A 168,048-nucleotide genomic window follows, 5' to 3' on the forward strand; every position below is an offset into this window, starting at 1 on the left:
AAAGCAACACTCGACGATTATTTTCTTTAGCAGCCGTCAGCAAGTCCTTAACCTGCTCTAATTTACCTGAACCGCCTGTATAATCATCAATGAATAGACTAGGATCACAACAAATTTGACGTAAACGAGTCAGCCCAGCCAAAATGCTTAATCGATTCTTTTTAAAGGCATCTTGATCCATTTGACTAACATCTTCTTGCATTTGTTTCAGATAAGCTAAATAAACTGTTTTTTGCTCTTCTGTCAGTACACTGTAAAGATTGCTTTCGATTTTATCAGGCAAGTCCTCTAATACTGTCTTTTTATCACGCCTTAAAATAAAGGGTTGAATCATTTTAGCGATTTCTTCAGGTTTCATTGATCTAAATAAAGTTTTCGTTGGAAATAATCCTGGTAAAATCATTTGGAAAATCGACCATAATTCATCTAAATTATTTTCTATTGGCGTACCGCTCAAGGCAAAACGTTGAGGAACCGTCAAACTTTTTAAGGCTTGAGCAGTTTTTGTTCCACTATTTTTTACCATTTGAGCTTCATCTAAAACCAAGTAACCGAGATGTAAGCTCTGATACATCTCAATATCTTGTCTTAAACTGGCATAAGAGGTAATCAAAACATCTAAACCAGCTTGATTTGCTAATTTTTCACGCTCTGATTTGTTTCCAGCAACAACTTCCGCTTGTAAATCAGGAGCAAATTTCTTTATTTCCGCTGCCCAGTTGTAAATCAAACTAGCTGGTGCCACGATCAAAGCAGCTCCTTTTTCGCTCTGTTCCTCTTTTTCAGACAATAAATAGGTGATTGTCTGTAAAGTTTTACCTAAACCCATTTCATCAGCCAAGATTCCACCGAATTGATAATAGCTAAGCATTTTTAACCACTTAAACCCATCAATTTGGTAAGTTCTAAGCGTTGCTTGGATATTATCAGGCAAAGCAGCATCGAAATTTTCTGGATGGGTTAAATTAGATACCATTTCTTTAAAAGAATCTGAAAAATGTGCTCTAGAATTGTTTTCTAACATATTCTCAATCATCAATCCTTGATTTCTAGGTACCTGAATCGTTCCTTGAACATTTTTCATATTCTTTCTTAAAAGTGTCAAAATTTCACTTGTTTGTTGGAATTCCTCTGAATCTAATGCTAGGACTTCTCCTGTTTGTAATGTATAAAAACGATCATTTCGTAACAAACTTGCTAAAACAGCGTCAATTTCTTGTTCTTCTATCCCCGTAATGTCAAAGCGGACATCTAACCAAGAATCGGAATCGGAAACTTCTATCGTTGGTTGATGATGAGCTGCATCTAAGAATAATTCTCTTAGTTTTTTTCCCATGCGAACCTCGCCTAAACGACGGAAAGTCGGAATTTCCGCTTTAAAAAAATAATACAGTCTTTCACCCGATGGTAAGTTTTTTTCATAGCCCGTCGTTTCTTTTTGATAGCCAAACGTTGATAATTGCTCTAGAATTTCTTGTTCTTTTTTGCTATCACGGACAACTTCTTGATTGGCTCCAGACGCAACTGAATACTCATCATCAGTTGAAAAAATCACTTTTCCGTATGTGAAATCCACTCGAACTTTGATCATTCCTTTAATCTTTCGAAAAATAAAGATCGTTTCTAATTGATGATAGACTACTTCTTCGGATACATCCTCACTGACGGTTACCGTTCCAATTTTTTTCAATAGTGGAATGACCGAACCGAATAAATCAGATAGTTCATGCTTTTCATATATGATTTCAGGTTTTTCAACCCGTTTCAATAATTGTAATAACGTTGTATAAACCGCTTCTTGTTCTTGTGAAAAAATAAACGCTTGATTTTGACAAAAACCCCAATGATAATGGGATAAAAATGTTGTTATGTGATCATCAATCTCTAATTTATAGGTCTTATCTGGTTGCTTAGTTACAGCAAAAAAGAGTGGCAACGTACCTTTTATGAAGGTTAAGTGACGATATTTTTTGCCTTCATCATTTAGTTGAAAATGAGGAAGTTGACTCATTTTTTCAAGTAGTTGCCGTCCTTGATCAATTGGTAAAACTAGATAACGCTTCTCTATTTTCCCTTTTACTTGAACTCCATTTGTACCCAGCAATTGAGTTGTTTGATAAATAGCTGCCAATTGCTCTAACAATTCTTGTGTTTCTATGGGAAATGCTTCTTTTTTGAGATCAAAATAATGCTGCTTATTGATCAAGAATGATCCTTCTTTTTGAAAAACTTGAAAGAACTCGCCAATATTTTTAATAATGTATGTTTTAGGTTTGACTCCTTGATAGCCAATACGTAAAGAAACTCCTAAAACAGCTAACTCTGGATAATAACTGTTGGTCTCAATCACATCTACAATGTATTCTACAACTAGCGGAACTAGTTTAGTTTGACTCTCAGACTGATTCAATTTGGCAAAACCTTTGGTGAACATCTCAGAAACTGATAAAGAACGTTTCTCAAAAATTACCGGTTGATCATCTTTGATAATTCTTGAAGTGCCTCTTTGACGTAAAGCTAATTCAACAGCTACCGTATGCTTACAATAGCTGTGATCCATCCAATAGGGACATTCACAAATATCATTTTCTTTAGCAGTTCCATCTAGTTGCACACGATAAAGTTCTTTTCCTAAAACTTCTGCATGCCAGATCTTTTTTTCAGGATCTTGCACAATTGACAAGACTCTGCCGTCTTTCATATATTCTCTGCCACGTTCAACAATTCGTTCTGGAATACTCCATTTCATCTGCTCACCTCCCTACGCTGTTTGATAGGTCACTTTACTTTGACCATTTCCATTTGTTTTAATTTGTAATTGTTGCGGAATTCTTGCTTTCAATTCATTTACATGACTTATAATACCGATCATTCTTCCTTCGTTTTCAATAGTTTCTAGTGCTTCCATAGCCATTTCTAAGGCCTCTTCATCTAAAGAACCAAATCCTTCATCAATGAACAATGCTTCGATTAAAACGCCTCCTGCCTGCTCTTGGATCACTTCAGCAAGAGATAAGGCTAACGCTAAAGCAGCAATAAAACTTTCACCGCCAGATAAAGTGTGGGCGCTGCGGCTGCTTCCTGCATTGTCGTCATAAACATTGATTTCAAGCCCCGTTTGATTTTTATAGCTGCCGGAATCTTGATTCAGTTCAAATTGGTAACGATTATTCGTCAACAAGTCTAAACGCTGATTAGCGACGTTTAAAACCTTTTCTAGATACGTTTGAAGTACATATCTTTCCAAGCTTGTTTTTCTAGGATTATCACCATTTACAGTAGCTGTAAGTTGATGTAATGCGGTAATATCTTCCCACTGATGCTCAACTGAAGCAATTAATTCTTTGACTTGTTTTTGAATGTTTTCATTCGCTTGGATTTTTTCTTGATGCTGATAATAGGTTGCTTCTTTGGCTTGAATCAAGACCTTTAACGACTCTATTTCATCTAGAAGCACTGTAATCTCTGGCTGCTCTTTATGTTCTAGCTTTTGTTTTAGTTCGTTCAACTGAAAAATCAATTGATCTTTTTTCTTGTCAAAAGTAGTCAGCTCTTCTTTAATTGCTTCTAATCTAGGGACTTCCCTTAATAAATCACGCACTATTTTTTCATCTAATCCAAAATTAGATTCTTTTAAAAGAACAGTAAATTTTTGTTCTAATGCGTTTTTTTCAGTAAGATTTGTCGCTTTTTCTTTTGAAAGATGTTCTTCGCTATTTTTTAGTAATAATTGATTTTCTTTTAATTTTGCTAAACGTTCATCTATTTCTTGTTTGCATATTTCCCATTGTGCTATTTCTTGTTCAAACTGTTCTTTCGTTGTTGTTACGTCATCTAAAGAACGATTATCATCACCTAATTGTTCTGTAATTGTCTTTATTTTCGTTTGATTTGCAACTAATTCTTGATGCTTTTCACTAAGGATTTGTTCTTTTTCAGTTACGTTATTTTTCTGTTCTTTAACTATTTTTTCTAGTTCGATTATTTTATGTTTCGCTGATTCGATTCGTTCTAATTCAAGTTCAATTTCGGCAGTTCTTTCCTTAAAATCATCGCTTACTAGTTCTATCCCTTCAGATGTGAAAGGTTCTGTTAACGTGACAACTTGTTTTTTCTGTAATTTTTCAAATAAAGCACCGACTTTTTTATCTTGAATTGTCAGCTCTTCTTGTAATTCTTGCTCAGTGTCCATTATTTGAGTTATTTGAGCTTGGATTTTTGCGACTACTGCTTCTTGTTTTTGAACCATCTGTTCTGCTTTATTGAGTTGGTTCTCAATTAGTTGAATTTCCTCTAACGAAAACTCTTGATGTTCCTTTTTATTTGGGTGCTCTAAAGCTCCACACACTGGACAAGCTTCTCCATCTACTAAAAATAAACTTAAACGACTAATCTGCATTTTTGCCCATTCGCTTTTTTTTATTTCTACCTGTTTATAAAGTATTTCTTTTTCAACTTGAGCCTGTTCTAGTTCAACTTCTCTATCCGTCAATTGCTGTTTAATGGTCATTCTTTTGCTATTAAGTCGCTGTTTTTGCTCCCAATTTTCCAAAAAGGTAAACCATTGGTCTTGATGACGTTCTAATTCTAACTGTTCTTTTTCAATTTTGGTCTGACGCTCTATAACAATGAGTTCTTTTTGATATGTTTGTTCAGCTTCTTCTTGCTTTGCTTTGATTTCAACTAACTGTAAGGTACAAACTTCTAGGTCTGACTGATTTTTCTCAATCGTAACTTTTACCTTGTCCTTTTCTGCATAAAGGGGTAACTGAAACTGAAGCTGTGTGACTTTTTCTTTGAGCTTACTTATACTCTCTGCTTCTTCTATATTTTTTTGTTGTTCATTTTCCCATTGCCGAATTAATTGTTGATGCTCTTCTTGTTCGATTTGATTCATTTGTAATTCTTGATCATAAGTTACAATTAACTTTGACTTTTCATCGATAGTTTCCAATAATCCTTGATGATTTTTGACCCATTGAAGCTGCTGTTCTTCTACTCGAAGGTTTTCAATCATTTCAGTTGCTAGATCTAGTTCTTCTTTTTGTCTGTTTAATTCACTTTGTTTTGTAAAATCATTGATTAATTCTTCCAGTCCAAACTTTTCTACTTCCTTTTTTTGCTTTGCATCTTGCAGCGCAGACAGTTCAGCCTTTTCTGTCACCTGTTGCTTCTGCATTAATTTTTGCTGTTGTTCCAACAAAGCCAATAGTTCATCTATAGATAGTTCATCTACTGGCTGCTCTTGCCAATAAAGTTGATCTAACTTCGCTTTGATTGTTTGCTGTGTTGCTTCAATTCCTTTATTAACAGTCTTCAATTGCATTTTTAGCTGTTCATTCAGAGTTTGATACAATTGCGTACCAAAAAGATTTCTTAAAACTTTCTCTTTATCATTACTATTGGCAATCAAAAACGTTCGAAACTCTCCTTGAGGTAAAAGAACGATCTGAGCAAATTGAGTGGCGTCCAAATGTAACAATTCTTGGATAAACGCATCAACTTCACGGCGTTTCGTATACTCCCTAAGCTCTTTTCCAGAATGATCTTTAACGATCAATGAAATCTTGGCACTTTGCGTTCGGGTGCCATCACCGCGTTTTTTATAGAGTTCTTGTTCTGGTTTTCTTGTAATCTCATAGATATGATCCCCGTGAGAAAAAGCTAAGTGAACTTCTGTCGCCTCCGATGGATCAGCAAAGGTCGAACGCATTTCCTTGCCTTGACGTAGTTTACCTGAGCTTTCACCAAATAAAGCATAGCTCATTCCATCAAAAATCGTTGTTTTACCAGAACCAGTTTTTCCGCTGATCAAAAATAAAGATGACTCTTCAAACTTGTTAAAATCGATTGTTTCATCAATATAAGGTCCAAAGTTTTTTAATGTTAGTGTTAATGGTTTCAACTTATTGCCCTCTTTCTGCTTGATGAATTTCAGCTAAATTGTCATTGATCCAAACTTGTTGCTGTTTCGTCAGTTCCTCACCTGTAACCTCTGAAAAGAATTGATCAACTAGTTCTGTTGGTGTTAATGTCTTGATTTCTTTTTTTGTTTCAGATGTCTTCTGACGTTCTTCTCTTCCGAATAAACGTTCAACTCCGATGATTCTCGGATAAATTTGTCTAAGTTGATTCATCATATTAGGAATCACAGCACGATCTGTTAGTTGGATGTGTAAGTAATCTTCACGATTGATCGATTCATAATATTCTGGTGCAATCAACTCTTTAAAACCACCTTCGATCTGAACAACGTCTCTTAGTGGTGTAATTTCTTTAAATTCAAAACTTGTTTTTTGCGTATCTGTATCAACAATCCAAACGCCCTTTTTCTGGTTCATTTCTGACAAAGAAAATTTTAAAGGTGAGCCACTGTACCGAGCATTTTCAGCTTGTAAAGCATTTTTCCCGTGTAAATGTCCTAATGCCACATAATCAAATGATTCAAGTAAAGATAAAGGAACCGTGTCCAAACCACCTACCATTAACTTTGTTTCCGAGTCTGATTTTTCACTGCCAGCCACAAAAAAATGACTGACTAAAACTTGAGCCATATCGGGTTTAAACTGCTTCTCCATTTCTTTAATGACTTCTTTCATCCCTTGTTCAATTGTTCGAATTTCCTCATTACCAAAATACAAACGAGCTGAAATTGGTTCAAAATAAGGCAATAGAAAAAATTGTGTATTCAGCATTTCAACAGGCTTAAATGCTTGATCTAAGCGAGTGTTTAAATGAAAATTCGACTGCACAAACCATGGACCGCCTGTTTCTAATCGGATACTGCTATCGTGATTTCCAGAAATTGCCAACACTGGAAATTTTTCTTGTAAATTCATTTTTACGATCATCTTGTTAAATACTTCAATAGCCTCCACAGAAGGCACTGAACGATCATATAAATCCCCCGCAACAACTACCGCATCCACTTCTTCTTCTTTAGCAATTGCTAATATTTGCTGGAAGGCATCTGCTTGTTCTTCTAATAAATCATACCCATGTAATTTTTTTCCGATATGCCAATCTGCTGTATGTAAAAAACGCATTATTCCACCACCTAAAAAAGTCCTTCTTACTATTATACCAAATTTATAGCAAAATACGTGAGCCAAGCATACAGAAATTATTTTATTGTAAAAAAAAAGGAAAGACACAACATTTTCACTTTAGTTTATTACTAAAGAAAATGTTAATGCCTTGCCATTTTTTATATTATGAAAGATACAGACTCTTTTACTAAAGAAATTAAAAGAGTAATGGATTTAATCATGCAAGGTGATAATTCCTTAGAAGAGCGACTTGCTTATTATGAAGATGGAACAAACTATTGCTGATTTACAAGATAACTTAAAAAAGTAGACTGGAAAATCGACTGTTATAAACAAGCGATTCTTTTAGGATCAGAAGATATTCATCAAGATAAACCTGGTCTTTATGAACTGTATTACAAAAAACAGGATCAAGATAGAAGTATTTAACTCGTAAGAGTCTTTCTTCATACTGATTTTCATCAAACAAACTAAAAAACTAGTACAAAAAAACGAACAATTTTGTACTAGTTTTTTTAGATTAATGCCAAAATATTGATAGATTAAAAAGTAGTTATCATTGCTTTTGAAGCCTACTCTTTCACTTCATATTTAAAATTAGGATCAATTTCTTTATCTAAGTTGTCAAAAGAAGCTTGCATTCGACGTTCAACTTCCGCAATACCTTCTTTATCCATTTTAGCAATATCACTAACATCTATTGGCTCTCCAAAGCGAACCGTAACTCGACGACGCTTAAACAAATCTTTCAATGTTAAAGGACCTTGATAAACTGCTGGGACAATTTGGACTTTGGCCATTTTGGCAATCAATGCCACTCCACCTTTTAATTCTGAAGAATGACGTGTTCCGCTCGGAAACATAATCAAACTTAAATCGGTGTTTTTTAGTGTTTTTACCGGCGTCTTAATAGCACTTGGCCCAGGCTTTTCTCGATCTACAGGAAAAGCATTCGCATGTTTTAAAATAAAACTCAAAAAAGTATTTTTAAATAATTCTTTTTTGGCCATAAAGCTAAATTTTTTCGGCGATCCGCCAACGGCTAAATACAATGGCTCCCACCACGTTCTATGCGGAGCAACTAAAATATAATTTTCATTTTTGGGAATTCGGTCTTTCTTTTCATAATGAGCATTGCCGTTAATAATAAATAAAACAACCCGCACAACCCCACGCATAAATGTAAAAAACATGTTTTTCTTCCTTTCTTTTCACTAGCTATAAGTATGCCGAAAACTGTTGCTTTTGACAAGTCTTTTTCTCAGGTTTCCGCTAATCTTAATCGTAGTATAATACAAGGATATTTTCCGTTCCATAAAAGAGCTTTATTTACATGATACAGCTTTCACATTACTACTTTTTATTTACTTACAATTGCTATATAATCTAAGGGAGCTGGAGGTGATAGCTAATGATCGAATTTAAACCACTCGATAAAGAGAAAAATGAAACCAATTTGATTACTTTGCTTTCTGAAAATCAAGAAGAAGAGAAAAAAATCCCTGCCGAAGAAAATATTCCATTCTCTTTAGCTTTATATGATAATGATCTATATATTGGCGGTATCACAGCAAATAAATGGATGAACGCTACTCATATTTCTTTATTGGCAGTCAACAAAAACGATAGAGGAAAAGGATACGGTAGCCAACTGCTCAAAAGAGCAGAAGAATTTGCCATAGAAACAGATTCTGCACTCATAACCATCAATACTCAAGATTATCAAGCAAAATCATTCTATGAAAAATTGGGGTATCAGGTTTTTGGGAAATTAGAGGATACACCTTTTATTGGAACAACAAAATATTACTTAGTTAAACAACTATAAAATGAAAAAATTGAAGGAATGAAACAATTATGTTATTACCAGATGAACGAATTGATCAATTATTTGCAGATGATATTCAAATCATCCAAAGCAAAGAGGTTTTTTCTTTTTCAATAGATGCTGTCTTATTAGCAAATTTCCCCCTCTTTCCAAAAAGTGGCTCAATCGTCGATCTTTGTGCTGGAAATGGAGCAGTTGGTTTATTTGCCAGTCGCAAAACAAATGCTAAAATCACACAAATTGAACTACAAGAACGCTTAGCGGATATGGGACAAAGAAGCATTCACTTAAATAAATTAGAAGAACAAATGAAGATGATCGAGTTAGATTTAAAATTAGCAACAACTGTTGTAAAACCAGACTCAGTGGACTTAGTTTTATGTAATCCGCCTTATTTCAAAGAACTGCCGACAAGTCAAAAAAATCCTAATCCCCATCTAGCAATTGCTCGTCACGAAATACATACAACATTGTCAGAAGTTATCGAAGTTTCAGCAAAGCTATTAAAAACTAATGGCCGTCTGGCAATGGTTCATCGCCCTGATCGATTTTTAGACATTCTTCATGCGATGGAATCGGTTAATATCGCACCAAAACGTGTTCGTTTTGTTTATCCTAAAGCTGGAAAAGAAGCAAATACATTATTGATTGAAGGGATTAAGCAAGGGAAAAAAGACGGTTTCCGTGTTTTACCACCATTATTTACTTATGATGAAGAAAACAATTACTTACCAGAAATGAAGGCGATGTTGTATGGAAACTGATCATTACTTTTATGTACTTCTTTGTAAAGATGACACCTTTTATGGCGGCTACACGACTGATCCAAAACGTCGCTTAAAAGAACACAATAGCGGTACTGGAGCAAAATATACCCGTCTTCCCTCTCGATTGCCTGCTGAAATGATCCATGTGGAAAAATTCAACAGCCGTAGTGAAGCCACCAAAGCGGAATACGCGTTTAAAAAATTAACTAGAAAACATAAAATCGCTTATTTAAAAGAGAGAGAAGCGAAGTGGTGCCAATGATCATGTTGCCAAACTTTTTCATATTGAAGACTTGGAAGCTAGAATCAACATCCATATCCATCAGACTCGTCGTGAAGAAGTCCAAACTCTTGTACATAAGCATTTGAGTTTAGATATTGAATCATTTGAAGGGATGGTCAACGGAAACCACTTAACTATTTCTTAACGCTAAAAAACTCAGCCAAATGAATGGCTGAGTTTTTTGATTTCTTATTTCAGTTCTTGTTTGACCTTATATAGTAAAAACAGTAAAAATATCACATTAACTAATAAAAATGGCACCATATAATCTTGTAGTAGTAAGCTTACTATGATCCAGCCTGCAAAATACAGAACGCTTTTACTAATAAAGGATAAATAATTATGCTCTCGTTTGCTGTAAATGATCATATTAACCATTGTTCCACCCAAGAAACAAACTAAACTAGCAGCTAAACACAAGGTGAAAAACAGCGGCTTAATTTCACTATTTACATAGTTTTCATATAAGACGATGGATAACTCCAGTCCAACAAAAATAAAATAATGAGAATGAATCAAAACCAATCCTGCGGTCTTTTTTTGTCTATCAATAGCGGATTTATAAATCGTATTGTAAAAAAGAAACATGACAACTACCAATAAAAAGAACAACACACTGCCAATACTTATTTCATCGAAGATAATCGTATTGGCTACAGCAATCACAGCTTCACCAAACAATAACAACGTAAACAAACTATATCTCTCAGTTAAATGTCCAAAATTTGTTGGAAAATCTTCTAAAGCTTTTTTCATAACAATTGGAAAAAATGCCGTAATAAACACGGAAAGAACATAAATAGCTAGCCGAACTGGATAAGTTCCCAATGGTAAAATCGTAATAAAACCAATCAAGCCACTTGCGCATAAAATAATTGCTAATTGATAACAAAGTTTCTTAACAACTGTGTCCTCAGTACTTCTCATCTTCAAATAATATTGTAATGCGATACTAAAAAATAAAATAGAGGTCGCTCCTGCAAAAGTAAAATGAGTCTTCTCAAAATCAATATTGATTGATTGGGCTAAAACAATCACCCAAAACATATCAAAAAATAAAAATAAAGCACTAATTTTATTTTTAATAGAAAAACGATTAGCAAAAACTGTCTGATAGGTCCAAATCGTCCAAAAAACAAGAGTCAACATCAAAAACTCTCCAATACTTTTGAAGGATAACATTTCATTTGCACCAACAAACAAAATAGAGGTAATACGGCTAATTGCATAAGCAAAAATCAAGTCATAAAACAGTTCAAACTCAGAAACCTCTTTTTTTAATACATGCATTCGATCACTTCCCTCCTGAATTGATAAGTTATTTTATGTTTCTTATTTTATTATAATCTGGTTTATCTATTTAATACAAAAATAGTGACCTTTTTATTACAAAAAAGAGAGGTAAAACTATTTCTAGTCTTCCCTCTCCATCTTCATTTATTCTATAATATCTACACCCAATGTCTGCTTAAAATGATTCAATGCCCACTCATGCCCAATCGGATCAAAGCTAGCTACAGCATTCTTATGGATAACAATTTTATACCCCAAATTATATGCATCCACTGCCGTATGAAGCACACAAATATCTGTACAGACACCAACTAAATGAATCTCTGTGATCCCTCTTTCCCGCAAACGGATGTCCAAATCTGTTCCACTAAAAGCCGAATAATGCCGTTTATCGATCCAGTAAACCGTTGCTCGTTCATGACTATTCTCGTAGAGTTCAGCTAATTTCCCGTAAAGCTTACGTCCATCAGTCCCTGCAAGATTATGGGGCGGAAATAAACTATTTTCCGGATGATATGGATCATTTTGATCATGTCGATCAATTGCATAAACAACAAAGTCTTGATTTTTGATAAATCTCTCAGTCACATCAATTAAAGCCTGTTCAATTTCCTGACCTGCACTTCCTGTTGTTAACTTTCCATCCGTTGCTACAAAATCATTCGTATAATCAATCGAAATCAAAGCTTTCATTTTGGTTCCTCCTAACTTTAAAAGCGAAACGAGATTGTCCAGCTTCGATGAACAATAGGAAAAAATGATGGAAGCGTTCTTAGCTTCACTCACTTTTTTATCTTTTTTCCGAGAAGCTAGCTCGTGACACTAGATAATTTAAAAGCGAAACGAGATTGTCCAGCTTCGATGAACAATAGGTAAAAATGATGAAGCGTTCTTAGCTTCGCTCACTTTTTTATCTTTTTTCCGAGAAGCTAGCTCGTGACGCTAGATAATATAAAAGCGAAACGAGTTTGTTAATTAAACAAGATGTTCTACAAAATGAATCACCATTTTTGCAGATTTTTCGCCAGCTTCTTCAATAAACTCATCAAATGTTTGTGATGCTTCGTGGTCAGCTGTGTCACTGATTGCCCGAACAACTAAAAATGGAATCTTAAACTGTTCAGCAGCTTGAGCAATCGCTGCGCCTTCCATTTCACACGCCAAAGCTTCTGGAAACTCAGCAAGAATATCCTTCACTTTTTTCTTATCGTTAACAAAAGAATCTCCTGTCACGATTAACCCGTGATGAATTGACATACCTGTTTTTTCTGCGGCCTTCTTCATCTCTAATTTCAAATAGTCACTTGATTCATAATATAACGGCATCCCAGGCAATTGTCCCGGTTGATAGCCAAATCCAGTAACATCCACGTCAAAATAAGCCAATTTATCAGCAATCACTAAATCTCCTACAGTTAATCCCTGACCGATACCACCAGCTGATCCTGTATTGATTACCATATTTACACCATATTGATGAATTAATAAAGCAGTTGTGACAGCTGACAAGACTTTGCCGATCCCTGAACGAACAACAATTACTTCATGGCGTCCTAAAGAACCTGACACAAATAAAGCTCCAGCTCTTTCCCAAGAACGAGTATCAGATAATGCTTCTTTTAAAATTTTTACTTCTTGATCCATAGCTCCAATAATTCCAATTTTCATAGTAATTTCATGTCCCCTTATCTATAAATTCAATACTATAAATATGACAATCGCTAGTAAAATTGCCACAACAATGATCGCTTTAGTCAGTGTACTACTGCGTTCACGAATTTTAGTTTGTTCGTTTGAACGACTCTTTGTAATTTCTTTTTGCTTTTTATGTTCTTTTCGATAGAAACTTGAAATTTCTTTTTCTTTTTTACGGTACTCTTTATCAGCTTCTTTTTGATTTTGCTCAAATAGTTTTTGTGCTTCTTTCTCAGCCTCTTCTTTTCGTCTCCGTAATTCTGTCCGAGTGACTAGCGGACCTTTGTTCATTGTTCATCCTCCTTAAACAGCGCTTTTAGTTGCTGTAGTTCCCAGTATTGCACAGCAAAAATCGTCTTTGCATCACAAATCAATCCACTATCAATCGCTGCCTTTGCTTCTTCTAATGTTACTGTATATAATTCTAAAATTTCATCGTCATCTTTAGGTCGAGGATTAGGAACTTTCTCTAAGCTCTCTGCATAATAGATATGAAGTAGTTCGTTAGCAAAACCAGGCGAAACATACATTGATGTAACAAAAGTAAACGTATTGGCCCGATATCCAGTTTCTTCCTCCAGTTCTCTTTCGGCAGTTTCTTTCGGATGGTTCTGTTCACCAGGATCGATTTTTCCAGCAGGAATTTCTAAAATAACTTTCTCCATTGGTTTTCTAAATTGTTTTACCATGATCATTTTATTATCTGCCGTAATCGGAATAACTGCAACGGCTCCTGGATGGAAAACTAATTCACGTGTACTCGTTTCACCGTTAGGCAAACGAACTTCATCCAAAACAACATCAATGATCTGTCCCTTAAATATCTCTTTTCTAGAAATCGTCTTTTCCTCAAACTCTTCGAAATTCATCATGCTGTTCACCAATCTTTCTATGATATAATACCTTAATTTTGAAATTTTATCACTTATCTCTCTTTTTGTGAATTTTTTCTGTATGTAGAGATTCTTTATAATTTCTGTCTTACTCAATTGTAGCTCTAGTATTCGTTCAAACTCATCTAATTATACCAGTTAATAAAGATTGAAACAGTCTTAGCAGAAAAATAGAGAGAAGAAAAACTAGGTCACTAGTCTTACTTCTCCCTTCAAAGTCTACTAAAATTATCTTTACCTACAATCACACTCTTCTTTTTACAAGTCGGACAGTGAGTTCATAATTTTAATCAAATCAGCGACATTATTGTCTTTTTTACTATTTAAGGTCCAACTAATACATTGTAAATAGTGATTTTTACTTTCTATTAAATCATAGATATAATAGACCTCCACACCATCTTTAGTTGCAGTAAACATGCTCCGTTCACCCTTTAGTCCATTATATTTAATTGCTTCTTTCTTTTCATTCGTTCGTTCACCTAAATCAGACAAATCAACTGAGTTCTTAAAGCTATCGAAATTGTCAAAATCCTTTTTGGGTTCGCTAAGAACCATGTAATATTCATCTTTTGCAGCATTCTTTAAACTAACATCTGCATTATCACTTAATTCTTTTGGCTCAACAGATTGCCAGCCGTCCATTAATTCTACTTTAAAATCACCGTTTTGGGTTTTGATTACTTCTATCTTCCCTCTAGAATCACTTGACGAATCTTTCGTTTCTTCAGTAGCTCCCTTGTTTTCATCCATATCCTCACTAGTCAGCGACTTATCTCTGGGCTCATAAAACACCTCATTGTCACCATAAGAGCTTGATTCCTCTACACTGGAACTTGTTTCTTCTATATAAGCGTCGTCATCCTCTACTTCTGCAACTTTACGTCCAGAACAGCCTGTGATCGCTAATCCCACTAATAAAATAGTAATTATTTTAAAATTCTTCACAATGTTTCTCCTTTTAATCCTGATCATTATCTTTCATTATACATTACGTCACTACTTTTTTCTTCTATTTCTTTTGGACTTTTTTGTGAACAAATTACTTCTCTCTACATCTGAAGTAGTAAAAAACACTGTTTTCCTTTCCAAATTCTTACATTTTCTCTAAATATTAAAATCAACCTTTGGACTGATATTCTTTCTAGCCTAGAATATGATAAAATAGCATATATAGCGAAGGATAATAACTTTCGACAGAAAAATGATTGGAGGGAACTAAAATGAGAAAAGTAAAAATTATCCAAACAATTGCTTATTTAATTTTAGCTGGTTTCATTCTGCGTTTTATTATCGGCATGCACATGCCAGCTAGTGTGATAGTTCTATTCGTTCTATTCGTTCTTTTAATTCTCCTAGTTCTGCTTTTCACTGGATCAAAAAAGCAAACGACAAAAAGAGAAGATGCGTTGCCGAATCTTACAAAAACTAAAGAAGAGCATTACGCAACGATTGGTATGACCGATGCGGAAATAGACTTTTTCAGAGATACAATGAATATAACAAAAAAACAAATCATTCAGTTACAGGAAAATATGAACGCTTCTACTAAATTAAGAGCAATCGATTTACGCAACGATACATTACGAGTGTCAAAAGCGTTATTTAAAGAATTAGTCAAAGATCCTAAAAAACTACATTTAGCAAACCATTTTCTTTATACTCACCTACCAAACTTGGTTGATTTAACAGGGAAATATTTAGAAATCGATAATCATGAAATAAAAAATAAGCGGACCTACGAAAAATTGGAAGAAAGTGCTCAAATCATCGACCAAGTCTCTAAATTAATTAAGAAAGATTATGAGCAATTTGTAGCCGATGATTTAGAAGACTTAGATGTTGAGATATCCGTTGCTAAAAGTAGTTTAAAAAGAGATAATGAAAATAAAGATAATCAGTAATAAGGAACTATAAAACCTCAACTGGAAACGCACTAAGTTTCCAGTTGAGGTTGATTTCAAAAAAATTTCAATCATTATCTAGCTCCACAGGCTTACTTCTCGGAAAATAGATCAAAACTGATTGCGGCAACAAACGCCACTCTCAATTTTCCCTATTTTTCTGTCGAAGCTAAACGAGCCAGATACGCTTTTATTTTATCTAGCTTCTCGGGCTTACTTCTCGGAAAATAGATCAAAACTGATTGTGGCAACAAACGCCACTCTCAATTTTCCCTATTTTTCTGTCGAAGCTAAACGAGCCAGATACGCTTTTATTTTTAGGAGGAAACGCAATGGAAAATAACCAAAAAGATGTAACCCCTGTAAATGATACGTTGGATGACTTATTAAATAATCCATTTTCAACACCTGTTGATTCACTGACATCAACACAACAAAGTGAAATTTCTGCTTTGCAAAATCAACAAGTAGCAGCTCGGCTAATTGATAAATTACCAGCTGAAAGACAAGCTCAAGCAAAAGAACTAGCTTCAAAAATTGATGTGCAAGATTCTCAAGCTGTTATCACTTATGGTTCTGCAGCACAAACGAAATTAAGTGAGTTTTCACAATCCATGTTAAACCATGTACAAGCACAAGATATTGGTCCTGTGGGAGATTCATTGACAGATTTAATGTATCGTTTAAGTGAGGCAAATCCTGACCAATTAAGAGTTGGAGAAGGCAACTTCTTTTCAAAAATGTTAGGAAAAGTGAAACAATCTGTTTTTGAAATCACTGCAAAATATCAAAAAATCGGTGCCCAAATCGACAAGATCTCAATCAAATTGGATCATGAAAAAAATGGTCTTTTAAAAGATAATTTAATGCTAGATCAATTGTACAATAAAAATAAAGACTACTTTGACGCCTTAAATATTTATATCGCAGCTGGTGAATTGAAGATGGAAGAGTTACAAACAATGATTATCCCAGAGGCCATGAAAAAAGCAGAAGAATCTGGAGATCAAATGGATGTTCAAATCGCTAATGATTATACACAGTTTTTAGATCGTTTGGATAAACGGACCCATGACTTACGTTTGGCGCGTCAAATCACGATTCAACAAGCACCACAAATTCGTTTAATCCAAAATACGAATCAGGCTTTAGCTGAAAAAATTCAAGCATCTATCAACACAGCCATTCCCCTTTGGAAAAATCAAGTTGTAATTGCTTTAACTCTATTACGTCAAAAAGACGCAGTTACAGCACAACGACAAGTTTCTGAAACAACGAATGATCTATTAAAGAAAAACTCTGAAATGCTGAAAATTTCAGCAATAGAGACTGCAAAAGAAAATGAACGAGGCATCGTTGATATTGATACACTACAGAAAACTCAAAATGACTTAGTTGAAACGATTCAAGAAACATTACGAATTCAGCAAGAAGGTAAAGAAAAACGCCGTGCTGCTGAAATCGAATTAGGTCATATGGAAGATGACCTGAAGAGTAAACTATTGGAATTAACACAATAAGCTCGTCCTAAGTCCTATTTTTAGAGCCTAATGTAAAACTGATTTTCAGTTCCGCATTAGGCTCTAAATAATAAGTGAGATTACTTATTTAATATAAACAATTTTTATTCTGACATTCATTTAAAAGACAGGCGTTGTATCAAAATCTATTGATACAACGCCTGTCTTTACTCTAACTCGATATTTTACTTTATTACTTCGCATTTTCCAAAGTAATGGTAATTTGAGCATTGTACTTTCCTAATGCTTTAATTGATCCTGCTGGAAAATCCATAAGAAATCCTTCGCCCTTACTCCAATAGTCCTCTGTAAGGTTATATTCACCTGAATTTGTATTTTCAGGAGTAAATATCACGCTGTCACTGTTGGTTAACGTGACTTCTTCAGTAGAATTCTTGTATTTGATTACATCAGTCATTATTATTTTTTCATCTTCAAGACTTTTTAAGGGTTCCGAAATTTTTGCTTTCAAGTTCCATTTCTGTTTTGTTGAGCGAGTATCTGTAATGATTAAAGGAGAACCACTTATGTCTGGTTTAGCCAATTTCATTCCCTTAATATTAGCTGTTTGTACACCAAAATCAAAAAGAGATGGTGATGATTGTATCTTCAATGTTCCAAAATAATAAAAAATTACTTCTTTATCTTTTCCAAATTCTACTGTTAACACATCTCCTACTAAGGAACGTTCAACTCCATCTACAACAACTTTAGAAAATTCATATCCTTTTATATTTTCTAATGGGATATCTAGTTTTTCTCGCATTTTTCCTTTTTTAGTAATAGATTCAAGAGGTAATTTACCATTTGTTTTTTCTTCTAAGAACTGAATACTGATTTCTGGTTCTTGTGGTTTAATAGTAAACGCTTGTGTGCTGGATTCTTTCTCTATCGGTTTGGCCATTGAGGTACCTTTAACATTGTAACTTTGTGTGACTGTTACTATTTCAGTTATTGGCGGTTCAGCCTCTATGGTATTGACTGTATAGGTTAGGATTACTTCTGTTTTCGGGGCTATCTTGCCCAGTTCTATTTTTAATTTTTTATCTATTCCAAAGGTAATACTCCCTTCTGGAATAACTACTCCATTCAATTTTACTGTTTTTTTGTCTACAACGACGTTTTCGGGGAATGCAACTGTCTCATAGACAACATTATCCCAATCAGATGGCTCATCTGCAGTATTTTTTATTGTCGCTTTGTATGAATTGCTTTCGGTTTCGAATATTTCTGTTTTTTCAACAGAGAAATCCGTTTGGATGACGGGTTGATTATTTTTAGTTAAATTTAATTCTTTGATATCAGATTTTTTATCGTTATCTTCTATCCAAAATTCTACTTTATAATTTTGTTTTGTTCCTTGTAATGCTGAACTAGGAATTTCGTAAGCCAACGACTGTTCCACACCTTTATCGGTATTTGTTACCTTACTTAACAATTGTTTTGTTCCACCATTTACAGAGTAATAGATAGACAATTCGTCTGTGTCTTCATCACTCCATTTGAGTGTCCCTTTAAAAGAATCGGTCCCTTTAATATCTCCTGTAGTTTCAACCAAATTAAGAATAGGCTTGCGATTATATTTTAAAGTAAATGTTTCTTCTTTCGATCTATTATTATCACTATCGACAATATAGATTATTATACGATTTTCCTCAGTAGTCGACATTTGTGCTTCTGGTATTTCTAAAGACCAATTATGTACTACATTTTTAGGATTATTCGGCAACGCCTTGGGATTAATTTTGATTGGTTCTCTACCATTTATTATCGCATACAGATCACCTGAATCACTATCTATATCCTTCCATGTTCCACTAATAGAAACATTGCCACCGTAATAAGTACCATCCTTATTATCAAGTGTCATTTCCGGTATCAATTCTACTGCGGAAACCGAAACACCATATGCCGCATTCGTGGATTCTCCTGGTTTTAGAGTGACTGGTTGTGTTTTAAAAACCATCCCTGAGTCATCTACCTTGGCTGATAACATTCCTGCAGCTGCCACGTCTTCGCCCAATTGCTCTTGACCAACAGCATCGACTGAATAAAATGTTCTATCAAATAGCGTTCCACCTGCATAATTACCTCCAGACCAATTAGCCATGCCATTCGGTACATCAAAATGGTAATCTAATCTGTACCCCTCATTTTCAATGTATAAACCTCTTTTTTTCCCAAGATAATAAATATTTACATCATCATCTTCACCCAATAGTGTGTCAATTATTGAGCCAAAAGCATAGTCTGTCAGTGTCTCATTCGACAAATTTTGATATTCATAGTTAACTAATACAAGATTGCTAGCACTAACATATTCCATTGTTTGAGTCACTAAAAGATGGTATGGCACAGGGCTTGAGGCTTCTATTTCAAAAACAGTTTTTAACAAAGAACTCCCTTTGTCCCCAGCTTTTCTATATTGTTTGAAAGATTTAAATTCTGCATCATCTCCAAAATATCCAAGCTTTCCAACGGTACTGTCTTCCCCCATAATCATTAACCCTGAACTTGTCCATGGGCGTCCCATTTCAATATCAGTCTCCACATCCCACAAATCAAAGGTGGTAGATACAATTTTGTCACTGTTCAAATAATAAAACGTTGGTGTTGCCAAAATGCTTAGTTCTTCATTTGTGAAATTTCTGAAATCAATAGCTGGATTTTTTAGAACAGAGTCCTGTTTTCCTCCAAAACTGAATGCAAGAAACTGATCTACACCAAGTCGTACTTTAGAAAATTCATAGTTTGCTACAGGCAACCAACCCTCATCGACAACTGGCTTTACTTTTTTTTCGTCCTTAACATCATTTTTTTCAGCTTTTATTTGCGACACACTAAAACTAGTATAAATGCCTAAAATTATCAGTAAAAAGCTCAGAAGAAAAAATTGTGGTTTTCTGTTTTTTGCTTTTTTCATAGTACATATAACTCCCTTCGACACTTTTTTCTAACAATATCCACTCATAAGTGTAATGTATTTTTTTTTCTTCATCTAGGGGTTTTACTGCCAATATTTACTATAAAAAAAGAATTTTATGAAAAAACGAAAGTTATTATACGATTGATAACAGTTTGTAAAAAAGAGCTCTGTTTCTAGCGACTCTATAGCAACACACATCAGGTAAAATTACGTAGATATAATAGGATTTTTTCAAGTAAAGTAAAGGTGTTTGTGTTTCCTGCAGTTTAAATTAAATGCATGCTCACAATTTGGACAGTTCTCAAAACTTGTATATTCTGCATAAGTCATTTCATGATGACAGACACCACAAAGAACCACTTTATCCGTTAAATCCTGCACTATTGGCCAGGGGTAAAACTCATGATTTTCCTGTTGATTATGACAAAGATGGCAAGCATAATACTTTTTACAGTAGTAACATTTGTTAGCAATAACATCTTCAATCAAGTCGTAATGGATACATCTACCAGAAGTATCCAGAGTTATGCCATATATCTTCTTCATATTATCGTCCCCTTTGTCCCAAAGCTTTTGATATTCTTTGAGCCAAAATAGCCGTAACAAAAGCTTTGACGGTATCTCCTGGAATAAATGCCAAACTTGCAATCAAACTTTTAGATAATGACACATCTGAAAGTAAACTCACACCTACTGCGCCTAAAAAATCTATAAATAAAGCACCCAATAGAAAAGTGATTCCAAATGCATACGATAACTTTTTGTTATCTGGATTGAATCGTTCAGTCATCCAGCCTATCATAAATGCAGCAAATGGATAAGCAACAAGATAACCTGCCGTAATACTGAAAAAAACGATCATTCCACCTCGACCACCAGCTAATAACGGAAAACCAAAAGCTACTAGCAATAAAAAAAGTAGGGTTGCAATCGTGCCATTTTTTTTACCTAAAAGTAAACCACTAAGCATAAAACCAGCATTTTGAATCACGATGGGAACTGGTAATAGACTAATTGGTATCGGTGGAAAAAATCCTAAAACAATAATAATTCCGATCATGATAGCAATTTTTGTAATATCTTTTGTTTTCATATGTCCCTCCATATATAAGTAATTTCATATACTTAAAAATACTAGTTCCCTCATCTTTTGTCAACCTATATATATTTAAGGTTAACCATTTTCACCTTTCAAAAAAAGTTCTGGAATTTAGTAGAATTTTAACTACGTCTTTAGTTGTTTTTCCTGATGATAATGATACAATAAAGTAAAAAGTACTGTTATCGTATTTGGAAGGGATGAGCAACTTGGTACACTTTGATTCAAAGGAAGAAGAAAAACAATATTATGAACAGCAAGCCGATGAAACTGCGTTTTTAAAATGGTACCATCAACAAGAACTTCCCGAATATGAAAAGCCTTCTCTAACTGTAGATATTGTTTTGATGTGCTATAACAAGGAAGAAGATCAATTAAAAATACTACTAATCAAAAGAAAAGGACATCCTTATAGAAACTCCTGGGCTTTACCTGGTGGTTTTGTTAATAGAAACGAATCGACTGGGGAAAGTGTGTTGCGGGAAACAAAAGAAGAAACAGGGGTAATTATTTCTAAAGATAATATTGAACAACTTCATAGCTTCAGTAGACCTGATCGTGATCCTCGAGGCTGGGTAGTCACCATTAGTTATTTAGCATTTATTGGTGAAGAACCGTTGATTGCAGGAGATGATGCAAAAGAAGTTCGCTGGTTTACAATGGAACGAAAGGAAAGCCTCCTCTCTCTAACAAACGGTGACGTAGAAATTGTCTTAGATTTAAAAACTGAAGACTCAACTGGAAAAGATACCTTAGCTTTTGACCACAGTGAAATTATCTTAAAAGCCTTCAATCGTGTGGCAAACAAAATGGAACATGATCCTCAAGTTCTACAAGTTTTAGGAAAAGATTTTACAATCACAGAAGCTCGTAAAGTATTTGCCAAATTTTCTGGCGTTGATTACAAATCAATCGATCACTCCAATTTTAAAAAAGCCATGCTCCATCATTTTGAAGAAATTGGCGAACGTCCTGTAGGAATTGGACGTCCTTCTAAAATTTATCAATTAAAACCTGAAAAATCTTCTTATCAATGAGAAAAGTCTATAGTATAAATTTAAGAACCCTCTCAATTAATAGTGAACAGTGAACTATCATATAAAATAATCATTGACAGATTTATACCACTTCATTTGTAGAGTGTCTACCTAATTTTCAGCTTAGGTAGACACTCTTTTATTTCCATGTTTTTCCAATCTAAATACTACTGTCACTTTTTTTGTAAGCTTAAAGCCTGAGCTCTCCGATACTGACTACTTAAAAGATCGATATCAGATTTTTGTAAACTAAGACTATCAATTATAGTAATCAGCGGTATCTTCTTTAATGTTGATTTGTATTAAGAAGATAATAATAGAAAAGCTTTTAGATTAGGAAGTTTTTCTTTTTAAATACAACAAGCTCAATATACTGATGTAAAACATCTACTTTCGTTTTAAGAACTCTCTTGTTTATATCGGATATCGCTCAGTTCAATGAGATATTAAAAATCACACCCTTTATTACGTTAGTTCGTAATAAAGGGTGTGATCTCCATCTCAATACTTTTTTATTTTATAATCTGTTTAGCAATAAAACTTGAATATTTTACTTGTCCTTCTATATTTGGATGAACGCGATCTTCATAGAACCAGTCCTCATGTTCATTACTATAACTATACCAATCAATAACGACTAAATTTTTATATTTCTTTTTCATAGCTTCTAACATTGTATTAACTTCATTTTGCCATCTACGTGTAGGAACACGGACGTTAATCCAAAATACCTTACGTTTAGAACCAATGGCCGTCATAAATTCATCAAACTGAGCTTCAGTAAAAGAACCATTTGTTCCAAGTCCGACTAAAACATTATCTTTCAATAATTTATCTTTATCTAACTTTTCAATTGGCGGCGTGCTAGTGTAAAGCTGTCTACCAACTTCACCATCCACAATCATCTTAGGAAAAATTTCTTGTAGACCTGTTGCCGCATCCAAAATTACTGAATCTCCAAAAGCTGTGATTTCCATTGCTTGTGCTTTCTGACTCTCTTCTGCTGTCAAATCAAAGTTTGTTTCTGGTACTTTGGTTGACGATTTGGTTGAATCAGTTGTTTTCCCTTCATTTTTAGCTTTTTCTGCTTCTTTTTTTTGATCAGCTTTCTTCTTATTCTCTTGAATATTTTTTTGCAGTTGTTCTTGCTCAGCAGTGACCTGATTTGACGGTGCAACAGCTAAAGCAAACAGGGCAAAGCATGATAGAACTACACTGATCAAAGCGGTCACTTTAGGAATAGTAACCCATGGCTTTTGAAAGAAATCTTTGATTGCAAACCAGGTGTACTGATAATAAAACTTTCCTAGTGGTTTCTCAACAAATCGATAAGAAAGTTCGCTGATTCCAAAAATCAAAGCAACTTCAACTAGAGAATGTAAAAGAACATGATCACTTAGATTTTTAATTTTTGCTTCATAAAAAATCATAACAGGAAACTGATACAGATAGATACCATAACTTCTTTTCCCAATCCAAGTAAATACGGGATTTGTCATCCAACGATTAATATCAGCTCCTGGATGAGCAGTAACTGCTACTAAAAGTGTTGCAAAAATACTGACAATAAACATGCCTCCGTAGTAGACAAAAGAAAAATGATCCGCTAAAAATAAAAAGGCAATCAATAAAACGGCTAACGAAGCAATCCCAACACCATTCAATAAAGTTTTTGCTTTTATCGGAATTTCTTCTTTCAAGCGATCACTTGGCCAAGCAAATGCCAGACCGCTTCCCATCAAGATAGAAAACAATCTTGTATCTGTCCCATAATAAACTCTCGTAGGATCAGCTCCTGGCGTATAAAGAGCAGCCATCAAAATTCCTGAACCAATAGCGGCTGCCATAATCAACCCAAAAATTTTACCGCTATGTTTAACATACCTTTTTAATAAAATAAATAACAACGGCCAAATCAAATAATTCTGTGCTTCAACAGCCAGTGACCAGATATGAGTAAATGGGGATTGACTTGTAAATCGATCAAAATAAGAAAATCCTCGAAAAATCTGCCACCAATTATTATAGTAAAATACGCTGCTAGCAACCACACTACGTAAATTATTCAATAGATCTTTTTGGAAGAAAACAATATATGCTGATGCCGTTACTAACATTGTAATTAAGCCAGGATATAGCCTTTTCATGCGACGAATATAGAATCCTTTAACATCAATTGTTTCAGTCTGAAGCCATTCTTGCCTCAGTAAATCAGTAATCAAATATCCAGAAACTGCAAAAAAAATAGGGACGCCTAAATAGCCCCCTCGCATTATATTTGGGAACAAGTGATAGAGAATCACACCTATCACTGCTATTGTCCGAATTCCATCAAATCCGGTAATATAACGGTGGTTTTCTAACCTTTTATTATTATTCATTTATATTCCAACTTTACTAGTATTCTTTTTTTATATTTCGAGTAATTTTTAACAAAGGAAACATGATTTTTAAATTGACTAATGATAGAAAAAATAAGTCGAGTTTGACCAAAAAAGGTGGTCGATTGAAGTGTAAAAAATTTCTATCCGGCTCATGTTCTTTGACAGTCGATGTTTTTGACTGATTTAATGTAGTAAGTTAAATATACGTTCTTTCCCAAAAAATGGCAAGTACTCTCACTCTAATTTTCGACTTTTTTAAGCAAATTTTAGATATTTTCTGGTTATCTGCTGATAAATTTTTATTGACTCACATGAAAATATATTGCGAAGGCTAAAAACTGTAGATTTACCAAACAACAACTTATATTTTTTTACTACTTCAATTCATATTCTTAATCTTTAAGACTTTTTTAAGAAAAAAAGATAATTTCTAAATAATTAGAAAGTCTTTTATTTACAGAGCGGTCGCTAACATCCATATAGCTTGAATAGAGTATTGAATAACCTTTCTTGTTTGTGGTGGATAATCTAATTGAGTCATTAAACGCCATTCTCAAAAAGAAATTACTGTTGGCACTTGCTGGAATTTTAGCTCTCCAACAAGTTACATTAATTTTCATTCTTTTTAAATTGCCGATCATAAACACTGCTTTAATTGCCTCTTAGGTAGACGAGTTCAATAATTTTTTTTAGTTCCTTTTGTTTTTGAGGTTGTTGCCTTTATTGGATAAAGGTTGTTCGTCTTGGCTACATAGATGTACAACACTGAACATGTCAGAACAATTATAATCAAAAATAAACTGTTCTAAACAAGCTTTTCTTTACGCTTATTTAGAACAGTTATTTGATATATATTAAACAAGTAGTGCATATAATGATGGATTATTGCTTAGATCAATATAGTGTGGATCAAACTCAGCCATTTTTTCTAGTAGATTCGGTAATTCTTCTTTATTTTCCAATAGAATCCCTAAAACAACAGGACCAGTTCCACGATTGACTTTTTTTGTATATTCAAAACGAGTGATATCATCATCAGGACCTAAAATATCCGTGACAAACTCTCTCAGTGCACCAGGACGCTGAGGGAAATTGATCACAAAATAATGTTTTAGTCCTTCAAAAATCAATGAACGTTCTTCAATTTCTTCCATACGGTTGATATCATTATTCCCACCGCTAATAATACAAACAACATTTTTCCCTTTGATGTCGTCTTTCATCAAGTCTAAAGCTGAAACACTCAATGCACCAGCAGGTTCTACAACAATCGCTTGTTTAGTGTATAGCTCTAAAATTGTTGAACAAACTTGGCCTTCGTCAACTGCTAAAAGATCATCGACATATTCAAGAGCGTGTTCATACGTTAAATTCCCCACTTGTTTAACTGCAGCACCATCTACAAACTTTTCCACGGCATCCAACATCACTGGTTTGCCCTCATCAAAAGCTGCACGCATAGACTGGGCCCCCATAGGTTCTACTCCGATAACAGCGGTGGTCGGGCTAACACTTTTGGTGTAAGTTGAAACGCCACTGACTAATCCGCCGCCACCAATTGCGGCTAGCAGATAATCCACTTGAAAATCAGACGCTTTTGCTTCTTGAAATATCTCAACAGCTGTCGTACCTTGTCCAGCCATAATATTTAAATCATTAAAAGGATCAATAAATGCTTGATCATTGGCTTTGGCATATTCTTTAGCAGCCTTCGCTGATGCGTCAAAGGTATCACCAATCAATTTAACAGTTACTTCATCTCCACCAAAAAATTTCACTTGAGAAATTTTTTGCTGTGGTGTAGTCGTCGGCATAAAAATTGTTGCTGCAACCTTCATTTCATGGCAAGTAAAGGCCACTCCTTGAGCATGGTTTCCAGCGCTGGCACAAACAACACCATTTTTCAACTTGTCTTGAGGAGTTTGTTTAATCGCATAATACGCTCCCCTTAATTTGAATGAACGAACTTTTTGTAAATCTTCTCTTTTTAAATAAACATTGCATTGATATTTTTGTGATAGATACATATCGTACTGCAATGGTGTTTTGGTCACTACATCTTTCAATGTATCGTATGCTTCTTCAACTTTTTGTTTCGTTAGCTTTAACAAATTCTCCCCACCTTTCATTATGTAAAAGAGTCTGAGTCAGAAGCGTTAAGCTCCTTTCTCAGTCTCCATCTCGTTGATTGTCTCTTTTAGTCTTCTCTTGATACAAAAGGCATCATTTTGCGTAATTCTGCACCAACTTTTTCAATTGGGTGGCCAGCGTTATCTTTACGCATTTGATTGAATTCTTTAAATCCATTTTTGTTATCATCGATGAATCCTTTGGCAAATTTACCATTTTGGATATCTGTCAGAACATCTTTCATATTTGCTTTCGTTTCAGCGGTTACTACACGAGGACCTGAAACATAGTCTCCATATTCCGCAGTATTTGAGATCGAGTTACGCATTTTCTCAAATCCTCCTTCATAAATAAGGTCAACAATCAATTTCAATTCGTGACATACCTCAAAATAAGCCAGTTCTGGTTGGTAACCAGCTTCTGTTAAGGTTTCAAATCCAGCTTCGATCAAGCTAGTTAGTCCACCACATAATACTGCTTGCTCACCGAATAAATCTGTTTCTGTTTCTTCTTTAAATGTTGTTTCCAATACACCTACACGTGTTGCACCAATTCCTTTAGCATAAGATAAAGCAACATCACTAGCTTTTCCTGTCGCATCTTGGTAAACCGCAAACAACGCTGGCACAGCGAAACCTTCCGTAAATGTACGACGAACAAGATGACCTGGTCCTTTAGGAGCAACTAAGAAAACATCCACATCTTTTGGTGGCGTAATTACATCAAAATGAATATTAAAGCCATGACCGAATGCCAATGCATTGCCTGCTTCTAAGTTTGGTGCAATTTCATTGTCATAAAGATCTCCTTGAATTTCATCAGGAGCCAAAATCATGACTATATCTGCTTTTTTAGATGCTTCTTCAACTGTTAATACATCAAAACCATCATTGCGTGCAGCTTCAGCTGATTTTCCTTCACGAATCCCGATAATTACTTGATTTCCGTTATCTCTTAGATTTTGCGCATGAGCGTGACCTTGCGATCCATAACCGATGATTGCGATTGTTTTTCCTTCTAATTGGTTGTTTTCTACTGAGTTATCGTAATATACTTTTGCCATTGTTAAACCCTCCAAATTTTTTATGCTTATAAGCGTATGCTTTAAGACCGTTTTTAGTTGTTCCCTCTTGTAAACCCTGTAACACCTGTTCGAGCTAGTTGTTTGATACCATAAGGTGCAACGACATCCACAAATGCGCTGATTTTTTCGCTTGTTCCTGTAACTTGAATCACCACAGATCGAGTACCAACATCGATAACATTGGCTCTAAATGGATCAATCATTGAGAAAAGTTCTGCTCGAGCAGCAGCTGGTGCATTGACTTTTACCAGCGCTAGTTCTCTTTCTAGATGGGGTTCATCCGTGATATCTGAAACTTTAATTACATCAATTTGTTTATTTAATTGCTTTATCACTTGTTCACTTTCATTTAGATCAGCTACTTGAACCACGATTGTAATTCGAGAAACATTTTCTTGTTCAGTTGGTCCAACAGAAATACTATCGATGTTTACCTGTCTACGTGTGAGTACACCACTAAAGCGATTTAAAACTCCTGAATTGTTATTCACTGTTGCTGTAATAATCCGTCTCATTTTAATCCACCCCCAACATCTGATGATTTGCTTTGCCTGCTGGAACCATTGGTAATACATGTTCCGTTGGTGAAATCATGACTTCGATCAATAAAGGACCCGTTTCTTTAAAAGCTTCTGTCAATTCAGCTTCAACAGTTTCAGGGTTATCTATCCTAACACCTTTAATATGATAGGCCTCTGCCATCTTCACAAAATCTGGTTGAGAAGAGAAAACCGATTCAGAACGACGACCATTGAAAAAGCTTTCCTGCCATTGACGCACCATTCCTAATGATTGATTATTCAAAATCACGATTTTGATCGGAATATTGTATTCATTTAAAATTGCAAGTTCTTGATTCGTCATTTGGAAGCCGCCATCACCTACGAAAAGCACCACTTCCTTGTCTGGACAACCTAGTTTTGCCCCAATTGCGGCTGGTACTCCATAACCCATCGTACCTAAGCCGCCACTTGTTACTAATTGTTTTTCGTTTTTAAAAGGATAAAATTGGGCTGCCCACATTTGATGCTGACCCACGTCGGTTGCCACAATTGCTTCACCATCTGTGAGTTCCCCGATGAATTCAATCACTTTTTGCGGTTTGATCTCCGTTTTTTGTTCTTTGTCGTATTTGAATGGATATCGTTTTTTTCTTGAAAGATTTAAATTTTTCCACTCACTGCACTCTTCACATTTAACATCTATTTTCAGCATCTCTTTTAATGTTTCCTTAGCATCAGCAACGATAGGAATCTGAGTATCGATTGTTTTACCGATCTCCGCTGGATCAATATCGACATGAGCAATAATTGCATTAGGAGCAAATTCTTTTGGTGCACTAGCTAAACGGTCATCAAAACGAGAACCTATATTAATCAAAAAGTCGCAATCTGTTAATGCCATATTTGCTGCAAAAGAACCGTGCATACCACCCATACCTAAAAATAGTTCATTCTCTGTGGGTACAGCCCCCAAACCTAATAACGAACTTAATACTGGTAGTTGATACTTGTTTATAAATTCCACCAGCTCTTTTCCAGCATCAGCGTGAAGAACACCTGCTCCAACCAATACCAATGGTTTTTTTGCAACAGTTAATGCCTCCATTAATTTCTTCACTTGGAGTTTATTTGGTTTCACTGTTGGTTGATAACTAGGTAAATTCAGTTTTACTTCGATATCTCCATCAGCCTCCATAATCGTCATATCCTTGGGCAAGTCAATTACCACCGGACCTTTTCTACCAGTTGTAGCAATATGAAAGGCTTCTTCAATGATCCTCGGCAATTCTTTTGTTTCCCTAACTTGATAGTTATTTTTAGTGATCGGCATTGTCAGCCCGATTACATCTGCTTCTTGAAAAGCATCTTTACCAATGCCATCTGTAACTACCTGACCAGTAAAAACAACCATTGGAATCGAATCGCTCATCGCATCTGCAATGCCAGTGATTGCATTTGTAGCACCTGGACCACTTGTTACAATTACTACACCTGGTTTTCCAGTAGCTTTAGCGTATCCTTCCGCCGCATGAACTGCACCTTGTTCATGTCTGGTTAAAATATGAGGAATATCTCCATCATATAACGCATCATACAAAGGAAGAACAGCTCCCCCAGGATAGCCAAAAATCATTTCTACCTCTTGCTTTAGCAATGCATCAATCAAAATTCTTGAACCAGTTTTCATCTTTCTTTGTTGTTGAGCCATGAGCTTCCCTCCTCTAGTCTAGCAAATCTTCTGGAATCTGCATGATTCCTCCTGTATGAGCTGAAGTCACCAATGCCGTATATCGAGCCAAGTATCCTGTTTTTACTTTCGCTTTAAATTTTGGCAATAGGTCATTTCGTTTCGCTAACTCTTCATCTGAAACATGTAACTCTAGTGTACGATTTATTAAATCTATCTCAATTTCATCACCATCTGCAATCAAGGCAATCGGACCACCTGCCGCTGCTTCTGGAGAAATATGTCCAACAGCGATTCCTCGAGTTGCTCCTGAAAAACGACCATCGGTGATCAAAGCGACATCTTTTCCTAATCCTCGTCCGACAATACTAGATGTTGGCGCCAGCATTTCCGGCATACCAGGTCCACCTTTCGGTCCTTCATAGCGGATAACGACAACATGACCTTTTTTCACGGTATGATTATCAATCGCAGCAACTGCTTCGTCATGAGAACTGAAACAAATCGCTTTACCTACAAATTTTTTGATAGATGGATCAACACCACCAACTTTGATTACACTCCCCTTTGGTGCAATGTTCCCATAAAGAATCGACAAACCGCCAACTGGGCTGTAAGGATTTTCTTTTGGATGAATAACTTCTTCATTTTTGATCACCGCATCTTGAACATTTTCTCGAATCGTTTTTCCAGTAACTGTGATTCGATCTGGATGAATCGCATCTCCTAAATCAACTAACTCTTTCATAATTGCTGGAACACCACCAGCTTCATGTACATCATGCATTGAGTAAGCTGAAGATGGCGCAATTTTAGAGAGATAAGGAACACGTTCCGCAATTGCATTGACTTCTTCTAAGTTGTAGTCGATCTCAGCTTCATTTGCGATCGCTAAGGTATGCAAGACAGTATTTGTCGATCCCCCCATGGCCATATCCAGTGCAAAAGCATCGTCAATAGCTTCTTTAGTAATGATATCTCTTGGCTTCACTTGATTTTTAACCAAATCCATCAAATGAAAGGCTGATTTTCTAACTAGTTCTCTACGCTCATCTGAAACAGCTAAAATCGTGCCATTACCAGGAAGTGCCATACCCAATACTTCCATCAAACAATTCATAGAGTTTGCTGTAAACATGCCCGCGCAAGAGCCGCATGTCGGACAAGCATTTTGTTCCATGAAATTAAATTCTTCTTCAGTCATTTTACCTTCTTTAAAGGTTCCTACTGCTTCGAACATTGAAGAAAGCGTTGTTGTATGTCCTCTTGGATCGACACCAGCTTTCATCGGGCCTCCAGAACAGAAGATTGCAGGTACATTCGTACGCACACTTGCCATCAACATTCCAGGTGTGATTTTGTCACAGTTTGGAATATAAAAGACTCCATCGAACCAATGGGCATTGATTACAGTCTCGGCAGCATCTGCAATGATTTCTCTACTCGGTAATGAATAACGCATGCCTATGTGTCCCATGGCAATCCCATCATCTACACCAATTGTATTAAATTCAAATGGAATTCCTCCTGCTTCACGAATCGCTTCTTTAGCCACATCAGCTAATTCTCTTAAATGTACATGCCCAGGAACAATATCAATGTACGAATTACAAATTGCAATAAACGGTTTGTCCATATCTTTGGCATTTTTTACCTGTCCAGTTGCATAAAGCAAACTTCTTGCGGGTGCAGCTTCAATTCCTTTTTTTATTTGGTCACTACGCATGTTTCATCCACTCCAATTCCAATATCTTCAGAAGAAATCACTTTCGCACTTCTGGTTCATCTTATTATTCATTCTGCCGTTCTCTCTTTACAATACTTTCTACAAAAAAAACATCCCATCGAAAGAATGGGATGTCTTAGTAAGAACCCCATCTACCAAAGACAAACAGGACTCAAACATCTGCGAAATTTCTCAGTGTTCTAAGTCCTACACAATTAAAATAATGACTAATACGTGATTGTTGTTTGTCTTTTTCATGGCAATGGTCTCCTCGTTTAAAAAATCTATAAAGATTAAAATAGCATGTGATAAATAAAAGCTTTTGTTAACTATATACCTAATAAATGAGAATGTCAATAAAATTTGGCAAAAAGATTCAGAAAATTCTAAAAAAACAAGTACTCCCTTTCTTACTTAATGTTTTATTAATGGAAAAGAGACTGTTTTTAAGTCTCCTTTCATTTTTTTGCTATCTTTATACATAGAAAAAAATTTATCTGCTAGCGATCTACTCCCTCATTTTGAAACTGAGGGTTGACGATGCATTATTCAAAATAAATGAAAAAACCGCAAGACTTTGGTGTCCAAGAAGATCCTTCGTATACTAGTAGTGAAGAAGTAACTGATACAAACAAATATATCAGAGTAATAATATTTGAAAATTTAGATGATTTAACCATAACGAAAAACTATTACGATGAATTAGGTAAGCAATCAGGAGTGCTATATTTCCATACATTTTTTATTCGCGTTTTCTTTATTCACATGAATCGTGACCTTCCACAAGAAACCTTGATTTATATAAACATAGTTTGGCTCAATAGAAATAGTTTATTCACTATAAAAAAACTGCTGATACTCTTAATTTCATAAGTATCAGCAGTTTTTCAGTTTCTTTGGAAATAATATAGAGGCTTATGCGTTAGACGTTTCATTTGTCTTTTTTTATCCTCAATAATTGTAAGAAGCTCATCAGAAAAATTTTCTAAAATTACTCGTCCACCTTTATAAGTGCTTCCACCCATTGAAATCACTTCATCCGGTGTTAAAATAACTTTTCTATGGGTAATTTTTTTGAAAAATTCTTCTATCAAGTATGTAGGCAAATAAAAATTATTTTGTGCTGAAAATGATTCCAAATAAATAAAATCATCAATACTGATATAGCAGTCATCCATAGAGACAAAATTCACGGACTTGTCCACATAAATCTCTCTTTTTTGTAGAACTTCATTGATTTTTTTATTCAATAAATTCAAACTTTCTATTTCTTTAACAAAATGCTCTAACTCTCGATAACGTACTGATTTACGCTCTTCATAAGTCACACGTAAAGCAACGCCAACCGATACAATTACAGCACCAATCAAAACACCAGTTATGCCTGCAATAAAAACAACCATTTAGATTCCCTCACTCTTTTTGTTCTTGTATTTTAGTATAACATACTCTTTTACAAGAACAAAAAAATACGATAAATTTTTTTCTTATTTTTTTTTAATTTGTATTATTTTTCTTATTATGAATTCTAGAATGCGATAATTGGTATGGATTACTCTTCTAATTGATGATATAATATAACGGTAATTATATTTTATACAGGAATTGGGGAAGTTTAGAATGGGAAAAAAAATTATTAAACTAGATTTTGAAGATGTCGTTATTGCAAATGAAGATGGTAGTACAACAAGAGCTCAGTATGAATGGTTTAATTTCAAACCAGAAATCGGAGATATTGTAGATGTATTTGAAGATGGAGATGAATTAATTATCCATAAAGTAGAAAAAACATCAGAAAACCTACAAGATAAGATCAATATCAACATCGTAAATGAAAACAACAATACACAGACCGTTGGGGGCTATGTGCAACATGGTCGTGTAGTAAACAAGTGGCTTTATTTTATATTAGCATTTTTCTTAGGTGGAGTTGGTGCTCATAAATTCTACTCTGGTTTTACTGGAAAAGGTATAATGTACCTTGTATTTTTTTGGACAACTATTCCAGGTATTATTGCATTTTTCACATCAATCGCAACTTTACTTAAACCAGCAGATCAAAATGGTAACATTGTTGTAAATTCATAATCAGCTTAATCAAAAAGGCTGGAACACAAGCGTTATTTCCAAAAGAATTGCTTGTGCTTCCATCATTTATTCACAGTTAAGGTATGAGGCAAAAGTGACTTTTGCCTCATACTTTTTGTTTGCTTAAGCCATAATAAGATTGAGTTGATTTAATTACAGTAGATTACACCTAAATGTACATCAGTCCATGAAATGTTTTATTTTTTTCTATTCAAAAATCAAGCATTCAAGTTGACCTTTATTGACCAATGAAGTATACTTTTTTTAAGCATTAAGGTATGCTTTGTGATAAAATGATTTGAAGAGTTTTTTATATAGGAGGAATATACTATGAATTTAATACCAACAGTCATTGAACAGTCATCTCGTGGAGAAAGAGCTTATGATATTTATTCACGATTATTAAAAGATAGAATTATCATGTTAAGTGGTCCCATTGACGATAATGTAGCCAACTCAGTTATTGCCCAATTATTGTTTTTGGATGCACAAGATTCTGAGAAAGATATCTATATTTACATCAATTCACCAGGAGGAAGTGTTTCTGCAGGTTTAGCAATTTTCGATACAATGAATTTTGTTAAAGCAGACGTCCAAACCATTGTACTTGGTATGGCAGCTTCTATGGGAAGTTTCTTATTGACTGCCGGTCAAAAAGGGAAACGTTTCGCATTGCCTAATGCAGAAATCATGATCCATCAACCACTTGGTGGCGCTCAAGGTCAAGCAACCGAGATTGAGATTGCTGCAAAACATATTTTGGACACTCGTGATCGTTTGAATAAAATTTTAGCAGAGCGTACTGGCCAACCACTTGAAGTCATTGAACGAGATACAGATCGTGATAATTTTATGACCGCTCAACAAGCGAAAGAATATGGTTTAATTGATGAAGTAATGGAAAACAGTACTTCACTAAGCAAGTAAAATAAATAAAAATCCCTAAAATTTCTATAAGGAATTTTAGGGATTTTTATTTATTAGGCATTTTTATTTATATTGGATACAAAAAACGATACACTTAAGATAGAAAAAACGAAAGGATGGTACTAGAATGGATATTTCAGTTATTGACGCAACAAAAGTTACAACAAAAAATGGTTTGATTGTTGGAGAGGACAACGCTCCTGTAAAAATGGTGGAGTTTATGAATGTTCGATGCCCATATTGCAAAAAATGGTTTGAAGAGTCGTTTGACTTACTAAATGAATATGTCAAAGATGGAAAAGTACAACGAATCATCAAACTTTTTGATAAAGAAAAAGAAAGTCTTCAGCGTGGAAATGTGATGCACCATCATATTAACTATGATTTGCCAGAAAAAGGATTGATGGATCTAAAACAAATGTACGCTACTCAAGATCAATGGGGAAACCTTTCTTTAGAAGATGTGGCAGTATTTGCTGAAGATACTTTACAACTAACTAAAAAAGAAGAACCTGCAATCATACAAGCTGTGATCGCCGAAGCCGAAGCCGCAAATATTAAATTTGTACCGACAATCGTGATTGGTGAGCATATCTTTGATGAATCTGTAACGAAAGAAGAGTTACTTGCTTACTTAAACGAAAAATAAAAAAAATGAGACAAAGCTTTGATAGCTTTGTCTCATTTTTTTTGATAGTTATGTTCTGTTAAGTCGCATTCACTATTACTTCTCTCTCTAACTTAGACTGAATACTACCTAAAAAACATAAACTATACATTAGCCTATTGATACAGTCCATAATACAAAAATCCTTTTTGAAAGAACATCATTGTTTAAAATCAGACATGATTCAGTTATACTTATATTATTGTATACTTGTTACCATTCATATGATGAAGAAAGAGGATAAAAAATATGTTAAAACATTACACACCAGCAATAAAAAACTGGGCAAAAGAAAATAGATCTCTATTACTCATGACAGTTCTTATTTATCAAGTACCCATTTTAGCCATAGGAATAATTAATTTTCCGTATCTTGACGATACTGCTCGGCAAATTACCGGTGCTACTGATTTTGCAAGAAGTTATTCCCGGTGGGTTAGTGAAATCGCTTCTTGGTTTGTACAAGGAAGTAGACACTTAACAGATCTGGGATTAACTACCCACATTATCACAGGACTTATTTTAGCCGCAGCAAGCATCATTGTTGTCTATTGTTTAAATAAAAAAAAATTAGAGGTGTTACCATTAATTGCGTCAACACTTATCGGTTTAAATCCTTGGTTTTTACAAAGTGTGAGTTTTAGATTCGACAGTCCATATATGGCATTAAGTATTTTTTTCTCCGTTCTTCCTTTTCTATGGTGGGAGAAAAGATCAAAAACTTTCTTTATCTTATCTATTATAAGTATTTTTTTCATGTGCAACACTTATCAAGCTTCCTCAGGTATTTACATTATTATGGTATTAGCACTTTCTTTAAATGAAATTTTGTCTAATGAGAAACACAACCAAACCTACAAAAAAGTATTTTTATCTGGACTTGCATACATTATTGCTATGTTCATTTATGTTATCGAAACAAAATTTAACCCTGAAATATCTGATCGAGGAGATCATGTTGTAATCGCCTCTATAAAAGATATTCCAAAAACAATTTTAACCAATAGCCAAATGTATTTAAATACGGTACAAGAACAAAGTACTAAGTTGTGGTTATCACTCTTTATAATTTTAATCCTTTTATTTATTGTAACAAGCATCTTAAATTCAAAATTACATTTCTTCAAAAGTATAAGTTTTGTTGTATTGTATTTGATTTTAGCATCTGTATTAAGCTATGGTGTATTTTTGATTTTCCCTGAAAAATTAGCATTGGTAGCGCCAAGATATGCTTACGGATTTAGTGTTTTTGCTTCAATAACGCTCATTTTACTTCTGAGTAAATTAAGCGTATCACCAAACTGGATACGAGTGACTAGTAAAGTGTTTATTTGTTTATTTAGCTACTACATGCTTTCATTCCCATTTGTCTATGCCTCTACACTTCACTATCAAAAAGAAGAATTTGAAAAGCAAAGCCTTATCTTGGCTGGGGATTTGAAAGATTTAATAACACCTGATACAATGGCTATTTACTCAAAATCACTCTTTAAAGACTCTCCTATTTTGATTAATTCTGTGAGAAATTTTCCTATTCTGAAAGAGATCGTTCCCTCAAATTCAGAGGTCTATTGGCCAAATCAGTTATGGTTTAAAACTTACACTGGAATAAATATTACTATTAATCCACTTAATCCTAAAATATTCAAAAAAGATCCTAGTGAATTAAAATTTTCTGATTACTATTATGACATCTATGAAAAGAACAATGATTTATATATCATTCCTAAATAAAGAAATAAGAACACTGAACTAGATAACTACTATTCGATTTAAAATACTGGCACGTCAAGTTAGAAGGGATTGACCTTTAACTTGACGTGCCAGTATTTTTATTATAGAGTCTAAAGCCGTAACCAAATGACAGACATCAAATTTTTTAATGAAACTCAAAAAATAGATTCGTCTATCATGCACTTTTCTCTCTCAGTTTATCAGCAAACTCGTTGATTTTACGAATTCGATGATTGATCCCTGATTTTGATATTGCGCCAGAAGGAATCATTTCTCCCAATTCCTTTAAACTGACTTCTGGATATTCCAATCGTAATTCAGCAATTTCTTGAAGTTTTCCCGGTAAAGCTGTTAATCCGACAACACTTTCAATATATTGAATATTTTCGATTTGTTTTGAAGCTGCATCAATCGTTTTATTAAGGTTGGCCGTTTCACAGTTGACCAAACGGTTAACTGAATTACGCATATCACGTACGATTCGAACATCTTCAAATTTCAGCATCGAATTGGTTGCACCGATCAAAGTCAAAAAGTCAGCGATTCTCTCAGCACCTTTTAAATACGATATATATCCGTTCCGACGTTCTAATGTTCGAGCATTTAAGTCATAGTAATTGAGCATCTGGCAAATATCGTCATTATGTTCTTCATAAATCGAAAATATTTCTAAATGATAACGACTCGTTTCTGGATTATTGACAGATCCAGAAGCCATAAAAGCACCTCTTAAATAAGACCTCATTTTTTGTGCATTCCCCATAATTTCATCGGATACATGTGTGTTGAACATCATACCATCCAGAATATCTAAATCTGCAAGTACACTTTTCGTATCTTGTTTCAATCGTACGATGTAGACATTATTCTTTTTGAGTTTCATTTTTTTTCGAACTAATAATTCTGAACGAACATTGTAATGGTCTTTCAAAAGAGAATAGATACGTCTGGCAATCGCTGCATTTTCCGTTTGGACATTTAAAACAAATTGCTGATTTACAATACTCAAGGATCCATTCATTCGAATCAAAGCGGCTAATTCTGCTTTAGCGTGCTCTCGATGAACTTCCAACGTTGTCAGTTCTTTTTTCACATCAGCTGCAAAAGACAATCTTCCTTCCTCCTTTCTTACTTTTTAAGGTTTAATATTTTGCGCCAAAAACGATGCGGAATAATTCATCCACAACCTTATCTCCATCATGGAAAACACCGCCGTCCCTTAATTTTAGAAAGTCGGTAGAAATCACACGGCACCCTTCATCTCTTAAAGTTTGGAAATCATGCTCTACTTGAACTAAATACTCATCATAAATTTCAGGATCCATATAACCGTCTGGCACTTTTTCGGTATTAACTAAAACTGTATCAATAAATTTACTTTTTAGATGCTCATGTAATACGCAGACATGATCTGCGTCAGTAAAGTGTTCTGTTTCACCTTTTTGTGTCATGATGTTGCAAATGTAAACAACCTCACCTGTTGCATTGATGATCGCTTCGCCGATTTCACTGATTACCAAGTTGGGTAAAATACTCGTAAACATACTCCCAGGCCCTAAAACAATCATATCTGCTTCTTCAATTGCTTTGACTACTTTTCTAGCTGCTTTTGGTTGTTCATCATCATGTGTGTTCGTTACAAATACATGATCAATCGTTTTTCGATCAATAGCAATGCTCGATTCTCCAACTGCAACTGTGCCGTCTTTAAAAACAGCATGAAGTGTCAACGGTCTTTCTGAAGATGGATAAATGTGTCCATCCACATGCATCATTTTTGAAAGTAATTGAATGGCTTCATAGGTACTGTTACGCATTTCTGATACAGCAGCAATAATTAGATTACCAATCGCATGATTAGCAAAATATTTATCTGACTTGTCAAAGCGATATTGAAAGATATCTTCATAGAGTTGAGGCATGTCTGATAGAGCAACAAGTACGTTTCTCAAATCACCTGGCGGCGTCATATTCATCGATTCACGTATTTCACCGCTACTTCCGCCATCATCAGCTACAGTTACAACTGCCGTGATATCCGCACTTTGATTTCGTAAGCTTTTTAAAATTACTGGTAAACCGGTCCCACCGCCAACAACAACAATTTTTGGTTTTCTAATACGGTACGTTTTCATTTTCATGAACGATTCACCGTCTCTTTACGTTTCCCTTTATCACGATGAGTAATATTAACATGATAATCTTGACTTAACTCTTTAGCAACACGTTCTGTCAAAGCAACAGAACGATGCTGACCACCAGTACAGCCGATCGCAATCGTTACACTTGATTTCCCCTCTTTTTCATAACCTGGCATCACGTGTTTTAATAAATCGATAAAACGAGTATAAAAGCTCTCTGTTTCTGGAAAACTCATCACATAGTCATAAACGGACTGATCTTGACCTGTGAGTGGTCTTAACTCTGGAATATAGTGTGGATTCGGTAAAAAACGAACATCCATCACAATGTCTGCATCAATCGGTAATCCATATTTAAAACCAAAAGAAACCAATTCAACACGAAATTCATGGGTATCTCTAGATTTAAATTCATCATTGATTCTTTCACGTAACTGTCTAGGAGATAAGTCAGTCGTATCAATAACAACCTGAGCATCTCCTCTAATTTCTTCAAGAATTGCCCGTTCTTTTCTAATACCTTCTGTAACCAAACCATCCATTGCCAGTGGATGAGCACGACGAGTTTCTTTATAGCGGGAAACAAGTTCCTCGTCAGTTGCATCTAAGAACATAATTGTGGTATCGATAAGATTGGTATTCTCTAGTTCTACCAACATATCTTGAATTTCTCTGAAAAAATTTCTTGATCGTAAATCAATAACTAACGCTATTTTTGTCACTTTTCCAGATTCTTTGATCAATTCCCAAAACTTAGGAATCAAACTTGGGGGCATATTATCAATACAAAAATACCCCATATCTTCAAAACTTTGAATGGCTACAGTCTTCCCTGCTCCGCTCATTCCAGTAATTATCACTAATTGTAAATTATCAGCCATTTCTAGCGCTCCTTTAGAAACATTTTACTAATTATAGCATCCCGGGCGTATCAAAGAAAGCTTTTCAACCAATTCTTAACTTCCACTCAGATTTTTTAGGAATTATCACTCCAGTTAGATAGAAATAAGATGAGCAAAAAAGAAGGTTCTAGAGTCTAACTCTTCGAGTTAGACTCTAGAACCTTAAAATCCGAATAAACGGTGAGACGAAAGCAGCTCCTTTAGGAATAAGCTAAACACTCTCTTCCAAAATACTGTATACGAATAAGACTGTAATACCGTATTTGGTACTACAGTCTTTTAATACAAATTTAAATAATTAAGATTACTAAGCATCTTCAATTACATTAAAGTAATCTAAATCTAAAATAGGATCATCGCAATTTATGCTTGAACGATCAGCCGGGTGACATTTAACGACTCTGACTTGTAAATCATCTTCCTTTTTTGAGATGGCTTCTCCTACAAAAAACCAAGAAAAATTTGATCCATGACAAACATATTGGGCGCCAACTTTAATTTCTCTTTTTTCCAAGAAAAAATCATCCTTCCATACTTTTCGTATGTATAGAATATCATGATTTCTAAAAAAAAATCACTCAACTTCCGTTTATATATTCTCTTTTTTTGACAATTTTTAAATTAAAATAACTAAAAAAACATTTTTTTAACTATCTTTATTATTTTTCTCTCATTTTTATTTGCAAAACCTTACTTTCTCCCTTATAAGGACAAGGTACAGCCATTTAAATACAAAAAGACAGCCTTTATATAATAAAGGCTGTGCTTTTCTTTTTTGAACGGATTACTTATAGGAAGAAAGATATATACCAATTAGGTTGAACAATATATCCATCTGTTTGTTATTTTACTTTAACAAGTTGAATAATTCAATAGGTATAGATAAATTTCATCTAATTTTCATACTTATAAAAAACAACAATCACGCTCCAAAAATGGAGCAGACCAATTTATAAAACTCGTTTTAAATATTTCCCCGTATAGCTTGCTTTAACTTTTGCTACTTCTTCTGGCGTTCCTGTTGCAACAATTGTTCCGCCCCCATCTCCACCTTCTGGGCCTAGATCAATCACGTGATCTGCTGATTTAATTACATCTAAATTATGCTCAATCACAAGAACAGTATTACCTGCTTCAACAAGTCTTTCTAATACAAGTAGCAATCGAGCTATATCATCTGTATGCAACCCTGTTGTCGGTTCATCCAGAATATAGAAATTTTTACCATTTGAGTTTTTGTGTAGCTCACTAGCAAGTTTCATCCGTTGTGCTTCTCCACCAGATAGCGTAGTTGCCGGCTGCCCCAGGGTAACATAACCTAACCCCACATCGACAATTGTTTTTAGCTTACGATGAATTTTTGGAATATGTTTAAAAAATTCTACCGCATCTTCCACTGTTAAATCCAAAATATCGGATATATTCTTCCCTTTATAATGAACTTCCAACGTCTCTGAATTGTACCGTTTACCATGGCAAACTTCACAAGGGACATAAACATCTGGTAAAAAATGCATTTCGATCTTAATGATCCCATCTCCACGACAAGCTTCACAGCGTCCGCCTTTAACATTAAAACTAAATCGTCCTTTTTTATAACCACGAACTTTTGCTTCATTTGTCTTTGCAAATAAATCACGAATATCATCAAACACACTTGTATATGTTGCAGGATTACTTCGCGGTGTTCGTCCAATTGGGCTTTGGTCAATATCAATAATTTTTTCGATATTGTCATAACCTGTGATACTTTTGTGTTTACCAGGCTTATTAGAATTGCGATTAATTTTTTGCGCTAACGCTTTTTTCAAAATTTGATTAACTAACGTACTTTTCCCCGATCCGGAAACCCCAGTCACTGTAACAAACTCACCCAAAGGAAATTCAACTGTTACATTTTTCAAATTATTTTCAGTAGCACCTGTCACTTTAATTTTCTTGCCATTCCCTTTACGACGCTCTTTAGGGACTGGGATGACTTTTTTACCTGAAAGATATTGTCCTGTTAATGATTTTGGATTTTTAGCTACCTCATCAGGTGTTCCAGAGGCAACGATTTCTCCACCTAAATGTCCAGCCCCAGGTCCAACGTCAATCAAATAATCAGATGCCCGCATCGTATCTTCATCATGTTCAACAACAATTAATGTATTCCCTAGATCTCTCATTTTCTTAAGAGATTCAATCAATCGATCATTGTCTCGCTGATGTAGCCCAATCGATGGTTCATCTAAAATATACAACACGCCAGATAAATTTGAACCAATCTGTGTTGCCAAGCGAATACGTTGTGCTTCTCCGCCCGATAATGTCCCAGCTGCTCGGCTTAGTGTTAAATAGTCCAATCCGACATTTTTCAAAAAGTTCAAACGATCTTCTACTTCTTTTAGGATTGGTTTTGCAATTACTTGTTCTTGTTCAGATAAAGTTACGGTTTCAAAAAATTTCACCGCATTTTTAATTGCCAATTCACTGACTTGACCGATATTCGTATTATCAATTTTGACAGATAAAGCTTGAGGATTTAAACGATAACCTTTACATGTTTGACAGGTTAATTCAGTCATATATAAACGCATTTGGTCACGAGTAAAATCGCTGTTGGTTTCATGATAGCGACGTTTAATATTCGTCAACACGCCTTCAAAAGGAACCTCTACATCACGTACACCGCCAAAATCATTTTCATAATGAAAATGGAAGAGTTCACCATTGGAACCATTTAAAATAATCTCTTGATGTTCTTCTGGTAGTTCATTAAAGGCAGTATCCATATCGATATTAAAACTGTCAGCTGCTTGTTCTAACATTTGCGGATAATATTGAGAACTGATTGGATTCCAAGGAGCAATTGCACCTTCATGTAGCGTTTTAGTTGGATCTGGAATCACTAAATCACGATCGACTTCCAACTTGATACCCAAACCATCACAATCCGAACATGCTCCAAACGGTGCATTGAAAGAGAATAATCTTGGCTCTAATTCCCCCACAGTAAAACCGCAATATGGACAAGCATAGTGCTCGCTAAAAAGTATCTCTTCTCCATCAATCACGTCTACTAAAGCATACCCATCAGCTAAACGTAATGCCGCTTCAAATGAATCAAACAAACGAGATCTAATCCCTTCTTTGACAACGATTCGGTCAATCACGATTGCAATATCATGTTTTTTATTTTTTTCAAGTTCAGGTGCTTCACTTACATCATAAGTTTCCCCATCTACACGCATCCGAACATAACCTTCACGTTGAATCATATCAAAGATCTTTTTATGTTGCCCTTTTTTCTTAACGATCACAGGCGCTAGTACTTGAATTTTAGTTTTTTCTGGCAGCTCCAGTACTTTATCCACCATCTGTTCAACAGATTGACTAGTAATTTCAGTACCATCGTTAGGACAAATCGGGTGACCGACACGAGCAAACAACAGTCTTAGGTAATCATTGATTTCGGTTACTGTCCCAACTGTTGAGCGTGGATTTTTACTCGTTGTTTTTTGATCGATTGAAATCGCTGGACTCAAACCATCAATACTATCTACATCTGGTTTATCCATTTGTCCTAAAAATTGTCGTGCATATGCAGACAAACTCTCTACATAGCGACGCTGACCCTCAGCATATAATGTATCAAAAGCCAACGAACTTTTTCCTGAACCAGATAAACCAGTCACTACAACCATTTTGTCACGAGGAATCGTAACATCTATATTTTTTAAATTATGTGCGCGTGCACCATGAATAACGATTTTATCATTTGCCATTGCTGATCTCCTTTGCTGTGAAATAAAGCGATATTTTTTTAACTGGGGCTTACTCATCAAAATCTTGTCGTAGATGGACACTATTGAACAGTACAAAATAACCCCATAGAAGTTTGCTCACTTCTATTCTCCTGCTTTCAACTCCAGAATCGTGTCTCTTAAAGTTGCTGCGGTTTCAAAATCTAATGCTTTGGCAGCTTCCCTCATTTCTTTTTCTAATTTCATCAATAAATCAGCTTTTTCCTGACGAGTAAGTTCATGATATGATTTATCGATTTTGAAAGGTTCGCCTTTTTCATTTGTCTTAGTAATCGAAATTAACTCACGGATTTCTTTAATAATTGTTTTAGGCACAATACCATGTTCTTCATTGTATTGTTCTTGGATTGAACGACGGCGTGCAGTTTCATCAATTGCCTTTTGCATCGAATCCGTCATTTTGTCTGCATACATAATGACTCTTCCGTCTGAGTTACGAGCGGCACGTCCGATTGTTTGAATCAATGAACGCTCACTTCTTAAGAAACCTTCTTTATCTGCATCCAAAATCGCAATTAATGACACTTCTGGCACGTCTAATCCTTCACGAAGTAAATTAATCCCAATTAACACATCGAATTCACCTAAACGTAAATCACGAATGATTTCAGTTCGTTCTAAGGTCTTGATGTCACTGTGGAGATACTTAACTTTGATTCCTAGTTCTTTAAGATAATCTGTTAAATCCTCAGACATTTTCTTTGTTAAAGTTGTAATAAATACACGTTGATCTTTTTCCACACGCTCATGTATTTCACCGACTAGATCGTCAATTTGTCCCATGATTGGACGAACTTCAATCAATGGATCTAAAAGCCCCGTTGGTCGAATGATCTGCGGAATCACAGTATCTGTTTGTTCATATTCGTATGGTCCAGGAGTTGCCGAAACATAAACAACCTGATTAACATGCTTTTCAAATTCTTCTAATCGCAGTGGTCGATTATCCAATGCACTTGGCAAACGGAACCCATAATCTACCAACATTTGTTTTCTCGCACGATCTCCATTATACATCCCTCGTACTTGAGGCATAGTAACATGTGATTCGTCAATGACTAATAGAAAATCATCTGGGAAGAAATCAATCAACGTATATGGAGGTTCACCTTCTGAACGACCATCCATATGACGAGAATAGTTTTCAATTCCTGATGTATAACCCATTTCCCGCATCATTTCAATATCATAATTCGTTCGTTGTTCTAAACGTTGAGCTTCTAATAATTTATTTTCATTACGAAGGACTTTTAATCGAGCGTCCAATTCTTCTTGAATTTGTGAAATCGCATGTTCCATATGATCTTCATTAGTAACAAAGTGAGTTGCTGGGAAGATGGCAACATGTTCTGTTTCACCAATAATTTCGCCTGTTAAAGCATCTACTTCTCTGATTCGTTCGATTTCATCTCCAAAAAATTCAACTCTCAAAGCATGCTCATCCCGTGATGCGGGGAAAATTTCTACAACGTCACCTCTTACACGGAAACGTCCACGCTGAAAATCAATATCATTTCGTTCAAACTGAATATTCACTAGACTTGTCAATAACTGATTACGATCCATTTCCATTCCTACACGAATAGAAACAACTTGTTCACTGTACTCTTTAGGATCACCTAACCCGAATATACATGACACAGAAGCAACAACAATAACATCATTTCGTTCTAGTAAAGAACTGGTTGCTGAATGTCGTAACTTATCAATTTCATCATTAATACTGGCATCTTTTTCTATATATGTATCACTAGAGGGAACATAGGCTTCTGGTTGATAATAGTCATAATAACTAACAAAATACTCGACTGCGTTATTGGGAAAGAATTCTTTAAATTCTCCATAAAGCTGTCCAGCTAACGTCTTATTATGAGCAATAACCAATGTTGGTTTGTTTACTTCTGTTATCACATTTGAAATCGTAAATGTCTTCCCAGTTCCTGTGGCACCAAGCAAGATTTGCGCCTTTTCTCCACCTTCGATACCTTCAACTAACTTTTTGATTGCTTCTGGCTGATCTCCATCCGGCTTGTATTTTGATACTAAGTCAAATGTATTGGAGGTCTCTCTTTCTATCATTCAACATCCTCCTCTTACTCTATTTAATTGTTGATTCGATTTCGTCCTAGGCAAAGTAATTCATCATGTTTCTTTGATTATTCAGTCTACTTTAAATAGGAAGCTTCTTCTTTAAAATATCAAATAAGTATCTACAAATATTTTACCATACCGAACATATTTTCGCTAGTTCTAGAATAGTTAACGTATACGCAATTTCTGCTAATTTACACTTTATTTAATCTTTAACTTTACCTTAAAGATTAAATCAGTTACTTCATATATGATGAACAAAAAATGCATTTCCATCTTCAATATGTGACATTTTATAACATAAGATGTTAGAAAATGATATTTTTTTGATTTTATCCTATTGAATGACTTGTGCTTTTGCCTTTTTTTACTATATAATTATCCAATATGCAAATATAGGAGGTATTTTATGAAAAGGAAACACTTTTTACTTTCATTCATTGTAATGATGGCAAGTCTACTAACATTTACACTTGGACAGTCTGCTCAGGCTGAGGAAAAAACATATAATATAGGAACAGATTTGACTTTTGCTCCCTTTGAGTTTCAAGACTCTAAAGGAGAATATATCGGAATTGATATTGATTTACTAAACGCTATAGCAAAGGATCAGGGCTTTAAAGTAAATCAGAAACCACTAGGCTTTGACAGTGCCATCCAAGCCGTTCAATCAAATCAAGTAGATGGCATGATTGCTGGTATGAGTATTACAGATGAACGTAAAAAATCATTTGACTTCTCCGATCCTTATTTCGACAGCGGTCTGCAAATGGCTGTCAAAAAAGGCAACGATAAAATTAAAAACTATGAAGATTTAAAAGGAAAAACCGTAGCAGCTAAGGTTGGAACAGAGAGTGCAACTTTCTTAGAAAAAAACCAAGATAAATATGGCTATACAATCAAAAACTTTGATGATGCTACAGGTCTTTATCAAGCCCTTGAAAATGGTGAAGCCGATGCTATTTTTGATGATTATCCTGTTCTAGGCTATGCCATAACGAATGGCCAAAAACTACAATTAGTTGGTAAAAAAGAAACTGGTAGCTCCTATGGTTTTGCTGTTAAAAAAGGACAAAATAAAGAGTTGCTTGAAAAATTCAATGCTGGTTTAAAAAAATTAAAAAACTCGGGTAAGTACGATGAAATCGTAAGTAAATATATTTCTACTGGAACTGAGTCTGAACCAAACAGTGACAGCAAAATGAAAAAGATTCAACCTAAAAAAGATACTTATGTGATTGCTAGTGACTCTACCTTTGCACCATTCGAATTTCAAAATGCAGATGGTAAATACGAAGGAATTGATGTTGATTTAGTTAAACGAATCGCTGAATTACAAGAATTTAATATCGAATTTAAATTCATCGGTTTCAGTTCAGCTGTGCAAGCAGTGGAATCTGGACAAGCTGATGCAATGATTGCAGGAATGACGATCACCAAAGAACGTGAAAAATCATTTGATTTCTCTACGCCTTATTTCAACAGTGGGATTCAAATCGCAGTCAAAAAAGGCAATGATACAATCAAATCTTATTATGACTTAAAAGGCAAAAAAGTGGGTGCCAAAATCGGTACAGAAAGTGCTGATTTTCTTGAAGCAAATAAAAGCAAATATGGTTACTCAATCAAATATTTAGATACAACTGACGCTCTATATAGCGCTCTTGAAATCGGTGAGATTGATGCAATGATGGACGATTATCCTGTAATTGGTTATGGCGTTGCTCAAAAACAACCTTTAATGACACCGATTCCTCGTGAAGAAGGTGGAAAATATGGCTTCGCTGTTAAAAAGAGTAAAAATCCAGAATTGATCGAAATGTTCAATGAAGGTCTAGCTGAATTAAAACGAACAGGCGAGTATGATGAAATCATCGGAAAATATGTAAAAGATGGTGCTTCAGAAAATAAAGTTGATGAATCAACGTTTACTGGCATGATCCAAAACAACTGGAAACGTCTATTAAGTGGTTTATGGATGACTATTCAATTAACATTGATTTCATTTATTTTAGCTTTAATTGTTGGGATAATTTTTGGATTATTCAGTGCTTCTCCAACCAAAGCCTTACGTGTGATTTCTACTATCTATGTTGATATTATTCGTGGGATTCCTTTGATGGTATTAGCCTTCTTTATTTACTTCGGTTTACCTGGTATTTTAGGATTCAATATTCCAGTCTTTCTTGCTGGGATCATTACACTAACATTAAACGCAAGTGCTTATATCTCTGAAATTGTTCGTGGAGGAATCAACGCTGTGCCTGTCGGTCAAATGGAGGCTTCACGGAGTTTAGGTCTTTCTTACAATCGAACAATGCAAAAAATTATCTTACCACAAGCAATTAAAATCATGATTCCATCTTTCGTTAATCAATTTGTTATTTCCTTGAAGGATACAACGATTCTTTCAGCAATCGGCTTAATTGAGCTATTGCAAACAGGAAAAATCATCGTTGCTAGAAACTTACAAAGTACAATGGTTTACTTTGTAATCGCAATGATGTATCTAATCTTAATTACAGCATTAACCAAATTAGCTAAAGTTTTGGAAAAGAAGGTGAAATAATATGGCTGAAAAAATTCTAGTAGAACACTTAGTAAAAAAATACGGTGATAACACCGTTCTTAACGATATCAATGTATCCATTCAAGAAGGCGATGTTGTTTGCGTCATTGGGCCTTCTGGTTCTGGGAAAAGTACCTTTCTTCGTTGCTTAAATCAATTAGAAGAAGCAACAAGCGGAGATATTATTATTGATGGTGCGAATTTAACTGATAAGAATACAAATATTAATAAAGTTCGTCAGCATATCGGCATGGTATTCCAACATTTTAATTTATTTCCTCACCTATCGATCTTGGAAAATATTACTTTAGCTCCAACCGATTTAGGCCGCCTTTCAAAAAAAGAAGCGGAAGAAAAAGCGATTCAGCTTTTAGATACAGTTGGTTTAGCTGATAAAAAAGATAGCTATCCTGAATCATTATCTGGTGGACAAAAGCAACGTGTAGCCATCGCTCGTGCCTTGGCAATGAATCCAGACATCATGTTGTTTGATGAACCAACATCTGCACTTGATCCAGAAATGGTTGGAGATGTGTTAAACGTTATGAAAAAATTAGCCAAGCAAGGAATGACTATGGTAATTGTTACTCACGAAATGGGATTTGCTAAAGAAGTAGCAAATCGTGTGATGTTTATCGATGGTGGTAATTTCTTAGAGGATGGCTCACCTCAACAAATCTTTGAAAATCCTCAAAACGAACGTACGAAAGATTTCTTGGACAAGGTTTTAAATATTTAAATAAAAACAGTGATAAACATCTAGATGTTTATCACTGTTTTTTCTAATTCAATTTGAATCCTTAGTTAGCAATTGCTTCCAGTCTTACCTTTACATCTTGTTCTGATAATTCATGTTTCACCACATAGCGATTAGCTGGATGATGGCGACATTCGTCTGAACAGCTACCAAGGTATTTAGCTTCGTTTTCTTCTGAAGCTAGAATTTGTTTATTACAGAATGGGTTGGCACAATTAATATAACGTTCGCAAGGTGTTCCATCAAACCAATCTTTTCCGATGATCTTCTTATCAACATGATTGATTTCAACACTAATTCGCTCGTCAAACACATACATTTTACCATCCCACAGCTCACCTCTTGTTTCTGGATCTTTTCCATAAACAGCAATACCACCATGAAGTTGAGAAACATCTTCAAATCCTTCTTTTAATAACCAACCTGAAAACTTCTCACAACGAATACCACCAGTACAGTATGTTACGACTTTTTTATCCATAAACTGTTCTTTGTTGTCTCTAATCCATTGTGGTAATTCTCTAAAGTTACGAATGTCTGGACGAACTGCTCCTCTAAAATGTCCTAAGTCATATTCATAATCATTTCTCGCATCGATCACGACAGTATTTTCATCAAGTAACGCTTCTTTAAATTCAGCCGGTTCCAAATATTTTCCTGTTGTTTCCAACGGATTGACATCTTCTTCTAAACTCAAAGACACTAGTTCTTTTCTAGGACGAACAAACATTTTATGGAAAGCATTTTCTGGCACTTCATCGATTTTGAAATACGTATCTTTAAAGCGTTCATCAGCTAACATTGCTTCCATATAGGCATCAGTATCAGCAATCGTTCCTGAAAGCGTACCATTGATTCCTTCCGTAGCAACTAAAATTCTACCTTTTAAATTTAATGATTTACAAAAAGCTAAATGCTCCTTTGCAAATTGTTCTGGGTTTTCAATTGTCGTATATTTATAATAAAGTAATACGCGATAATCCATTTTATCTTTCTCCTTTTTCTTTAGAAACTGCTTGCTATTCCCTTAATAGCCCTACAGTCTTCATTTTCTATTCATACGTATTGATTATATAAAAAAAGAAATAGGAAAAGCGAGCTTTTTGCTTGTGTGATAATGCACATAATAAAATTGAATTGAACAGTCTATCTCTTGAGCAAATACTGAACCAGTAAAAGGTAAAACAAAGCCGATTAGAACACTCACGTTCAAAAAAACTGTTCAAGTTTCCTAAAAAACTTGAACAGTCAATCAAATGTAATTTTTTATTGTCCAGATACTGCAAAATAATTCTCATCATTATCAGCAAAATTGAAAACTAGCCCCGTTGGTAACTGAACTAATTCTCCCACTCGTACGCCAGCATCTTTCATATTTTTGTATAATTTCATCACATCATCAGCAAAAAACATCAATGATGGCGTATTTCCAGCAACCTCTGGCGAATGTTGTTGAATAAATTCTAAATCATATAAAACAATACTAGTATCCGCATCTTCACTTGGTGCAATTTCTACAACAAGTGTACCATCTACTTCATCTCTTTCTTTTTCTACAAAACCAATCTTTTGCCAAAATTTGCTAGATTCCTCTACGTTCGTTACATATAACATTATCTTGATTTGGTTGGTAAACATATTCTTCTCCTCTTTTCATAGCGTTCATTTAACTTTCTTGTTTTCGATTAATCATCGAAACTTTTAAGGCAATTACTTTACTATTATATACTTTCTATCATATCTTATGATACAGGTTATGAAAATAATTATGCTTTGATCATGGTATTGAAAAAGAAGGTAAGATCGTTAAACAATCTTACCTTCTTCTTACTATTAACTCTCTTGGGGAAGAGAAGTGGATCACTTTTTAAGCATTTTCTTCAATTACTAAACTGCTATCATTCAACACATCACGATTTAATTCTTTAATTCTTGAACTAGTCACAATTCCAGCAACCATACTATCACTTACATTAATAGCGGTTCTAGCCATATCAATCAATGGTTCTACTGAGATAACTAGCCCTACAATCGCTACTGGTAAATTCATAGAACCTAAGACGATCAATGAAGCAAACGTGGCTCCACCACCAACACCAGCAACACCAAACGAACTAATCGTTACTACTGCAACTAGCATTAAAATAAATTCTAAACTAAAGACATTGATGCCCACAGTTGGTGCAACGATTGTTGCCAACATCGCTGGATAAACACCAGCACAGCCATTTTGACCAATGGATAAGCCAAAACTTGCTGCAAAGTTCGCAGTTGCGTCATCCACACCTAAAGCCTTTGTTTGTGTTTCAATATTTAAAGGCAACGCTCCTGCACTTGACCTTGAAGTAAAAGCAAAACTCAATACTGGGAAAGATTTTTTCAAATAGTTCACCGGATTTACTTTCACTGCAACTAAGATCAACAGATGAACGAGCATCACAATAATCAATGCAGTATATGAAGCTAAAACAAATTTTCCTAAATTAAGTATAGCATCAAAATCACTTGTTGCTACGACATTGGTCATCAACGCTAAAACCCCATATGGTGTTAAACGTAAAACTAATGTTACGATACGCATTGTGATTTTATAAAGGCTATCGATCAAGTTAGCAAAAAACTCTGCTTCTTTCGGTGCTTTGCGTTTCACACCTAAGTAAGCTATACCAACAAAGGCTGCAAAGATCACTACACCTATCGTACTTGTTGGACGAGTTCCTGCAAAATCTGCAAAAACATTTTTAGGAATAAAAGCCAAAATTTGTTGAGGAATTGATAGGTTTTCAACGGTTTCCTGTCGTGTTGCAAGTTCTGCAATCCGTGCCGTTTCTGCCGTTCCTTGTGTAAATTGTGCGCCTTGTAATCCAAATAACAATGTTGTTCCGATACCAATTAACGCAGCTACAGCTGTCGTTCCTAATAAAGTTGCTAGAACATTAAAGCTGATTTTACCAAGTTGCTTGGATTCTTTCATTTTGGTAAATGCTCCCACTATAGAAACAAAGACCAAAGGGATTACGAGCATTTGTAAAAACGCTACATAACCATTACCTACAATACCGATCCATTCCATCGCTTGCGTTGTGACTTTATCTTGGGTACCGAATATGAATTGAATAATTCCACCTAATACAATACCGACACCTAATGCTGCGAAAACACGAGTTGAAAATTTGTAGTGTTTTGCCTGCATACGGTAAAAGACGTATAACACTGCAAGAAAAGCAAGGACCACTAAAACAGTGATGAGTGTTGTCATTTTTTTCCCTCCTAAATTTAAAAGCGTAGTGGGCTCGTTTAGTTCTGACTGAAAAATGGGAAAATAAGTTTGCGAGGTATTTTGTCACAGACATACTTTATCTTTTTTCGGAATAACTAGCCCCTTTAAGCTAGATAACATTAAAAGCACAACGGGTTGTTTAATCTTGACTGAAAAACAAGAACAATTGACTGTAACGCTCTTTGGCACATTCCATTTTCATTTTTCCGAAAGATTAGTCCGTAAAGCTAACTAATGTAATCTAAATGACAAGTCCATCAAAGGAAGTAAAGGTTCCTGGGGATCATTCTTCAATGATCCGCCCTAAAAATAAATAGATTCATTTTCAGTGATAGATCCATTGTAACTGATTTAAGGGTCGGAATGGTATTATTTTGTCTCTGTAATGATAGAAAAAAAGAGTTTGTGATAGCCAAAAGCTATCGCAAACTCTATAATTTATGCCTCTTAGGCTTCTGATGATTGAAAATTCAATTGAATACCAGGTTTGTCTAAAGCAATTTCAGTGACTTCATAAGCCATACGTTGAACGATGCTAAACAATGGGCTAACTAATTCATCGACCTCTTCTTGACTAATGTCATCTTGGTTCTCAATTTTGTGATTAATCACATGATTAATCTGGCTAACTGAACCTGATAAAACGTACTCTTCAAAAACTAAGCGAAACTCTAAACGAGCTGCGATGATTGAGTTTTCCTTAGGATAGTTTTCATCAGTTGATTCAATTGGCGAAAAACCTACTCTAAGATCTGTCTCTACCTCTCCCATATCTTGTGTGCGCATATCATAATGAAAAGCCTCTACAACTTCTTGTTGACGTTTGATTTCCACGATTGTATTCTCCTTTTTCTTTTAAGTCCGATAGTCTTTATCTTCAATGAGTTAAACTTATAAAAATAATAGATATCCTTCATATATAGTATAACATACTTCTTTTTCTCACAAATACTATGAAAATAATTTTTAATCTAATTTTTAAATGAATGAATTGGTGCTGGAATTCGTCCACCTCGCAAAATAAAGTCTGTTGAAGCATAGTTATTAACCTTCATAACAGGTGCTCTTCCCAACAACCCACCGAATTCTACCATATCACCGACTTTTGTACCTTTAGCCGGTATGATTCGTACAGCAGTGGTTTTATGATTAATCACACCAATTGCAGCTTCATCTGCGATCATTGCAGCAATCGTTTCAGCAGACGTTTCTCCCGGTATTGCAATCATGTCTAAACCAACAGAGCAGATAGCAGTCATTGCTTCTAATTTTTCCAGATTCAATGCACCGTTATTGACTGCATCGATCATTCCTGCATCTTCTGAAACCGGAATAAATGCACCAGATAGTCCACCAACATGATTACATGCCATTACGCCGCCCTTTTTTACCGCATCATTTAATAATGCTAAGGCTGCCGTCGTACCATGGGTTCCTACACTTTCCAAACCCATTTCTTCTAGAATATAAGCAACGCTATCTCCTACTGCGGGTGTTGGCGCTAAGGATAAATCAACGATTCCGAAGGGAACATTCAAACGTTCTGAAGCAATTTTTCCAACTAATTGTCCCATACGAGTGATTTTAAATGCCGTTTGTTTCACTACCTCTGCAACAATATCAAAAGGTTCTCCTTTGACTTTTTCCAATGCCCGTTTCACTACACCTGGTCCACTAACACCTACATTGATTACGCAATCAGCCTCACCCACCCCATGAAAGGCACCGGCCATAAATGGATTATCTTCTACTGCATTAGCAAACACAACAAGTTTAGCACAACCCATATCTGATTTTTCAGCGGTTTCTTTAATTATATGCCCCATGTGACGAACAGCATCCATGTTGATACCAGCTTTTGTTGAGCCTATGTTCACTGAGGAACAAACAAAATTTGTTTCAGCTAAAGCTTGAGGAATGGAGTTGATCAAAATATCATCTCCATGCTGATACCCTTTCTCAACTAACGCACTGAAACCACCAATAAAATTGACTCCAACCGTTTGAGCAGCTCGGTCTAACACCTTAGCATACTTTACATAATCTTTATCTGAACTAGCTGCAGCGATAATGCTAATTGGTGTAACCGAAATTCGTTTATTGATGATTGGAATCCCATACTCAGATTCAATTTCTTCACCAACTTTAACTAGATTTTTAGCTAGACGAGTAATTTTATCGTAAATTTTTTGACAAGCCTTTTCACTGTCGCTATCGATGCAATCTAATAATGAAATCCCCATTGTAATGGTTCTGATATCTAAATTTTCTTCTTCAATCATACGAATAGTTTCTAGAATTTGATTTGTTTCCAACGTATTGCCTCCTAGTTAATATTGTTCAATAACAAGTCTCTACTAAAATACTGGTTTATTATAATTTGTGCATAACGTTGAAGATTTCTTCATTTTGAATACTTATAGTCACGCCTAGATTTTCTCCTAACGTATTTAACTTTGAACGGATCGCTTCAAAATCATTTTTTTCTTGGGGCATTTCCAATACCATCATCATCGTAAAATAGCTGTCCATAATCGTTTGAGAAACGTCTACAATATTCATTTCCAATTCAGCTAATTTCTGACTGACTCCAGCGATTATTCCAACTTTGTCTTTTCCAATAACTGTTAGCACTGCACGCATATATTTTCCTCCTAATTTAAAAACATAATAATCTTGTTTAGCATCGACTAAAAATAGGAAAACAGGTGTGTAACGCTCTTTGCCACATTTTTCCCGAGAAGCTAGCTCATGACGCTTAACGACTTAACTCTAAATAGTTTTTCCTATTATATCATAATCTATTCAGTCTTTAATAAAAAAACAGAACAAAATACACTTAATAATAATAAATGTTCGTTTTTTAGAAATAGATAAAAAAAACTTCTTCGAGCTATTAAAGCACGTAGAAGTTTTTTCCTTAAACATTGTGATAAAATTGTCCGTTGCACTTTGAACAAGTTACTTTGATTTTGCCTTTTCCTTTTGGAGCTCTTAATTGTTGTTTACATGTTGGGCATTTAAAATATTTATATGCCTTGCGTGTATTGATTCTTTCTTTTATAATCCTAAATTTCGTTTTCAGTTGTTCTACCTTCGTAACATAACGTGTATTTTCGTTTGAGCGCGGATAAATTCTTTTAGAAAAAAAGCGATAATTTGCCCAGAGTAATAGGGCGAAAGCTAACCAAAATGCAATTGAAGTTGGTAGGAATAGATTGAGTAGGAATAAAATTAAACTTCCTCTTACTAAGGTATTGTTCAATCGATCCATTCGTGCATATCTTCCTACTAATAGTTTTTGAACCTTCGCATTCCAACGCAGTAATCGTTCAAGCCAAATTTGTCCCATAAAATCCCTCTTTTCTTTGCTATTATCTCAATCAATCTGCAATGTTTCAAGAGGGATATTAAAAAATATTTTAAGCTCAATTAAAAGTATATTTGGTTGATCTTTATAATCTCTTCTTTGACTTTTTCTTTTAGTTCAATTGGACTTAATATCTCGATGGCTCCACCAAATGAAAGCAAGTAAGAACTCAACCAAGCTCCTTCCGGCTGCCATGTTTTTACTATTGTATATTCTTCGTGACGCTCAGTCTCGATATCTAGTAGGTCTTCTTGCACTCGGTACAATAGATCATTCGCTATTTTGAATTCTACACATATTTTTGAAAACTTTGGTTGATAATCCGTTATTAAAAATTCTTCTTCGATATCATTTACAGAGATCTCTAATCCAGTCATCCTTCTCAGTTTGAACAGACGAGTCGTTTTTCTAGTACAGCAATAACCTGCAAGATACCAAGCATTTTGTTTGAAAATCAACTTATTTGGCATGACTTCTCGAGATGTTTTTTCCCCTTTGCCGTTGATATACGAAAAAATGATACATTTTTTTTGACTTTTAGCCATCGTGATCTGTTCGATTCCATGTGCTTCATCTTCACGTCCCCAAGTTGAAAAATCAATATCGATCCATGGTTCTATTTGTTTGTTAAATAAGGAGGAAAGCTTATTGACTAGAGGTGCAACGCTTTTTAAGTTAGTTGCAGCTAAATTTTGCAACGCTAAAATAATCTGGTCTTGTTCCTCATCATCCACAAACGTTGCTGGAAGGTGGTGAGTATCAAGTAAACGAATCCCACCATCCCGACCACTTTGAGCGTATACTGGAAATCCTAACGTAGATAACGTATCAATATCCCGATAAATTGTTCGGGTAGAAACTTCTAGTTGATCTGCTAGCATAGTTGCTTTTGCTTTATTATGCAAACTGAGGTAATGCATAATATAAAATAATCTAGAAAGATTATTCATTGTCTTTGAAATCTAAAATCAATTTACTATTATCACCAACAAAATCATATTGATAAGAACCAGTTAAGTCATGTAACGCTCCAGTACTTTTAATGATCATCCCTGGTGAATCCAACGAACCTTTATCAAAGATCCCTTTTTCAGCTGCTGTAAAGGTTCCTGTTTTACCTTTATATTGGCCTTCAAAGTGGAAAAATCCCGTGATCCTTGCCGTTGCCAAATGTCCATCTTCTTTATTGCTTTCTAAATAATAAAGAAGATATTCCACCCAAGCTTTTCCTTGCAAATCGCCTTCAAGTTCATATTCTGCTTGTACTCGATTAACTGGAAAATCTATTTCGGTATTGTCCACCGGTTGTTCATCCCATTTTGTCACACTAAATGTTGCACTCATACTTATCCCTCCTTATGAATAACAGGATAGCAAACGTACGTTCTTTTTTCAAGCTAGAATTGTCAAATTAAGTGCAACACCGTTAAATATATTTCCTATACCTCTAGTAAACTCATAGATTATTGACAGATAATTAACAGTTTCACTCCTAACATTCTTGCTAGAATATCCTTGTAAGATCTTACAAAAATAAATGTTAGGAGGCAATAGTATTGGCAAGTGTTGAAACAGTAATAAATTGGTTTAGTACCAGACAAGGTAAAGTAACCTACAGCATGAATAGTCGTCTGGGGCCAAATAGTTATGATTGTAGCTCATCTGTATATTTCGCTTTGATTGAAGCAGGATTTTTACCGAAAGGAACAAGAATTGGTAACACAGAAACGCTATATAATTTAGAAGGATCATTACTTCAACCGGTATCACGAAAAGAAGCACAACGAGGAGATATCTTTATTTCCGGAGGAAAAGGCACCAGTTCTGGAGCAAATGGTCATACGGGTGTTTTTCTAAGTAACAATAGAATTATTCATTGTAACTATGGTTCTAATGGAATTTCTGAAACATCTACTGAAGGTGGTTGGATCGGTGGACCACCAACTAATTGCTTCAGACTAAAAGGAGCTACAATAGAAACCCCATCACAAACACAAAAAGGAGAGATTACTATGCAATGCATTTACACAAGACCACAGGGGGAAATTTTTTATTTCAATGGAGTAGACACGGTTCACATTGGACACCCCGATACACTTAAAGTCTTAAAAGATATTTATCGTGATAATAATGGAAAAGAAATGCCCACTTATAACTGGACAAATCCAGCGGCGCCTTGGTTTAAGCGTTTGGAAGCAGTTGCTCCGAATCGCAAGTAATAACAAATGTTAATTTTTCCTCTATTCCTTAATTGGAATAGAGTTTTTTTTACTAACACATATCAATCAAGAAAATCTTTTCTCCTTCAGAAATTTATACATGATATATTTATTAGTTACAGCTGTACTTACTTAAAAATATTTCTATTAAATAAACAGCTTAAATTAAGATTGAGGACGTATCATAAAAAATTTCATTAGGCGTTTTCCACCCCAAACATTTTCTCGGTCGATTGTTTAATTTATGAATGACAGACTCGATATAGTCGTTCGAGACGGTTGTCATATCAGTACGTTTTGGTAAGTATTCACGTATCAATCCATTTGTATTTTCATTTGTTCCACGTTGCCACGGAGAACCAAGGATCTGCAAAATAACAATCGAGGCCACTTAACTTACTGAAGTCGTTATATTGCGCAAATTCTGGGCCTCTATCTGGTGTAATAGGTTTACGTTGTTTTTTGCTTAGTGGAGAAAATAATTTTACAATCATATCTCTTACGCAAATAGAATCATTCCGAGGAATTCTACCAGCTAATAAAAATCGAGACTTTCTATCAACTAAAGTTACAAGGCAAGATTTTCCTCTGTGTCCCAATACAGTATCAGCTTCCCAGTGCCCAAGTTCTTCTCTAGTCTCAGCTTTTGTTGGACGTTCATGAATCGTTTTAACATCAGTAAATCTTCCACGTCGATCACCGACTCTCCTATTTACTGATTTTCTTCCTTTTCGTCTTAACATTTTTCGTGCTCCAGGACCTCCTTCTGGAAAACCTTGGTCAAATAAACCGTTGTAAATCGAGCGATAAATAGTATTATAGCTAATCGTAGATTCATTATCTTCCAAGCTTATTCTATTAGCTATCTGTTCTAGAGACCATTGGTCTTCAAAAAGAAGTTTACGAATTGTTTCTTTATAGGGTGACTGATCCAAGATTCTCTTTCTCCCGCATTTCTGCTTATTCTTATGATACAATTTTTGCGCTAGAGAAGGCGAATATGCTCTAAACTTTGTAGTATTCCTTCTAAGCTCTCTCATAATAGTTGAGGGGCTTCTTTTGATTAAGCGCCCAATTCTACGAATAGTAAAACCAAAACCATGATATAGAAAGATCATTTCTCGCTCACGTATAGTTAGGTGTGTGTATGAAGTCATAGCTGAATACCTCCTAATAGATATAATTCATCAACACCATTATAACAGGCTTTTTCGCCTTCTTTTTTAGTGTTGCACTTAAATTATACATTCTAGAGGGAACAAGTACGATTATTTATTTTTTTAAAAGAAAGTCATTGATTTTTTGACTAAATAGAGCAATATTTTCAGTTTTTGAAGCAGCTGTCGTTGCATCAACATCGTTTGGTTGATGGCTCCATTGACCTGAATCTCCTGTTAAGTAAATCCCTAGTTTTTGTTCTTTTTTGTGCTGATTAATAAAGTCCAATGCTTCTTTTGGCGGTTCACTTGACTGGATAGTAGCTAAAATAACTACTTTATCCCACTCTTTAATCTTGTTATTACCAATTTCTTCCACAGGTTCTACTTTTACATAGACATTCTCATCTACCAACTTCTGTTTTAGATCATCAATGACTTCGTTTTTAAACCCACGATCTTGAGTATAAATAATCGCTTTAATTGCGTTTTTTTGTTCTTTAGTTTTTGCATTGATTTCATAGCCGGAAACAGTTCCTTGTATTCTTTGCAATCGATAAATTCCTAAAAATCCACCAAAGCCTAGTAGAATTACTCCTAAACCTATTAATCCATATTTTATTTTTTTATTCATTATTCTTCCTTCTTTCACCTTTTATTCATATCGTAAAGCAGTTATTGGATCTAATTTTGCTGCTTTGGCAGCTGGGTACAAAGCGAAAGCCACCTCTAATAAACTCGTTCCACCTAGAATAATCAAGACACTCAGCTGGTAAAACCAATTCTAAAGGAAAACAAAAAAACAATTTATACCAATGATATAAATTGTGATTTTCTGGTTACTTTTATTTTAATTAATAGTTATGCTATACTTTTCACACTTGAGCTTTTGAATGAAAAGGAGTGATACTCATCGAATCGTATAAAAATAATTTGGAATTAATCAACGACTTAAAAGAAAAACTTGCTACTGGTTGGTTGGAAAAAACATATGAATCTGATACTTTGGTTATTGATGAGTATGAAAAAGCTACAACCATTTATTATGTTGTCTCAGGTGTAGTTTGTGTTGAAATATTAAATGATGGACAACAATATATTTCGTCATTTATTTTTCAAAATGACTTTTTCGGATTAGATAGCTTTTCAACCTTTAAACAAAAATCCCATTCTATTCGCGTAATCAGTGAACAAGCAACGATTTTTAGTATTCCTAAAGATTTATTGTTCAAAGTATTGAATGACACCCCTGTTCACTACGAGTTATTACTGGCTAATTTTGCTGATATTTTTCAACGGCATTATGGCTATTTCAATTTTCTTCATTTACCAACAACGGAACGAGTGAAAATCGCTTTAACTTATTTAAGTGATTATATTGGCATTTTAAATGAAGAAGAACATCTTGAATTACCAAAATTTATTACGCAAGAAGTCTTATCAAAATTTTGTCGTACCTCTCAATCTAGAATTTCAGTTTCTTTAAATGAGCTTGAGAAACAAGAATGGTTGGTAAAAAGAAAAGTTCCCATCACTATAAATTAACCTAAGTATAAAAATAAGAGATAACGTCACTATGACCGTCATCTCTTATTTTTATTATCTCGTCTTTACAATCATTTCCAATGCTTTAACCATCTCTTCACCGGCAAGATCAACTTCTTTATCTTCCATACACTGCTTTAGATTTTCAGTTACCACAAGACCTATGACCTTATCAATACTAGAACGAACCGCCATTAATTGAGTAACAACTTCTCGACAGTCTTTACCATCTTCCATCATTTTCAAAATTCCGCGAATTTGTCCTTCAGAACGTTTTAATCGATTGGCTAATTTAGGATCACAAGCCATCAACAACCTCTCCTCTCCAAGCGGACATGCCGCCCATCACATTAGTTACATCATACCCCAATGAGGCAAAATATTCACTAGCCATTTGTGAACGGCCACCAGAAAGACAAATAATGTAGTAAGGTTGTTCCTTATCCAGTGATTCTGCTGTCTCTTGCAACCCACTCAACGGTAGACTTTTTGCTCCCTTAATATGTCCTGAACGATATTCATCATCTTCACGTACATCTATGATAGCTATGTTATTTCTTTTTTCTAGTTGCTCAAATTCATCGATCATGATTGATTTATACATTATTTAATAACCTCCTGAGGGTAAATTGTACTATATATTTGAAAAGCACCATCTAAATTTTTAACAGTAAATCCATTGTTTTTCAAGATTCGTTCAGCTAGATAGCTACGTTGACCACTTTGACAGCTAACGATGATTTCTTTATCCGTTGGTAATTCAGCCAAACGTTCTCTTAATTCATCCAATGGAATATTCTCAGCATGAGGTAATGCCCCATTGTTCTTTAATTCACCTGGATTTCTCACATCAAGCAGATAAGCACCTTTTTCCAAAGCTTCTTTCAATTCGTAATATTGAATATTATCAGAAAAGCCTTCCATAATATTTGCAGCCGCATAACCGATCATATTAACTGGATCTTTAGCTGAACCAAAAGGTGGTGCATAAGTAAATTCCAGTTCTGGTAGATCCATAACTGTCAAACCAGCTTTAATTGCAGTGGCAATAATATCGATTCGTTTGTCTACTCCATCCGCTCCAATTGCTTGCGCTCCATAAATTTTACCCGTTGTAGGATGAAATAGAAGTTTCATTATGATAGGATGACTTCCTGGAAAATACCCCACATGGCTTTTAGACGTCGTATGAACAGCTTTATATTCTATGTTACTGTTACGTAATTGGCGTTCACTTAACCCTGTGCTAGCTGCAGCAAGATCAAATACTCGAACGATTGCAGTACCAATGCTGCCCTGATTTTTTCTAGAAACACCTGCAATCACATCTGCCACTTGTCTTCCTTGGCGATTTGCTGGTGAAGCAAGAGAAATCAATGCATCGTCTCCTGTGATTTGTTGTTTTACAACAATGGCATCCCCCACAGCATAGACATCTGGATCATTTGTTTGATAGGATTGATTCACTACGATCCCACCTCGTAAGCCAGTTTCTAAATCAGCTTCGACCGCTAGATTACTTGATGGTTTAACTCCTATTGATAAGATTGTAAAATCACTTGTAATTGTTTCACCCGAGCTTAATTCGATTTTTTTACCTGACTCTTTAAAAGCAGTTGCTCCTGCCCCAGTGTAAACAGTAATTCCCTTTTGCTTCAATTCTTTTTCAACAAACGCAGCCATTTCCTCATCTAAAGGAGGTAAAATTTGCGGTGCCGCTTCAACAAGTGTGACATCAATACCTAGATGTTGCAAGTTTTCTGCCATTTCCAGACCAATAAATCCGGCACCAATTACGACAGCTTTTTTAGGTTGTTCATTTTTAACTGCAGCAACAATTTTGTCAACGTCTGGAACATTTCTTAATGTATACACATTTGTTGCTTCGTCTAACCCTTCAATTGCAGGAACGACTGGTTCTGCTCCTGGTGAAAGAATCAATTTATCGTAACTGATTTCTTCTTCTTGTCCCTTTGAATTTGTCAAAACAGTTTTATTTTGTCGATTGATTTTGATTGCTTCTGTTTCTGGATAAACATCGATATTAAATCTTTTTTTCAATTGTTCTGGTGTTTGTAAAATCAATTCTGAACGTTCACTGATTTCTCCAGATACATAATATGGTAAACCGCAATTTGCAAAAGAAACATAAGGTCCTTTTTCTAAAACAATAATTTCAATCTCTTCTGATAATCTTCTTAATCTTGTCGCAGCTGACATTCCTCCGGCTACTCCGCCAATAATTACTACACGCATTATAGTTTCCCTCCTCTGATGTCTCCACGCCAAGCACTCATTCCGCCTTTGACATTGATTGCATCGATTCCTTTATTTTTTAATTGTTTAACTGCTCTACGACTTCTCATTCCTGATTGGCAAATCACATAGACAGATTCTTTGTCTTTTTTTGTATAAGAAGCCACTTTACTTAGGGGTATATTCTTTGCACCAGGGATATGACCTGATGTAAATTCTACTTTTTCTCGAACATCGATCACTTCTGGCTTTTCTACTAACTTCTTTTGAAGTTCGCTTGTGGTAATTGAATTTCCTTTAAAAAATGAAAACATATGCTCCTCCTTTATACCCTTAGGGGTATTTACAAAAATAATCATAAATGATTTTTTCTTAGTTGTAAAGAAGTTTGTTTCTTGTTTCATTTCTATTGATTCTTAATCAAACTGAATTATTTCTTAAGAAAGCCAAACAAATATTAACTTCTTTGGCACATTTTTGTAACATTAGAGCTCTATACTGAATTTAGTTACTTGAAGTTCCTGCGTAACAAAGGAGAACAGAGCTTAATTTATACAGCTCGCCAACAAGAAAAGAGGTTATTATTATGAATCAAGTAGTTCTAAAAAAACAAAATATATTTCCCATCTTACTAATCCTGCTTCTTTCAGTTGCTAGTATTTTACTTATACTAAATAAAGAAGAAGCACCCATCCAAGACGAAACAATCGCATATCAGCAGAATTTTATTGATGACATAGCAGCTGAAGCAAAACTTTTACAAAAGCAAACAAACTTATTTGCCAGCATTACCATTGCTCAAGCTATCTTAGAATCTGATTGGGGTCGTAGCGACTTAGCAGTAGAAGCAAAAAATCTATTTGGTATCAAAGGGGCTTACAACGAACAGTCCAGCATCATGCCAACAGATGAGTTTATCGATGGTGAGCGAATCACAATAGATGATTCATTCAAAAAATATAACACTATTCAAGAGTCAATGATTGATCATATCGAGTTTTTAAAAGGTGGAACATACGAGGCTATTAAAACAAGCAAAAATTATCAAGAAGCGGCCGTTGCCTTACAAAATGGTGGTTATGCCACTGATCCAGATTACGCTGAAAAACTGATTGAATTGATTGAGGAATTTAAACTAAATAGATATGATAAATAATCAAAACAGATCGAAAGACTTTCTTACATTAACCTGTTATTCTTAAATTCAGAAAGGCTTATTCTTATGTATAAGTTGTATTATGTTTTAAAAGACAGCAGAATTTATCTGCTAAGAAATAAAATGACACTTTTTTTTAAAAGTATTTTTACTTCACTGTATACCTTTATATTAATGATATCGCTTCACGCTTGGATTATTTCCTCCAAGTTTGAAGCCTTAGAAAAACAAAAAGCTATCGAAGAAGCAAATTCTCTGGAAGAAATAATTCAATCGAATTCTAGTGATCATTTAATTACTTTGGTGACCAGTTTGAAAATTAGTTTTAGCATTTTTAGTGTTGGTTTACTTTTATTTGGTATCACCTATCTTTTTATTCATTTTCAGAAAGTTTTATTATTGGATAAAAAAGAATTAGTTACGAAAAAAATGTTAGGTAGCTCGGCAACCAGAGTAACCTGTGAACTTTTTTTAGACTCTATTTCACTGATTATTCCAGGAATTATGTTGGGGACAATCATAACTGGATATCTCTATACAACATTCTTCCACTTTCTTACTTCTTCGCTGACAACGATTTTAGATCGGCCAAGGTATGTTATTTTCTACGTTTATATCCCTTTGGCTGGTCTATTTTTAGTTGTTTTTAGTTGTCAGTTTCTTTACCTAAAACACAAAATAACGAAACTATAAAAGGAGTTTATAACCTTGAATATTTTAGTTGCTGATGACAGTCCAGAAATGGTGCAGATTGTTAGTGCATATTTAAAAAAAGCTGGATTTACTGTTTTTAATGCTTTGGACGGTGAACAAGCCTTAGACATTTTTTATCAAGAAAAGTTAGATTTAGCCATCATTGACTGGATGATGCCTAAAATTGATGGGCTCGAAGTAATCAAAACCATCAAGGGTGAAAGCTCATTAAAAATATTAATGCTGACAGCTAAAACAACTGGTGAAGATGAGTTTCTTTCATTATCTAGCGGAGCAGATGATTATATTACCAAGCCCTTTCATCCTCAAGTGCTACTACTACGGGTTAAAAAATTACTTGGTTTAACTCATTCTTTTTACGTAAAAGACTTGCTGATCGATCCCAGTAACTTAAAAGTCTGGAAGAATGAACAAATGCTAGATTTAACGAAAAAAGAATTTGATCTTCTAATGATGTTAGTAAACAATCGCGGTAGTATTTTGACGAGAGATCAACTTTTGATAGGTGTTTGGGGCATGGACTATGACGGGGTAGCTCGAACTGTGGACACACACATTAGAAGGCTTCGTGAAAAAATCGGCGATGAGATCATCACTACGAAAAGAGGAGTGGGCTATCTCATTGAAAAAGAAAACTAGAAAAATCAGTACAACACTTACTTTAACCTTTTCTTTGATCATTATTGGCAGCTTTATTGTCATGTTTGTGTTAAACAGTCTGATCGTACCACATTATTATTTTTCAAAAATGGAACATAAGGTTTCCTCTGTTATGAAAGATATAAAACCATCTGATCATTCTGACGATCAACTAGCTGAATTGGAAGAGGACAATCAAGTCACCATTGTTACAAGGCATCTTGATGATACATCACTTGATGACTTTAATGAAGCTCTAAATGTAGAACTAAATCGAAAAAAAGTCGCATTAAATCGTTTCTGGGTCACTCAGGAAACGTTGGATCAATTACAATATAGTTCTCAATCAGTTCAGCGCAACTTCGATCAAGGAAAGCAAAAATCCAGCTTCTTAGTTACCATGCAGATAATTGACAATACCTTTTATTTAGTGGGTGTTTCTACTGTGAACTTTTCAGAAACAGCCAATTTGATCAATTCGTTTAATTTTATTTCTTTGAGTATTACGTTACTGTTGATTATCATTTTGATCTATATCTCTGTTCGAAAAATTACCGATCCTTTAGTTAACTTAAAAAAAGTTGCTGAAGAAATCACTGCATTGGCGTTTGTAACAACAGATGATGTCCCTGCCAATGAAATTGGAGAATTAGCTCTGAGCATCAATAAAATGAGTTATGCCTTGGCAACCTATCAAAAAAACTTGCTCGCTAAAAATGAGCAACTCAAGCAATTTACAGCTGATTTAACACATGAACTAAAAACCCCCATTGCCTTGATCAAAGCTTATAGTTCAGGCATTGAAGATGGTTTAGATGATGGAACTTATCTAGAAGTTATTTTAAAACAAACCCAACGATTAAATGATATCGTCGATCAAATGTTAGACTATGCGAAATTAGAACAACAACAACCTATCAATAAAGTTCCTATGCAATTGTCTGATGCTTGGCAGCAAACTGTCACTGAACTTGCACCAACGATGGAACAAGAAGATATTTTATTACTAGAAGCAGATACCGATAAACCTCTTTCACTGATTGAAGCGGATCCTATTTTGATCAGACGGGTTTTTGAAAATTTATTGACTAATGGACTCAAATACACCACTGACAAAGAAATTCAAGTCAGTTGGCGGGAAACGAATGAATTTATCGAATTTTCGATTAGTAACCAAACAGCTTTAACATCAGATTTTGATGTGAATAAACTTTGGGAAGCTTTTTATGTCCATGAAAAATCACGAAATAAAAATTTATCAGGAACAGGCTTAGGTTTATCAATCGTTCAATCAATTATGGACGAACATGGTTTTACAATTGAAGCAAGATTAGTTCATAAAACATTGATCTTTATTTTGCATTTCTACAAAAACTAAAAGGCAAGCGTGAATGTGCGCTTGTTTTTTTTTGACATTTTTCTGTAACAAAGCCTTGTTAAAATCAATTTGTATTCATTAGCTAGATGGGTTTAAATGAACCTACTACGCTTTTACATTTAGGAGGGAATTATGAAAAAATTTACTATTTACTTAAGTTTGGCTACTATTGCGCTATCTTTATCTGCCTGTAGTTTTACCCAGACAAAAGCAACAAGCAAATCAGAGGGTTTGATTGCTAGCAAAGAAATGGAGAAAAATAAGACCTATGCAAAAACTGATTTTTCTTTCGAGGTTGATCCTCAAACCTTTGCTGTTTCCATTAATGAAAATGGAGAAAAAGCGCAAATCACACAACCTCAAGAATCAAAAGAAGTCACTGATTTAAAACAAAGTAAAGAAGAAGTCAGTTGGACCTATCCTACTGAACAAATCAACGTTCATTTGAAAAAAGAAAACAATCATCTAGCAGTATCTATTACAAGTTTATCTGATGAAGATACAACTTTTGCATGGCCAAAATTAGATGCAAAAAACTATATTTTACCAATAGCCGAAGGTAAAACTATTCCCAATGATCAAAAAGAATGGTTAGCTTACTTTAAGCAAAATGAAGAATTAGCCATGAGTGAAGCTTTTTCAATGAGCTTTTTTACAACCAATCAAAAAACATTTGCCACAACTTTTGTCATGGATAATACTTTCAATAGTGACATGTTAACAAATACAGAACCTCACCTTACTTTGGAAGCAAACCACAATTTTATCGGCTTCGACAAAAATAAAACGTTGAATTACCGACTATATGTGACAGATAATGATCCTGTAGCTATTGCTAAAACATACCAAATGGATCGTATCAATTTAGATGAATTTAAAACATTAGATGAAAAAGAAAAAGAAAATCCAGAAATTAAAAAAATGCGCGGCGCACTTCAAGTTTATTACTGGAACAGCCGTATCTTAACAACGGAAGATATTAAATGGGGCAAGCTTCCACAAATGGTAGATGAACCTATTTTCCAATGGATCGGTGAATTATTAGCTCAATATGGTGAAGACGGTTCTGAAGAGTATCTAAAAGCCATGGAAGCATTTAGAAACAATGAAGGATATAAATTTGAAAAAAATACATTCTTAACTTCTATTAATTATGTCTTACTTTATCCACAATTTTATAATAAAGATATATTTAAAAATCCAGATGCACAAGCTCAAAAATTAATTGATAAAGGCATCGACAAACTAAGTGAACAAGACCTTTACACTCTTAATAAACATTTACTAGCTGGTATTATTGGCGATTTAACGCCACCTCTTGAGCAATGGGGACAAGCAAGCTCTTCTGATGTTTTCAAAGATATGAAAAAATCAGGCGTGGAAAATGCATGGATTGGTTTGCCGAACTGGGCTAATGGATTAATGAATCCAGAAATGGTTAAAACAGCTGCAGATGAAGGTTACTTAATTGGACCTTATGATTCTTATCAGTCTATCCAAGAAAATGCTAGTATCGACTGGAACACAGCATCTTTCCCTAATAAAGACCTGTATGAAAATGCCACAGTAACCAAGAAAAATGGCCAAAAAGTTGCAGGCTTCTTAGGTAAAGGTCGTAAATTAAATCCAACTCAAATTTTTCCAGATGTAGAAGAACGTTTTACAGGAATTATGCAAAATAAAATTCCTTTTAATTCATGGTTCTTAGATACAGATGCAGCTGGCGAAATTTATAATGACTACAGTCCTGAACATTTAACCACTCAAAGTGAAGATGTCGCTGGACGTTTAAAACGGATGAATTATTTTGATAAAAATGGTCTAGTTGTCGGTTCTGAAGGTGGAAATGATTTTGCTTCTAAAGATATGGTCTTTGCTCATGGAATCGAAACACCCGTCATCATGTGGTCAGATCCTGATATGCGTGAAAATAAAGAAAGTGAATATTATGTAGGAAGCTATGCAGCATTAGATGGCGGTATTCCAAGTAAATATAAAAAAGTTGTGCCAATCAAAGAAGAATACAAAGCCATCTATACTGATCCTGCCTATTCTCTACCCCTTTATAAACTTGTTTATAATCGTTCTGTAATCACTTCACATCAATGGGAATGGGATAGTTACAAAATCAAAGGACAAACCAATGAGCGTCGTATGAAGGAGTATTTATATAATACACCACCAATGATGCATATTGATAAAGCCTCTTGGGAAGAACGGAAACAAGATATTTCTGAAAATGCTAAAATTTGGAGTCCCTTCCAAAAAGAAGCCTTACAGCATGAAATGACTGATTTTAAAGTACTTACCGAAGATCGTTTAGTTCAGAAAACTGAATTTGGTGACAAGTTATCTGTTATCGCCAACTTCTCTGGATCAGATTACGAAGTTGATGGTGCTAAGGTTGCCAGTCATACAGCCTTAATTGTTAATGACGGAAAAGAAACGATTGTAAAAACTGAAGGATAAACAAAAAAGAAACGAAGCCATTAACGTTGGCTTCGTTTCTTTTTATTATTTTTTCAACTTAAATGTCAGCTCAACTGGATTATGATCAGAATTGTTAAATCCAGCATCAATCACTTTCCCATTGATATTTTCTACATTATCTGAAATGATAAACCCATCAATTAACGCTACAAATGACTCCCCTTTTTGGTAAGGTTTATCTAAATTACGAACTGACGGTACTGGTTTTTTCGTTTCGCTCAAAGCTGCAACTTGTAAATTTTCTGGTAGTTCTTTTTTAGGAAACGGCTGTAGCCATGTATATTCTTCTGTTGTGTCATTTTTAAATGTCTCAGTCGAAGAATCTAGCAGATCATGATTAAAATCTCCACCGCCAACGACATAGTTTCCTTTTTTATATTCATTTTCCATATGATCGAACAGCTTGTGTACTTGTTCTTTTTGGATTTTTTGATCTTTGATATACGCAGATAAATGAACATTGTATAACATTAGATATTTGCCGTTTTCAACTGGAATTTTGGAGACAGTGAACGCACGATCTAAATCAAAAAATTTATTGAAATTTGTTTCGATCGGCAAGCTATAACGAGTACTTGCTTCAATCTCATTATTGCTTAAGGTCAGGATGCCCGATTTTGATTTTCCAATTGGGTCTAAAATGGGATACATCAGAAATGCTGAATCATAATTAGTGGCAAATACACTTGAGTACTCATTAAATTCCTGATTGATTTGGGTTACTTCATTCACATTACGACTACGAGTAGCTTTTTCATCGACTTCTTGAAATAAAGCGAAATCTGGATCAATGTTTTTAGTCGTATTGATCGCTCCAGAGATATTTTTAATGACACTTTCTTTACTTACTGCTTTTGACTGTTTGCCACCATCCATGAAGAATGTATAATCTGGTGTATAAGATCCATAGCCGATATTAAAGGTTGTGATTTTATATTCTTTATTTGTTAATGCTTGTTTTACTTTAGCCTTTTGACTGATTTTGACTGGTAAATCATCAGCGATTCTAGAATAACTAAAATAAACATACCCAACATAAGCTAGAATGATCGTGATACAAATGGCTAGGGTGCCTAAAAAGATTTTGATACTTTTGTTTACATTCATTATTTTCTCAACTTTCTACTGTGTACTTTCCATTCTACAATACGAACAAACTGCTTCATTTGAAGGAATTGGTGCTCCACAAAAATGACAGATTTTATTTCCTATTTTGATCGTTTTATCTTCGATTACATTAGTATTCTCTTTTTTTGTTTCTTTAGGGTTTTCTTTTTGAATATCTTTTGTTACTGCAGACCTCGTTACTCTATGTTTATCCTCAACATATTCCTTTTTTTGCTCTGGCTCTCTATAAAAAATGCTTGTGATAGCATCAAAAACACCGATCCAGATAAGTATATCATTATCCCAATTACTAGAAACAATAAATACGAAAAGTAAAATACCACCGGAAATAAAATTTCTATTTAATAGTCTAGGGATCCCTGTTGCCCCCAGTATTAAAGTAAGAAAAAAAGTATTTCTAGGTTTCATATTATACAATAAACCTGATCTTTTGATCATAAATAGATGACTTTTAATAAACTGCCACATTTTTCTTTTCCCCCAACACTTTTCCATTTTTTTACCCGAATATTCATTATAAGCATAAAATCCCTAAGATTCAATATCGTATAAAAATAGCTAGAAGATCATTCCATATACAAATGATTTTCCAGCTATTTTCTGATTTCGATTATACTGAATTACTATACTATAAGCTATATTGTGGCACCTCCAAGACAAGCTCGTTTTTAATTATTTTTTTGCACTAGTTCCGCAAGTTTATTTACTGTGTTAGCATTTCGAATCGTGATTCGACTATACATCTTCGTTCCAACAATTTTTGACCAGCGGCTTCTGGAAAATGTTTTGATTGGTGCTGACCAGAAAATCACTCGTTCATGATAGGCGACCTTTTCATATTCTACTTTAGCCTCACCGACAGATACAATCACTTCTTCAGTTGTCGTTGGTGGAATCACAAAAATGACATTGTGTTTTGATTCTTTATCCGTATTCCACCATTCTGGCATTTGTTCTAGTGCCTCTAACAAATCAGTACCAAGAACAATCGTCACTGTAATTTTAAGTCCAAACTCCGATTCAATCAGTGCTTCACAATCTTTTGTTAGTTGTAAAACATCGGTTTCTTCACTTGAAAAAATCACATTTCCACTGTTTAAATAAGTAACAACATCTGTGAATCCACGTTGTTCAAAGCATTCTTTCAAAGTTGCCATGACCACTCGATTTTTTCCACCAACGTTGACTCCACGTAATAAAGCAATGTATGTTGTCATATGCCTTCCCACCTTTTTCTATTTACTATAGATTATAACTTATTCAACTACTAGGCGCATAGCAAGGGAACCAACAATTTCTTCATTGCTTTACAAGCAAATACTTCCTTCAACCTGATGTCTATATTATAATTCAATTAAGGAAACGCAAACGATAACTTAGAAAAAGAGAGGTTAGAGAAATGAAAGATATCAATGAATTTATTTCAAGTACCAGTGAACCAGAACAACGTGCACGCCTAGAAGAACTTTTTAATTGGATGAATAAAAATTACCCACAACTCAAAATCGTAATAAAATGGAATCAGCCTATGTTTACAGATCATGATACGTTTATTATCGCTTATAGTACATCAAAAAAGCATATTTCAGTTGCACCTGAGACTGTGACTATCGCAGCATTCAAAGATGAAATCGAAAAAGCAGGCTATCAACACACAGATAATATTATCAAAATAGCTTGGGATCAGGAAATCGATTTTTCCCTGTTAGAAAAAATGATCGATTATAATATACACGAGAAAATACACTATACTAAGTTTTGGAGAGAATAGTTTATACGGGATGTTACTCATTTCAAAAAAGTATTATCGATAAGAATATATTGAAGTAGTAATTTTATTCTAAATATATTATTATTTACATATAGAACAACATGTATTTATCTTCCCCAAAGATAAAATAATACTTGCTCCCATCTCAATCGAGGTGGGATTTTTTATCTACATTTTTTCCAAAGTAAGCACACACCATTTTTAACACATCGAACAAAACATTAAATTTTTCTTTAGCAAAAAATGAAGCCATCCTTGCAAATTCCCTTAATCTTTTTGCTCTTTTTACTATTTTTTGATTATTTTGAAAATTTGTGTTGACTATACTCCTTCCTTTAAGTTAAGATAACATTACAAAACAAAATAAAAAAAGGCGCCCTGCAGGAGGACAGCAAATCATCCCGCAGAGCCCTGTATTATCAGCCAGAACTAATAATACAAGTTGCCTCCGTCAATATTCATTGACTACTTCCATTGTACTAAAAGTAAGAAAAGATTTCCAGTCTTTTTTGCTTATTCTTTGAATTTAGTTAATACTTATTTACAGAACGCTTCGTGGTATTAGTATCTGACTAATATCATTTTTTTGTGTTTTGATTATTCTCTTGATAATTAGAGCGAAAAACAAAATAAAAAATAGGCACTCTGCGAAAGGACAGCAAATCCAATCACAGAGCCCTGTATCATCAGCCAGAACTGATCATACAAGTTGCCCAAGTCAATGCGCATTGACTTATTCATTTTACCTAATTTTTGTAAGAAATACTAGTGTTTTTTTACATCTTTTAAGTATTTGGATAAATCAATGGTTATTCATTGCACTTTTGCACGGTATTGGTTGGTGACCAATGCCGTATTTTTTCGCTCTTTTTATAAATAGTAAACACCAGCATCTCCTTTTTCGAACATACTTTCTATATTCAGCTTCGGTGTTTACGAGCTGGCATTACTGGAATCTATTCGCTCACCTTACTATAGCCATTCCGTCAAAAAAAGGTGTGTCACGTCAATGCGTAATGAAAAATGAAAAGGTAAAAAAATAAACATGCAAACAAAAATTTTCCTAGATCTACCGACTGAATGGTAAAAGTAACGAATAATTCCTTGTAATCCAGTATTAGTAAGAATGTATCTGTTGACCGATAGATTCTTACTTTAAAAAATTAGCAGGTTTTGCAGAGCCTACTATTTCAAACAACTGCTTATCCAAAACAATATTCCTTTATTACAAAAAACAACCCAACCAACCATTTCTCTACCACAAGGATAAGCAGATGTTTGTTTTTTTACTCAAACAACTTAAATTTAATCAAACTTTTCAACTTTATTATTATCAACAGTACGATAAAATGGAGAACTGTTAGTTAGGCTCTCTTTTATTCTGTGCATATAGGATCATTACTGTAATCACTGCTAAAGCAGCTAAAATAAGTGCTTCTGAAAAAAAAGTACCCCGAACTGTATCAAATACAGATAAAGAGTCAATTAATGCGATCCCATATGGTGAGAAAGCTGAACCGATATTAAACCCTACTAAAAGTAATGATGTTCTAAATGCCCCTTTATGGGTCGACCCATTGTTGATTTGATTAAATAAATACGGGATAAAGGTTCTAAAAGAAAAACCACAAAGCATTGCGCCAATCCCTGTAACCAAAACACTATTAGAAAAACCAATCAACGCCATTGCTCCACTCATTACTACAAAAACTACTGGCATTGTCCATTTCTTTGTCCACCTATAAACATGTCCGAAAGAAAAACCAGCCAACATCGCACCAACACCGATCAATGCCATAATATTGCTTCCGTCTGTAGCATTTCCATATCCTAGTGTATTCATCAATAACGTTCCTTTGACCGTGATAGTCATGTAGATACAAACAACAATAATCAATAACATAATATAGCCTGAGAAAGCGAATAGATTCATTGACTCTTGCTTACCGTCACTTTTTTCTGTTTGTAACTTAGTTTCTTTTGTCATTTGAGCTTGTCGTATATCTTCTTCAGAAACATTAGGCACAAACAACATGAACAAAATGATAATCGGCAAAACAAACAAATAAACCCAAAAAGACGTTTGCCAACTGATTTTGAGCAATTGTCCCACCATAAAAGTCAATGTCATACCACCAATCCCCTCAAAAGCACTTTGAAAACCGATCGTAGCTGCTCTTTCGCTTCCTTGATAAAAATAACTAATCAAAGATACTAGCAAAGAATTAAACAACCCCACCCCGAAACCAAAACAAGCTCTTGATATAAAAATAACTACAAAATTAGTTGTCACTGCCGGTATGATTCCAGAAACTAGTACCATTCCTAAGCCAATCAAAATCGTCCTGTTATACCCTAAGTATTTAGCAATTTTCGTACTCACTAAAACTGCTGGAATAATAAATAAAGCAGGAATCGTCGTCAGCATCTCAACTAAAGACAACGGTACATTGGGAAATGTCTTGATCATAGCAGGTATATTAGCACCAATTGCACCTCCTGACACAACAACCAAAGATACTGTCAAAATAGAGATTTTTTTCATCACCTGTTGATTCATATACTCACTCCTTCCTTATCATTTACCTCAGGATACCTCTTATAGTGCACTCTAAGTCAAGAAGAATTTTTATTCCGTTTTATTTTGGTTGCCTTATAGTTAACTATAAGTGCTAAAATGGGGATACAAATTATCTAGGAGGAAACTTTGATGGTCTATAAAATCCATGAATTTTCAAAAATGACTGGTCTTACACCTTATACTTTACGTTTTTACGAAAAAGAAGGCTTACTTACAGTAAAACGAGATCAAAATAATATTCGAATTTATGATGACCGTAACAAAGAATGGATCGATTTTTTCTTGCATTTAAAAAAAACTGGTATGACGATTGAAGATTTAAAACAATACCTAATTTGGTGGTATGAAGGGGATTCTACGAACAAAAATCGTTTAGATTTACTACAAAAACAAAAGAAAATCGCTTTAGAAGAAATGAAAGAAATTCAGCAAGGAATTGATGTATTAAACCATAAAATAGAGATTTACAAACAAAGAGTAGCAAAAAATAATGAAAATTAAGTAGCAAAAAAAGCGCTCCTTTTATCAGGAAACGCTTTTTAAATGTGTTGCTATTTACTTATGAATCGGGATCGAAAAACGAAAACATATTTCTTTTCCCTTAACAGTACAAGATACTTCTCCAGCGTGGTTTTCAATAATTTTTTTCACTAACGCTAACCCTAACCCGTTACCAATGATTTGATTATTGTTTTTCTGACCTCGATAAAAAGGTTCAAAAATACGCTCTAGCTCTTCTTCCAAAATTTCTTGCCCGCTGTTTCGCACTTCAAACGTCAACAGTTCTTTTGAAGCTGTGGCACTAACTGTCACAACAGAGTCTCTATCACCGTATTTGACGGCATTCTCAATTAGATTTTTTAGTGCTACGCCTAACATAATTTTGTTTCCTCTGAGCTGAATATTCTTTGAGCTTTTATTTTTCAAACGGATTTCTTTGTCAAAAGCTTGCAATGATAATTCAGTAAACGCATCATTAATCAAATAATCTGTACTGACACTATCTGTTAATTCAAGAAGATTATCATTTGCTAATAAGAGTAACTGCTCTACGGTGATCGATAGCTTGTCACAACTTGATAAAATCGCATCTGTGATTTTTTTACTTTCTTCGTCTGACTCTTCGATGTTCATTTGTAATAGTTGAGCGTATGTAATAATGACTGCCAATGGTGTTTTTAGTTCGTGAGCAGCATTATTAACGAAGTTTTTTTGCTTGAGAAATGACTCGTCTAATCTTGCAGTCATATCATTATAACTCATACTTAGTGCTTGAACCTCTTGAGGTTGTTTCTGATCGATTTTAATTTGTTTTCCTATATTCCTAGTATCTAAATCACTCATTGTTTTTTGGAGTTTTACCAGTGAGCCTAAGCTTTTCCCCACCAACTTGTAAGTGACAAAGGTACCAACAATGATCACTACCAACCAGACAAATGCAATACTTGATGAAAATGAGATTCTGGCCTTTGCTAGAGTGACACCTAAGTCTTTGCCTTCTTTAGGAGATAGAGCTGGAGTCGTCTTTTCAACGCTTGAATCAACTACTTTTGAATCAATTCGGGTCAACCGCTCGACAGAGAAATTTTTATTTGCACCAGTAACAGAAAACAACAACATGATCAACGACATACATATTAAAAGACCACTAACTAAAAAAGTAATTTGTTTTTGTAAGCTCATTATCCTTACTGTCCTCTCTCCATGGATTTGGCAGATAAACAATAGCCAACACCTCTAACGGTTTGAATCATTTCAGCAGCAACTGAATCAAGATCAGCTACTTTTTTTCTTAATGAATACATATGATATTTAAATGTATTGGAAAATAAATCTACATCTCCGTCCCATACATGTTCCATTAATTTTTCAGCAGAAAAAACCTTCTCTGGATTTTTGATTAGATACTCTAAGATGCCAAATTCTTTTCTTGTCAATTTAACTGGAACTTCTCCAACCTTGACGATTCTTTTTGTCGAATCTAAACTGATTGAACCGTAAACAATAACAGATTCTTCTAAACTGATTTTTTGTCGTAACAAATTTCGAATCCTAGCTTCTAATTCAAAAAAGTCAAAAGGCTTCGTTAAGTAATCATTGGCTCCCATATCTAGCCCTTTGATTTTATCCTCAACAAAACTTTTGGCAGAGAGTATCAAAATTCGGATCTCCAAATCATAGGTGCGTATCTTCTCTAAAATTTCCCAGCCACTCATATTTGGTAAAGCCAAGTCTAAAATAATTAAATCATATTCAGTTATTTCAATCATTTCAATTGCCTGGTAACCATCCATTGCTTTATCTACAGCATAGCCTTGTTTCCTTAAGCCCATGCACAACCCTTCGCCCAATAAAAGATCATCTTCAACTACAAGTAAACGCATATGATAAACCTCCTCAAAAAAATCTCACTTTTAGTAACTATAACATAGATTTTTTATGAAACCTTGAGAGGTATATGAATAATGTATAACTTTTTAGTTCAAAATTAAGACAAAAAATAGTGGACGGAAGGTTTGCAAACTATCTTGCTCAAAGTTGTCTAAGAGTATTGTCTTTTAAAACAAGTTGAATATCTGCTTGTTTTGCAATTTCTAAATCATGCGTCACCATAATAACACATTTTTTTTCAAGCAGAGCAAGTTCTTTTAACATCTCAATAATTCCCGTGGAGGTCACTTGATCCAAGTTTCCTGTTGGTTCATCAGCAAAGATCAATGGTGAGTCGGCTGATAATGCTCTAGCCACCGCTACCCGTTGTTGTTGTCCCCCACTTAATTTCATCACATTTTTATGCATTAACTCATCAGTAATGCCAACCGCTCTTAGTTTGTCTTTCACGTATTCATTGATATTGTCAACGCGTTGGCTTTTAATTTCCATTCCAACTTTTACATTTTGAAAAGCAGTCATATATGGAATCAGATTGTATGCTTGAAAGATAATCGAAGTAAAGTTTTTTCGATACTTCGTGATACCAGTCTTATAAATATTCTCTCCACGATAGCTGACGCTACCTTCAATAGGTGTTGTTAATCCAGACGCAATGGACAATAGTGTTGTTTTACCAGCACCAGACGGCCCCATAATTGTGTAAAAATTTCCTGCTTCAAAAGTATAATTGATGCTATCCAAGACTTTGTATTCCTGAATTCCTTCTTTGTATGAATAAGTGATATCTTTTAATTCTAAATTCATAATGTCCATTTCTCCCTTTACTCTTTTTGGGCAAACAGGTCTTTTGGATCTGTTCTAGCGATCATAATGCTCGGTACAAGTGTTGTAATAATGATTAGTAAGAATCCTAAGCCAGCTGCTTGTGAGATGACTGTTGTATTTACTTGAAGCGCCATTTTATCTACAGGTTCTACTTTTTTCGTTTCTTCTCGTCCATATTCATCTTCTTGTTGCACAATAGGATCTGCATTCTCAACTTGTTTTGATAACATCATATTTGAAATTGTTTCTCCTGATGTTTGGACGATTGCCAATGATAGTCCAAATGACAGTAGACCAATCAGTAAAATTTCTACTATTAACTGCAGAATTACTTTCACTTTTGTTTCCCCTAGAGAAAGTAAAATACCCACTTCTTTTTTTCGATCCCGAATAGATAATAAAGATAAGAAGGTTAAAATCAATCCACCAGCAACCACAATTACTTTAATCATGATCGAACTAAAGGTAGCCATTTTTTCAAGTGGCCCAATCATTTGCTCGTATTGTTCAGTATAAGCATCTAGTTTAAAGAAATTGTCCTCAGTTGGCATTTTATTTTCAGCATCGCTTACAAAGTCATCTACTTGCAGTGGATCTTTTAAGTAAAAGGTTACATCTTCGATATTTGCTTGTTTACTTGTTTTTAAAAAGGTATCGATATCTACATAAATTTGATTCTCCGGCTGAGCCATTTCATACATTTGTTCTATAGCTGAAACTTCTTTATCACTCTTATAGATACCGATTACTTTATATTCTTGTTCCTTGTCTACTCCATCTAGTGAAAATCCACGAATTTTAAAGGTATCTCCTAGTTTTAGTTGATTATTTTTTGCGAATGTTTCTTCTACAACCGCAGAATTTGCTGATGTTTTATCTGTGATAGCTTCGCCTTCTATTAGTTTAGCATCGTGGTTTTTAAAATCTGTCGTCTTTAATAGATCATTCGTACCAATTAATTTAAAAGCTGGTACTTCTTGACCTGAATCCATTTTAGGTATATTCGAATTTAACGCATTATTTTCACCACTGGCTTTTGGTTCAACTGATTTTAAGTTGCTTTTTGCTGCAGCAGATTCACCTCTCATCGTTACACTTTTTACTTGAGGTAAATTGCCAATTTCATCAACTGTTTCTCTTGAAAGTGGCTTCATGCTCGATCGACCACTAAATAAAGCTTCTCTAATTTTATCGTTATCTCTTTTCAAACGAACTTCTGCCCCTAATTGTTTTCGGGCCTCTACCTTGCTTTTTTCTGCCGATTGTTGGATGGCAAATCCTGATAAAATCAATAAAAAGACAATAAGGAACAAACCTAAAAATAAAGTTGTTCGCCCTTTTCGTTGCCAAATACTGATCAGTGATCTTTTAAAAAAACTCATATTGTTTCCTCCAATTTATACTCTCTTTTTTACAAGCAAATGTATCATAACAATTTCATGGTCAGATTTTGGTTAGATAATTTCCAAATCAGAAAAATAGTTTAAATTGTTTGCCTAATGAGTACGAAAAAAGCAGATCTAAGACATTTAGAGCATAAAAAAAGAGCGAGACAAAACTAAATATCCGTTTTGTTTCGCTCTTTAAATTTGAATAAACGTCAAGAATAAAGCAGGTTTCGCTATGCTTCAATCAATAGAGACTAGTCTATTTATTATAAATTTTAGGCCCTTTTCGCATGTTTTTACGATCATTTTTAGGCGTCTCCATTTTTTTTGAACGACCGCCACCTTGTTTCTTTTTAATCAATTCTAACATTTTTTTCTTTGTATCATCCATATTTACACCGTCCTTGTTAACAAAGTAACTGACTCGATATGAGTTGTTTGCGGGAAATTATCCACTGGTTGGACTTCCTTGACTTCAAAACCGCCTTCAGTAAGTAATGCTAAATCGCGTGCTAAAGTTGCTGGGTTACAGCTCACATAAACAATGCGATTAGGTTTAGTTTCAATCAATGTTTCTACTAGACTTGCTTCCAATCCTTTACGAGGTGGATCAACGATTACAACATCTGCTTTGATATCATTTTCGATTAATCTAGGTAACGCTTCTTCTGCTAAACCAGCTGTGAATGTTGCATTGGTAATATTGTTTAATTTTGCATTGCTTTCAGCATTTTTCGCTGCTTCTTCGATGACTTCCACACCATAAACATGTTTTGCATCTTTAGCCAAAGTCAAACCAATTGTGCCGATTCCGCAATACGCATCAACAACCACTTCTTCACCAGTCAATGCAGCGTATTCTTTAACTTTATTGTACATCACTTCTGTTTGTTGCGGATTTACTTGGTAGAATGAACGAGAAGAAATTTCAAATTTCAAATCAAAAATCGTATCGATCATTTGATCTTGCCCATGTAAAAGAATCGTTTCGTCACCAAAAATCACGTTCGTCTTTTTAGAATTAACATTTTGAACGATACTGACAACCTCTGGCAAAGCTTCTAAAATGTCAGGAATGATTTTACTACTTGGAAATAATTTAGGTGTTCTTGTAATCAAGACAACCATCATTTCTCCTGTATTGTAACCACGGCGAACCACGATATGGCGTAAGTTTCCTGTATTATCTGACTCGTTATAGGGTTTAATACTGTAACGTCTCATGATATCACGGATCTTAATTACCGCTTCATCAATTTTAGGATCTTGAATATAGAAGTGTTCTAAAGGAATCAAATCATGACTATTTTTTCTAAAGAAACCTGTCTGCAGTTTGTCATCGATTTTTCTAACTGGGATTTGTGCTTTGTTGCGGTAGCCCCAAGGATTGTTCATACCAATTGTATCCATCACAGGTACATCTGGTAATTTGGCAACCCGCTGCATCACATTTTTCACTTGATCTGTTTTAAACGTCAATTGAGCACCATAAGCTAGATGTTGTAGTGGACTGATGCCTACCTTCGTAAAGTTTGCATCTTTAACTGGTACACGGTCTTCGCTTGATTTTAAGATATTCAAAACTTTACCGTAACCAAAACTTTTGCCGACTTTCAACACTTTGATTTCTATTTTTTCACCTGGTAAGGCATTTTCTATAAAAAGCGGGTAGCCATCAATCTTGGCAACACCCATTCCTTCGTGTGTTAAATCAATAATATCAACTTCGATTGTTTCGTTTTTGTTCACTGGAAAATTATTCATAAGTCGCTCCTTCTTTTATGCGCTTCACTCATTCTAATGAAAAAATGCTAGAAAAGCAACAAAGACTTTCTTTTTATCACTTCATTGTAAAAAACAGCTCTCTGCAAGACAAAATACAGAAAGCTGCTTTTTTACTTCTCGTTATCTTTATCGGCAATTTTACCATCACCATCGATATCTTCTTCTGTTAGGCGTTCAACTTCTCTGACGAATTCTTTACTTGTTTCAAGATACTCGTCATCGTCTTCAGCTGATTCGCCATTATAATCTTCTAAAACTGAGCCCATGATTGCATTTGCTGGAATCGCATCTGCATTGGCAAACATTTCTATATGCTGATTCAAGTTGATAAATTCCATTGGTGCCTCACCGCCGTATTCACCATCTAAATTAATCATCATATTACTGTTGGAGTCTAGTGTCTCAGCATATAGACGGCTAGTTTTGGTATAGATCAACCGATGGTCTTCTATATGCTTCCCTCCATTTAGCATCAATGCTGCCAAATGTAAAATTTCAAAAACGTTAGCTGTTTTTACAATAATCAAAGAAAATTTCCCGTCATCAAGTTTCGCATCAGGTGCAATCTTTTCAAAACCACCGACTGAATTAGTCAATCCTAAGAAAAACATCGAAGCGTTGCCTTCATAAACACCTTCATCATATTCCATTCGCATCTTGATTGGCTTCACACGTGGCAACATCTCAGCGCCTTTAGCTAAATAAGCCAAATAACCAAAAATACTTTTTAATTCTGAAGGAACTTCATAAGTTAATTCAGTCAAATGACCACCGGCTGCAATATTGATAAAATAATTCTCTTTGGCTTTACCGATGTCCATTTTAACCGTTTGATTTTTCTTGATGACTTCTGCTGCTTTAACAATATTGTCTCTAGGAATTTTTAATGCTCTTGCATAATCATTGGTTGTTCCCGCAGGAATGATCGCCATAGACGGTCGATTTTCTAAAGGAGCAATGCCATTCACAACTTCATTGATTGTTCCGTCGCCGCCAGCAGCAACAATCAGGTCAAACCCTAATTCAGCAACTCGGCGTGCTTCATTTTTAGCGGAATTTTCATCTGGCGTTGTGGCAAAAGCACTAGCTTCATATCCGCACTCTTCCAAAACAGAAAGAATATCAGCTAAGTTTTTTTTGACTAGCTCTTTACCTGAAGTTGGATTATAAATCACTCTTGCTTTTTTCATAGGTCATCTGCTACTTTCTATCGTTTTGTCAATTCTTCTTGTAGCAATTTATTTACGATACCTGGGTTGGCTTGTCCTTTCGTTGCTTTCATGATTTGACCAACTAAAAAGCCAACTGCACGGTCTTTACCATTTTTAAAATCATCAACAGACTGTTGGTTATTGTCTAGCACTTCATTGATGATTGGCAACAATTGTGATGGATCAGATAGTTGAACCAAACCTTTGGCCTCAACCACTTCTTTAGCATCCCCACCGTTTTCAATCAATTCTTTAAAGACTTTTTTCGCAATTTTAGAACTGATTGTACCATCTGCAATCAATGTGATCATACCAGCTAAGTTTGCAGGTGTTAGTTTCGTATCAGGCAATTCTACTTTTTCACTGTTTAAGTATGCTGAAACTTCACCCATTAACCAGTTAGAGACCTGCTTAGCATCTGCGCCTTCATTTAAAGCTTCTTCGAAGAAATCAGACATTTCTTTTGTCAGCGTTAGAACCATTGCATCGTATTCAGGCAATCCAAGCTCTTTGATATATCTAGCACGACGAGAAGCCGGCATTTCTGGTAAGCTATGGCGAATACGCTCAATCCACTCATCATCAATGGCAAAACGAGGAACATCAGGCTCTGGGAAGTAACGGTAGTCACTTGAACCTTCTTTAACACGCATCAATAATGTTTTGTTCGTTGTTTCATCGAAACGACGTGTTTCTTGTTGAATTTCTCCACCTGAAAGTAATACTTTTGCTTGACGTTTTTCTTCAAAAGCAAGTCCTTTTTTAACAAAACTCATTGAGTTCAAGTTTTTAAGCTCTGCTTTGGTACCAAATTCTTCTTGCCCGTAAGGACGCAAAGAAATATTAGCGTCACAACGCATTGAACCTTCTTCCATTTTCACATCTGAAACACCTGTAAATAAGATGATTGAACGGATTGCTTCTAAATAAGCATATGCTTCTTCTGGTGAACGCATATCTGCTTCTGAAACGATTTCGATCAAAGGTGTTCCCTGACGATTTAAATCAACAAAGGAATAGCCGCCATCGCCATGGATATTTTTCCCAGCATCTTCTTCTAAGTGAACACGTTCGATACGGATGCGTTTTGTTTTCCCTTCAACTTCAATATCAATCCAGCCATCGTGACCGATTGGTTGATCGAATTGAGAAATTTGGTAGGCTTTGGGATTATCTGGATAGAAGTAGTTTTTGCGATCAAAATGTGTATCTTTAGAGATCTCACAATTTAAAGCAAGAGCTGCTTTCATTCCAAATTCAAGCGCTTGTTTATTCATTACAGGTAACACACCTGGGTAACCCCAGTCGATTACATTCGTATTGCTATTTGGTTCTGCACCAAAGTGAGCAGGCGCAGGTGAAAAGATTTTAGAGTTTGTTTTTAGTTCTACATGGACCTCAAGTCCGATGACAGTTTCAAAATTCATTAGTCATTCCCCCCTAAGATCACAGGTTTTTTCGTGTGGAAATCTGTTGCTTGTTCAAAGGCATACGCCGCTTTATACATTGTACTTTCGTCAAATGCTTTTCCGATAATTTGTAAGCCGACAGGTAAACCTTCTGAGAATCCTGCTGGTATTGACATACCAGGTAAGCCAGCTAAGTTTACAGGAATCGTTAGTAAATCGTTCATATACATCGTGATTGGATCATTGATATTTTCACCTAATCCAAAGGCAACGGTTGGTGACGCAGGGCCAATGATGATATCATATTTTTCAAAAACATTATCAAAGTCTTGTTTGATTAATGTTCTTACTTGTCCAGCTTTTTTGAAGTATGCATCGTAATAACCAGCACTTAATGAGAATGTACCAAGCATAATACGACGTTTTACTTCCACACCAAATCCTTCAGAACGAGAATTCACATAAACGTCTTCTAGGTTTTTCACATTTTCAGAACGGTAGCCGTAGCGAATTCCGTCAAAACGTTGTAAGTTTGAGCTTGCCTCAGATGAAGCAATAATGTAATAAACAGCTACGCCATATTTTGAATGAGGTAAGCTAACTTCTTCAACTGTTGCACCTAATGCTTTAAACGTTTCTGCAGCCTTAAGAACAGCTTCCCGAACACCAGCATCCACGCCTTCACCAAGATATTCTTTTGGTAAAGCAACTTTCATGCCTTTAATGTCTCCAGTTAAACCATTTGTAAAATCAGGTACAGAAACCCCAGCAGATGTACCATCTTTTTCATCGTAGCCACTGATTGCATTTAATGCTAAAGCATTGTCTTTGACGTTTCTTGTCAATGGACCAATTTGATCCAAACTAGAAGAAAATGCGATCAAACCAAAACGAGAAACACGTCCATAAGTTGGTTTCATTCCCACGATTCCATTAAATGAAGCTGGCTGACGAATACTTCCGCCTGTATCAGTTCCTAAAGAAACAGGTACTTGCCCTGCAGCAACTGCTGCAGCAGAACCACCTGAAGATCCACCAGGAACTTTAGAATGATCCCAAGCATTTTTCGTTTTCTTGAAGTATGATGTTTCTGTACTTCCACCCATTGCAAATTCATCCATGTTTAGTTTCCCAACAGGAATCATGTCTGCTTGATAAACTTTGTCCATAACAGTTGCATCATAGATTGGATTAAAGTTATACAACATTTTTGAAGCAGCTGTTGTTAAAATATCTTTCGTTACGATATTGTCTTTAATGCCGATTGGAATACCAGCTAATGGATTTGACTCAGTAATTCCTTTAAGATCAATTGCTTTCGCTAATGCTAATGCTTTCTCATCATTTATGGTAATAAATGAATCAACATCTTTTTCTGTTTCATTGATACGTTTTAATGTATCCTGCGTTAAATCAGTTGCTGTGATTTCTTTTGATACAAGCAAATCATGCAGTTCTGTTAATGACTTATCATATAATTTTTCCATTATGCACCAGCCTCCCCATTGTCGATAATTGCTGGCACTTTGATGTAGCCATTTTCTGATTCAGGTACGTTTTTCATTAATTCATCACGATCCATACCTGGTGTTGCTACGTCTTCTCTCATTACATTGATTGCCTGTGCAACATTAGATGTAAATGGAACACCTTCTGTATCTACGTCTTCTAATAGTTCTACCATATCGATGATTTTGCCTAACTGGTTAGTAAAGTCTTTTAACTCCTCATCGGAAAAAGACAATTTAGACAATTTTGCTACATGTTTTGCTTGTTCTTCACTGATTGCCATGGATACCCTTCTTTCCTTTAGAAAAACTCCGCCAAGCTGTCATGTTCAGATAATGATTAGACAAGTACCTGAAAGACAGCTCCTAAGAGTTCACTAGTTCATTTTTATACTGTTAAACGAATGTTTACGTTAAAAAAACAGCTTTTTTCTTATTCTATCATAAAATTCTAAGAAATTATGATCGAGATGAAAGAAAATAGTCTAATAGATGTAAAAAATAACACTGAACACTCTTTTTATTTGATTTATTACTTATTCAGGTAACTCAATAGTCGTACTATTATCAAGTGCTGTAACCATTTGCGCCTCATCCCAAACTTCAATGCCAAGATCTTGAGCTTTGGTTAACTTACTGCCAGCATCTTCACCAGCAACAACGATATCTGTTTTTTTAGACACACTACCAGTGACTTTTCCACCTAAATTTTCAATTTTCTCTTTAGCTTCTTCTCGATTATAATGAGTTAATTTTCCTGTCAAAACAACTGTTTTATCTTTGAATGGTGATTCAACAGCTTCTAACTGAGCTGTCCGAATGCCTTTGTACTCAAAATTAACGCCCGCTTTTGTTAGTTCATCCATCAATTCATGGACTTCTTCATTTTCAAAATAAGTCACTAAACTATCAGCAATGATCTCACCTATAGAATCAAGTGCTACGACCTCTTCTTTAGTCGCTTTGCTAATAGTCCTTAAATCACCAAAATGTTCTGCCAAAACTTTGGCCGCTTTTGCTCCAACATGACGAATGCCTAAACCGAAAATTAAACGTTCAACAGAATTGTCACGACTTGCAGCAATTGCCTGATAAATATTATTAGCTGATTTCTCTTTGATTTTATCTAACGTCATTAATTGTTCTTCTGTTAAAAAGTACAAATCAGCGACATCAGCAACTAGCTCTTTATCATACATTTGTTCCAAGACACGAGGACCCAAACCATCAATATTCATAGCATTTCTAGAAACATAATGATTCAGTCCTTCTTTGATTTGAGCAGGACATTTAGGATTGATACAACGTAATGCAACTTCTTCATCCAAATGAACCAATTCGCTGTTGCAAACTGGACAATGGGTTGGGATCTCGTACGGTTGGCTATTTTCATCCCGTTTCTCGGTCAATACTTGAGCAACTTCTGGAATGATGTCCCCAGCTTTATAAATGATCACCGTGTCATTCAAGCGAATATCTTTCATTGCTATAAAATCAGCATTATGCAAACTCGCTCGACTGACAGTAGAACCTGCGACACGAACTGGCTGCATCACTGCTGTTGGCGTAACTACACCTGTACGTCCAATCGTCCATTCGATTTCTTCCACGACCGTTTGCGCTTCTTCTGGTGGAAATTTATAAGCAATCGCCCAACGTGGAGCTTTGACGGTAAAACCTAGTTCATCTTGAATCGTAAATTCATTAGTTTTGATCACGATTCCATCGATTTCATAGGGTAATTCCGTTCTTTTTTCATGATACTCCTCTATATAAGCCCACACTTCATCAATATTCTGACACAATTTTTTTTCAGGGTTCGTTCTAAAACCAATTTCTGATAATTCATCCAATGCATCAAACTGAGTCTGTGCGGTCATCGGTCCAAAATCGGCCACTGTATATAAAAAGGTATTAAGATTACGTTTAGCAACCATGCTTGTATCTAACTGACGTAAGCTACCTGCTGCTGCATTTCTAGGATTAGCAAACACATCTTGTCCAGCTTCTTCTCGTTCCTTGTTCAAATTGACAAATGATTGTTTCGGCATATAACATTCGCCACGAACTTCAACTGAAATCGGCTTTTTCAATTCTAAAGGAATTGATTTCACGGTCTTCAGATTTTCGGTGATATTTTCTCCAACAGTTCCATCACCACGTGTTGCCCCTTGAACAAATTTTCCATTTTCATATTTCAATGAAATCGCTAACCCATCAATCTTTAGCTCACAACAATAACTAACGGGTTTGCCTGCCAATTTTTGAACACGTTCATCAAAATCGTAAATATCTTCTTTACTGAAACCATCATTCAAACTGTACATTTGAACATCATGAGTGACTTTCACAAATCCTTGTAAAATCTTACCGCCCACACGTTGTGTCGGTGAATCAGAAGTGATTAAGTCTGGATATTCGGTTTCTATGTCGGACAATTCTTTATAAAGCCGATCATACACATAATCTTCTACGGTAGGTTTATCTGCTACATAATACTCATGAGAATATTGATTCAACTGAGCTCGTAGTTCTTTTGCTTTATCTGTCGCTTGTGCTAATGTTAATGGCAATTCCGCCATAAGTAACCCCTCCTAAATTTGAAAGCCTAGCGGGCTTGTTTAGGCTCGTAGAAAAATAGGAAAATATAATCGAGACGTTTTTTGCCTCACTCATATTTTATATTTTTTCAATCGGAGCAAATGCTGCTAATAAGCGCTTGATGCCTTTTTCTGGGAAGGCTACGTCTAGTTCTAAATCTTTGGCTGTACCGCCAACTCGAACTACGGTTCCTGTTCCCCACGCTTTATGTCTGACTTTATCTCCAGCTTGCCATGCCATTGACTCGCCTCCACTAGCGACTTTATCTGTCACTGGTTGTTTGGTTGGTTGAGCGTAGGCTGGTTTAAATACTTTTGGCTCAAACGTTCTAGATGGTGCTTTAGGTGCGGCAATCGAACCTTGCAACTCTAATAATTCTTCATCAATCTCATCTAAGAAACGGCTTGGACGATTGTATTGCGTTCTTCCATATAAAGTCCTTGAAAAAGCATTGGATATATATAAAATCTCTTCCGCCCGAGTAATCCCAACATAAGCCAAACGACGTTCTTCTTCCAGTTCACTTTCTTCCAGCAGAGCACGAGATAAAGGAAATACGCCCTCTTCCATCCCAATTAAAAATACAACGGGAAATTCAAGTCCTTTAGCTGCATGAAGTGTCATTAAAGTTACTTGTGACGTACTTTCTTCTAAATTGTCCAAATCAGAAACTAGTGCTAAATCATTTAAGAATACAGCTAATTTTTCTTCAGGTGCATCAGCATCTTCTAAATCTTGACGCTCATAGCGCTTATCAAATTCTTGTGTAACTGTTAAGAATTCATCTAAGTTTTCTAGTCGAGCTTGAGATTCTAAATTGTTTTGTCTGACCAATTCTTCACGGTAACCGCTACGTTCCAAAACTTCCTTCACTAATTCGGTAATCGTTAAATATGGAATCATCTGAGTTAAGTCTTGAATCATCATACCGAAACTGCCTAACTCTTTGCCAGCTTTTCCTGAGATATTTGCTAGGTCTACATTTTGAGACGCTTCTAACAATGACCAACCATGCATCTGAGAAAAACTTCTTAATTTTTCGACAGAACTTTTACCAATCCCTCTTTTTGGTTCGTTGACTACTCGTTCAAAACTAAGAGAGTCCATTGGGTTAGAAATGATATTCAAGTAACCTAAGATATCTTTGATTTCTTTGCGATCATAGAATTTATGTCCGCCAACCATTGTATAGGGAATATTGGATTTCAATAGCATTTCTTCCATTACTCGAGATTGAGCGTTCGTACGGTATAAAACAGCAAAATCGCCATAAATTCGGTCTTTTTCACGTATTTCTTTTTGGATTTGACCAACGATATATTGGGTTTCATCTCGTTCGTTATCTCCACGATAATAAACGATCTTTTCTCCATCTGTATTTTCAGTCCATAGCTGTTTGTCTCGACGATTGCTATTGTTTTTAATCACATTATTAGCTGCATCTAGAATTTTTTTAGTAGAGCGGTAATTTTGTTCTAACATAATTACAGAAGCATCTGGATAATCTTTTTCGAAATCCAAAATATTCTGCATGTCAGCTCCACGCCAACCATAAATACTTTGGTCAGCATCTCCTACTACACATAAGTTTTTGAAACGCGCTGCTAACATGTTAACCAAAGTGTACTGAGCATGGTTAGTATCTTGATACTCATCAACATGAATATAATGGAATTTATTCTGGTAGTAAGCCAATGAATCGGGATGATCATTAAATAAACGAATGGTATTCATAATCAGATCATCAAAATCCATACATTGATTGTTTCTTAATTCTTTTTGATACATTTTATAACATTTTGCTACGACTTCTTCGTAAGGAGTGCCTTGTAATTCCGCCACTTTTTCTGGTGTTTGCAGCTCATTTTTCGCATTACTGATCGTTCCTAAAATCGAACGGGGATCATATTTTTTCACATCAATATTCAGTTCATTTAAAATTCGTTTCATTAATGTTCGTTGTTCAGAAGTATCAATAATTGTGAAATTACGATTATAACCGATATGATCCACATCACGGCGTAAAATACGAACACACATAGAGTGAAATGTGGAAACCCAGACATCGTTTCCGCCAGTTTCGAGTAGTTTCCCTACACGTTCTCTCATTTCTTTAGCAGCCTTATTGGTAAAAGTAATCGCCAAAATATTCCATGGATTGACGTCTTTTTCTTCAATTAAATAGGCAATACGGTGGGTCAAGACTCTCGTTTTGCCACTACCTGCACCTGCCATAACTAATAAAGGCCCTTCTGTATGTAGAACGGCTTCTTTTTGTCTTGGATTCATACCTTGGATCAAGGCGTTTTCTTGTGCCATCATCAACGTCCTCTCTCTTTTTTCAATCTTATCTATTATACCAAAAAAAACACAAAAGCTGAACAGATTGAACAAACCTTGAGTAAGTAAGATACAAAAAATTTTAAAGGTACCTGTTATCATGATTTTTTTCAGGTTATTATCGAAATGTTTAATGTATGTAGCTAGATTATAAAGCGAAAATTCTTTAATAATGACAGGATTTGCAAAACGATCATTTTGTTGTTATTGAGTTAGTATTTTATGTAGTTGTAGAATTAGATTTGATTTTTTCTGAATCGATTTTTTAGGAAAATAAAAAGCTCACTCAATAAAGAGTGAGACAGTGTCCCAGTACTCGTAATTGACGAGTTCTATTGATTTCAATCCACTCACTCAATAAAGAGTGAGACGTCTGAGCATAAGTGTTTCCTTCGCCGATAACAATTTCAATCCACTCACTCAATAAAGAGTGAGACCGTGAAAAAGTAACAAACTATGTACATATTTGCCACTTCTCCACATTAAACCTTCCGCAAAATGAGAAAACAATGAGGGAAAATAGAATTTTACCTCTATTCGTCTCTCAAATCTGGTGCGAATCCCCCAGTGATTCCGTGTGCACTTATGGTTCGCACCAAAAATCCATACATTTTACAGCTTATTATCTATTATACTTAGTATAATTATTCTTCCAATAGAAGTCACGTACTATTTTTATATAATCATAATCCAAATACTCTAGTACCTTCTCTTTAAAACCCTATTCATCCAACGATTTACACAATTGATCTACAATTTCTTCATTTACATAGACAGAAACTTCTCCACCATTCACAGGAAATGTTCCTGCACCAGTTTCATCCAACACAACTTTGGTTGGATGATTGCCTAAAATGTCAACAAATACTTTACCTGCATGTACCGCACTGATGGTCATTGTTTTTTCACTAGCTTGCGCATTCGTCATGATCACTGCGTAACCAGACTTTTCCCAATCAAATGTTCCAGTTCTCACCCAACCAATCACATTTGGGTCATCAAAATAACTCATTTCATTTCCATAAGCCAAACGCTCGCGAATTTTTAACAACAATTCTAAATCTTTCCCCACAGCAGCTACATCTTGAGAAGGAATGCCGAACATATCTCCCCAAAATACAACAGGAGTGCCTGCTTTTCTCAATAAAATCAACGCATAAGCATGGACTTTAAACCAACCGTCTACCCATGATTCCAAACTTTGTCCCTTTTGTGTATCATGATTATCAACGAAAGTAACTGCCCATTCAGGTCGCTCTTTCGCTAAAGTCCCTTCAAAAATATTTCGCATATCATATTGTCCATTTGAGTGAGCAGCTTCATAAAAATGATAATGTAATGGGACATCAAATAAAGAAATCAGTGTTCCTGAACTATCTATATAGTTAGTCAATTTCTCAAGTTCACCATTCCAGTATTCCCCAACAACAAATAAATCACTCCCCTTTTCTTTTCTTCTATTTAATAGCCAATCGACAAAGTAATTAAACTGAATATGTTTTACCGCATCCAAGCGATAGCCGTCAATATCTGTCAGCGCTTGATACCATTGCCCCCATTTATTTAGTTGATCAACAGTTTCAGGATACTCCATATCTAAATTACAACCCATTAAATAATCGTAATTGCCATTCTCACTGTCAACTTCTGTATCCCAACCTTTTCCTTCAAAGTTAAAAATACCATGATCTTTCCGTCGATCATCAAAATCAACACCAGAAAAATTCCTCCATGACCAAGTATACTCATTATATTTACGATTTCTTCCTGGAAATGTAAATTTCGTCCATGCTAAAATTTCTTCCTCACCACTAACAGCTTCGTTCCTATTATCAGAACGATATTTCACAGCGGAGACACGTTCTTCCTCGTCTGCACCCATAAAATGGTCAAACACAATATCCCCATAAACTTCTATTCCCTCTTTTTTTAACGTCTTAATACAAGTTAAATAGTCTTCTATTGTTCCGTACTTAGTTGAAACAGTTCCTTTTTGATCAAATTCACCCAAATCGTACAAATCATAAGGAGCATAGCCAACATCTTCTAGGCCTTGCGCACCTTTATAAGCGGGCGGAAGCCAAATGCCATTGATACCTTTTTTATGTAACACTTCTGCCAATTCAGTCAAACGTTTCCAATGCTGACCATCCGCTGGTAGATACCATTCAAATCCTTGCAATATTGTACGATTGTTCATACTTATCCCTCCGATTTATCCTATCTTCATTAAGCCAAAGAACAAACACCTTTGTCAACTGATAGAATTGTGCGCTTTTCCAGCACTAATGAACGTTTAAAATCATCAATGAACGTTTTTGACCGCTTTTGATTGCATCAGCGAATTTATTGTGCTATTATAATCAATGAAACGAGGTGTGAAAATGCTTACAGAAGAAAGACATCAAGCTATTTTACGTTTATTAGACCAGCAATCAGTTGTTAAATCACAAGAACTTGCTACTTTATTTAACGCTTCTGAATCAACGATTCGGAGAGATTTACAAGAATTGGAAGATGCTGAATTATTAGAACGTGTTCATGGTGGTGCCAAGCGAATTTTAAATTTAGGTTTTGAACAAGATATGACTGAAAAATCCGTCAAAAACACGCAAGATAAAAAAGCAATTGCTTTTCTAGCTTCTCAATTTGTTCACGACGATGATGTTATTTATTTAGATGCAGGCTCTACTACATTAGAAATGCTGCCTTTCTTAGCTGGAAAAAATATCACAGTTGTCACAAACTCAGTGCATCATGCAGCTAAACTTGGCGACCTAAATATCACTACAATTATTCTCGGTGGATCTTTAAAATTATCTACCAAAGCTATTATTGGTTCAACTGGGATGGAACAACTTAGCCATTTTCGCTTCAACAAAGTATTTATGGGAATGAACGGCGTCCATCTCGAATTTGGTTTAACCACGCCCGACCCTGAAGAAGCTGCTTTAAAACGTTTAGCTATTGCTCAGGCGGAAGAAGCGTATGTACTGATTGATCAGACAAAATTAAATAAAGTAACCTTCACAAAAGTGACTGATCTTGAAGAAGTCACACTTTTGACTAATCATTGTTCACCAGAATTATTGGAAAAATTCCAGAAAAAAACAACTATCAAGGAGGCCGTACAATGATTTACACAGTAACATTAAATCCTTCAATCGACTATATCGTTCATGTAGAAGGACTAAAATTAGGCGATTTGAACCGAATGACAAATGACTTTAAATTACCTGGCGGAAAAGGGATTAACGTCTCTCGAATTTTAAAAAGAATTCAAGCTGAATCAACTGCACTAGGTTTCTTAGGCGGTTTTACAGGAAATTTTATTTCTGACTGGCTGAAAAAAGAGGAAATTCAGACGAAATTTACATCTGTTCGTGAAGATACGCGCATCAATATTAAACTCAAATCTGAAACTGAGACAGAAATCAATGGTTTAGGGCCTGCTATCAGTAATGAAGAAATGCAAGAATTAAAACAAGCGCTAAGTATGGTTTCTGCTGGCGACATTGTAGTTTTATCAGGAAGTACACCTGCAACACTGCGCAAAGGTTTTTATGAAGAACTCATTCAGATTATTAAAGACAAAAAAGCCGAATTTGTTATTGATACGACTGGCAAAGATCTACTCAATGCATTACCGCAAAAACCCTTACTTATCAAACCCAACAATCATGAATTAGCAGAACTATTTGATGTTACGTTTAATTCTGCAGAAGATATCTTTCCATACGGGGAACGCTTATTAGAAAATGGTGCACAACATGTAATTATCTCCATGGCTGGTGACGGAGCTTTGCTTTTCACTAAAGATGGAACCTATCGTTCGAATGTACTAAAACGTCCGCTGAAAAATTCCGTTGGCGCTGGGGATTCAATGATCGCTGGTTTTGTAGGTACGTTTGCTAAAAATAATGATCCTGTGGAAGCTTTCAAATGGGGGATTGCGTGCGGCAGTGCTACTGCTTTTTCAGACGATCTAGCTTCGGTTGATTTGATCCATGAATTGATTTCAGAAGTGGAAGTTGAAAAAATCAACTAGTTTCACAGAAAAAAGATAACAATTAAAGGTTATGAAAACAGCTCAGGTGCCTTTTCTATCGAAACTAAACAAGATTACTACGCTTTTTATTATCTAGCTTCGCGGGCTACTCTCTCGGAAAAAAGATAAAAATTAAATGTGACAAAAAGCGTCACCTTCAATTTTTCCTATTTTTCTGTCGAGACTGAACGAGCTTACTACGCTTTTTACTATCTAGCTTCGCGGGCTATTCTCTCGGAAAAAAGATAAAAATTAAATGTGACGAAAAACGTCACCTTCAATTTTTCCTATTTTTCTGTCGAGACTGAACGAGCTTACTACGCTTTTTATTATCTAGCTTCGCGGGCTACTCTCTCGGAAAAAAGATAAAAATTAAATGTGACGAAAAACGTCACCTTCAATTTTTCCTATTTTTCTGTCGAGACTGAACGAGCCCGCTACGCTTTTAAATTTAGGAGGAAAAACAATGGATATCAAAGACTTACTTGTCAAAGACGTGATGATCATGGATTTACAAGCAACTGATAAAAAAGGTGCTATTGATGAAATGGTCCAAAAAATGTACGATGGTGGTAGAATTTCTGATATTGATACCTATAAACAAGGAATTCTTGCACGTGAAGCACAAACTTCAACTGGTCTCGGTGATGGGATCGCCATGCCTCATGCAAAAAATAGTGCGGTCAAAGAAGCAACTGTTTTATTTGCAAAAAGCAACAAAGGGGTAGACTATGAAGCACTTGATGGACAACCAACTTACTTGTTCTTTATGATCGCTGCTCCAGAAGGTGCCAACGATACTCATTTACAAGCTTTAGCTGCTTTATCTCGCCTACTGATTGATCCTGATTTTGTCGGAAAATTAAAGGACACAAAAACACCAGGAGACGTTCAAAACCTTTTCCAATCAGCGGAAGAAGCGAAAGAAGCTGAAGAAAAACGAGAACAAGAAGAAGAAACGGCCAAAAATAATCAAGAGACAGATCGTAAATTCGTTGTAGCTGTCACAGCTTGTCCAACTGGAATCGCCCATACTTACATGGCTGAAGATGCCTTAAAGAAAAAGGCAAAAGAAATGGGCGTTGATATCAAAGTTGAAACAAACGGTTCAGAAGGAATCAAAAATCGTTTAACCGCAGAAGATATTGCCCGTGCAGCTGGTGTTATTGTCGCCGCTGATAAAAAAGTAGAAATGAACCGCTTTGATGGTAAAGAGTTAGTTAATCGTCCAGTTAGTGATGGTATTCGTAAAACTGAAGAATTAATCACACTGGCAACTAATGGATCAGCTCCAATCTTCCATAGCTCTGAATCTGATAGTAAGGAAGATGACGGATCAGCAGAAGGTTCTGTCGGCTCAAGAATCTATAAAGACTTGATGAATGGTGTGTCACATATGCTGCCATTTGTTATTGGCGGTGGTATTGCTATCGCTCTATCATTTATGATCGATCAATTTATCGGTGTTCCTCAAGATCAATTGAGTCATCTCGGTTCTTATAATGAAGCAGCCTCTTGGTTCAATCAAATCGGTGGTGCTGCTTTTGGATTTATGTTACCTGTTTTAGCTGGATTTATCGCTTCTAGTATTGCAGATCGCCCTGGATTAATTGCTGGATTTGCTGCAGGTGCATTAGCCAATACAGGTGGAGCAGGATTCTTAGGCGCATTGATTGGCGGTTTCTTAGCTGGATATGTCATTGTGTTCTTAAAGAAACTCTTCAAAGGGTTACCAAAATCTCTAGATGGAATTAAGACCATTTTATTTTATCCAGTCTTTGGTTTACTGATTACTGGTGGTTTGATGCTTTTAGTTAATATTCCGATGAAAGTTATCAATGATGGGTTAAATAATTTCTTATTAGGACTTGATGGAACAAACGCTGCTCTTTTAGGAGCTTTACTTGGTGGGATGATGGCAATTGACTTAGGTGGCCCAATCAACAAAGCTGCTTATGTATTCGGTACAGCTTCTATTGCTGCTACCGTTACAGAAGGTGGAAGTATTATTATGGCATCTGTTATGGCCGGCGGTATGGTTCCTCCTCTAGCAATTTTCATTGCAACATTGATCTTTAAAAATAAATTTACTCAAGACCAAAAAGATGCTGGATTAACAAACTTAGTAATGGGCTTATCTTTCGTTACAGAAGGTGCAATTCCTTTTGCAGCAGCCGATCCATTACGCGTAATTCCAAGTTTTGTCGTTGGTTCAGCATTAGCTGGCGGTTTGGTTGGAGGATTTGGTATTCGCCTGTTAGCTCCTCATGGTGGCGTCTTCGTAGCTCTTTTATTAAGTCACCCACTTTTATACTTGGTGTTTATCGCAATTGGTGCCATCGTTTCCGCAGTTATTCTAGGAATTGTCAAAAAAACAGTTCCAAAATAAATCTTTAATAAATATAAAACTCAAATGGAAGAACCTCATTATCTTTCCATTTGAGTTTTTTTTCTATAAGAAATGAATATTTTATGATTATATTATTAGCATTTAAAAAAAATCTATATTAAAATTATACATAAGAAATGCGCATTCTTTACAAGTAAAAAAAAAATTTTCGTTGGAAAAACAATTGTTTTTGAAAATATTCAGAAAGGATAACTATAATGTTGTTTCATTATAGCGTTTTTTTATTATGAACAGATTATTAGGTAAAGTAATGTTAATCACAGAAAGCGCAAGTGCCATCGGTACTGCTACCGCTAAACTAGCTTCAAAGGAAGGTGCTATTGTTATTTGTGCTGTTCGAAATCTAAATGACATCGCTCCTCTTATTTCGGAAATAACACAAATCGGCGGAACCATATCCGCATTTCAACACGACATTGGTTCCATCCATAGCTGGCGAAAATTAGTTACTAGTACTATCAAAACATATGGAAAGATCGATGTATTAGTTAACAATGCAGGGATTTCTTCGCCTAAATTAATGTTAGATCTAACGATTGAAGATTGGAACAAAATTCAAGAGATCGATTTAAATAGCTTTACTTATAGCTTAAAAGAAGTCATTCCATTTATGATAAACAACAATGGCGGATCGATCATAAATGTCTCCTCTCTTGAAGGCTTAGTTGAGTTAACTGATGACAATCCCTATGGTGCAGTAAAAGATGTGATTCGCTCCCTGTCTCTTGATGCAGCCTTTGAATATGCTAAAAATAATATTCGAATAAACTCGATCTGCCCAGGTACTATTGAAACACCTATGATAGAGACTTCTTTTCCAAATATCAGACCTCAGTATAAAAAATCCGTTCAATTTCCTTATTTAGGAAAACCAAGAGATATCGCTAATAGCGTTATTTATTTAGCATGTGATGAAGCTAGCTTTATTACTGGCGCTAAAATGGTGATTGATGGGGATCGAGTGGCAATAGAATAGAGGAGGAAACAAAAGTAAAATCACTTTGTTTCCTCCTCTATTAAACTATTTTATTCACCGATATCATTCGTCTGATTAATCGTTTCTAAATAACTATGATCTAAAAATACGACGTGTAAATGATTCTTCGATTTCCTTAAGTCAAAACGTGTGGATAATTCTTTTTGCTTCAAATTACTGATATTTACATCAAACAATTTATCCCATAAAGCATCTAAAGGAACTTCTTTTAGTGCTTCTTTTGGCAAATAAAAGCGTAAGACTGAAACAAAATCATCATATTTTTCATCCAAAACCTCAATTTCCAAAAACTGACGTATATAAAACTCATACGCTGAAAGACCACCATCAATAGCCCTCTCCGGATTTAAAATGCGATAATTCATCATTTTCCGACTCTTTTCATCAATCCAAGGAAAGTAAGCTTGAGCATTTAATATTCCTTTTGTACGATTTTCTACATATTTATGACGGATATTATCATAACTTCTGGTAATAAAATATGTTGCATTCTTCTTTTCAACTGGCTGATAATAGTCATTTTGATATTGAACTGTTTGTGTCATATCTTCAGTAAAAGCATACTCAATATAGGGCGGACGCAACACCCCTGTTCCATTATTCCAAGCCAATTGATCATACCCCATCTGATCTCTAAACAGACGTTGATATTTTTGATTGACGGAATGATCCCACTTGAAGGGATTATTGAATAACGTCACTTTGATTACTTCATTGTTCAATTCAGTTACTGTTTCTACTTGCTGAACTTCTAAAAAAATTGGTTTAGGAATACGTTGAAAATACAAACTTGAATAGTACATTTTCCAACACGACGTCAAACACAACCCTTTAAAATAAATATCATAGCCAGCCAATTGATTGCAGTCTATAATCACCGCTTTTTTACTATTATACTGCTTAGGTAGTTTACTGATTTCATCTGCTTGTTCAAAGCTTCTCTTCTCAATACATTCAACATTATTATACAAGTATTCATCTAAAGATCGAATATAACAATAAATACCATTTTTAATCATTTTAGTATCACAATAGTCTTCGATCATCATTTGGTAGGCCAAAAAAATAGCACCATCTAGAATCGTTCGTTCATGAAGATTCAATTTAGAAATATGAAGTTGAAACTCTCCACCTGAACTGTTTACTTTGATCCATAGATTTTCTTCTTCTGTTAGTTGTTGAATTTGATGGGTTACTGTCCTTAAATCAAACTTTTGCATTTCTCCATCACCAAAAGTATAACTTTCTGGTATTGTTACAATGCGCAAAAAACTTAACCAATCAAAAATATCTTGTTTCAACTCTTCTAAAGAAATATCAGCCTGTTGAGAGACCATATATATTTTCTCTGTTTTTTTCATTTGCCCCACCTCACTCCTTAAGATAAGTATAACGAAAAAAAAGATAGACTTCATCTAATATACTTCCAGAATCGTAAAAGTTCGATAGTTCATCAAGTAAACAAGTTATTTCGATATGAATAAAGAAAAAAACACCTTATTTCTTTCAATTTAAAAAAATTTAAAAGAAGTAAAATGTTTTTTTATCTACAATATTACTGTTTCGTATTGTCTGTCTTCCAAGCAACTCGATTAATCAAATAAAACAATAAGGTACCAATCCCTATAATTAAAATTGCTAAATAAAACGCATAAATTTTTGATCCCGTAATATCAGAAATTTTCCCAGTAACCGATGGAACAATCACAGAAGCTGACATCCCAAAAAAATTAAATACCCCATACATCGTTGCAATACTTCCTTTGGGTGCTGATTCACCTAACCAAGAAATGATAATCGGCTCAACCGCTAATTTCCCAAAAAATCCATATGCCATAATACCGATAACCAAAATCGTTTGGTTTGTTGTCGTTACAGTTAAAAACAATACACTCGCTGCTAATAGTTCAAGAAAAATAATCAACTGAACTTTTTTGAGAGGTATCCCATCAGCAATCCTACTAAAAATAAGCGCACCTGGTATCGCAGTAAAAAAGACCAATGATGATGCCAAGCCTACTGAAGTTCCTGAAAAACCTTTCTCTGTTTCTAAAAAATTAGGTAACCATGTATCAATCAAATAATAGGTGTACAATGTTGAGAAATAAAGAATATAGGCTGAAATCATTCGAGGCTGGAACAATGCTTTGACTGAGATGTGTTTTTTCTCTTCTGGATCCATATGACTAATTATTGTTTTTTTAGGTTTTTCTAATCGAATATAGCGTAAAAACATGACAATCGCTAAAAGAATCCATGCAATCGTTGCAAAAATTAAGGTCTGCCATGGCAAGATTCCTGTACCAACCAGATAACTAGATGAAATCAAACCTAAACCACTGCCGATTGCTGTTCCACTATTAACAACAGCTGTTGCTAAGCTTCTTTTAGATACTGGTACATATTCTGCAGTCAGTGAATAGGCAACCCCATAATAAGTCCCACAACCTAATCCTGCTAAAACACTTCCTATAAAAACAATCCCAATATTTTGCGCCAGACCAACAACCAACGCTCCCAAACCAAATAATAAAAAACCAGGAATCAAAATTTGTTTTTTTCCTAACTTATCTACCAAAAGACCTGAAGGTATTTGCATACACACATACCCTAAAAAGTAAAAACTGGAAATGTGACCTAACTGAGCATCACTTGCACCACCAAAATATTCACTAATAATCGGATAAATAGGGGTCAAGATCGTTCGATATATCCAAATTACGATCCAGCCAATTGTTAGTATATAAATAATTTGTTTCCAGTAAGGAACGACTTTATTTTTTCCTTTGCTTTCATTCATATTTGACGTTCTCCTTTATAAAATCAAATCAACTAAATGACCCTCTACATTTAATTTCTTCCGAGAATAACGCAAGAATCTGCTGAATAAAAAAAGAAGAACAACCAGACAACAAAAATAGATATTTTCATGTCCGATTGTTCCTTCAATTCTTTATTAACTTGTTTATTTCTTGATAAATGCGCCAACGAAATCTGTTGAAACGCCCTCTTCTTGATTATAAATTACATGACCTCTTAAAATTGTCTGTACCACTTGAGCACCAATCTCTCGGCCAATGTATGGACTAATTTTATTACGATATTCCAAATCTTCTGCTTTTAATGTGTACGGTGCATTCGGTTTAATCAAAACGAAGTCAGCATCTTTTCCAATACTAATACGTCCTTTTTGATCTAAGTCATAACGATCTGCCGGATTTGCAGCGATAATATCGGCAAAATTTTTCAACGACAGCCCTCTTTTTTGAACACCTTCATCAAAAAGAACATCAACGTTATTTTGAACACCAGAAATTCCACCCCACGCTTCAAAAGCGTTGGTTTTGTCTTTTAAATCAGGCGTACATGGCGAATGATCCGATGTCACAAAATCAATTTCACCCGATAAGACTTTTTCCCACATGCCATTTTGATTTTCTTTGTCACGAATTGGTGGGGAACATTTAACAACAGGTCCAATTGCATCCAATTCATCCGTGTCAAAGTAAAGATAATGAGTACATGTCTCACATGTAACATCAACACCTTCTTCTCTTGCTTTAGTTACTTCTTCTACACCTTCTGGACAGGCAATATGACAAATATGGATGCGACAACCGGTTTCTTTAGCAAACAAGATTGCTCTACGAATTGGTTCTACTTCAGTAAAAACTGGACGGCTTGCAACATAGGCTTTCAATGTTGTTTCACCATTTTTGTAAGCAATTTCTCCTAATTTATCTGTAATTGCTGCATTTTCTGCGTGAATTGCCAAAACCTTACCTGTTTTAGCAACTTGTTTCATTCCTTCATAAAGAGAATAATCATCTACATTCATAAAATCGCCATCAATGCTGCGGTCACCACAGGTTGCCATAAAGCACTTGTACGCGGCTACTCCACCATCATTTAGCTCTTGAATCCCACCATTCAGATTAAACGGTACTAAGCCGCCAAATGAAGCAACATCTGATTTAAGTTTCCCTTGACCAGCATGATATTTTATTTCTAATGATTCACCATCAACGGTTGCTGGAACTTGGTTTAAAGGCATCTCCATAAATGATGTCACTCCACCTTTAGCACAAGAGGCCGTTCCAGTGATATATCCTTCCCATTGATCGCGGTAACCTCCGCCTGGATCAGTAATATGGACATGGGCATCTACCATACCGGGACTGACAACTAAACCGCTAGCATCAATTACTTTTTCTGCATTCCCTAAGTCATTGCCAATCGCTGTAATCAAACCATCTTTCACAGCAACATCGGTTTTAACCTCTCCTGACTCTAGAATAACTAAACCATTTTTGATCACTAAATCATAACTCATTCTCTCTCCTCCTAAATTTAAAAGCTTAACAGACTCATCTCAAAGTCTTTTTTCAAAGAGACTAGCCTGCGCAGCTAAATTAATCTACATAACAACGTTCTTCTTTGCTTCACTTTATACTTTTCAGCATCAACTCATAGTTTCGTTGCGTTTCTTAGCATAGTTCAAATTAAAAGTGTATGGAAGTATCCAGTCCAAACTTTAGCTCGCTCATAAACCTAATTATTTTTTATCTAAAAATCTGGTTAACACTAAATATAAACCAAAGGCTGATACAAAACCAGCAATCCACGAAATATCTGAAATCACTTTTAAAGCAGGGATAAAATTACCACTTAAACAGATGACTAATGCCACAATAGTCGCAACATATGCCGGCTTATTCAGCCCTTTATAAATATTATGACTATTATCTGCCTGTTGATCCATGTATAACTGGTTCAAGTCAATCTTCTGTTTCTGAACAAAATAGTAATTTGCAATCATCGTTCCAGCGACTGGTCCTAATACCGCACCAATCGTATTCAAGAAAATAAAAATACTAGCCGCATTCTCCATTAATTTCCATGGCATGATAAGAAAACTAATAACACTGGCAATCAAAACACCTTTTTTATAGTCAATCTTTTTAGGAAATAATGCGCACAACTGATAAGCAGCCGGAATAATATTCCCCGTTGCATTGGTTGAAACTGTAGTTAATAAGAACACTAGCATTGCAACAATAATTGCAAATGAATTATCCCAACGATCAACAATGTTTAGAATATTCCATTCTTGAATGCCATAACGAATCGAACCACCAATTAAAATCACTACACTTGAAAAAGCAAAAATACCGTAACCAACTAAAAAGCTAGCCGTTTGACCAATCGTTTGATCTTTCGTTGATTTTGCATTTTGAGTAAAGTCCGAAACACTTGCTCCAGGAGCTGCCCAGACCGCTAAAACCGAATTAATAATCATTAAATAAACAAATACTGGTGAAATATTATGTGCTGCACCTGAAACATCATAAGATAAAATCGGTCCCAATCCACCAGCTGCACCAATCGCCCAAATTGCCATACCACCAAAAACAATATAAATCAGCGGACTTAGAATGGCTGTGAACTTATTGAGAATATTCCCTCCACCAAGGCCAATCAGCATATTTACTACCCAAAAAAGAGTAAAGGCAAGCAAACCTGGAATAGAAATCCCAAAAATCATCGTATCCCCACCAAGATTTAAAAAGCCAGGCCATATTTTACCAATCAAAATCAATAATGCTAACGACCCAGTATAATTTTGTAATCCAAACCAAGCAATTGCAGCAACACATCCTCTAAGAAATCCTGGTAGTTTTGCACCAATATCTCCATAAGTTGAACGTAAATGAATAGCAAAGGGAATACCGTACTTTGATCCCGCCCGACCATTAAACGTCATAAACAACGCAACTGCCAATGCACTTATTATCAGAGCTAACATGATATTGATTGGAGACAGACCTAAAAATAAAAATCCTCCGACAGCTGTGTAATTGGGAATATTATGTACTGAACCCATCCACAGCGTAAAATAATTCAATTTCCCCATCATTCTTTTTGATAATGGCTTTGGAAGAAGATCTTCATTATAGCCACGCTCTCGATAACATTGAAGTTCTTCATCCGTGATTTGATAATCTTGGTTTTCCATAAGTTCGCCTCCTTTAAGCGCTTACAAGCACTAAGATTCCAAATAAGAATCTTTTTATTTACTGCTATTTCTAAAATAAAACAAATATGATGTGTTTAGTTTCTGTCCACTATATTTAGTTTCAGAAGCCAAACACATCATTATTTACTTCTCAGCTACTTAAAAATTATTCAGCAGCTTTCTTTTTTTTCAAATTTGCAAGCAAGAACAACGCTGTTCCTACTACTAATAAAATTACTGAAATGTAAAAGCCCATTTCTTTTGAACCAGTGGCGTCAGAAATTGACCCTGTTAATGTTGGTGCGATAACTGAAGACATCATTCCAAAGAAGTTAAATACGCCAAGTGTTGTTCCAATACCAACTTTAGGTGCATTTTCACCAAGCCATGAAATAATAATAGGTTCTACAGCTAGTTTACCTAAGAAACCATATAAAATCAAACCAATTAATAAAATAGTTGAATTTGTTGCTTGAACAGTTAACAGTAACATTACAGCTGCTAAGAATTCTAAAATCACGATAAACTGTACTTTTTTGTGCATAAATTTATCTGCTAAACGACTAAAGAATAATGCCCCTGGAATTGATGCAAATGCCACTAGAGAAGCGGAGAACCCAATAGCTGCTCCCTCAAACCCTCTTTCAGTTCCAAGGAAGTTAGGCAACCAAGTAACTGTCATGTAGTACGCATAACAAGTAGCAAAGTATAAAATATAAGCAAATAACATTTTTGGTGCAAATAATTTTTTCACTGAAACATGTTCTTTTTCTACAACAGGCTCCTCATTTTTTGCAGCTTCAGCTGCTTCTTCAGCTTCTGATTGTGCTAAAAATTCAGCATCCTCTTTATTATTACGAATAATTGCAGTAAACGCTACTAACATCACAACGATCAATGCTACTGAAATATACATCATTGTTTGCCATGGGAATTGTAGTTGGACAACTAAGAAACTAGATAAAATCAAACCTAATCCTGATCCAACTGCTGACCCACTATTTACGATAGCAGTAGAAAAACTTCTTTTTTCTTGCGGAATGTTTTGAGATGTTAGTGAATACGCTGAACCATAGAAAGATCCACACCCTAAACCTGCTAAAACACTACCAAAATAAATCATTGAAATGCTTGTTGCTTGAGAAATTAAGAAAGCAGCAATCCCAAAAACAATGAATCCTGGAATCAATACTTTTTTCTTTCCAATCTTATCAACTAGAAATCCTGCTGGGATCTGCATCGCAACATAGCCAAAGAAATAACAAGTAGAAATAAATCCTAACGCCGTATCAGAGATATTTCCACCTAGTGACTCATTAATTTGCGGATAGGCAGGTGAAAGAGCTGAACGATACACCCAGATTGTTACCCAACCAGCACATAATAAAATGACAATTTTTTTCCAATAATCCATTCCTGAACTCTTAACTTTTGCATCCATGTTTTTTCCTCCAAATGTTATTTTTTACATGAAAAAACGTAAGAAAGGTTTGTGCAATTTACGTTCTACCCATATACTCAAACAACTTCTTTATTCGCCTTAATTGTAAGCGTTAGCAAACTTTCACGCATCATTATTTTTCACAAACTTGTCAAAACGTTTGTGCAAAACGAACAATCACTGTTCTTTCACACAAACATTTTGAATGTAAAACTATTTTTTGTAGACGTTCAACGCTGCTTTAACTGCTTCACCTTTAACAATATCGGCACCATAATAATTAAGAGCACCTTCCAATGCTGATAATACATGAAGAACATTGGACTTTCTACTGCTATAACCCATATTTCCAATACGCCAAACTTTTCCTTGCAATGCACCAAATGAAGAAGCAATTTCTACACCAAATTCATCTAACATCAATGCACGAACTTTTTCACCATCGATTCCTTTAGGAATCATAATTGGCGTAACTGTTGGCATTTTAGTCGTAAGATCACCGTAGAAACCCAACCCCATAGCTTTTATTCCAGCAACGATTGCTTGATCATTTTGAGCATGACGAGCGTAAACATTATCAATGCCTTCTTTAATCAACATTCTTAATCCTTCATGCAGTCCGTAAATCATACTTGTGGCTTCAGTATGATGATTAATTCGTTCTTCACTCCAATAACGTTGAAGTTGGCTCAAATCAAGATAATTACTGCTAATATGATTTTCATTTCGGATGTCCTTACTTAAACCTAATTCTTTTTGATAACGAGAAGTTAAAACTTTTTCTACTTTATCGTTATAAGTAATCAATGACAAACCTGAAGGTACACTCACACATTTTTGTGTTCCAGCGATAGCAATATCTACACCCCAAGCATCAACTTCAATCGGTACACCACCATATGTAGCTACCATATCAACGACAAAGAAAATGTCATTCGTCTGACAATGTTCACCAATTTTTTCCATTGCTTGCATCTGACCATTGGCTGTTTCACCGTGAACCATGGCTACAATTTTTGGTTGTACTTTTTTAATTTCTTCAATTACTGTTTCTTGTTCAAATGGCGCATCCCATTCTTTTTCAAGATAGTGAATATCTGCTTTTGCACGTTCACAAATTTCACCTAAAAGATAAGCAAAACGACCGTAAACTGGAATTAGAACTTTATCTCCTGGTTCAATCAAAGCAATCAATGCTGCCTCTAAACCAGAGCGTGACGTTCCATCAACCGCAAATGCTTGCTTATTTTTAGTACCAAAAGGAATCTTGATCATTTCTTTTACTTCGTCCATAATATTTAAAAAGGCTGGATCAAATTGTCCTAAAATAGACGCCGACATTGCTCTCAAAGCTACTGGATGAGCTTCTACTGGTCCCGGAGTCATGATTGTTCTACTCGGTACCGTTAATTCTGAAAACATAACTATTCCTCTTTTCCGTTTTAATTTCATCCTACCCTTATATCTAAAAAAATCATTGTCACTTTTGAATAAAAAATTTGATTTTTCAGTTATTTCGCACAAAACACCCTTGAATCTGCATGCGCTATCATTTAGAATAGAAGTGGCTATATTCATATGCTAGATGTTACCATTCAATATGTCAAGAATTGATATAGCTTAGCAACAGAAATCGAGCATATCTACTTAGCAAATTAAAGAGAAAAACTCTGTTTTTATTGAAGCTGAACGAGCCCGCTACACTTTATTTTATCTAGCTTCTAGGGCTAACCTCTCGGTAAAAAGATAAAATCTGTCTGTGACTAATATCGTCACATTCATATTTTCCTATTTTTCTGTCGAGGTTAAACGAGCCCGCTACGCTTTATTTTATCTAGCTTCTAGGGCTAACCTCTCGGTAAAAAGATAAAATCTGTCTGTGACTAATATCGTCACATTCATATTTTCCTATTTTTCTGTCGAGGTTAAACGAGCCCGCTACGCTTTATTTTATCTAGCTTCTAGGGCTAACCTCTCGGTAAAAAGATAAAATCTGTCTGTGACTAATATCGTCACATTCATATTTTCCTATTTTTCTGTCGAGGTTGAACGAGCCCGCTACGCTTTTAAGTTTAGGAGGAAATCAATTGACTGTATTAGAAGATTTATTAAAAATTCCAAGATTTTCCGATTTAAAATTATTAACGAATCCTACCAAGGCTACTACAATTGTTGAAAGTATAGAAATTTCTGAAACACCTGACGTAGCGAATTTTATTCCAAAGAAGATTTTTCTTTTAACAACAGCAATGGTTTATAAAGATAATCAAAAAGACTTAATTTCATTGATTGATTCTTTAAAAGAGCAAGAAGCTGCCGGCATCGGTATAAAGGTCGGTCGTTTTATTGAGGCAATTGACCCGGATGTTGTAGCATATGCAAATAAAATTAATTTTCCCATCGTTCAGATTCCCAATACTCGGCCTCTAGGCGCCTTGTTACATCAACTGTTGAATTATTTATGGGATACTAAAACAGAGCAGTTAAGTTATGCTCTAGATATTCAAAAACGCTTTTCTAATTTATTGATACATGATGTGAGTATTGCACGTTTTATTGCAGATTTTGGAAAAATGATCAACACTCCAGTCATTTTAGTAAGCCCTTATCGCAAAGTAATTGCTCACTCAAAACATTTTACTCAAACCTCAAAACCTGCTGAGTATTACGTTGAACAACTAGTCAATAAATATGATAGTTGGATCGAAGATAGTAATGCATCATTCATGATCAAAGATTTAAATCAAGCTCCACTGCAAATTGCCGGATTTTCAGTAACAGTAAATAGTTATTTTCCACACCATTTATTGATCTTAAATCCAGAACAAGTTCCTTATCCAATGTCAGAATTTGCTGTTGAACAGGCTTGTTTAGTTTTATCGTTTATGCTGTATAAAAATCAAAAAATTCAGGAATCTCTGGATTTTCTTAAAAGTGACTTTTTAAGCCAATTGATTGAGTATCAGCAAACCCCTCATCAATCTAGACGTGATTGGCTTGACTTAGGAGCAAACTACGGGCTAAAGAAAAGTACACAGTATCAAATTGTTTATGCCGTTTGTAGTCAAACCACGACTACAGAAACGAAGATTAAGTATCAAAAAGAAGAAAGCGATGTGGCCTTTCAGTGGCTACATGAAACTTTACCTCTCAAAATCAAACATATTAGTATCTTTAAAGTGAAAAATACAAATCATCTCGCTATTTTGATCCAAAGTAAAGTGGAAGATTTGGAGACAATTTTAAATGAAACTTCTTTAGGTTTATCTGAAAAATTACCGATTAGATTGACTTTTGCTATAGGAAATCTGTATGAAACTGCTGAGCAAATCGCCAATTCTTATATTGAAGCGAAAACGGCTTATGAAGAGATGTTGACCATGACCAGCATTCCTTTGACTCATCGTTATCATCCTAAAGGAATGAAAAGTCTATTCGAAAGAATGAATCTTGAAGATGTACACTATTTCTGTGAAACAACATTAAAAGAACTTGCTTATCCTGTAGAAGATTCATTTATCGAGCTTCGCAAAACATTACAATGCTATTTAAGTTTTCAATGTGAAATTTCAAAAACAGCGAAAGAAATGTATTTACACCGTAATACCATCAAATATAGAATCGATCATTGCGCCAAATTACTCGGAAAAAACATTCAAGATCCGACAAATAGTTTAAATATACGTTTAGCTTTAGAATTATCTGAACGTTCTAATAACCATCAATAAATAAAATAGAAGTTGAAAGGAGCTTTATCACTCCGTTTCAACTTCTATTTTTGATTTTTAACCTGTAATTCTTGTTCCAGCTCTACCTAATAATGCTTGGTCAGCTTCTTCTAAAGAGCAAATAATTGCTGTTTTGCCTTGTGCAGCAAATGCAGTAGCAGCTTCCATTTTTGGTCCCATACTACCGTCTGCAAAATGACCTTCATCCATATATTGCTGTGCTTGTTTCACTGAAATCGTTTCTAATTTTTCTTGATTTTCTTTACCATAGTTGATATAAACATTACTCACATCTGTTAACATCATAAAGACGCTTGCATCGATTTGTTCTGCTAGTTTTTTACCAGTACGGTCTTTATCAATAACAGCTTCGATACCATTTAATAAACCATCTTCATTGCGAACAACAGGAATTCCTCCGCCTCCGCCAGCAATCACGATTGTATTTTGGTTTAATAGATTAACAATTGCATCTACACCATGAATCGCTTTTGGTTGTGGTGAAGGAACAACACGACGATATCCACGACCAGCGTCTTCCATCATCACCCAGTTTTTTTCTTGCTCCATTTGTTTTGCTTCTTCTTCTGAATAGAACACTCCGATTGGTTTATTCGGATGATCAAATGCTTCATCATCAGCTGAAACTTCTGTTTGTGTAAGTAATGTAATAACATTACTTGTTAAACCTTTTGTTTCCAGTGAATTTTTCAAGCTTTGTTCTAGCATATATCCAATAAATCCTTGTGATTCAGCATTACAAACGTCTAATGGAAACGGTGGAACCACGTCTTTTGCTTCTTCATTTTGTCTTAAAATGTTTCCAACTTGCGGTCCATTTCCATGTGTTAAAACGATCTCATAATTTAATTCTTCGATTTTTGCAACTAACTCTGCACTAACTTTCACATTATCTAATTGTACCTCAAGTGTTGCTTCTTGGTTTGGTTTTAAAATTGCATTGCCTCCCAATGCAATCACGACACGATTTGCCATAAAAATCCTCCTTTATTTAGTGCTGAAAAATTTGATTGTTGTTAAAAAGCCTGCAAGTAAATCCACACCTGACGTATGACCTACTTTGATTATTGCTTCAACGGATGATTCGATCTGTTCTTGTCTACTATCTGTCAGTAATACATCAACTAACTTGATAACTGGTTCACTAAAACGCATTGATAGTGCGCATAACAAATAATGCTTGCTGATGTCTGTTGTCACAGACTGCTCTGATAACAGTTCAGTAAGTAATAGCTGATTTAATATAGAATTTTCTTTATCTAATAAAAGTCTTGCTGCTAGATGTCCAACAATCATATCATCCCCAGATGGTGTTAGACCCAAACCTCTCCCCAAAAGAAAATCTAGTGCTGATTTTTGCTGAATCTCATCTTCAGAACACAATTGGTAAAGCTCTTCTTTAAATGGGTTTTCATCTTCCAAAAACTTAGCTAAAGAATGTTGGCTCCCAGTTTCTTTCACTAGTGTGTTTGTATATAAAAACAACCTTTTTTGACTGTTTTGCGAGAACTCTCCCATTATTTCCATTGTGGATGAATAGCTTTTTCCATGCGTTAGCAATAAATGATTTGTAGAAAAATGTAAACACTTTCGTTCCCAAATAATTTGTTCACCAATCTTAATTGTTGATAATAATTGTGAAAAATCATTTGATTGTAGATAAATACCATTCGGCATAAAAGGATAGTTAGTGGTCGTAATGACCACTAACTGTTGTTTCCTCTCATCTTGAATATTAAAACTATTTTTATATTTGCTATGAACATACCATTTTTGTCTTTCAACGTTATCCGTCAAAAGGACTTGATCAATAAAACAAGCGTTAACAAACAATATCTTCACCTTTTATTCTGTAAAACCTAATTTTTTTGCATACGCTAATACAGCTTTTTCAAAACAATCGATCGGCGGTGTTACTGTTCCTGCACCGATTTGGCCTAACCCAGCTTTTTTATTAGCAATCCCTGTATTGATTACAGGTAGAATTCCAGTTTCTACAACTTTTCTTGCATCGATACCAAGGCAAATCCCTTTGAAGTCCCATGTTGGAACCGGGAAATTCGGGTTACTGTCGATACAGATTTCAGTCATCTCATTACTTGTATTCAAGGCATCATAGAACCCACCTGAACCAACAAAACGAGTAACCGCTGGTGCTGCAATCATTGCCATACCACCAACACCAAATGTTTCAGTAATTGCGCTATCCCCCATATCAGGAGCTGCGTCTGCTTCACTAAAGCCAGAGAAGTATAATCCTTGAGGTGTATTTACTGGACCTGTGAACCACTCATCACCCATCCCAGCAATACGAATACCGAATTCATAGCCATTTCTACACATAGCCGTAACGATCGTTCCTTCTTGAATTTGTCTTGCTCCATCCATTACAGCTTTAGATGATGCCATCATGATATTTAGGAAATACTGATCTGTATCAGCTAAGAATTGAACAACTTCTTCACGTTTGGTTTGATCAATCTCTGTTAAACCAACAATGATCGGCGCCATTTCTTTTAAGAAAGCTAATGATGCAGCAATATTACGTTGGTGGAACTCATCACCCATGGCGATTGCTTTAGCCACTAACACATTGATATTTAAACCATCTTCTTTTGTTTTTAATGCAGCACTTAACACAGGTGCCAAAGTATCTCTCATCCATCTTAGACGATTGATTACTTCATCAGAATACGCGCCAAAACGTAAAACTGCGCCAATCCCTTCATTCATTGTACAAAAGGCACGGTTGCCATCTGTTTTGTTTTCAACAACTAAAACTGCCATGTTAGCTGAAGTGATTCCGCCCATTGGTCCAACGGCGTCCACATGATGACATGGAATTAGTTTCACTTCGCCTGATTCCAACATTTTTCTTGCTTCTTCTTCTGTTTCACACCATTCTTCAAATAACGCTGCTCCTACGCAAGCACCTTGAATTGGATCAACCATTTTATCATAAGTAATTGGTGGTCCTGCATGAAGAAGTACTTTACCTTCATTCAATTCTTTGATTACTGATTTTGCTGGGACTACGTCTAATAAGAAAGGAGATCCAGCAACGATTTTTGCTGCTACTGCTTGATTTGCTTCATCAATTGTTTTGTATACCATTTTTGTCATCCTTTCTTATTTACCTAATTCCACTTTATTTAAAAATTGTAATGCTTTTTGCAATGTGATGTTTCCACCTGCAACTGGTTGCCAGTCATACTGAACGACTTTGCCACCGTGATTGATAATTGCTTCTGAGAAACTACGTAAACCAATATTGATAAATCCTTGATTCGTCAATAACGCTAACATCGCATCTGTTGGTTCAATTGCAACTGGTGTTACCGCTGCTTGTGCTTCAATTGCTTTATCCGTTTGAGTTAATGGATGATCTAAAATAGCTAAAGCTAAACGAACTGCTTGAGCATTACTATCACAAAGAATCACACCTGCATCTTTCATGATTGTTTCTTGTTCATGAATATTTTGAGGATCTTCATCCGTTCCAACAATTGTACTAATCACAAATAATTCTCTTCCCTCAGAAGCGGCTTTTGCTTTGATCTCTTTAATCGTTGGTGCCAATTCTTGTGCCATATTCGCATGCGAACCATAACCTAAAACAACATCTAAAAGGATAATTGCTGTTTCTGGATCTTTGCCTGCTTCTTCCAACATTTCTTTACGTTTTGTCGGATCAATCATTGGATGAGGTTTTCCTTGTGTATAAACATCGTCACCTAAATCAATGATTTCATGTCCTTGATTTTTTAAGATAAAACCTTCTGGTGCATGTTCGTCACCAGTTAATGCTAAACCTTCTTTAATCAACATCGCAGCCTCATAAGCAAGAGTTCCACCAGAGTATAAGCCTTTGACAAATTTTTGTTCTGGTTTAAATGAATGTGCAGGAACTGTTAATGTTTCTTTTACAGATTGGACAGCTTCTTTATTTAGTAATTGAACAGCAATTTGTGCTGCTTCTTCTAATGTGTATGCACGATAAAGATTTTCTTCATGAGAAGAAGGTTTTTCACCTAAGAAAATTGTTACTGCGGGTTTTGAAATACTTCTCAATAAGTTTAATACTTCATCACGAACTTCTGGTGCAGGTGGCTTAGAGATTACTACTACCACTTCTGTATTAGGATCTTTTTCCAACGTCATAATGCTGTCTTTTAATGTAATTCCGCCAATTTCAGCTTTTAAGTCACGTCCGCCAGTACCGATTGCATTCGTCACGCCGCCGCCTAATTTATGGATAATTGTTGTTACTTCTTGAATCCCTGTTCCAGATGCGCCAACAACACCGATTTTCCCTTTACGAACAGCATTAGTGAACGCAACTGGAATACCATTAATGATACCAGTACCACAATCAGGTCCCATTAATAAAAGACCTGCATCATGTGCTTTTTCTTTTAAGCGTTTTTCATCTTCAATTGCTACATTATCACTGAAACAAAAAACATGTTTTCCTTCGTCTAAAGCTTTTTCAATTTCAAGTGCTGCATGTGTACCAGGAATAGAGAAAACCGCAACACCAGCATCTTTGCCTAGTTCAAATGCTTTATCCCAAGTTTTTGCGACTTCTTCACCCGCTCCGTCGCCGCCGCCTTTAGTTTGTTCTTCTAAAAACACATCGATTTCTGTTAACACTTGATCGATCAATGAATCATCTTCAATATCTAAAACGATTACCATATCGTTAGAAGATGCTTTTTCCAGCTCATCTGTGTACAAACCGCCAGTTTTAAAGATATCTTTATTAGCTGGTGTCCCCATCATTACAGAAACGTTATGAACGCCATCAATTGTATTTAATTTGTTTGTTAATAGCATCAATACAATAGAATCTTGATAGCTATTCGCTTTAATAATTGTGTGCAGCATTGAAATTCCTCCATTTGTTTAAAAATATAGCAAGCTCGCTTAGTCTTGACTGAAAAAGCAGTAGCTAACCCGCCTAGCTAGATAATTTATTTTGAAAAAAGCTTATTCCGCAAACTTATTTTTATGATCGTAACGATCATAATGTATGTCGTCACTGATTAGATATTCGTAGATGTCGTCTACGATTTCAATTCCATTTTCTTCGTAATTTTTTTCACGTTCTCGTCCTCGTTCTCCTGGATAATTAACTTCTTTAAATCCTGGACTTGGACTGATTTCTTTTAGTTCATCCAACATTGTTGAAATATTTTTTTTGAAAACATCTAATCCAATGAAAAATTCTGGATTAATAACTATATGAAGCTGCCCCAACTCACGACCTTTAGATAAATCATGATACATAGAAGAAACGTGTTTACCAAATGGCACTCCTAATAAAATACCCGATAAAATATCTACCATCATCATCAAGCCATAACCTTTTGGTCCTGCAATCGGTAATAAAGCGTTAACTGCAGTGGAATCTGTCGTAGGGTTTCCTTTGGCATCTACTGCCCATGAATCTGGGATTGATTCTTTTTTAGAACGAGCATGAAGAATTTTCCCCCAAGCTTGAACTGTTGTTGCCATATCAAAAGTGATTATACGATCATCATTACTTGGTGCTGCAAAAGCAATTGGATTCGTGCCAAAATAAGGTTCACTTCCACCAAAAGGTACAACCATTGGATCAGATTGACAAACAGAAAGAGCGACCATATCTTGTTTTGCTGCCATTTCCACATAGTAAGCAAGCGCTCCACTATGAGAAATATTACGGACACCAACAACGGCTACACCATTTTTTTTCGCCATTTCAATTGCATGGTCCATTCCCCTCTTGGCACCAACAAAACCAGAACCATTATCGCCTTCAAACATACCGCAACTAGGTGCTGTTTGTTCAAAAGAAAACGTGGGATCGTTTGTGATACCGCCTTTTGCAATTCTTTCTGAGTAGTATTCGACACGCATTGCTCCATGGGAATGAATTCCTCTAGCATCTGCAAAAGTCAAAACATCACTTACGATTTCTGCATGTTCCTCTGACAAACCAGCTTTTTGTATTTTATTTTTAATCAGCTGATGTAACTCTGCTTTTTTTACTCTCATTGTGGAGCACCTCCTTATTTAAAAAACTGAACAGGCTAAGCTGTGAAGCTAGATAACATACGATAACAACCTTACGCTTCACAACACCTTGTACCAAGAAACATCAACGCCTAACGTCATTGTGTTTCTTGGCATGTTTCAAAGCTAAACAAAGTAACATTTATTTCTTTTCACCAAAAGCATTTGTATTCTCATAACGGTCATAATGTAGTGTATTACTCTTTAAATAATCATAAATATCTTTGACAATTTCAATACCATCTGTCAATGATTTTTCATAATTGATTTGATTGATTTCTCCTGGATAATAAACTTGTTCAAACCCATCTGCTGCTGGAATTGCATGTAGTTCTTCCACCATTCCGTCAACTGATTCTTTAAACATATCTAAATCAGTGAAACGTTTTGGATCAATCAAGATATACATTTGACCTACATCACGTCCTTTAGTTATGTCATCATACATAGAAGAAACATGTTTACCAAACGGTAAGCCTAAAAGCATTCCAGATAAGATGTCTACCATCATCATCAAACCATAACCTTTGGGTCCTGCAATTGGCAATAGCCCATTGACTTTATGAGGATCAGTTGTTGGCTTGCCATCTTTATCAACTGCCCAAGTATCAGGAATCTCTTTATTTTTAGAGCGCGCATCCAACACTTTGCCCCAAGCTTGAACCGTTGTTGCCATATCAAAAACAATTGGCTCATGGCCTTTTCTTGGTGCTGCAAAAGCAATTGGATTCGTACCAAAATAGTTTTCTTTTCCGCCAAAAGGTACAACCATTGGATCAGACTGACACATTGCAATTGCGATCAAATCTTGCTGAGCTGCTTTTTTCACATAATAAGATAACGCTCCACTATGGCTGATTTTAGAAATTCCAACCACTGCTACACCAGATTTTTTTGCCATATCAATTGCGTAACCAAGTCCAACATCTGCAACAAATTGTCCCGCACCATTTTTACCGTGAACGATTCCTGAACTTGGTCCAGTTTCTTCAAATTCGATTTTAGGATCAAGCGTTACGCCACCTTTGTCGATTTGTTCTGCATAATATTCTACCCTAACTGCTCCATGAGAGTGGATACCACATGCATCTGCAAATACCAAATGTGTCGCCACTTCATTTGCATGCTCTGGTTTTAAACCAGCTGTTTCTAATTTTTTTTCGATTAAATCATGCAATTCTTCTGGTTTCACTAAAACAGTTTCATTCATTCTTAAACTTCCTCTTCAAATTAGATTTCTGGATCACGGTTACAATCTTTTGAATAAACGTACATTAATGGTTCATCACGTCCCACAGCATAAGCAGCTTGTTGTACATATGAACTCATAAAGATGTAATCCCCTTTTTCGACTGGCATCCATTCGTTATCTAAGTTGTACATTCCTTGTCCAGAAAGTAAGTATGCACCATGTTCTTGATAATGGGTCTCAATATAGCCATGACTTGCTCCTGGTTCAAAGGAAAGAATATGGAAGTTCATATCAAATCCTAAATCCTTTGGTAAAAAGTCCCACAGAAGAACATCTTTCATTCCTTCATATTCGATTGGTTCCATGTCATTGACATTACCGACTACTTTGTGAGCTTCGTAGCCTTCTAATGGTTGATAGCGTTTTTTGTACAAGAAGATTTCTGTATCAGTATCTTGACCATTTTCTAAATACATTAATGTGCTAGCTGGCAAATAAGCATAGCCGCCTTTTGTTAATTCGTGGGTTTCTTTTCCGTCATTGACTTTTAAAACACCATCGATAACATAAACGATTGTTTCTACACCTTCTCCACCAAAGCCTCGTTGGTTTTTACCATCTTTGTGCATCGTAATGATATAATCTACAAAATTTGCTCCTAATTGTTTAGAGCCTAAAATTGAACAATCACAGTTCTCAAAACCAGGAATCACGTTGTTTACTAGTCCATCATGAGGAATCAACGCATAATTATTTTTTTTGATCACTGCTCTAGATGACAACAAACCATCCAGATAACCAGTTTGATTATTTTTATACCCCATTTTACACTTTCCTACCTTCTATTATTTGTATGCTAATTCATATAGAGTGCTAGCTAATACTTTAACCCCATTGACTAAGTCGTCTATATCTGTTGCTTCTGCCGGATTATGGCTGATACCGTTGATACTTGGTACAAAAATCATAGCTGTTGGGAAATTCGGCGCGATGATTTGAGAATCATGTCCAGCCCCACTGTGCATTACTTTGTATTTCATATTTTCAGATTTAGCTGCAGTTTCAATAGCCGAAACGATGTCTTCGTTCATTGGTACAGGCGCTTCATCCATCCATAAATCAATATCAATTTCTAAACCGTGTTCAGCCGCAATTTTTTTCATTAATTCTTCGATTTCTTTTGTAAAGGCATGAAGTTCTCCACTGTCAGTATGACGGCAATCCATTGTAAACAACACTTCACCAGGAACAACATTTACTGTGTTAGGTTTAGGTTCAACTTTACCGAAAGTCAGTACTAATGGGTCACCAACTTCTAACGCACGATCGATAGCTTGTGAACAAATCTTAGCAAAACCATATACAGCATCTTTACGATAGCCCATTGGCGTCGTACCAGCGTGATTGGCTTCACCTTTTAATACAATCGTGTAACGTCTTTGACCAGCGATATTATTAACAACACCAATTTGTAAGTGTTCTTTCTCAAGTACTGTTCCTTGTTCAATGTGGATCTCTACAAATGCTTTAATATCATCTCTTGGTGCTTTACTTTCATCTCTAAAGTCAAAACCATGACGTTGCATTTCTTCAACAAATTTTAACCCTTCAAAGTCAGCGATTTCAATAACATCTTCTCTTTTCGCTTCACCTACAAAGTTTTTGCTTCCCCAGAAAACAGTTGGGAAACGACTTCCTTCTTCTTCAGCCATTGAGATGACTTCTAATGAACGTTTTGGTTTACCGTGTGTTTCTAATAGATACTGGATCGCAACATAAGCTGCAATAACACCAAATTGTCCATCCAAGTTCCCACCATTTACAACTGTGTCAATGTGAGAGCCTGATAAAATCGTTTCTTCTGGATGTTCTGTCCCTTCTACTCTTCCAAAGAGGTTGCCGATTTCATCAAATGAAGCAGTCATACCGATAGCTTCCAAATTTTCTTTCACAGTTTTTTGTGCTTCCAACCAAGAATCAGAATACAATAAACGTGTCATTCCACCTGTTGGATCGTTGCCAATATTAGATATTTGATCAATATTTTCCTGTAAAACTTTTTTTAAATCCATTTGATACATCTCCCTCTTTTATTATCATAACCATTGTAAGCGGTTGCCAGTTTTCATACACTATCCATATTTCACAAATTAACTACTATCTTTGTGCGCATTAAACATAAAGACTGGGGTTATTTGGGTTAAAATAGAAATAAGTTAGTGAAACTATCTAGTTTCTCAGGCCAATTTTTACATTAGGAGGACTTTTCATGATAAAACAAGAATTTTGCTATAGCCGATTGAATGATTTAGATTTATCTATGACTTTTTACTCTGTCCCCGATAATTCTTCTACCAAAGCTACGTTGCTTTATTTACATGGCGGCGGCTTACTTTATGGAAATCGTGATGATTTACCTGAGGCATATTGTCAGCTTTTAATAGAAAATGGTTACAACTTGCTGACTATTGATTATCCATTAGCTCCAGAGGTTAAACTTTCCACAATCTATAGCTGCTTGCAAGAAAGTATCACTTGGTTTTTGAATAATTATCAAACCACTCTTGGGTTAAGAAACCCTGATTATTTCTTATTTGGACGTTCTGCCGGCGGTTTTCTAACCTATCTTTTATCTGCACGCCATCATCTTTTGGAACAAAAAGGGTTGATTAGCTTTTATGGATATTACGATTTGACCAATCCAGCCTTCAGTCAACCTAGCAGCTATTACAATCAGTTCCCTAAAGTAGCTCCGATGGCTGCTCAAGCTATGATTCATTCTAAACCTATTGCAAATGCTTCTATTAATGAACGTTTTTCTCTCTATTTATCTGGCCGTCAATTCGGTAACTGGTTAAGCTATTTGGTCAATAATCCTAGTGAAAAAGAAACCTATAGCCTTACAGACACTGAACTTACTAAATTACCAGCTGCCTTTTTAGCTCACAGTTCAGCTGATCAAGACGTGCCTGTTGAAGCATCTCGAATAGCTGAAAGTAAAATCCCAAATGTTACTTATGAAGAAGTTGAAAAACTTCCTCATGATTTTGACAGCGATTTAACCAATGGAGAAGGCCATCGTGTCTATTATGCTTTAATTAAATGGCTAGATCAAACACTGGCTACTAGTTAATTTTAACATAGTAATCTATTAAAACAGTTATATCCTTATAAAAAAGACATTCCCGAGCAATCAGGAATGTCTTTAAAATTTGTCTTATTTTTCAGTTGCAGTTTCAGTGATTACTTCTACTGCACGCTTCATGCGGATATCATGTTTCAACATATCTTCAGTTAAGACACGTTTCACTTGATCAATCGGCATATTGTATTGTTCAGATAATTCATTGATTTCATTATCCATATCTTCTTGTGATACTTCAATATTTTCAGCTTTAGCGATCGCTTCGATTACAAGGTTAGTTTTCGTACGAACTTCTGCTTCTGCTTCAAATTGTTTGTGCAAGTCAGCTTCAGTTGTTCCAGTTAATTGATAATACATATCTGGAGCAATTCCTTGACGTTGCATGTTGTTTAAGAATTCATCCATTGAACGGTGAACTTCATCATGTACCATAACATGTGGAAGGTCAACGATCTCAGAGTTGTCAACAGCTTGACGAATTGCAGCTTCGTCTTTAGCTTCTGTTGCAGCAGTTTCTTTAGATTCTGTCAATTCTTTACGGTATTTTTCTTTTAATTCATCTAATGATTCTACTGAATCATCAACGTCTTTAGCAAATTCATCGTCTAAAGTTGGTAATTCTTTTGCTTTCACTTCGTGAACTTTCACTTGGAAAACAGCTTCTTTACCAGCTAAGTCTTCTGCTTGATAATCTTCTGGGAATGTTACTGTTACTTCAACTTCTTCTCCAGCTTTTTTACCAACTAGTTGATCTTCAAATCCTGGGATGAAAGAGTTAGAACCTAATTCAAGAGAATAGTTTTCGCCTTTTCCACCTTCAAAAGCAACGCCCTCTTTGAAGCCTTCAAAATCAATAACAACAGTATCACCTTCAACAGCTGCTTCATCTTCTTTGATTACTAATTCAGCTTGTGATTCTAATTCACGTTGGATGCGAGCATCAACGTCTGCATCTGTTACTTCACGGTCTTGTTTTTCAACTGTTAAGTTTTTATATTCGCCTAATTTCACTTCAGGTTTTACAGTTACTTCAGCAGTTACTACCCAGTCTTCACCTTTATTCATGCTTTCAACATCAATTTTAGGTTGTGATACTGGATCAATTCCAGCTTCTTTCACAGCTGCTTCGTATACTTCTGGTAAAACTGCGTTCAATGCATCCTCATACAAAGCTTCTTCTCCGTACATACGGTTGAATACTTGACGTGATACTTTTCCTTTACGGAATCCTGGAACGTTAAGATTTTTTTTGACTTTATCAAATGCTTGTTTCAAGCCTTTTTCAATTAGAGTTTGATCAACTGAAAAAGTTAACACACCATCATTAGTGCCTTTTTTTTCCCATTTCGCAGACATTTGTTTCCCTCCGAATAATTTAGTTTTATACATGAATTTATGTTATGCATACTTTTAAATAGTACACCATCACCACTTAAATGTAAACATTTTAGATGATATGTACTTACATAAATTGCGATTTTAATCAGTTTGTTCCTCACCTTTCCAAATTTATTTTTCTATTTTCCATTTTTTGTCTAACTTCAATAAAAAAAGGACTACTTGATTAGAGAAAATTGTTACAAATGGCATTAATCCACATAAACTATGCAACAACGACAACTTTTTCAATTCAAAAGACACTCCTCTTAAAAAAAAAATCAAAAATGGTAGCGAAGTAGAATAAAATGGATTCCTTTCGTTATTTTTTTTTATGTACCATTGTAGATGTAGAACTAGCTACACAAATTTAATCAAATGGAGGTAACAAATGAAAAAGATAGGAATATTTTTATTACTATTGTCTTTTGGTTTAGGGTTTGCTGAAAAAAGTGAAGCTGCACAGCCTATACAACAGCAAACAATAAAAGGGGTAAAAGATCCAACTTGGCTTGGGGATATGGGAGTCTCAAGGGGACGTTTACATGATCGACAAGATCTGGGATTTATTTTAAGAAAAAATACACTATTAAGGGTTCGTCAATCAAACCCAAATTTCAAAGGAAATGTAACCATACGATTATTAGGAAATGATAAAAAGGTAGAAAAAGAGCTTAAAGTTGGACAAATCTGGACAACGATTTCTGCTCCAGCCGATTTAGTTCCTTTTATTGATAGTCCTTTTGGTGATACATCAGCGACTATCGAATACCAAGTTGACAGTTATCAAGCACCAAAAAAATTACCAATTTATCAATTAAACGGAAATACACAAAGTTTTTTCCAAACATGGGATCAGCAAGATTCAGAATATGCTTTAATTAAAGGAAAGCAATTCCAAATGTTTGCTCCAAAAAAAGATAAATCATCTCTTAAATATTTAAAAGATTTTTCTTCTTTAAATGAAATGATTCAATATTTTGATGGTATTTTTGACTTTAATGACAAACTAATTGGATTAGACAACTCGTCAGCGATTCATCAACGTCCAGACACTCGCTACTTTATTAAAGCAGACATCAATGGAGCAGGATACGCTTATTACGGTTCTTTCTGGACTGCCTTAAGTAAAGATGAGATTGCAGAAATGTGGTTAACCAAAAACCATTGGGGTACCTTACACGAAATCGCTCATGGTTACCAAGCAAAATTTGATGATCAAGGAATGTACACAGGTGAAGTCAGCAATAACTTATTCGGAGTTCAATATCAATATGAAAAGTTAGGCAAAGAAAAAGCAGATAGAAACGGCTGGCTTTTTGATTATGGAAACCGAAACAAAATCGATAATGAACTTTATCAAGAACTCGTTCGTTCAAATAAAGGATACAATGAAATCAATGATTTACGATTAAAATTATTGATGTTATCACTCTTGAAACAAAAAGCTGGAAACGAAGCATTCACAAAACTCTATAAAGAATACAGAGAACTTTCTGCAAAAGACAAAGAAACAGCTAATCTACAATCTTATCCACTATTGATGCAAAAATATTACAGTGAAACGAACAAGATGGATGCTACTCCTATTTTAGAAAAATGGAAATTAGAAACCTCTACAGTACAAGGCGAACTTAACCGCGCAAAAGGATACACACCATTTGCACCTTTAGCCTATATTGTTCCAGAATATCAGCTACCGGCAGCTAGAAGATTAACAGACAATTCAATGTTGATTAATTCTAATTTCCAGATGGTCAATAATCAAGACATTGCGTCATTAGGTCTAAAAGGGTCACTGACAGTAAAACTAAACACAAACGGTTTGGCCTCACTTAACAATCAAAAAATATATTTAAAAGAAGGGAAAAAAGTAGTCAAAGAAGCGACTATTAAAAGCAACAGTAACACCATTACTTTCAATGACGTTCCAAATGGCGTATACACTGTTGAAGCACCTACTTCAGTAAATGGAGAAACTTATGTACAAGAGCAATATTATGCTTTTGTAAAAGAGCAAAACAATACATTTGAACTTACTTTGAACAAAGCAAAATCAAGTTCAATCGCTGATGATACGTTTAAATTTGCAGGACTTAGTGACACTATTTTTGCTACAGTAAAAATGGATAACGCCAAACAAGAACTTCAATTTGATTTAGATTCAGACACTCCTCATTCTTTCTTCCCGAATGAGACATACGTATCTTTACAAGTTAAAGACCAAAAAGGAGCAGTTGTTCAAACTATAACGGTCAAAGGAACTAACGAGAAACCAAGAAAAGTAATCACTTCAATGAAAGAAGGATATACACTTTCAATTTTCCACGCGGAAACAAGAACTCGCTTACTTTCTTCAGAAAATATAATCAACAAAAATTTAAAAACAAACCAATTTGTTTTAACTAAACATGGTCTGAAAAATACCACTTTCGATCATAATCCTGAAACAAACTTAATGAAAAAAATTGACAACAATGCCCAATTGATTCTAAAGAATCCAGAGTTAGAATCATTCCAAAAATCAGGAATCAAATATCAATTATGGGCAGCAATCCAATTATTAAATGAACCTCATAAAAAGAACTATCTAGAAAAGTACAAAGAAATTTTTGATACACCAACAACTATTGAAAAAGATTATACCATCGATTTTAAAGGCTATGCAGATAGAACATTTGCTACTTTGAATTTAAATACTGAAAAACCAAGTGCTAGTTTGCAAACCCAAAAAGGGATTCCACATTATTACTTTGATGACAACTATGGTACAATTTTGATTCAAAATGAAAAAGGTGAACCGACATTTAAGAAAGAATACGTTGGTAGCAAAGAGTTGGAAGAAGAAATAGAAACACTACCACTAAAAATTTCAGATTACATCACAGTCACACATAAAGAAGCAAAAAATCGACTGATGATTTTCAAACAGCCAAGCAAACAACCTTTAGAAACTGGCGAAACAATTACCTATCAAGTAACGGCAGATGGTTTGGTGAAAGCTAGCGCTCCAGCTATTCCACCAAGCAAGGAACCTGAATTTTCAAAACAAGTAGATGTTACCTTTAAAGGTCTGAGCGATGAAGTTTTTGCAACAATGGCTATCGATTTAGAAAAAAATAACGCCACTATCGAAACAAAAGCGAAAAGACCTCACTGGTATTTTGAAGAGCAATATGCTGCTATTTTAATTCAAGATAGCGCTGGAAAAAAACGTTTCGATAAAGAGTTTATCGGAAGAACGATTTATCCTCAAACGACTGAAACAACAGAGATTCAATTAAACGATTATATTACTATTTCCCACAAAGAATGGCAAAATCGTTTAGACATCATCGAGCAACCGAACAAACAAGCGTTAGAAACAAATGAAACCATTACCTATCAAGTAACCTCAAAAGGGTTAGTGAAAGCAACAGCTCCACCAGTTGAAGAACCAAAACCCGTACAACAAGTAGTAAACTTCAAGTTTAACGGGTATAACGATGAGACTTTTGCAACAATGGATGTCGATTTAAATAGTAAAAAAGCGACTATTCAGCGTAATAATGTCATGCCCCACTATAACTTTAATGCGTTCTACGCATCTGTTATACTTAAATCTGAAACAGGGAAAATAAAGTATAGACAAGAGTTTATTGGGAATGTCCATTATTCGGCTCTCCAAAGATCCTTCACTTTTGGATTAAATGACACAATAACTGTAATGCATAAAGAATGGCAAAATCGTTTGTTTGTTACTTCTGACAACCAAACGATGGAAACAGGCTTGACTACAACGTATAAAGTAACTGAAAATGGATTACAAGTTGTGAAATAATTTTTAGAATATAAGAAGAACTCCTCCTGAAACTTTTATTGTTTCGGAGGAGTTTTTCTATGTTAAATAGCGAATAACCTAATTAAACAACGTATCATGTAATTTTTTTGCGTATCCATCAGTCATATTACAAACAAAATCAACTGCCATTTTCAAACGATAATAATCCTTGTCTATTTCTGAACAACTTTCTGTTTCTCTCTTATACAACTCTTCAGCACTTCTAGGAAAGTTGTTGAATAGACGCTCTTCATATTTGTTCATCGGTTCTTTGTCATACTTTAAAACAACAGGGACAAATTCATCTAATAGACGATTGATGATGTTGAATCCAAGAACTTCTTGATCTAATATGGTCTTAGTTTGAAAAATATACTCATAAGAAAACTCCTTCAAAGCATGAAAACATTTTACCTCATCACATTCTTCATTAATAATTTCTTCATGAAAGGTTCCAGACATGATTTCATCGTAATGATCCACAAAAATTTTACTTGCACTTTGATAGACCTTTTTCTGTGTTTCACGTAAAAAATCTTGTATTGACGCAGCTTCTGAACCATCATTGACTAAAAATCTGTTCGTTCCAGTTTTCTCGTCAATAAATGATTTCAATTTTCTGTAGCTATATAAACCATAATTATAGGCATCTTCAATATCAGAAAATGTATAAGCAATATCATCTGCTGCTTCAAGCAAAAATACTAATGGATGGCGATTTCCAGTTGTTCCAGTAACAAACTTTATATTTTTAAATACTTTTTCTTCAGAATAAAAGTAGCCAACTTTCTTCATCAATAAATCCTTCTTATCCACCTGATCTGCACCTGCAGTATATTTTATAACTGCATCTAATGTTGAAGCAGTGAGGTTCATCCCAGTTTCTGAAGAGCCGTTGTCATTATGAAGCTTAGTGAGTAAACGAATCGTTTGGGCATTTCCTTCAAATCTCAAAAAATCTTCTTTTTGCTGTTCTGTAAAAGAAGACCAACAAGGAAGTAATTCGCCTTTTTTACTAAACCAAATCCGAATCGCTTCTTCACCAAAATGACCAAAAGGAGGATTTCCAATATCATGGATAAGCGCTGCTGTTTCCAATAAACGGAAGCTTTCGTTTAGTTCGTCTATTTTAATCCCCTTTTTATTCAATTTACTAATCACACCTATTAATAAATCTCGTGTATGCATCGCAACTTCTAAACTATGAGTCAAACGAGTTCGAACAAAATCATTACGCTCTAAAGGAAAAACTTGTGTCTTATCCTGTAATCGTCTAAAAGAATCACTCTTAATCACCCGACGATAGTCACTATTAAAAGCAACACTCAAGTCTAAAAGGTAATTTTTATGATTTAATTTATCATTAGGCCACACTTTGTCACTTTTTAAAGAAATTCTGAATGTTCCTACCAATCGATTCCATTGCATCATTGAGACAGCCTCCAATTTTTAGTAGTTACTCAATTTTTTCCAAATGAGAAACATAGATATTTTTGCATTTTCCTATATCTTTAAAAAATCTTTCACCAAAATAAGGGGCTTCTTCATTTAACTTAAATTGAACAGTATCTCCAGATTCAAAATTTCCCCAGCTCTTGTTGAAAAATAACCAGTGATTGTCTTTTTTTGACATTTTTTCTACATCAATAAAATTTTTAGCAATTGGTTTACTTAATTTAAAGCAAGCATATTGATCTTTTTTTTCACTTTTTATTACTCGCTCTTCACAAAGCATTGTTTCAAATACGCCATCCTCATCTGGAATCAAATAATCTTCCATCTGAATATAATGCTTCAGCTTATCGAAACTTGGTTTAACACTTTCAATTTCTCGATACTTCAATTCATCTGGCAAGACAACTCCTGCTTGTTCACGGATAGTACTTACTAAATCACAAACTTGTATTGCATCTAACTCTTTATTTAACAGCAGAGCTAGACGATCGGAACCAATCGCTCCTTTGATCTTACTCGGTGAAAAATGTGGTAATGCTATTGGATAATGTATATCTGTTGTAATCCAAGAAGCACCCATTTCATTCAAACAAGGAACACTTTGGTAATAATTGTCTGATAAAAAATAAAGAACAATCGGACTATCCTCTAATTCTTTTTTCAAACGATCAAAAATTTGTTCACCAGGCTTCACACCTGTTTCAGGACTAGAACTGTAAAAAATATCCTCTTCACGAAAACCAAACTTTTTCAACAACTGTACAAATATATCCGCATAACGTCGATCTTTGTAACAATGACTGACAAATACTTTTCTACCCATTTTTATCCCTCCAAACAATAGTTTCATTCACATGATAACAAATATATTATAAATAGTCATTCATTTTTATAATATAAATAATATTTTTTCAATATGTATATATAATAATTTTTGAATAATCCGGAGAGAGAACATATCATTCATTTGATTTCACATTCTATTTCAACTTATGGTGATTTACAGAATTATGTAAGAAATAACAAACTTTCAGAAGTGAAGAAATAAAAAAGTTTTGTTATTTTTCTTTATATATAAGAGAGAGGTTCTTTAGTGTTATTTAATCAATAAATCTGAGATTTTATATTGCGAACAGTTGTTTCTTTGGGTATACTTATAGCCATAGGATAGAAATAATTAACAAAGAAGAGTAGCAGAGGTTCACTTAGCCAGAAATGAGCGGATTGGATGTTGTTTCTTCTAACGATAAAAATAAATATTTGGCACTTCTTGGTATGGCTACCACCCAAACCAGCGAAGTCTTGATTAAACAGAACGACCTGCTTAAGCAAATCGCCAATGGTGTAAGTCATTTTCTTATTTTTACATTCCTCTGTATACCAGAAGACTACCAACCTTCTCCTTTTAAGTACAGACGAGTAAAAATAATGCCTCTTTGTCTTGCCTATTGCCAACGATTGCAGGTAAACTGTAGTCGTTTTTTTGTTTCTATCCTATAAAATTTGAGAAAAAGAAATGACAATAGGATGACAACATTCATTTTATTCACCTTGCACTTTTCATCATCTGCACTGTCTTATTGCCCATCGCAGTGATTCAAAGCAAAATAGGCACTTCACTTACCGGTACCACCCAGTAAATGAAGCCCTGAATAGACAGAACGACCTATCTATCCAAGTTGCCTGATTACTAGTACCGTAGCACTAGCTTCTTTATTGTACCTAATTTTTGTAAGAATTTCTAGACAGTTTTTGAATTTTTTCAAAATGGGTGAAGAATCTTGCTGTAGTCTTTTAGTCATACCAACGATAGAGGCAGTAATCTCTATCGTTTTTCTTTTTCTCAATTGTTGTTTGTTGCTTGAGTTAATTAACAAAAGGAGATCTTACTTATGAAAAATTCTGCACTTTGTATTAAGGCTGTTCCCTATCAAGAAATTATTGACCTTCGAGATACACTTGAACGACTACAATCGTGGCAAGAACCGTTGGTGGTTTTGGAGAAGTATTTTACGAATCCGAATACGCCGATTGATAAGAAAAAAGTTGTTAAGCAATTTTATGCTTGTTCAACGTTATTTCTACTTTTTAAGGATAATTACGATTTACTTACTGAACAGGCAAATAAACATGTTCTTACTATGAGTCGTTTGGAGAAAATGACGATTATAGAAAGTTACGTAAGATAATTTTGTTTCTTTTATTTTAATTAACCTATACTTTTTTATGCATTTGCTCAATTCATATTTGACACCCTACGAATACGAATTTTACATAAAGTATAATTTAATTTATAATTGATACCATAAAATAAAAAGGAGCATTGTATGAAAAAAAATTATTTGTTATTGGTAGTATTTTTTTGGTTTCTTCCTCATTTTGTACGCCCTTAAGCGTTCTTGCAGAGGAAACACTTCCTTCACCAATTGAATTAAACTTTTCTCTAGAAGGTAAATTTATTCCTGATTCATTTACCCTAAATATTGATGAATATGTTACTGGAGAAGTCACGGGAAAGAAAATCAAGCGAGTTGAGTTACACATCAATGATGAATTCGTTGATAAAACAAGACCTTTTTCTGATGGTACTTTTGAGTTAGATGCCAAAAACTTAATTAAGCAACAAACGGATAAAGTTGAAGTCATAGCATTTGGAAGTCAAAATGGCAATGACCAAATTCAGTCACAGTTGGTTCCCATTATTGTTGAAGAGATGATTTTAACAGTAAACGATTTTACCCTTCATGATAACTCAATTAGCGGAACCGCGGGTAATCGAGCTGATTCAGTTTCCTTATTTGTTGATGATGAACTGCTAAAAACCGTAGATATCAATAATGATGAGACCTTTACGATTCCACTTGACTCAGATGAAATTACTGGAATAGAGGATTCCGTAACAATTGTTAGCTCCCTTATGAATAAAGAATTAACTAGAACAACAGTTACGATTAATCCGTTTGATTTAAGAGCATCAATTGACGATTTTTTACTTGGAGAAAGCACTTCAATTTCAGGAAAATTATCAGGAAATGGGCTAAAAAAAGCACATACAGTCCGTTTATATGTTAATAAAAAAAGACGTGGTGATAGCCAGTTAAATAGTAATACTTCCTTTGTTATTAAAGCTAGAAATTTTATCAAAAATCTTAATGATACTGTGACAATTGCTATTTTAGATAAGAATGAAAAAGAACTTGCTCGTTATAATATTGCAGTAATTTCTCCGCAAGAAAAAGATCCTGCGAAACAAATTAAAGAGTGGTTTCCAGATCCTAATTTTGCATCAGCAGTTGCAAGATATTTACGTAAACCAATTGATTCTATTGTAACAAAAGAGGATCTAGCTAGTGGACCTTCCGAGATTTTTCACGGTGCCTACAACAAAATTAAATCTATTGAAAGTATCCAGTATCTTGCACGTGTAACTTCTTTTAGTCTAGAACATAATGATATTGAAGACTTAACACCTTTTACAAAAGCCGATAAATACGAGCTTTTACGCTCATTCTATTTAAGCCATAATCGAATAAAAGATATCACACCCATCTGTGAACTGTTAAATATAGATGAATTACCTCCTCGATTAATTAACTTACATTTAGATTTCAATCAGCTAGATAACAATGCTATCAAAGCACTTGCAAAAACATCGGCATTCGATACATTGATACATTTAACTTTGAATAACAATCATATTGATGATTTTTCTGACATTGCAGATGGGTCTTTTATACACCCCTATGGACAGTCAGAAGACACAACAACACCTCATTGGTCCGCCAGATTTCAATATATTTCTTTACCAAAACAACAATATACAGACTCTTTTGAATTTGAAATTCCTGCGAAAAACATTCATGGTAGTCCTATGTTGGAAATTGATAAAAATGGTACAACAGCTGGATGGCGTTTGGACGGGAATAAATTGATTTGGGACGAGATAGGCGATAGAGTCCGCGAACTAATTGTAACCGTGGTAGATCGTTCTGTAGATCACTCACCTCGCCATTATGGTCCCTCTGTAACGTACATCATTCCAATCGAACAACTACGTTAAAAAAACTATTAATACTATAGAGGGTGTACAACAGTCATCTATCTTAGAGCAATTAGACTAAAAAATCGGACAATTCATAAAGCGAATTGTCCGATTTTTGGTAAGTTGCAAAAAAGCTGAGTTTTCTATATCGTTTATTTAAATTTTCAGTGGCGTTAATAAAATTCAACGTGTTCTATCTCATCCTTTTATAAAAAAATGAGCCAAAACTAAAAAATAGTTTTAACTCATCAATTCATATCCATTATAGATTATTTCCCAGTAATCGAATCCCAAAGTCCACTGAAAAATCCTTTAATATTCTCCCAAAGACCTTTAGATTTTTCTTGAATTTGCTCTTTCGCTTTAGACAAATCTAATTCTCCAACGAAGTCTTCAAAAATATTTTTATCTTTCATATTACTCATTAATGTAGTTAATTCCTTCACCTGATCCGAAGTCATAACGTCTTTGATCCCTTGACTACTCAATGCATTTTCAACAGTTTGCTGAATGTCTTCTTGAGTCAATTTCTTCCCATCTGCTGTCTTTGCTGCTAATTCTTTTTTAGCTTGCTCTTGTGCAGCATTTAAAGCCTTATCGGAGTACCCATCTTTTTCTTTGTTTTCTTCTGTGATTTTAGATAGTACGCCCATTTCGTCTTGGGCAACTTCTACACGATCTTTATTAATGATCCCGCCAGATTCCTCAACGATTTTGTATACCCCTGCTAACGCACCAGAACCATCAATTGGCACAGCTGAAGCAACGGTTAACTTAGCATCTGTTATACCAGCAGTCAAAGCGGCATTTTGATACTGAGCTTCTGTAATTTTAGTAATATTCTTAGGTGTGGCAATATCTACAGAAATTCCTGACCCTTTTTTCTGTGTTTCCATTCGAACAGAACTATAGACTGCCCACTCTTTGGTAAAACCACCATCAGGAATAAAATTCATCAAATCTTGTCCTGTCGTTGTATATTGCGGTGTTTCTCCTTTAATACCTAGTTCTTTTAAAGTAAAATCTTTTTGTTCTTGTGTCAGTGCATTTCCTAATGCAACTGCATTAATTTGCAATGCTTGCTCAGAACTTTGAGTTGTTTTGGTTTCAGTATCGCTAGAGCTTGCTGATGTATTTTCCGTTGTACTTGCTTGTGTCGCAAATGCTGTTTTTCCAGTGTATAAACCTGTAGAAATTAAAAGTACTGTCATTGCTACAGCTAGTTTTTTTTGTTTATGCTTCATATGAGCCTCCTAAATATTTACTTGTCCATAACTATACAACATTCTTTTTAGATATTCCTTAAAAATGATCCCATTTAATAAATTTTTACAGTTCAGTTTTTTCTTATTTGTTGATAGCGTAGGTCTTACTTTCAAAAAAGATAGAGATAACTTCTTACGTAGAGAATAGATATAATAATTTAGGTATCTATTCCGAATGATTTTAGTATGAATTTAATTCTTATAATAACATAACATAATTTTCATTCCAAACCTTAAGAATGATATATCATTCTAAAAACACGATATGATTAAGATAAAACTTGAAGTCAAATAGGATTAAATAACATACATAATACTAACTTATTAAACATAATAGTGTATATTATATAATAACTACTTGTCATTAAATCATAATTAAACATTTTTTTATGTGATATAGACAAGTAAGTAAATTAAGATAAGGAGTTGTTTTTTTTGAGAAAAAGAATATTTTTTTTATTAAGTCTAGGAGTAGGTGCTGTTTTTCTCTCTCATTCTAGTTCTATTGGACTAGCAGCAGAAAATGATACTATCGATCAATCTAGCATTGTCCGCGAATCAGCACTTGATACCATGGATTCTCAACTAAACATGAATAGTAACAAAGATTCTCTAACAGACACTAGCCTTTTTAACTCACTTTCAGAAAATGATAAAGCTGAGTTAAAAAAATTAATGTCCAGCAAAGAAAAATCACCAAGAATCATTGGTAAAGCCATTGCACATATTTTATATCCATATATTTTTGAAAATAACATAAATGATAACAGTGGCGAAATGAAAGGTCCCTATGAAAAAGAATTCAAAGAAGGTCTGAAATGGTTCCAAGAAATACCCAAAGAAGAATGGATCATAAAAAAAGATGATGGAGATCTGCGCTCCTACTATTTAAAAAACAAAGTAAAAACAACTAAAACGGTTGTATTAATTCATGGGTTCAGCAGTCAACCTTTATACATGGGCGCTTGGGCTAAAGTATTTTACGACCTTGGCTATAATGTATTAGCACCTGAACTTCAAGGCCATGGTAAAAGTACAATAAAATCTCGTTCGTTTGGTGCAAAAGATAAGTACGATATTTTGGAATGGATAAACAAAGTAAATGATACTAATGGAGCTGAGTCCGAGATTGTAATATCTGGCGATTCAATGGGCGCTTCACTTTCTTTAATGATGGGCAGTATGAAAGATTTACCGAAAAACGTTACAGCTATAATTGAAGATTGCGGTTATTCTGATTTAACAGAACTATTCAGACATATGTTACAAAAATTAGGCTTTTTAAAAGAACCTATCATAAAAGAATTGAATAATCTTTCAGTTAAAAGACAAGGTGTTTCATTAGATGACATCTCTCCCATCAAGGATGCTGCATCGTCGACTATCCCATTATTAATCATTCATGGTGATGCAGACTTTGCCGTTCCAACATCTATGGCAGAAGATATTTTTAATGCTTCGATTGCATCTAAGAAAAAACTAGTACTAATTGAAGGTGCCGGTCATCCTACTTCTATTGTCTATGACTTACCTACCTATAAAAATGAAATTAAGAATTTTCTTACTACCAACTAAAAGTAACTTTTGATAGTAAACTTTTTCCTTTGTGGTTTCTACCACAAAGGTTTTTTCCATTCGATAATGCTTTATTATCTATAATAAAAAAACGAAGGTAAGAATTATCACTAATCCTTTACCTTCGTTTCATTATTCATTTTATTTCGTATACTCTTTAACTAATTCAATAACTTCTTCCATTGTATCGCAGTCATTCAACGCACGATCTGCAAGTTCAGCCATTTTCTTAGTATCTAGACGTTTCATCAAGCTACGAGTTTGAAGAATAGATGTGGCACTCATTGAGAACTCATCTAATCCCATACCTACTAATAGAGGTACAGCCATTTGATCTCCGCCCATTTCTCCACACATACCAGTCCATTTACCTTCAGCATGAGAAGCATCAATTACGTTTTTGATCAAACGTAGAATTGATGGGTTATATGGTTGGTATAGGTAAGAAACACGTTCGTTCATACGGTCTGCTGCCATTGTGTATTGGATCAAGTCATTTGTTCCAATACTGAAGAAATCAACCTCTTTGGCGAATTTATCAGCAATTACAGCTGCTGCAGGAATTTCGATCATAATACCAACTTGAATCGTATCAGATACTTTTGTTCCTTCAGAAACTAATTTTGCTTTTTCTTCTTCAAAGATTTTCTTCGCTGCTCTAAATTCTTTCAAAGTAGCAACCATTGGGAACATGATACGTAAGTTACCATGAACTGACGCACGTAGCAACGCACGCATTTGCGTACGGAACATGTCGTCCCCACGTTCAGATAAACTAATACGTAATGCACGGTAACCTAAGAATGGGTTCATTTCATGAGGTAATTGAAGATAAGGTAATTCTTTATCCCCACCAATATCCATTGTACGAACCACAACAGGTTTTCCATTCATACCTTCTAAAACTGCTGTGTAAGCTGTATACTGCTCATCTTCTGTTGGGAAATCTGGAGAATCCATGTAAAGGAACTCTGTACGATATAAACCAACAGCTTCAGCACCATTATTGTGTACGCCTTCTAAATCTTTAGGTGTACCAATGTTCGCTGCTAACTCGATGTGTTTACCATCAGCAGTTACTGTTTCAGCATGTTTTAATTTTTCCCATTCAGCTTTAAGGTCAGCGTATGCTTTTCCTTTTGCTTCAAAGTCAGCTTTTTCAGCGTCAGATGGGTGAACGATAACATCGCCATCGATCCCATTAACTGCTAAGATGTCGCCTTCTTTGACTTTGGCAGTGATTTCTTTTGTTCCTACGATTGCAGGAATTTCAAGAGAACGAGCCATGATAGCTGAGTGAGAGGTACGTCCGCCAATATCCGTTACGAATGCCTTTACATACGTACGGTCTAATTGAGCAGTATCACTTGGTGTTAAGTCATGGGCAACCACAACTACTTCTTCATTAATCATTGAAGGATTTGGAAGAGTAACACCTAATAAGTGAGCTAAAATACGTTTAGCAACATCACGAATATCTGCAGCACGTTCTTGCATGTAAGCATTATCATCCATTGCTTCAAACATACCGATATACATATCAGTTACTTCTTTTAATGCTGATTCAGCATTTACTTTATTATCTTGAATGTTTTGTTTGATTTGACCGATCATTTCAGGGTCAGACAAAACCATTAAATGTGCATCAAATACTTGAGCTTCTTCTTCACCAAGGCTTTGCGCTGCTTTTTCTCTGATTGCTTGCAACTCAGTCGTTGATTTTGCTAAGGCATCATCTAAACGGCTTTCTTCAGCAGATACATTATCTACAGATTTTTTGTCGAAAGACAAATCAGGTTGAACTAACAGGTAAGCTTTAGCAATAGCAACACCATCACTTGCGGCAATTCCTTTTAGCATTTCAGACATTATTCAGACAATCCTTCTTTTTTCATTGTGTCAACGATTGCAGCTAATGCATCTGCTTCGTCTACACCATCAACTGAGATAGTTACGTCTGAACCTTGACCAACGCCTAGAGACATAACACCCATGATTGATTTAAGGTTAACAGATTTACCTTTGTATTCTAAGTTGATATCTGAGTTAAATTTACTTGCAGTTTGTACTAATAAAGTAGCTGGACGAGCGTGAATCCCTGTTTCTGCTACAATGTGAAATTCTTTCTTTTCCATATGAATCGGTCTCCTTCGTAAGTAAAATAATTTTTTATGTTAGGGTTTTCCTTTCTTGGTACGTTTCAAGTGAAACTAGAAGCTAGATAATACCCTTTCAATTTTTAAGATACCATTTTTTTTGAGTAGTTACAACACTTTTCACCTATTTTTTATCTAATTAAAATAATCAATTATTCCGCTTCCTTCATATAATGATATATAATTCGTCCATTTAATCCGGCTTCCCCGACAATCGACATTCGATCGGGCAAATTTTTCCAAATCTCTCTAAAACTAGTAAAATCGTTGGGTTCTATGATAAGTTCAGAGATATCCCCTTCCTTTAAGGCTTTGATTTGTGCTTCAAATGGATTTTCGTGCATTGATTGATCACAGCTTTCACTTTTATTTTTGAACTGAGGCTATTGTATGACAAAAAGAGATATTTGTCTAAATTATGCTTATTGTTCTTATAAACAATCCCCAGTAATTTTACAAAAATATAATAGATTCTATTATATTTAGAATAAAGACCCAATTAATATGTTTTTTTGATTGTTTTTTTTGAAACAAGACAGAGTTCAATTGCTTGATTCTTACTAAAAAGATGCTATAATATTTTCAAAGGTCAAAAATGGTCAACGAACCATTTGACTTTATAACTGACTTTGATACATGATTAGTCTTATTTTGAAAGGACGTGTTATATCCTATGATCTGTCAAAATTGTCAACAAAATCCAGCAACGATTCATTTATATGCAAATGTTAATGGTCAAAGAAAACAATTAGATTACTGCCAAAGTTGCTACCAAAAATTAAAAACACAAGCAAATGATAATCAACCAACAATGTCTCAACAAGATCCTTTTGGTTTTGGAAGTTTAGATGATTTATATCGCTCTTTATCCCGTCAAATGCAAGAACAACAAAGAAATCCTAACGGTCAAGTCCCGCCTACTCAGTTTGGTGACGGCAATGGCTTTAATGGAGGACAACCTCCAAGAGGTGGCGCAGGACAAGGAAATGGCTTATTAGGCGAGTACGGTATTAATATTACTCAAGCTGCAAAAAATGGTGACATCGATCCTGTTGTTGGCCGTGATGAAGAAATCAAGCGTGTGATTGAAATCTTAAATCGTCGTACTAAAAATAATCCAGTCTTGATCGGTGAACCTGGTGTTGGTAAAACAGCAGTTGTCGAAGGATTAGCTCAAAAAATCGTGGATGGCGATGTACCACAAAAACTATTGGACAAAGAAGTCATTCGTTTAGACGTAGTTTCATTAGTTCAAGGTACTGGAATCCGCGGGCAATTTGAAGAACGTATGCAAAAATTAATCGAAGAAATCAAACAAGCTGAAAATATCATCTTATTTATAGATGAAGTTCATGAAATCGTGGGTGCTGGCTCTGCTGGTGATGGTAACATGGATGCAGGGAATATTTTAAAACCAGCATTAGCACGTGGCGAACTACAAATGGTTGGCGCAACTACGCTGAATGAATACCGTATTATTGAAAAAGATGCTGCTTTGGAACGCCGGATGCAACCTGTCCGTGTCGATGAACCAACAGTAGACGAAACGATTGCCATTCTTAAGGGGCTGCAAAAACGTTATGAAGATTATCATCATGTGAAATACACAGATGAAGCGATTATCGCTGCTGCAACTTTATCCAATCGTTATATTCAAGATCGTTTCTTGCCAGACAAAGCCATCGATTTGTTAGACGAGTCTGGTTCTAAAATGAATTTAACAATCCAAATCGTGGATCCTAAAACGATTGAAAAGAAATTAGTAGATGCTGAACAACAAAAACAACAAGCTTCTGCAGAAGAAGATTTTGAAAAAGCGGCTTATTACCGTGATCAAATTAACAAACTGCAAGCAATGAAAGAAAAACAAATCAGCGATGAAGAAACTCCTGTAATCGGCGAACAAAATATCGAAGCCATCGTCGAACAAAAAACAGGTATTCCTGTAGGTGATTTGAAAGAAAAAGAACAAACACAATTGAAAAATCTAGCTGTCGATTTAAAAGCTCATGTAGTTGGGCAAGATGATGCTGTTAATAAAGTATCAAAAGCAATTCGCCGTAACCGAGTTGGTTTAGGCAAACAAAATCGTCCAATTGGCTCCTTCTTATTTGTTGGACCAACGGGTGTGGGAAAAACAGAATTAGCCAAACAATTGGCTTACGAATTATTTGGTTCAGAAGATTCGATGATTCGTTTTGACATGAGTGAATACATGGAAAAACATAGTGTATCTAAATTGATCGGTTCACCTCCAGGTTATGTAGGGTATGATGAAGCCGGACAATTAACTGAAAAAGTTCGTCGGAATCCATACAGCTTAATTCTATTAGATGAAATCGAAAAAGCACATCCAGATGTATTGCATATGTTCTTGCAAATTCTTGATGACGGTCGTTTAACAGATGCCCAAGGTAGAACAGTCAGCTTTAAAGACACGATCATTATCATGACAAGTAATGCAGGTACTGGAAATGTGGAAGCAAATGTCGGTTTTGGCGCAGCACGTGACGGAGTGACAAAATCTGTTTTAGGACAGTTAAACAACTTCTTTACACCTGAATTCTTAAATCGTTTTGATGGGATCATTGAATTCAAAGCCTTAAGCAAAGAAAACTTGATGAATATCGTCAGCTTAATGTTAGATGAAGTCAATGACTTACTTGCTCATCAAAAAATTCAGATTGATGTACCAACTGATGTGAAAGAAAAATTAGTCGATTTAGGTTACGATCCTGCAATGGGCGCTCGTCCATTACGCCGGACAATTCAAGAACAAATTGAAGACGGTATCGCTGAATATTTCTTAGATCATCCTGAAGAGCATCAGCTGATTGCCAAACTAGATGATGACGGAAAAATCATCGTTACTGGAGAAACACCCTCTTTACCTAATGACATCGTTGAAGAAACTCCTGAAGAAGAATAATAAAAAAGTCAATCAGAATATCTGATTGACTTTTTTGTGTCCTTTAAGACGAATTCCTTTTTATTTAAGCTAAAAAAATTTATAATAAATATGAATAGATTGTACAACAAATTTTAGCAAGACTACTCTAGTTCTTCTCGATCTTTAGATACTCTGTTTTTTATTATTATAGTCAAAAAATAAAGAATTAAATCGAGGTGATAAAAATGAAATTAGTTAATGTAACCAATAGCTACAAAGAATTAGTCAATAAACAACTGGAAAATACCGATGCATACTTTGTTAAAGTTTATTCAGTCGGCAATACGACTGTCGTTTATACAGAAGCTACGCAACATGCTGAAATATTAATTATTAATAAAAAACGTGCGATTCGAAAAACAGAAATTAATGAAGTGCTAACGTACTTTTTAACACGTATTCCTAAGGAAAAATATGATCGGGAAAAAATTTCGATTATTGAGCTAAAAGACGTTACTGAAATTTCTATACCACTAAATCACACTTACATTGAGAAATAGATAAAAGGAAAGGTGTTGGACTCCTTGAAGCAATTGTCTTCATAGGGAGTTCCACACCTTTCCTTTTATTTTTTAACTCATTCTAAGTTGCTAGTTTTTCTTCTATTTATTTTTTTTTACACTTAAAAAAAGTGATAAAAATCCAGTTCCCAAAAGAATCGCAGCTGAAACATAATATGGGAAAAAATGATTGACATCGAACATGTAGCCTGACGCAATCGGTCCTATGATATTACCAAAACTTGTGAACGTCGAATTCAATCCATTTATCGTTCCTTGCTGATCTCCAGCATGTTTCGATAAATACGTTGTTACCGCTGGTCTAAATAAATCAAAAGCTAAAAATACGACAAAAGTAGAAAAGATAACAACTAGATTGTTGTTTGTAAATGCGATTACCGCTATGAATATTGAACTAGCAAAAAAAGTTAATTGAATCAATCCTATTTCACTTAACTTTTGGACAATTACATCAAAGAAAAACAATTGACAAATGAGTGCTAAAATCCCACTAACGGTTACAACCATAGCAATTTCACCAGTCGTGAAGCCAAAGTTAATCGTTGCCATAATACTATAAATTGACTCAAATGCTTGTAAGCCAAATGAAGAAATCAAAATTATTATGAATAATGAAGTGAATATCGGATTTTTCAAGATATCCATAAACGAACCTTTTTTTGCTTCAACGGCTGCTTGAATCCGTTTCTCTGGCTCTTTCAATACCGTCAACGTTAAGATAAAACCAATGAATGCTAAGATTGCGGCTCCATAAAAGGGAGCCCGAATTCCCAGATATGCAATAAAACCACCCACACCAGGTCCAATAATAAATCCACCACTTATCGCTGCCGAAACTAATCCCATCGCCTTAGAACGTTCCGCGATGGTTGTCATATCCGCTACAAATGCAGTAACAGATGGCATGAGTAATGCTGCCGCAACTCCTCCCAAACCTCTGGAAATAAAAAAACCATTTTTCGCCTGAGCTAATCCAAATAATAACTCGGAAAGTGAAAAAATAAGCATTCCCGTAGCAATCATTTTTTTACGACCAATCCGATCTGACAATACCCCTGCAATAGGTGAGATAATTAATTGTGTTATAGCAAAAATAGACATCATCATGCCCATTGTTGCGCCAGAAAAATGCATTTCTTCTTTTAGTTGCGGCATAACTGGAATAACTAGACCAACACCTAAAAACACTAAAAACAAATTAGAAATTGCCAAATACATCATACTTTTTTTACTATTCATGATATCACACCCCACTAGTTTTCATTTATAGATGACACTTACAATTCTATCGCGTAGACGACAGATTTTTGCAGTATTAGACACTCAACAAAAAGCCTCTTTTTATAATTCGTCATAAAAAGAGGCTTCTATAAAAATAATATCTCCTAACAAATAATTAGCAAATATCAACTAACAATTTGCCGTAAAACATTCATTTCAACATATTTTTACATCAAACTCTTCAATTCAACATCTGGATATTTATCTGCAAACCAACGCATAGCAAATTGGTTTTCAAATAAGAATAGTGGTTGATCGAAACGGTCTCTCGCTAAAATATTCCGACTAGAACTCATTCGTTCATCTAAATCAGCAGGATCGATCCAACGAGCGATTTTTGAACCCATTGGTGTCATAACAACTTCAGCATTATATTCATTCAGCATACGATGTTGGAACACTTCGAACTGCAATTGTCCTACTGCACCGATGATATATTCTTCTGTTAGATACGTTTTGTACAACTGGATCGCACCTTCTTGAACTAGCTGGTAGATCCCTTTATGGAATGATTTTTGTTTCATTACATTTTTAGCACTGACTTTCATAAATAACTCTGGTGTAAATGAAGGCAACTCTTCATATTGTACTTTTAATTTACCTTCAAACAAAGTGTCTCCAATTTGATAGTTCCCTGTGTCGTAAATCCCAATGATATCACCTGCTACAGCTTCCTCTACATTCTCTCTAGAATCCGCCATAAACTGTGTAACATTACTTAATTTAATTTTCTTGCCAGTTCTACCTAATGTCACATCCATACCACGTTCAAATGTTCCTGAACAAATTCGAACGAATGCAATTCGATCACGATGAGCCGGATTCATATTTGCTTGTATCTTAAATACAAAACCAGAAAATTCTTCTTCATAAGGACTAACTTCTTGTCCATCTTCTGTCTTATGAGCATAAGGTGACGGTGCAAATTGTAAAAATGTTTCTAACATTGTTTGCACACCAAAATTTGTTAATGCTGAACCAAAGAATACTGGTGTTTGATCCCCACGGGCAATTTTTTCTGTATCAAATTCGTCCCCTGCTTCTACTAACAATTCAACTTCTTCTAAAACTTGTTGGTAAACACTATCTTTATGAAGTGGTAGATCACTTGATATATCGCCATCCACTAACGGAATGAATCGTTCGCCATTATTATTTTCAGGTCGATACACTTCTACACGCTTGTTGTAGATATCATATAAACCTTCCAATCCTTTCCCCATACCAATTGGCCAGTTCATTGGGTAAGATTCGATATCTAGTAGTTCCTCTAATTCTTCCAATAACTCTAGCGGCTCGCGACCATCTCTATCTAATTTATTGATAAATGTAAAAATCGGAATTCCTCGTTTTTTGACAACTTGGAACAATTTCTTGGTTTGGGCTTCAATCCCTTTAGCACTATCAATTACCATGACAGCACTATCTACAGCCATCAAAGTTCGATACGTATCTTCTGAAAAGTCCTCATGTCCTGGAGTGTCCAAAATATTTACTCGTTTTCCATCGTAGTCGAACTGCATCACAGAACTGGTTACAGAGATTCCCCTTTGCTTTTCGATTTCCATCCAGTCAGATTTTGCAAAGTTTCCAGTTTTCTTTCCTTTTACTGTTCCAGCTTGGCGAATCGCTCCTCCAAATAATAAAAGTTGTTCAGTAATTGTTGTTTTCCCAGCATCTGGATGGGAAATAATAGCAAACGTTCTACGGCTATCTACTTGTTCTTTTAAATGCGGATTATTCATTTGTTGCTCCAATCTATTATTATTTTTCACTTGAAAATATTTTATTTGTTTTTTAAGATCTATTTAAAAGAATGTTTACATCTGAAAATTCTCCCTATTCTTTATTCTTCAACTAAACTAGTATATCATGGAATTACCTTGATTTTCAAAGTCTTTAGTCAAGTTCTTATAAAAATTAAAGAGACCAAAACAAAATTCAAAGAAGTTTGTCTTGATCTCTAACAATTGGGGAAGATTTAGTTCTTAATAATTATTTGCTAAAAATTAGCAGAATCATTAAGATTTGTTTACACTTAACTAAGTCCAGTATATAGTCAGCTATTTGATTGTGCAAATGAGTACATTTTTTAACCTAATTATGTATCATTATTTCCATTTCGTTATCTATTGATATTAAACACCTTATAATCTGGATATCAATCAATTACAGGCGTTATTAAATGATTAGCTTTTCCAAGAATTATTCAAAAAAGAATCAGACTTTTTACTTTATTGACAAATATCCCTTGAAGGAGGAAAAAAATGCTAGAAGCAATGATGTTGGAAGACACTGCCAAGCGTAAATTAACATTGTTCAAATTATTGACTACTTTTTCCAGCAAGGAACACAGTATCAATTTTTTTGAAAGTAAACTGGACTATTCTTACAGTCGGGTGGTTTATCTTCTAGAACTTATTCAACAGGATTTAACTAAAATGACTGGAACAAAAACAGAGATACTTCAGACAAATGGCGTTCGATATAAGCAAGATATTTCTTATGATAGATATTATCAATATCTAATTACCCAAAGTATTCCTTATCAATTATTAGTTTCAATTCTTTTTTATCCCAATGATAATTTAACTGAATTTTGTGAGAAAAATTATCACAGTAGGACAACCGTTGTTCGTAAATCAAAATTACTAAGTAGTTACTTTAAGCAATTTAATATTAAAATGAATGCTTCTAAATTGAACCTTTACGGTGATGAACGAGTGATACGAATAACATTATATACGTTAATATGGCTTGCTTCTCAAGGAACAAACTTGCCAATAAGCAACTTACACTCATGCTAGATATTATTTATCTACGAGTGAAATCTGGCAACATTCTGACAGAAAAAACAACAATTGCTCCTTATATTCCAGTCAATACAGCCTATGTGAAAGCCTTCTTTCATTACTTGATTAAGGATAGAAAAACATTGGAAGCTGAAGGTCAATTTGCCTCAATCTTGTTAATTACTACACCTAACTTTTTCAGAAAAAATGAGCATCGTCTAACATTATTAAACTCATATTTGGAAAATCAACAAAATTCAGCGACTAAATTATTGAAAGAATTTTGCACCTTTTTTAGTGAACAATTTATGCCTGATGATTTTTCTTGGGAGAAACACCCCGTTCTCTTTGGAAATATAGGAAATATTATTTCTTCGACAACAATCATTGAAAAACCTTTTCCAACATTATTTCACTCGATTAATCATTCACGCTATTCAAAAAATGAATCCTACTATCAATTATTTACACATTTCAAAGCATTATTTCAAAAAATTTCAAAAAGGAAAAATTTTAGCTGGCTTAAAAATAATAGAGATCAGTTATCAGATACATTGGCAGCTTTACTGGTTCCTCTTTATGAATCTTTTCAAACCACTAATCTAACCCGTATCGCATTGATTGCAGAGTCTAATTACTTACTCGTCCAGCCTTTAACAAAATTTATAGAAGAATTACCTTTTGTTGAATTAGTGGCTTATCGATCAGCTGAGTTCTCTTCATTTGATTTCCTTGTAGCTACGTCTTCCTATTTAATTCCGGAAGATTGTCATTTACCTTCTTTTGTATTTCGTTTCTCTGCGGATAACGATGAACAATATATTGGTCTTTATCAAGCAATCAAAGCTGTCCATAATAAGAAGATTGATGATTTGATTTAAATAAAAAAGAAAAGAGATAGATGCTAGGCTAGCATTTATCTCTTTTCTTTATTTTTATCGTCTTGGTTCGTCGTCTTCCATCTCTTTACGGAAAAAGCGACGATTTTCTTCTGGTTCTTCATCAACAGTTTCTTCGTCATGGAATACAACTTTTAACGCTAACACTCTTGTTCCTTCCATTTCTTCAGAGGTCAATGTGATGTTACCAACGTCAAATGAAAGTTTTTCGCCTTCATCAGGTATCGTACCTAATGCTGTGATCAAGTAACCTGCCATCGTATCCACATCACTCATATGCAGATCGGTTCCGAATACTTCGTTGAATTCATCGATTAGCATTCTTCCTTGAATCAAATATTCATGTTCACTAATCTTAGAATATAAGTTTTCTACTTCATCCGTCTCGTCATCGATCTCACCAACAATTTCCTCTAACAAATCTTCTAAAGTAGCTAAACCAACGACACCGCCATATTCATCTAGCAAAATAGCCATTTGATTTTGGGTTCTTTTCAGTTCATATAGTAAATCATCTATAAAAATCGTTTCAGGAACAAACAATGGCTCTTGGATGATATTTTTTAATTGGATCTTGTCAAAACCTAATTTATGTGCTGCTTTTAGCAAGTTTTTAGTATGAAGAACACCGACAATTTTATCTTTATCCTCGTTATAAACGGGAATTCTTGAAAAATTTTCTGATAAAACTGCATCGATATTTTCATGAATGTCATCTTCAATATTAATCATAAAAGCATCTGTACGAGGAACCATTACTTCACGGGCAACTTTTGTATCTAAGGAGAAGACACCTTGAAGCATTTCTAATTCATCATTGTCTAAAACACCCTCTGATTCTAACATATAACGCATTTCGTCACGTGTCATTTTTGAATCAGCATCATCAAATTTCATCGGTGTAAGCCTTGAAAGCAAATCCGTTGAAGCAGATAACAACCAAACGAATGGACGGGCGACAAATCCTATAATACGTACAAATCCCGATGTAGCTTGAGCTACTTCTTCTGATTTATTCATAGCAATCCGTTTTGGATATAATTCACCAAAAACAATTGAAACATAAGTCAATAAAGCTAATATAATAATGTTAGCAATATTTTTTGCAGCAGCTCCGCCACCAAGAATCGGTGCCAATCTTGCTGATAATGAATCAGCTAAAGACGCTCCAGATAAAATATTGACTAAGGTGATACCTACTTGGATCGTTGATAGAAAGCTTGTAGGATCTTGCAAAATCTTTAATAGCTTCTTCGCCTTTGCATCTCCTTCTTCTGCTTTTTGTTCGACTCGATTCTTATTTACAGAAACTACTGCGATCTCTGATGCAGCAAGAAATGCATTGATCAATGTTAATACGACCAATAATAAAATTTGCGCGATAAGCGACTGACTCTCGGGGTCAGCATTCATAATGTACACTCTCTCCTCTTAAAAGTTATTCGGAAAACCCTATATTTCATTTTCCATTTTCATTTAGTAATAAACTATTTACTAATCAATGTGATAAAAAACGTGACCACTTTGAGTAGCCACGTTAAAATCGTATCACAAACAATGAATAATTTCAATATTCGATTGTCATTTTCCCTTCATTGACAAGTCATTACCTTCACTGGCCAACACAATTTTTTCACTTTTACTTTCCCTAATCATTCCGACTACATGGATAACGATCGTTTTAGCAATTGCATAGAATGGAACACCTAAGAAAATACCTAGAAGTCCCGCAATATTACCAGCAACAAGTAGAACAATGATGATTGTTAATGGATGGATTTGCAATGACTTTCCGATTACGTTTGGATAAATGATATTTCCATCAATTTGCTGTACTACTAAAACAATGACACAACAAAATAGAGCTTTGATTGGCTCATCAAACACAGTGACAAAAACTGCTGGTGCCAACCCTAGATATGGTCCAAGATAAGGAATCAAGTTAGTGAAACCTGCGATCACACCGAATAAAAAGGCATACCGTACGCCAATTAAAGAGTAACCAATCGCAGTAAACGTACCTACGAATAAACACTCAATTGCTTGTCCACTGATATAGTTCGCCAATGTTTTATTGATTTTTTCCAATAATTCAGCAATGCTTTCCTGACGATTCTCAGGTAAAAAGCGTTTAATTCCTGGAACCAGTCGATTGCCATCTTTTAGCATGTAGAACAAGATAAATGGTGCAGTAAAAATAACAATCGTTGTAGAAGCAACTGTTGAAACAACTGATCCTAAACTAGTAGACAAACCACTTAAGAACTGTTGAATAATCTTTCCATAAGAAATATCCAATTTCTCAATATAACTGGTTAAATCAACCTCTTTAAACAAAGGCAGTTCTGCCATTTTATAGATCCACGTTTCCACATTACTGAAAACTGTCGGCATGTTTGAAGCTAAACTAGCTAACTGAGAAGCTAACTTAGGGATGACACTGACAAGAATCAAAACTACTGCTACTACTAAAATCAATAAAACTAGCAGCACAGCATAGGTCCTCTTTATCTTAGCTTTCATAAACAAATTGACAATTGGGTTTAAAATATAATAAAGAAATCCAGCTACTAAAACGGGTGCAAATAATGTCGAGAAAAATGTCCCAATTGGGGTAAATAGAAAATTAATTTTCGTTGAGACAAAAATCAAGGTAGCGATAACCAACAGCTCTGCGGACCAAAAAAATAATTTTGACTGTCTTAATTTTTCAAACAAAAATGTTCCTCCTTTGATAGCAATAATTTATATTTTTCCATAAAAATAATAATTGCTTGTTAGTAGATTTTAGCATAACTTTTTCTAAATAAGATAGCAATACATCTTAGTACCTATTTTATATAATAACATTTTCTCGTCATTAGATTATAAAAAAACACCCGCCACTTATAGCTACGGATGTTTAAAGAAATAGTTTAAATAATAACGATGTGTTTATTTTTTAAAAAAGCCTTTTACTTTATCAGCCAATCCACCAGCATCAATATCAGGAATCATTCCTTTTAATTTTTCATATTGCTCGCCAATCTCATCTTTGTGTTCTTCAAGGAACTGCTTCGCTTTTTCAAAGTTCCCTTCACCAATTAAATCTTTCACTTTTTGTACAATTTCATCTGTATTCATAATTGCCACAGCCTTTCTTTTTTCGTTATTTATAATTTACACTGCTACTAGTATTTTTACAAACAATAGACATATCCTTTCTTGAAATTCTAATAAAGAAGAAAACTTCTTTTGAGCAATTATTTGATGTATAATAAACAAAATAATTATGATTGAGGTGCTAAATGAAAATTGTTAAAACTAAAGATACCATGAGCGATATCTATTTAGATGCTCTTTCTATCCGTCATCAAGTATTTATGATGGAACAAGGCGTTCCTAGTGAAATCGAAATTGATAAGTATGAAGCTGCCTGTATTCATTTTGTTTTGTATGGTGATAACAATGAAGTAATTGCCACTTGCCGACTATTGCCACTTGAAAATGGTATGATAAAATTACAACGTATGGCAGTTCAAAAAGAATTCCGTGGAAAAGACTATGGTCGGTTAATCGTTGAAAATGCTGAACTTTTTTCTAAAAAACAAGGCTACAATACCATCACTTTAGGCGCTCAAACAACAGCACTTGGCTTTTATGAAAGAATGGGCTATGTAACAGAAGGGGAAAAATTTCTAGATGCCGATATTGAGCATTATAAAATGAATAAATCTATATAATTTTTTATCAAAAAATAAAAAGCTTCAAACATGCCCCTAATGAGTTATTATTCGACGATACGAAAATCATAAAAAAGACTTATTTTGTAATTCTACTTTAAAGTATAGAAAGTACAAAATAGGTCTTATTTTTCATTTTTTTAGCTATTGTTTATCGCTATTATACTATCACTTTCTTTAAACCAAAACTGCCAAATTTAGCTAATTGAATTCTTTATGATTTAAACTTATTTCCAGATTAGAGGAATTACGTAGTTAAGATTATAATTATAATAGTTTCCATCCTCTGTCTTCGATATAGCAGAAATAGACACAGTAATCACCTCTTCTTTATCCATAATATTATGGATAGTGATGATATCATTTTCAATTTCTACTTTTTCCGCACCGGATACGTATGTTTTTTTCACAGCATTGTTAAATTGAGAAGAGTATTTCACAGGATGGCCGAACATTATTTTTTTAGATTCCTTTTCTACCACTGCCGTAGGTGCTGTTATCATTGAATTTAGCTGAACAAGTTTTAACTTTTTCAAATTAGAGAGCGGTGTTAAATCTAGAACCGGAAAATGATTTAATCGAAGTACTTCCAATTTATCCAAATTTGCTAAAAAAGAAATATCTTGCACCATTTCAGTTGCTTTATCATCAGTTCGATGGGAATAATTATCTATACTTTTCAAGTTCTTCATCTTCCCAAGCGGACGTAAGTCAATAAGAGCACCACTTTCATCAGGATAATAGTTAATCGCCTCTAATTTAGTAAGATGTTCCACTCCTTCAAGAGAACTCCCATGTATAGTTAAATAAGTTTCATCAATACTTTCCATTTGTTTTACCGTTGGAAGTTCATCTGGGACTTCTTCCCCGATTAAACTTACAATTGTTTGCCTCGCTCTCTCAGAGGCAATATAAACCTTACGCTCATCTGCTAGATTGCTTTTCCCAAACATAAAAGCAGCAAACACTAGAGCCACAATACCACAACCGTTTAACAACAACCTCAATTTCTTTTTCATATCAATTCCTCCCATTCTAAAAAATAATTATACCATTAAGAATTATTTATATTCCATAATAAAATAAAAAAAAGTAAAACTTCATAAAGTTTTACTTTTTTTATTTTCATTTAACATCTTACATTGGCTATTTCTTCGATAACTCTAGATAACGCTGATACCAAATATCTACATAAGCATCGGAAAATGGGCCTTTTTCATTATTAATCCAATCTACTAATGTCTTAACATTTTCTTTTAGAATAAAATCAATATCTTCTGGATACTCCATAATCTTACTGTGAAATTCATATTCATCCACATCTAACAAACGTTTCTCCCCATCAGGAAAAACCTTGATATCCAAATCATAATCGATATACTTCAATGCTTCATCGTCTAAAAGATAAGGTGACGCTAGATTGCAGTAATAAGAAACCCCCTTTTCTCTAATCATCGCTATTATGTTGAACCAGTATTTTTTATGAAAATAAACAATAGCAGGTTCTCGAGTCACCCAACGACGCCCATCAGACTCTGTCACCAAAGTATGATCGTTCACGCCAATCAAGGAATACTCACTTGTTTTTAATACCATAGTATCTCGCCATGTTCGATGCAAATGTCCGTCGTGTTTGTAACTTTGGATCGTTACAAATTCACCTTCTTTTGGAATTGCCATAGTCCCCCAACTTTCCCTAGTACGAAAAATCGCTTATAAAAGCTGATTACTCTTCGTTTGGGTGTTCATTACACCGATATCAATACAATTATATCATAATTTTCAACTTTGCATACTACGGAGTTTGGTTTCTTATAGGAATGAGAAATATCTATTGGAATAAATAGTTTAATTTTGCTATTTAGAGGTTGAGATGGGGAGATTTTGAAGAAGATAGAGAATCCGAAATAGCTCGTTTTTTAAATAGAAAGTAGTAGCTGGTGGTATGTTTATTTCAAGTTACTAGGTCTGAACAAAGCTAGACAGCTTTGACGTGACTCTTTCTTTTAAAACTAAAATTTATTTAAATCCACTAGCTCTATACAGAGCTAGACCACTAAACATTTTCCTTTCAATTCGTGATATTAATTTAAATCCACTAGCTCTATACAGAGCTAGACAGGGAGATGAAAGAAAATCCCGCTATAGAAGGTATATTTAAATCCACTAGCTCTATACAGAGCTAGACTCATTGTTATATTCCATATATATGACGTCAGACATTATTTAAATCCACTAGCTCTATACAGAGCTAGACATTGTAGACCCCCCTTTTAGTAGGGGGGGTCTGGTATTTAAATCCACTAGCTCTATACAGAGCTAGACACAATCCACATTAGTGGGCAAGGTTGCCGACAGTATATTTAAATCCACTAGCTCTATACAGAGCTAGACTGTGAAATTGATAAAAATACATGACATATCTTCACCATTTCACCTATAGAACCAGTATAACATTAAATTAAAATGAGAAAAAGCCTCTTTTCACGCTAAAATCATCAAAATTCTGGTGCGAATCCCCTAGGGATTTTATGGGCACTTGGGGTTCGCACCAAAAAGTTAATCTTTCGGTCTAAAGTCTTGATTATAAAGTTCTACCATTTTTTGCTGAGGTTTTGGAAAAACATAATTTGAAAAATTTTCTTTTGTTGCCCAAGTTTGATTTTTCTCTATAGACATTAGTCCAGTTTGACGTCCATAAAACACTAAAATATGCCATTTTAAATGACTAAAAATGTGAGTAACTTCCCCTAATGTCCGCTTTTGCCAAACTACTTGGGGAAATTCTTCAAAAATATCTGAATTATCTTCTGCGACCATGCTCTGTTCTTCAAAATTTAAGGACATCTGCTGATCTTCCTTTGCCCAGTTTTTTTGTAAAAAATTAAATCTCTCTTTTGTTACCTCAACAATCGGAAATAACCACATATTAGCTAATAAGCCTTTTTCATCTCGCTGGCTTAACAAAAATTCCTGCTCTTTATTCTCAATAATTCCACCAATGTAGTAAACATCTTTTGGTTTTAATTTCTTTGATTTCACTGGAAAATTAGTCATTGTATTATTTTTATAGCTTAAACAATACGCTTGAATTGGACATACTTCACACTTTGGCGATGTTGGTGTGCAAATCGATGAACCTAGATCCATCATTGCTTGATTAAAATCACCTGGTCGTTTTTGATCAATAATTTTATACATCGCTTCTTCAAAAACCTTACGACTACTGGACTTAGCAATGTCATCACTGATTTCAAACAAACGGCTGACCACCCGCATCACATTTCCGTCGATTGCAGGTTCTGGAAGTTGAAAAGCAATACTGCCGATTGCGCCAGCAGTGTATGGACCAATTCCTTTTAATTGCCGTATCTCTTCGATCGTTTTAGGCATCTCACCGTTAAATTCGGTAACGATCTGCTGAGCCGCAATTTTTAAGTTTCTTGCTCTAGAATAATAGCCTAAACCTTCCCATGCTTTTAATAGCTTGTCATCTGGCGCTTCAGCCAAATCTTGAATCGTTGGAAACCATTCCATAAAGCGATAGTAATAATCAATCACCGTATCAACACGTGTTTGCTGCAACATAATTTCTGAGATCCAAATACGATAAGGATCTAAATTGACCCGCCAAGGCAAATTTCTTTTTTCTTTTTCATACCAAGCGATAAACGTTTCCTGAAAAGACTTAAGTGTTTCATCACTCCACGTCTCCCAATATTTTTCATTCTTCATTTTCTAATTCCTTTTCATCAAAATATTGCTGAATCAAATCCGAATCAAATCGTTTTTGAAAAAGTCCTTGTTTGACTTTCATTGAGCGTTTGTATGAGTCTAATTTTCGGTGCTTTTCCCATAACTTATCGCCTTCTTTTCTGATAACATCCAGTTCTTGATCTTCATCTTTTTCAAACGATAATTCTTCAAGAGCTACGTCAATCACTTCAAGATTAAACCCTTTTTGCATCAAGTGCATTTGAACCTTTTGCAGTGCATCTTTAAAGCTTTTTGTCCGATAACGTCTCATAGCTTTTTCAGCTGTTGCTTTTGCTACTTCTACTTGCTCATCCATTGTATAAAAAGTTAAGCCATGTTGAATGTCTTCGGCGTTTAAGCCCTTTTGTTTTAGTTGTTGCTCAATCATTTTAGGGCCTTTATCACTTGTCCGCATTAAGGTACGAACATAACTTTCACTGTAAATTTTATCATCTAAAAGGTTCATTTCTTCCAAGCGGATCACGATTTCTTTACGATCTTCTGATAAAATTTCCTTTTCTTTCAAATAATCTAAGATTTCTTTTTTTGAGCGTAGCTGATAACTTAAATAATTTAAAGACATTTGTAAACCAACATCATAAGAACCAGTTTTTTTAATTTTCTCAATCTCATCTTCTGTTAGTTCTTGTCCTTTTAATAGACGCTGACGTACCAAGGTATCCTCAGATACACGTAGTTTTTCTCCTGAAGACAACCAGATAAGATAAAACTGTCCTTTGTCTTTCGTAATTTTCGTGATTGTTTCCATCTTTTCCCGCCTTTCTAGTGAGAACGTATATTCTACTATAACATATAAATGACAGAAGCTAAACTAGCCAAATTGTGCTAAAATAAGAATTATCGCTAAAATTGATTAATAGATCTACGGATCAAAAGGATGGAACTATGACCACACAACTATTAAAAGAAGGACAAACGATTCCTTTAAAAATAAAACGTTTAGGCATCAATGGTGAAGGTATTGGCTATTATAAAAAGACAATCGTCTTCGTGCCAGGTGCTTTACCTAAAGAAGATATCTCTGTAGAAATCACAAAAGTAGCTCCAAGATTTGTTGAAGGACAGCTAAAAAAAATCATCAAAGCAGCACCTGAACGGGTCACACCACCTTGTCCAGTTTATGAAGCTTGCGGTGGCTGTCAATTACAACATTTATCTTATCCAGCTCAATTACTCTTTAAAAAAGATTTATTAAAACAGTCCTTAAATAAATTCAGACCAAGAAATTTCGAAAATTATCAATTACCTAAAACTATCGGTATGAAAAATCCTTGGAATTATCGTAATAAAGCACAGTTTCAATTACGGAAAATCGATGGTGAAGTTGAAGCTGGTCTTTACCAAGCTGATTCTCATCGCTTAGTTCCCATTGATGATTGTCTTGTTCAACAACCTGCAACAACTAAAGTTATGAATGCTTTGGTGGAATTATTAAATAAATATCAATTACCGATTTATAATGAACGAAAAAATAGTGGTATCTTCCGAACTTTAATGGTTCGTGTAGGCGTAAAAACGAATGAAGTACAGGTTGTTTTTATTACACAATCCGTAAAATTCCCACAGAAAAAAGCATTGGTGGAAGAAATCACACAACACCTTCCAGAAGTTGTTTCTATTATGCAAAATGTTCAAAACAAGAGAACCTCAATTGTAATGGGGGATGAAACAATCCATGTCTGGGGAAAAGAAAGTATTGAAGAAAAAATCAATGAAGTAACCTTTGATTTATCACCTAGAGCTTTTTTCCAGTTAAATCCGGAACAAACAGAAGTCTTATACGATGAAGCATTGAAAGCCTTAGATCTACAACCAAACGAAACTGTTGTGGATGCTTACTGTGGTGTAGGAACAATTGGGTTAAGCGTTGCTAAACAAGCAAAAGAAGTTCGAGGAATGGATATCATTCCAGCTGCGATTGAAGATGCTAAGATGAACGCTGAGCGTTTAGGTGTGACAAATACACATTATGAAGTAGGGACTGCTGAGGAACTATTACCTAAATGGCTTCAAAGTGGTTTTAAACCTGATGCAATCATTGTTGATCCTCCTAGAACGGGATTAGACCAAAAGCTTTTGAAAGCTATTTTAAAGCAGCCTCCGAAGAAGATGGTTTATATTTCTTGTAATGTTTCTACATTAGCGAAAGATTTGGTTGATTTGGCTAAAGTTTTTGATGTGAACTATTTACAATCTGTGGATATGTTTCCTCAGACTGCTAGGTGTGAGGTTGTGGTTAAATTGACAAGAAAATGATTTATTGTTATTCACTTTACAAGCTAAAAAGCATTTGGAGATTAAAATCTTCAAATGCTTTTTATAAATACTATTTATTTTTTTCCTACAAAAAATGATACAACTGCAACTAAAATCACAGCTCCGATAATTGAGGGAATCAATGCCATTCCAGCAACTTGAGGGCCCCAACTTCCTAAAAGCGCTTGACCAATTGATGATCCTACCAGACCTGCAATAACATTGTAAATCCATCCCATAGATTTTCCTTTACTGGTAATAGCTCCTGCAATTGCTCCAATAACACCACCTACGATTAAAACCCATAACCAATGCATAATATGACCTCCTTTATGAATAAATTTAATAATAATTACTTATTTATGCTATCAAATTATTTATTTTCTTGCGAAAGATACGCTTACTAAAACCACTATATTCTTATGGGTTTTCTTACTAATCAGAGACAACTAACTTTTTCTCCACAAAAATAGTTCGGGACATTGCTCTCGCGCAATTTTTCCCGAACCTATTTTAAATATAAAAAACCTATTCCACTTTTAACTTAAAAAGCAAAGTCAGAATTATAGTTCCACGGAGTTACATTCACTCCAACTTCGTAAAAGGCTACCCCATTTGAGTAGTTTGTTATAGTAAACGCCTGCTCTCCTCTACCTGTAACAATTTTTCCTAATCCATAATTCACAAGCCCAACATTGAGATGTGTATAATAAAGTTCTTTATTATAATATTCCTTGCCATTTATTACATTTCCATACTTCAAACCAAAAGTCTCGTTCCCACCAAATACGGCACGAACTCTAAAAGTAAATTTGTCATCGCTAAAATAATTTTTTCTATAGGTTTGCGTAGAACTTTTAAAAATTATTTATTTAGTATGTATAAATATTATTTTTTTTATCTTATGTAATATCAAATGTTAACTATTCACAGATAACAAAAAAACTGTATCCCTTATATAAGGGATACAGCCAATCTTTACTAAGTAAAGAATTATTTTACTGTTACTGCAGCGCCAACTTCTTCTAAAGCAGCTTTTAATGCTTCAGCTTCGTCTTTAGAAACGCCTTCTTTAACTGGTGCAGGAGCGCCATCAACTACAGCTTTAGCTTCTTTCAAGCCAAGACCAGTTGCTTCACGAACTGCTTTGATAACTTTAACTTTTTGATCGCCTGCAGAAGTTAATTCTACAGTAAATTCAGTTTGTTCTTCGCCAGCTGCTGCTGGTCCTGCTGCTGCTGCTACAGGAGCTGCTGCAGATACGTCAAATTTTTCTTCAATAGCTTTTACTAAGTCGTTTAATTCTAAAATAGTTGCGCCTTCTAATTCTGCAACAATGTTTTCAATGTTCAATGCCATTATGATTTCCTCCGTTTTAATAATTCATTATTTTTTTAATTTAGTTTATTACTAGGCTGCAATTATGCAACTTCTTCTTCTTTTTCTGCCACTGCTTTGACAGCGTAAGCCACTTGTCTGACTGGCGCTTGTAATACAGATAATAGCATAGAAAGTAGTCCATCGCGACTTGGAAGTTTTGCTAAAGATGTCATTTCTTCTACTGAAGATACTTTACCTTCAATAACGCCACCTTTAATTTCCAATGCTTTGGCAGTACTTGCGAATTCGTCGATGATTTTAGCAGGTGCTACTACATCTTCGTTACTAAAAGCGATTGCTGTAGGTCCTGTAAATACTTCGTCCAAGCCTTCTAGTCCAGCTTTTTTAGCTGCACGTGAAAGGATAGAGTTTTTGATAACTTTCATTTCAACATTTGCATCACGCAATTGTTTACGTAAGTTAGTCACTTCTTCTACAGTCAAACCACGGTAGTCAACGATGACTACAGAAGCTGCTGCTTGAAACTTAGCTGTTGCTTCTTCGACTAGGGTTTCTTTTTTAGCGATTGCTGCTTCACTCATTTATTTTCACCTCCTGATTATTGATGGAGAAGCTTAAATTGTAATTAAAACAAAATAAACTCCATGCCACCGTTGACATAGAGGGACGTAATTGTATGTATCAACAATTGTCCTCGGTAGGAAATTAAGACTTGCGTCACCTACTGTCTTCGGTACAGTTAATTATTAACCTCAACTACCTTACCATGGGAAAGGTAGTTGAGTCAAGTAAAAATTCTAATTCTATATCTTCATAAATTAGTTTTTCTAATTAAAATGAAGCTTGGTCAACGTGGATTCCAGGTCCAAATGTAGTTGTTACTGAAATGTTTTTGATATATTGACCTTTTGCTGCTGATGGTTTAGCTTTTAACAATACATCGTTGATTGTATTGAAGTTTTCTAGTAATTTTTCATTATCGAATGAAACTTTACCGATTGGTACGTGGATGTTTCCAGCTTTGTCAACACGGTAAGTTACTTTACCAGCTTTTACTTCGTTAACAGCTTTTGTTACGTCCATTGTTACTGTACCAGTTTTAGGGTTAGGCATAAGACCTTTAGGACCTAAGACACGACCTAATTTACCAACTTCAGCCATCATGTCTGGAGTTGCTACTACTACGTCAAAGTCAAACCATCCACCTTGGATTTTTTGAACCATGTCAGCGTCACCTACGTAATCAGCGCCAGCTGCTTCAGCTTCTTTAGCTTTATCGCCTTTAGCGAATACTAAAACGCTTTGCGTTTTACCAGTTCCGTTAGGTAATACTACAGCACCACGGATTTGTTGGTCTGCTTTTTTAGGGTCTACATTTAAACGGTAAGCAACTTCAACAGTTGCGTCAAATTTTGCAATATTTGTTTCTTTAGCCAAAGCGATTGCTTCTGCTACAGGGTAAACTTTTGTTGCTTCAACTTTTTTTAATGCATCTTGCATTTTTTTGCTTTTTTTAGCCATTTTGTTTCCTCCTTGATTGTGGTTATAACGGTCGAACCTCCCACGTAATTCATATCTTTGAATATGAAATAAACTGAGAAGCTACTTCTTTGGGTACTTAGAATAAAAAATTATCCTACAGTGATTCCCATGCTTCTTGCAGTTCCTTCAACCATGCGCATAGCCGCTTCAACGTCTGCTGCGTTTAGGTCTGCCATTTTAAGTTCAGCGATTTCTTTTACTTGATCTTTAGAGACATTCGCTACTTTAGTTTTGTTTGGCTCACCAGAACCTTTTTCGATTTTTGCAGCTTTTTTCAATAATACTGCAGCTGGTGGTGTTTTTGTAATGAATGTAAATGAACGGTCTTCATATACAGAAATTACAACTGGAATGATTAAACCAGCTTGATCCGCTGTACGAGCGTTGAATTCTTTAGTGAATCCCATAATGTTGATACCCGCTTGACCTAGTGCTGGACCTACTGGCGGAGCTGGTGTTGCTTTACCTGCAGGAATTTGCAATTTAACTAATTTTTCTACTTTTTTTGCCACGAGACATACCTCCTTAAGTCCGTGATGTGGTTAATTGGAGATGAAGATTTCTCCTCCCACGTCATTCTTTGACGAATCAAAGAAATGTTGTATGCAAAAATGCACACTAAAACAGTATACTCCGCTTTCGAGTATATTTCAATACTTTTCTACTCTTTTCCTCCTTAGCCATTATTCCAGAAATGAGAGAAAGATAAGTTTTTCTCGCATTTTTATTACGGTTCTAGTTTCTTCTGTTTAATTGTGATAGACTTTCGTTAGAAAAATCTTGATTTTAATTAAGAAGATAGGTGAACTAAACAATGGAAAATTTACGCTACAAAAGTGTGTTTGATATTATTGGACCTGTAATGATTGGTCCTAGCAGTTCTCATACTGCCGGAGCTGCTCGTATTGGTAAGATTGTTCGTAGTATTTTTGGCGAGCAACCAGATACTGTTGATATTTATTTATATGAGTCCTTTGCCAAAACCTACCGAGGTCATGGTACAGATATTGCCTTAGTCGGAGGTTTACTGAATATGGAACCTGATGATGAGCGATTGGCCGATTCTTTAAAAATTGCTCATGAGAATGATATGGAAGTATTATTTGTTCCATTAAAAGAAAAAGCTGAACATCCAAATTCAGTTAAGTTACTGGTCTCTAAAGGCGATCGAAAACTTTCAGTAACAGGTATATCGATTGGCGGAGGCAATATTCAAATCTCAGAGTTAAATGGGTTTAAAATTTCTCTGACAATGGGAACGCCAACGTTTATTATCGTTCACCAAGATGTACCAGGGATGATCGCAAAAGTGACCAATCTGCTTTCAGAAACAGATATCAATATTGGAACGATGACTGTTACTCGTGAATCAAAAGGTGAAAAAGCAATTATGATCATTGAGATTGACCATGCGGATATTGGTGATATTACAATGAAATTAGACCAAATCCCTCATATTTATAGTGTGAATTATTTTGATTAATTTAAATTAAAGGAGCAAATAGTTATGTTTCTATCCATAGAAGAGTTAGTGAAACAAGCAGCCGATTTTCCATCTGTCGCTGAATTGATGATTGCTATAGAAATAGAAAATCATGGCCATAGCCGTGAACGGATCATTGAAACAATGGAGCGCAATCTAGCTGTTATGAAACAATCCATCGAAGAAGGTGTTGATGGCGTGACCTCTGTAACTGGTATTACCGGTGGAGATGCAACTCGGTTAAATGATTATATTCAAGCGGGAAATTTTTTAAGTGGAGAAACCATTTTAACTGCAGTTAGAAATGCTGTGGCTGTTAACGAAGTCAATGCGAATATGGGATTGATTTGTGCAACGCCTACCGCTGGAAGTGCTGGAGTCGTTCCTGGCGTCTTGATGGCAGCCATTGAAAGGCTACAACTAACCCATGAACAACAATTAGACTTTTTGTTTACCGCCGGCGCTTTTGGTCTTGTGATTGCCAATAATTCATCCATCAGTGGTGCAGAAGGTGGTTGTCAGGCGGAAATTGGTTCAGCTAGCGCAATGGCTAGTGCAGCTTTAGTTTGTGCTGCGGGTGGTAGTGCCGATCAAGCAGCACAAGCGATTGCAATTACTTTAAAAAATATGATGGGATTGATTTGTGATCCTGTGGCAGGTTTAGTTGAAGTACCTTGTGTAAAAAGAAATGCCTTAGGATCTTCACAAGCATTTATTTCTGCTGATATGGCTTTGGCTGGTATCCGCAGTGTGATTCCACCAGATGAAGTTGTTGCTGCGATGTACCAAGTAGGTCGTCAAATGCCTCAGATTTTTAAAGAAACAGCGGAAGGCGGTTTGGCTGTTACCCCAACTGCACAACGGTTGGCAAAAGAAATTTTGGACAATCAAACAGAATCTCCAAATAGCTAATAAACAAAACTGGGATAATAATCAGAAATAGTCTGATTATTATCCCAGTTTTTATTTTAATTAAAATCTATCTGTTTCCATAAAAAATTCGCAACAAGTTGATCTACTTCTGTATTTTCATGTAACTGACTATGCTGCGCTGATTTACCATAGAAAATTTTCTCTTGTACCTCATTGCCATGTGTTTTAAATAATGAAACCACACTTAGTGCATCGGCAACAGGAACTGCTTCGTCACTTAAACTGCCATCTTCCACATCACCTGCGATGATTAGTGCTTTCATATCCTTAGAAACTTTCTCAATGCCATTAACATAGTCTGCATAACGTTCACTTTGAACGGCAGGCCCATTATCGATCACACCATCAATCGTCTCCCCATTAGATAATTCCACAAAATTATTAAATGGCGATGCAATGCCGACAAATCTGTTGATCTTAGGTAGACTTTGATCCTCGCCAAATGTAGTCAAATAACGTAAAGAACTAGCTCCACCCATAGAATGTCCTACAAGATTGACTTCTTTTATACCATAAGTATCACGAATATAAAGCAAACAATTTTTAATCCACTCTGCTTGGTTCCATTCGTTGCTCTTATTATCTTTGAAAAGCACTTGAATACTTGGATTATTTTCTTTTCCAGTCAATTTACCTTTAGCTTCTACTTCACCTTCAGCGCTAACAGTCAAAACCAACTCTTTTTTAGTAAGTCCATCGCCTTCCATACGTTTAATCATACGACCAAAAGAATTATTTCCTCCGCTATATCCGTGGATAAATAGGGTTGGAATGGCAGATTTCTGTACAGCTTCGCTAGACGATGACGTTTTAGAAGCTTGCTTATTTTCAGCGGTATTTTTACCAGAACATCCAACCAAAAAGAATACAATGCTTGTAACTATTAGTAAGTACCACTTCATCTTTTTCATTGTTATCACCTTCTCATTTGTTACTGTAATAAAAAAGAGCGGTTCAAAACTATGATTTAGTCTTGCTCCACTCTTTAAGCAGCGAAACAAAAGTAGCTATTCCCTTCTACTTCAATTCCAGCGTCTATTTTTTAAATTGAATCTACTTGTTCAAAATCTAACTCTGTACTTGTTTCGCGACCGAACATGTCGATATTCACTTTTAATTTTTGACGTTCTTCGTCAACTTCCATAACTTCACCTTCAAGGCCAGAAAATGCCCCTTCAATAATACGAACTGTATCACCTAAAGCAACATCTAAATCTGATTGACGTGTACTCATACCGATTGAACGTAAGATATGGTTGATCTCTTCTTGTAATAACGGTGCTGGCTTGCTTCCTGCGCCATGTGATCCTACGAATCCAGTAACTCCTGGTGTATTACGGACAACATACCAAGAATCATCAGTCATCGTCATTTCTACTAATACATAACCTGGAAATGTTTTATGGACGATTTCTTTGGATTTTCCATTTTTTACTTCTGTTTCTGTTTCTTCTGGAACTACAACACGAAAAATGAAGTCTCCCATGCCCATGCTTTGTGCACGTGATTCAATGTTTGCTTTTACTTTGTTTTCATAGCCTGAGTATGTATGTAATACATACCAATTCTTTTCAAATGATTCCATTTTTGATTCGGCTCCTTTAAGGTTTATAGTTGATAAAAATAATAAATCAAGAGTGACAAGCAGATCCTTGCGACTCATTTTCTTTTTCATGTGAAAATAAAAAAACCTCAGTTCCCCGAAGTTTTTCCTCAGTTGTAATTATAGCATCATTTGCTATGAATTACTAGTTTGAATTACTTAAGAATCCAACCAAAAACTGTTTGGATCGCTGTATCCATCACAAAGAATAAGGCTGCAAAAATTACTGATGTTTCGATAACTACTAATGTGTCTTTGCGCAATTGTTTTTTTGATGGCCAAGTTACTTGTTTCATTTCGTCTTTGACACTACGTAAAAATTTCATTTGAACCCCTCCATTATCTATTTCGTCTCTTTATGTAACGTGTATTTTTGACAGTATTTACAGAATTTTTTGATTTCTAACCGTTCTCCACGTTTTCCTTCACTGACGGCTTTAGAATAGTTTCGAGAGCCACAAACTGAACAAGCAAGTGCTGATTTCTTTGTTGCCATTGTTCGACCTCCTCTATTCACAAATTTACTCAATAACATTATCATTCTTTTAGTAAGATGTCAATGGATACTCAATAAACTATGGTTTTCTTTCAAATTATGTTATCATTAGCTTGTTAGTTGAATTTAACCTACGGGAGGTCAAAATATGTTATTAAAATCCGTTGTTATCAAAAAGAAAAATCTTACAACTGTCAATGAATCTTGTACGTTGGAAGAAGCATTAGCAATCCTCGAAGATTCAGGTTACCGATGTGTACCGATCTTAGATGAATCAGGAAAGATTTTTAGAGGAAATATCTATAAAATGCACATCTATCGCCACAAAGCAAATGGCGGAGACATGACTTTACCAGTTACTTATTTATTAAAAAATGCAACGAAATTTATTTTTTTAAACACTTCATTTTTCAAAGTTTTCTTTACAATCAAAGAACTGCCTTATATCGCTGTATTGGATGAAAACAATTATTTTTATGGCATTTTAACTCATAGTACGTTATTGAATATTCTTGCTCAGTCTTGGAATGTTCAACGTGGCAGTTATGTATTGACAATCGCTACAACAGGTAAACAGGGTGACCTTGCTGCGATGACGAAAATTATCGCAAAACACAGCAGCATCGCTAGCTGTATTACATTGGATATCGGTGAAGATGAATTTATCCGCCGTACCTTGATTACATTACCGGCAGAGACAACTGAAGAAACTTGTGCGGTAATCGTTGAGAATTTAGAACGTAAGAATCTTAAAGTCGTTGAAATTGAAGATTTACAAGCAAACGTTGAATAAGTAAGAAAAAAGCAGCCTTTCAAATGAAAAGCTGCTTTTTTTAACCTTCTTCACCAATAATGTGTACTTCGGTCTCTAGTGCAACATCGTATTTTTCTTTAATCACTTCTTGAATATGAGCGATCAATTCCACATAATCTGTAGCTGTTGCATGATCGATATTTACAATAAAACCAGCATGCTTTTCTGAAATTTGAGCGCCGCCCCATTTCAATCCTTGTAAGCCAGCATCTTGAATCAATTTACCTGTAAAATGTCCCTCTGGGCGTTTAAAGACACTACCGCAAGAAGGGTATTCTAATGGTTGTTTGGATTCTCTTAGTTCTGTTAATTCATCCATCTTCTCTTTGATTTCTTCATGATTGCCTGTGGCTAAGGTAAAGGTCGCTTCTAGAACGATACAATGCATTTCCTGAATGGCACTATGACGGTAAGAGAATTGCATCTCTTCATTTGATAACGTTTTGACTGTTCCATCCGCTAATAAAACCTCTACAGAAGTGAAAATATCTGTGATTTCGCCTCCATAAGCACCAGCATTCATATAAACAGCTCCGCCTACACTCCCAGGAATCCCACAGGCAAATTCAAAACCTGTCAGATTTTTATCTAAGGCAACATACGTCGTATCAATTAATTTTGCGCCAGCTTCAACGATGATCTGATTTCCTGAAACAGACACTTGTTTCATATTTTCTAACATGATCACCATTCCGCGAATACCGCCATCACGAACGATTAAATTACTAGCATTACCTAAAACAAGCCATGGAATCTCGTGGTTTCTACAGTATTCCACTAAAGTAATTACTTCATCTTTTGACTTTGGAAAAGCTAATACATCCACTGGTCCGCCAGTTTTAGTAAAAGTAAAATTCATCAAAGGTTCATCAAAAAGCAGCGTTATATCCGTTAATTCATTTATCATTTCAATTTTATTCATCGAAAGTCGTTCCTTTCTTTCAAACATCCTATCTATTCTAGCACGCTAAAGAGAAACTTTCTAGTCTGAGTCTATAAAATATGTTGCTGATGTTGGCGAATCATTTGTGCGCACAACTCATGGCTAGTGACTATTTCCTCTTGTTTTAAAGGAGTAGCGTCATTTGTTTTAACCGCTTCGATAAATTCTTCCACCATTTGTTGGAAACCTCGTTTTTCTAGCGTTGTCGTCCAATCCGTAAACCCTTTTTGTTGGATTACTTGTGGCGTTTTGATTGTTAGATCAGTTAAATTTTCTAATATAAAGGTTCCTTCTGGACTTGTTAGTTGATACGTTTCAATATTCGCACCGGCAAAGAGATCCATTGAAACAATTGCAGTTGTTGTTTCAGTTTCTAAATGAAGAAAGGCTCTTTTTAAAAGACCATTTTCCTCGATTATTTTCGTTTGTACTTGGCGAATATCATCATCAAGAAGGTAAACGGCAATATCAGCTACATGTAAAAATAAATCATAAATCACAAAATTTGCTGTCTGTTCTGATGCTATTCGATTTTTTTGAATCAAAAGCATATTTTTATTTTTTATTGATTTCAGTTCCTCAACTAAAGGAGCGAAACGACGATTGAACCCAACCATTAATAGTAGATTTTTTTCTTCAGCTAAGGTTTGGATTTCTTTGACTTCTGCTAAATTTTCACTTAAAGGTTTATCTACAAACACGTGAATGCCTGCTTCTAATAATTGCTTTACTAAGTGACCATGAACATTGGTTGCTGCATGGATAAAACAAGCTGAAATACCACTTTGGATCAATTCTTCTGTGGATGAAACCATTTCGTTAAAGCCGTATTTTGCACTGATTTCTTTGCGTGTTTGTTCATTTCTTGTGGAAAGTACAAAGGTTGCTTTGTTTCTTAGTTGGGCATATATAGGTAGATATGCTTTTTGAGCGATATTTCCTAAGCCGATGATTCCGATTTTCATATGCTTCCCTCGCAGTCGATAATTGATAGGTCTATCATACTATATTTTTTGTGGAATTGTTTGAAATTAAAGAGCTTTGTAACTGAACTAGATTAAGATAGTGATTCTCTTGCTATTATGCCTTGGTTCCATTTATTGGTTGTTTATTTTCTGTTTGAATCATTTTCTTCACTCCTTCAATTTTTGATACACGAAAAAACGGTATCAGTGGTTAAATCCCTCACTAATACCGTTTCAATAACTGTATATTTCTTAGTTGAAATTATTGCACATCAAATAAACATTCAAAAGACTAGAAACGTACCTTGAATTTTTTTATAATAGATACAGCTAGCTTTTTTAAGCTATTGGCAACTTGATTAGTGAGTTACAGCTTACTAGTTAAGGCTTTACTATTCGACGCCAATCGGATAGTAAAGTGCCTTTTTTATTTAATTTTCAATGTAACTTTCAGCATCATCAATAAAAAATGTTAATTTCAAATCAGGATACTTTTTATCAAGTTCTCTTAAACAAGAAATAAATTTCCTGCTTTGTAATTTTTCAGAAACATCATCAAAAACCGAACTAATTAATAACACATCTTCTTTAGAACAGTTTTTCAAATAATTGATAGTTTCATCTTCACTTTTGGATAAAATATTGGTCAAGTTTGCCCAACTTTTTTCAAGTCCAAAATCATCTTCTTCATTTATTTTTCTTCGTTCCTCTAAATTTTCTTTAATTTGATTAAATATATTCATAATTTTTCTCCCAATTAAATAATTATTTATGGTTGTTTTGTACCATCTGGAAAAATAGTTCCAATTTTTCCATCAGTTTTTATCACACCAACTCGTACACCATTATAATCTCCAAAAATAACTTCACCATTTTTAGCACTTGCAAAGTTTGGTTGGCTAGCAATCTGTTGTCCTGCAGTCTCTATATCTTTACTTGTCCAATTTTCTGGAAACCATGATTGCCCTGTTCCAGTACGTTTAGATGGCGTTTTATGGTGTGATACATTTCCAGTTCTAACACCATTAGGATAAGTTTTTTCAATATTTACTTCAAACCCATTTTCTTTTAGGAAATCAATGTTAGATTGACCATGACCGCCACCTTTCATTTTAGATACTTTTCCTGTAGAAGGATTGACAGTGAAATCTCCAACATCAGCATGTTTCAAACTTTGTTCTGGAATTTCAACTTTAGCCCCACTGGCTTTCTTATAACCCGAACTTCCCTTACTTTTATCTCTATCTAATGTATAATTCTTCCCATCCTTACTTCCTTTTAAAACAGGATTTTTAGATGGTTTTGTCCCTTGACCAGTTAAACCTTTCGCTCCATAATGAGCACCAACTGCTACCACAGCAATCGCACTTGCAACAGCCGACCACCGTTGTGCTTTTTCTAAATCTGTTAATGGTTTACCCGTCTTTTGGTTAATCCCCGTTCTCAATTAGAATATAAGCCTCTTACCATTGTTTCATTTTTTAATACAAAAAAATGATATCAGAGCGTTTCATACACTAATATCATCTTAATTACTTTACTTTTTTCGAATTTTATTCAACAACCTTTTTAGTTTTTACACATAAATACAACTGAATTTTATTCGCTATTGGCAACTTGATTCATGAGTGTACTCTCACTAGTCAAAGCTCTATTTTCTCAATTTCCGTCGAGTGATAGAGGGCCTATTATTATATTTACTTTTCCATTTTATAATTTTTGATCCAATTAAGTGTTTCTTTTTTATTTGTGATTAATTTGATAAAATTTGCTTCCTCAAATTGAACTTGAGTATCTTTTATATCGACACCATGAGCCTCACTTAACATATCAATTACCATTACTTTTCCTTCTGAGCTAGATAATAAATATTGATTACCTTCTAAAAATATCCCTTTGTATTGGCTTCCTTCATATAATTCATCACTAAAACTAGTCCTCTTACTAGTATCATCAAAAACTACAAAATCTATTGTTTCCTGCAAATTATCTTCATCAATTTCTGAAAGCAAGAAATCCTCTATTTTAAATATTTGTTGCTTTCCATATAATTGTAAGATATCCGTTATTTGTTTATCAATCACTATGTTTACCTCCTATTTAAGATTTTGGAACAGGGTAAGTCGTCCACACATTTTTTAATTCATCATAAACTATTTTTATGTGTGTTTCGCCTTTTGTTCCAATAACTTTTCCTGTATCAATAATACTAGAAAAAGAATTTTGCCCCTGACTTCCTACTCCATTTGGTATAGTTTCTATAAGCTTTCCATTTTTTAATGCATCTTGAACTATTTTATTAGCTTCTTCTGCCGAAGAGACATTAAACTTTCTAGCTCGCTTAGCAGTTGAACTATTCAAATGTTTATTCTTAATTTCAAACTCCTTAATATTAATATCCTGTATTTTTCCAAGCCCATTAGGTTTCTTATAACCCGAACTTCCCTTACTTTTATCTCGATCCAGTGTATAATTCTTCCGATCTTTACTTCCTTTTAAAACAGAACTTTTAGATGGTTTCGCCCCTTTACCAGTAAACCCTTTCGACCCATAATGAGCGCCAACTGCTACCACTGCGATCGCACTTGCAACAGCCGACCACCGTTGTGCTTTTTCTAGGTCTGTTAATGGTTTACCCGTCTTTTGGTTAATCCCCGTTCTCAATTCTTCTGCCATTATTTTGAAATAATCATCCACGAGGTTATTCTCTGGTTTCATCAGGATATCTAGATAATCTTTATACTTCTGATTAAATTGAAAATCTGCTTGCAAGACTTTTGTTGAACCGGTTACCCACATCCATACGTAAGCACCTGTTGCCAATTGGACTCGGCAATATTGTCTGCCTTTCATCCCTTCCGCAAATTTCTTCGTGCGTTTATTTTCTAAATCTTCCGCTCAAGGCTTTACTATCCGACGCCAATCAGATAGTAAAGTGCCTTTTTTATTTTTAAATTTACTTATCTTGCCAAAAGAATAGATTGTCTTTCATGCTTAATTCTTCTACAAGAATGTTTTTACAAACAATATTCATTGTCATAATTGACACGTCAATTGAACATTCAATAAATTCCTCATTTTCCATGCATTTGTTTAATGAAATATCTTGTGCATAATAGCCGGATTTCGGTCCTGTATCTTTAACTTTAAAATCACCTCGCCAATTCGCATCAGTCTCATAGTTAACTTTATAACAAGAAGTAAATGATATTTTCCAACAGTACTCTTCATTTTTTTCTATATAAATATACACTTCATCACCAAAATATTGACTTTGAATATCTAAAACTAATAAATCCCAATAATTTGTTTTATCAATTTTTGTTTGAATTTCATTAATCATTATAATAACTCCTATCTTTTATTTATCATTCCATGGTAAATGCCCCTCAGGACTAGTTCTATCTACTATATTTCCTATCTTATCTAATGGATTTCCTAAATCATCATAAATATGCATATGTTGATATTTTGTTATCTTATCAGGTGGATCAATACGTACTCTCATCTGACCACTTGCATCTTTTATGTGAACTCGTCCATTATTTTCAAAAAATTGCCAATCTTTCGGTATACTATTTCTTAACTCATCTAATGACATATTATTAATTTCATTAGGTTTTAATTTATTAAGATTAGCCCCACTGGCTTTCTTATAACCCGAACTTCCCTTACTTTTATCCCTATCTAATGTATAATTCTTCCCATCTTTACTTCCTTTTAAAACAGGATTTTTAGATAGTTTCGCCCCTTTACCAGTAAACCCTTTCGCTCCATAATGGGCTCCAACTGCTACCACAGCAATCGCACTTGCAACGGCCGACCACCGTTGTGCTTTTTCTAAATCTGTTAATGGTTTACCCGTCTTTTGGTTAATCCCCGTTCTCAATTCTTCTGCGATTATTTTGAAATAATCATCCACGAGGTTATTCTCTGGTTTCATCAAAATATCTAAATAATCTTTATACTTCTGATTAAATTGAAAATCCGCTTGCGAGACTTTTGTTGGATCGGTTACCCACATCCAAACATAAGCACCTGTTGCTAACTGGACTCGGCAATATTGTCTGCCTTTCATGCCTTCCGCAAATTTCTTCGTGCGTTTATTTTCTAAATCTTCCGCTCGTTTTCCCCAGCGATCATTGATCGAAGTCGCCCACGTCATATCTAGTTTTCCAATATCAAAAGTACCCGAAGCCGCATTCCAGGCTTTACATCCACTAACTTGGGCTATTCCTCGAGCTAGTTCTTGCTCGCAGGCTTCGTATTCTGAAAAGAAACTTGCGGAACGGGCGTTATAAGCATGAAACTTCTCTAACTGTTCTCTTTTTTTGGCAATACACTCACAAG

General features: G+C 35.0%; 143 protein-coding genes, 2 pseudogenes, 1 CRISPR repeat array and 1 other annotated feature (1 of these 147 cut by a window edge). Of the genes and pseudogenes, 40 read left to right on the plus strand and 105 right to left on the minus strand.

All coding sequences use genetic code 11. From position 1 onward, the window contains the following. The 4 genes from BCR23_RS02095 to BCR23_RS02110 form a co-directional block, all read right to left on the minus strand. A protein-coding gene (locus tag BCR23_RS02095; RefSeq protein WP_069633841.1) for a DEAD/DEAH box helicase crosses the window boundary here: on the minus strand, window positions 1-2,749 show its 5' portion. It extends 449 nt beyond the left edge of the window; 2,749 of the gene's 3,198 nt are visible here — the first part of the coding sequence; the start codon lies at window positions 2,747-2,749; its stop codon lies off the left edge, out of view. Window positions 2,750-2,761: 12 nt separating this feature from the next. Further along, entirely contained in the window at window positions 2,762-5,905 is a 3,144-nt protein-coding gene (locus BCR23_RS02100) for an AAA family ATPase (RefSeq protein WP_069633842.1), read from the minus strand. A 1-nt stretch (window position 5,906) separates the two neighbouring features. Next, the gene (locus tag BCR23_RS02105) at window positions 5,907-7,046 is read right to left on the minus strand and encodes an exonuclease SbcCD subunit D (protein ID WP_069633843.1); all 1,140 of its coding nucleotides are present in this window, start codon (window positions 7,044-7,046) and stop codon (window positions 5,907-5,909) included. Window positions 7,047-7,621: 575 nt separating this feature from the next. Beyond that, on the minus strand, window positions 7,622-8,242 hold the full coding sequence (locus BCR23_RS02110) for a lysophospholipid acyltransferase family protein (protein ID WP_069633844.1): 621 nt from the start codon (window positions 8,240-8,242) through the stop codon (window positions 7,622-7,624). 218 nt (window positions 8,243-8,460) lie between these two features. On the opposite strand from BCR23_RS02110, the gene BCR23_RS02115 reads away from it, so the two are divergent. The 3 genes from BCR23_RS02115 to BCR23_RS02125 are packed head-to-tail and all read left to right on the plus strand — an operon-like array spanning window position 8,461 to window position 9,906. Continuing rightward, window positions 8,461-8,877, plus strand: coding sequence for a GNAT family N-acetyltransferase (locus BCR23_RS02115; RefSeq protein WP_083241858.1), 417 nt, complete (start codon window positions 8,461-8,463; stop codon window positions 8,875-8,877). Between the two features lie 29 nt (window positions 8,878-8,906). Further along, a complete protein-coding gene (locus tag BCR23_RS02120) occupies window positions 8,907-9,641 on the plus strand; it encodes a tRNA1(Val) (adenine(37)-N6)-methyltransferase (protein ID WP_069633845.1) in 735 nt (244 codons plus the stop codon). Then, window positions 9,631-9,906 (plus strand): GIY-YIG nuclease family protein, encoded by a 276-nt coding sequence (locus tag BCR23_RS02125; RefSeq protein ID WP_069633846.1) that lies wholly within the window; start codon window positions 9,631-9,633, stop codon window positions 9,904-9,906. Before BCR23_RS02120 ends, BCR23_RS02125 begins: the two co-directional genes overlap by 11 nt. A gap of 210 nt (window positions 9,907-10,116) precedes the next feature. Here BCR23_RS02125 and BCR23_RS02130 read toward each other — a convergent pair whose 3' ends face one another. The 6 genes from BCR23_RS02130 to BCR23_RS02155 all read right to left on the minus strand — a co-directional run bounded on the left by BCR23_RS02130 (window position 10,117) and on the right by BCR23_RS02155 (window position 14,756). Further along, on the minus strand, window positions 10,117-11,217 hold the full coding sequence (locus tag BCR23_RS02130) for a low temperature requirement protein A (protein ID WP_069633847.1): 1,101 nt from the start codon (window positions 11,215-11,217) through the stop codon (window positions 10,117-10,119). A 147-nt stretch (window positions 11,218-11,364) separates the two neighbouring features. Next, the gene (locus tag BCR23_RS02135) at window positions 11,365-11,913 is read right to left on the minus strand and encodes a cysteine hydrolase family protein (RefSeq protein WP_069633848.1); all 549 of its coding nucleotides are present in this window, start codon (window positions 11,911-11,913) and stop codon (window positions 11,365-11,367) included. 282 nt (window positions 11,914-12,195) lie between these two features. Beyond that, window positions 12,196-12,888: a 5'-methylthioadenosine/adenosylhomocysteine nucleosidase gene (locus BCR23_RS02140; protein WP_069633849.1), complete on the minus strand. Its 693-nt coding sequence runs from the start codon at window positions 12,886-12,888 to the stop codon at window positions 12,196-12,198. A gap of 21 nt (window positions 12,889-12,909) precedes the next feature. Beyond that, complete coding sequence (gene macP / locus BCR23_RS02145) at window positions 12,910-13,206, minus strand: cell wall synthase accessory phosphoprotein MacP (RefSeq protein WP_069633850.1); 297 nt, start codon at window positions 13,204-13,206, stop codon at window positions 12,910-12,912. Continuing rightward, window positions 13,203-13,787: an NUDIX domain-containing protein gene (locus BCR23_RS02150; RefSeq protein WP_069633851.1), complete on the minus strand. Its 585-nt coding sequence runs from the start codon at window positions 13,785-13,787 to the stop codon at window positions 13,203-13,205. Before BCR23_RS02150 ends, macP begins: the two co-directional genes overlap by 4 nt. 279 nt (window positions 13,788-14,066) lie before the next feature. Beyond that, window positions 14,067-14,756: a hypothetical protein gene (locus BCR23_RS02155; protein WP_069633852.1), complete on the minus strand. Its 690-nt coding sequence runs from the start codon at window positions 14,754-14,756 to the stop codon at window positions 14,067-14,069. Between the two features lie 275 nt (window positions 14,757-15,031). On the opposite strand from BCR23_RS02155, the gene BCR23_RS02160 reads away from it, so the two are divergent. Both BCR23_RS02160 and BCR23_RS02165 read left to right on the plus strand, forming a co-directional pair. Next, the gene (locus BCR23_RS02160; RefSeq protein WP_069633853.1) at window positions 15,032-15,712 is read left to right on the plus strand and encodes a 5-bromo-4-chloroindolyl phosphate hydrolysis family protein; all 681 of its coding nucleotides are present in this window, start codon (window positions 15,032-15,034) and stop codon (window positions 15,710-15,712) included. A 332-nt stretch (window positions 15,713-16,044) separates the two neighbouring features. Beyond that, the gene (locus BCR23_RS02165; protein ID WP_069633854.1) at window positions 16,045-17,232 is read left to right on the plus strand and encodes a toxic anion resistance protein; all 1,188 of its coding nucleotides are present in this window, start codon (window positions 16,045-16,047) and stop codon (window positions 17,230-17,232) included. 193 nt (window positions 17,233-17,425) lie between these two features. On the opposite strand, the gene BCR23_RS02170 is transcribed toward BCR23_RS02165, so the two are convergent. Beyond that, window positions 17,426-20,155 (minus strand): WxL domain-containing protein, encoded by a 2,730-nt coding sequence (locus tag BCR23_RS02170; protein ID WP_069633855.1) that lies wholly within the window; start codon window positions 20,153-20,155, stop codon window positions 17,426-17,428. Window positions 20,156-20,705: 550 nt separating this feature from the next. Then, on the minus strand, window positions 20,706-21,251 hold the full coding sequence (locus BCR23_RS02180; protein ID WP_069633857.1) for a biotin transporter BioY: 546 nt from the start codon (window positions 21,249-21,251) through the stop codon (window positions 20,706-20,708). Between the two features lie 206 nt (window positions 21,252-21,457). Between BCR23_RS02180 and BCR23_RS02185 the strand changes: the two genes are divergently transcribed. After that, complete coding sequence (locus tag BCR23_RS02185) at window positions 21,458-22,294, plus strand: NUDIX domain-containing protein (protein WP_069633858.1); 837 nt, start codon at window positions 21,458-21,460, stop codon at window positions 22,292-22,294. Between the two features lie 512 nt (window positions 22,295-22,806). On the opposite strand, the gene BCR23_RS02190 is transcribed toward BCR23_RS02185, so the two are convergent. The 7 genes from BCR23_RS02190 to BCR23_RS02225 form a co-directional block, all read right to left on the minus strand. After that, the gene (locus BCR23_RS02190) at window positions 22,807-24,675 is read right to left on the minus strand and encodes an acyltransferase family protein (protein ID WP_069633859.1); all 1,869 of its coding nucleotides are present in this window, start codon (window positions 24,673-24,675) and stop codon (window positions 22,807-22,809) included. Between the two features lie 857 nt (window positions 24,676-25,532). After that, entirely contained in the window at window positions 25,533-26,807 is a 1,275-nt protein-coding gene (gene ilvA, locus BCR23_RS02195; protein WP_069633860.1) for a threonine ammonia-lyase IlvA, read from the minus strand. A gap of 68 nt (window positions 26,808-26,875) precedes the next feature. Next, window positions 26,876-27,871: a ketol-acid reductoisomerase gene (gene ilvC, locus BCR23_RS02200; protein ID WP_069633861.1), complete on the minus strand. Its 996-nt coding sequence runs from the start codon at window positions 27,869-27,871 to the stop codon at window positions 26,876-26,878. Window positions 27,872-27,924: 53 nt separating this feature from the next. Beyond that, complete coding sequence (ilvN, locus tag BCR23_RS02205) at window positions 27,925-28,407, minus strand: acetolactate synthase small subunit (RefSeq protein ID WP_069633862.1); 483 nt, start codon at window positions 28,405-28,407, stop codon at window positions 27,925-27,927. Window position 28,408: 1 nt separating this feature from the next. Then, the gene (gene ilvB / locus BCR23_RS02210) at window positions 28,409-30,103 is read right to left on the minus strand and encodes a biosynthetic-type acetolactate synthase large subunit (RefSeq protein ID WP_069633863.1); all 1,695 of its coding nucleotides are present in this window, start codon (window positions 30,101-30,103) and stop codon (window positions 28,409-28,411) included. A gap of 13 nt (window positions 30,104-30,116) precedes the next feature. Continuing rightward, on the minus strand, window positions 30,117-31,808 hold the full coding sequence (gene ilvD / locus BCR23_RS02215; RefSeq protein WP_069633864.1) for a dihydroxy-acid dehydratase: 1,692 nt from the start codon (window positions 31,806-31,808) through the stop codon (window positions 30,117-30,119). Window positions 31,809-32,695: 887 nt separating this feature from the next. After that, the gene (locus BCR23_RS02225; protein ID WP_069633866.1) at window positions 32,696-33,211 is read right to left on the minus strand and encodes a hypothetical protein; all 516 of its coding nucleotides are present in this window, start codon (window positions 33,209-33,211) and stop codon (window positions 32,696-32,698) included. Between the two features lie 217 nt (window positions 33,212-33,428). On the opposite strand from BCR23_RS02225, the gene BCR23_RS02230 reads away from it, so the two are divergent. From BCR23_RS02230 to BCR23_RS02245, 4 genes are all read left to right on the plus strand, one after another. Then, window positions 33,429-33,896 carry a TM2 domain-containing protein gene (locus BCR23_RS02230; protein ID WP_069633867.1) on the plus strand — a complete coding sequence of 156 codons (468 nt, stop codon included), beginning with the start codon at window positions 33,429-33,431 and terminating at the stop codon, window positions 33,894-33,896. Between the two features lie 330 nt (window positions 33,897-34,226). After that, window positions 34,227-34,823: an ATP-dependent Clp endopeptidase proteolytic subunit ClpP gene (clpP, locus tag BCR23_RS02235; RefSeq protein ID WP_069633868.1), complete on the plus strand. Its 597-nt coding sequence runs from the start codon at window positions 34,227-34,229 to the stop codon at window positions 34,821-34,823. 127 nt (window positions 34,824-34,950) lie between these two features. Next, window positions 34,951-35,472, plus strand: coding sequence for a DsbA family protein (locus BCR23_RS02240; RefSeq protein WP_069633869.1), 522 nt, complete (start codon window positions 34,951-34,953; stop codon window positions 35,470-35,472). 267 nt (window positions 35,473-35,739) lie between these two features. Further along, window positions 35,740-37,224 carry a glucosyltransferase domain-containing protein gene (locus BCR23_RS02245; RefSeq protein ID WP_069633870.1) on the plus strand — a complete coding sequence of 495 codons (1,485 nt, stop codon included), beginning with the start codon at window positions 35,740-35,742 and terminating at the stop codon, window positions 37,222-37,224. Window positions 37,225-37,399: 175 nt separating this feature from the next. Here the strand turns inward: BCR23_RS02245 and whiA are convergent, their stop codons facing one another. The 6 genes from whiA to uvrB all read right to left on the minus strand — a co-directional run bounded on the left by whiA (window position 37,400) and on the right by uvrB (window position 46,152). Beyond that, window positions 37,400-38,335, minus strand: coding sequence for a DNA-binding protein WhiA (gene whiA, locus BCR23_RS02250; protein WP_069633871.1), 936 nt, complete (start codon window positions 38,333-38,335; stop codon window positions 37,400-37,402). A 31-nt stretch (window positions 38,336-38,366) separates the two neighbouring features. After that, the gene (locus BCR23_RS02255; RefSeq protein ID WP_069633872.1) at window positions 38,367-39,365 is read right to left on the minus strand and encodes a gluconeogenesis factor YvcK family protein; all 999 of its coding nucleotides are present in this window, start codon (window positions 39,363-39,365) and stop codon (window positions 38,367-38,369) included. Beyond that, complete coding sequence (rapZ, locus tag BCR23_RS02260) at window positions 39,362-40,246, minus strand: RNase adapter RapZ (RefSeq protein WP_069633873.1); 885 nt, start codon at window positions 40,244-40,246, stop codon at window positions 39,362-39,364. Before rapZ ends, BCR23_RS02255 begins: the two co-directional genes overlap by 4 nt. A 328-nt stretch (window positions 40,247-40,574) precedes the next feature. Continuing rightward, window positions 40,575-40,781 (minus strand): hypothetical protein, encoded by a 207-nt coding sequence (locus tag BCR23_RS02265; RefSeq protein ID WP_069633874.1) that lies wholly within the window; start codon window positions 40,779-40,781, stop codon window positions 40,575-40,577. A gap of 436 nt (window positions 40,782-41,217) precedes the next feature. Next, complete coding sequence (gene uvrA / locus BCR23_RS02270) at window positions 41,218-44,034, minus strand: excinuclease ABC subunit UvrA (protein ID WP_069633875.1); 2,817 nt, start codon at window positions 44,032-44,034, stop codon at window positions 41,218-41,220. Window positions 44,035-44,157: 123 nt separating this feature from the next. After that, window positions 44,158-46,152: an excinuclease ABC subunit UvrB gene (gene uvrB / locus BCR23_RS02275; protein ID WP_069633876.1), complete on the minus strand. Its 1,995-nt coding sequence runs from the start codon at window positions 46,150-46,152 to the stop codon at window positions 44,158-44,160. Between the two features lie 421 nt (window positions 46,153-46,573). Here uvrB and BCR23_RS02280 point away from each other — a divergent pair, with 421 nt between their 5' ends. Continuing rightward, complete coding sequence (locus tag BCR23_RS02280; RefSeq protein WP_069633877.1) at window positions 46,574-48,733, plus strand: amino acid ABC transporter substrate-binding protein/permease; 2,160 nt, start codon at window positions 46,574-46,576, stop codon at window positions 48,731-48,733. 1 nt (window position 48,734) lies between these two features. Beyond that, on the plus strand, window positions 48,735-49,472 hold the full coding sequence (locus BCR23_RS02285) for an amino acid ABC transporter ATP-binding protein (protein WP_069633878.1): 738 nt from the start codon (window positions 48,735-48,737) through the stop codon (window positions 49,470-49,472). A 61-nt stretch (window positions 49,473-49,533) separates the two neighbouring features. Here BCR23_RS02285 and trhO read toward each other — a convergent pair whose 3' ends face one another. From trhO to BCR23_RS02330, 9 genes are all read right to left on the minus strand, one after another. Then, entirely contained in the window at window positions 49,534-50,475 is a 942-nt protein-coding gene (trhO, locus tag BCR23_RS02290; RefSeq protein WP_069633879.1) for an oxygen-dependent tRNA uridine(34) hydroxylase TrhO, read from the minus strand. Between the two features lie 281 nt (window positions 50,476-50,756). Beyond that, entirely contained in the window at window positions 50,757-51,128 is a 372-nt protein-coding gene (locus tag BCR23_RS02295; RefSeq protein ID WP_069633880.1) for a VOC family protein, read from the minus strand. A 229-nt stretch (window positions 51,129-51,357) separates the two neighbouring features. Continuing rightward, window positions 51,358-52,749, minus strand: a complete 1,392-nt coding sequence (locus tag BCR23_RS02300) for an L-cystine transporter (RefSeq protein ID WP_069633881.1) — start codon at window positions 52,747-52,749, stop codon at window positions 51,358-51,360. Between the two features lie 468 nt (window positions 52,750-53,217). After that, the gene (locus tag BCR23_RS02305; protein WP_069633882.1) at window positions 53,218-53,604 is read right to left on the minus strand and encodes a DUF1149 family protein; all 387 of its coding nucleotides are present in this window, start codon (window positions 53,602-53,604) and stop codon (window positions 53,218-53,220) included. 137 nt (window positions 53,605-53,741) lie between these two features. After that, window positions 53,742-55,085: a PFL family protein gene (locus tag BCR23_RS02310; RefSeq protein ID WP_069633883.1), complete on the minus strand. Its 1,344-nt coding sequence runs from the start codon at window positions 55,083-55,085 to the stop codon at window positions 53,742-53,744. 58 nt (window positions 55,086-55,143) lie between these two features. Continuing rightward, window positions 55,144-55,413, minus strand: a complete 270-nt coding sequence (locus BCR23_RS02315) for an ACT domain-containing protein (RefSeq protein ID WP_069633884.1) — start codon at window positions 55,411-55,413, stop codon at window positions 55,144-55,146. A 277-nt stretch (window positions 55,414-55,690) separates the two neighbouring features. Next, complete coding sequence (locus tag BCR23_RS02320; RefSeq protein ID WP_069633885.1) at window positions 55,691-56,122, minus strand: hypothetical protein; 432 nt, start codon at window positions 56,120-56,122, stop codon at window positions 55,691-55,693. 80 nt (window positions 56,123-56,202) lie between these two features. Next, entirely contained in the window at window positions 56,203-57,090 is an 888-nt protein-coding gene (locus tag BCR23_RS02325) for a helix-turn-helix transcriptional regulator (protein WP_069633886.1), read from the minus strand. Beyond that, the gene (locus BCR23_RS02330; RefSeq protein WP_069633887.1) at window positions 57,083-57,484 is read right to left on the minus strand and encodes a DUF3224 domain-containing protein; all 402 of its coding nucleotides are present in this window, start codon (window positions 57,482-57,484) and stop codon (window positions 57,083-57,085) included. The genes BCR23_RS02325 and BCR23_RS02330 overlap by 8 nt, the downstream gene beginning before the upstream one ends. A 212-nt stretch (window positions 57,485-57,696) precedes the next feature. Between BCR23_RS02330 and BCR23_RS02335 the strand changes: the two genes are divergently transcribed. After that, window positions 57,697-58,359, plus strand: a complete 663-nt coding sequence (locus BCR23_RS02335; RefSeq protein WP_069633888.1) for a peptidoglycan amidohydrolase family protein — start codon at window positions 57,697-57,699, stop codon at window positions 58,357-58,359. Between the two features lie 160 nt (window positions 58,360-58,519). Here the strand turns inward: BCR23_RS02335 and BCR23_RS02340 are convergent. After that, a pseudogene (locus BCR23_RS02340) lies at window positions 58,520-59,516 on the minus strand (IS30 family transposase). A gap of 115 nt (window positions 59,517-59,631) precedes the next feature. Continuing rightward, complete coding sequence (locus BCR23_RS02345; protein ID WP_069633889.1) at window positions 59,632-60,150, minus strand: hypothetical protein; 519 nt, start codon at window positions 60,148-60,150, stop codon at window positions 59,632-59,634. A gap of 269 nt (window positions 60,151-60,419) precedes the next feature. On the opposite strand from BCR23_RS02345, the gene BCR23_RS02350 reads away from it, so the two are divergent. Then, the gene (locus tag BCR23_RS02350; protein ID WP_240482514.1) at window positions 60,420-61,061 is read left to right on the plus strand and encodes a Crp/Fnr family transcriptional regulator; all 642 of its coding nucleotides are present in this window, start codon (window positions 60,420-60,422) and stop codon (window positions 61,059-61,061) included. A gap of 54 nt (window positions 61,062-61,115) precedes the next feature. Here the strand turns inward: BCR23_RS02350 and BCR23_RS02355 are convergent, their stop codons facing one another. From BCR23_RS02355 to BCR23_RS02370, 4 genes are read right to left on the minus strand one after another with little or no spacing between them, the layout of a single operon-like run. Beyond that, window positions 61,116-61,370: a metal-sensitive transcriptional regulator gene (locus tag BCR23_RS02355; protein WP_069633890.1), complete on the minus strand. Its 255-nt coding sequence runs from the start codon at window positions 61,368-61,370 to the stop codon at window positions 61,116-61,118. Further along, on the minus strand, window positions 61,360-61,665 hold the full coding sequence (locus BCR23_RS02360) for a rhodanese-like domain-containing protein (protein ID WP_069633891.1): 306 nt from the start codon (window positions 61,663-61,665) through the stop codon (window positions 61,360-61,362). Before BCR23_RS02360 ends, BCR23_RS02355 begins: the two co-directional genes overlap by 11 nt. Next, window positions 61,665-63,317, minus strand: a complete 1,653-nt coding sequence (locus BCR23_RS02365; RefSeq protein WP_069633892.1) for an FAD-dependent oxidoreductase — start codon at window positions 63,315-63,317, stop codon at window positions 61,665-61,667. Before BCR23_RS02365 ends, BCR23_RS02360 begins: the two co-directional genes overlap by 1 nt. Then, window positions 63,317-63,631, minus strand: coding sequence for a rhodanese-like domain-containing protein (locus tag BCR23_RS02370; protein WP_069633893.1), 315 nt, complete (start codon window positions 63,629-63,631; stop codon window positions 63,317-63,319). The genes BCR23_RS02365 and BCR23_RS02370 overlap by 1 nt, the downstream gene beginning before the upstream one ends. A 272-nt stretch (window positions 63,632-63,903) precedes the next feature. Between BCR23_RS02370 and BCR23_RS02375 the strand changes: the two genes are divergently transcribed. The 5 genes from BCR23_RS02375 to BCR23_RS02395 all read left to right on the plus strand — a co-directional run bounded on the left by BCR23_RS02375 (window position 63,904) and on the right by BCR23_RS02395 (window position 69,673). Further along, a complete protein-coding gene (locus tag BCR23_RS02375) occupies window positions 63,904-64,473 on the plus strand; it encodes a glycoside hydrolase family 73 protein (RefSeq protein WP_069633894.1) in 570 nt (189 codons plus the stop codon). 66 nt (window positions 64,474-64,539) lie between these two features. Continuing rightward, a complete protein-coding gene (locus BCR23_RS02380) occupies window positions 64,540-65,166 on the plus strand; it encodes an FtsX-like permease family protein (RefSeq protein WP_069633895.1) in 627 nt (208 codons plus the stop codon). Between the two features lie 15 nt (window positions 65,167-65,181). After that, entirely contained in the window at window positions 65,182-65,826 is a 645-nt protein-coding gene (locus tag BCR23_RS02385; RefSeq protein WP_069633896.1) for a response regulator transcription factor, read from the plus strand. Continuing rightward, window positions 65,810-67,204 (plus strand): sensor histidine kinase, encoded by a 1,395-nt coding sequence (locus tag BCR23_RS02390; RefSeq protein WP_069633897.1) that lies wholly within the window; start codon window positions 65,810-65,812, stop codon window positions 67,202-67,204. Before BCR23_RS02385 ends, BCR23_RS02390 begins: the two co-directional genes overlap by 17 nt. Window positions 67,205-67,336: 132 nt before the next feature. Then, window positions 67,337-69,673 carry a glycoside hydrolase gene (locus BCR23_RS02395; RefSeq protein WP_069633898.1) on the plus strand — a complete coding sequence of 779 codons (2,337 nt, stop codon included), beginning with the start codon at window positions 67,337-67,339 and terminating at the stop codon, window positions 69,671-69,673. Window positions 69,674-69,718: 45 nt separating this feature from the next. Here BCR23_RS02395 and BCR23_RS02400 read toward each other — a convergent pair whose 3' ends face one another. From BCR23_RS02400 to BCR23_RS02410, 3 genes are all read right to left on the minus strand, one after another. Beyond that, entirely contained in the window at window positions 69,719-70,801 is a 1,083-nt protein-coding gene (locus BCR23_RS02400; RefSeq protein WP_069633899.1) for an endonuclease/exonuclease/phosphatase family protein, read from the minus strand. Window positions 70,802-70,816: 15 nt separating this feature from the next. After that, window positions 70,817-71,290: a hypothetical protein gene (locus tag BCR23_RS02405; protein ID WP_069633900.1), complete on the minus strand. Its 474-nt coding sequence runs from the start codon at window positions 71,288-71,290 to the stop codon at window positions 70,817-70,819. 200 nt (window positions 71,291-71,490) lie between these two features. Next, complete coding sequence (locus BCR23_RS02410) at window positions 71,491-72,039, minus strand: DUF1697 domain-containing protein (protein ID WP_069633901.1); 549 nt, start codon at window positions 72,037-72,039, stop codon at window positions 71,491-71,493. Between the two features lie 182 nt (window positions 72,040-72,221). On the opposite strand from BCR23_RS02410, the gene BCR23_RS02415 reads away from it, so the two are divergent. Further along, complete coding sequence (locus BCR23_RS02415; protein WP_069633902.1) at window positions 72,222-72,593, plus strand: iron chaperone; 372 nt, start codon at window positions 72,222-72,224, stop codon at window positions 72,591-72,593. Between the two features lie 1,360 nt (window positions 72,594-73,953). On the opposite strand, the gene BCR23_RS02420 is transcribed toward BCR23_RS02415, so the two are convergent. Next, window positions 73,954-75,153, minus strand: a complete 1,200-nt coding sequence (locus tag BCR23_RS02420; RefSeq protein WP_069633903.1) for an MFS transporter — start codon at window positions 75,151-75,153, stop codon at window positions 73,954-73,956. A 150-nt stretch (window positions 75,154-75,303) separates the two neighbouring features. On the opposite strand from BCR23_RS02420, the gene BCR23_RS02425 reads away from it, so the two are divergent. Further along, the gene (locus BCR23_RS02425; RefSeq protein ID WP_069633904.1) at window positions 75,304-75,675 is read left to right on the plus strand and encodes a MerR family transcriptional regulator; all 372 of its coding nucleotides are present in this window, start codon (window positions 75,304-75,306) and stop codon (window positions 75,673-75,675) included. A 54-nt stretch (window positions 75,676-75,729) separates the two neighbouring features. On the opposite strand, the gene BCR23_RS02430 is transcribed toward BCR23_RS02425, so the two are convergent. The 13 genes from BCR23_RS02430 to BCR23_RS02490 form a co-directional block, all read right to left on the minus strand. Beyond that, complete coding sequence (locus tag BCR23_RS02430) at window positions 75,730-76,857, minus strand: sensor histidine kinase (RefSeq protein ID WP_069633905.1); 1,128 nt, start codon at window positions 76,855-76,857, stop codon at window positions 75,730-75,732. 5 nt (window positions 76,858-76,862) lie between these two features. Continuing rightward, window positions 76,863-77,558 carry a response regulator transcription factor gene (locus tag BCR23_RS02435; protein ID WP_069633906.1) on the minus strand — a complete coding sequence of 232 codons (696 nt, stop codon included), beginning with the start codon at window positions 77,556-77,558 and terminating at the stop codon, window positions 76,863-76,865. Window positions 77,559-77,706: 148 nt separating this feature from the next. Continuing rightward, complete coding sequence (locus BCR23_RS02440) at window positions 77,707-78,372, minus strand: ABC transporter ATP-binding protein (RefSeq protein WP_083241860.1); 666 nt, start codon at window positions 78,370-78,372, stop codon at window positions 77,707-77,709. Between the two features lie 17 nt (window positions 78,373-78,389). Further along, on the minus strand, window positions 78,390-79,775 hold the full coding sequence (locus BCR23_RS02445; protein WP_069633908.1) for an ABC transporter permease: 1,386 nt from the start codon (window positions 79,773-79,775) through the stop codon (window positions 78,390-78,392). Between the two features lie 265 nt (window positions 79,776-80,040). Beyond that, on the minus strand, window positions 80,041-80,172 hold the full coding sequence (locus BCR23_RS14960; protein WP_069633909.1) for a hypothetical protein: 132 nt from the start codon (window positions 80,170-80,172) through the stop codon (window positions 80,041-80,043). Between the two features lie 2 nt (window positions 80,173-80,174). Further along, a complete protein-coding gene (gene rlmD, locus BCR23_RS02455; protein ID WP_069633910.1) occupies window positions 80,175-81,545 on the minus strand; it encodes a 23S rRNA (uracil(1939)-C(5))-methyltransferase RlmD in 1,371 nt (456 codons plus the stop codon). Window positions 81,546-81,676: 131 nt separating this feature from the next. Then, window positions 81,677-82,756, minus strand: a complete 1,080-nt coding sequence (locus BCR23_RS02460) for a diacylglycerol kinase (RefSeq protein WP_069633911.1) — start codon at window positions 82,754-82,756, stop codon at window positions 81,677-81,679. Between the two features lie 17 nt (window positions 82,757-82,773). Next, window positions 82,774-84,204: an Asp-tRNA(Asn)/Glu-tRNA(Gln) amidotransferase subunit GatB gene (gatB, locus tag BCR23_RS02465; protein ID WP_069633912.1), complete on the minus strand. Its 1,431-nt coding sequence runs from the start codon at window positions 84,202-84,204 to the stop codon at window positions 82,774-82,776. Next, entirely contained in the window at window positions 84,204-85,673 is a 1,470-nt protein-coding gene (gene gatA, locus BCR23_RS02470) for an Asp-tRNA(Asn)/Glu-tRNA(Gln) amidotransferase subunit GatA (protein WP_069633913.1), read from the minus strand. Before gatA ends, gatB begins: the two co-directional genes overlap by 1 nt. Further along, the gene (gene gatC, locus BCR23_RS02475; RefSeq protein ID WP_069633914.1) at window positions 85,673-85,978 is read right to left on the minus strand and encodes an Asp-tRNA(Asn)/Glu-tRNA(Gln) amidotransferase subunit GatC; all 306 of its coding nucleotides are present in this window, start codon (window positions 85,976-85,978) and stop codon (window positions 85,673-85,675) included. The genes gatA and gatC overlap by 1 nt, the downstream gene beginning before the upstream one ends. Before the next feature lie 252 nt (window positions 85,979-86,230). Beyond that, on the minus strand, window positions 86,231-88,276 hold the full coding sequence (gene ligA, locus BCR23_RS02480; RefSeq protein WP_069633915.1) for an NAD-dependent DNA ligase LigA: 2,046 nt from the start codon (window positions 88,274-88,276) through the stop codon (window positions 86,231-86,233). Window positions 88,277-88,373: 97 nt separating this feature from the next. Further along, the gene (pcrA, locus tag BCR23_RS02485; RefSeq protein WP_069633916.1) at window positions 88,374-90,614 is read right to left on the minus strand and encodes a DNA helicase PcrA; all 2,241 of its coding nucleotides are present in this window, start codon (window positions 90,612-90,614) and stop codon (window positions 88,374-88,376) included. A gap of 742 nt (window positions 90,615-91,356) precedes the next feature. Then, window positions 91,357-92,835, minus strand: coding sequence for an alpha-amylase (locus BCR23_RS02490; RefSeq protein ID WP_069633917.1), 1,479 nt, complete (start codon window positions 92,833-92,835; stop codon window positions 91,357-91,359). 184 nt (window positions 92,836-93,019) lie between these two features. On the opposite strand from BCR23_RS02490, the gene BCR23_RS02495 reads away from it, so the two are divergent. From BCR23_RS02495 to BCR23_RS02510, 4 genes are all read left to right on the plus strand, one after another. Next, complete coding sequence (locus tag BCR23_RS02495; protein WP_069633918.1) at window positions 93,020-93,772, plus strand: DeoR/GlpR family DNA-binding transcription regulator; 753 nt, start codon at window positions 93,020-93,022, stop codon at window positions 93,770-93,772. Further along, complete coding sequence (pfkB, locus tag BCR23_RS02500; RefSeq protein ID WP_069633919.1) at window positions 93,769-94,683, plus strand: 1-phosphofructokinase; 915 nt, start codon at window positions 93,769-93,771, stop codon at window positions 94,681-94,683. The genes BCR23_RS02495 and pfkB overlap by 4 nt, the downstream gene beginning before the upstream one ends. A gap of 466 nt (window positions 94,684-95,149) precedes the next feature. Beyond that, window positions 95,150-97,072: a PTS fructose transporter subunit IIABC gene (locus BCR23_RS02505; protein WP_069633920.1), complete on the plus strand. Its 1,923-nt coding sequence runs from the start codon at window positions 95,150-95,152 to the stop codon at window positions 97,070-97,072. Between the two features lie 247 nt (window positions 97,073-97,319). Beyond that, on the plus strand, window positions 97,320-98,069 hold the full coding sequence (locus tag BCR23_RS02510; protein ID WP_069633921.1) for an SDR family NAD(P)-dependent oxidoreductase: 750 nt from the start codon (window positions 97,320-97,322) through the stop codon (window positions 98,067-98,069). Window positions 98,070-98,119: 50 nt separating this feature from the next. Here BCR23_RS02510 and BCR23_RS02515 read toward each other — a convergent pair whose 3' ends face one another. The 6 genes from BCR23_RS02515 to BCR23_RS02540 all read right to left on the minus strand — a co-directional run bounded on the left by BCR23_RS02515 (window position 98,120) and on the right by BCR23_RS02540 (window position 106,969). Further along, on the minus strand, window positions 98,120-99,451 hold the full coding sequence (locus tag BCR23_RS02515; RefSeq protein WP_069633922.1) for a hypothetical protein: 1,332 nt from the start codon (window positions 99,449-99,451) through the stop codon (window positions 98,120-98,122). A gap of 194 nt (window positions 99,452-99,645) precedes the next feature. Further along, entirely contained in the window at window positions 99,646-100,890 is a 1,245-nt protein-coding gene (locus BCR23_RS02520) for an MFS transporter (RefSeq protein ID WP_069633923.1), read from the minus strand. Between the two features lie 165 nt (window positions 100,891-101,055). Further along, on the minus strand, window positions 101,056-102,423 hold the full coding sequence (gene allB, locus BCR23_RS02525) for an allantoinase AllB (RefSeq protein ID WP_069633924.1): 1,368 nt from the start codon (window positions 102,421-102,423) through the stop codon (window positions 101,056-101,058). Between the two features lie 222 nt (window positions 102,424-102,645). Then, window positions 102,646-104,106, minus strand: a complete 1,461-nt coding sequence (allW, locus tag BCR23_RS02530) for an allantoin permease (RefSeq protein ID WP_069633925.1) — start codon at window positions 104,104-104,106, stop codon at window positions 102,646-102,648. 166 nt (window positions 104,107-104,272) lie between these two features. Further along, the gene (locus tag BCR23_RS02535) at window positions 104,273-105,547 is read right to left on the minus strand and encodes an MFS transporter (protein WP_069633926.1); all 1,275 of its coding nucleotides are present in this window, start codon (window positions 105,545-105,547) and stop codon (window positions 104,273-104,275) included. Window positions 105,548-105,760: 213 nt separating this feature from the next. Next, a complete protein-coding gene (locus tag BCR23_RS02540) occupies window positions 105,761-106,969 on the minus strand; it encodes a pyridoxal-phosphate-dependent aminotransferase family protein (RefSeq protein ID WP_069633927.1) in 1,209 nt (402 codons plus the stop codon). Between the two features lie 665 nt (window positions 106,970-107,634). Between BCR23_RS02540 and BCR23_RS02545 the strand changes: the two genes are divergently transcribed. After that, window positions 107,635-109,275 (plus strand): PucR family transcriptional regulator, encoded by a 1,641-nt coding sequence (locus tag BCR23_RS02545; RefSeq protein ID WP_069633928.1) that lies wholly within the window; start codon window positions 107,635-107,637, stop codon window positions 109,273-109,275. A gap of 57 nt (window positions 109,276-109,332) precedes the next feature. On the opposite strand, the gene arcC is transcribed toward BCR23_RS02545, so the two are convergent. The 8 genes from arcC to allC all read right to left on the minus strand — a co-directional run bounded on the left by arcC (window position 109,333) and on the right by allC (window position 118,617). After that, window positions 109,333-110,271, minus strand: a complete 939-nt coding sequence (gene arcC / locus BCR23_RS02550) for a carbamate kinase (RefSeq protein WP_069633929.1) — start codon at window positions 110,269-110,271, stop codon at window positions 109,333-109,335. A 12-nt stretch (window positions 110,272-110,283) separates the two neighbouring features. Then, window positions 110,284-111,138, minus strand: coding sequence for an oxamate carbamoyltransferase subunit AllH family protein (locus tag BCR23_RS02555; protein WP_240482515.1), 855 nt, complete (start codon window positions 111,136-111,138; stop codon window positions 110,284-110,286). A gap of 3 nt (window positions 111,139-111,141) precedes the next feature. Further along, window positions 111,142-112,410: a YlbE family protein gene (locus BCR23_RS02560; RefSeq protein WP_069633931.1), complete on the minus strand. Its 1,269-nt coding sequence runs from the start codon at window positions 112,408-112,410 to the stop codon at window positions 111,142-111,144. Window positions 112,411-112,425: 15 nt separating this feature from the next. Then, window positions 112,426-114,183: an acyl-CoA synthetase FdrA gene (gene fdrA, locus BCR23_RS02565; RefSeq protein WP_069633932.1), complete on the minus strand. Its 1,758-nt coding sequence runs from the start codon at window positions 114,181-114,183 to the stop codon at window positions 112,426-112,428. A gap of 102 nt (window positions 114,184-114,285) precedes the next feature. Continuing rightward, window positions 114,286-115,335, minus strand: a complete 1,050-nt coding sequence (gene allD, locus BCR23_RS02570) for an ureidoglycolate dehydrogenase (protein WP_069633933.1) — start codon at window positions 115,333-115,335, stop codon at window positions 114,286-114,288. 160 nt (window positions 115,336-115,495) lie between these two features. Then, window positions 115,496-116,563 (minus strand): ureidoglycolate dehydrogenase, encoded by a 1,068-nt coding sequence (gene allD, locus BCR23_RS02575; protein WP_069633934.1) that lies wholly within the window; start codon window positions 116,561-116,563, stop codon window positions 115,496-115,498. Between the two features lie 20 nt (window positions 116,564-116,583). Next, the gene (gene allE / locus BCR23_RS02580) at window positions 116,584-117,369 is read right to left on the minus strand and encodes a (S)-ureidoglycine aminohydrolase (RefSeq protein ID WP_069633935.1); all 786 of its coding nucleotides are present in this window, start codon (window positions 117,367-117,369) and stop codon (window positions 116,584-116,586) included. A gap of 21 nt (window positions 117,370-117,390) precedes the next feature. Next, entirely contained in the window at window positions 117,391-118,617 is a 1,227-nt protein-coding gene (allC, locus tag BCR23_RS02585; protein WP_069633936.1) for an allantoate deiminase, read from the minus strand. 197 nt (window positions 118,618-118,814) lie between these two features. Here allC and BCR23_RS02590 point away from each other — a divergent pair, with 197 nt between their 5' ends. Next, the gene (locus BCR23_RS02590) at window positions 118,815-119,678 is read left to right on the plus strand and encodes an alpha/beta hydrolase (protein WP_069633937.1); all 864 of its coding nucleotides are present in this window, start codon (window positions 118,815-118,817) and stop codon (window positions 119,676-119,678) included. An 84-nt stretch (window positions 119,679-119,762) separates the two neighbouring features. On the opposite strand, the gene tig is transcribed toward BCR23_RS02590, so the two are convergent. Continuing rightward, window positions 119,763-121,046 (minus strand): trigger factor, encoded by a 1,284-nt coding sequence (gene tig, locus BCR23_RS02595; protein ID WP_069633938.1) that lies wholly within the window; start codon window positions 121,044-121,046, stop codon window positions 119,763-119,765. A gap of 412 nt (window positions 121,047-121,458) precedes the next feature. Here tig and BCR23_RS02600 point away from each other — a divergent pair, with 412 nt between their 5' ends. Further along, on the plus strand, window positions 121,459-124,887 hold the full coding sequence (locus tag BCR23_RS02600; RefSeq protein ID WP_069633939.1) for a putative mucin/carbohydrate-binding domain-containing protein: 3,429 nt from the start codon (window positions 121,459-121,461) through the stop codon (window positions 124,885-124,887). A 78-nt stretch (window positions 124,888-124,965) separates the two neighbouring features. Here BCR23_RS02600 and BCR23_RS02605 read toward each other — a convergent pair whose 3' ends face one another. Next, complete coding sequence (locus tag BCR23_RS02605) at window positions 124,966-126,318, minus strand: deoxyguanosinetriphosphate triphosphohydrolase (RefSeq protein ID WP_083241861.1); 1,353 nt, start codon at window positions 126,316-126,318, stop codon at window positions 124,966-124,968. Between the two features lie 25 nt (window positions 126,319-126,343). Then, window positions 126,344-127,165, minus strand: a complete 822-nt coding sequence (locus BCR23_RS02610; RefSeq protein WP_069633940.1) for a toll/interleukin-1 receptor domain-containing protein — start codon at window positions 127,163-127,165, stop codon at window positions 126,344-126,346. A 1,069-nt stretch (window positions 127,166-128,234) separates the two neighbouring features. Between BCR23_RS02610 and BCR23_RS02620 the strand changes: the two genes are divergently transcribed. Both BCR23_RS02620 and BCR23_RS02625 read left to right on the plus strand, forming a co-directional pair. Next, window positions 128,235-128,531 (plus strand): hypothetical protein, encoded by a 297-nt coding sequence (locus tag BCR23_RS02620; RefSeq protein WP_069633942.1) that lies wholly within the window; start codon window positions 128,235-128,237, stop codon window positions 128,529-128,531. 134 nt (window positions 128,532-128,665) lie between these two features. Next, window positions 128,666-130,402 (plus strand): immunoglobulin-like domain-containing protein, encoded by a 1,737-nt coding sequence (locus BCR23_RS02625; protein WP_069633943.1) that lies wholly within the window; start codon window positions 128,666-128,668, stop codon window positions 130,400-130,402. A 251-nt stretch (window positions 130,403-130,653) separates the two neighbouring features. On the opposite strand, the gene BCR23_RS02630 is transcribed toward BCR23_RS02625, so the two are convergent. Continuing rightward, window positions 130,654-131,628: a DUF1002 domain-containing protein gene (locus BCR23_RS02630; protein WP_083241863.1), complete on the minus strand. Its 975-nt coding sequence runs from the start codon at window positions 131,626-131,628 to the stop codon at window positions 130,654-130,656. 456 nt (window positions 131,629-132,084) lie between these two features. Here BCR23_RS02630 and BCR23_RS02635 point away from each other — a divergent pair, with 456 nt between their 5' ends. Continuing rightward, a complete protein-coding gene (locus BCR23_RS02635; RefSeq protein ID WP_069633944.1) occupies window positions 132,085-133,224 on the plus strand; it encodes an alpha/beta hydrolase in 1,140 nt (379 codons plus the stop codon). 141 nt (window positions 133,225-133,365) lie between these two features. Here the strand turns inward: BCR23_RS02635 and ptsP are convergent, their stop codons facing one another. The 3 genes from ptsP to BCR23_RS02650 form a co-directional block, all read right to left on the minus strand. Further along, window positions 133,366-135,093 carry a phosphoenolpyruvate--protein phosphotransferase gene (gene ptsP / locus BCR23_RS02640; protein ID WP_069633945.1) on the minus strand — a complete coding sequence of 576 codons (1,728 nt, stop codon included), beginning with the start codon at window positions 135,091-135,093 and terminating at the stop codon, window positions 133,366-133,368. Next, window positions 135,093-135,359 (minus strand): phosphocarrier protein HPr, encoded by a 267-nt coding sequence (locus BCR23_RS02645; protein WP_010773230.1) that lies wholly within the window; start codon window positions 135,357-135,359, stop codon window positions 135,093-135,095. The genes ptsP and BCR23_RS02645 overlap by 1 nt, the downstream gene beginning before the upstream one ends. Before the next feature lie 173 nt (window positions 135,360-135,532). Continuing rightward, window positions 135,533-135,724 (minus strand): hypothetical protein, encoded by a 192-nt coding sequence (locus BCR23_RS02650; RefSeq protein ID WP_069633946.1) that lies wholly within the window; start codon window positions 135,722-135,724, stop codon window positions 135,533-135,535. A gap of 329 nt (window positions 135,725-136,053) precedes the next feature. Here BCR23_RS02650 and BCR23_RS02655 point away from each other — a divergent pair, with 329 nt between their 5' ends. After that, complete coding sequence (locus BCR23_RS02655) at window positions 136,054-138,309, plus strand: ATP-dependent Clp protease ATP-binding subunit (protein WP_069633947.1); 2,256 nt, start codon at window positions 136,054-136,056, stop codon at window positions 138,307-138,309. A 206-nt stretch (window positions 138,310-138,515) separates the two neighbouring features. Further along, window positions 138,516-138,830: a DUF1827 family protein gene (locus tag BCR23_RS02660; protein ID WP_069633948.1), complete on the plus strand. Its 315-nt coding sequence runs from the start codon at window positions 138,516-138,518 to the stop codon at window positions 138,828-138,830. 102 nt (window positions 138,831-138,932) lie between these two features. On the opposite strand, the gene BCR23_RS02665 is transcribed toward BCR23_RS02660, so the two are convergent. Beyond that, window positions 138,933-140,090, minus strand: coding sequence for an MFS transporter (locus BCR23_RS02665; RefSeq protein ID WP_069633949.1), 1,158 nt, complete (start codon window positions 140,088-140,090; stop codon window positions 138,933-138,935). A gap of 209 nt (window positions 140,091-140,299) precedes the next feature. Next, complete coding sequence (locus BCR23_RS02670) at window positions 140,300-141,877, minus strand: peptide chain release factor 3 (RefSeq protein WP_069633950.1); 1,578 nt, start codon at window positions 141,875-141,877, stop codon at window positions 140,300-140,302. A 522-nt stretch (window positions 141,878-142,399) separates the two neighbouring features. On the opposite strand from BCR23_RS02670, the gene BCR23_RS14885 reads away from it, so the two are divergent. Together BCR23_RS14885 and BCR23_RS14890 are read left to right on the plus strand one after the other, a co-directional pair. Further along, complete coding sequence (locus BCR23_RS14885; protein WP_240482516.1) at window positions 142,400-142,939, plus strand: helix-turn-helix domain-containing protein; 540 nt, start codon at window positions 142,400-142,402, stop codon at window positions 142,937-142,939. After that, window positions 142,933-143,805, plus strand: coding sequence for a hypothetical protein (locus tag BCR23_RS14890; protein ID WP_240482517.1), 873 nt, complete (start codon window positions 142,933-142,935; stop codon window positions 143,803-143,805). Before BCR23_RS14885 ends, BCR23_RS14890 begins: the two co-directional genes overlap by 7 nt. A gap of 54 nt (window positions 143,806-143,859) precedes the next feature. Here BCR23_RS14890 and BCR23_RS02680 read toward each other — a convergent pair whose 3' ends face one another. From BCR23_RS02680 to BCR23_RS02690, 3 genes are all read right to left on the minus strand, one after another. Beyond that, window positions 143,860-145,236 carry a hemolysin family protein gene (locus BCR23_RS02680; RefSeq protein WP_069633951.1) on the minus strand — a complete coding sequence of 459 codons (1,377 nt, stop codon included), beginning with the start codon at window positions 145,234-145,236 and terminating at the stop codon, window positions 143,860-143,862. A 168-nt stretch (window positions 145,237-145,404) separates the two neighbouring features. After that, window positions 145,405-146,541 (minus strand): AI-2E family transporter, encoded by a 1,137-nt coding sequence (locus tag BCR23_RS02685; protein ID WP_069633952.1) that lies wholly within the window; start codon window positions 146,539-146,541, stop codon window positions 145,405-145,407. A 216-nt stretch (window positions 146,542-146,757) separates the two neighbouring features. Then, entirely contained in the window at window positions 146,758-146,946 is a 189-nt protein-coding gene (locus BCR23_RS02690) for a hypothetical protein (RefSeq protein WP_069633953.1), read from the minus strand. A gap of 164 nt (window positions 146,947-147,110) precedes the next feature. On the opposite strand from BCR23_RS02690, the gene BCR23_RS02695 reads away from it, so the two are divergent. Then, a complete protein-coding gene (locus tag BCR23_RS02695) occupies window positions 147,111-147,545 on the plus strand; it encodes a GNAT family N-acetyltransferase (RefSeq protein WP_069633954.1) in 435 nt (144 codons plus the stop codon). A 227-nt stretch (window positions 147,546-147,772) separates the two neighbouring features. On the opposite strand, the gene BCR23_RS02700 is transcribed toward BCR23_RS02695, so the two are convergent. The 4 genes from BCR23_RS02700 to recX all read right to left on the minus strand — a co-directional run bounded on the left by BCR23_RS02700 (window position 147,773) and on the right by recX (window position 152,070). Beyond that, the gene (locus BCR23_RS02700; protein WP_069633955.1) at window positions 147,773-148,564 is read right to left on the minus strand and encodes a hypothetical protein; all 792 of its coding nucleotides are present in this window, start codon (window positions 148,562-148,564) and stop codon (window positions 147,773-147,775) included. Between the two features lie 127 nt (window positions 148,565-148,691). Next, a complete protein-coding gene (bph, locus tag BCR23_RS02705; protein WP_069633956.1) occupies window positions 148,692-149,225 on the minus strand; it encodes a biofilm phosphatase Bph in 534 nt (177 codons plus the stop codon). Between the two features lie 341 nt (window positions 149,226-149,566). Next, window positions 149,567-149,939: a CRISPR direct-repeat array (repeat unit 33 nt; unit sequence ATTTAAATCCACTAGCTCTATACAGAGCTAGAC). 165 nt (window positions 149,940-150,104) lie between these two features. Next, complete coding sequence (mutY, locus tag BCR23_RS02710) at window positions 150,105-151,280, minus strand: A/G-specific adenine glycosylase (RefSeq protein WP_069633957.1); 1,176 nt, start codon at window positions 151,278-151,280, stop codon at window positions 150,105-150,107. Beyond that, window positions 151,270-152,070, minus strand: coding sequence for a recombination regulator RecX (gene recX, locus BCR23_RS02715; protein WP_069633958.1), 801 nt, complete (start codon window positions 152,068-152,070; stop codon window positions 151,270-151,272). The genes mutY and recX overlap by 11 nt, the downstream gene beginning before the upstream one ends. Window positions 152,071-152,207: 137 nt before the next feature. On the opposite strand from recX, the gene rlmD (BCR23_RS02720) reads away from it, so the two are divergent. Beyond that, on the plus strand, window positions 152,208-153,578 hold the full coding sequence (rlmD, locus tag BCR23_RS02720) for a 23S rRNA (uracil(1939)-C(5))-methyltransferase RlmD (protein ID WP_069633959.1): 1,371 nt from the start codon (window positions 152,208-152,210) through the stop codon (window positions 153,576-153,578). Between the two features lie 74 nt (window positions 153,579-153,652). Here rlmD (BCR23_RS02720) and BCR23_RS02725 read toward each other — a convergent pair whose 3' ends face one another. The 6 genes from BCR23_RS02725 to rplK all read right to left on the minus strand — a co-directional run bounded on the left by BCR23_RS02725 (window position 153,653) and on the right by rplK (window position 156,973). Beyond that, on the minus strand, window positions 153,653-153,895 hold the full coding sequence (locus BCR23_RS02725) for a GlsB/YeaQ/YmgE family stress response membrane protein (RefSeq protein ID WP_069633960.1): 243 nt from the start codon (window positions 153,893-153,895) through the stop codon (window positions 153,653-153,655). 227 nt (window positions 153,896-154,122) lie between these two features. Continuing rightward, complete coding sequence (locus tag BCR23_RS02730) at window positions 154,123-154,341, minus strand: hypothetical protein (RefSeq protein ID WP_069633961.1); 219 nt, start codon at window positions 154,339-154,341, stop codon at window positions 154,123-154,125. Window positions 154,342-154,571: 230 nt separating this feature from the next. Beyond that, window positions 154,572-154,937 carry a 50S ribosomal protein L7/L12 gene (gene rplL, locus BCR23_RS02735; protein ID WP_069633962.1) on the minus strand — a complete coding sequence of 122 codons (366 nt, stop codon included), beginning with the start codon at window positions 154,935-154,937 and terminating at the stop codon, window positions 154,572-154,574. A gap of 62 nt (window positions 154,938-154,999) precedes the next feature. Continuing rightward, window positions 155,000-155,500 carry a 50S ribosomal protein L10 gene (rplJ, locus tag BCR23_RS02740; RefSeq protein ID WP_010773252.1) on the minus strand — a complete coding sequence of 167 codons (501 nt, stop codon included), beginning with the start codon at window positions 155,498-155,500 and terminating at the stop codon, window positions 155,000-155,002. 43 nt (window positions 155,501-155,543) lie between these two features. Further along, window positions 155,544-155,671, minus strand: a sequence feature (ribosomal protein L10 leader region). A gap of 79 nt (window positions 155,672-155,750) precedes the next feature. Continuing rightward, window positions 155,751-156,440 (minus strand): 50S ribosomal protein L1, encoded by a 690-nt coding sequence (gene rplA / locus BCR23_RS02745; RefSeq protein WP_010773253.1) that lies wholly within the window; start codon window positions 156,438-156,440, stop codon window positions 155,751-155,753. 110 nt (window positions 156,441-156,550) lie between these two features. After that, window positions 156,551-156,973, minus strand: a complete 423-nt coding sequence (rplK, locus tag BCR23_RS02750; RefSeq protein WP_069633963.1) for a 50S ribosomal protein L11 — start codon at window positions 156,971-156,973, stop codon at window positions 156,551-156,553. 302 nt (window positions 156,974-157,275) lie between these two features. Here rplK and sdaAB point away from each other — a divergent pair, with 302 nt between their 5' ends. Together sdaAB and sdaAA are read left to right on the plus strand one after the other, a co-directional pair. Continuing rightward, window positions 157,276-157,944, plus strand: a complete 669-nt coding sequence (gene sdaAB / locus BCR23_RS02755; RefSeq protein WP_069633964.1) for an L-serine ammonia-lyase, iron-sulfur-dependent subunit beta — start codon at window positions 157,276-157,278, stop codon at window positions 157,942-157,944. Window positions 157,945-157,968: 24 nt separating this feature from the next. Next, window positions 157,969-158,856, plus strand: coding sequence for an L-serine ammonia-lyase, iron-sulfur-dependent, subunit alpha (sdaAA, locus tag BCR23_RS02760; protein WP_069633965.1), 888 nt, complete (start codon window positions 157,969-157,971; stop codon window positions 158,854-158,856). Window positions 158,857-158,912: 56 nt separating this feature from the next. Here the strand turns inward: sdaAA and BCR23_RS02765 are convergent, their stop codons facing one another. From BCR23_RS02765 to rpmG, 4 genes are all read right to left on the minus strand, one after another. Continuing rightward, window positions 158,913-159,788, minus strand: a complete 876-nt coding sequence (locus tag BCR23_RS02765) for an alpha/beta fold hydrolase (RefSeq protein ID WP_069633966.1) — start codon at window positions 159,786-159,788, stop codon at window positions 158,913-158,915. A gap of 131 nt (window positions 159,789-159,919) precedes the next feature. Beyond that, complete coding sequence (nusG, locus tag BCR23_RS02770; protein ID WP_069633967.1) at window positions 159,920-160,462, minus strand: transcription termination/antitermination protein NusG; 543 nt, start codon at window positions 160,460-160,462, stop codon at window positions 159,920-159,922. A 173-nt stretch (window positions 160,463-160,635) separates the two neighbouring features. Then, window positions 160,636-160,806, minus strand: a complete 171-nt coding sequence (gene secE, locus BCR23_RS02775; protein WP_069633968.1) for a preprotein translocase subunit SecE — start codon at window positions 160,804-160,806, stop codon at window positions 160,636-160,638. A gap of 17 nt (window positions 160,807-160,823) precedes the next feature. Beyond that, window positions 160,824-160,976 (minus strand): 50S ribosomal protein L33, encoded by a 153-nt coding sequence (rpmG, locus tag BCR23_RS02780; protein WP_069633969.1) that lies wholly within the window; start codon window positions 160,974-160,976, stop codon window positions 160,824-160,826. Window positions 160,977-161,124: 148 nt separating this feature from the next. On the opposite strand from rpmG, the gene cbpA reads away from it, so the two are divergent. After that, a complete protein-coding gene (gene cbpA / locus BCR23_RS02785; protein WP_069633970.1) occupies window positions 161,125-161,769 on the plus strand; it encodes a cyclic di-AMP binding protein CbpA in 645 nt (214 codons plus the stop codon). A gap of 40 nt (window positions 161,770-161,809) precedes the next feature. Here cbpA and murB read toward each other — a convergent pair whose 3' ends face one another. The 8 genes and pseudogenes from murB to BCR23_RS14825 all read right to left on the minus strand — a co-directional run. After that, complete coding sequence (gene murB / locus BCR23_RS02790; RefSeq protein ID WP_069633971.1) at window positions 161,810-162,712, minus strand: UDP-N-acetylmuramate dehydrogenase; 903 nt, start codon at window positions 162,710-162,712, stop codon at window positions 161,810-161,812. A 71-nt stretch (window positions 162,713-162,783) separates the two neighbouring features. Beyond that, window positions 162,784-163,698, minus strand: coding sequence for a Gfo/Idh/MocA family protein (locus BCR23_RS02795; RefSeq protein ID WP_069633972.1), 915 nt, complete (start codon window positions 163,696-163,698; stop codon window positions 162,784-162,786). A 431-nt stretch (window positions 163,699-164,129) separates the two neighbouring features. Then, the gene (locus BCR23_RS02800; protein WP_069633973.1) at window positions 164,130-164,441 is read right to left on the minus strand and encodes a hypothetical protein; all 312 of its coding nucleotides are present in this window, start codon (window positions 164,439-164,441) and stop codon (window positions 164,130-164,132) included. A gap of 26 nt (window positions 164,442-164,467) precedes the next feature. After that, complete coding sequence (locus BCR23_RS14895) at window positions 164,468-165,145, minus strand: EndoU domain-containing protein (protein ID WP_240482518.1); 678 nt, start codon at window positions 165,143-165,145, stop codon at window positions 164,468-164,470. Window positions 165,146-165,395: 250 nt separating this feature from the next. After that, the gene (locus BCR23_RS02810) at window positions 165,396-165,782 is read right to left on the minus strand and encodes a hypothetical protein (RefSeq protein WP_069633974.1); all 387 of its coding nucleotides are present in this window, start codon (window positions 165,780-165,782) and stop codon (window positions 165,396-165,398) included. A 16-nt stretch (window positions 165,783-165,798) separates the two neighbouring features. Continuing rightward, entirely contained in the window at window positions 165,799-166,551 is a 753-nt protein-coding gene (locus BCR23_RS14820) for a hypothetical protein (RefSeq protein ID WP_205688485.1), read from the minus strand. 103 nt (window positions 166,552-166,654) lie between these two features. Then, window positions 166,655-167,041 carry a hypothetical protein gene (locus tag BCR23_RS02820; RefSeq protein ID WP_069633976.1) on the minus strand — a complete coding sequence of 129 codons (387 nt, stop codon included), beginning with the start codon at window positions 167,039-167,041 and terminating at the stop codon, window positions 166,655-166,657. An 18-nt stretch (window positions 167,042-167,059) separates the two neighbouring features. After that, a pseudogene (locus BCR23_RS14825) lies at window positions 167,060-168,048 on the minus strand (hypothetical protein); the annotation flags it as partial.

Source organism: Enterococcus quebecensis (genome assembly GCF_001730365.1).
Classification (GTDB): domain Bacteria; phylum Bacillota; class Bacilli; order Lactobacillales; family Enterococcaceae; genus Enterococcus_L; species Enterococcus_L quebecensis.

Excerpts from the sequence above, each read along its gene's own strand:
- BCR23_RS02105 (WP_069633843.1), bottom strand. The coding sequence starts at position 7,046 with ATGCGTTTTTTACATACAGCAGATTGGCATATCGGAAAAAAATTACAT.
- BCR23_RS02110 (WP_069633844.1), bottom strand. The coding sequence starts at position 8,242 with ATGTTTTTTACATTTATGCGTGGGGTTGTGCGGGTTGTTTTATTTATT.
- BCR23_RS02115 (WP_083241858.1), top strand. The coding sequence starts at position 8,461 with ATGATCGAATTTAAACCACTCGATAAAGAGAAAAATGAAACCAATTTG.
- BCR23_RS02120 (WP_069633845.1), top strand. The coding sequence starts at position 8,907 with ATGTTATTACCAGATGAACGAATTGATCAATTATTTGCAGATGATATT.
- BCR23_RS02125 (WP_069633846.1), top strand. The coding sequence starts at position 9,631 with ATGGAAACTGATCATTACTTTTATGTACTTCTTTGTAAAGATGACACC.
- BCR23_RS02130 (WP_069633847.1), bottom strand. The coding sequence starts at position 11,217 with ATGCATGTATTAAAAAAAGAGGTTTCTGAGTTTGAACTGTTTTATGAC.
- BCR23_RS02135 (WP_069633848.1), bottom strand. The coding sequence starts at position 11,913 with ATGAAAGCTTTGATTTCGATTGATTATACGAATGATTTTGTAGCAACG.
- BCR23_RS02140 (WP_069633849.1), bottom strand. The coding sequence starts at position 12,888 with ATGAAAATTGGAATTATTGGAGCTATGGATCAAGAAGTAAAAATTTTA.
- macP (WP_069633850.1), bottom strand. The coding sequence starts at position 13,206 with ATGAACAAAGGTCCGCTAGTCACTCGGACAGAATTACGGAGACGAAAA.
- BCR23_RS02150 (WP_069633851.1), bottom strand. The coding sequence starts at position 13,787 with ATGATGAATTTCGAAGAGTTTGAGGAAAAGACGATTTCTAGAAAAGAG.
- BCR23_RS02160 (WP_069633853.1), top strand. The coding sequence starts at position 15,032 with ATGAGAAAAGTAAAAATTATCCAAACAATTGCTTATTTAATTTTAGCT.
- BCR23_RS02165 (WP_069633854.1), top strand. The coding sequence starts at position 16,045 with ATGGAAAATAACCAAAAAGATGTAACCCCTGTAAATGATACGTTGGAT.
- BCR23_RS02170 (WP_069633855.1), bottom strand. The coding sequence starts at position 20,155 with ATGAAAAAAGCAAAAAACAGAAAACCACAATTTTTTCTTCTGAGCTTT.
- BCR23_RS02180 (WP_069633857.1), bottom strand. The coding sequence starts at position 21,251 with ATGAAAACAAAAGATATTACAAAAATTGCTATCATGATCGGAATTATT.
- BCR23_RS02185 (WP_069633858.1), top strand. The coding sequence starts at position 21,458 with ATGAGCAACTTGGTACACTTTGATTCAAAGGAAGAAGAAAAACAATAT.
- BCR23_RS02190 (WP_069633859.1), bottom strand. The coding sequence starts at position 24,675 with ATGAATAATAATAAAAGGTTAGAAAACCACCGTTATATTACCGGATTT.
- ilvA (WP_069633860.1), bottom strand. The coding sequence starts at position 26,807 with ATGAAAGGTGGGGAGAATTTGTTAAAGCTAACGAAACAAAAAGTTGAA.
- ilvC (WP_069633861.1), bottom strand. The coding sequence starts at position 27,871 with ATGGCAAAAGTATATTACGATAACTCAGTAGAAAACAACCAATTAGAA.
- ilvN (WP_069633862.1), bottom strand. The coding sequence starts at position 28,407 with ATGAGACGGATTATTACAGCAACAGTGAATAACAATTCAGGAGTTTTA.
- ilvB (WP_069633863.1), bottom strand. The coding sequence starts at position 30,103 with ATGGCTCAACAACAAAGAAAGATGAAAACTGGTTCAAGAATTTTGATT.
- ilvD (WP_069633864.1), bottom strand. The coding sequence starts at position 31,808 with ATGCGTAGTGACCAAATAAAAAAAGGAATTGAAGCTGCACCCGCAAGA.
- BCR23_RS02225 (WP_069633866.1), bottom strand. The coding sequence starts at position 33,211 with ATGGTTGTTTTTATTGCAGGCATAACTGGTGTTTTGATTGGTGCTGTA.
- BCR23_RS02230 (WP_069633867.1), top strand. The coding sequence starts at position 33,429 with ATGGGAAAAAAAATTATTAAACTAGATTTTGAAGATGTCGTTATTGCA.
- clpP (WP_069633868.1), top strand. The coding sequence starts at position 34,227 with ATGAATTTAATACCAACAGTCATTGAACAGTCATCTCGTGGAGAAAGA.
- BCR23_RS02240 (WP_069633869.1), top strand. The coding sequence starts at position 34,951 with ATGGATATTTCAGTTATTGACGCAACAAAAGTTACAACAAAAAATGGT.
- BCR23_RS02245 (WP_069633870.1), top strand. The coding sequence starts at position 35,740 with ATGTTAAAACATTACACACCAGCAATAAAAAACTGGGCAAAAGAAAAT.
- BCR23_RS02255 (WP_069633872.1), bottom strand. The coding sequence starts at position 39,365 with ATGAAAATGAAAACGTACCGTATTAGAAAACCAAAAATTGTTGTTGTT.
- rapZ (WP_069633873.1), bottom strand. The coding sequence starts at position 40,246 with ATGGCTGATAATTTACAATTAGTGATAATTACTGGAATGAGCGGAGCA.
- uvrA (WP_069633875.1), bottom strand. The coding sequence starts at position 44,034 with ATGGCAAATGATAAAATCGTTATTCATGGTGCACGCGCACATAATTTA.
- uvrB (WP_069633876.1), bottom strand. The coding sequence starts at position 46,152 with ATGATAGAAAGAGAGACCTCCAATACATTTGACTTAGTATCAAAATAC.
- BCR23_RS02280 (WP_069633877.1), top strand. The coding sequence starts at position 46,574 with ATGAAAAGGAAACACTTTTTACTTTCATTCATTGTAATGATGGCAAGT.
- BCR23_RS02285 (WP_069633878.1), top strand. The coding sequence starts at position 48,735 with ATGGCTGAAAAAATTCTAGTAGAACACTTAGTAAAAAAATACGGTGAT.
- trhO (WP_069633879.1), bottom strand. The coding sequence starts at position 50,475 with ATGGATTATCGCGTATTACTTTATTATAAATATACGACAATTGAAAAC.
- BCR23_RS02295 (WP_069633880.1), bottom strand. The coding sequence starts at position 51,128 with ATGTTTACCAACCAAATCAAGATAATGTTATATGTAACGAACGTAGAG.
- BCR23_RS02300 (WP_069633881.1), bottom strand. The coding sequence starts at position 52,749 with ATGACAACACTCATCACTGTTTTAGTGGTCCTTGCTTTTCTTGCAGTG.
- BCR23_RS02315 (WP_069633884.1), bottom strand. The coding sequence starts at position 55,413 with ATGCGTGCAGTGCTAACAGTTATTGGAAAAGACAAAGTTGGAATAATC.
- BCR23_RS02320 (WP_069633885.1), bottom strand. The coding sequence starts at position 56,122 with ATGGGACAAATTTGGCTTGAACGATTACTGCGTTGGAATGCGAAGGTT.
- BCR23_RS02325 (WP_069633886.1), bottom strand. The coding sequence starts at position 57,090 with ATGAATAATCTTTCTAGATTATTTTATATTATGCATTACCTCAGTTTG.
- BCR23_RS02330 (WP_069633887.1), bottom strand. The coding sequence starts at position 57,484 with ATGAGTGCAACATTTAGTGTGACAAAATGGGATGAACAACCGGTGGAC.
- BCR23_RS02345 (WP_069633889.1), bottom strand. The coding sequence starts at position 60,150 with ATGAATAAAAAAATAAAATATGGATTAATAGGTTTAGGAGTAATTCTA.
- BCR23_RS02355 (WP_069633890.1), bottom strand. The coding sequence starts at position 61,370 with ATGGCTTGTGATCCTAAATTAGCCAATCGATTAAAACGTTCTGAAGGA.
- BCR23_RS02360 (WP_069633891.1), bottom strand. The coding sequence starts at position 61,665 with ATGTATAAATCAATCATGATCGATGAATTTGAGCAACTAGAAAAAAGA.
- BCR23_RS02365 (WP_069633892.1), bottom strand. The coding sequence starts at position 63,317 with ATGCGTGTAGTAATTATTGGCGGAGTAGCCGGAGGAATGTCAGCTGCG.
- BCR23_RS02370 (WP_069633893.1), bottom strand. The coding sequence starts at position 63,631 with ATGTTTTCATTTTTTAAAGGAAATTCAATTACCACAAGCGAACTTCAA.
- BCR23_RS02375 (WP_069633894.1), top strand. The coding sequence starts at position 63,904 with ATGAATCAAGTAGTTCTAAAAAAACAAAATATATTTCCCATCTTACTA.
- BCR23_RS02380 (WP_069633895.1), top strand. The coding sequence starts at position 64,540 with ATGTATAAGTTGTATTATGTTTTAAAAGACAGCAGAATTTATCTGCTA.
- BCR23_RS02395 (WP_069633898.1), top strand. The coding sequence starts at position 67,337 with ATGAAAAAATTTACTATTTACTTAAGTTTGGCTACTATTGCGCTATCT.
- BCR23_RS02400 (WP_069633899.1), bottom strand. The coding sequence starts at position 70,801 with ATGAATGTAAACAAAAGTATCAAAATCTTTTTAGGCACCCTAGCCATT.
- BCR23_RS02405 (WP_069633900.1), bottom strand. The coding sequence starts at position 71,290 with ATGTGGCAGTTTATTAAAAGTCATCTATTTATGATCAAAAGATCAGGT.
- BCR23_RS02410 (WP_069633901.1), bottom strand. The coding sequence starts at position 72,039 with ATGACAACATACATTGCTTTATTACGTGGAGTCAACGTTGGTGGAAAA.
- BCR23_RS02415 (WP_069633902.1), top strand. The coding sequence starts at position 72,222 with ATGAAAGATATCAATGAATTTATTTCAAGTACCAGTGAACCAGAACAA.
- BCR23_RS02420 (WP_069633903.1), bottom strand. The coding sequence starts at position 75,153 with ATGAATCAACAGGTGATGAAAAAAATCTCTATTTTGACAGTATCTTTG.
- BCR23_RS02425 (WP_069633904.1), top strand. The coding sequence starts at position 75,304 with ATGGTCTATAAAATCCATGAATTTTCAAAAATGACTGGTCTTACACCT.
- BCR23_RS02430 (WP_069633905.1), bottom strand. The coding sequence starts at position 76,857 with ATGAGCTTACAAAAACAAATTACTTTTTTAGTTAGTGGTCTTTTAATA.
- BCR23_RS02435 (WP_069633906.1), bottom strand. The coding sequence starts at position 77,558 with ATGCGTTTACTTGTAGTTGAAGATGATCTTTTATTGGGCGAAGGGTTG.
- BCR23_RS02440 (WP_083241860.1), bottom strand. The coding sequence starts at position 78,372 with ATGAATTTAGAATTAAAAGATATCACTTATTCATACAAAGAAGGAATT.
- BCR23_RS02445 (WP_069633908.1), bottom strand. The coding sequence starts at position 79,775 with ATGAGTTTTTTTAAAAGATCACTGATCAGTATTTGGCAACGAAAAGGG.
- BCR23_RS14960 (WP_069633909.1), bottom strand. The coding sequence starts at position 80,172 with ATGGATGATACAAAGAAAAAAATGTTAGAATTGATTAAAAAGAAACAA.
- rlmD (WP_069633910.1), bottom strand. The coding sequence starts at position 81,545 with ATGAATAATTTTCCAGTGAACAAAAACGAAACAATCGAAGTTGATATT.
- BCR23_RS02460 (WP_069633911.1), bottom strand. The coding sequence starts at position 82,756 with ATGAAAAAAGCAAGAGTGATTTATAATCCAACTTCAGGTAAAGAGCTA.
- gatB (WP_069633912.1), bottom strand. The coding sequence starts at position 84,204 with ATGAATTTTGAAACTGTCATCGGACTTGAGGTCCATGTAGAACTAAAA.
- gatA (WP_069633913.1), bottom strand. The coding sequence starts at position 85,673 with ATGGAAAAATTATATGATAAGTCATTAACAGAACTGCATGATTTGCTT.
- gatC (WP_069633914.1), bottom strand. The coding sequence starts at position 85,978 with ATGGCAATCAGTGAAGAACAAGCAAAACATGTAGCAAAATTGTCTAAA.
- ligA (WP_069633915.1), bottom strand. The coding sequence starts at position 88,276 with ATGGCGGAATTGCCATTAACATTAGCACAAGCGACAGATAAAGCAAAA.
- pcrA (WP_069633916.1), bottom strand. The coding sequence starts at position 90,614 with ATGGCACAAGAAAACGCCTTGATCCAAGGTATGAATCCAAGACAAAAA.
- BCR23_RS02490 (WP_069633917.1), bottom strand. The coding sequence starts at position 92,835 with ATGAACAATCGTACAATATTGCAAGGATTTGAATGGTATCTACCAGCG.
- BCR23_RS02495 (WP_069633918.1), top strand. The coding sequence starts at position 93,020 with ATGCTTACAGAAGAAAGACATCAAGCTATTTTACGTTTATTAGACCAG.
- pfkB (WP_069633919.1), top strand. The coding sequence starts at position 93,769 with ATGATTTACACAGTAACATTAAATCCTTCAATCGACTATATCGTTCAT.
- BCR23_RS02505 (WP_069633920.1), top strand. The coding sequence starts at position 95,150 with ATGGATATCAAAGACTTACTTGTCAAAGACGTGATGATCATGGATTTA.
- BCR23_RS02510 (WP_069633921.1), top strand. The coding sequence starts at position 97,320 with ATGAACAGATTATTAGGTAAAGTAATGTTAATCACAGAAAGCGCAAGT.
- BCR23_RS02515 (WP_069633922.1), bottom strand. The coding sequence starts at position 99,451 with ATGAAAAAAACAGAGAAAATATATATGGTCTCTCAACAGGCTGATATT.
- BCR23_RS02520 (WP_069633923.1), bottom strand. The coding sequence starts at position 100,890 with ATGAATGAAAGCAAAGGAAAAAATAAAGTCGTTCCTTACTGGAAACAA.
- allB (WP_069633924.1), bottom strand. The coding sequence starts at position 102,423 with ATGAGTTATGATTTAGTGATCAAAAATGGTTTAGTTATTCTAGAGTCA.
- allW (WP_069633925.1), bottom strand. The coding sequence starts at position 104,106 with ATGGAAAACCAAGATTATCAAATCACGGATGAAGAACTTCAATGTTAT.
- BCR23_RS02535 (WP_069633926.1), bottom strand. The coding sequence starts at position 105,547 with ATGGATGCAAAAGTTAAGAGTTCAGGAATGGATTATTGGAAAAAAATT.
- BCR23_RS02540 (WP_069633927.1), bottom strand. The coding sequence starts at position 106,969 with ATGTTTTCAGAATTAACGGTACCGAGTAGAACAATCATGACTCCGGGA.
- arcC (WP_069633929.1), bottom strand. The coding sequence starts at position 110,271 with ATGGCAAATCGTGTCGTGATTGCATTGGGAGGCAATGCAATTTTAAAA.
- BCR23_RS02560 (WP_069633931.1), bottom strand. The coding sequence starts at position 112,410 with ATGGTATACAAAACAATTGATGAAGCAAATCAAGCAGTAGCAGCAAAA.
- fdrA (WP_069633932.1), bottom strand. The coding sequence starts at position 114,183 with ATGCTGCACACAATTATTAAAGCGAATAGCTATCAAGATTCTATTGTA.
- allD (WP_069633933.1), bottom strand. The coding sequence starts at position 115,335 with ATGAGAGTAAAAAAAGCAGAGTTACATCAGCTGATTAAAAATAAAATA.
- allD (WP_069633934.1), bottom strand. The coding sequence starts at position 116,563 with ATGAATGAAACTGTTTTAGTGAAACCAGAAGAATTGCATGATTTAATC.
- allE (WP_069633935.1), bottom strand. The coding sequence starts at position 117,369 with ATGGGGTATAAAAATAATCAAACTGGTTATCTGGATGGTTTGTTGTCA.
- allC (WP_069633936.1), bottom strand. The coding sequence starts at position 118,617 with ATGGATTTAAAAAAAGTTTTACAGGAAAATATTGATCAAATATCTAAT.
- BCR23_RS02590 (WP_069633937.1), top strand. The coding sequence starts at position 118,815 with ATGATAAAACAAGAATTTTGCTATAGCCGATTGAATGATTTAGATTTA.
- tig (WP_069633938.1), bottom strand. The coding sequence starts at position 121,046 with ATGTCTGCGAAATGGGAAAAAAAAGGCACTAATGATGGTGTGTTAACT.
- BCR23_RS02600 (WP_069633939.1), top strand. The coding sequence starts at position 121,459 with ATGAAAAAGATAGGAATATTTTTATTACTATTGTCTTTTGGTTTAGGG.
- BCR23_RS02605 (WP_083241861.1), bottom strand. The coding sequence starts at position 126,318 with ATGATGCAATGGAATCGATTGGTAGGAACATTCAGAATTTCTTTAAAA.
- BCR23_RS02610 (WP_069633940.1), bottom strand. The coding sequence starts at position 127,165 with ATGGGTAGAAAAGTATTTGTCAGTCATTGTTACAAAGATCGACGTTAT.
- BCR23_RS02620 (WP_069633942.1), top strand. The coding sequence starts at position 128,235 with ATGAAAAATTCTGCACTTTGTATTAAGGCTGTTCCCTATCAAGAAATT.
- BCR23_RS02630 (WP_083241863.1), bottom strand. The coding sequence starts at position 131,628 with ATGAAGCATAAACAAAAAAAACTAGCTGTAGCAATGACAGTACTTTTA.
- ptsP (WP_069633945.1), bottom strand. The coding sequence starts at position 135,093 with ATGTCTGAAATGCTAAAAGGAATTGCCGCAAGTGATGGTGTTGCTATT.
- BCR23_RS02645 (WP_010773230.1), bottom strand. The coding sequence starts at position 135,359 with ATGGAAAAGAAAGAATTTCACATTGTAGCAGAAACAGGGATTCACGCT.
- BCR23_RS02650 (WP_069633946.1), bottom strand. The coding sequence starts at position 135,724 with ATGCACGAAAATCCATTTGAAGCACAAATCAAAGCCTTAAAGGAAGGG.
- BCR23_RS02655 (WP_069633947.1), top strand. The coding sequence starts at position 136,054 with ATGATCTGTCAAAATTGTCAACAAAATCCAGCAACGATTCATTTATAT.
- BCR23_RS02660 (WP_069633948.1), top strand. The coding sequence starts at position 138,516 with ATGAAATTAGTTAATGTAACCAATAGCTACAAAGAATTAGTCAATAAA.
- BCR23_RS02665 (WP_069633949.1), bottom strand. The coding sequence starts at position 140,090 with ATGAATAGTAAAAAAAGTATGATGTATTTGGCAATTTCTAATTTGTTT.
- BCR23_RS02670 (WP_069633950.1), bottom strand. The coding sequence starts at position 141,877 with ATGAATAATCCGCATTTAAAAGAACAAGTAGATAGCCGTAGAACGTTT.
- BCR23_RS14885 (WP_240482516.1), top strand. The coding sequence starts at position 142,400 with ATGCTAGAAGCAATGATGTTGGAAGACACTGCCAAGCGTAAATTAACA.
- BCR23_RS14890 (WP_240482517.1), top strand. The coding sequence starts at position 142,933 with ATGCTAGATATTATTTATCTACGAGTGAAATCTGGCAACATTCTGACA.
- BCR23_RS02680 (WP_069633951.1), bottom strand. The coding sequence starts at position 145,236 with ATGAATGCTGACCCCGAGAGTCAGTCGCTTATCGCGCAAATTTTATTA.
- BCR23_RS02690 (WP_069633953.1), bottom strand. The coding sequence starts at position 146,946 with ATGAATACAGATGAAATTGTACAAAAAGTGAAAGATTTAATTGGTGAA.
- BCR23_RS02695 (WP_069633954.1), top strand. The coding sequence starts at position 147,111 with ATGAAAATTGTTAAAACTAAAGATACCATGAGCGATATCTATTTAGAT.
- BCR23_RS02700 (WP_069633955.1), bottom strand. The coding sequence starts at position 148,564 with ATGAAAAAGAAATTGAGGTTGTTGTTAAACGGTTGTGGTATTGTGGCT.
- bph (WP_069633956.1), bottom strand. The coding sequence starts at position 149,225 with ATGGCAATTCCAAAAGAAGGTGAATTTGTAACGATCCAAAGTTACAAA.
- mutY (WP_069633957.1), bottom strand. The coding sequence starts at position 151,280 with ATGAAGAATGAAAAATATTGGGAGACGTGGAGTGATGAAACACTTAAG.
- recX (WP_069633958.1), bottom strand. The coding sequence starts at position 152,070 with ATGGAAACAATCACGAAAATTACGAAAGACAAAGGACAGTTTTATCTT.
- rlmD (WP_069633959.1), top strand. The coding sequence starts at position 152,208 with ATGACCACACAACTATTAAAAGAAGGACAAACGATTCCTTTAAAAATA.
- BCR23_RS02725 (WP_069633960.1), bottom strand. The coding sequence starts at position 153,895 with ATGCATTGGTTATGGGTTTTAATCGTAGGTGGTGTTATTGGAGCAATT.
- rplL (WP_069633962.1), bottom strand. The coding sequence starts at position 154,937 with ATGGCATTGAACATTGAAAACATTGTTGCAGAATTAGAAGGCGCAACT.
- rplJ (WP_010773252.1), bottom strand. The coding sequence starts at position 155,500 with ATGAGTGAAGCAGCAATCGCTAAAAAAGAAACCCTAGTCGAAGAAGCA.
- rplA (WP_010773253.1), bottom strand. The coding sequence starts at position 156,440 with ATGGCTAAAAAAAGCAAAAAAATGCAAGATGCATTAAAAAAAGTTGAA.
- sdaAB (WP_069633964.1), top strand. The coding sequence starts at position 157,276 with ATGGAAAATTTACGCTACAAAAGTGTGTTTGATATTATTGGACCTGTA.
- sdaAA (WP_069633965.1), top strand. The coding sequence starts at position 157,969 with ATGTTTCTATCCATAGAAGAGTTAGTGAAACAAGCAGCCGATTTTCCA.
- BCR23_RS02765 (WP_069633966.1), bottom strand. The coding sequence starts at position 159,788 with ATGAAAAAGATGAAGTGGTACTTACTAATAGTTACAAGCATTGTATTC.
- nusG (WP_069633967.1), bottom strand. The coding sequence starts at position 160,462 with ATGGAATCATTTGAAAAGAATTGGTATGTATTACATACATACTCAGGC.
- secE (WP_069633968.1), bottom strand. The coding sequence starts at position 160,806 with ATGAAATTTTTACGTAGTGTCAAAGACGAAATGAAACAAGTAACTTGG.
- rpmG (WP_069633969.1), bottom strand. The coding sequence starts at position 160,976 with ATGGCAACAAAGAAATCAGCACTTGCTTGTTCAGTTTGTGGCTCTCGA.
- cbpA (WP_069633970.1), top strand. The coding sequence starts at position 161,125 with ATGTTATTAAAATCCGTTGTTATCAAAAAGAAAAATCTTACAACTGTC.
- murB (WP_069633971.1), bottom strand. The coding sequence starts at position 162,712 with ATGAATAAAATTGAAATGATAAATGAATTAACGGATATAACGCTGCTT.
- BCR23_RS02795 (WP_069633972.1), bottom strand. The coding sequence starts at position 163,698 with ATGAAAATCGGAATCATCGGCTTAGGAAATATCGCTCAAAAAGCATAT.
- BCR23_RS02800 (WP_069633973.1), bottom strand. The coding sequence starts at position 164,441 with ATGAATATATTTAATCAAATTAAAGAAAATTTAGAGGAACGAAGAAAA.
- BCR23_RS14820 (WP_205688485.1), bottom strand. The coding sequence starts at position 166,551 with ATGAAAGGCAGACAATATTGCCGAGTCCAATTGGCAACAGGTGCTTAC.
- BCR23_RS02820 (WP_069633976.1), bottom strand. The coding sequence starts at position 167,041 with ATGATTAATGAAATTCAAACAAAAATTGATAAAACAAATTATTGGGAT.